The organism is Chryseobacterium balustinum (assembly GCF_900168205.1).
Classification (GTDB): domain Bacteria; phylum Bacteroidota; class Bacteroidia; order Flavobacteriales; family Weeksellaceae; genus Chryseobacterium; species Chryseobacterium balustinum.
The window spans coordinates 1-230,686 of the sequence record NZ_FUZE01000003.1; the positions used below are offsets into that span (position 1 = coordinate 1).

At 33.6% G+C, this 230,686-nt stretch carries 205 protein-coding genes, 3 tRNA genes and 1 pseudogene (1 of these 209 cut by a window edge); 104 read left to right on the top strand and 105 right to left on the bottom strand.

From position 1 onward, the window contains the following. Window positions 1-477 precede the first annotated feature (477 nt). Both B5X64_RS05545 and B5X64_RS05550 read right to left on the bottom strand, forming a co-directional pair. Complete coding sequence (locus tag B5X64_RS05545) at window positions 478-954, bottom strand: VanZ family protein (protein WP_079464301.1); 477 nt, start codon at window positions 952-954, stop codon at window positions 478-480. Window positions 955-1,144: 190 nt separating this feature from the next. Further along, the gene (locus tag B5X64_RS05550) at window positions 1,145-2,773 is read right to left on the bottom strand and encodes an acyl-CoA carboxylase subunit beta (protein ID WP_079464302.1); all 1,629 of its coding nucleotides are present in this window, start codon (window positions 2,771-2,773) and stop codon (window positions 1,145-1,147) included. Window positions 2,774-3,225: 452 nt separating this feature from the next. Between B5X64_RS05550 and B5X64_RS05555 the strand changes: the two genes are divergently transcribed. From B5X64_RS05555 to B5X64_RS05570, 4 genes are read left to right on the top strand one after another with little or no spacing between them, the layout of a single operon-like run. Next, window positions 3,226-4,104 (top strand): DMT family transporter, encoded by an 879-nt coding sequence (locus B5X64_RS05555; protein ID WP_079464303.1) that lies wholly within the window; start codon window positions 3,226-3,228, stop codon window positions 4,102-4,104. A 14-nt stretch (window positions 4,105-4,118) separates the two neighbouring features. After that, the gene (locus tag B5X64_RS05560; protein ID WP_079464304.1) at window positions 4,119-5,201 is read left to right on the top strand and encodes a putative type IX sorting system protein PorV2; all 1,083 of its coding nucleotides are present in this window, start codon (window positions 4,119-4,121) and stop codon (window positions 5,199-5,201) included. 20 nt (window positions 5,202-5,221) lie between these two features. Next, entirely contained in the window at window positions 5,222-5,968 is a 747-nt protein-coding gene (locus tag B5X64_RS05565; protein WP_079464305.1) for a hypothetical protein, read from the top strand. A gap of 50 nt (window positions 5,969-6,018) precedes the next feature. Beyond that, on the top strand, window positions 6,019-8,895 hold the full coding sequence (locus B5X64_RS05570; RefSeq protein ID WP_123920680.1) for a T9SS type A sorting domain-containing protein: 2,877 nt from the start codon (window positions 6,019-6,021) through the stop codon (window positions 8,893-8,895). A gap of 87 nt (window positions 8,896-8,982) precedes the next feature. Here B5X64_RS05570 and B5X64_RS05575 read toward each other — a convergent pair whose 3' ends face one another. Then, a complete protein-coding gene (locus tag B5X64_RS05575) occupies window positions 8,983-9,552 on the bottom strand; it encodes a fasciclin domain-containing protein (RefSeq protein ID WP_079464307.1) in 570 nt (189 codons plus the stop codon). Window positions 9,553-9,803: 251 nt separating this feature from the next. On the opposite strand from B5X64_RS05575, the gene B5X64_RS05580 reads away from it, so the two are divergent. Both B5X64_RS05580 and B5X64_RS05585 read left to right on the top strand, forming a co-directional pair. Beyond that, on the top strand, window positions 9,804-10,313 hold the full coding sequence (locus tag B5X64_RS05580) for an RNA polymerase sigma factor (protein WP_228418755.1): 510 nt from the start codon (window positions 9,804-9,806) through the stop codon (window positions 10,311-10,313). Window position 10,314: 1 nt separating this feature from the next. Continuing rightward, window positions 10,315-11,139 (top strand): anti-sigma factor, encoded by an 825-nt coding sequence (locus B5X64_RS05585; RefSeq protein ID WP_079464309.1) that lies wholly within the window; start codon window positions 10,315-10,317, stop codon window positions 11,137-11,139. Window positions 11,140-11,195: 56 nt separating this feature from the next. On the opposite strand, the gene uvrC is transcribed toward B5X64_RS05585, so the two are convergent. After that, the gene (gene uvrC, locus B5X64_RS05590; RefSeq protein WP_079464310.1) at window positions 11,196-12,989 is read right to left on the bottom strand and encodes an excinuclease ABC subunit UvrC; all 1,794 of its coding nucleotides are present in this window, start codon (window positions 12,987-12,989) and stop codon (window positions 11,196-11,198) included. 88 nt (window positions 12,990-13,077) lie between these two features. Beyond that, window positions 13,078-13,839, bottom strand: coding sequence for a hypothetical protein (locus B5X64_RS05595; protein ID WP_079464311.1), 762 nt, complete (start codon window positions 13,837-13,839; stop codon window positions 13,078-13,080). A 183-nt stretch (window positions 13,840-14,022) separates the two neighbouring features. Between B5X64_RS05595 and hutH the strand changes: the two genes are divergently transcribed. Further along, entirely contained in the window at window positions 14,023-15,513 is a 1,491-nt protein-coding gene (gene hutH / locus B5X64_RS05600; protein WP_079464561.1) for a histidine ammonia-lyase, read from the top strand. A 96-nt stretch (window positions 15,514-15,609) separates the two neighbouring features. Continuing rightward, window positions 15,610-16,056, top strand: a complete 447-nt coding sequence (locus tag B5X64_RS05605; protein ID WP_079464312.1) for a GNAT family N-acetyltransferase — start codon at window positions 15,610-15,612, stop codon at window positions 16,054-16,056. Window positions 16,057-16,240: 184 nt separating this feature from the next. On the opposite strand, the gene B5X64_RS05610 is transcribed toward B5X64_RS05605, so the two are convergent. Together B5X64_RS05610 and B5X64_RS05615 are read right to left on the bottom strand one after the other, a co-directional pair. After that, complete coding sequence (locus B5X64_RS05610; protein WP_079464313.1) at window positions 16,241-16,999, bottom strand: TIGR03915 family putative DNA repair protein; 759 nt, start codon at window positions 16,997-16,999, stop codon at window positions 16,241-16,243. Between the two features lie 202 nt (window positions 17,000-17,201). Further along, window positions 17,202-18,458: a putative DNA modification/repair radical SAM protein gene (locus B5X64_RS05615; RefSeq protein WP_079464314.1), complete on the bottom strand. Its 1,257-nt coding sequence runs from the start codon at window positions 18,456-18,458 to the stop codon at window positions 17,202-17,204. Between the two features lie 193 nt (window positions 18,459-18,651). Between B5X64_RS05615 and B5X64_RS05620 the strand changes: the two genes are divergently transcribed. The 12 genes from B5X64_RS05620 (at window position 18,652) to B5X64_RS05675 (ending at window position 34,179) form a co-directional block, all read left to right on the top strand. After that, complete coding sequence (locus B5X64_RS05620; RefSeq protein ID WP_079464315.1) at window positions 18,652-19,980, top strand: hydroxymethylglutaryl-CoA reductase, degradative; 1,329 nt, start codon at window positions 18,652-18,654, stop codon at window positions 19,978-19,980. A gap of 166 nt (window positions 19,981-20,146) precedes the next feature. Next, entirely contained in the window at window positions 20,147-21,217 is a 1,071-nt protein-coding gene (locus tag B5X64_RS05625) for a hypothetical protein (RefSeq protein ID WP_079464316.1), read from the top strand. Window positions 21,218-21,279: 62 nt separating this feature from the next. Continuing rightward, window positions 21,280-22,509, top strand: a complete 1,230-nt coding sequence (locus tag B5X64_RS05630; protein WP_079464317.1) for an AAA family ATPase — start codon at window positions 21,280-21,282, stop codon at window positions 22,507-22,509. 10 nt (window positions 22,510-22,519) lie between these two features. After that, window positions 22,520-23,134 (top strand): RloB family protein, encoded by a 615-nt coding sequence (locus B5X64_RS05635; protein ID WP_164463381.1) that lies wholly within the window; start codon window positions 22,520-22,522, stop codon window positions 23,132-23,134. 14 nt (window positions 23,135-23,148) lie between these two features. Beyond that, window positions 23,149-23,535 (top strand): DUF423 domain-containing protein, encoded by a 387-nt coding sequence (locus tag B5X64_RS05640; RefSeq protein WP_079464319.1) that lies wholly within the window; start codon window positions 23,149-23,151, stop codon window positions 23,533-23,535. A 139-nt stretch (window positions 23,536-23,674) separates the two neighbouring features. After that, window positions 23,675-24,952 carry a chloride channel protein gene (locus tag B5X64_RS05645; protein ID WP_079464320.1) on the top strand — a complete coding sequence of 426 codons (1,278 nt, stop codon included), beginning with the start codon at window positions 23,675-23,677 and terminating at the stop codon, window positions 24,950-24,952. Window positions 24,953-25,083: 131 nt separating this feature from the next. Further along, the gene (gene sucC, locus B5X64_RS05650; RefSeq protein ID WP_079464321.1) at window positions 25,084-26,274 is read left to right on the top strand and encodes an ADP-forming succinate--CoA ligase subunit beta; all 1,191 of its coding nucleotides are present in this window, start codon (window positions 25,084-25,086) and stop codon (window positions 26,272-26,274) included. A gap of 316 nt (window positions 26,275-26,590) precedes the next feature. Then, complete coding sequence (locus B5X64_RS05655; protein WP_079464322.1) at window positions 26,591-27,787, top strand: oxygenase MpaB family protein; 1,197 nt, start codon at window positions 26,591-26,593, stop codon at window positions 27,785-27,787. Between the two features lie 475 nt (window positions 27,788-28,262). Further along, window positions 28,263-29,267 carry a recombinase RecA gene (gene recA / locus B5X64_RS05660; protein WP_079464323.1) on the top strand — a complete coding sequence of 335 codons (1,005 nt, stop codon included), beginning with the start codon at window positions 28,263-28,265 and terminating at the stop codon, window positions 29,265-29,267. A gap of 204 nt (window positions 29,268-29,471) precedes the next feature. After that, the gene (gene htpG / locus B5X64_RS05665; RefSeq protein WP_079464324.1) at window positions 29,472-31,364 is read left to right on the top strand and encodes a molecular chaperone HtpG; all 1,893 of its coding nucleotides are present in this window, start codon (window positions 29,472-29,474) and stop codon (window positions 31,362-31,364) included. A gap of 103 nt (window positions 31,365-31,467) precedes the next feature. Beyond that, entirely contained in the window at window positions 31,468-32,604 is a 1,137-nt protein-coding gene (locus tag B5X64_RS05670; protein ID WP_079464325.1) for a helix-turn-helix domain-containing protein, read from the top strand. Window positions 32,605-32,730: 126 nt separating this feature from the next. Next, window positions 32,731-34,179, top strand: coding sequence for a serine hydrolase domain-containing protein (locus B5X64_RS05675; protein ID WP_228418759.1), 1,449 nt, complete (start codon window positions 32,731-32,733; stop codon window positions 34,177-34,179). Between the two features lie 105 nt (window positions 34,180-34,284). Here B5X64_RS05675 and B5X64_RS05680 read toward each other — a convergent pair whose 3' ends face one another. Both B5X64_RS05680 and B5X64_RS05685 read right to left on the bottom strand, forming a co-directional pair. After that, window positions 34,285-35,085 (bottom strand): alpha/beta hydrolase, encoded by an 801-nt coding sequence (locus B5X64_RS05680; protein ID WP_079464326.1) that lies wholly within the window; start codon window positions 35,083-35,085, stop codon window positions 34,285-34,287. A 139-nt stretch (window positions 35,086-35,224) separates the two neighbouring features. Continuing rightward, window positions 35,225-35,521 (bottom strand): MGMT family protein, encoded by a 297-nt coding sequence (locus B5X64_RS05685; RefSeq protein ID WP_079464327.1) that lies wholly within the window; start codon window positions 35,519-35,521, stop codon window positions 35,225-35,227. Between the two features lie 234 nt (window positions 35,522-35,755). Between B5X64_RS05685 and B5X64_RS05690 the strand changes: the two genes are divergently transcribed. Together B5X64_RS05690 and B5X64_RS22770 are read left to right on the top strand one after the other, a co-directional pair. Continuing rightward, window positions 35,756-36,547 carry a glucose 1-dehydrogenase gene (locus tag B5X64_RS05690; protein WP_079464328.1) on the top strand — a complete coding sequence of 264 codons (792 nt, stop codon included), beginning with the start codon at window positions 35,756-35,758 and terminating at the stop codon, window positions 36,545-36,547. 158 nt (window positions 36,548-36,705) lie between these two features. After that, complete coding sequence (locus B5X64_RS22770) at window positions 36,706-36,852, top strand: hypothetical protein (RefSeq protein WP_164463382.1); 147 nt, start codon at window positions 36,706-36,708, stop codon at window positions 36,850-36,852. 119 nt (window positions 36,853-36,971) lie between these two features. On the opposite strand, the gene B5X64_RS05695 is transcribed toward B5X64_RS22770, so the two are convergent. From B5X64_RS05695 to B5X64_RS05715, 5 genes are all read right to left on the bottom strand, one after another. Further along, window positions 36,972-38,063, bottom strand: a complete 1,092-nt coding sequence (locus B5X64_RS05695) for an acyltransferase family protein (protein ID WP_079464329.1) — start codon at window positions 38,061-38,063, stop codon at window positions 36,972-36,974. Between the two features lie 59 nt (window positions 38,064-38,122). Next, window positions 38,123-39,094 carry a deoxyhypusine synthase family protein gene (locus B5X64_RS05700; protein ID WP_066680555.1) on the bottom strand — a complete coding sequence of 324 codons (972 nt, stop codon included), beginning with the start codon at window positions 39,092-39,094 and terminating at the stop codon, window positions 38,123-38,125. Between the two features lie 29 nt (window positions 39,095-39,123). Further along, window positions 39,124-39,768, bottom strand: coding sequence for a hypothetical protein (locus B5X64_RS05705; RefSeq protein WP_079464330.1), 645 nt, complete (start codon window positions 39,766-39,768; stop codon window positions 39,124-39,126). 56 nt (window positions 39,769-39,824) lie between these two features. Continuing rightward, on the bottom strand, window positions 39,825-40,217 hold the full coding sequence (gene arfB, locus B5X64_RS05710) for an alternative ribosome rescue aminoacyl-tRNA hydrolase ArfB (RefSeq protein WP_079464331.1): 393 nt from the start codon (window positions 40,215-40,217) through the stop codon (window positions 39,825-39,827). 99 nt (window positions 40,218-40,316) lie between these two features. Continuing rightward, window positions 40,317-41,345, bottom strand: a complete 1,029-nt coding sequence (locus tag B5X64_RS05715) for an AMP-binding protein (protein WP_079464332.1) — start codon at window positions 41,343-41,345, stop codon at window positions 40,317-40,319. Window positions 41,346-41,444: 99 nt separating this feature from the next. Between B5X64_RS05715 and B5X64_RS05720 the strand changes: the two genes are divergently transcribed. After that, window positions 41,445-41,515, top strand: a tRNA-Gln gene (locus B5X64_RS05720). Between the two features lie 175 nt (window positions 41,516-41,690). On the opposite strand, the gene B5X64_RS05725 is transcribed toward B5X64_RS05720, so the two are convergent. Both B5X64_RS05725 and B5X64_RS05730 read right to left on the bottom strand, forming a co-directional pair. Continuing rightward, on the bottom strand, window positions 41,691-42,230 hold the full coding sequence (locus tag B5X64_RS05725; RefSeq protein ID WP_079464333.1) for a hypothetical protein: 540 nt from the start codon (window positions 42,228-42,230) through the stop codon (window positions 41,691-41,693). A 36-nt stretch (window positions 42,231-42,266) separates the two neighbouring features. Further along, complete coding sequence (locus tag B5X64_RS05730; protein WP_079464334.1) at window positions 42,267-42,785, bottom strand: hypothetical protein; 519 nt, start codon at window positions 42,783-42,785, stop codon at window positions 42,267-42,269. Here B5X64_RS05730 and B5X64_RS05735 point away from each other — a divergent pair. The 3 genes from B5X64_RS05735 to B5X64_RS05745 all read left to right on the top strand — a co-directional run bounded on the left by B5X64_RS05735 (window position 42,756) and on the right by B5X64_RS05745 (window position 44,579). Next, window positions 42,756-43,421 (top strand): hypothetical protein, encoded by a 666-nt coding sequence (locus B5X64_RS05735; protein WP_079464335.1) that lies wholly within the window; start codon window positions 42,756-42,758, stop codon window positions 43,419-43,421. The genes B5X64_RS05730 and B5X64_RS05735 overlap by 30 nt on opposite strands. A gap of 28 nt (window positions 43,422-43,449) precedes the next feature. Beyond that, window positions 43,450-43,992, top strand: coding sequence for a hypothetical protein (locus B5X64_RS05740; RefSeq protein ID WP_228418762.1), 543 nt, complete (start codon window positions 43,450-43,452; stop codon window positions 43,990-43,992). A gap of 516 nt (window positions 43,993-44,508) precedes the next feature. Then, window positions 44,509-44,579, top strand: a tRNA-Gln gene (locus B5X64_RS05745). A 217-nt stretch (window positions 44,580-44,796) separates the two neighbouring features. Here B5X64_RS05745 and B5X64_RS05750 read toward each other — a convergent pair. Beyond that, complete coding sequence (locus tag B5X64_RS05750; RefSeq protein ID WP_079464336.1) at window positions 44,797-48,012, bottom strand: hypothetical protein; 3,216 nt, start codon at window positions 48,010-48,012, stop codon at window positions 44,797-44,799. A 200-nt stretch (window positions 48,013-48,212) separates the two neighbouring features. On the opposite strand from B5X64_RS05750, the gene B5X64_RS05755 reads away from it, so the two are divergent. From B5X64_RS05755 to B5X64_RS05765, 3 genes are all read left to right on the top strand, one after another. After that, window positions 48,213-49,130 carry a T9SS type A sorting domain-containing protein gene (locus B5X64_RS05755; RefSeq protein ID WP_079464337.1) on the top strand — a complete coding sequence of 306 codons (918 nt, stop codon included), beginning with the start codon at window positions 48,213-48,215 and terminating at the stop codon, window positions 49,128-49,130. Between the two features lie 216 nt (window positions 49,131-49,346). Continuing rightward, window positions 49,347-50,099: a T9SS type A sorting domain-containing protein gene (locus B5X64_RS05760; protein WP_079464338.1), complete on the top strand. Its 753-nt coding sequence runs from the start codon at window positions 49,347-49,349 to the stop codon at window positions 50,097-50,099. Window positions 50,100-50,266: 167 nt separating this feature from the next. Then, entirely contained in the window at window positions 50,267-51,130 is an 864-nt protein-coding gene (locus B5X64_RS05765; RefSeq protein WP_079464339.1) for a lamin tail domain-containing protein, read from the top strand. A 53-nt stretch (window positions 51,131-51,183) separates the two neighbouring features. Here B5X64_RS05765 and B5X64_RS05770 read toward each other — a convergent pair whose 3' ends face one another. The 12 genes from B5X64_RS05770 to folB all read right to left on the bottom strand — a co-directional run bounded on the left by B5X64_RS05770 (window position 51,184) and on the right by folB (window position 63,628). Continuing rightward, the gene (locus B5X64_RS05770; RefSeq protein ID WP_228418764.1) at window positions 51,184-54,003 is read right to left on the bottom strand and encodes a gluzincin family metallopeptidase; all 2,820 of its coding nucleotides are present in this window, start codon (window positions 54,001-54,003) and stop codon (window positions 51,184-51,186) included. 148 nt (window positions 54,004-54,151) lie between these two features. Next, complete coding sequence (gene pyrF / locus B5X64_RS05775; RefSeq protein WP_079464340.1) at window positions 54,152-55,510, bottom strand: orotidine-5'-phosphate decarboxylase; 1,359 nt, start codon at window positions 55,508-55,510, stop codon at window positions 54,152-54,154. A 297-nt stretch (window positions 55,511-55,807) separates the two neighbouring features. Further along, window positions 55,808-56,149 (bottom strand): DUF1232 domain-containing protein, encoded by a 342-nt coding sequence (locus tag B5X64_RS05780; RefSeq protein ID WP_079464341.1) that lies wholly within the window; start codon window positions 56,147-56,149, stop codon window positions 55,808-55,810. An 82-nt stretch (window positions 56,150-56,231) separates the two neighbouring features. After that, the gene (locus B5X64_RS05785; RefSeq protein ID WP_079464342.1) at window positions 56,232-56,771 is read right to left on the bottom strand and encodes a TlpA family protein disulfide reductase; all 540 of its coding nucleotides are present in this window, start codon (window positions 56,769-56,771) and stop codon (window positions 56,232-56,234) included. Between the two features lie 10 nt (window positions 56,772-56,781). Continuing rightward, the gene (locus B5X64_RS05790) at window positions 56,782-57,345 is read right to left on the bottom strand and encodes a thioredoxin family protein (protein WP_079464343.1); all 564 of its coding nucleotides are present in this window, start codon (window positions 57,343-57,345) and stop codon (window positions 56,782-56,784) included. A gap of 14 nt (window positions 57,346-57,359) precedes the next feature. Then, window positions 57,360-58,430: a chorismate synthase gene (gene aroC / locus B5X64_RS05795; RefSeq protein ID WP_079464344.1), complete on the bottom strand. Its 1,071-nt coding sequence runs from the start codon at window positions 58,428-58,430 to the stop codon at window positions 57,360-57,362. A gap of 51 nt (window positions 58,431-58,481) precedes the next feature. After that, window positions 58,482-60,116 (bottom strand): LIC_10190 family membrane protein, encoded by a 1,635-nt coding sequence (locus B5X64_RS05800; protein WP_420808108.1) that lies wholly within the window; start codon window positions 60,114-60,116, stop codon window positions 58,482-58,484. A 53-nt stretch (window positions 60,117-60,169) separates the two neighbouring features. Continuing rightward, window positions 60,170-60,703 carry a glycine zipper domain-containing protein gene (locus B5X64_RS05805; RefSeq protein ID WP_079464346.1) on the bottom strand — a complete coding sequence of 178 codons (534 nt, stop codon included), beginning with the start codon at window positions 60,701-60,703 and terminating at the stop codon, window positions 60,170-60,172. Between the two features lie 490 nt (window positions 60,704-61,193). Then, window positions 61,194-61,267 (bottom strand) — tRNA-Cys (locus B5X64_RS05810). A gap of 49 nt (window positions 61,268-61,316) precedes the next feature. Next, window positions 61,317-61,826, bottom strand: coding sequence for an RDD family protein (locus tag B5X64_RS05815; protein WP_079464347.1), 510 nt, complete (start codon window positions 61,824-61,826; stop codon window positions 61,317-61,319). A 19-nt stretch (window positions 61,827-61,845) separates the two neighbouring features. Next, complete coding sequence (locus B5X64_RS05820; RefSeq protein WP_079464348.1) at window positions 61,846-63,207, bottom strand: DUF4403 family protein; 1,362 nt, start codon at window positions 63,205-63,207, stop codon at window positions 61,846-61,848. A gap of 34 nt (window positions 63,208-63,241) precedes the next feature. Next, the gene (folB, locus tag B5X64_RS05825; protein ID WP_079464565.1) at window positions 63,242-63,628 is read right to left on the bottom strand and encodes a dihydroneopterin aldolase; all 387 of its coding nucleotides are present in this window, start codon (window positions 63,626-63,628) and stop codon (window positions 63,242-63,244) included. Window positions 63,629-63,682: 54 nt separating this feature from the next. Here folB and B5X64_RS05830 point away from each other — a divergent pair, with 54 nt between their 5' ends. After that, the gene (locus B5X64_RS05830) at window positions 63,683-63,883 is read left to right on the top strand and encodes a bacteriocin-like protein (protein WP_079464349.1); all 201 of its coding nucleotides are present in this window, start codon (window positions 63,683-63,685) and stop codon (window positions 63,881-63,883) included. Between the two features lie 61 nt (window positions 63,884-63,944). Here B5X64_RS05830 and nadA read toward each other — a convergent pair whose 3' ends face one another. From nadA to B5X64_RS05845, 3 genes are all read right to left on the bottom strand, one after another. After that, a complete protein-coding gene (gene nadA / locus B5X64_RS05835; protein WP_079464350.1) occupies window positions 63,945-64,964 on the bottom strand; it encodes a quinolinate synthase NadA in 1,020 nt (339 codons plus the stop codon). 98 nt (window positions 64,965-65,062) lie between these two features. Next, entirely contained in the window at window positions 65,063-65,635 is a 573-nt protein-coding gene (gene gmk, locus B5X64_RS05840; RefSeq protein WP_079464351.1) for a guanylate kinase, read from the bottom strand. A gap of 100 nt (window positions 65,636-65,735) precedes the next feature. After that, the gene (locus B5X64_RS05845; protein WP_079464352.1) at window positions 65,736-66,593 is read right to left on the bottom strand and encodes a YicC family protein; all 858 of its coding nucleotides are present in this window, start codon (window positions 66,591-66,593) and stop codon (window positions 65,736-65,738) included. 241 nt (window positions 66,594-66,834) lie between these two features. On the opposite strand from B5X64_RS05845, the gene miaA reads away from it, so the two are divergent. Then, window positions 66,835-67,755, top strand: a complete 921-nt coding sequence (gene miaA / locus B5X64_RS05850) for a tRNA (adenosine(37)-N6)-dimethylallyltransferase MiaA (protein ID WP_079464353.1) — start codon at window positions 66,835-66,837, stop codon at window positions 67,753-67,755. A gap of 467 nt (window positions 67,756-68,222) precedes the next feature. Here miaA and B5X64_RS05855 read toward each other — a convergent pair whose 3' ends face one another. From B5X64_RS05855 to B5X64_RS05870, 4 genes are all read right to left on the bottom strand, one after another. Then, window positions 68,223-69,635, bottom strand: coding sequence for an efflux transporter outer membrane subunit (locus B5X64_RS05855; RefSeq protein ID WP_079464354.1), 1,413 nt, complete (start codon window positions 69,633-69,635; stop codon window positions 68,223-68,225). A gap of 282 nt (window positions 69,636-69,917) precedes the next feature. Further along, window positions 69,918-73,100: an efflux RND transporter permease subunit gene (locus B5X64_RS05860; protein ID WP_079464355.1), complete on the bottom strand. Its 3,183-nt coding sequence runs from the start codon at window positions 73,098-73,100 to the stop codon at window positions 69,918-69,920. A 252-nt stretch (window positions 73,101-73,352) separates the two neighbouring features. Beyond that, window positions 73,353-74,513, bottom strand: a complete 1,161-nt coding sequence (locus B5X64_RS05865; protein ID WP_079464356.1) for an efflux RND transporter periplasmic adaptor subunit — start codon at window positions 74,511-74,513, stop codon at window positions 73,353-73,355. 346 nt (window positions 74,514-74,859) lie between these two features. Next, complete coding sequence (locus B5X64_RS05870) at window positions 74,860-75,456, bottom strand: TetR/AcrR family transcriptional regulator (protein WP_079464357.1); 597 nt, start codon at window positions 75,454-75,456, stop codon at window positions 74,860-74,862. Window positions 75,457-75,722: 266 nt separating this feature from the next. On the opposite strand from B5X64_RS05870, the gene B5X64_RS05875 reads away from it, so the two are divergent. Then, the gene (locus B5X64_RS05875) at window positions 75,723-76,277 is read left to right on the top strand and encodes a thioredoxin family protein (protein ID WP_074230108.1); all 555 of its coding nucleotides are present in this window, start codon (window positions 75,723-75,725) and stop codon (window positions 76,275-76,277) included. 1,000 nt (window positions 76,278-77,277) lie between these two features. Here B5X64_RS05875 and B5X64_RS05880 read toward each other — a convergent pair. Next, the gene (locus B5X64_RS05880) at window positions 77,278-77,916 is read right to left on the bottom strand and encodes an MBL fold metallo-hydrolase (protein ID WP_079464358.1); all 639 of its coding nucleotides are present in this window, start codon (window positions 77,914-77,916) and stop codon (window positions 77,278-77,280) included. 61 nt (window positions 77,917-77,977) lie between these two features. On the opposite strand from B5X64_RS05880, the gene B5X64_RS05885 reads away from it, so the two are divergent. Continuing rightward, window positions 77,978-79,189 carry a type IX secretion system plug protein gene (locus B5X64_RS05885; RefSeq protein WP_079464359.1) on the top strand — a complete coding sequence of 404 codons (1,212 nt, stop codon included), beginning with the start codon at window positions 77,978-77,980 and terminating at the stop codon, window positions 79,187-79,189. 202 nt (window positions 79,190-79,391) lie between these two features. Then, on the top strand, window positions 79,392-80,240 hold the full coding sequence (locus B5X64_RS05890) for a hypothetical protein (RefSeq protein WP_123920681.1): 849 nt from the start codon (window positions 79,392-79,394) through the stop codon (window positions 80,238-80,240). Window positions 80,241-80,395: 155 nt separating this feature from the next. Here B5X64_RS05890 and B5X64_RS05895 read toward each other — a convergent pair whose 3' ends face one another. From B5X64_RS05895 to B5X64_RS05915, 5 genes are all read right to left on the bottom strand, one after another. Then, window positions 80,396-80,662, bottom strand: a complete 267-nt coding sequence (locus B5X64_RS05895) for a hypothetical protein (RefSeq protein WP_079464361.1) — start codon at window positions 80,660-80,662, stop codon at window positions 80,396-80,398. Further along, on the bottom strand, window positions 80,662-80,889 hold the full coding sequence (locus tag B5X64_RS05900) for a hypothetical protein (RefSeq protein WP_079464362.1): 228 nt from the start codon (window positions 80,887-80,889) through the stop codon (window positions 80,662-80,664). Before B5X64_RS05900 ends, B5X64_RS05895 begins: the two co-directional genes overlap by 1 nt. 217 nt (window positions 80,890-81,106) lie before the next feature. Further along, window positions 81,107-82,129: a ferrochelatase gene (hemH, locus tag B5X64_RS05905; RefSeq protein ID WP_079464363.1), complete on the bottom strand. Its 1,023-nt coding sequence runs from the start codon at window positions 82,127-82,129 to the stop codon at window positions 81,107-81,109. 2 nt (window positions 82,130-82,131) lie between these two features. Then, complete coding sequence (locus B5X64_RS05910; protein WP_079464364.1) at window positions 82,132-82,572, bottom strand: hypothetical protein; 441 nt, start codon at window positions 82,570-82,572, stop codon at window positions 82,132-82,134. 9 nt (window positions 82,573-82,581) lie between these two features. Continuing rightward, window positions 82,582-83,460, bottom strand: a complete 879-nt coding sequence (locus B5X64_RS05915; protein WP_079464365.1) for a NifU family protein — start codon at window positions 83,458-83,460, stop codon at window positions 82,582-82,584. Between the two features lie 153 nt (window positions 83,461-83,613). Between B5X64_RS05915 and B5X64_RS05920 the strand changes: the two genes are divergently transcribed. Continuing rightward, window positions 83,614-84,129 (top strand): gamma carbonic anhydrase family protein, encoded by a 516-nt coding sequence (locus tag B5X64_RS05920; protein ID WP_079464366.1) that lies wholly within the window; start codon window positions 83,614-83,616, stop codon window positions 84,127-84,129. A gap of 93 nt (window positions 84,130-84,222) precedes the next feature. Here B5X64_RS05920 and B5X64_RS05925 read toward each other — a convergent pair whose 3' ends face one another. Next, window positions 84,223-84,666, bottom strand: coding sequence for a hypothetical protein (locus tag B5X64_RS05925; protein WP_079464367.1), 444 nt, complete (start codon window positions 84,664-84,666; stop codon window positions 84,223-84,225). Window positions 84,667-84,730: 64 nt separating this feature from the next. On the opposite strand from B5X64_RS05925, the gene B5X64_RS05930 reads away from it, so the two are divergent. After that, complete coding sequence (locus B5X64_RS05930) at window positions 84,731-86,860, top strand: helix-turn-helix domain-containing protein (protein WP_079464368.1); 2,130 nt, start codon at window positions 84,731-84,733, stop codon at window positions 86,858-86,860. A 206-nt stretch (window positions 86,861-87,066) separates the two neighbouring features. Here B5X64_RS05930 and B5X64_RS22995 read toward each other — a convergent pair whose 3' ends face one another. Both B5X64_RS22995 and B5X64_RS05940 read right to left on the bottom strand, forming a co-directional pair. Then, window positions 87,067-87,342, bottom strand: coding sequence for a hypothetical protein (locus B5X64_RS22995; protein ID WP_228418770.1), 276 nt, complete (start codon window positions 87,340-87,342; stop codon window positions 87,067-87,069). 25 nt (window positions 87,343-87,367) lie between these two features. Then, window positions 87,368-87,811: a hypothetical protein gene (locus B5X64_RS05940; RefSeq protein WP_123920682.1), complete on the bottom strand. Its 444-nt coding sequence runs from the start codon at window positions 87,809-87,811 to the stop codon at window positions 87,368-87,370. Window positions 87,812-88,046: 235 nt separating this feature from the next. Between B5X64_RS05940 and B5X64_RS05945 the strand changes: the two genes are divergently transcribed. Next, a complete protein-coding gene (locus B5X64_RS05945) occupies window positions 88,047-89,045 on the top strand; it encodes an LLM class flavin-dependent oxidoreductase (protein ID WP_079464370.1) in 999 nt (332 codons plus the stop codon). Window positions 89,046-89,266: 221 nt separating this feature from the next. Next, window positions 89,267-90,388 (top strand): 3,4-dihydroxy-2-butanone-4-phosphate synthase, encoded by a 1,122-nt coding sequence (gene ribB / locus B5X64_RS05950; protein ID WP_079464371.1) that lies wholly within the window; start codon window positions 89,267-89,269, stop codon window positions 90,386-90,388. 118 nt (window positions 90,389-90,506) lie between these two features. Here ribB and fmt read toward each other — a convergent pair whose 3' ends face one another. The 5 genes from fmt to folK all read right to left on the bottom strand — a co-directional run bounded on the left by fmt (window position 90,507) and on the right by folK (window position 96,574). Next, window positions 90,507-91,454 carry a methionyl-tRNA formyltransferase gene (gene fmt / locus B5X64_RS05955; RefSeq protein ID WP_079464372.1) on the bottom strand — a complete coding sequence of 316 codons (948 nt, stop codon included), beginning with the start codon at window positions 91,452-91,454 and terminating at the stop codon, window positions 90,507-90,509. A 90-nt stretch (window positions 91,455-91,544) separates the two neighbouring features. Beyond that, window positions 91,545-93,446, bottom strand: a complete 1,902-nt coding sequence (locus tag B5X64_RS05960; protein WP_079464373.1) for a RecQ family ATP-dependent DNA helicase — start codon at window positions 93,444-93,446, stop codon at window positions 91,545-91,547. A gap of 77 nt (window positions 93,447-93,523) precedes the next feature. Further along, window positions 93,524-94,972: an OmpA family protein gene (locus tag B5X64_RS05965; protein WP_079464374.1), complete on the bottom strand. Its 1,449-nt coding sequence runs from the start codon at window positions 94,970-94,972 to the stop codon at window positions 93,524-93,526. 51 nt (window positions 94,973-95,023) lie between these two features. Continuing rightward, window positions 95,024-96,133: an outer membrane beta-barrel protein gene (locus B5X64_RS05970; protein ID WP_079464375.1), complete on the bottom strand. Its 1,110-nt coding sequence runs from the start codon at window positions 96,131-96,133 to the stop codon at window positions 95,024-95,026. A gap of 27 nt (window positions 96,134-96,160) precedes the next feature. After that, window positions 96,161-96,574 (bottom strand): 2-amino-4-hydroxy-6-hydroxymethyldihydropteridine diphosphokinase, encoded by a 414-nt coding sequence (gene folK, locus B5X64_RS05975; RefSeq protein ID WP_079464376.1) that lies wholly within the window; start codon window positions 96,572-96,574, stop codon window positions 96,161-96,163. Between the two features lie 18 nt (window positions 96,575-96,592). Between folK and sppA the strand changes: the two genes are divergently transcribed. Further along, on the top strand, window positions 96,593-98,347 hold the full coding sequence (gene sppA / locus B5X64_RS05980) for a signal peptide peptidase SppA (protein ID WP_079464566.1): 1,755 nt from the start codon (window positions 96,593-96,595) through the stop codon (window positions 98,345-98,347). Window positions 98,348-98,418: 71 nt separating this feature from the next. Here sppA and B5X64_RS05985 read toward each other — a convergent pair whose 3' ends face one another. The 5 genes from B5X64_RS05985 to rpmB all read right to left on the bottom strand — a co-directional run bounded on the left by B5X64_RS05985 (window position 98,419) and on the right by rpmB (window position 100,469). Further along, window positions 98,419-98,676 carry a GlsB/YeaQ/YmgE family stress response membrane protein gene (locus B5X64_RS05985; RefSeq protein ID WP_074230082.1) on the bottom strand — a complete coding sequence of 86 codons (258 nt, stop codon included), beginning with the start codon at window positions 98,674-98,676 and terminating at the stop codon, window positions 98,419-98,421. Window positions 98,677-98,729: 53 nt separating this feature from the next. Further along, entirely contained in the window at window positions 98,730-99,683 is a 954-nt protein-coding gene (gene ftsY / locus B5X64_RS05990) for a signal recognition particle-docking protein FtsY (RefSeq protein ID WP_079464377.1), read from the bottom strand. A 184-nt stretch (window positions 99,684-99,867) separates the two neighbouring features. Beyond that, a complete protein-coding gene (locus tag B5X64_RS05995; RefSeq protein WP_066674993.1) occupies window positions 99,868-100,020 on the bottom strand; it encodes a DUF4295 domain-containing protein in 153 nt (50 codons plus the stop codon). 19 nt (window positions 100,021-100,039) lie between these two features. Further along, a complete protein-coding gene (gene rpmG / locus B5X64_RS06000) occupies window positions 100,040-100,222 on the bottom strand; it encodes a 50S ribosomal protein L33 (RefSeq protein WP_027373683.1) in 183 nt (60 codons plus the stop codon). A gap of 4 nt (window positions 100,223-100,226) precedes the next feature. Then, entirely contained in the window at window positions 100,227-100,469 is a 243-nt protein-coding gene (gene rpmB / locus B5X64_RS06005; RefSeq protein WP_034760742.1) for a 50S ribosomal protein L28, read from the bottom strand. Between the two features lie 238 nt (window positions 100,470-100,707). On the opposite strand from rpmB, the gene B5X64_RS06010 reads away from it, so the two are divergent. Then, a complete protein-coding gene (locus B5X64_RS06010; RefSeq protein WP_079464378.1) occupies window positions 100,708-102,420 on the top strand; it encodes a T9SS type A sorting domain-containing protein in 1,713 nt (570 codons plus the stop codon). Between the two features lie 134 nt (window positions 102,421-102,554). Here B5X64_RS06010 and lnt read toward each other — a convergent pair whose 3' ends face one another. After that, window positions 102,555-104,198, bottom strand: coding sequence for an apolipoprotein N-acyltransferase (lnt, locus tag B5X64_RS06015; RefSeq protein ID WP_079464379.1), 1,644 nt, complete (start codon window positions 104,196-104,198; stop codon window positions 102,555-102,557). A 52-nt stretch (window positions 104,199-104,250) separates the two neighbouring features. Here lnt and B5X64_RS06020 point away from each other — a divergent pair, with 52 nt between their 5' ends. After that, entirely contained in the window at window positions 104,251-104,700 is a 450-nt protein-coding gene (locus B5X64_RS06020) for a VanZ family protein (RefSeq protein WP_338030674.1), read from the top strand. A gap of 7 nt (window positions 104,701-104,707) precedes the next feature. Here B5X64_RS06020 and proC read toward each other — a convergent pair whose 3' ends face one another. From proC to B5X64_RS06070, 10 genes are all read right to left on the bottom strand, one after another. Beyond that, window positions 104,708-105,511, bottom strand: coding sequence for a pyrroline-5-carboxylate reductase (gene proC / locus B5X64_RS06025; RefSeq protein ID WP_079464381.1), 804 nt, complete (start codon window positions 105,509-105,511; stop codon window positions 104,708-104,710). Window positions 105,512-105,525: 14 nt separating this feature from the next. Next, window positions 105,526-106,095, bottom strand: coding sequence for a hypothetical protein (locus tag B5X64_RS06030; protein WP_079464382.1), 570 nt, complete (start codon window positions 106,093-106,095; stop codon window positions 105,526-105,528). A gap of 175 nt (window positions 106,096-106,270) precedes the next feature. Then, on the bottom strand, window positions 106,271-108,196 hold the full coding sequence (locus B5X64_RS06035) for a hypothetical protein (RefSeq protein ID WP_079464383.1): 1,926 nt from the start codon (window positions 108,194-108,196) through the stop codon (window positions 106,271-106,273). Between the two features lie 227 nt (window positions 108,197-108,423). Further along, window positions 108,424-109,572 (bottom strand): cytochrome-c peroxidase, encoded by a 1,149-nt coding sequence (locus B5X64_RS06040; RefSeq protein WP_079464384.1) that lies wholly within the window; start codon window positions 109,570-109,572, stop codon window positions 108,424-108,426. A 79-nt stretch (window positions 109,573-109,651) separates the two neighbouring features. After that, the gene (locus B5X64_RS06045) at window positions 109,652-111,181 is read right to left on the bottom strand and encodes a DUF6850 family outer membrane beta-barrel protein (RefSeq protein WP_079464385.1); all 1,530 of its coding nucleotides are present in this window, start codon (window positions 111,179-111,181) and stop codon (window positions 109,652-109,654) included. A 32-nt stretch (window positions 111,182-111,213) separates the two neighbouring features. Next, a complete protein-coding gene (locus B5X64_RS06050; RefSeq protein ID WP_079464386.1) occupies window positions 111,214-112,437 on the bottom strand; it encodes a DUF4876 domain-containing protein in 1,224 nt (407 codons plus the stop codon). A gap of 35 nt (window positions 112,438-112,472) precedes the next feature. Then, entirely contained in the window at window positions 112,473-115,241 is a 2,769-nt protein-coding gene (locus tag B5X64_RS06055) for a TonB-dependent receptor (protein ID WP_111944928.1), read from the bottom strand. Between the two features lie 126 nt (window positions 115,242-115,367). Beyond that, window positions 115,368-116,381 carry a UDP-N-acetylmuramate dehydrogenase gene (gene murB, locus B5X64_RS06060; RefSeq protein ID WP_079464387.1) on the bottom strand — a complete coding sequence of 338 codons (1,014 nt, stop codon included), beginning with the start codon at window positions 116,379-116,381 and terminating at the stop codon, window positions 115,368-115,370. A 42-nt stretch (window positions 116,382-116,423) separates the two neighbouring features. Next, complete coding sequence (locus tag B5X64_RS06065) at window positions 116,424-116,906, bottom strand: hypothetical protein (RefSeq protein ID WP_079464388.1); 483 nt, start codon at window positions 116,904-116,906, stop codon at window positions 116,424-116,426. Between the two features lie 10 nt (window positions 116,907-116,916). Beyond that, window positions 116,917-118,122 carry a pyridoxal phosphate-dependent aminotransferase gene (locus B5X64_RS06070; protein WP_079464389.1) on the bottom strand — a complete coding sequence of 402 codons (1,206 nt, stop codon included), beginning with the start codon at window positions 118,120-118,122 and terminating at the stop codon, window positions 116,917-116,919. A gap of 268 nt (window positions 118,123-118,390) precedes the next feature. Here B5X64_RS06070 and B5X64_RS06075 point away from each other — a divergent pair, with 268 nt between their 5' ends. The 7 genes and pseudogenes from B5X64_RS06075 (at window position 118,391) to B5X64_RS06105 (ending at window position 127,421) form a co-directional block, all read left to right on the top strand. After that, a complete protein-coding gene (locus tag B5X64_RS06075; RefSeq protein ID WP_079464390.1) occupies window positions 118,391-120,871 on the top strand; it encodes a GEVED domain-containing protein in 2,481 nt (826 codons plus the stop codon). A gap of 117 nt (window positions 120,872-120,988) precedes the next feature. After that, window positions 120,989-121,442: pseudogene (locus B5X64_RS06080) on the top strand (DUF1801 domain-containing protein). Beyond that, on the top strand, window positions 121,420-122,073 hold the full coding sequence (locus B5X64_RS06085) for a YiiX/YebB-like N1pC/P60 family cysteine hydrolase (protein ID WP_228418772.1): 654 nt from the start codon (window positions 121,420-121,422) through the stop codon (window positions 122,071-122,073). Before B5X64_RS06080 ends, B5X64_RS06085 begins: the two are co-directional and overlap by 23 nt. Window positions 122,074-122,338: 265 nt before the next feature. Continuing rightward, window positions 122,339-122,644, top strand: a complete 306-nt coding sequence (locus B5X64_RS06090; protein WP_076561007.1) for an NIL domain-containing protein — start codon at window positions 122,339-122,341, stop codon at window positions 122,642-122,644. Between the two features lie 264 nt (window positions 122,645-122,908). Continuing rightward, window positions 122,909-123,460, top strand: a complete 552-nt coding sequence (locus tag B5X64_RS06095; protein ID WP_079464392.1) for a LemA family protein — start codon at window positions 122,909-122,911, stop codon at window positions 123,458-123,460. A 3-nt stretch (window positions 123,461-123,463) separates the two neighbouring features. Then, entirely contained in the window at window positions 123,464-125,419 is a 1,956-nt protein-coding gene (locus B5X64_RS06100; protein WP_079464393.1) for a DUF2207 domain-containing protein, read from the top strand. Window positions 125,420-125,429: 10 nt separating this feature from the next. Next, complete coding sequence (locus B5X64_RS06105) at window positions 125,430-127,421, top strand: DUF2207 domain-containing protein (RefSeq protein WP_079464394.1); 1,992 nt, start codon at window positions 125,430-125,432, stop codon at window positions 127,419-127,421. Between the two features lie 237 nt (window positions 127,422-127,658). Here B5X64_RS06105 and murA read toward each other — a convergent pair whose 3' ends face one another. The 4 genes from murA to B5X64_RS06125 all read right to left on the bottom strand — a co-directional run bounded on the left by murA (window position 127,659) and on the right by B5X64_RS06125 (window position 130,622). Continuing rightward, window positions 127,659-128,966 carry a UDP-N-acetylglucosamine 1-carboxyvinyltransferase gene (gene murA / locus B5X64_RS06110; protein WP_079464395.1) on the bottom strand — a complete coding sequence of 436 codons (1,308 nt, stop codon included), beginning with the start codon at window positions 128,964-128,966 and terminating at the stop codon, window positions 127,659-127,661. Continuing rightward, window positions 128,966-129,619, bottom strand: a complete 654-nt coding sequence (locus B5X64_RS06115) for a DUF4290 domain-containing protein (RefSeq protein WP_079464396.1) — start codon at window positions 129,617-129,619, stop codon at window positions 128,966-128,968. Before B5X64_RS06115 ends, murA begins: the two co-directional genes overlap by 1 nt. Window positions 129,620-129,738: 119 nt before the next feature. Beyond that, a complete protein-coding gene (locus B5X64_RS06120; RefSeq protein ID WP_079464397.1) occupies window positions 129,739-130,152 on the bottom strand; it encodes a thiol-disulfide oxidoreductase DCC family protein in 414 nt (137 codons plus the stop codon). A gap of 8 nt (window positions 130,153-130,160) precedes the next feature. Then, complete coding sequence (locus tag B5X64_RS06125) at window positions 130,161-130,622, bottom strand: heme-binding domain-containing protein (protein WP_066678084.1); 462 nt, start codon at window positions 130,620-130,622, stop codon at window positions 130,161-130,163. Window positions 130,623-130,962: 340 nt separating this feature from the next. On the opposite strand from B5X64_RS06125, the gene katG reads away from it, so the two are divergent. The 4 genes from katG to B5X64_RS06145 all read left to right on the top strand — a co-directional run bounded on the left by katG (window position 130,963) and on the right by B5X64_RS06145 (window position 137,323). After that, window positions 130,963-133,236: a catalase/peroxidase HPI gene (gene katG, locus B5X64_RS06130; protein WP_079464398.1), complete on the top strand. Its 2,274-nt coding sequence runs from the start codon at window positions 130,963-130,965 to the stop codon at window positions 133,234-133,236. Between the two features lie 373 nt (window positions 133,237-133,609). Next, on the top strand, window positions 133,610-134,920 hold the full coding sequence (gene der / locus B5X64_RS06135) for a ribosome biogenesis GTPase Der (protein ID WP_066678088.1): 1,311 nt from the start codon (window positions 133,610-133,612) through the stop codon (window positions 134,918-134,920). Between the two features lie 77 nt (window positions 134,921-134,997). Then, window positions 134,998-135,648 (top strand): uracil phosphoribosyltransferase, encoded by a 651-nt coding sequence (gene upp / locus B5X64_RS06140; RefSeq protein WP_079464399.1) that lies wholly within the window; start codon window positions 134,998-135,000, stop codon window positions 135,646-135,648. A 211-nt stretch (window positions 135,649-135,859) separates the two neighbouring features. Further along, window positions 135,860-137,323, top strand: a complete 1,464-nt coding sequence (locus B5X64_RS06145; protein ID WP_123920683.1) for a hypothetical protein — start codon at window positions 135,860-135,862, stop codon at window positions 137,321-137,323. A 52-nt stretch (window positions 137,324-137,375) separates the two neighbouring features. Here the strand turns inward: B5X64_RS06145 and B5X64_RS06150 are convergent, their stop codons facing one another. Both B5X64_RS06150 and B5X64_RS06155 read right to left on the bottom strand, forming a co-directional pair. Further along, complete coding sequence (locus tag B5X64_RS06150) at window positions 137,376-138,029, bottom strand: ComF family protein (protein ID WP_066675465.1); 654 nt, start codon at window positions 138,027-138,029, stop codon at window positions 137,376-137,378. A 251-nt stretch (window positions 138,030-138,280) separates the two neighbouring features. After that, window positions 138,281-139,753 (bottom strand): helix-turn-helix domain-containing protein, encoded by a 1,473-nt coding sequence (locus B5X64_RS06155; protein WP_079464401.1) that lies wholly within the window; start codon window positions 139,751-139,753, stop codon window positions 138,281-138,283. A 126-nt stretch (window positions 139,754-139,879) separates the two neighbouring features. Here B5X64_RS06155 and aceB point away from each other — a divergent pair, with 126 nt between their 5' ends. The 8 genes from aceB (at window position 139,880) to B5X64_RS06195 (ending at window position 147,334) form a co-directional block, all read left to right on the top strand. Further along, on the top strand, window positions 139,880-141,454 hold the full coding sequence (gene aceB / locus B5X64_RS06160; protein WP_079464402.1) for a malate synthase A: 1,575 nt from the start codon (window positions 139,880-139,882) through the stop codon (window positions 141,452-141,454). Window positions 141,455-141,565: 111 nt separating this feature from the next. Then, window positions 141,566-142,846, top strand: a complete 1,281-nt coding sequence (gene aceA / locus B5X64_RS06165; RefSeq protein WP_079464403.1) for an isocitrate lyase — start codon at window positions 141,566-141,568, stop codon at window positions 142,844-142,846. 302 nt (window positions 142,847-143,148) lie between these two features. Further along, a complete protein-coding gene (locus B5X64_RS06170) occupies window positions 143,149-143,532 on the top strand; it encodes an acyl-CoA thioesterase (protein ID WP_079464404.1) in 384 nt (127 codons plus the stop codon). A 44-nt stretch (window positions 143,533-143,576) separates the two neighbouring features. Continuing rightward, the gene (locus tag B5X64_RS06175) at window positions 143,577-144,251 is read left to right on the top strand and encodes a Yip1 family protein (protein WP_079464405.1); all 675 of its coding nucleotides are present in this window, start codon (window positions 143,577-143,579) and stop codon (window positions 144,249-144,251) included. Window positions 144,252-144,295: 44 nt separating this feature from the next. After that, on the top strand, window positions 144,296-144,739 hold the full coding sequence (locus B5X64_RS06180) for a 6-pyruvoyl trahydropterin synthase family protein (RefSeq protein ID WP_066675476.1): 444 nt from the start codon (window positions 144,296-144,298) through the stop codon (window positions 144,737-144,739). A gap of 31 nt (window positions 144,740-144,770) precedes the next feature. Beyond that, window positions 144,771-145,547 (top strand): UDP-2,3-diacylglucosamine diphosphatase, encoded by a 777-nt coding sequence (locus tag B5X64_RS06185; protein ID WP_079464568.1) that lies wholly within the window; start codon window positions 144,771-144,773, stop codon window positions 145,545-145,547. Window positions 145,548-145,742: 195 nt separating this feature from the next. Further along, window positions 145,743-146,723, top strand: coding sequence for a LuxE/PaaK family acyltransferase (locus B5X64_RS06190; protein ID WP_079464406.1), 981 nt, complete (start codon window positions 145,743-145,745; stop codon window positions 146,721-146,723). A gap of 65 nt (window positions 146,724-146,788) precedes the next feature. Then, on the top strand, window positions 146,789-147,334 hold the full coding sequence (locus tag B5X64_RS06195; RefSeq protein ID WP_079464407.1) for a hypothetical protein: 546 nt from the start codon (window positions 146,789-146,791) through the stop codon (window positions 147,332-147,334). A gap of 48 nt (window positions 147,335-147,382) precedes the next feature. Here B5X64_RS06195 and aqpZ read toward each other — a convergent pair whose 3' ends face one another. Then, window positions 147,383-148,096, bottom strand: a complete 714-nt coding sequence (gene aqpZ / locus B5X64_RS06200; RefSeq protein WP_079464408.1) for an aquaporin Z — start codon at window positions 148,094-148,096, stop codon at window positions 147,383-147,385. Window positions 148,097-148,333: 237 nt separating this feature from the next. On the opposite strand from aqpZ, the gene B5X64_RS06205 reads away from it, so the two are divergent. The 11 genes from B5X64_RS06205 (at window position 148,334) to B5X64_RS06260 (ending at window position 163,677) form a co-directional block, all read left to right on the top strand. Beyond that, the gene (locus B5X64_RS06205; RefSeq protein ID WP_066675485.1) at window positions 148,334-148,951 is read left to right on the top strand and encodes a DUF5715 family protein; all 618 of its coding nucleotides are present in this window, start codon (window positions 148,334-148,336) and stop codon (window positions 148,949-148,951) included. An 81-nt stretch (window positions 148,952-149,032) separates the two neighbouring features. Further along, window positions 149,033-149,773: a hypothetical protein gene (locus tag B5X64_RS06210; protein WP_066675487.1), complete on the top strand. Its 741-nt coding sequence runs from the start codon at window positions 149,033-149,035 to the stop codon at window positions 149,771-149,773. Between the two features lie 596 nt (window positions 149,774-150,369). Continuing rightward, window positions 150,370-151,158, top strand: coding sequence for a sensor histidine kinase (locus B5X64_RS06220; protein ID WP_228418775.1), 789 nt, complete (start codon window positions 150,370-150,372; stop codon window positions 151,156-151,158). After that, window positions 151,155-151,826, top strand: coding sequence for a response regulator transcription factor (locus B5X64_RS06225; RefSeq protein WP_079464409.1), 672 nt, complete (start codon window positions 151,155-151,157; stop codon window positions 151,824-151,826). The genes B5X64_RS06220 and B5X64_RS06225 overlap by 4 nt, the downstream gene beginning before the upstream one ends. A 299-nt stretch (window positions 151,827-152,125) precedes the next feature. Further along, entirely contained in the window at window positions 152,126-154,048 is a 1,923-nt protein-coding gene (locus B5X64_RS06230; protein WP_079464410.1) for an ABC-F family ATP-binding cassette domain-containing protein, read from the top strand. Between the two features lie 409 nt (window positions 154,049-154,457). After that, window positions 154,458-154,763, top strand: coding sequence for a hypothetical protein (locus B5X64_RS06235; protein WP_228418778.1), 306 nt, complete (start codon window positions 154,458-154,460; stop codon window positions 154,761-154,763). A 460-nt stretch (window positions 154,764-155,223) separates the two neighbouring features. After that, the gene (locus tag B5X64_RS06240) at window positions 155,224-157,608 is read left to right on the top strand and encodes a TonB-dependent receptor (protein WP_079464412.1); all 2,385 of its coding nucleotides are present in this window, start codon (window positions 155,224-155,226) and stop codon (window positions 157,606-157,608) included. Window positions 157,609-157,638: 30 nt separating this feature from the next. After that, entirely contained in the window at window positions 157,639-158,199 is a 561-nt protein-coding gene (locus B5X64_RS06245; protein WP_079464413.1) for a hypothetical protein, read from the top strand. A 140-nt stretch (window positions 158,200-158,339) separates the two neighbouring features. Continuing rightward, window positions 158,340-159,674, top strand: coding sequence for a trigger factor (locus B5X64_RS06250; protein ID WP_079464414.1), 1,335 nt, complete (start codon window positions 158,340-158,342; stop codon window positions 159,672-159,674). A 322-nt stretch (window positions 159,675-159,996) separates the two neighbouring features. Then, on the top strand, window positions 159,997-160,677 hold the full coding sequence (locus tag B5X64_RS06255) for a hypothetical protein (protein ID WP_079464570.1): 681 nt from the start codon (window positions 159,997-159,999) through the stop codon (window positions 160,675-160,677). A 147-nt stretch (window positions 160,678-160,824) separates the two neighbouring features. Further along, window positions 160,825-163,677 carry a M16 family metallopeptidase gene (locus B5X64_RS06260; protein WP_079464415.1) on the top strand — a complete coding sequence of 951 codons (2,853 nt, stop codon included), beginning with the start codon at window positions 160,825-160,827 and terminating at the stop codon, window positions 163,675-163,677. A gap of 59 nt (window positions 163,678-163,736) precedes the next feature. On the opposite strand, the gene B5X64_RS06265 is transcribed toward B5X64_RS06260, so the two are convergent. The 3 genes from B5X64_RS06265 to B5X64_RS06275 all read right to left on the bottom strand — a co-directional run bounded on the left by B5X64_RS06265 (window position 163,737) and on the right by B5X64_RS06275 (window position 166,781). Continuing rightward, window positions 163,737-164,903, bottom strand: coding sequence for a WG repeat-containing protein (locus B5X64_RS06265; protein WP_079464416.1), 1,167 nt, complete (start codon window positions 164,901-164,903; stop codon window positions 163,737-163,739). 377 nt (window positions 164,904-165,280) lie between these two features. After that, the gene (locus B5X64_RS06270) at window positions 165,281-165,865 is read right to left on the bottom strand and encodes a DUF3109 family protein (protein ID WP_079464571.1); all 585 of its coding nucleotides are present in this window, start codon (window positions 165,863-165,865) and stop codon (window positions 165,281-165,283) included. Between the two features lie 10 nt (window positions 165,866-165,875). Next, window positions 165,876-166,781 (bottom strand): DUF6427 family protein, encoded by a 906-nt coding sequence (locus B5X64_RS06275; protein ID WP_079464417.1) that lies wholly within the window; start codon window positions 166,779-166,781, stop codon window positions 165,876-165,878. Window positions 166,782-166,823: 42 nt separating this feature from the next. Between B5X64_RS06275 and B5X64_RS06280 the strand changes: the two genes are divergently transcribed. After that, window positions 166,824-167,057, top strand: a complete 234-nt coding sequence (locus B5X64_RS06280; protein WP_079464418.1) for a DUF6341 family protein — start codon at window positions 166,824-166,826, stop codon at window positions 167,055-167,057. 72 nt (window positions 167,058-167,129) lie between these two features. On the opposite strand, the gene B5X64_RS06285 is transcribed toward B5X64_RS06280, so the two are convergent. The 5 genes from B5X64_RS06285 to B5X64_RS06305 form a co-directional block, all read right to left on the bottom strand. Beyond that, window positions 167,130-167,567, bottom strand: a complete 438-nt coding sequence (locus tag B5X64_RS06285) for a universal stress protein (protein ID WP_079464419.1) — start codon at window positions 167,565-167,567, stop codon at window positions 167,130-167,132. Window positions 167,568-167,635: 68 nt separating this feature from the next. Next, entirely contained in the window at window positions 167,636-168,241 is a 606-nt protein-coding gene (locus tag B5X64_RS06290; RefSeq protein WP_079464420.1) for a fumarylacetoacetate hydrolase family protein, read from the bottom strand. 375 nt (window positions 168,242-168,616) lie between these two features. Next, window positions 168,617-169,015: a putative signal transducing protein gene (locus B5X64_RS06295; protein WP_079464421.1), complete on the bottom strand. Its 399-nt coding sequence runs from the start codon at window positions 169,013-169,015 to the stop codon at window positions 168,617-168,619. A gap of 127 nt (window positions 169,016-169,142) precedes the next feature. Continuing rightward, window positions 169,143-169,907 carry a 3'-5' exonuclease gene (locus B5X64_RS06300; protein ID WP_079464422.1) on the bottom strand — a complete coding sequence of 255 codons (765 nt, stop codon included), beginning with the start codon at window positions 169,905-169,907 and terminating at the stop codon, window positions 169,143-169,145. Window positions 169,908-169,968: 61 nt separating this feature from the next. Next, complete coding sequence (locus B5X64_RS06305) at window positions 169,969-170,682, bottom strand: CDP-alcohol phosphatidyltransferase family protein (protein WP_079464423.1); 714 nt, start codon at window positions 170,680-170,682, stop codon at window positions 169,969-169,971. 212 nt (window positions 170,683-170,894) lie between these two features. Here B5X64_RS06305 and B5X64_RS06310 point away from each other — a divergent pair, with 212 nt between their 5' ends. The 9 genes from B5X64_RS06310 to B5X64_RS06350 all read left to right on the top strand — a co-directional run bounded on the left by B5X64_RS06310 (window position 170,895) and on the right by B5X64_RS06350 (window position 181,745). Beyond that, on the top strand, window positions 170,895-172,823 hold the full coding sequence (locus B5X64_RS06310; protein ID WP_079464424.1) for an LTA synthase family protein: 1,929 nt from the start codon (window positions 170,895-170,897) through the stop codon (window positions 172,821-172,823). 145 nt (window positions 172,824-172,968) lie between these two features. Then, complete coding sequence (locus B5X64_RS06315; protein WP_079464425.1) at window positions 172,969-173,388, top strand: DUF2147 domain-containing protein; 420 nt, start codon at window positions 172,969-172,971, stop codon at window positions 173,386-173,388. A gap of 110 nt (window positions 173,389-173,498) precedes the next feature. Then, window positions 173,499-174,479 carry a pyruvate dehydrogenase complex E1 component subunit beta gene (locus tag B5X64_RS06320; RefSeq protein ID WP_066675807.1) on the top strand — a complete coding sequence of 327 codons (981 nt, stop codon included), beginning with the start codon at window positions 173,499-173,501 and terminating at the stop codon, window positions 174,477-174,479. Window positions 174,480-174,601: 122 nt separating this feature from the next. Further along, entirely contained in the window at window positions 174,602-176,593 is a 1,992-nt protein-coding gene (locus B5X64_RS06325; protein WP_079464426.1) for a KUP/HAK/KT family potassium transporter, read from the top strand. 76 nt (window positions 176,594-176,669) lie between these two features. Then, window positions 176,670-177,143 (top strand): Fur family transcriptional regulator, encoded by a 474-nt coding sequence (locus B5X64_RS06330; protein ID WP_047399628.1) that lies wholly within the window; start codon window positions 176,670-176,672, stop codon window positions 177,141-177,143. A 3-nt stretch (window positions 177,144-177,146) separates the two neighbouring features. Further along, on the top strand, window positions 177,147-178,889 hold the full coding sequence (locus B5X64_RS06335; RefSeq protein ID WP_079464427.1) for an OstA-like protein: 1,743 nt from the start codon (window positions 177,147-177,149) through the stop codon (window positions 178,887-178,889). A gap of 213 nt (window positions 178,890-179,102) precedes the next feature. Continuing rightward, the gene (locus B5X64_RS06340; RefSeq protein WP_079464572.1) at window positions 179,103-180,275 is read left to right on the top strand and encodes an aspartate aminotransferase family protein; all 1,173 of its coding nucleotides are present in this window, start codon (window positions 179,103-179,105) and stop codon (window positions 180,273-180,275) included. A gap of 194 nt (window positions 180,276-180,469) precedes the next feature. Next, window positions 180,470-180,856, top strand: a complete 387-nt coding sequence (locus B5X64_RS06345) for an START-like domain-containing protein (protein WP_079464428.1) — start codon at window positions 180,470-180,472, stop codon at window positions 180,854-180,856. 79 nt (window positions 180,857-180,935) lie between these two features. Next, on the top strand, window positions 180,936-181,745 hold the full coding sequence (locus B5X64_RS06350) for an aminotransferase class IV (RefSeq protein ID WP_079464429.1): 810 nt from the start codon (window positions 180,936-180,938) through the stop codon (window positions 181,743-181,745). Between the two features lie 79 nt (window positions 181,746-181,824). Here B5X64_RS06350 and B5X64_RS06355 read toward each other — a convergent pair whose 3' ends face one another. Continuing rightward, the gene (locus tag B5X64_RS06355) at window positions 181,825-182,406 is read right to left on the bottom strand and encodes an N-acetylmuramoyl-L-alanine amidase family protein (protein ID WP_079464430.1); all 582 of its coding nucleotides are present in this window, start codon (window positions 182,404-182,406) and stop codon (window positions 181,825-181,827) included. Window positions 182,407-182,513: 107 nt separating this feature from the next. Next, window positions 182,514-183,062, bottom strand: a complete 549-nt coding sequence (locus B5X64_RS06360) for a YqgE/AlgH family protein (RefSeq protein WP_079464431.1) — start codon at window positions 183,060-183,062, stop codon at window positions 182,514-182,516. 24 nt (window positions 183,063-183,086) lie between these two features. Here B5X64_RS06360 and pdxH point away from each other — a divergent pair, with 24 nt between their 5' ends. Beyond that, the gene (gene pdxH / locus B5X64_RS06365) at window positions 183,087-183,728 is read left to right on the top strand and encodes a pyridoxamine 5'-phosphate oxidase (protein ID WP_079464432.1); all 642 of its coding nucleotides are present in this window, start codon (window positions 183,087-183,089) and stop codon (window positions 183,726-183,728) included. Window positions 183,729-183,881: 153 nt separating this feature from the next. Here the strand turns inward: pdxH and B5X64_RS06370 are convergent, their stop codons facing one another. Continuing rightward, the gene (locus B5X64_RS06370; protein WP_079464433.1) at window positions 183,882-184,193 is read right to left on the bottom strand and encodes an HU family DNA-binding protein; all 312 of its coding nucleotides are present in this window, start codon (window positions 184,191-184,193) and stop codon (window positions 183,882-183,884) included. Between the two features lie 574 nt (window positions 184,194-184,767). Here B5X64_RS06370 and panD point away from each other — a divergent pair. The 9 genes from panD to B5X64_RS06415 all read left to right on the top strand — a co-directional run bounded on the left by panD (window position 184,768) and on the right by B5X64_RS06415 (window position 193,691). After that, window positions 184,768-185,118 carry an aspartate 1-decarboxylase gene (panD, locus tag B5X64_RS06375; protein WP_066679682.1) on the top strand — a complete coding sequence of 117 codons (351 nt, stop codon included), beginning with the start codon at window positions 184,768-184,770 and terminating at the stop codon, window positions 185,116-185,118. A 3-nt stretch (window positions 185,119-185,121) separates the two neighbouring features. Then, window positions 185,122-186,135 (top strand): lysylphosphatidylglycerol synthase transmembrane domain-containing protein, encoded by a 1,014-nt coding sequence (locus B5X64_RS06380; protein ID WP_079464434.1) that lies wholly within the window; start codon window positions 185,122-185,124, stop codon window positions 186,133-186,135. A gap of 170 nt (window positions 186,136-186,305) precedes the next feature. Then, a complete protein-coding gene (locus tag B5X64_RS06385; RefSeq protein WP_079464435.1) occupies window positions 186,306-186,881 on the top strand; it encodes a TerD family protein in 576 nt (191 codons plus the stop codon). 170 nt (window positions 186,882-187,051) lie between these two features. Next, window positions 187,052-187,717 (top strand): TerD family protein, encoded by a 666-nt coding sequence (locus tag B5X64_RS06390; protein WP_074230012.1) that lies wholly within the window; start codon window positions 187,052-187,054, stop codon window positions 187,715-187,717. A gap of 204 nt (window positions 187,718-187,921) precedes the next feature. Next, on the top strand, window positions 187,922-188,560 hold the full coding sequence (locus tag B5X64_RS06395; RefSeq protein ID WP_074230011.1) for a vWA domain-containing protein: 639 nt from the start codon (window positions 187,922-187,924) through the stop codon (window positions 188,558-188,560). 181 nt (window positions 188,561-188,741) lie between these two features. Continuing rightward, on the top strand, window positions 188,742-189,788 hold the full coding sequence (locus tag B5X64_RS06400; protein ID WP_338030680.1) for a TerY-C metal binding domain-containing protein: 1,047 nt from the start codon (window positions 188,742-188,744) through the stop codon (window positions 189,786-189,788). Beyond that, window positions 189,789-191,147, top strand: coding sequence for a PP2C family serine/threonine-protein phosphatase (locus B5X64_RS06405; RefSeq protein WP_079464436.1), 1,359 nt, complete (start codon window positions 189,789-189,791; stop codon window positions 191,145-191,147). Window positions 191,148-191,165: 18 nt separating this feature from the next. Next, the gene (locus B5X64_RS06410) at window positions 191,166-192,155 is read left to right on the top strand and encodes an AlbA family DNA-binding domain-containing protein (protein ID WP_079464437.1); all 990 of its coding nucleotides are present in this window, start codon (window positions 191,166-191,168) and stop codon (window positions 192,153-192,155) included. A 24-nt stretch (window positions 192,156-192,179) separates the two neighbouring features. Next, entirely contained in the window at window positions 192,180-193,691 is a 1,512-nt protein-coding gene (locus tag B5X64_RS06415) for a helix-hairpin-helix domain-containing protein (protein WP_079464438.1), read from the top strand. A gap of 13 nt (window positions 193,692-193,704) precedes the next feature. On the opposite strand, the gene B5X64_RS06420 is transcribed toward B5X64_RS06415, so the two are convergent. The 6 genes from B5X64_RS06420 to B5X64_RS06445 all read right to left on the bottom strand — a co-directional run bounded on the left by B5X64_RS06420 (window position 193,705) and on the right by B5X64_RS06445 (window position 201,699). Beyond that, complete coding sequence (locus B5X64_RS06420; protein ID WP_079464440.1) at window positions 193,705-194,145, bottom strand: GNAT family N-acetyltransferase; 441 nt, start codon at window positions 194,143-194,145, stop codon at window positions 193,705-193,707. A gap of 45 nt (window positions 194,146-194,190) precedes the next feature. Then, window positions 194,191-195,390 (bottom strand): tyrosine--tRNA ligase, encoded by a 1,200-nt coding sequence (gene tyrS, locus B5X64_RS06425; RefSeq protein ID WP_079464441.1) that lies wholly within the window; start codon window positions 195,388-195,390, stop codon window positions 194,191-194,193. Between the two features lie 350 nt (window positions 195,391-195,740). Next, window positions 195,741-196,556 carry a hypothetical protein gene (locus B5X64_RS06430; RefSeq protein WP_079464443.1) on the bottom strand — a complete coding sequence of 272 codons (816 nt, stop codon included), beginning with the start codon at window positions 196,554-196,556 and terminating at the stop codon, window positions 195,741-195,743. A 143-nt stretch (window positions 196,557-196,699) separates the two neighbouring features. Then, window positions 196,700-198,367: an asparagine synthase B gene (gene asnB / locus B5X64_RS06435; protein ID WP_079464445.1), complete on the bottom strand. Its 1,668-nt coding sequence runs from the start codon at window positions 198,365-198,367 to the stop codon at window positions 196,700-196,702. A 318-nt stretch (window positions 198,368-198,685) separates the two neighbouring features. Next, complete coding sequence (locus B5X64_RS06440; protein WP_079464446.1) at window positions 198,686-200,350, bottom strand: GLPGLI family protein; 1,665 nt, start codon at window positions 200,348-200,350, stop codon at window positions 198,686-198,688. Window positions 200,351-200,493: 143 nt separating this feature from the next. After that, on the bottom strand, window positions 200,494-201,699 hold the full coding sequence (locus tag B5X64_RS06445) for an RsmB/NOP family class I SAM-dependent RNA methyltransferase (RefSeq protein WP_079464447.1): 1,206 nt from the start codon (window positions 201,697-201,699) through the stop codon (window positions 200,494-200,496). A 222-nt stretch (window positions 201,700-201,921) separates the two neighbouring features. Here B5X64_RS06445 and B5X64_RS06450 point away from each other — a divergent pair, with 222 nt between their 5' ends. Beyond that, window positions 201,922-202,254 (top strand): zinc ribbon domain-containing protein YjdM, encoded by a 333-nt coding sequence (locus B5X64_RS06450; RefSeq protein WP_066678057.1) that lies wholly within the window; start codon window positions 201,922-201,924, stop codon window positions 202,252-202,254. 270 nt (window positions 202,255-202,524) lie between these two features. Here the strand turns inward: B5X64_RS06450 and B5X64_RS06455 are convergent, their stop codons facing one another. Beyond that, window positions 202,525-203,463 carry a sulfate/molybdate ABC transporter ATP-binding protein gene (locus B5X64_RS06455; protein WP_079464448.1) on the bottom strand — a complete coding sequence of 313 codons (939 nt, stop codon included), beginning with the start codon at window positions 203,461-203,463 and terminating at the stop codon, window positions 202,525-202,527. A 73-nt stretch (window positions 203,464-203,536) separates the two neighbouring features. Between B5X64_RS06455 and B5X64_RS06460 the strand changes: the two genes are divergently transcribed. The 5 genes from B5X64_RS06460 to B5X64_RS06485 all read left to right on the top strand — a co-directional run bounded on the left by B5X64_RS06460 (window position 203,537) and on the right by B5X64_RS06485 (window position 208,259). Beyond that, entirely contained in the window at window positions 203,537-204,187 is a 651-nt protein-coding gene (locus tag B5X64_RS06460; RefSeq protein WP_079464450.1) for a YceI family protein, read from the top strand. 16 nt (window positions 204,188-204,203) lie between these two features. Then, window positions 204,204-204,467 carry a hypothetical protein gene (locus B5X64_RS06465; protein ID WP_079464451.1) on the top strand — a complete coding sequence of 88 codons (264 nt, stop codon included), beginning with the start codon at window positions 204,204-204,206 and terminating at the stop codon, window positions 204,465-204,467. Window positions 204,468-204,598: 131 nt separating this feature from the next. Next, window positions 204,599-205,609, top strand: a complete 1,011-nt coding sequence (gene pheS, locus B5X64_RS06470) for a phenylalanine--tRNA ligase subunit alpha (protein ID WP_066678062.1) — start codon at window positions 204,599-204,601, stop codon at window positions 205,607-205,609. Window positions 205,610-205,878: 269 nt separating this feature from the next. Next, window positions 205,879-207,618 (top strand): sensor histidine kinase, encoded by a 1,740-nt coding sequence (locus B5X64_RS06480; protein ID WP_079464574.1) that lies wholly within the window; start codon window positions 205,879-205,881, stop codon window positions 207,616-207,618. Further along, the gene (locus B5X64_RS06485; protein ID WP_066678064.1) at window positions 207,615-208,259 is read left to right on the top strand and encodes a response regulator; all 645 of its coding nucleotides are present in this window, start codon (window positions 207,615-207,617) and stop codon (window positions 208,257-208,259) included. The genes B5X64_RS06480 and B5X64_RS06485 overlap by 4 nt, the downstream gene beginning before the upstream one ends. A 1,324-nt stretch (window positions 208,260-209,583) precedes the next feature. Here the strand turns inward: B5X64_RS06485 and B5X64_RS06490 are convergent. Then, window positions 209,584-210,354, bottom strand: a complete 771-nt coding sequence (locus B5X64_RS06490) for a DUF3108 domain-containing protein (protein ID WP_079464453.1) — start codon at window positions 210,352-210,354, stop codon at window positions 209,584-209,586. 154 nt (window positions 210,355-210,508) lie between these two features. Between B5X64_RS06490 and B5X64_RS06495 the strand changes: the two genes are divergently transcribed. Both B5X64_RS06495 and B5X64_RS06500 read left to right on the top strand, forming a co-directional pair. Continuing rightward, window positions 210,509-211,564, top strand: coding sequence for an NAD(P)/FAD-dependent oxidoreductase (locus tag B5X64_RS06495; RefSeq protein ID WP_079464454.1), 1,056 nt, complete (start codon window positions 210,509-210,511; stop codon window positions 211,562-211,564). Window positions 211,565-211,642: 78 nt separating this feature from the next. Continuing rightward, complete coding sequence (locus B5X64_RS06500; RefSeq protein WP_079464455.1) at window positions 211,643-211,972, top strand: 2Fe-2S iron-sulfur cluster-binding family protein; 330 nt, start codon at window positions 211,643-211,645, stop codon at window positions 211,970-211,972. Between the two features lie 65 nt (window positions 211,973-212,037). On the opposite strand, the gene B5X64_RS06505 is transcribed toward B5X64_RS06500, so the two are convergent. From B5X64_RS06505 to B5X64_RS06540, 8 genes are all read right to left on the bottom strand, one after another. Further along, window positions 212,038-213,030, bottom strand: coding sequence for a GTP pyrophosphokinase (locus B5X64_RS06505; protein WP_079464456.1), 993 nt, complete (start codon window positions 213,028-213,030; stop codon window positions 212,038-212,040). An 81-nt stretch (window positions 213,031-213,111) separates the two neighbouring features. Next, window positions 213,112-213,693: an LOG family protein gene (locus tag B5X64_RS06510; protein ID WP_172459125.1), complete on the bottom strand. Its 582-nt coding sequence runs from the start codon at window positions 213,691-213,693 to the stop codon at window positions 213,112-213,114. 14 nt (window positions 213,694-213,707) lie between these two features. After that, on the bottom strand, window positions 213,708-214,172 hold the full coding sequence (locus B5X64_RS06515; RefSeq protein ID WP_079464458.1) for a GNAT family N-acetyltransferase: 465 nt from the start codon (window positions 214,170-214,172) through the stop codon (window positions 213,708-213,710). Window positions 214,173-214,249: 77 nt separating this feature from the next. Further along, a complete protein-coding gene (locus B5X64_RS06520) occupies window positions 214,250-214,549 on the bottom strand; it encodes a type II toxin-antitoxin system RelE/ParE family toxin (RefSeq protein ID WP_079464459.1) in 300 nt (99 codons plus the stop codon). Next, window positions 214,533-214,766: a hypothetical protein gene (locus tag B5X64_RS06525; protein WP_079464460.1), complete on the bottom strand. Its 234-nt coding sequence runs from the start codon at window positions 214,764-214,766 to the stop codon at window positions 214,533-214,535. The genes B5X64_RS06520 and B5X64_RS06525 overlap by 17 nt, the downstream gene beginning before the upstream one ends. A gap of 134 nt (window positions 214,767-214,900) precedes the next feature. Beyond that, complete coding sequence (locus tag B5X64_RS06530; RefSeq protein ID WP_079464461.1) at window positions 214,901-216,346, bottom strand: aminoacyl-histidine dipeptidase; 1,446 nt, start codon at window positions 216,344-216,346, stop codon at window positions 214,901-214,903. A 118-nt stretch (window positions 216,347-216,464) separates the two neighbouring features. Beyond that, window positions 216,465-216,956, bottom strand: coding sequence for a hypothetical protein (locus B5X64_RS06535; RefSeq protein ID WP_079464462.1), 492 nt, complete (start codon window positions 216,954-216,956; stop codon window positions 216,465-216,467). Window positions 216,957-217,051: 95 nt separating this feature from the next. After that, window positions 217,052-217,654, bottom strand: a complete 603-nt coding sequence (locus tag B5X64_RS06540) for an LURP-one-related family protein (protein ID WP_079464463.1) — start codon at window positions 217,652-217,654, stop codon at window positions 217,052-217,054. A gap of 178 nt (window positions 217,655-217,832) precedes the next feature. On the opposite strand from B5X64_RS06540, the gene recR reads away from it, so the two are divergent. Continuing rightward, window positions 217,833-218,444: a recombination mediator RecR gene (gene recR / locus B5X64_RS06545; protein ID WP_079464464.1), complete on the top strand. Its 612-nt coding sequence runs from the start codon at window positions 217,833-217,835 to the stop codon at window positions 218,442-218,444. Window positions 218,445-218,446: 2 nt separating this feature from the next. After that, a complete protein-coding gene (locus B5X64_RS06550) occupies window positions 218,447-219,286 on the top strand; it encodes a glycosyltransferase family 2 protein (protein ID WP_079464465.1) in 840 nt (279 codons plus the stop codon). A gap of 51 nt (window positions 219,287-219,337) precedes the next feature. On the opposite strand, the gene secG is transcribed toward B5X64_RS06550, so the two are convergent. From secG to B5X64_RS06565, 3 genes are all read right to left on the bottom strand, one after another. Beyond that, the gene (gene secG / locus B5X64_RS06555; protein WP_079464466.1) at window positions 219,338-219,682 is read right to left on the bottom strand and encodes a preprotein translocase subunit SecG; all 345 of its coding nucleotides are present in this window, start codon (window positions 219,680-219,682) and stop codon (window positions 219,338-219,340) included. 124 nt (window positions 219,683-219,806) lie between these two features. After that, window positions 219,807-221,852, bottom strand: a complete 2,046-nt coding sequence (locus tag B5X64_RS06560; RefSeq protein WP_079464467.1) for a M16 family metallopeptidase — start codon at window positions 221,850-221,852, stop codon at window positions 219,807-219,809. 55 nt (window positions 221,853-221,907) lie between these two features. Next, a complete protein-coding gene (locus B5X64_RS06565; protein ID WP_079464468.1) occupies window positions 221,908-223,221 on the bottom strand; it encodes a M16 family metallopeptidase in 1,314 nt (437 codons plus the stop codon). A 227-nt stretch (window positions 223,222-223,448) separates the two neighbouring features. On the opposite strand from B5X64_RS06565, the gene B5X64_RS06570 reads away from it, so the two are divergent. The 3 genes from B5X64_RS06570 (at window position 223,449) to B5X64_RS06580 (ending at window position 227,722) form a co-directional block, all read left to right on the top strand. Further along, on the top strand, window positions 223,449-225,779 hold the full coding sequence (locus B5X64_RS06570) for an ATP-dependent helicase (protein WP_079464469.1): 2,331 nt from the start codon (window positions 223,449-223,451) through the stop codon (window positions 225,777-225,779). A gap of 171 nt (window positions 225,780-225,950) precedes the next feature. Further along, the gene (locus B5X64_RS06575) at window positions 225,951-227,087 is read left to right on the top strand and encodes a helix-turn-helix domain-containing protein (RefSeq protein ID WP_079464470.1); all 1,137 of its coding nucleotides are present in this window, start codon (window positions 225,951-225,953) and stop codon (window positions 227,085-227,087) included. An 89-nt stretch (window positions 227,088-227,176) separates the two neighbouring features. Then, complete coding sequence (locus B5X64_RS06580; protein WP_079464471.1) at window positions 227,177-227,722, top strand: DUF3575 domain-containing protein; 546 nt, start codon at window positions 227,177-227,179, stop codon at window positions 227,720-227,722. A gap of 289 nt (window positions 227,723-228,011) precedes the next feature. Here the strand turns inward: B5X64_RS06580 and B5X64_RS06585 are convergent, their stop codons facing one another. Together B5X64_RS06585 and B5X64_RS06590 are read right to left on the bottom strand one after the other, a co-directional pair. Next, the gene (locus B5X64_RS06585) at window positions 228,012-229,853 is read right to left on the bottom strand and encodes a carbon starvation CstA family protein (protein ID WP_172459123.1); all 1,842 of its coding nucleotides are present in this window, start codon (window positions 229,851-229,853) and stop codon (window positions 228,012-228,014) included. A 224-nt stretch (window positions 229,854-230,077) separates the two neighbouring features. After that, window positions 230,078-230,686 carry the 3' portion of an alpha/beta hydrolase gene (locus B5X64_RS06590; protein ID WP_228418781.1) on the bottom strand. Its footprint extends 348 nt past the window's final position, so the window shows 609 of its 957 coding nt (coding positions 349-957); its start codon lies off the right edge, out of view — the gene reads right to left on this strand; it ends in the stop codon at window positions 230,078-230,080.

Genomic DNA, 230,686 nt, shown 5'->3' on the forward strand with positions numbered 1-230,686 from the left:
TTGTTATAAACTTTTGAAGATGGGCAATAAGTAATTTTGCCTATTGCCTATTGCCTATTGCCTATTGCCTATTGCCTATTGCCTATTGCCTATTGTCTATTGCCTATTGTGTCGCTCCTTCGGAGCTTATGAAAATGATGCTGTAATGTTCGACAAAGGTTACACTCCTCCGGAGTGTTTGTTATGTTTTATCTTGAGTGTAAATCTTACTTAAAATCTTGAGTTTATTCTTTGAAAGGTAAATATTGAATTCTAAAAAGATGAATTGGAAGCCTTTAATTTTAATTAAAGGATAAATATTATTATAAAAAGACTGTAATCCTAGCCCGGATAGCAGCGGTTACCCCGGAACACACGTTAGAGAGAAGAGGGGGTTAGTGATGGAAGAGCAATGGAGTGAGGAGTAAAAGCGAATAGCCGGAAATAGCTCCTGAAAAAGCGATTAATATTGTTAACTGTACTTTTAAATATTCTTATTTATGAAGTTGAAGCTGTTACAGCCGTTTTTTTATCTTCTAACAGTTGAAAATGAAACTGAATATTGGCAATGTTTTTCCAGGTTGCATATTTGAATAGAAAAAAGCCGATTAACATTCCTAAAGTATTTAGAAATACATCATCTATATCTGCAACACCTCTTCCGGTAAAATATTGTATTGATTCAATAATACTTATTGCAATCAAAAAGAAAAAAGTAACGGGGATAAAACGGTTAAATTTCTTAATGCATAATCCCAACCATCCGAATGGACTGAATAAGAATATATTGCCAAATATATTTACGACAAAAGCCTGATTATCTATATTGTTATCATTTAAAAAATGCTGTATAGTGATAAAAGGCTGATGTTGAATATATGAAATCTCAGAAGGTTCTCTTCCAGATGCATAAAACATCATGTATAATAAAACGACGGTATATAAGGCAATAAATACTGCAAAATATCTTTTCATAGGTTTCCTTTTGGGATTAGTAATTAAAAAGAGGTTGTAGTGCTTATTAGTTTTTAGATATATTCTAATAACAAAAATCTTACCTTAGTAGTATGGCGTTTTGAAACTTTATAATTCTTTAGGATTATTTAACATAATATGAAAAGCCTCACTTCTAAAGTGAGGCCAAATATTTTAAAATTGAGTAAAATCACACTTGGATTACTCCTAAATTGAATTTTTCAGTAATCGGAGAATGGTTCGCCGCCTCAATACCCATAGAAATCCATTTTCTGGTATCGATAGGATTGATGATAGCGTCGGTCCACAATCTTGAAGCTGCGTAGGTAGCTTCCGTTTGTTTTTGATATTTTTTCGTAATTGTGTCTAAAATTTCATTGTGCTCTTCTTCAGTAATTACTTTTCCTTGCTTTTTCAAAGTAGATTCTTGAATCTGTGCTAAAACTTTTGCCGCCTGAGTTCCTCCCATTACAGCTAAATCTGCCCATGGCCAAGCTACAATTAGTCTTGGGTCATACGCTTTTCCACACATTGCATAGTTTCCGGCACCGTAAGAATTTCCTGTAATAATCGTAAACTTAGGTACTACAGAATTTGACACTGCATTCACCATTTTTGCACCGTCTTTGATGATTCCACCGTGTTCTGATTTTGAACCTACCATAAATCCTGTTACGTCTTGTAAAAAGATTAGAGGAATTTTTCTTTGGTTACAATTAGCAATAAATCGAGTTGCTTTGTCAGCTGAATCGGAATAAATTACTCCTCCAAACTGCATTTCGCCTTTACCGCTTTTTACCAATTTTCTTTGATTGGCAACAATTCCTACAGACCAACCGTCAATTCTTGCGGTTGCACAAATGATAGTTTTACCGTAATCTGCTTTGTATTCTTCAAATTCAGAATTATCAACAATACATTTTATAATTTCTAAAGTATCATATTGCTCTGCTCTGGAAACAGGCATGATTCCGAAGATATTATCTATTTTTTCTTTAGGAGGAAAGCTTTCTATTCTGTCGAAACCTGCTTTATCATAACTTCCAACAGATTTCATAATATTTTTAATACGGTCTAAAGCATCTTTATCATCTTTTGCTTTATAATCGGTAACTCCCGAAATTGCACAATGCGTTGTTGCTCCACCTAAAGTTTCGTTGTCAATAGTTTCGCCAATTGCAGCTTTCACCAAATAACTTCCGGCTAAGAAAATAGAACCGGTTTTGTCTACAATCATAGCTTCATCACTCATAATCGGAAGATAAGCTCCACCTGCCACACAGCTTCCCATTACTGCTGAAATCTGAATAATTCCTGCAGCGCTCATTTTAGCATTATTTCTAAAGATTCTACCAAACATTTCTTTATCAGGGAAAATCTCATCCTGCATCGGAAGATAAACTCCTGCAGAATCTACCAGATAAATAATTGGAAGTCTGTTTTCCATGGCAATTTCCTGAGCTCTCAAGTTTTTCTTTCCAGTAATGGGAAACCAAGCTCCAGCTTTTACTGAGGCATCATTTGCTACAACTAAACACTGCTTTCCGGAAACATAACCCATTACAACCACAACACCACCACTTGGGCAGCCGCCGTGCTCCTCATACATTTCATAACCAGCAAAAGCACCAATTTCTATGGAATCTGAATTTTTATCAAGAAGATATTCTACTCTTTCTCTTGCCGTCATTTTCCCTTCGTCACGAAGTTTCTGAAGTCTTTTTTCACCACCACCTTTTTTAATTTCTGTAAGCAAACGGTTGATTTCAGATAATTTTAATTTATTTTGATCTTCTCTTTTGTTAAATTCAATATCCATGAAATTTATATTTTAATCTGGCTAAAGATACTATTTTTAGAAAAAGTAGTAAAATATGTTTATTATGTTTTAATCGGTTGATTATTAGAAAATTATGAAATATTTAACAAATCAACTGTTTTTTTTGGTGCATATTTTGCTAACTTTACAATAGAGTAGTAGAAATGTAAGTTTCTATATAAATACTCAGTTCCTAGTTTATTTTTTTAATAGTTTATTATTTGAAGGCCCTGAAAGTTGCATAAATTTTCAGGGTTTTTAGATTTTTATATTTCTCTATTTGAAGGTTTATGGTTCAGAATTTCATTATTAGACTAATTTATTGCTTAAATTTTTCGACTGGATCGGCAACTTAGAATTATCATTAGAAATAATGATAGTAATCTTATATTTTTTTAAATTTAATGAAAAGCTATTCGTAAATTTGCCTATTTAAAAATCAGAGGGATAACATGCAGAAATTAGCACTTTTTAGATTACATTTAATCGTTTTTTTGTGGGGCTTTACAGCAATTTTGGGGAAGCTGATCACCGCCAATGCCCATATTCTTGTCTTTTACAGAATGCTATTTGCTGCCATATTTCTTTATGCATTTATACGGATCTATAAAAAAGAAAGCATTAAGGTTTCAAAAAAACTATTCTTTCAATTATCGGGAGTAGGCTTTTTTATGGCGCTGCATTGGTATTGCTTTTTTTATTCTATAAAAGTTTCTAATGTTTCAATTGCTTTAAGCTGTCTTTCGTTGTCTACTTTATTTGCTTCGGTTTTGGAGCCGATTGTTTTTAAACGGAAAGTAGATATTTCAGAAGTGGTAATGGGAACGGTAATTGTCGCCTGTATTTTACTTATTTTTAAAACCGAGTTTCAATATAAAGAAGGAATTTTTTACGGCATTTTGTGTGCCATTTTCGGAACCGTTTTTTCGGTTTTTAATGGAAAGCTTTTCGGAAAAACCAGTTCAGGAAATATTATTTTTTATGAAATTTTCTCAGGGTGGTTTATTTTGATGATATTTTATCTTGCAACAGGGCAAATCATGCAGATGAATGAAATAAATTATAGAGATCTTGCGTTAATAGGCTTGTTGGCAAGTGTATTTACAGCATATCCTATGTTTGAATCTGTGAAGCTGATGAAATATATTTCGCCCTTTACTTTAATTTTAACAGTTAATTTAGAACCAGTTTACGGAATTATACTAGCTTTTTTTATCTTTGGAGAATCAGAACATATGAGCCCGGTATTTTATATTGCATCTTTGGTTATGATTTTGGCTATTGTTGTAAACGCACTGATAAAAACTAGAAAACAAAAAAACATTAACTAAGTATCCATTTCTACATGATGAAAAAATATCTATTATTAGTATTTTCCCTTTTATTTGGGTTTTCTCAATCTCAGATTATCAGAAAATATTCCAATGAATTTCTAAATATCGGAGCCGGAGCCAGAGGAATAGGGATGGGAGGCGCCGTAATGACCAGTCAGGATGATGTGTATTCACCAATGTGGAACCCCGCAGGCTTGAACGGTATTACAAGAGACTGGCAAGGCGCAGCAATGCACGCAGAATATTTTGAATCTATCGCAAAATATGATTATTTGGCTTACGCAAAAGTTTTGGAGACAGGAGTTTTCGGAGTTTCAGTTGTCCGTTTAGGGGTTGATAATATTTTAAATACCACTCAGCTAATCGATACTGAAGGAAATATTGATTACGATAAAATTACTAAGTTTTCACAGTCAGATTATGCGGGGATTATTTCTTATGCATTCAATCCTGGTGGAAATCCCAAACTGGATGTTGGTGTAAATGCTAAAATTGTTTACAGAAATGTAGGGAAATTTGCAAGCGGATATGGTTTTGGTTTCGACGTTGGGGCTATTTATAAAGCCGATAACGGCTGGAAATTCGGAGGAGTTCTTCGTGATGCTACTACTACGGTCAATTTCTGGAGTGTAAATCAAAAAGAATTGTCTACCATTGTAAACGGTGAAGAATTTAACCCTGCTCCAACCGATAAAATGGAATTGACGATGCCAAAGCTAAACGCAGGAGCAAGTAAATTATTCAATATCAACAGCAGTCTTTATATTTTACCTGAAGCTGGGATCAATGTAGATTTTGCTAAAACTGCAGCTCTTCTTTCAACAGACTTTGCAAGTATCACACCGTATGCCGGAGCTGAATTGGGATATCAGAAAATGATCTTTGTAAGAGTGGGAGTCAATAGATTTCAATCAATTACTGATATTGAAGATCTTCAGAGAAAAGTTTCTTTTCAGCCAAGCGCAGGTATAGGTATTCGTTACAGAGGCTTAACACTTGATTACGCAATCAGTAATTCTGGAATTGGAGGTTCTAATTTTTACTCTAATTTCTTCTCATTAAAACTGGATATGGGAGAATTTAGAAATGATTAATTTAAAGTTTAAATAAATTTATGAAAAAGTTATCGGTTATAATATCATCTTTTTGTGTCATGCTATCGTATGCACAGAAAGTTTCTGATTATAAATATGTAGTAGTTCCGAGTTCATTTGAAAGTTTTAAAAAAAATAATTACGGGCTTAGTGCATTTTTAACTAAAAATATGAAAGCTAAGCAATATGTTGTGCTTTCTGAAAATAGAGGGCAATGGCCGGAAGAAGCCAATGTGAATCCATGTAGTGTCTTAAACGCTGACGTTATTAATGATAGTAACTTTCTTAGAAACAAAATTATTTTAGAATTTAAAGACTGCAATAACAAAGTTGTTTCTTCACAAAAAGGAATTACATCAATTAAAGAATACGAAGAAGGCTTTAAAGATGCTTTATCTGATACTTTTGCGAGGATTCCGGTTGCTAACCCTATTCAAATTACAGAGTATAAAAAAGAAAATCAGGCTACAGAAGCAGTACCTCAAGTAAGCGAACAAAAGCCGCAAACTTCAAGAGCAGAAAAATACAGCAACGGAAAACTAAGTCTTCAGAAAATTCAGATTGATGCCGCTCAGTTTATTTTAGTAGACGGAAACAGTTCTGTTCCTTTTGCTACTTTCAAAGAGACTACCAAAAAAGATGTTTTCAGAGTTAAATTAGGTTCAGGTGAATCTACAACAGGGTATTTTGAAAATGGAAATTTAGTAATTGAAATTTCGAAAGGCAACGACGAATATTCTAAAGAAGTATTTGCTCCTTTGAAATAAAAGAAATACAATATTTATCCTTGTTTGGAGAAAATAATAACACAAAAAATATGAAAAAAATTTACATTTCTTTGTTGATAGCTGTATCAGCTTATTTTCAGGCTCAAAATGTTTTAAACACACAATTGAACGAAATTAATTTTGGTTCGGGAAGCTCTCCTTATAACTTAACAAAACTTAATGACCTCATTGTTTTTGCGGCATCCAGAAATGCTGATGAAGGATTGGAACCGTGGGTCTATAATTCTACAATTCAAAGATCTACATTACTGAAAGACATTTTTGTAGGACAGAATAGCGGGATACCAGCTAATTCGAAATTTGTAAAAATAAATAATAAAATATATTTTCTGGCACAACAGAATTATTCGGGATATCAAATTTGGGAAACGGACGGAACTCCTTCCGGGACAATTAAAAAACAGGATATTAATTCTAATTATTCAATTGATGAATTTGTAGCTGTAGGAAATAAAATTTTTTATTATCAGAATAAAGAACTTTGGGTATTTGATACTGTAGCAAATAATTTATCATTACTAAAAACTTTTGAATATACATCGGGAACGATGAAATTGGAGACTTTCAATAATCAATTGTTTTTGGCAGCAAACGACGGAATAAATGGTAAAGAGATCTGGAAATCTGATGGAACGATAGCCGGAACTACTTTGCTAAAAGATATTGCTACCGGTAATGGAAACAGTATTTCAAATGATTTTAAAATTTTAACTTTAAATAACGGGAAATTTTATTTTATTGCAAATACAGCAACCGGTTATCAGCTCTACGAAAGTAATGGCACAACTTCAGGTACGGTGCCATTAATGCCTGTGCAAAGCATATATGAGCTTAACGGCGCTTCAGTGGGTAATTATTTTGTATTTGTAGGTTTTGATCCTACCAATGGAGGAATGGAGCCCTGGATCTCAGACGGAACAGTGTCAGGTACAAAACTTTTAAAAGACATTTTACCAGGAAATTCTAGCTCGATGGCTATTAACAATAGTAAGTTTTTTAAGGTTAATAATAAGATATATTTTGACACTTATTCCAACGGCCAATTATCTGGAAGCTACATCTGGGAAACAGATGGAACCTCTGCGGGAACTGTATTGTTTAACACCCCAACCAATAATGTATTACATGGAGTAAGCTCAGATGCGCAACATTTGATTCTTACCAAGCCAAATGAATGGAATCGCTTTTGGGTAACAAACGGAAATTCTGCACAGACGTTTGAAATGACAACATTGGGTATGATAGCGTCTAATGGTGTTTTAGATTTTAATTCAAAATTGTATTTAGCAGGAACTACCGCTAAGCACGGAATGGAGTTATATTCTTTAAATCCTCTTACACAAGAAGCTACTTTGGTTTCTGATATCAGTAAATTCGAAAGTAGTTCGCCACATTCTTATAATGTTCTGAATGATAATTTAATTTTCATTGCGGCAGACAGAGAATTCAATAATCAGATTTATAAAAGAGATAAATCGACTCAGCAGATCTCACGTCTTACAAACTTTACCAGCGGAACTTCTTCAGTTGGGATGTTTACTAATTTTAACGATACATTTTTTAAGGTAGGAAATTACTTTTATACCAAAAATAGTACTCCAAACCCGATAAACGGACTTTATAGAACAGACGGAACCTCTGGGAATTCCGGATCTGTTTCTACAGGCAATACAAGTATTTATGATACTTCTTTTTTCGTTAATCTTAACGACAATACTTTATTATTTTCAGGATATGATAATGTAGTAGGAACAGAACTTTGGAAAGTTGATAATAATTCTAATACCGCTGTTCTGGTAAAAGATATTTCTACAGATAACATGGGAAGTATGTATAATACAGATCCTAAAACAACTGTTCTGAACGGTTTTGCCTATTTTGTAGCAAAAGAAAACGGCAAGTCTGGAATTTGGAAATCAGACGGAACTTCTGCCAATACTTTGAAAGCTGTACAATACAATTTTCAGGATGGTAGTGATGGAAATATTAAGGTAGTTGGAAGTTTAAATAACAAACTGCTTTATTCTACAAGAAAAGAAAATTTTAACAATATATCTAATACTGAACTTTTTGCTTCAAATGGAGATCAGGCTTCGTCAGTTTTATTGAGATCTCACAGCGATCCTTATGGTTCTGCCAATATTAGCAATCAAACCGAAATTTTTAATAATAAATTATTCTATGCTGTTACCGGATATCCTTCAGGACTTTATTCTACCGATGGAAATATTGCCGGGACTACAGAGGTCTCGCCAATAAATTTCTTTGGGAATGTACAGTTTAAAAAATGTGGAAACCAATTATTTTTCACGAATAATAATTCAACAGAATTATGGAAAACAGATGGCACAACCATAGGAACGACGAGCTTGGGATCAAATTTTCCTGGCATAAAAGATATGACGTGTGTAAACAATTATCTATATTTTCTCAACGGAGATTCTCAAAAAGTATGGCGTTCAAACGGAGTGGCAGGAAATGTAACTCCATTGGATCTGCTTATTACAAATGATGATCAGCTTTTAGTCAACGAAAATATTTTGAAATTGGCTACAGATAATGAAAAACTTTATCTTACAATATTTACAAAAGACCACGGAGCCGAGTTGTACACCGTTACAGATTCTCTGCCAACTTATCTTGCAACCAACGAAATTATAAGTAATAATGGAAGTTCGGTAAATATTAAAATCTATCCAAATCCTGTTACCGATAGTTTTTCAATTAAATTACCTGAGAATCTTAAAATTAAAGAAATTGATATTTTTGATACATCAGGAAAACTGGTAAAAAATAGTATCTCTAAAAGTGATAAAATAGATGTTTCTTACTTGTTTTCAGGAATTTACTTTATAAAAATAAAAACAGACAAAGGTGTTTTTGTAACCAAATTCATCAAGAAATAAAGATTATTAAATCTTAGAATTAAAATAAAAAGCCTTACCCGATAATCTCAGGTAAGGCTTCCTTAAAATAAACTATAAAAACTAAAATTAGGGCATCAATACCGTATCAATTACGTGTATTACACCATTTGACTGATTAACGTCAGCAATCGTAACTTTTGCTTTGTTACCTTTTGCATCGGTAACATATAAATCTTTTCCTTTTGTCCAAAATGTAAGCTCTTCACCCTGTACCGTTTTCATCATTGCTTTACCATTTCCTGCTTTTACCGCTGCCCAAACTTGTTTTGTACTATATTTTCCAGGTAAAACATGATACGTTAAAATTTTTGTAAGCATTGCCTTGTTCTCTGGTTTTACCAAATTTTCAACAGTTCCTGCGGGTAATTTTGCAAATGCTGCATCAGTTGGTGCAAATACAGTAAAAGGACCCTTGCTTTGAAGCGTTTCTACTAAACCGGCAGCTTTTACGGCAGCAACCAAAGTTTTGTGGTCTTTGGAGTTCATTGCATTTTCAACAATATTTTTCGAAGGATACATTGCGGCACCACCTACCATTACAGTTTTTTCTTTCATTTGCTGTGCAGCTGCATTTCCACTGAATGCGAATGATAAAGCGACCATTCCGAATACTGCGATTTTTGATCTTGTGTTCATTTCTTTAATTTTTTTTAATTATTATTGAGTAAGTAATTTTGTTTGTTATCATCATTTACGAAGCTCAGTTTGGTTTAGATTTAAGAATTTAAATTTTAACAATAATTAACGGTAATTGATTATTTTTTAATCAATTCTGTGTGGTATGTAATTTTTAAAAGTTTTTTCTCATTATTTATATTATTTCATTACATTTGAAATGAAAAATATTCACCATAAAAACAAATTATTCAGAAGAAGAACTTATCGTTTTGCTGAGACAGAAAAACGAAGCTGGTTTTCATCACTTGTATGATAACTATTCTGGTGCGTTGTATGGTGTAATTCTCAGAATTGTTCAGTCTAAAGAATATACAGAAGAGATTATTCAGGATGTTTTTGTAAAAATCTGGAATTCCATTCATCAATATGATGCTGCGAAAGGTAGATTTTATACTTGGATGATTAATATTGCAAGAAACACGGCAATTGATTATCTTAAATCTAAAAGCTTTCAAAACCAACTTAAAAACCAACCTTTGCCAGATTTCGTATATGAGAATGCGGAACTTACAACCACCAATAATTCAGATTTTATTGGGTTTAATAAAGTGCTTGAAAGTTTGGAATCTGATAAGCAGGAACTCATTGATCTTGCCTATTATCAAGGATTTACGCAGAGTGAAATATCAGAAAAACTGAATATGCCGTTAGGCACTGTAAAGACCAAAATGCGAAATGCATTGATTAAATTAAAAGACTTGTTAAAAGATTATCAATAAATTGGATAGTAAAGAATACATATCATCCGGAATTCTAGAATCTTACATTCTAGGTCTTGCTTCTCCCGAGGAAGCAGGTATTTTGGAGTGTGTGATGAAGAATAATACTGAAGTAAAAGCTGCGTACGAAGAGGCGCAAAAAACTTTTGAATTGCTTGCAACTGCACAGGCAATGACACCACCCACTGATTTGAAAGCAAAAATCTGGGATAAAATTCAACTTGAACAAGAAGTTGTAGAAGAGAAACCTGTAATTCCTATTAATAATGTTGAACCAAAAACGGAAACTCAACAGGTAACGCAGGAAATAAAAGTAGAAAAAAATAACAGCTGGAAAACCTTCGCAGTGGCTGCATCTGTTTTATTTTTAGTAAGTATTGGAGGCAATTTGTTTTGGATGAACAGCCAAAACGAATTGAAAAACGAATTAGCTGGTTTAAAATCTGATAAGCAATCTCAAAACCTTGCGATGCAAAATCTTGAGCAAAAATTGAAGATTACTTCAAACCCGAATATGCTTAAAATTGTTTTGGCGGGTGTTGAAAAACATCCCGAATCCAACGCTGTGGTATATTGGGATAAAACTTCTAAAGATGTTTATTTAACCGCAAATAGTTTGCCAAAAGCCCCGGAAGGAATGCAATACCAGCTTTGGGCAATTGCAGACGGAAAACCAGTGAGTGCAGGAATGTACACCGACGAAAAAGATGCTAAAATAGCTTTAGCTAATATTCCAAACGCACAGGCTTTTGCCATTACTTTGGAAAAAGAAGGTGGAAGTGAAATTCCTACAATGGAAAACATGTATGTAATGGGAGGAGTTTAAAAATTCCCTTGAACAATAAATTGAAAAACTCTTATCATTGATAAGAGTTTTTTATTTTATCCGGCATTGAAAAATTCCCAGATTATTTTTGCCTTAGATTTTCCTAAGATTTCTTCTAAAGTTTCAAGGTTGGCTTCTTTTATTCTTTTTACTGATTTTAATTTAGATAAAAGCAATTCAATTGTTTTTTCACCAACCCCAGGAATTTCTTCAAGCTCAGATTTTATCGTAGAATTGGTACGTCTTGTTCTATGATGTCTTACTCCAAAACGGTGCGCTTCGTCACGTACTTGTTGTAAAATTTTAAGCGTTTCGGATTTTTTATCGAGATATAACGGAATAGGATCTTCGGGAAAGAAAATTTCTTCCAATCTTTTGGCAATTCCCACAATGGTAATTTTTCCGTAAAGACCAAGAAGTTTTAAACTTTTTACCGCGGAAGACAGCTGTCCTTTTCCACCGTCAATCAAAATTAATTGGGGCAAACTTTCGCCTTCCTCCAGCATTCTTTTATAGCGTCTGAAAATTACTTCTTCCATCGTTTTAAAATCATCGGGACCAATAACCGTTTTTGGATGGAAAATTCTATAATCTGCTTTACTTGCTTTTCCGTTTTTGAAAACAACACACGCCGAAACCGGATTGGTTCCCTGAATATTAGAGTTATCAAAACCCTCGATATGTCTTGGTTCAACAGGCATTCTCAGAAGTTTTTGCATTTCCGCCATAATTCTGTTCGAATGTCTTTCAGGATCTACAATTTGTACCTGTTTCAGTTTTTCAATTCTGTATTCTTTGGCATTTTTTTCAGAAAGCTCAACGATTCTTTTCTTGTCACCCACTTTCGGAACAATCAGCTTTACATTAGGAATTTCAACAGTTAAGTGAAAAGGAAGCAAAACTTCTTTAGAATCAGAATCAAATTTTTGGCGGATTTCAATCAACGCTTCTTCCATGATTTCTTCATCGGTTTCTTCAAGCATTTTCTTGATTTCTGTCGTAAAACTCTGAATAATGTTACCGTTTCTAATCTTAAAATAATTAACGTAAGCCGCCGTTTCATCACTCGTCATTCCAAAAACATCTACATCATCAATATCCGGATTTACCACCGTATGTTTTACCTGATAATCCTCCAGAATATCGAGCCTTTCTTTGATGAGCTGAGCATTTTCAAACTGAAGATTAGATGCGTATTTCGTCATTTGATTAACAAGATATTCTTTTGCTCTTCGGAAATCACCTTTTACAATCCCGCGAATAGCATCTATTTTTTGGTCATAATCTTCTTTGCTTTCCAAATCTTCACACGGTCCTTCACAGTTTTTAATATGAAACTCAAGGCAGACTTTGTATTTTCCTTCCTCAATTTTTTTTGGAGCTAAATTTAAATTACAGGTACGCAGTTTATAAATATGCTTAATCGTATCCAATAAAATCTTTGCAGGACGCACTTTTGCGTAAGGACCAAAATATTCAGAACCGTCTTTTATTTTATTTCTTGTGAGAAAAATTCTAGGAAAATCTTCATTCTTAATGCAAATCCACGGATATGTTTTGTCGTCTTTCAACATCACATTGTAGAAAGGTTGATGTTCTTTAATCAGATTGTTTTCCAATAAAAGTGCATCATATTCACTGTTGACAATGGTGGTTTCAAGACGGTTGATTTTTCCAACCATAATTCTGGTACGGTAACCGGAAAGGGTTTTGTTGAAATAAGAAAGTACTCTTTTCTTTAGATTTTTTGCCTTACCTACATACAGTAGATTTTCATTTTTATCGTAATATCGATAAACGCCCGGTTCTGATGGTAAAGTTTTAAGCTGTAATTCTAAAGACGGATTCATAACACAAAATTAAGCATTCTCAATGTATTTAAAAACAACAAAAAAAGCTGTAGAATTTCTACAGCTTCAGATTATATTTAAAATAATTTTATCCGTTTGTCATTTCAGTGTATTGACTTACCAAAAAGCTGAAATAATCCCATTCTACAGATTTTTTAGGATATTTTTTCATAAATTCTGCATTGTCACCAAATAATAAATCGTAGTTGTCTTCAAAATCATCTTTATGTAGCCACATTACTTTGTCGCCTTTTTTTACATAGAAAGATTTGATAACTCCGCCACCCAATTGAGGACCACCAAAAGAAACACCTCCGGTTTCTTTAGCTCTCGGATCATGATAAACGGAGATAATGTCGCTGAATTCAGGATTGATAAGCTGCATCAAAAATTCTTTATCATCTTTTTTATTCTTTAAAGAAACAGTTTGATTCACAAAGTGAATGTTTTCTCCCGTTGTATTTTTTGTCAGCTTTTTAGTTCCGAAGTTCCTGATGTTTCCAAAATATTTTCCAACTTTTGCAATCTTTTCGGCATTACTTGGATAAATATACATTTCACTTACATTTTCAGCATTAAAAGTCATTTGCTTTTTTGTAGCGCTGTCTTTAATGGCAATTTCGTAAATCTGTCCTTTTTTAGAGTCAACTTTACTGCAATATCCTTTATTTACAGTTCCGTCTTTCATGATAATGGTAGATATTTTCTTTGGAGATGGAATGTTAAAACCTTCATTGAAAAGATAGGTTTCCATTTTTTTGATCTCTTCCTTAGAATACTTCACTTTGTCTTGAGCGAATGAGAATGCACTTGTCAACGAAAGTGCCAATAATAAAGCTTTAAATTTCATAGATATTAGTTTAAAATAATACGGTAAAAATAGCTAAATAATTGTTGATTTGATAAAATATTTTGTGATTGTTGAGTATTTTTATGAGCCAAAATATTGTTTAATTTAAGAATGCTGTATTTTAGCTTTAATCGGCTTTTTCAGTGTGCTTCAAAATGTGTATTTTTAAGCAAATTTTTTGAAATGATATACGGTATAGATACTTTCAGTTTTCATGATGTTTTGGAAATCTGTAAAGACCCAAATAAAGCTCAATTAAGTAAAGAAGCGAAAGAACAAATTTTAAAATCTCAGAATAATGTAAAACAGATTGTAGAGTCAGACCGATGTGTTTATGGGATTAATACAGGATTCGGACCGCTTTGTGATACTAAAATTTCAGCTGACGAAACAGCTCAGCTTCAGTATAATTTAATTATTTCTCACGCAGTAGGAGTGGGGAAACCTATTGATAAAGAATTTTCAAAAATCATGATGATTGCGAAAGTTCATGCTTTGTCGAAAGGTTTTTCGGGAGTTTCTTTGGAAGTAATCGAAAGATTTATTGTGATGCTTGAAAAAGATATTATTCCTGTAGTTCCGGAACAGGGTTCTGTAGGGGCTTCGGGAGATTTGGCTCCTTTATCACATTTAGTTTTACCACTTTTAGGACTTGGACAGGTTTGGGTAGGAAACGAGATTTTCGAAACGGCTGAAGTTTTAGAAAAAAACAATCTTGAGCCATTGGTTTTAGGACCGAAAGAAGGTTTAGGATTAATCAACGGAACTCAGTTTATTCTGGCTCACGCGATAAAAGGTTTAGAAAAATTTGAATATTTATTAGACTTAGCAGATATGACGGCTGCAATGAGTCTTGAAGCTTACAGAGGTTCAGCAAGTCCGTTTAAAAAAGAACTTCATGACATCAGACCGTTTGAAGGAAGCAAAAAAGTAGCAGCGAGAATGCTGAAATTTTTAAAGAATTCTGAAAACCTAAAAGCTCACGAAGAATGCGAAAGAGTACAGGATCCTTATTCTATGAGATGTGTTCCTCAAGTTCACGGCGCAAGTAGAAATGCTTTTGAACATCTTAAAATAATGGCAGAAACAGAATTAAATTCTGTTACCGATAATCCGATTGTATTAAGCGCAGAAGAATCTATTTCTGGTGGAAATTTCCACGGACAATTGATGGCAATGCCATTAGATTATGCAACTTTAGCTGTAGCTGAATTGGGAAATATTTCAGACAGAAGAAGTTATTTATTATTGGAAGGAAAGTACGGTTTACCAAGATTGTTGACTGAAAGCTCAGGTTTGAATTCAGGATTTATGATTCCGCAATATACTTCTGCAGCGTTGGTTACTGAAAACAAAACGCTTTGTTTCCCGGCTTCTGCAGATTCTATCCCGACAAGTTTAGGTCAGGAAGATCACGTTTCTATGGGAAGTATTTCCGGTAGAAAATTCAATCAGGTTTTAGGTAATTTAGTCAATATTTTGGCGGTTGAATTAATGTTTGCAGCTCAAGGTTTAGAATTTAGAAGACCGGCAAAATGTTCAAAAATTATTGAAGAAAACTTTGCCATTCTTCGTTCAAAAGTTGATAAATTGGAAGATGACCGATTGATTGGAAAAGATATGTTGGCCATTGCTGAACTCATTAATGATAGAAAGTTTGTGGTGAATTTTTAAATTAAATCTCTTGCAGATTAAATAGATTGGGCTGATTTTATATTTTTATCTGCGAAATTTGCTAAATCTGCGAGATGAATTTTAAATCCGAATAAAATGCAAATCCTCAGAACAACTTCCGAGAATCTCGATTTTCAAAATCTTGTAAAAAAGTTGGATGCTTATTTAGCTTTTATAGATGGCGAAGATCATGCTTTTTATGATCAGTATAATAAAATTGATCTGCTAAAAAACTGTATCGTTATTTTTGAAAATAAAAAACCTGTTGCTTGCGGAGCGATAAAACGGATTGACGAAAACACAATGGAAGTTAAAAGAATGTTTACACTTCCTGAGTATCGTGGAAAAGGTTTTGCAGCATCAGTTTTAAAAGAATTGGAAATCTGGACAAAAGAATTGAGCTATGAAAAAACAGTTTTAGAAACAGGCAAGAAGCAAATAGAAGCTGTTGCTCTTTATAAAAAATGTAACTACACTATTATTCCAAATTACGGACAATACGCTGGAATTGAAAATAGTGTTTGTTTTGAGAAAATTTTATAAAAATATCAATAGAGTCGGGCTTTAGCCCGGCTTTTATTTTGTAATGAGAATTTGGTTTTAGCCAAAACTTTTTTTACTATTTCCCAAGAACAGCTCCGGAGGAGCGATACCTTTTTAGGATAATAGTAAGACCCACAATTAGAACTCCGTAGGAGTTCAATCTTTAAGTAAGAATAGTATTTTTTCACCATTTCTCCGTCAAATATTTCCAATATCGTTTCGGAACATGTTGAATATGCAATTTTGTATTTTTCCTTTCTTTAATATTGGTTTTGGTAAAATAACTTTGCCAAAGCGTCTGATATTTCTTTTCTTCTTTGTGAAATTTTTGCTGATATTGGTTTAAATCTACCTTTTCATCCGGATAAAAGAATTCACAGTTTTCTAAATCATAAAACAAACCGTAATGTCTTCGTAAATCATAAATCATCCATTTTTGATCGGCGTAACGATCTTTAAAATGTTTTCTTATTAAAGGCAGAACATTAAAATCAGGATCAATTTTAGCAAAATAAATTTCATCTTGCATTTTTTCAAACCGTACAAAAGCAGTCATTCGATGTCTTTCTCGGCTTACCGATTTGCATATTTTTGAAATTTTCAGAATATCTTCATCCGCAAAATTTTGTAATATATTTTCTTCAGGATATTTGATAGATTGTTTTACGGCAGATAAAATCAGCTTCTCCATTTCCTGATCTTCTGAAAGAAAGACCTGTAACAATTGATGGATTCCCGACTTCCCAATATTTTGTTCTAATTTGTTTAAAACTCTTTCCGATTTTTCCTGTTGTGTAATCACTTCATGAATTTCTGCAAACATATTTTCCTGCTGGAAATTCTCTCTGCTAAAAATTTCCACGTCTTGATATCGATATTCAAAAACTTCAAATATCGCAGTAAAAAGTCCGTCAAAACTTCCGTCGTAGAGTAGGGTGGTCATGAGTTAATGTAACAGTTTAATAGTATAACAATCTAACAATTTTTGCAATCATTGTGTCATTCTGACGAAGGAAGGATCTTAACTAATTAATTAAGATTCTTCACTCCACTTTGTTTCGTTCTGAATGACAGTTAATCATTTGTTTTCTAATTAAGGTCGTGTTATTCGTGAAAAGTATTCGTAAAATTTGTGTTTAAACATATTAAAACAAAGTCAATTGCTGCGAAAACTGATTCTGAAATTTAGACTGACTTCCGCCAATGATCAATCTTCTTAAATTTAAATCAGTCAAATGTTTTAAAAATGGATTTCCATAAGTGAAATCAATAAAATATTTTGCACGGTTTACAGCAGCTCCCAATTTTTTAAGATGGTCAATACTCAAAACCTGAAATTTTCTTGCACTTACAATTTTCTGTGCAGTTTTTACACCAATTCCAGGAATTCTGAGAATCATTTTGTAATCTGCAGTTTGCAAATTGACAGGAAACTGATCTAAGTGTCGCAAAGCCCAACTCAATTTAGGATCAACTTCCAAATCAAGAAACGGCATATTGAAATCTAAAATTTCATCTGCTTTAAAACCATAAAAACGCATCAGCCAATCTGATTGATACAGACGGTTTTCCCGTAAAACAGGAACTTCAGAAGTAATTGCAGGTAAACGATTGTCGATTGTAACCGGAATATAACCCGAGTAATAAACCCGTTTCATTCCGTAATTTTTGTAAAAATGATCGGCAACTTTAATGATTTGTAAATCGTTTTCATTCGTTGCTCCCACAATCATTTGAGTAGATTGTCCTGCAGGAGCAAATTTCGGAGCACTTCTGATAATTTTTTTTTCGTCTTTATATTGCTGAATTCCTTTTTGAACGATTCTCATCGGCTGAAGCATATCTTCACGGTTTTTATCCGGCGCCAATAATTTTAGTCCAGATTCTGTCGGGATTTCTAGATTGACGGACAATCGGTCTGCATACAATGCAGCTTCATTCATCAAATCATCACTCGCTCCAGGAATTGATTTCAAATGAATATATCCGTTGAAATTGTGTTCGGTTCTCAGTTTTTTTGCAACACGCACCAAACGTTCCATCGTCGTATCGGCATCTTTGAAAATTCCTGAGCTTAAAAATAGGCCTTCAATATAATTTCTGCGGTAAAAACTGATGGTTAAATCGACTACTTCTTCCACCGTAAAAGCAGCACGTTTAATATCATTCGATTTTCTGGAAACGCAATAGATACAATCGTAAATACAATGATTGGTCAAAAGAATTTTAAGTAGAGAAACACAGCGACCATCTTCAGTATAAGTGTGACAAATTCCGCTTGCTGAACTGTCGCCTAAACCACCGTTGTTTTTTCTTTTTCCACCGCTTGATGAGCACGAGACATCATACTTTGCAGCATCTGCAAGTATTTCGAGTTTCTCTTTTATGCGGTCAAAATTCATTTAAATAAATATTTTAAAATGGAAAATCTGATAAAGTTTTAAGCAAAATTAAGTCCAAAATTGAGAAAAGTCAGTGTTTTTAAAACAAACTTATCCACATATTTCCAAAGCAAAATTAGTATATTTACGGTCATTAATTTATGAGTGAAATCGTAAAAATTACGATTACGCACTACATATAAAAATTATCAATATGAATCATAAACCGGTAGAAGGTTTTTCTAAATTAACCAAACAGGGAAAAATAGACTGGCTTGTTAACGAATATCTCGAAGGAAACCAGGATTATCAAAATATACTCAATCAATATTGGAACGAAAATGCAGATTTACAGAAACTTCACGATGAGTTTTCTGAAAATACGATTTCCAATTTTTATATGCCTTACGGAATTGCACCTAATTTTTTGATCAACGGAAAATTATTGGCTTTGCCAATGGCGGTGGAAGAAAGTTCGGTCGTTGCGGCAGCTTCAAAAGCAGCAAAATTCTGGATCGATAAAGGTGGATTTAAAACAACTATTATCAACACCGAAAAATTAGGACACACGCATTTTATCATCGATGTTGAATCTCACAAACTGCAGCATTTTTTTAATTTTAATTTAAAGAAAAAACTGTTTGAAGCAACAGAAGCGATTACGGCAAACATGAGAAATCGTGGCGGCGGAATTTTAGATATAAAATTAATCGACAAAACTTCCGAAATGCCGAATTATTATCAGTTGAAAGCAAGTTTTGATACGGTAGATTCTATGGGAGCCAACTTTATCAATTCGTGTCTGGAGCAGTTTGGAAAAACGTTGAAGCAGGAAATTGTAATTAGTGAAGATTTTACTCAGGAAGAGAAAAATTCTTTGCAGATTGTGATGAATATTCTTTCTAATTTCACGCCTGATTGTATCGTAAGAGCCGAGGTTTCGTGTAAAATTGAAGATTTGAAAGACGACAGCGGAATTTCAAACGAAGAGTTTGCGAGAAAATTTAAACAGGCAGTTACGATCGCTGAAATAGAACCTTTCCGTGCGACGACTCACAATAAAGGAATTATGAACGGTGTTGATGCAGTGGTTATCGCAACCGGAAATGATTTCAGGGCAACAGAAGCTTGTGCGCATGCTTATGCTGCAAAAGACGGAAGATATTCTTCGTTGACGCATTGTACAATTGATAACGGAATTTTTAGATTCTGGATCGATCTTCCGATTTCTGTAGGAGTTGTCGGTGGTTTGACGAATCTTCATCCTTTGGTAAAATTCTCTTTGGCACTTCTTGGAAAACCTTCTGCTCAGGAATTGATGAGTATTTTGGCGGTTTCAGGATTGGCTCAGAATTTCGGTGCTTTACGTTCTTTGGTGACAACAGGAATTCAGAAAGGTCACATGAAAATGCATTTGTTGAATATCCTAAACCAAATGGGTGCAACGGAAGAAGAGAAACAGCATTTTGTGACTTATTTTAAAGATAAAACGGTGACGCATCACGAAGTTATCAACGAATTTAACAGATTAAGAGAAAAATAATGATACAGATTATTTTGGCTGTTTTATTTGTTGTTTTTGGCATTTTTCTTAAACAAACAAATCATCCTGGATTTAGAGGTTCTAAAAAGTTTTGGAAGATGTTTGTTATTCTGGGAGGTGTAATATTGCTTAGCAGGTTAGTTTCATATTTTTTACATCCTTTGTAATGAAAAAGAATTTTTTATTTTTTCTGCTAATTTCCGGCTTAAGTTTTTCGCAACAGAAAAATTTAAAAATAACTGATTTGCAACCGAAATCAGAAGATTTTAATTTCCCAACAGTTTCTTATGCTGAAAAACCTTTAGTTGAAAATAAAATCAATACGTTTTTGCAAGTCGATCAGCTTGAATATATTCCCGGTTCAGATGTAAGTCCTTCTAAATTGGTATCATCAGGAAAAACGTCGTACTCCAACTACGTTTATTTTTATGGTTGGGAAAAGCTGGAAACGCCTAAAAATATTTTGAGTATTGCCATCAGTGGAGAGGCTTCTGGAGCCTATCCGGAAGGTTTTGATATTTGGAAGAGTTTTGATTTGAGAACGGGGAATTTGATCAATGCTAAAGATTTATTTCAACTTAATACCATAAAAACGGTTGAAAATTTAATTCAGAAAAGTGTCAGAAAAGAAGTTAATGATTTTCTTGTAGCATTAAAATCAGAGAAAAATCCTTCGGAAGAAGTTGTAGACCAGATTGCTATGTATGAAGGCTGCTTTACCGATTTTACTTTAGATGGAATTGAGTATTATTTTGCAAAGGATAAAATAAGATTCATTGCCGGAAGATGTTCTAATCATGCGATGAGAGCGCTGGATGAATTGGGGAGTCATGTCGTGGAATTTCCTTACAAAAATTTGGAAAAATATTGGAGTTCGTATGCTAAAAACTTATTGTCAGATTCTGAAAAAGTTAATAAAACGAGTCTTAGCAATAAACTGTATAAAGGGAAAATCGACGGAAAATATCCAATCACGGTTTTAATCGATAAAGTATATGATGACGGTTCTTTTTCTGCAAAATATTGGTATGATAAAAACAAAAAGATGATCGAGTGGAACGGTAAATTAAAAGGTAATCATATTTCTATTATTGAAAATGATTATTATAGTGAGGAAACCAACCAGTGGATTTTCAGAGCGTTGGTAGAAGCCGATTTACAAGGGAATAAAATCTCCGGAACTTGGCAGGATTACAAAACAAAGAAATATTTAAAACTAGAATTAGAAGAATTATAACCTTAATTAAATTAAATTTTTATATGTAAATTTGTAAATGATTTACAAAAATGAAATAAAAAATGATAATTAATTTCAGCGTAGAAAATTTTGGTTCTATAAAAGAAAAGCAAACTTTATCTTTTTTAGCCAATAAATCTGATCATTTAGAAGATTACTATATTATCGAACCAATTAAAGGCCTACGCCTTAATAAATTGGCTTTAATTTATGGTGCAAATGCTTCTGGGAAAACTACGGTTTTAAAAGCACTTGATTTTTTAAGAAGTATATGCACAAATCCACTTGATAAAAAAACAGAAAAATTTGATTTTGAACCTTTCTTGTTTGATGAACACACACCCAAGCAAAATACAAAGTTTGAATTAGAATTTGTACAAAAAAACATTCGTTATTTGTATGAAGTGGAGCTGAATAAGAGGTATGTTGTAAATGAAAGACTCTATGATTTTAATCCAAATAAAGCTTTAGTTTTTGAAAGAACATCAAACGAACTTAAAGAATTAACATCAATTAAATTTGGAAACAAAATTATAAAACGAAAGTCATTAGAAGAAAACTTAGAAATTTTTACTTTATGGAATAATACCGTTCTCGGCGGTTTTCAAAAGACAAATATAGATAATACTGCACTCATAAATACAAATTTATTTTTTAGAAATCTTGTTGAATTTATTGATGTTGATGAAAGGATGGTTGATATTATTAGTAAATTTGTGAAAGAAGAAAGTTCACTGAAAAATTTTTTCAACAGATTAATTAAAAAAGCAGATTTTAAAATAGATAGGGTGAAAGTTGGAAATATTGAAAATTTAGATTCTATCAAAAGAGAAAATTTAGAATTTATACATACCGTTTCTAATAAAAAATATTCTTTGAAATTTGCTGATGAATCACTGGGAACTAGAAAATATTTAAGTTCTACTGGTTTCTTGGTTTTGTTACTTTTTGCTGAAAGCATAATTCTGATAGATGAACTTGAATCGTCTCTTCATCCTGATTTATTTAATCATTTCTTATTAACTTATTTGGTTAATGGGAAAAAAGAATCTCAACTTATAGCAACTACCCATAACAGAGAAATTCTTAATAATAGAGATTTATTTAGAGATGATGCAATTTGGTTTACAAATAAAAATGAACATTCTGCAACTGAATTGTACTCATTAGCAGATTTTGATTCTTCTGTTGTAAGAGATACATCAAATGTTCTTAATGCATATAAATCTGGAAAACTGGGTGGTGTTCCAAATTTAGGAGATTATTATATCGATTTGGAAGATGGGGAATAGAAAATCTTTTTTGAGTAAAGGAAAGAAAACTTTTGCAATTGTTGGAGACGGTGATTGTGAAAAATGGTATTTTCAATTACTAAAAGATAAAGAACAACTAACAATTAATATTCTACCTCAATTACTTAAAAAAGCTTCTCTTGCAAAACAGTATGAATATGTAAAAGAATTGGCTAAAACTTACGATAAGGTATTTTGGATTGTCGATTATGATGTTATTGAAAGAGAATCAAGAGAATGTAAAAAAGGGGATGAAAAACGAAGTGCAGAATTTGCAAGATATTACAAAGAATTGTCTTCAATAAAAAACGTTGAAATTTTAGTAGTTAATACTTGTTTTGAATATTGGTTGTTGTTACATTTTAAATATTCTAAGAAAAGTTACAAAGACTGTGATGAGACAGGGAAGGATTTGAAAAAAGAATTTCCGGCTTACGAAAAATCAGAAAAGTTTTACAAAAAGAATAATGCTGATATTTATACTTCTTTAAAACCTAATTTATCAAACGCAATTGAAAACGCAAATAAGTTAGGAAATTTCGATATACAAAATCCAAATAATCCTGTTTGTGAAATTTATAAGCTATTTGATGAGAAAGGGAATTTTAATACTAATTGGATATAAATCTAAATTATAAAATGAAAACAATTACTTTAGTCTTTGGTGCCGCTTACGGAATGTTATCCGTTATTTTAGGTGCATTCGGCGCACATGCTTTAAAGAAAATTTTATCTGTGGAAAGACTGGAAAGCTTTGAAACAGGCGTAAGATATCAAATGTACGCTGCTTTCTTTTTACTGATTGCAGGATATATTTTAAAATTTGATACCTCATCTCAAAAATGGATTTCTATTTTGATGATTGCAGGAACAATGCTGTTTTCTTTCAGTATTTATTTTTTAAGTCTGCAGGATTATTTAGGAGCAAACCTTAAATTTTTAGGACCGATTACGCCACTGGGAGGATTGTTTATGATTTTAGCTTGGTTGATGCTGATTTTTTATTTTGTGAAGAATAAAATTTAAATAATAAGAAAGTCTTCGATTTCATTCAGACTGACATTTTTACAAAAACGTTTAGTATTAGCAATGTCATGCTGAGCGAAGTCGAAGCATCTCACAAAACATTTTACAAATGATGATCGTAATTTTAAAATAAATTAAAATGAAAATCAACAGAAGACGTCGCTTAATACGAACTTTTAATCTTTTGGATCAACCCATTAAGTTTAATCCTTTCGTATTCAGCCGTACTTTTTTTATGTGGGCAATTACAGGTTTAGTCGGCGGAATTATCGCAGGTTTATACTGGATTGTTCTCGAACATTTCACGGAGTTTTTACACCAATTTCAAGGTTGGATGGTGATTCCTACGATGGCAATTTCCGGTCTTTTGGCGGGTTTGGTTATCCATTTTATTGGTGATCCGGGAGAAATTCATTTAATTGTTAATAACATTAGATTTAATAAAGGAAAATTAGATCCTAAAAATAATCCTTCCATGATTTTGTCGTCACTTTTTTGCGTGGCATCGGGTGGAAGTTTAGGTCCGGAAGCACCTTTGGTTCAGGTTACAGGTTCTACAGGAACTTATTTAGGGAAATTGTTTAGATTGAAAGGTGAAGAGCTACGCTCTTTAAGTATTGCCGGAATGGCTTCCGGTTTTACGGCACTTTTTGGTGCTCCGCTTGGTGGAAGTTTATTTTCTCTGGAAATTCTTCATCATAAACATGCTGTAGAATATTACAAAGCGATTATTCCGGCTTTGGTAGCGAGCTGTTTCAGTTATCTTATGTTTGCTTTGATTATTCATCTGGGAATCGGAGCGACCTGGAATCTGAAAGCCTATCATTACACCGGAGTTTACGATTTTGCCTATGCAACCGCTTTCGGAATTGTCGGAACTCTGTTTGGCTGGATTTTCATTTTTGTGGTTAAATTTTTCAAAAAAGTTTTTGAATACAGAAAATTTCCAATCTACATCAAGACTTTGGTTGGCGGAATTTTACTAGGAATTATCGCTTTCTATTTTCCATTGACAAGATATTTTGGGCACCATGAAGTGAATGAATTAATTAATGGAGATTATACGCTGAATTTTTTAATTATCATTTTAATTTTTAAAATCTTAGCCATCGCGATTACTGTAACTTCCGGATGGAGAGGTGGTTTTATCATTCCATTGTTTTTTGTAGGAACAACATTAGGGCTAATTATTCATCATTTATTTCCTTCGGTAGATACCACTTTGGCGATTGTAAGTTGTATGGCAGCGATTAATGCTTGTGTAACCAGAACACCCATGAGTACAACCATTATTTTGGGAACTCTTACAGGCTTTACTTATTTAGTACCGATACTTTTTGCAAGTTTAACGGGCTATTTCTTAGCACCTAAAATTCCATTTATTGGTTCGCAATCGGAAAAATTAGCGGAAGAATAGAAAAATTTCAGACAAAAAGTTAATGAAAGAAGAAATATCATCTTAATTTCTATTCTAATAAACTTGAACTTCCGTGTCTTTTTATTAAATTTGTCAACCTTTAAATATTAAAATAAAATAATAAAAATAATATGAATCTTCACGAGTATCAATCAAAAGAGATTTTATCAAAGTATGGAGTAGCTATCCAACGCGGTCACGTAGCAAACACTGTTGAGGAAGCAGTAGCTGCTGCTGAAAAATTAACTGCTGAAACCGGAGCTCAGGCTTGGGTTGTAAAAGCACAAATTCACGCAGGTGGTCGTGGTAAAGGTGGCGGTGTAAAGTTTTCTCCAAACATGGATAAGCTTAAAGAAAACGCTCAAAACATCATCGGAATGCAATTGATTACACCTCAGACTTCTGCTGAAGGTAAATTGGTAAATTCTGTATTGGTTGCTGAGGATGTATATTATCCTGGAGAATCTGAAACTAAAGAATTTTATGTTTCTATTCTTTTAGACAGAGCTGAAGGTAAAAATACAATCGTATATTCTACTGAAGGTGGTATGGATATTGAGCACGTTGCTGAAGTAACTCCTCACTTGATCCACAACGAATTAATTGATGCTACTTTGGGTCTTCAAGGTTTCCAGGCTAGAAAAATTGCTTTCAATCTAGGTCTTGAAGGAAATGCGTTCAAAGAATTTACAAAATTCATCTCATCTCTTTACAATGCTTACGTAGGAATTGATGCTTCTCTTTTCGAAATCAACCCGGTTTTGAAAACTTCTGATAACAAAATTATCGCTGTAGATGCAAAAGTAACTTTGGATGGTAACTCATTGTTCCGTCACAAAGATCTTGCTGAGTTGAGAGATACAAGAGAAGAAGATCCTTTGGATGTTGAAGCTGGTGAAGCTGGTCTTAACTTCGTAAAACTAGATGGTAACGTTGCTTGTATGGTAAACGGAGCTGGTCTTGCAATGGCTACAATGGATATCATCAAATTATCTGGAGGTAACCCTGCAAACTTCTTAGACGTTGGTGGTACTGCAGATGCTGCAAGAGTACAGACTGCTTTCGAAATCGTTTTAAGAGATCCAAACGTAAAAGCTATTTTGATCAACATCTTCGGAGGTATTGTAAGATGTGACAGAGTTGCTCAAGGTGTTGTAGATGCTTACAAAGCGATGGGAAGTCTTCCTGTTCCATTGATCGTAAGATTACAAGGAACTAACGCTGTAGAAGCTAAAAAATTAATTGACGAGTCTGGTCTTCCGGTACACTCTGCAATTACTTTAGAAGAAGCTGCAAACAAAGTAAAAGAAGTTTTAGCTTAATTTTAAAACTTTTATATAAATTTAAACCGTTCCATTTTTGGAGCGGTTTTTTTTAATCAAAGAGTAAAATTATTTTTAACACTTTAGTTATCTTTAAGTTAAACTTAATTACGCTTAGAAGAACACTTAAGTTTTCTGAAAATCTTTGATTTTCTTCTTATATGAACTTTTTATTTTCAATTTATTAAACTTTCAAAAACTTAAGTATTCTAAAGTTTTTAAAAAAAGCTTTTGTGTCTTTTGTGGTTTAATCCATATCAAAAACTGACAAATTTCATCAAAAAATTTCGGCGTAAAACTTGTACCTTTATCATTGATGAAAGACTACATTTTACAGCCAAGATTTAAAGACTCTCTTCATTTCAAAGATTTTTGGACGAAAGGAAACGGAAAGCAATTGATTGATTTTTCCGGAGCAGAAGTGAGTTTCAGAGACTTTGAAAAATTTGCTCCTTTCTTTTATCATGTGGATGAAATAGGAGATGAGGTTGTAAAAGATGTGTATTTCACCAAAAAATATAGCGAAGCATCACGAGAGATCGAGCAATATATCAGAAATGGAATTTCGCAGAATGATGAAGCTCCAGAAAGTGTAAAAAAGCTTTTTGCTCAAACACAAAAACTTCCAGGATGGCTTGATTACACTTTAATAAAAGCAGGAGCGGAGCTTTGTATGCGAAGCAATCTCGATTCTTTAATTTCGCTCAGAGATTATTGTTTAATTGGCGGTTACGATTATGCATATCTCAACAAACCTTTGGTGGCAACCGAAGCGCTAAAAAAAGGTGCCGTAAAAAGGCTGTCGGAAACACTGGATTTTTGGGTAAATGTGACAAGATACGATGCGCTGGAAATTCATCAAAAAGGTTACGAATTTGCGATAAAAACCCGACTCATTCATTCATACGCAAGACTTTCGATCAAAAAACATTATAAAAGCTGGGACACTAAAAATTGGGGCGAGCCGATTAATTCATGGGATATGATGGCGACGTACATTGGTTTTAGTCTTGTTTTCCTGCACAGTCTTCATAAATTTGGCAATACTTTTTCAGAAGAGGAAGAGAAAGGGCTTTTTCATCTTTGGAAATACGTAGGATATCTACTTGGAATTCCCGAGAACCTGCTTCCCAACGATAAAAAACAGGCAACAGAATATTTTTATCTATGGACTTCCGTTCAGCCGTCTTCAGACAAAGATTCAGTTTTGCTGGCACATTCTTTATTGAATGAATCTTTAGAAAATCCTATTTTAAAATATAGTTTTCAAAGAAAAAACCTGCGTTATCTGCATATTTGCTGCACTTGGTTTTTACTGGATGATGAGGTTTGCAAAAGACTCGAAATTCCTGAAGTACCTTTCAAAAAAGGTTTCCCCATTACAAAGAAGATTATCAATAAAATATATGATTCTACGGTAAGTCGAGAAGCGAGAATAAAAAAAGGAAATAAAGACCAGATGAAAGTGTTGGAGGATTATTTGAGAATTACTCAGAACTCAAACTTCCATTAAAGAATCATTCATTACCCATTACTTATTACTCATAATTAGGAGCTTAATCCCGCTTTCACTACTCGCTTTTTGATCTTTTTGGCGGCGGCAAAGCCGCCGCCAAAAAGATCAAAAGAGCTCAAACATGCCGTTCAATCGGGGCTAAAACCGCCCTGTTGTCAAAAAAGTTTAGTTAACTTATATTGAGCTTTAGGGCAGTTTTTGTCAATAGCCCCGATTGCAGCGACATCCTTTTTCTGCGTTGGATTGTTAAAAAGCGATGGCGAAAAAGATATAGTGGAAAGCGGGATTAAGCTTCAAAAAAACAATCTTTGAAAAAATCGGATTTATATTTTCAAAAATTCTATCTTGATTTTTGCTTTTTAAATGCAATAAAGTTTATCATTTTTTAACGTTAAAATCAAATCTCAAAGACAAAAAATATTAGCATTTGAAATTTTAAATATGTATTTTTGATAAATTATTTTAATACAATATGAGCAACATAGATGATAAGAAAAAAGCACTTGCCTTGGTGCTTGACAAGTTAGATAAAACATACGGGAAGGGAACTGTAATGACTTTAGGGGATAGCGCAGTTGATACAACCATCGAAGTAATTCCGTCAGGATCATTAGGTTTAGACATTGCTTTGGGTGTTGGCGGTTATCCAAGAGGAAGAATCATCGAGATCTACGGTCCAGAATCTTCTGGTAAAACAACGTTAACGCTTCATGCGATTGCAGAAGCTCAAAAAGCGGGTGGAATAGCAGCTTTTATTGATGCTGAGCACGCTTTCGACAGGGGTTACGCAGCAAAATTAGGAATCGATTTAGAAAACCTAATTATTTCTCAACCAGACAACGGTGAACAAGCTTTGGAAATTGCTGATAACTTGATTCGTTCAGGTGCAATTGACATCGTGGTAATTGACTCTGTAGCAGCATTGACTCCAAAAGCAGAGATCGAAGGAGAAATGGGAGATTCTAAAATGGGTCTTCACGCAAGATTAATGTCTCAGGCATTAAGAAAATTGACTGCGACTATTAACAGAACAAAATGTACGGTAATTTTCATCAACCAGTTGAGAGAAAAGATCGGTGTAATGTTCGGAAATCCTGAAACAACAACCGGTGGTAATGCACTGAAATTTTACGCTTCTGTAAGGTTAGATATCAGAAAAGCAAGCGCACCAATTAAAAATGGAGATGAAGCTATCGGTAGCCGTGTGAAAGTGAAAGTTGTGAAGAATAAAGTGGCTCCACCTTTCAAAATGGCAGAATTTGATATTATGTACGGTGAAGGGGTTTCTAAAACCGGAGAAATCTTAGATACAGCAGTTGATATGGGAATTGTGAAGAAAAGCGGTTCTTGGTTCAGCTATGGTGAAACTAAGCTAGGACAGGGTCGTGATGCTGTTAGAGACTTGTTGAAAGACAATCCTGAATTAGCAGAAGAACTTGAAAATAAAGTAAAAGAAGAAATTGCTAACAAAAAGTAATGTATTCTAAATGAAATAGTAAAGACAGCTGAATGGCTGTCTTTTTTGTTGCATATAAATTAGTGAAAACCGAAATAAACTTATGTAATTGTATTGAATATATTTTATTCGCAGAAATTGATAATAAAAAAATGCCAATCTGTCACTTTCTTTTCAATGGTATTTTTTTTGAGAATTGATAATCAAATTTAAAAATTAAATACAATGACAAAAGGAAATATTAATGTTTCGGTGGAAAACATTTTCCCACTAATTAAAAAATTTCTTTACAGCGACCACGAAATATTTTTAAGAGAATTAATTTCAAACGCAACAGATGCTACTTTAAAATTAAAACATTTAACCAACATTGGTGAAGCTAAAGTAGATTACGGAAACCCGAAAATCGAGGTGAAAATCGATAAGGAAAACAAGAAACTTCACATCATCGACCAAGGTTTGGGAATGACGGCTGAAGAAGTTGAAAAATACATCAACCAGGTTGCATTTTCCGGAGCAGAAGAATTCCTAGAAAAATATAAAGATTCGGCTAAAGATTCAGGAATTATCGGGCACTTTGGTTTAGGTTTTTACTCTGCTTTTATGGTAGCAGAAAAAGTAGAAATTATTTCTAAATCTTTTAAAGACGAACCTGCTGTTCACTGGATTTGCGACGGAAGTCCGGAATTTACGTTAGAAGAAACGACCGCTAAAACCAACAGAGGAACTGAAATTATCCTTCATATCGCAGAAGATTCTACAGAGTTTTTAGAAGAAGGAAAAATCCGTGAATTGTTGACGAAGTACAACAAATTTATGCCTGTTCCAATTAAATTCGGAACAAGAACTGAAACACTTCCTTTACCGGAAGGCGCTGCAGAAGATGCCGTTGCAGAAACTATTGAGGTAGATAATATCGTTAATAATCCAACTCCGGCTTGGACGAAATCTCCAAGCGAATTAAAGGATGAAGATTACAAAGCATTCTACCACGAATTGTATCCAATGCAGTTTGAGGAGCCTTTATTTAATATTCATTTGAATGTTGATTATCCGTTCAATTTAACGGGAGTTTTATATTTCCCGAAATTGGCGAATAATTTAAATATCGAAAAAGATAAAATTCAATTGTACCAAAATCAGGTTTTCGTAACCGATGAGGTGAAAGGAATTGTTCCTGACTTTTTGATGTTGTTGAGAGGGGTTATCGATTCTCCGGATATTCCGTTGAACGTTTCGCGTTCTTATTTGCAAGCTGATGGTGCGGTGAAGAAAATTTCTTCTTACATCACAAAGAAAGTTGCCGATAAAATGGTTTCGTTGATTAACGAAAACCGTGAGGATTACGACAAAAAATGGAATGACATTAAAATCGTTATCGAATACGGAATGATTTCCGAAGATAAATTCTTCGAAAAATCTGACAAATTTGCACTTTATCCAACAACCGACGGAAAATATTTCCTTTGGAATGAATTAGAAGAAAAAATCAAACCTTCTCAAACAGATAAAGACGGAAATTTGGTGATTCTTTATGCTACGAATGTCGATGAACAGCACTCTTACATTCAGTCAGCGAAAGATAAAGGGTACGAAGTTATTCTTTTAGATTCGCCAATCGTTCCACATTTGATCCAAAAACTGGAAACTTCAAAAGAGAAGATTTCTTTTGTAAGAGTAGATGCCGATCACATCAATAACTTGATTAAAAAAGACGAACCTGCAATTTCTAAATTAAATGAAACTGAAAAAGAATCATTAAAGAAAAATGTAGAAGAATCTATTAATGATAAAAAATTCACCGTTCAGCTGGAAGATTTAGACAGCAGCGATGCTCCGTTTACCATTACCCAGCCCGAATTTATGCGTAGAATGAAAGATATGCAGGCAACCGGCGGTGGTGGAATGTTCGGAATGGGAGGTTTCCCGGAAATGTATAATTTGGTGGTGAATTCTAACAGTGAATTTGCAACTAAAATTCTTGCTAATGAAAATGCTGAGGAGAAAAGCTCTCAAATTAAACACGCTTTAGACTTAGCTAAACTTTCTCAAAACCTATTGAAAGGAAAAGAGTTGACAGACTTTATTCAGAGAAGCTATAAGCAACTGGAGAAGTAATTTAAACTAATTTATATTGTAAAACCGGAACGATTTTGTTGTTCCGGTTTTTTTATAAAAAAATTATCGTAGAAATGCTAAATTTGGCTTTGCTTAAAAAAACATGGACAAACACAATTTTCTGGATTTAGCCTCATTAATTGGAATTTTTCTGGTGTTATTTCTTGCGTTGTTTTTGTTAACAGTAAAGACCAAGCACAAATTAGGAAACCAGCTTTTTGCTTTTTTTCTTATCGCAAATGCCATAGATGCCTGTAAATATTTGATTCATCATATTCCTGCAAACTTCATAAACCTTGAGGTTTTTCGTTGGAGTATTGTCTATTTGGTTCCGGCATCGTTTTATCTCTATGTATTGTCGGTTTGCTTTTCTAACTTCCGATTAAAACCTAAACATTTACTGCACGCTATTCCGTTTGTTGCTTACAATTTGTATTTAATGTCGGGTATATATTTCGAAAATACAGCCATGAAATTGCATTTCATAAAGGGGATGAATCAAATGCCTATTACCCAATTTTTTCAATTTCTTTTCGAATTGCTATTTCAAGTTTATTTTATTGCTTCATTTTTGGTTATTCGAAAATCAAGAACTGTTTATCTTGAAAATTATACGAATCCAAATATTTCTTTAATTAATGCACTTTACAAAATAACAACTGTATATTATCTCTTACATTTTTTAGTACTTCTAAGGTGGCTGGTTACTTTTACTATTGGTTTGGGAGAGATCAGACAATGGATTGTAACCCTTGATGGGTTTACGTTTTTATTTTGTACTTGTTGGTATCTATTTATTGCATTAAATAATCCTGAATTTTTCCGAGGAGTGAATTCTCATTTGAAACCTATTACAGAAGTTGCTACAAAGCAAAAATCTTCTCGTATAATTGATGACGAAAAAAATAAGCAAATCGAGTTTTTGAAAAAGTTTATGATTGAAAAAGAACCTTATCTGGATTCTTCATTAACCATTCAGGATTTATCTGAGCAGGTAAAAATGCCCATTAAAGATTTATCTACTTTGATTAATTTGTATATGGATAAACACTTTTTCGATTTTGTAAATGAATATCGAATTGAAAAAGCTAAAGAAATACTAAAAGATCCTTTGCAAAAAGAACTAACAATTCTTGAAATTCTTTATGAGGTTGGCTTCAATTCTAAATCGTCGTTTAGTACTTCTTTTAAAAAACATACAGGAAAAACGCCTACCGATTTTAGAAAAAATCCAAATTAATTTATTTTTTTTCTGATAAATGCGTTCGACTTTTTTTAATCGGTCGCGTACTGAGACGTTTTAAGGCATCTTTGCAGAAAGTTTTTAAACAATCAATCAAATCCTGTCTCCGAAAAATTAATTACAATGAAGAACCGATTTTTCTTATTATTGCTAACTGTTTTATTGACAAATATGCTTTCTGCCCAAAAATTAAATAATTTCAAAGAGGGAAAGAGTGGAAATCAAAAATCGATTAAACAAAAAGGAGTCTATATCGACCCAATAGATTCGTTAATGGCAAAATCCTATGAAAGAGGTTTGTTTAATGGAAATGTTCTTATCGTTAAAAATGATAAAATCATCTATCAAAAATCATATGGTTTTACTGATGAAACAAAACAAACTGCTTTAAATGATAAGTCAATATTCAACATTGGCTCTATTGCAAAGGAATTTAATGCTGTCGCCATAATGATTTTAGCTGAACGTGGTCTTCTTAATCTGGATGACTCGATTTCTAAATTTAATTTGGGTTTGCCGAAATGGGCAGAAAAAGTCACCATCCGACATTTGATAAATTACGCCAGCGGAATTCCTAAAATAGAGTCGGGGCTAAATCCGGTAAGTGATGCAGATGCGTGGAAGATTTTGAGAAGTAGTGATAATTTATTGTTTGAACCTGGAACAAGTTACAAATACGATAACGGCAATGTCTTTTTACAAAGAAGAATCATTGAAAAGGTAACAGGAGTATCATTTCAAGAATTTGTTACTAAAAATATAATTAAACCATTGAAAATGACAAATGCGGTATTTGATCCAAAATTTGGTTCTAAAAACCGTACATCTTGTTATGATTTTGACAATGTCCGATGCCAAGAAGTGAATTTTATAAGTGGATGGCTTTGGGTAGACATCAATGATTTATATAAATGGATTGAAGCGATGAATTCTAATCGTTTAATTTCCAAAGAATCCTTTCAAACTCTTTTGAAAAATCCATATGCAATTGACGAAGGTGGGTCACTTGGCAGATATTTTGAAAATGATGAATTGCAACGACACAATGGCGTATCGTATAAATTTGAATCCATCTTTTTAAACGATTTTAAAAATAATAGTACGATAATTCTATTGTCTAATAATCTAAATAGAGTTTGGGATTTAGGATATACTATTCACAATTTAATGTTGGGAAAAGATTACGAGATTCCTAAAAAATCTGTTTACCAAGCGATAAGAAAGGAATCTCTCAATGATATCAATAAAGCTATAGAGACTTACTATTTACTTAAAGAAAATTCTAAAAATGAATATAGCTTTGAAAACCCAGGCGAACTGAATAAATTAGGATATGAACTATTAAGAATTGGAAAAATCAATGAATCTATAACAGTATTTAAATTAGCTACAAAAGAGTTTCCTAAAAACGCTAATCTATTTGATAGTTTAGGAGAAGTTTATTTTACAAACAAGCAATACGATTTGGCATTAACTAGCTATAACAAAGCAATAAGTCTTGGTGGCACTAATGGTAATGCAGAAAAAATGATAGAAAAAATAGGGAATGAAATGGAAAACAAACGCTTTTGAAAATTGAGGGAATTTTGATAAAAAAATAATAGTACTTGTACTTAATAATTTAAAAAGTTTCGGCGACTTTATCATCGCCGAAACTCTCATGAATTTTTTAAGATTTTATTTAATCAAAGCCTCAACTGATCTCACAACATCGGCAGGTTTTTCAGTTATTGCACTCAAATGATCAGCAGTAAATTCTAAAAACTGTTTTGGTTCAGCAGCATTTTTGTAAATTTCTTCACCTTGAGAAAAAGGAACGGTCTTATCATTTTTGCTGTAAATAAATAGCTTTGGAAGGCCTTCGGTATATTTTATATCTTCTTTTGCAGCATAAACAGAAGATAACATTTTCGCAAGAGCGTCTTTAAATTGTGGAGCAAAAACTGCGGCAATATCTGCAAATGAAGACATTCCTCCGTCAATCACCAATCCTGATATTTTATCTTTATTAGCTCTGGCTAAATGTGCTGAAATTTGTGATCCTAAAGAAGCGCCATAGATAATGATTTTCGTATTTTTCACATCTTTTCTCCTTGTGATATAGTCAAAAAACTTTTGTCCGTCTTGGGCAATATTCACATGGGTTGGTGTTCCTGTAGATTTCCCATATCCTCTGAAATCGACCATAATTACTTGAAATCCGCTTTCTACCAAAGGTTTTGTCATAAAAGTATAGGTAGAAACATTTCCGGCTGCACCGTGGAAAAATAAAATGGTAGCTTTTGGCTTTACAGAATTTGGCTTCAGAACAATAGCAGTGATGGTATCTTTATCAACAGGATAACTGATCTCCTCATATTTCAAATTTTCTATAGGTTTTAATTCTTTGCTGGGTTGATAAAATTTATCATCAATTTGAGCATAGAAAAATTGAGTAAGGATGATAAATAAAAATGTAATGGTAGTTTTTGCTTTCATAGAATTGTTTTAATTATGAAGCAAATATAAAGAGGATAGGAGGTTTGTGCAATATTATATCACCGAACTGTTACTTTTTATTACTGAACTGTTGTTTAAAAAAGAAGGAACATTACATTTTTCTTTGAAGCGATAAATTTTACAATTCATCCAAAGGATTCCAAAATAGTTTTTTAAAATTTTTTATTCTGAAATTTTCTACTTCAATTCCTTCAGTTTCCAATTTTTCCTGAAATTCCGGAACAGATAAAGTTCCCGAGCTTGAAATCACACGATGAGCAGGAACATCTTTCGGACAACCACCCATTGCTTTTCCTACATGCCGAGAGTGATTGGGAAAACCAACCGCTTTGGCAATCGCACCGTAGCTCGTTACTCTTCCTTTGGGAACTAATTTGGTAATTTCCCAGACTTGTTGTTTGAAGGTTTCGTTCATTTCATTGATTTAAATGGAGATTCAAATGTAATAAATTTATAATCTTCCTTTTTACAATTCATCTTATTAAGTTCAGGATTCTCATTTTATTTTAACCTTGATAAAATTTATGAGTTATTAAATTCGTAATATTTTAGGAAAGATTTCAACATGTTTAGTAAAATCTTATCATAGATCAAGATGAATAAAGGTGTTATTGTTGTAAATTGAAGCAATGAATTAAATATCAAAATCATGGCAAATTTAAAAGGAAAAGTAATTATAGTGACAGGAGCAGGAATGGGTTTAGGCTTGGCTGCTGCAGATGTTTTAGCGTCAAAAGGAGCAAATGTTACCTTGGTAGATTATAATAATGAAGCTTTAAATAAAGCAAAAACAGAACTGGAGGCAAAGTATCCTGAAAGTAAATTCTTGACCGTTACAGCAGATGTTTCTGTAGAAGAAAATGTGAAAAACTATGTTGATGCAACCGTAAGAGAATTTGGGAAAATTGACGGGCTATACAACAACGCAGGTATCGAAGGAAAACAGGCTCCATTGATTGAATATGATATTGAAGTTTTTAAAAAAGTAATCGACATCAACCTTTTAGGAGTATATTATGGGATGAAATACGTAATTCCTGAATTGCAGAAAAATGGTGGTGGAAGAATCGTCAATGTAGCTTCTGTTGGTGGAATCAGAGGAGTTATGAATCAGACCGCTTACGTTGCCACAAAACATGCTGTCGCGGGAATGACGAAAAATGCAGCCTTAGAATATGGGAAAGACAATATTTTAACCAACGCCATTGCTCCGGGCGCAATTTTAACGCCAATGGTTGCTGAAGCTTTCCATCAGGTGAATCCTGAAGATCCTAAAGCAGCTGAAAAAGAATATGCATCAAGAAATCCAACCAAAAGATTGGGTGATCCTAAAGATGTTGGAAGCTTGGTCGCTTACTTATTAAGTGATGAAAATGGTTATGTTTCTGGACAGGTGATCGCTATTGATGGTGGAGAATCTAATATGTACGGAAATTCATAAGACCAAATGCTTTTAGCATTTATGTGAAAATTGCCTTTAGTATTGAGGGCAATTTTTGTTTTTTTTAATGATATATACTTCCTGCCTCCGACATCTAATTTACAGCTTAAACAAAACTGCATAATTTTTGAATGATTCATCTTATCTAAATCTAAATTATGAAAAAGTCCATTTTCAGATTCTTGAATAAAATGAATAAAGCTGTTTTACCTAAACTGAGCGATAAAGATCCTACAAAACTGACTAAAGTACAGAAAGCAATTTTAGCGTACCGTTATTTTGTACTGACCAATTCGTTGGACTAAATTTTATGTCGAAAATTGATGAAAATTTTTGATTGCTATAAAGATATAAAATGGTATAACCTCACGCAGATTTTAGAGATTTAAAATCATCTATAAAGTCATGATAATAATATTGAAATTTACTTAATTCTTGAAATCAACTTTCTGCAAGCTTCATAAAGTGGTTTCTCAATTAAAAGATAAATAATGATTGAGCAAATCCACAATGCTACAAAGTTATGGTCGGGTAAATAAAAATAAGATTTCAGCTTCATATTAAAATAGCTGAGATGAATCAAATAAAAGACAAAAGAAGCATTTCCCAAAAGAATAAAAAATTTAGTGGAAAGCATTCTTGAAACGAATGTTCTTTCGGTCATCAATCCCCAAAAGAAAACGACGATTCCTACCGGCAAAAATAATTCGTGAATCAACCTTCCTTCCCATCTTTCAACCCCGTGAACAAAATTGTTTCTGGCAAAAAACGCAATAGAAATTGTGAAAATAAGAATTGAAATTCCACCCCAAAGTGTTGGTTTTTTAATCTTGTTTAAAAATTGAATTCCCTTTTCTTTTCGCATTAAATAAGCGAGCAACATTCCGAAGAAAAATTCTAAACTCCGACCGAAAAATGTACTTCCGATCATAAATTGTAGAGGATATAAAAAGCCGTTTGGATTTCCGTTAAATTCTTTAAGTCCAAAGCCGATACCCCATCCTAAAAGAAAAAATCCGATTAAAAAAAGAATGCAGTACTTCCAGCTTTTTTTTAATAATAAAAATAAAAGCGGAGCCAGAATATAAAAGAAAAATTCTACAGTCAACGACCAAGCCTGCACAATTCCCGAAACCGAATATCTTTCAAAAAGAGAATAAAACAATGAGTATTGCAGAAAATAAGTATCAACACCTTTGGAATATGAAGTATCTATAAAATAACAGCTCAGTAAAATCCAGTATAACGGAAAAATTCTTGCAATCCTGAGAAGGATATATTTTAAATAAGATTTTTTTGATTCTAAAGGTTTTTCTTCATAGCGATAAGCAAGCAAAAATCCGCTCAACACAAAAAATACAGTGACACCGATGTGCCATTCGCTGATGAAACGCATGATTTCAAAAGGTAAATCGTAACGCCAATATTTTCGGTTGTGATACACAAAAACCATGATTGCGGCAATGGCGCGCATTCCGGTTAAAGCATCGAACTTATTTTTTTGAAGAGTTTCCAAAGGGTAAAAATAATAAAAGGCTTATTGCTAAGCCTTTTAAGTATAATTAATTGTAAAAATTAGTTTTCCAAAATGTAAGAGAACATCAATGGTGCACAGATTGTAGCATCACTTTCAACGATATATTTCGGTGTAGTGATATCTAATTTACCCCAAGTGATTTTCTCGTTCGGAACAGCTCCTGAATAAGAACCGTAAGAAGTCGTTGAGTCTGAAATCTGACAGAAATAAGACCAGAACGGAATATCATGCATCTCCATATCCTGATATAACATCGGCACTACACAAATCGGGAAATCTCCTGCAATACCTCCACCAATCTGGAAGAAACCAACCCCTTTTCCTGCAGAGTTTTTAGTATACCAATCTGCTAAATACGTCATGTATTCGATACCAGATTTCATAGTTGTAGCTGTCAATTCACCTTTGATGCAGTAAGAAGCGAAAATATTACCCATGGTAGAATCTTCCCATCCTGGAACTACGATCGGAAGGTTCTTTTCAGCTGCTGCAATCATCCAAGAATTTTCTCTTGGAATCTCATAATACTGCTCCAAAACTCCTGAAAGAATCATTTTATACATAAATTCATGCGGGAAATATCTCTCACCTTTTGCTTCAGCATCTTTCCAGATTTCTACGATGTGTTTTTGCAATCTTCTGAAAGCTTCTTCTTCAGGGATACAAGTGTCTGTAACTCTGTTCAAACCTCTTTCCAACAAATCCCACTCATCCTGAGCTGTTAAGTCTCTGTAATGAGGAACTCTTTCGTAATGAGAATGCGCTACAAGATTCATCAAATCTTCTTCAAGGTTTGCCCCTGTACAAGAAATAAAATCAACTTTATCTTGACGAATCATTTCAGCCAAAATTTTGCCTAATTCAGCAGTTGACATTGCTCCTGCCAAAGTAATCATCATTTTTCCGCCTTCTTTAAGGTGGGCAACATATCCTTTTGATGCGTCTACCAAAGCCGCTGCATTGAAGTGCAGGTAATATTTTTCTATGAACTCAGTAATCGGTTTGCTCATTTTTTTTAAAATTTTCACAAAGATAAAACTTAAAAACGGAATGTAGCGGATGCTGCCAAAGAAACTCTGCTTAAACCTTCTCTATTATCTTCTCCCAGATCAATAACTTGTCCGTTATAAGAGATTTTTCTAAGAGCTCCTCCGGAAAGCCCAACTTTAGGACCAATTAAAATGTTTTTATGGATTTGATATTGGTAAGCAAAATCGACTTCAGCTCCCAATGTATTGCCTTTTCCTTTTACATTTCCTGTCTTTGTTGTATAGCTCATTGCTCCTAATGCTGCATCCATCAGGAATTTATGCTTTGTGGGTTGATCATAGTTGGTGATTGTAAAAGATGGGCCATAAAAATTAATTGCATCTTTAGTACTTATCACCGCGCTTACAATATTCCCCATATTGTCTCGTGCGCTAAATCTTCCCGTATGAGAAGCGCTGTAATTAGAATATTTAAAACCAATGTGCATTCCATTTTTAACTTCATATCGAAGGGCAACATCGAAATTGGTTCCGTTTTTAAGACCTTTGATGTAATTGCGTTCTTCCGGGGATAAAGTGGTTGCTATTTTATTGACTCTCCACGCATAACCAAAAGATGGAGCGATAGAAATTTTTTGTGCAAATGACATTACAGATATTGAGAATAATCCTAATGCGAATACTTTTTTAATCATTCAGAAAATTTTCAGCAAAAATACTATTTTTCCTGAATGAGAGAATTAAGAATGGATTAATATTTAAAACGTCTGTTTTCTTTTTTGTCTGAAAGTTTCTTTTTGGTGTCTAATCTCTTCTGAACTTTAGCCTTAGAAGGTTTTGTTTTATATCTCGCTTTAGGAATAATGACTGATTCATTGACGATGTCCAAAATTTTCTCTGTAGCAATTTTTTTATTCTGCAGCTGCGTTCGTGATTCTGAAACAGTTAATTGTAAAATTCCGTCCTGATTAATTCGATTTTTAAGCTTTTCACTAATTAATCTTTTTTGAAAAACATTAAAAAAATCAGAATCTAATACTTTCCACATTACTGTTACAGAAGTTTCTACTTTGTTCACGTTTTGCCCACCTGCACCGCTACTGCGAGAAGTTTTGTAAGTTAGTTCTGTAGTGAAGTTTTTCATAAATAATATTTTTTCGACTGAAATTCCCCTCCTCTGGAGGGGTGGCGAAAATTCGTAAGAATTTTTGACGGGGTGTTTTAAATGGATAAAATATAATTACTAAATATCAAAAATACTTTTTAATTCCAAACGATTTACTTTTCCGTTCGGTGTTCTGGGAATTTTTTCAATGAAAATAATTTCTTTCGGCTTATGGAATTTTTGTTGATAGTTAATGGTTGATAGTTTTTGATTTAAAATATCAGAGCTATTTCCTTCAATCACTAAAATCAATTTCTGTCCCAGACTTTCATCTTTAATTCCTAAAAATACAACCTCATTCGGAATTTCTTTTTTTACCAAAGCTTCAAGCTGTTCGGGAAATATTTTGGCACCTCCGGAATTAATCACATTATCAATTCTTCCTAAAAATTTAAACTGATTTCTATTTTTGATTTCAACCAAATCATTAGTCTGCAATACTTCAGAATTAAGTTGTGGCGTATAAATTTTAAGACAATCTCTTTCGTCTGTTGAAATTTCAATCGTGTCGAAAATACTGAAGTACTCTTCCTGAGTAGGGTAGGTTTTCTTTAAAGCAATATGAGAAAGGGTCTCAGACATTCCATACGTCTCGTAAATCTGAGTGGGAGAGTGGGAATGTTTAAGAGTTTGTGATATTTTACTTTTTAAACTTTCAGAAACGGCAGCTCCACCAATAATTAGATATTTAATAAAATGAATTTTATCTGATGAATTTTCAACCTGTAATGGAGTCATTGCACAAAAATCGATGTTCTCATTTAAATTTTCTAACGGTTTTAAAGAAGGATCTGAAATAATAAGTTTCAGCTTTCGAGTAATTGCTCGCACAACCATCATTTTTCCTGAAATATATTCTACAGGTAAACAAATCAAAGAAGTATCGCCTTCTTGTAAATCTAAAAAATTGCAGGTCATCTTCGCCGAATTAAGCATTTTTTCTTTTTCAACTTCAATAATTTTGGGAATGCCTGTAGAACCTGAAGTCTGTACTTTTACAGTTTTAGATTCGGAGAACCATTCTTTCAGAAAAAAAATCACTTTTTTCTCGAAATCAGTTTTAGGATGTAAATTATTAATTTCGAGATTATTGAAGTCGAGCAGCATATTCAAGAGGTTAAATTGTAAGTGTAAATTTAAAGAAAAATTAAAAAATGATTTGCAAATAAAGAAAAAAGCTTTAAATTTGCATCACCAAAATAAAACAGACCCATGGTGTAACGGTAGCACTCTGGTTTTTGGTACCATCAGTTGGGGTTCGAATCCCTGTGGGTCTACTTTGACAGGAGAAATGATATTCATTTCTCCTGTTTTTTTTGCTCAATATTTAATTTTAAAAATGGCTAAGTTTTTGAAATTTAGATATTATTTTTTGAAAATATTTAATGCCTGAAATGTAAATAAAAAAATCCCAAAATATTTTGGGATTTTAATAAAAAGTTTATTTCTTATTTAATTACTAGGCTTCCAGAAACTCCACATTTTACCATTGAACACAGCAAGCTGATTAGCTGTGGTGTCATAAACCATCATGCCTGGGGCTGGGTTGATAATGTTAAGGTGAGGACTGGCTACACTTGGTAAAATCATAGCCTTATCGGTATCTTCTAACATTAATATTGCAGGAAGGTCCGAAGGTGTTCCTATAGATACTTTGGCAGATGTTTTTTCTATAGCAACATCTTGTATTAAAACTCCATCTATATTGGTTACTGGATCAAGGGTGGTTCCTGTGAGATCCACAGAAAGATCTTTCCATGCTAATCTGTATTTTACTTTTACTTTGTGATCAGAAAGGTCATAGATGATACTTCCATCTTCTACACCGCTTATAGCACCTGTACTCGTTACCCAAGGTAACACCATCCCCCTGTTTTCACTTCCGAATTCTAAAGAAACAGAAGTGTTAGATACTGAGCCTTTACCAATGGCGACTTGTGCTGAAGCTATGCTGCCAGTTAGTAAGATGATTATATATATAATATTTTTCATGAGTTGAATTTTTAAAATTTAATAGAATCAATCAGATTAGTTTGTAGGGCATGTTTGTTTATCAAAGCATTTCCAGCCTGCAGGTGTTCCATTGATGTTAATCTGAAGACAGTCTAAATCAATATTAAAAACCATCATTCCTTTAACAAGATTGGTAGACGGAATGGCTGCAACTTGTGCATTGGTCAATCGGTTTGGTACAAAAGGTTTTGTTTTTGATTCTAAAACTGTCCATGCTCCTTTTCTTACCATTGGCCAATTACCGATGTTTGTACCTGCTCTTTGTAAGGATGTGATACCATGATTAGTATCTAAAACAGTCCCTGCGGTAATAGCTGGTTTGTAACAAAAACATGCAGATAGTGCAGCATTAATAGCATTAGCATAGGTATAAGTGCCTGTGTAGGTAGCGCCTAAAGTATCGTTTGATTCTATTCCATTATAAAATCCGTTAATGCCGTACGAACCTGCAGCACCGACAACCGCATTGCTACAACAAATACCATAGGCGAAATTACTTCTACGTTGGCAAGTGGCTACATACCTTCTGCGCATCCTAAATCAGAAGTATGTTTAGTAGATACTGATGGTGATCTTGTTCCTAATCATTTGGATAATGACAGTGATAATGATGGTTGTTCTGATGCATTTGAATCAGGTACAGTTGCTTATGCTTCTGCAAACGGAGGAACCTTCTCTGCTGGAACCTTAAATAACCCAAGTTCTACATTATCTCCAAATGCAACAGTAGGGAGCAATACACCTGCAGACTACGGAGCGAATGGGTTTTATAATATCCTTGAAACTTCAGAAAATGGAGTTTATCTTGGAACTTATACCTATGCAAATGTAATTAATGCACTTATTAGTAATTGTAATGCAGGATGTTACAAACCAGCTATTACTGTGGGAACTGTTTTAGATACCAAACAGGGGATCACTTCATTGCAAAGAGCGGGTACAGATAACAGTAACTGGCCAATGGTAAGAAAAGGAGCATGGACTGCTTTGGAATCTAAAACTAAAGGATTTGTGCCAAACAGACTGACAGTTCAACAGATTGCAGATATTCCTGCGGCTAACCTGAGAGAAGGGATGATGGTGTATCATATCGGCTTAGACTGTTTATACATTAATACCGACGGAACACCTACCGGATGGAAATGCTTTAATACTCAGACTTGTCCATAAATGTTTAATAAGTAATAATACTTAAAAAATGATAACAAAAAATAATATAATAACCGCAGCAGCAGTACTCTTTCTGGGTACTCTGCTGATTCCCGGTCAGGTAGCAATAGGAAAAGAGGCTGTGGCTAATTCTTCTATTTCATTAGAATTTGGTGAAACAGAAAACCGAGGGATAGTGCTTCCATGGGTTACCAGTACGGGAGCTGTTGCAGGGGTTGTAGACGGTACGATGGTGTATGACCTTTCGGATCATAAAGTAAAAGTAAAGTACGCGGCAGGCTGGAAAGATCTTTCTGTAGATCTTACAGGTGCTACCGGAACAGCGGTACAGATCCAGAATGATGCTACCGAAAATACAGATGCTAAAGTTTCTATCGGTACACCGACGACTGCTGCACCTGCAGCTGGTATTTTGGTTTTGGAAGATCAAACAAAAGCCATGGTTCTACCTAGAGTAGCGAGTCCTCATCTTAATATCATCGATCCGGCACCTGGGATGATGGTTTATGATACCACTGCCAAGCAGCTCGCTGTTTTTAACGGAACGGTGTGGAGCTTCTGGAAACCTTAAATTAATAAACCATAGATAATGGAAACCACCTCAGTATATTTGCTGAGGTGGCTTTTTTTGTACTGATATAGAATGTTTTAATTTAATGGTGGGTCATACAACCTTTTACTCGAAGTTTTGAGCTAAGCACTTAAATGTTTGAGCATTGAGTACGAAAATTTGACCTTTTAGCTTCGTTATCCGAGCTCAATGCTCAGTATTTGAAGTCTTAAGCTTTTTATGCTCAGCAAAGCAGCTTGCTGTCTTTAATGGCAACGTTGGGAGTTTCTGGAAACCGTAATAGAACAATTGTTTTATAGCATAGTGCTTTTCTGCATATACATAGAGATAAAATTACAATGGATTGAAGTATATCAATCGATTTTTATGTTAATACAAATAGAACAGAACCAAAATACCTACGTAATCATGGTGTAGGTGACAATAATCTGATGAGGAGAAAGAAAAAATAAAAAAAAACTAAAATTGATTTGCAAATAAAGAAAAAAGCTTTAAATTTGCATCACCAAAATATAGAGACCCATGGTGTAACGGTAGCACTCTGGTTTTTGGTACCATCAGTTGGGGTTCGAATCCCTGTGGGTCTACATTTTGAAGCAATCTTCTGATTATCAGTTGATTGCTTTTTTTTGTTTCATTCTTTGATAAATTTTAACTCCAATCAATACCAAAATCTGGGGATTAAGCCTAGAGATTCTCGTCATCTTAACCTTTCAAAATTAGCCCAGATCGCAACGGTATCCTTTTTTATTGTAGGGAATAGAGGTGGACAAAAAAGATAGAGTGGAGAGCTGGAAAAAGCTTCTAAAAACTTGCTTTTACCTGCATACTACCAATGTGGATGGTTCTTTCCCCTGAATTTCTTCCTTCATAATTTAAATTCAGCTGTAGGAATGAATTGATTGCCTGCTGAATAAAGACACTCCAAACCTGATTTTTGCCAGGTTTTAAACCATCAAGCATTTGGTTTCCTACAATACTGAAGCTGTTTCCGGTAAAGTCGTTGTTGATGAATGAGAAGTTTCCTCTGATTGACGTTTTCTTGCGTTCCCATTGAATCGTTCCTGTAATATCAAACGCTTTCAGTAATTCCTCACCGTCTTTTCTCTGTTTTTCGCGGTAAGCTGATGAAAATTCTGCCTGAATAGCATCTGTGAATTTATAGGTTGCTTTGGGCTTGGTTTCAAAATTATTAAGCCTGTAATCTCTTGTTGCAAAAAGCTGCGATGAATTTTTTAAATCATGAACCGAGTTCTCCCAATCGATTCTGAATTCTTTATTGAACCAATATCCGATATTTACAAAATTAGAAGTCTGATTTCTTTCTTCGTTACTGAAATTGGCATTCAGGAGGTTGTCGTTTTGTATAAAACGGTAATTTCCGTTCCATCCAGATTTTTCGGTAGGATTAAACTGCATCGACATCAAAATGTTCTGATTTTTTAGGATCTGATTTTCACCTTTTTCAAAAGGGTTTATAACCAAAACTTTATCTTTTTTGTAGAAGGAATTCTGAGAATTTAATGAAATATTAAAATTCCAACGTTTTAAAAATTTATTTTCTGAACTGAAAACAACCGCCGGATTAACGAATAAAGCCAACTGTAACTTATTCTTATTAGAAGGAATATACCGCACCGAATTGGTGTAAATTCTGATGTATTGAGCCAGATCGGAATATTCTGCAATCTCAAATTCGTCGAGCTGTTGTACGCCATCACCATTGTAGTCGGTCCATTTATAAACTCCTTGCCCGTCTGTAACTTTGATGTATTGAAATTCTCTCTGCGCTTCCTGTCCGTTTCCTAATTCATAAAATGCCTGAAGACGCATTCCGTTCTTAAATAATTGCTGGTTATACAAAATATTACCCACCACAAAATCTTTATTCTGATCTACATCTACAATATCATCTTTATAAAAGAATTTTCTATAGTGTAGTAAAGCGTTTAACGTTGTTTTTTCAGTTTTAATGATTTGACTTTCCGCCATGAATCCTAAAATTCTGTTTGTATTTTGGAGGCTGTTGTCACGTACTGAGTCATTTTCTCTCATGTACATTTTGGCTAAAAGTTTAGTTCTTGTACTGTCTCCGATTTTTTTCTGTACGAAAAGCTCTCTCCAGCTAAAACTTGTGACATCCATCAGTTGGGTGTCGTTGTATTTTTTTTCGTTGTGTTCCATGCTTCCACCAACTGCCCAACTTCCTTTTTGGCCTGTGTACTCGGTTCCTGCTCCTCCACGGATGAATTTCGTGTCTTGCAAAGTCGCATTGGTATTAAGGTAGGATAAATTACCTTTTGTATTGAATTTCCCTTTAATCCAGCTAAAATCTAGATCGTTTTTGGTTCCTTTATAAGAATCCTGTTCGTCAAGATAGTTGATTCTGTAGTTTAAACTAGATTTATTATTCCATTTGTTAAGAAAGCTGAAAATAAAACGATTTTGTGTTAATCCGTTAAATTCTTGCGCTAAGTTGAAGTCACGCGAAAATTCTACATCGTTGATACGATCTAAAATATGAAACTGTTTATCGATATATTGATACTCAAAGCTTGGTGTACCTTTCCAGTTGTTTTTGGTGAATGTTTTGTTTCCAAAAATTCTTGCTGCATATCCCAAATTCTGGTCAGAATCTTTTGAAGAGAATAAGTTGATGTCATAGTTACTCATCGAGATGTCGGCACCGATTTTACCGTCTTTCAACAAATATTCAGAGTTTAAAGTATAAACCTGAGCTTTCTGTGGCGAAGGAAGTTTTCTTACCGCACGATAATCTCCTAAATTGGGGCCAACGTATTCAAAAACCCTTCCGTTATTGGTAGTTTGCGTTAGTTTGTAATCTCCTAAATTAGCTCCAAAATAAGTGAATGAAACCTGATACAATGTTTGGGTAACATCGGTTGAAAACTGATAGTAATTTCCGTTAGGATTCTGAACGAGACTGTAAAGGATTTTATTAACATCGTATTCTGCAATTACACCAGAGGGAGCATACATTAAATTGGTGTCGTTTCCGGCATCCGCTAAAATCTGCTCGTCTTCTTTCGATAAATTTAAAGCTAATGGAGCATTTTTATTATCATTTTCCATGAACCAGTTAAGTCCCACTTTTAATTTTTCTCTTTGATGCTCAACTTTTCCGGTGAATAAATATCTGGAATAATTCCTGTTGGCATAATTAAAAGAAATGGTAATAAAATTCTGCTGGAAAATCGGTCTGAAACTGGTAAAAGTAACTTCCCCTGTATTATAATTAATGATGTAATCCTGATTCTCTCCACGTTTCATCAAAATACCATCAATGAAAACCTGTTCGGAACCTGAAATCAGGGTAATGAATTGTTCACCATTTTTTCCGGTTAAACGGTAAGGTCCCTGATTTCCTTCAATACCCTGAAAACGGATTCTATGGAATTCACTTCGTGCTACACCCGCCGAAACATCAATGAATGTTTTATTATCGGTTCCAAGCTGTGTCTGAAACTGAATTCCCATGCTTCGACGTTGATATTTGGCAAAATAATTTTTAGAATCTACCAAATCTAAATGTCCGGCTCTAAGAATAGATTTATCCTTAATATTAAGCTGCATGTAAATTTTGTCGAACTCTTCTAAAGTCTGCGTATATCCATCTGCCTGGATCGGTAAATTGTGGTCTGAAATACTTGCCAAGACTGTAACATCTTTTGAAAGTCTCCCGGAAATCTGAAGATCCATAGAACTTTGTACAGATTGTCCCTGATTGTTACCGAAAGTAATTCCTCGAATAATAGAACCTTTTGAATTTAATTCTCCTAAAAATCTCTTGGAATCATTTTTTGCAAGTACGGCTTCATCTACAATAATTCTGTTGCTGGTTTTCACAAAATCCATGGTGTCTTTTGCAAAAATATCCTGTCCGAATTTAAAAGCAAGAATGCTGTCTTTTTTTTTAGCTAAAATACTGTCATTCTTAGATGAAATAGAATCTTTGGGGATATTGGGGTTTTTCCACGAAAATATTTGAGCATTATTCATTGATAAGCCCATGAAAAAAAGTACGAATATCAGAATAGAATTCCGCAAGTCTTCTAAAAATAAGTGGTAAAAATAACTAAAAAATATGAACAGTTTCCTTTTTAACATTATTAACAGTAAATTAACCTTAATATTGTCTCAAATAGAAAAATTGCCGTAATTTTGCCATGTAAATTATTAATAATATAAAAAATTAAGTTATGAAAAAGTTTTATTCTTTATTGAGCATCTGTATCTTTACAGTATCAATGTTAGCGCAAACGACACTTACAGAGTGGGCTCCTGACTCTACAAACAATCCCGGTGGACAGTATAATTTTGGACCTAGTCCATTTACAGCAACTTCTTCAAATGCCAATTTAACAATTGGAGGATTGTCAAGAGGAGTTGGCTTTGTAGTGCCTTCAACAGGAAATGCAGCTGGTGCTGCTGCTGCTTGGGGAGGAACAGATCTTACAAGTGCTGATGTAGCTAGTGCAATTGCAGCAGATGATTTTGCTACTTTCACTGTAACAGCTAACGCAGGTTATCAAGTATCTTTTTCTGGTATAGACTCTTACAATGTGAGAAGATCAAATACTGGTGCAACTAGTGGGCAGTGGCAATATCAAGTGGGATCTGGAACTTTCACAAACATAGGGTCAGTAATTACTTGGGGTACAGGTACAAGTAATGCTGGAAATGAACAACCAGCAATCGATCTAAGTGGTATTTCTCAATTACAGAATGTGGCTGCAGGAACTACTGTTACTTTCAGAATCGTAGCATTTGGAGCAAGTGGTAGTGGGGGAACATTCTATCTTACAAATGGTCATGCAAACGCAACAAGCAAAACATTAACAGTGAAAGGATCTGTTCAAACTTCGACTTTAGCTGTTGCAGACTTCAAAAAAATAACTCCAAACTTCGTAAAAAATACTTTGGTGAAAAACGACGAAATCATTTTCGGTTCTGATGTGAAAGATATTAAAGTATATACTTTGTCAGGAGCTATCGTTAAAACTGGTGATGTGAAAAACGGATCTACTTTAAATGTTGCTGAATTGGCTAAAGGAAACTATATCATAACAGGTATCGTAAACAATCAGCCAGCTTCTCAGAAAATTTTGAAAGACTAATCTTTAGTTAAGATATAAATAGAGAACAGCTGCAGAAAAGTAGCTGTTTTTTTTGGTGATGATTTAAATTAAAATCAAGCAGTAACTCTTTTTTTATTCACTTTTAGGTTGAGTATTGTTAATAATCATTTAATTGTACTTTTTAAATTTTTCGTAATTATAGCCTTAATTTTGTGGTGTAAATTATTAATTAACTAAAAAATAAAATAAAAAGTTATGAAAAAGATTTATTCTATTGTTGTTGGAATGTTATTTACCGCGACAATACATGCACAGGGAACTGAAAATTTTGATACCAGAACTGCTACCGCGGGAAATGGCTACACAACTTCAAATTTTAATGGTGCAGATGGTACAACCTGGGATCTTAGCGATGGGCGTATCATTGAGACTAATACTAATAATCTTACAATCTCCGGAACAACCACTCTTATCAGAGATGGTGCAGGAGGACAAAATGTTACTTTTTCAAATGGTGTGGGAACTTTAAGTTTCCAATATAAAAAAGCTTTTACAGGAGGAACTACCAGAACAGTTCAGCTTTATGTGAACGGAACAATGGTGAATGAAACTGCTGGTTTCGGAACAGGTAACGGTGGACAGGATACAGTATATAATTACTCTTATGCCATCAACTCAACTGCGGCAGTTACAGTAAGAGTTGCCGCTACAGGTGCACAGGTATCTGTTGATAATTTTGCATGGACAGCAGCAGGCGGACTTTCAGTTGCAGATTTCAAAAAAGTTAATCCAAACTTTATCAAAAACACTTTAGTTAAAAACGACGAAATCACTTTCGGAGCAGATGCAAAAGACGTAAAAGTGTATACATTAACAGGTCAGTTGGTGAAAACTGCTTCTGTAAAAGCTAATGGAACTTTAAATATTGCTGAATTAGCTGAAGGGAACTACATCGTTACAGGAACTGTAAATAACCAAGCTGTTTCTCAGAAAATTTTGAAAGACTAATCTGATTTTAAATAAATCAAATTAATATTATAAACCGCTTCTTTGAGGCGGTTTTTTGTATTTTATACTTTCTTGTCTTTAAATTAATTTTAAAACATGTGGTATATGGTTATTGATATGGTATTAATTTTGTATAAATTATTGTAAATCAACCAAAATATCACGTTATGAAAAAAGTATTTACTTTTATCGGACTCGTTTCGATAGCAGCATTTTCTAATGCCCAGATTGTAATAAATGAAGTCTATACCGGTGGCGGACTTTTAGGAGCTGCCATTACCAATGACTTCATAGAGTTGAAAAACATAGGTTCCTCTACAGCTTCGCTTAATGGTGCAACTATTCAATATGCATCTTCTTCAGGAACTTTTACCCAATACAACAATTTACCCAGTATCACTTTAAATCCCGGACAAACGTACTTAATTCAGCAAGGTTCTGATGGGTTAGGTGGATTGATTAATTTATTGAATCCTAATCTTATCGTAACGGTTCTTTTGAATTTAGACGGTTCACCAGGTGTTGGTGTAGGTATTGGTCTTGCGCTTACTTCGGGAAAAGTTGCTTTGGCAAGTAATGCCACACCAGTTACAGGGCCAACTGCTGCAAATGTCTTAGACTTCGTAGGATATGGTTTGGCTAATCAGTACGAAGGAACAGGAGCGGCTCCATCGCCGACGATTTTAAACTCGATTACCAGAACTAGTGGAGATACCAATAGCAACAACGTAGATTTTACCATAAGTTTACCTACGCCACAATCAACATCCGGAACTTTGGCGGTCAATGATTTAACAGATCTTTCTAAAAGATCAATGTTCATTAAAAATTCATTGGTTAAAAATGATGAGATCATTTTCGCTGCAGAGGTGAAAGATATTAAAGTGTACACATTATCTGGGCAGTTGGTAAAAACAGCTTCTGTAAAAAATGGAGTTTCTTTAAATGTTGCTGAATTACAAAAAGGCAACTACATCGTAACAGGATTTGTAGATAATCAGCCGGTTTCTCAGAAGATTTTAAAGGACTAGATTTTCAAATAAAATTTATTGTAAAGAGTTGTCGTCAGGCAGCTCTTTTTGTTTTAATACCAACCTCTTCTCGCGGCATTAATAATGGTACTCAAATTCAAAATCAAAGTATATCGTATCCTTTTTCCGTAATCTTTAAAACCAGGCTCAAAGCCTAAAGAAGACTGCACGGGAAGATAAACTTCAAGAAAATCAGGAATTAAACGTACTTTCACACCGCTGTCCCAAATAAACTGCGTAGGATTATTTTTGTTTTTATATAAACCTGCATCTGCGTAAACGTGGAAGATTTTCCAAACGCTGGAGTCTACATTAAAAGAAGTGATCCATTGATTCACTGTTCCAGGTAGAAAAGATTTAAACCCACCATCAGCTAAAATAAACTGTTGCGATAAAATTCCGCTCGATGCACTTTGTCCTAAAAGATTATATGAAAAAGAATAATCTGAAACCCTAGAAATTCCGTAATTAAAGGTATTATTTCTTGTTTCGTTTCTTACAAAATATCCTGCAAAAAGTCTTAAACTAAGCTTCTGTCTGGGTGCAAATTCCCATCTGTAAAAACCTTCTGCGGTAATTTTGTTGTAATCTTCCATTCCTTGTGTACTCAGACTGAAGCTTTTCTCGTGAATCATCTGATTATCGGTGTAGCCGTAACCAACCGTCCAAAGATTGTATTTGTCGTAATCACGATTAGCAATCATTTTTGCATTAAGATCACGCTCAAAATAAGTATAAGAAATTCCTAAACCGCGACTTACCGTACTTCTTGGATTTTTTCTAAAACTGATATTCGAGTATAGCGAGCTTTTCTGATAGGCTAAATCATAATCATAATGAAAATATGATCCCGAAACTCCAAAAGACAATCTCTGAATCACACTTTCAGCAGGCAAAAAAGAGTAGGAGACTGCTCCGGAACCCGTCATTTTACCTGTTCCTGTACTGAATGATGGAGTTAATGAATACAAAAATTTCTGATCAAAAAGTGATTGGTTTTTAAAATTTACACCAATCAGAAATTTGTCATAAGTATTGGTGAAACGTATTCTCGGGTTTAGATAAATTTCATTAAACTCAGGATTTGGAATATCTTTAATCAGTTTAAATTTGATTTTTTTAGCATTCGAAAATAAACCTTTGGTATAAAGAAAATTATCGCGGTAATTCGCTTCCGGAAAGATATAATCGTTATTTAAAGTGATTTTATAGATATCTTCCGATGGAAGAGTGACTGTTTTTAGTCTTTCGTTTTCTTCAGTTTCAATCCAGTACGAAGTTCTGTCACCGTTTCTTGTTTGAGTTTCCAGCTTTACAGGAATTGCCTCGTCTGTATTTTTTACGATTTTAATATTGAGAGAATCGTTATTTATTCTAAAATTTTTAAGTCTGAAATTAACTCTGTTTTTCTGCTTCAAAAATCCTTTTAAATAAGATGTTGAAGATTCTTCTTTTGCCAATTGATCTAAAAAATCTTCAGGATAAACCTGTTTGTCTGTATTTTTAGCTATATAATTTTTCAGTAGAAGATTAAACTTTTCTTCACCCATTTTATCGGCAGAATAACTGAAAAGGCTGCCCGTTTCAAAACTGCTGATTGCCATATCATTAAAATTACTCAAAACTGCAAAAGGCTCATCTATTTTTTGGTCGAGATTCTGAGACATGATGTATTGATAAGCCAAGCCGTATCGATCCAGTAATTTCACTCTTGAAGCATGAAACAATTTCAAAGGTTTAACTCCTAAAATGCTATTCTCAGGAAGGTTTCCAAGAAGTTTTGCTTCTCCGTAGAATTTTTTCAGATACAGAATTTCTAGATATGATTTTAAACCGTTTTTAAACCAATGATTCTCCTGCTTATCGGTAATGATACTTTCGTCAAGAATTTTTTTTGAGATAATTCCAAAGTAGTCTAAATCTGCATTTTCGGCATCCGAAAACAATTTAAACCTGAATTTCCAAAATTTAATATCGTTATTCCCGAAAAAGTCTTCTTTTGCTCTGAATTTTTCTGAAATAAAAAGCTGTTCCGGAATAAAACCAATTTTATCTTTAATAAATTTCAACTGCAACGGAAGGTAAAACTCCAGATTCTGAATTTCCTGTTTGCTGATAGTATATCCAAATTTTATTTCAGTTTTAATATCTTCTGTATCAATCTTTATTGTAGGAAAATTATTTTTTGAAATAATAAATTCAGGATCTGAATCTAAATATCCTTTAAATAAATTAGGCTGAATCTGCTGAAGATTACTTTGAATAAATGAACTTGATGGAGTGTCAAAATCAACCGACCAATAGGTGTTGAAATTAACAGATTCTTCAATGTCGTGATAATTTCTTTTAGAAATATTATCGGAATCAAAATGATCAGGAACAATAAAGAAATATTTTAACGCAATGTCTTGTTCAGAAGTTCCATAACCGGTAAATTTTTTGTCTGGAAGCTGCATTTTATACTGCAATTGCAATTTTATACTTTTTCCGGGTTCTAAACTTTCGTTTAAAGATAAAAAGAGATTCTCGTCAGAAACAGTTTTTACCGGAACAGGTTGGTTTCCCGAATTTTTTATATTTAATTCTAAAACTTTTCCAAGTTCTTCCTGTTTTGCAAAGTGAAGACTGTTGTTTCTGTCTTCCAGTTTTCTGTACACAAGAGAAGTTCCTCTTTTGTTATAGGCAGAAATCCAGTTGAGAAGTTTGATGCTGTTCAGCGCCTTGTCGGAATGGTTATGATATACAATTTCCTGATTAACCACAAGCGTTTTTCTGTCCTGCGATAATTTTGCGTGAATGGAAATGCTATCTTTTTGTGCAGAAACCTGTACAACTCCCCAAATCAAAAAAAGACCAATACTAAACTTTTTCAATGTCCTGATAAAGCATCAAATATAGCTTATTTTAGATATAATTCTTTATGATTTTAAGTTAAGATTTATTAAAAAATAAATATTTTGGGAGTTCTTTAAAATAAAATTTGCTCCCAAATGAATGAGAGCAAATTGTAATTTATTTATTTTATAATGAAGCCAAATACGCTTTCCAGCCTTCGTTTTTATAAGTAACCGCAGCTTCTGCAGGATTTTCAGATTTGTAAATACCTCTTCCTACGATGATAAAGTCGGTGTGAAGAGTTTTGAAAACATGATCCGGAGTATTGTACTGCTGACCTTTTCCATCACCTGAATCTGCTAAATTTACTCCCGGAGTAAATAGTAAAATCTCTTCAGGAAGTGCATTCTGAGAAACTCCACCAATTACATTAGGATGAGACAAAGCCACTTTTAACGCTTCTTCTCTGTAGCTGTTCGTCGTTAAAGTTCCTTTTGAAGACATTCCGATAATGGCAACAACACCTACATTTTTGAAACAGTCTAAAGATTCGAAGCCACCAATTACCTGAGAAGTTACAAAATCTGCCCAGTCTGTAATTTTGAAAACTCCACTTGTAAACTGTAATTCTTGAGTATTTCCGATATCTGCAAATTTTCTGTCTTCCATTAATAAGAAATTATGCTTTGCAGCCAATTCTTTCAAAGGAACAATCGTATTTTGATAATCAAAATCTGAAATAATATCGATATGCGTTTTTAAAGCAATAATATTTGGTCCCACTTTTTCAGCCAGTTCCAATAATTCCTGAGTGGTCGTTACATCAGCTGAAGCAATTAAGTTAGATTCTTTTGCTAAAGCAGTTTTTAACAATTTTTTTGAAACAGAATGCTGTGCATTTTCAAATTTTTCCTGATAAGAAAGTCTTTTCTTTTCTTCAAACTGAATATGATTTCCTTTTAAAAAATCCTGAATTCTTTTTACTTCTTCATCACTCAACTCACCATTTTCCTGAAGAATTTCGCAAACTTCAGAAATGTTAAACAATGTGTGAACTTTATACCCTTTGCTTTCCAAAAGTTGTTTTCCACCTTGTTCTCTGTCTAAAACAACGACAATATCGGCAACTTTAAGGTCTTCTTGCTCAACTTCAGCAATGGTTTCTATTAAAGATTTTCCAGAAGTAATCACATCTTCTACCAAAAGACAGTTTTGCCCTTTCTGGTAAATTCCTTCAATTAATTTTTTAGTACCGTAGCTTTTTGCTTCTTTTCTTTTGATAATTAATGGGATGTAGCTTTCCAAAGACATCGCTGTTGCCATTGGTAATGCAGCGTAAGGAACTCCGCAAATCAAATCAAAATTATCCAAAGGAAGCATTTCCAATAAATAATTGGCTAGGTTTTTTAAAATTTTAGGATCTGATGCTAAAGGTCTTAAGTCTACATAAAACGGGCTTTCAATTCCGCTTTTTAATGTAAATCTTCCAAATTTGATGATGCCCAGTTTGTAACATTCCAAAAAGAATTCTTTCTTACTTTCCATTAATTTTTTATTAGATGATGCAAATTTAAGGATTTGATGTTAAAGTCAATTGTCAATCGTAAATTTTGCTTAAAGTAGATTAAAAAAAAAGATGTATATCCGTTTTTACTAATAACCTAAAATTTAACGCAAAGGCAAACAAAGAATATTAAAATTGATTTAGTATGCTGTTTACTGATTTGTCTCAGTTTATTTTGATTGTGTTCTTAAATTTTTAACTTCCCTAATGGTTTAATTTTATTAGTCAAGAGTACTTATTTTACCAAAAAACATCCTCGAAAGGATGTTATTAATTATTTAAACGATTTCTGCGTCAATTATTTTTGTACCGCTTGGGCTGTATTTCTGCTCGGCTTCCCAAAGGAGAAATTTGTCAACTTCTCTTATTAGCTTTGGAATGGCTAAAGATAAAACTGCCAAGTCATCAAGAACCCCCGCAACAATAATGAAGTCGGGAATGATGTCTATAGGTGAAATTACATAAAGAAGACCAACCAACGGTAAAATAAGATCGATTGATTTTACAGGGTACATACCTTTTCGCCACATATTTACCATTCGGAAGATATCGGGAATTTTTTTTAAGAAGCCTTTGTGGGCAATTGCTTCTTTTGCAAGATTGAGTTTTGAATATTTCATTTTTGTGTCTGTTTTAAAATAATTTTCAACTCTGTAAATTTCGCAAAATTTGTACCAACTTAATCTAAATTTTAGTTAAAGTTTACTTAAGAATATTATCAATGAATTGATGAATAGATTCTGCATCCCAGTCAGTTGCGGCATCTTCCTTGATTAAAATTCTTCCGTTTTTGTCTAGCAGAAAGGTGGTAGGAAAAACTTTCGGAAGTATTTTTTCAGAGATAGGGCTTTGCGCAATATACACGGGAACGGTATAGTTATTTTCTTTCATAAACTTTCTTACCGTAGCCTCTTCATCTTTCATTGCAATCAAAACAAAGTCTACATTTTCTTTTCTTCTGTCATACAATCTTTGTATTGATGGCCATTCTTTTCTGCATGGAGGACACCATGTTCCCCAAAAATTTAGAAAAACAGGCTTGTCTTTGAAGTTTTTCAGATTAGTACTTGGGACATTGATTCCCTGTAAATCTACATCATAATCTTCCGGGCTGATGTGAACTGCATTTTCTATCGTAGCAATCGGGAAAAATTGATCCTTAAGAAAATTTCGTACTCCGGGAACTAAAAAGATAACGCCTAAAACTGCAAGAATGACAACGTAAATAATCAGTTTTTTCATAAGTTTTTATTTACAATAATTCTAAAATCTCTTGAATGGCATCTTTACCTCTGTTTCTAGAATAATATACCTGCAAATCATTATAAAAACTCTCTCTAGGATATGCTTCAGGATCGGCTTTAAATTTTAATAATAATTCATGTCCAAATTTCGGACGAGGTCCCCAAGAATTTTTTACATTGAAGTCTTCATCTAAAATAATGACTTTCGGGATAGACTCTGTTTCGTTCGTTAAAAACTGGTTGATTAAACTTTTATCGCTGTCTCTCAGAAAGATTTTTACTTCATTGTGACCTTCAAAAAACTTGGCTAAAGCAGGAACTGTAGCACTTGCATCACCACACCAAGCTTCAGAAATAATTAGAATTTTTCCGTTGAAATTCTTAGACTTCAGCTCGTTGATTTGCTCTTCGTCGATTACAAATTTTTTCAAAGTTCTATCCATTCTCTGAATTCCCAACTCGTAATACATCTTATATTCGGCATCTTGCGGAGTTGGAGGATTTTCAAGTCTTTGATTGGCAATTTGAAGATACTCTTCAAAAGATATGGCTTTATCCCAGTAATTTTTCATTACAAGTATGTTATTTAAAATTGATTAGTATTTCGTGTTTTATTGATCAGAAATAGGTCAGCTAAAACAAATGCTGCTAAACTTTCCACCACAGGAACGGCTCTCGGAACAACGCAAGGATCGTGTCTTCCTTTTCCTTCTACCGTAACTGCATTTCCGTCTTTATCAACACTTTCTTGAGGTCTTAAAATGGTTGCTACAGGTTTGAAAGCTACTCTGAAATAAATATCCATTCCATTAGAAATTCCACCCTGAATTCCACCTGAAAGATTTGATTTTGTAGAAAAATCAGTGTTAAACTCATCGTTATGCTCACTTCCTGTCATTTTTGCACCACAAAATCCACTTCCATATTCAAAACCTTTGCAGGCATTGATGTTGAGCATTGCTTTTGCCAGTTCGGCCTGAAGTTTCGAAAAAACCGGTTCGCCAATTCCTACAGGAACATTTTTGATCACGCAGGTAATGGTTCCGCCAATGGTATTGCCTTCTTTTTTGATTTCTTTAATTTTTGAAATCATTTTTTCGGCAGTTTCGGCATCAGGACAACGTACCTCATTGCTTTCGGTTTTAGAAAAATCTAAATCCTGATAAGGTTTTACACAGAAAATTTCGCCTACAGAAGAAACGTAAGCATTAATTTCGATATCCTTTAAAAGTTGTTTTGCTAAAGCTCCGGCAACCACCCAATTGATGGTTTCTCTTGCAGAAGATTTTCCGCCACCGCGATAATCTCTGATTCCGAATTTCTGATCGTACGTGAAATCTGCATGACTCGGACGATAAGAATTGGCAATGTGATCATAATCTTTTGATTTCTGATTTTCGTTTTCAATCATAAAACCGATAGGAGTTCCTGTGGTTTTTCCATCGAAAATTCCGGAAAGAAACTGTACAGTATCACTTTCTTTTCGTTGGGTAACGATTGCTGACTGACCGGGTTTTCTGCGATCCAGCTCGTATTGAATTTTTTCAAAATCAACTTCCAGACCTGCCGGAAAATTATTGATGATTCCGCCGTAAGCTGCGCCGTGACTCTCGCCAAACGTGGTTAGGCTGAGAAGATTACCTAAAGTATTGAACATAGTACAAAATTACCGTTTTTTATTCAGATAATAAAGTCTTTGGCAATCGGTTTATTGATAACTCTTTTTGATCGATTCTATTGTTTTGTCGAGTTCTTTTTTTTCTTCTGCGTTCAATTTTTTCCAGATAAATCCTTTTTTTAAATGATTATTGTCAATCGGTTGGGGAAATATTTGCTCTTTTTGATAATCAAATATATAGTTTACAGAAATTACGGGAACTGGCGTATCAAAATTAAATGGATATTTTTTTGAAACATTAAACTTAAGATTTCCAACTTTGTAAGAATTGTATTGATTGTATTGGTAATGAGAAGGGTTTAAAATCTGTTTTTTTTCAAATGGTGTCATAAATCGTCCCACCTGAAAACTTGGAATAAATTTTTGGATGAAATTTGGAAATGAAAAAATTACTACAACAGCAAGCATCAGAGATGAGGAAATTAAAACTGCATTTTTCTTATTTAAATATTTAAAAAACACAACAAAAAATATCACAAAAAACACATCAATGAAAAATCGGTATTGTGCTGAAAAAAACAGAACCAAAGTACTTTTTATCAATATCGAAATACAAATTAAACTGATGATTTTATTTTTTTTTATGATAGAAAATATAATAAAGCTGATTAAACTGAAGATAAATAAAATATTGATTATTGACTTTATTCCTTTTAATGAAAACCAATTTTTAATATAATCAAACCATGAGAATTTTAAAATTTCTGTATAAGAATATTGTTCATCAAAAGTTTTTACTAAGGCAAATTCTGAAGATGATTTTAATAGCTCAGGATTAGACTTCCAAGAAATTCCTAAGTCGAAAATAGCAAAAGGAAAAATAGGATAACCAAATGTCCAGATATTTTTCACGATGAATAAAAGAAAAACAAGCGAACCAAAAATAAGCTTTTTATATTCAAATTTAGATATGAAAATAGAGTAGAGCAGAATGAAAATTGGCAGCCAAATGACTGTTGGCTTTATGGCAAAAGTAAAAACTGAAAAGGCAAATAGGAAAGAAATATTTCTATTTCCGGATAAAATTTCATTTAAAACAATCAATGAAAAAATAATTACGGGTAGATCCGGACTTGGAGATTGTGAAAAAATAAGTAAAACGGGAATAAAAATCAGTTGAATCCAGCTTTTGCTTTCTACAATGTAAATTCCGTAAACAATAAGTAAAACCGCATTAAGCTTTAAAAAAGGGTCTGCAAAATTACTGAATCCTGCCTGTAAAATATGCCAAACCGACATCTGTCCCAAAATCAGATCTAAGTTGGATATTCCTTTAACTAAACCATATTCTGTAAGCCATTTTATCGTAGGAACGTAATATCCGAAATGATCTAAAATAAAAGGATAAAAAGAAGCCGAAAACAAAATTACAGTTCCCAAGATCCCTACAATAATTGAATCTTTTTTTGAAAACCGAAAAAACTCCAAATAAAGTTTGTCTTTAAAAAAGTAAAGAAATCCAATTAAAATGGCAGGAATTTCAACATATAAATTCAGAGGAATAAAAAAAGATAAGATGGCAAAAATTAAACCCGTTGAGAAAATTCCTATTAAAATATTTCCTGAGATTCCGGTTAGAGTTTTTCCAAAAATATTTTCCATCAGTTTTCCCCAACCCATAAAGGTTGTTATCAGAAAAATTGAAGAACATAAAATCAGGAACATAAAAAAAGATTGCCTAAAAATAAGCAATCTTTCATGTTTTTGAAAATATTTAATTATTTAGGCTGTACCCGACCACTTTTTCTATCTTGTGATCTACCTAAAGTATATCCTGTTGCGCCACCGATAATACCACCTACAACTGCACCACCACCACGGTTTTTCTTATTGACAATAGCTCCTAAGGCAGCACCACTCACTACACCAATTGCAGTACCTTTTGCCGCTTCACTTATTCCCTTTTTCTTAGCTGTTGTAGTACCTTGAGATGAAGAATTGCTTGCCTGACTTCCGTTATTAGAAGAAGGGGCATCTCTGTATATTGTTTTGGTTTCTTTGATTACCTGAGGTTTTGCTGCAGCGGCTGTTTTTGCTTTTTCAACTTCAGCTATACTGTCGGTTCTTTTTTGTGCTTCGTAAGCAAATCTTTCTCTTTCAATGGCCAGTTTTTGCTTTTCTATATCAAGCTGTCTAGCCTGAAACTCCAGTTTCTGCTGTTCTAATGTTTTTTCAGCCACTTTATTGTCATCCTTCTTACAGGCCGTCAATGCAAATATTGAGATTACACCTGCTAAAACTATATTTTTCATAACTCAAATTTTTCTATTTAGTAAGACTTTTAAAGTCTATGTCTTGATAATTTCAATTATGAAGCCAAGGTTTAGTTAAGGAAATGTTAAAGTTTTAAAATGTTTTTCATAAAGAATCGTTCGAAGAAGTCAGTGTTTATCCCATCTGGTTGATTTTTTTTAATTAAATCTCTTATTATAGAGAAATTATTTCGTTTTTATTGTCTCTTTTGCATATATTTATAAGAACTAAAAATCGACCCATGGAAATATCAGACTATCTTTCATTGCTTGAGAATTTTATATTATTAGGTTTAGTTTTGCTATTTGTTTTCTTTATTTCTATCTGTTTGAAACAGCAAAGCAGTAAATCAGGATTTTGGTATTACAGCCAAGACTTTCCCCATTATAAAAAATATTTTTCAAAAAAGTAAATTTATTGTTTACTAGTGGATGAGTAATTTAAAGAAAACAAAAAAGTCCCTAAACTTGTATAGATTAGGGACTTAGTTGGAGGTGCCTAGCGGATTCGAACCGCTGTAGATGGTGTTGCAGACCACTGCCTAGCCGCTCGGCCAAAGCACCATTTTTAGGTGGTGCAAATATAGGAAAATAATAATGTTCTCCAAATTTTTCATGCAATTTTTTTTATTCCAATCGCATCAATTTCGTTCTTAGCCTGTCTTTCAGCTTCATAATTTTTGATGTTGATGACTCTTGTGTCACTCCAGCTATCATGCCATCCGTTTTCTCCAAAAAAAGATAAAGCATCAAAAGGAACCAATCGTATAATATTTCTCATAAAATAATCACTTAAAGTTGGTTCATTACCATCTGTCATTACTACTTTTGTTCCGGTAATGTATTTTCCGAGACTTCTTCCTTTGGTAAAATATTCAATCAAAAAAATATAAAAGAAAAATATAATACTGGTGATGATAATATCGGCAACTCTTCCTAATCCAGCCAATTGATCAAAGAATTTGGTGAAATAATACATTCCAAAAATTCCATCAAGAATACCTCCCAAAAGTCCTAACGCAAAAAAAATAAAATTAAATACAATTCTGTCAACAAGGATATTGGCAAATCTCATCCCTTTTGTTGCTCTGTGCCGGTCAATAATCTGTAAATATTTTCTCATATTTATGTTAGTTTTTAGTTTAAAATCCTTTTAAGGTAAATTTCAAATTTGCATTCGTATCAATTACAGCTGTAATTCCGGAATCATTTAAAAGAATTTGATGAGGTTTCAAGTTAAAAACTTTACCGGTCATTTTTAGTCCTTTGTAATATTCTTTATTAAAGGCATCTTCAATACTTTTTTTAGATGATGTTTCAAGATCAATTGTAGGAATTCCGTATTCATCTTCAATCATTTTTACAATTTTTCCTTTGAAGAGAGAAGTTGCTAATTTCTGAAGCATGTTGTTTGTTTTAAGTTTGAATTTTGTATCTGAAAGCACTATTTTTCTCTTAGTTTCATCATACACAGGAATACCCGAAATAAAAGCCGTTCCGTTAACATAACCTTCTGTATCAGCTTCTATCATAATACGGTTTGCTTCTCCATACACTTTGATATCCGTAATTTTAACTTTAGAATTTCTGATATCAAATTCTTTATTTAAAAATGTTTTTTTTGCGATGCCGGTTGCTTCAGAAAAAGGAATATTTGCAGTCGTTTGTAATACAAACTGATTGGCCAAAAGCGGAATAAAATTAAAATTCATCACTGCTTTCACGGGTTGAGAAGCTTCTGGCTTTGTTCCGGTATATGTTTCCGAAAAAATATCAATGCCGATATTGGTGTCAATTTGATTGCCGTAAAATTTAAGTGGAGTAATATTGACGTTGATAGGAGTTATTTTCAACCAAGTATTATATTCTTCTGAAATATTGAAAGGCTGAGAAAAAGCATTCCAGGCCAAAGCAGCATATTGTTGAAAATTGAGCTGTGCAGCCATTTGTTTGTCGATGATTTTACTAAAATTCTGCTGCTGCTCTTTCAGGCTTTTTTCTACCAGAGAAGTAATAGGGATTTTAATTTTTCCAAAATCCAGCACAGGTTTTTTCACCCATTTAAAGCCCATGGGTTGTGTCAATGTGCTTACTGTCCAGTTATTCTTAAAACTTAAAGCTGTTTTAAAATACATCACCGTTTCAAAAGTCGTTTCTTGGTAGGTATAAACTCCCAAAGTGCCAATGCCTTTTTCTGCCCATATTTTTAATGGAACTTCAATCGCAATGTTTTGATTGGCATCTCCTACGAGTCGTATTGGTCGGGTTTTCCAGACTTTTACTTTAAACTGATCATTGTCGTTATCGGTATAAGAATCATCCTGAAAAATCATATCTTTTACCGAAGCATTAATGATATTGCTGATCTCTGATAATGGAATAGTTACCGGCATTGTAATGCTCGATTTTATTTTTGGAAAATTGTAAATAGCGTCACCTGAAGTATTGCTCTGGCCAAAAATACCGATAGAAAACAGTAGAAATAATATTTTGAATACCTTCATCTTCACTGTGTTTTGATTTTTTTAAAACTGAAAATTACTCATTTTCTATAATTCCGCCTAATAAAAAACTTTTTTCAAGTTCTATACTCGCTCCTTTCATTTCGCCTTTCATGGGTGGACTTGTTTTGGTAATTCTTAATTTAATGTAAGAAATCTGACTGAATTTTTCGTTTATTTTGGTAATGATTCTCCCTGCAACATGTTCCAATAATTTAGATTGAATTTTCATCTCATCATGAATGATTTCATTAATATCTGCATAACTGATCGTATCATTCAAATCATCAGAAACTGCAGCATCCCATAAATCTGTGTGAATTTCAGTATTTAAAATATAATAAGTTCCGATAATATTTTCTTCGGGAAGAACGCCGTGGTAAGCGTATATTTTTACATCTTCTAAAAAGATTTTGCTCATGATTTTATATATATAGACAAAAGTATTATATTTAATAACTAAACAAATCAAATAAATATGAAAAATCTTAAAAAATTAAACAGAGAAAAGTTGAAGTCTGTTAATGGTGGTGCCGTTTGTAATGAAAATTGCCCTCCCGGACCATACGGACCCGGTCCTGATTTTCCACGTTCATGTGAAGCGTACAATGCTTTACCAAAATGTTGCCAATCTAAAGTTTTAGTACATATGGATTGTGTAGATGGAGGTCTTTCATAAATGAAAATACTTTCTCAACGAAAAAGTAAAAGAGCTGTCTCAAGTGAGGCAGCTCTTTTTATTATTTAATACTTTTCGAAAGATCGAGCATTGCTTCAATCGGTTTCAAAGCTCTCAGCCGAAGTTCTTCTTCAATTAAAATTTCAGGAAGTTCATATTTCATACACAAATACAATTTTTCCATTGTATTTCGTTTCATATAAAAACATTCTGAACAGTTACAGCTTTCGTCAAAAACCAAAGCAGGAATCAATTCCTTGTGTGGTGCACGTTTTCTCATTTCGTGAAGAATTCCTTCTTCAGTGGCAATGATAAACTTCTGACAATCATCTTTTTCAACAAAATTTAAAAGGGCAGAAGTAGAACCGATGAAGTGAGCCAGTTTCAAAACAGCTTCTTCACTTTCAGGGTGTGCAATCATTTTTGCATCAGGATTGTCGGCAAGCTGTTGCGCGATTCTTTCCATTGAGAAAGCTTCGTGTACGATGCAGCTTCCGTCCCAAAGAATCATGTCACGACCGGTTTTTTTAGATAAATATCTTCCTAAGTTTTTATCCGGAGCGAAAATAATCGGTCGGTCAGTTGGTAAAGCTTCAATCACTGTTTCAGCATTTGAACTGGTTACAATAATGTCACTTTCTGCCTTTGTTTCTGCATTACAGTTGATGTAAGTTGCAATCAAAGCATTTGGATGCTGCTCACGCATTTTTCTCAAACCTTCACCTGAACAACCGTCTGCCAAAGAACATCCAGCCATCGTATCGGGAAGGACAACTTTTTTCGTCGGATTCAAGATTTTTGCAGCTTCTGCCATGAAATGTACTCCGCAGAATACGATCATATCAGCATCTGTATCTTTTGCCTGTCTTGCCAATTGAAGAGAATCTCCCAGGAAATCAGCAATATCCTGAATTTCTCCCGGTTGATAATAATGCGCCAGAATAACGGCGTTTTTTTCTTCTTTCAGTTGGAGAATCGCTTTTACTAGGTCTTCTCCTTGAGGAATGTCAATATCTTTCAAATCTAAAAATCCTTTTACAGGAAGGGTAGACTTAGCTTTTTCTAATGTTTCAGTGCTCATTTCAGCCTCAATGTTTTTCTTTTATAGAAGTTAGATTTTAGAAATTAGAAGTTAGTTTTTACACCAAATTTGCAGGTGTTTTTACTAACTTCTAATCTCTAACTTCTAGTTTCTTCTATAAAACTTTTTATTAAACTTTCTATTTCTATTTTTGCTTCACTCAAATCGCTGTTAATCACGATTTTGTCAAATTCTATAGCGTAGGTAAGCTCTTCTTCAGCTTTTTCTACACGCGTTTTTATGGTTTCTGCATCATCCGTCCCTCTCGAATTCAATCTTCGTTCTAATTCGGCGATCGAAGGTGGTTCTATGAAAATCGACAATGCTTTTTCTCCAAAATATTTTTTTAATGAAATTCCGCCTTTTACGTCTACATCAAAAATAACAACTTTTCCCTGACTCCAGATCTTTTCTACCTCAGATTTTAAAGTTCCGTAATATTTATCGGTATACACTTCTTCAAATTCTACAAAGGCATCATCAGATATTTTTTGTCTGAACTCGTCAGGTGAAATAAAATGATAATCAACAGTATGAATTTCACTTCCTCTCGGTTGTCTCGTTGTACAGGAAATGGAAAATTCCAATTCAGGAATTGCTTCCAACGAATGTTTTACTAATGTTGTTTTTCCACTTCCCGATGGCGCTGAAAATATGATAACTTTTTTCATTTGGTTGTTGGTGTTTAGTTTTTAGTATATAGCTTTTGAAGAAATTATATTTGATCACATTTTTCATCCAAAAACTAAATACTAAAAACTAACAACTAAATTATAATACGTTTAACGTTTGCTCTTTAATTTTTTCCAAATCATCTTTCATCATTACCACCAATTTCTGAATTTCAGCGTGATTGGCTTTTGAACCTAAAGTGTTGATTTCTCTTCCGATTTCCTGGGAAATAAAACCAAGTTTTTTTCCGTTAAAATCTTCATTTTCCATCACTTCAGAATAATATTTCAAATGTTGCGAAAGTCTTACTTTTTCTTCTGAAATATCTAATTTTTCTGTGAAATAAGCCATTTCCTGATAGAAACGAGTTTCGTCAACGTTTTCAAACTCTTTTAAAGTTTTCATGTAACGTTCTTTTACAGAATTAATTCTAACTTCCTCAAAAGGAATAACTTCTGAAAGGTATTTATCTATATTTTTGATATTTCTTTCCAATTCTTCGTGAAGAATTTTTCCTTCCGTTTTTCTGAATTCCTGGAATTTATCGACTGCCGTATTCACTATTTTTGCCAAAGCTTCCCACTCTCCTTCAGTTAATTCGTCAGGTCTTGATGTGATGGCATCCGGAAGTCTTACCGCCATTTTAAGGTATTCAAAATCAGGACCGTCTGAAGCGATATTTTTAAGCTCATTCATGTAAGAATCAATTAAACTTCTGTTGATTTTCACATCATTAGTTTCTTCAAGATTCTCAATGTTAATGTAGCAATCTACCTTTCCACGGATGATTCTATCGTTTAGAATTTTTCTTACTTCAAATTCTTTTTCTTTGTAACGTAAAGGAATTTTGATATTCAAATCAAAGCTCTTACTGTTCAGTGATTTAATATCTATAGAAATTTTCTTTCCTTCAAAAACACCTTCGGCTCTACCAAAGCCGGTCATTGATAAAATCATAGTTTTTTATTGTCGTACAAAGATAAACATTTCAATGCATGTGTTCTAAATATATTCAATTTTAACCACAAAAGTAACAAAAGACTTTTTTTGCTTTTTTTAGATATTTAAAAGTTCAAAAAAGTTTATGTACTTCTTTTTAAACTTTTGAAAAATTAAATATTTCTCAAGATTATTTTTTGTGACTTTTGTGGTTTAAGAAATTTAAAGTCAAAACAACTCAATTTCGTAAATTAGCAAAGTGAAAAATAAAAATTTGATTTCTGTTGTAGGACCTACCGGAATTGGAAAAACAAGATTGGCCATTGATTTAGCAAAACATTTCAGTACAGAAATTGTTTCCTGCGATTCGCGTCAGTTTTTTAAGGAAATGATTATCGGAACGGCTTCTCCGTCTGCAGAAGAATTAGCAGAAGCAACTCACCATTTTATAGGAAATCTTTCTGTTCAGGAATATTATTCAATTGGGCAATACGAGGAAGATGCCTTAAAAAAACTCAACGGACTTTTTGAAAAATATGATACTGTCATTTTGGTTGGCGGAAGTATGATGTATGAAAAAGCGGTGATTGAAGGTTTGAATGATTTGCCTGAAGCTAATGAAGAGAATCAAATTAAACTTCAGAAAATTCTCGATGATGAAGGAATCGAAAAATTGCAGGAAATACTGAAAGAATTAGATCCTGAATATTTTGAGGTAGTAGATTTTCATAATCACAGAAGGCTTTTACGAGCTATTGATGTGATTTGGCAGACGGATAAGAAATATTCTGAGTTGATTGCAATTTCACAAGATTCCCGAGATTTCAATATTATCCGAATCGGAATTGAAGCTCCGCGAGAGGAATTGTATGACAGGATCAATAGGAGAGTGGATTTGATGATGGAGAAAGGTTTGCTGGATGAGGCAAAAGGTTTAGAGAAATTTAAACATTTGACGGCTTTGAATACGGTTGGTTATTCTGAATTATTTAAATATTTTGATGAAGAATGGGATTTGGAATTTGCTGTTTCTGAAATTAAGAAAAACAGCCGGAGATACGCAAAACGTCAACTGACTTGGTATCGGAAAGCGGATGATATTCATTATTTGCAATTGGGATATTCTCCGGAGGATTTTGATGGGTTGATTGAATATATTAATGAGCAAACTCAAAAGTAATTTCTTTTTTTAACGCAAAGATTTATTTTTATTCTGAATATTTTTAAGGAGCAAAGAATGGAATCAAGAAAATTGATTCTGACGAATCTTTTTGTCTTAAGCGACTTTGTCGCTATCCTTTGCACCTCAAAACTATACTTCCTTAAAATAAAACTTTGCGTTAAAAAATTCTGCTCAGAATTTGTCATTCCGAAGGAATCTCAACAACGCAATTACAGAACTCTACAAATTAAGCTTAGATTCCACGCTCCACTTCGTTTCGCTCTGAATGACAAACTTTGTGTTTTTTTGTAGAATCTTTGTCATTCTGACGAAGGAAGAATCTCTGCAAATATTTTATATATTCTTCACTTCACTGTGTTCCGTTCAGAATGAAAGAGGGAATAATTAGTATTAAAAATTTAATTTTAAAACAAAAAAATGCGATCCCGAGAGACCGCATTCCATTAACAATATAATTAAATTTACTACTTCCAACCGCCTCCTAAAGCTCGGTACAGATCTACAATACTGCTTAATCTCTGTCTTTTTACCGACGCAAGATTCAGTTCAGCCTGTAGAGAATTTCCCTGAGCTGTGATTACTTCTAGGTAATTTGCCATTCCTCCTTTATAAAGCATTTCAGCGCTTTTAATTCCATTTTTCAAGGTTGTTACCTGTTCTGTTGCTTTCTGTTCCTGAACTTTTAAACTTTCATTAGAGACCAAAGCATCAGAAACTTCACCAACTGCATTCAAAACAGACTGACGGAATGCCAAAACGTTTTTCTCTCTCTGAATTTTAGCAACATTCAAATCTGTTTTCAACTGTCTTTTCTGGAAAATAGGCTGAGTCAAACCGCCCAAAACAGAACCGAATAACGAAGCCGGAATTTGAAACCAGTTATCAATTTTAAATGAATTGACTCCACCGTTTGCGGTAATTTTTAACGCAGGATACATATTTGCCTGCGCAATTCCTACCAAAGAATTTGATTCCAATAAAACCAATTCCTGCTGACGAACATCCGGACGACGACTTACCATCGCTGCTGGAAGTCCCGCTGAAATATCCTGTGGTAAAGAAGTGTCAGACATCTCAATCGTTCTGTTAACTTTATTCGGATTTTCACCTACTAAAATACTCAGAGCATTTTCCTGGATTGCAATATTTTGCTCCAATTGCGTGATCAATAGTTCTGTCGATTGTTTTTGAGCAGTCGCCTGCTGAACTCCCAAAGAAGTCGTGTCACCGCTTTGCCACAGTTTTTCTGTAAGCGAAAGCGTATTGGTGCTTAAATCTAAGTTTGATCTTGCGATCTGTAATTGTTTATCAAGCATCAATAAATTGTAATAACCCTGAGCAATCGCTGCGACAACCTGTGTCTGAATCGCTTTTGTCGCTTCATAAGTCTGCAGATACTGCATTTTTGAAACTTCCTGCTGATTTTTAATTTTCCCCCAAATATCTGCTTCCCAAGATAAATTAAATGCAGCATTATAATCTTCAACATGACTTTGACCTAAAAATAAATTTAAGCTTTGTCCATTCATGCTATTTTTTGAAGGTTTTGAGATTTGAGCCGAAACTCCGAAACCAACATCGGGATATTGAAGATATTTTGCCTGTTTCAGTTTTTCCTGTGAGGAAGCTACTTGTTTTAATGCAATCTGTAAATCGAAATTATTTTTAATTCCTTTTTCTATTAAATCCTGTAAAATGGGATCGTTGAAAAATTGTTTCCATTCTAAGTTGGCAACGCTTGCAGTGTCTGCGGTCGCGGTGTATTTGAATGTTTCGGGAAGTTCGGGTTTCGTTTCCTGATAGGCCAATTTCGGCACACAAGAAACTGCACCTAATGCAATCCCAAAAGCGATGATTATATTTTTTACTCTTTTCATAATTAAAATATGATATTTAAATTGATCACAAAACTTTGAGTAGTAAGCAAAGTTGTCTTTAGTAGGAGATAATATTTTGCTTGTTTTGAACCATTAAGGATATTTAAGAAGTTAAGTTGGGTTAAGAAAAATCAATAAATTTTTTAAGAATTGTACTTCAAGCGAAGCTCATCTTAATATTCTTAATAAAAATCTTAATGGTTCAGAAATTCTTAAAAATTAAATTTGAAGAAAAATTTTTGTACGAATTTCAAATCTCAAAGTTTTGTAAATCATTTTTTATTAATGTGCTGTTGCCAAAAGTTCTTCCTCCAATTTTTGTTTTTGAAGTCTTTTTTGTTTTCTGCTCGGCATTTTTTCATGTAAATATTGGAAGATGACATACATCACCGGAATGATAAAAATTCCGAAGACAACTCCTGTAAACATTCCACCAACGGTACTGATTCCGATAGAGTGATTTCCTTTTGCTGCTGCACCTTGAGTCCAAACTAGCGGTAACATACCGATGATGAAAGCAAATGAAGTCATCAAAATAGGTCTTAAACGTAATCTTGACGCCTGAAGTGCAGATTCAATCAATGTTTTTCCGGCTTTTCTTCGCTGAACGGCAAATTCTACAATTAGAATCGCATTTTTCGCCAACAATCCGACGAGCATAATTAAACCAACTTGAACGTAGATATTATTATCAATTCCGGCTAATCCTGTGAATGCAAATACTCCGAAAATCCCTGTAGGAATGGTCAAAATAACCGCAAATGGAAGAATATAACTTTCGTACTGAGCTGCCAATAAGAAATATACAAATAAGATACTTAGCATAAATACAAAAGCAGTTTGTCCGCCGGTTTTGATTTCTTCACGGGTAATCCCTGTCCATTCGTAACCATATCCTCTTGGAAGTGATTTTTGAGCAACTTCTTCTACGGCTTTAATGGCGTCTCCGGTACTGTAACCAGGTTTTGGAGTTCCGTTGATGGTTACAGCGTTGAATAAGTTATTTCTTGAAACCGTTTCCGGTCCGAAAGTTCTTTTTAAAGTCACCAAAGTCTTTACAGGAACCATTTCGCCTGATTTATTCTTAACATAAATTCCTTCCATAGAATTCGCATCGGTTCTGTAAGGAATATCTGCCTGAGCCATCACTCTGTAATATTTACCGAATCTGTTGAAATCTGAAACGAAACTACTTCCATAATAAATCTGCATGGTCTGCATCAATTCTGTAATAGAAACTCCCAATTGATTGGCTTTATCGGTATCTACATCAATGGTATATTGAGGATTTCCGGCTGCATAGGTTGTAAAAGCAAAAGCAATTTCCGGACGTTTCATCAATTCTCCAATGAAAACCTGAGTATTGATTCCCAATTGCTCAAAAGAGCCATTGGTCTTGTCCTGTAACATAAATTCAAAACCTGAAACGTTACCAAAACCTTGTACGGTAGGGAAGTTGAAGAAGAATGCATTGGCGTCTTTTACTTGTGCAACTTTTCCTGTTAAGGCTGCTGCAATCTGATCTGGATCTTTCATTTCTCCACGGTCTTCATAATCTTTCAGCTTAATAAAACCTGCAGAATATGGTGAAGCGTTGGCATTACTGATGAAATTCATTCCGTCGGCTACCCAAAGATGTTTTTTAGCTTTTTCACCGTTAATGATTTTATCAATCTGTTCGGTTGCTTTGTGTGTTCTGTCTAATGAACTTCCCGGTGGCGTATTCACTGCGTACAAAACAAATCCCTGATCTTCTGTAGGAATAAATCCTGTAGGAGCTTTATTGATCAAGAAAACACTTGCCGCTGTAATTACTGTTAAACCTCCCACCGCAAGCCATTTATTTTTAATTAAAAACTTCAGGCTGTAAATGTATTTTTTGGTCATATTATTAAAGCTCTTGTTGAAAGCGTTAAAAAACTTCGCTCCAAAACCTTTTTTCTGACCGTGCTCACCATGTTCTCCTTGAGGATCATTTAATAATAAAGCACATAAAGCAGGACTTAATGTCAATGCATTAATGGCAGAGATCAAAATTGCAATCACCAAAGTAAAGGCAAACTGTCTGTAGAAAACTCCTGCAGGACCTTGCATAAAACCAACCGGAATAAATACCGCACACATCACTAATGTAATAGAAATAATCGCTCCGGAAATTTCACTCATTGAATTTGTCGTCGCTTGCTCAACAGGCATTCCTGTCTGCTCCATTTTAGAATGGACGGCTTCTACAACGACAATCGCATCATCCACTACAATACCAATGGCAAGAACTAATGCGAATAATGTCAACATATTGATGCTGAAACCAAATAATTGTAGGAAGAAAAATGTACCGACAATTGCTACCGGAACGGCAATCGCAGGAATTAATGTAGATCTGAAATCCTGAAGGAAAATGTACACTACAATAAATACCAAAATGAATGCGATAATTAAAGTTTCTACAACCTGATGAATTGATGCATCCAAAAAGTCTTTAGAATTGTACATGATAATTGGCTCAACTCCCTTTGGAAGTGAAGGTTTCATCTGCTCAACCTGCTTTTCAATATCCGTTAAAATTTCGTTGGCGTTTGAACCAGCAGTTTGAAGAATAGCAAAACCAGCAACCGGTTTTCCGTCAACTCTATTCGCTGCCGTGTAGGTATATGAACCAAATTCTACCCTTGCAACGTCTTTTAATCTTAAAAATGAACCGTCACTGTTCGATTTGATGGCAATATTTTCGTAGTCTTCGTTTTTGTTTAATTTACCTTTATACTTTAAAATATATTCGTAAGTTTCCTTGCTTCCTTGTCCCAAACGTCCAGGTGCAGCTTCAAGATTGTGATCTTTTACTGCTGCTAAAACTTCCTGTGGTGAAAGGTTATTGGCTGCTAATCGATCTGGTTTTAACCAAAGTCTCATTGAGTAATCTCTTGTCCCGAAAACCTGTGCCTGAGCAACTCCGGGAATACGCTGTATTTGCGGAATAACGTTAATCTTCAGGTAATTCTGTAAGAAAAGTTCGTCGTATTGTTTCGGGTCATTACTCGAAAGACCCATAAACATGATCATACTGTTTTGAACTTTCTGAGTTGAGATTCCTGCCTGTATAACCTCCTGCGGAAGCTGGCTTATTGCTTTTGAAACACGATTTTGAACATTTACCGCGGCATTATCCGGATCTGAACCTTGCTTGAAAAATACACTCAAAGTCATTGATCCGTCGTTACTTGAATTGGAGGTCATGTATGTCATGTTCTCAACACCGTTCACGGCTTCTTCAATAGGAACTGCAACGGAACGGGCAACAACTTCTGCATTCGCTCCCGGATAAAATGCCGTCACCTGAACACTCGGTGGTGCAATATCGGGAAATAGCGTAATCGGAAGGTTGAAAACCGACATCGCTCCCAATAGCAAAAGTATGATGGAGATAACCGTAGAAAGTACCGGTCTATCTATAAATTGTTTTAACATAAGAAGTTTATTTTTTTAATGTTGTTTAAACTATGTTCTTACTACAAATCGAAGATTCGACGAAGTCAAAAGACACAATAGTTTTTAAACACATTAGTCACATTAAGTTTTAATTATTGCTTTTAAAAAGAACACATCAGTTTTGAAAATCTTTGATTTTCGTTTTTGTGAACTTTAAAATTTTAGTATTCTACTTTTTCAAACAGAAAAAAAATCTTTTGTGACTTTTGTGGTTAAAAGTTTAAACGGTTTTTACAATGGTCTTGCTTTCAAAAGACTATCAGAAGAAATATTTTTGGATTTGATGGAAACACCGTCTTTTAAGCTACCTAAACCAACATAAACTATTTTTTCACCTGCTTTTACACCATCAGAAATGAAGTAATAGTTTTCAGTTTTTCCTGAAATAGTGATGGGTTTGCTGGTCACTTTCTGATCTTTTCCAAGAACATAAACGTAAGTTTTATCTTGAATTTCAAACGTAGATTCCTGTGGAATGATTAATGCATTCGACATCAATTGTGGCATACGAATTCTACCTGTATTTCCTGTTCTCAATGCTCCGTTTGCATTTGGAAAAACGGCACGAACGCTTATTGCTCCTGTTGTTTTGTCGAATTGTCCGTCAACAATGCTCATTTTACCTTTTTCAGGATACGTGCTGTTGTCGGCAATCACCAAATCTACCATCGGCATATTTTTAAGTTTCTCGTTTAAAGTTGCTCCCGGATATTTTTTCTGGAAACCAATAAAATCAAGCTCACTCAAAGAAAAGTACGCGTAGATTTCACTAATGTCTGATAATAAAGTCAACGGGCTTGGATCTGTTCTTGAAATAAGACTTCCTTTTTTGTAAGGAATTCTTCCGATATAACCACTTACTGGTGCGGTAATCGTTGTAAATCCTACATTGATTTTTGCACCACCAACTGAAGCCTTCGCTTGTGAAGCTGCTGCAACGGCTGCTGCGTAATTTGCCTTTGCCGTTCTCAACTGTACTTCAGAAACTACTTTCGCAGATACAAGAGGTTCCAGTCTGTCAACCTCAACTTTTGCTTTTTGGATATTGGCATTGGCAACCTGTAAATTCGCATTTGCCATATTCATCTGCTCTCCGTAAGCTCTTGAATCTATTTTAAATAAAGGTTGTCCGGCTCTTACGTAAGCACCTTCTTCCACATAAATTTTATCTAAATATCCGTCAACCTGAGATCTGATTTCCACATTGTTTTTTCCTTCCAATGCAGTTGGGAATTCCTGATATATTGTTGCTGGAGATGTAGTAACGGTATAAACTGGCAATTCCGGAGCGGGTGGAGCAGCATTAGTGCCTTCTGCCGCTTTTGTGCAATTTTGTAAAAGAATGATACTCGATATAAGTACGATTAATTTTGCTTTTGCAGTTGTTTTCATTTTAAGTTTTATTTTTTTAATGAAGTGTTAATTTAAGTAATGTTGTTTTTTATTTTAAATCGCGTTATATTTTCTAACAGTGTTAATGAATGAGTTAAAAAAATTATCTGATTTAACTAGTGGTTTAGATTGTCATTTCCATGATTACAATTTTTGAGTTAAGTTTTGGTTTGAATGGTTTTGCGTGTTATTTTTCTTAACAGTGTTAATGAGAAGAAAAAAAAATTGCAAGAAATAATGTGAAAAAATCGTATTTCATTTTTTAAAGTTTTTTGTTTTAATTAAATTATGTTAATTATTCCGTGTTACTTTTCCTAACGGTGTTAATTTTTAGTTCAAAAAAAATTTACAAAGATTTAATAAAAGCCGAAACAGTTTCGTCTAAAGTTGTCTTATTCATCGTTGAAGGAATATCATCATTTCTCATCATCATGATCGAGATCAATCCGTGAACTGCAGAAAACAAAGCGTGAGAAGAGTGACAAGCACCGTCTTCATTCGATCCTTTTTTCTTAATAATTTCGTAAGTACAGTCGAAAATCATATCCTGAAAAGAAGAAAATTCCTCCTTCATCAAACCTTTTCCGCTACATTGCATCCCCAGACCAAACATGAGCTGGTAATATTCTTTATTTTTAAATGCGAAATTCCAATAAGCATCAACAATAGCTGTCAACTGATCTTCCGGAGTTTCATGTTTTTTCTGAGCTTTTAGTAATTCTATTTGAAGGCAATGAAACCCGTTGATAGAAATTTCATATAAAATCGCTTCTTTGTTTTCGAAATGATCGTAAACAACAGGAGCACTGTACTCAATTGCATCAGCTATTTTACGAATCGAAAGTGATGCCCAACCGTCAGTTTTAGCCAAAGTGAATGCAGCCTGCAAAATATTTGCACGGATAGATTCTTTTTCTCTTTGACGACGTTCATGTAAACCCATGATTTTATTTTACTAACAGTGTTAGCAAAACTACAAACATTTCAGTATACCAACCAAATGAAATTTTATATTTAATTTTTAAGGTAAGGCTTTGAAGAATTATTATAATTTGCTGGCTGCTGGAAAGATGGGAGTTGGCGATTATTTAGAGTAGTGTTTTTTTTATTATTGTAAAAATTAATTAATCAAATAGTCTACTTCAATTAAATTATTGTTTTAGCAACTACTAAAAGAAATCTTTATCTTTGTGGACAAATAAAAAAGATATGAATACTCCGTCAAATATGTTAGCATTAGGAACAAAAGCTCCTTTTTTTGAGCTTCCAAACCCTTCAAAAAGTAATGAAGTACAATCATTAGACGACTTGAAAGGTGAAAAAGGTACGTTGGTAATCTTTATGTGTAATCATTGCCCGTTTGTGTTGCATATCATCGATAAGTTGACAGAGTTGTATGAAGATTATAATGAGGCGGGAATTGAATTTATTGCTATCAATTCTAATAACGTAGAAAAATATCCTGCGGATTCTCCGGAAAAAATGATCGAGTTTCAAATCGAAAGAAAATTTGATTTTCCTTATTTATATGACGAAAGCCAAGCAATTGCAAAAGCTTATGATGCTGCTTGTACTCCAGATTTTTTCTTCTTTGATGATAAATTAGATCTTATTTACAGAGGTCAGATGGATGATTCAAGACCTGGAAATCATAAAGAAGTAACGGGGGAAGATTTAATTATTGCTTTTGAAAACCTTTTAATTGGTGAACCTCAGGAAGAAATTCAGAGACCGAGCATGGGTTGTAATATTAAGTGGAAATAATTGTAACTTGATTGTTGTAGATTAGTTTTTCTTGCAAAATAATATATAGGCTATCCTTTTGTGGATAGCTTTTTTTTTGTTTTTATTGTTGATAATAAGGATGTTATTGAGTTATCCACAATTTTATCCACAGAGTTTCCACAACTATTTTTAGTGTAAAAATTTCCTTTTTTATCAACTTTCTGAAAACCTTGAGTTTATAAATTTTTATAAGAAATAAACTTTTTTATCTTTTCTAAATTCAAAGGAAGACTTTAATTTTATCCAATTGATAAAGAGCGTATTATTGATTGTGTTTTATTTATCCACAAAGTTATCCACAGGCTTATCCACAATTTATTGTTGATAAATACTAATAAAATTGGTTTTAATCTTAATATTTTCGTCTTTTAAATTGTTTTATGGTGTTAGAGGTTTTTAATCAACTCATCAAATGTTTTAGGTAATTTTGTTTTATTATTGATAATCAGGATTTTTTTGAGTTATCCACAATTTTATCCACAGAGTTTCCACAACTATTTTAGCGTAAAAATTTCCTTTTTTGTCAACTTTCTGAAAACCTTGATTTTATAAATTTTTCTAAGAAATAGACTTTATTATTTTTTCTAAATTCAATTGAAGAATTTAATTTTATCTAATTGATAAGGAGTATATTATTGATTGTGTTCATTTTATCCACAAAGTTATCCACAGGCTTATCCACAATTTATTGTTGATAAATACAATTAAAATTCGGTTTTAATTTTAATATCGTCTTCAACTTTTAAATTGCTTTATTGTGGTAAAAGTTTTTAATCAACTTGTGAAACGGTTTTTTTAATATTTTAGATTTTATTAAAATAAATAATACTGTTAAAGCTAGAATTAGAGCGGTGATTCTAGTATACTTTTATCCTGCATCATTAGTGATGCATTTTGTTGTGTAGTATCGATTTATAAGCTATGTAAATGTAAGTTGAGTTTTATTATCGCACTTTTCAACTTCATGGATTCAGTGCTTTTATCTCAAAAATGGATTATACTGCTTCTCAAAACCAATCGTTGTAGGATTTCCATGACCTGATAAAACTTGTGTTTCTTCATCCAGAACAAAAAGTTTTGTTTTAATTCCTTCAGTCAATTGATCATAATTACCTTTGTATAGATCTGTTCTTCCAATGCTTCCTTCAAACAATACATCACCGGAGATCATAAATTTTTGAGTTTCGTTATGATAAACGACACTTCCTGGAGAATGTCCCGGAACATGATAGGTTTTAAATTTTTCTCCGTCAAAATCCAGTTCATCACCTTCATTGATATATTCTGTATCAACCTTTACCGCAGGAATCTGAAAGCCAAACCTAGCACCGCTTGCCTGAAGCATGTCTAAAACTTCCTGATCTTCCTGATGCATCGTTACTGGAACTTTAAATGTGTCAAAAGCCCACTGTAAACCCAAAACATGATCAATGTGAGCATGCGTTAAAAGTATTTTTTCAATTTTTAAATTATTCTCAGTGATGAAATTTGAAATTGCCTGAGTTTCCTGCTCGTTCATATTTCCCGGATCGATGAGCCAAGCATTTTTATTTTCATTAAAAAGAACATAAGTATTTTCACTTGCAAAATTGAACACGAAGGCCTGTATTTGAAACATATTCTGAATATTTTTTTATCAAAAATACAATATTCTTTAGAGATTTGTTATCTTCGTCATAATGAAAACGTTGCAGATATTTTTACTCAGTTTAGGTTCGCTGGCTTTCGGGCAGAACATTCAAAGTATTCAGTTATTTAATCCTCAGACCAATGACGAAACGCCGGTTATTACAATGGGTCAGCAATTTGTATTGAGTTTTGATGATTTAACCAATTCAAGTGAGTTGTACCGTTACACCATTAAGCATTTTGATAGAAACTGGGAAGATGACAATCTTTTTTTTAGTGAAATTGCGAATGGTTCGATGAATGCGTTGCTGGATCAGTTTCAGTATTCTTTTAATACGCTTCAGGCTTATACTCATTATACTTTAAAGTTTCCGAATGATAAAATACAACCGAAAATTTCAGGAAATTTTGAATTGATTGTTTATAAAAGTTCGGTAGATCAGCCACTTTTCAAAAGAAGATTTTCTGTGGTGGAAGAGAATGTGAATTTAGCACTGAATATTTCAAGAATTGCCGATGCTAAAAACCCGAATGTCAATCAGAGGGTAGAAGTACAGGCTGTTTCAAAAGCTGGAGACCTTACTTCGAATGTGAATTCTATGTCACTTACGGTGATGCAGAATAATAATCCGAATATGAAGATTACCAATCAAAAACCAAGTGCAACGATGGGAAATCAATTGCTTTTTCAGCAGTTGAATCTTGCTTTCCCTGGAAATAACGAGTTTTATTATTTCGATAATAAAAACATGAGAATGGCGGCAGATATGGTGCGCGAAACAGGAATTGTTGATGGAGTTAATCAAACGTACCTTCATCCGGTTTGGGCATATCCTTTAAATTATCAATATCAACCTGATGTAAATGGAGCTTGGTATTATCGTAGAAATGATTTGGGATTAGAAAGAGATGCGGCTCGTGAAGCTGATTACGCTTGGGTGCATTTTTCTTTAGATTCTGATTTAATGGATAAAGAGTTGTATATCGTGGGGGGATTTAATGATTTTAAAGCAACCAAAGAATTCCAAATGCATTACGATGAAGCTGCTAAGAAATACATCGCTAAAATTTATATGAAGCAAGGTTTTTACAACTATATTTTAGCCACAAAAGAAGCCAATGGTTCTTTAAATTTAGGAGAAATCAACGGTAATTTCTGGCAGACGGAAAACCTTTACCAGGCATTTTTATATTACAAGCCTTTCGGTAGAAATTATGATGGTTTAGCTGGATATGGAGAATTCAGAACACCGGTAAGATAATTTTATTATGAGATTGGTATTTGTTTTCTTGTTGCTAATTATTTTTTCATGTAAGAAAGAAAATGAATCGAATAGTGATTTTAGAAATGAATTATTTCCATATTTAAATAGGTTGTCGAAGGAGAAGACGCTTCCTGTTTCAGATACTGTTGCAAAAAATTATTTATACAAAAATGCGACTAAAGAAGAATTGATCAGATTAATGAATTCTGAAATTCCGTTATTGAGAGTTGTTGCCTATAGATTAATCATTGATAGAGAAGAACCTGAATATTTTGATTTGCTAATGAATAATTTGGATGATCAAGCTAAAGTTCAGTGGTGGTATTATGAAGATGCAGTTGGTTATTTTAGTGTTTCCGATTTAATGATAGCCAAAGCCAAAGATAAAGATGGTTTTTCACCGATCCAAAAGAAGGTTTTAGTTGATAAGGTTTTATTGCACTATCCTGAACTTGAAGTTTCTAACGAAATGCTTAGAGATATTGAACCTAATAAAAGATATTATAACCTCATTAAAGAAAGAGCAATATTGAAATCTAAAAATGATAGATGTGGTATTCAATTAGGAGCTTGTTTTGCATTAAGTAAATTTAAGAAAGAGGAGGATGTTAAGGTTTTAAAGAAGGTTTTTGAAGAAAATTTTGAAGGGTATTGTACAGAATGGATTTTTAAAAGTATAGAGAAGTTTCCTCATCAACAATTCTTTCCGCTTTTAAAGCAATATTTCGAAAGTAAAGTTAAAAATAAACTTAATTCTGAAAATAATATTTCTGATGAGGTTCTGTATTTTTCTAGAGCAGTTGCAGCATATCAAAATGATAAAAGTTTAGATATCTTAAAATATATTGAACAAAACAATACCTTTATTAATAAGCCATTTTGGCCTCCTTCAAATAAGACTTATGTTTTAAAAGCAACAATGATTCATTACAATGAAATTTATAATGATTTGATTTCCGACATTAAGAAACAGATGGATGATTGTGAAATAAAGAATTTAGGCTTTGGTAAAGACTTATTGGGATATGAGGATAGACAATATTGGTAAATTGATTTAAACTATTATCTAAAGAAATACAAAACCTTCCAAACTTGCACATTTGGAAGGTTCTGTTGAAAGTGTTTAATGGCTTACGAGAAGACATCAACAGAAAAATTAAACTATATAATAATGTCAAAAAAAGTTCTTTATTAAAGGTGTTTTCAATTGTTTTCTTTAAAAATGGCTGTTACAAAAAGACTGTCGTTGTCTTCAAATAAATAATGGATATGTACAGGGAAATTTTCAGTTTTGTAAACTTGAAGTTTCCTATTTTTTATATCTAATTTTTCGTAATCGCTCAAAATAATATTGATTGATTCTTTTAAATCATTCAGGAAATCTTTGTCTTTATTTTGTTCTTCCGCATTAAAAACCCGCATCAGCATTCTAATGTCATTTTTTGCAATTGATGACAGTAAAACTTTCATTACGCACAGATTTTTTCTAACTCAGAAATGTTCTCAAAAAAATCAAGTTTAGTTGCTGGGTTCTCTGTGTGAAATTCAATTCGACTAGAGACTTCATCCAACTGAAATTGTTGAACACTAGATTTTACGGTGGTATCTAAATTATCAACGATCTTAATGAACGCTTCTGCAATTTCGGGAGTGAAATTTTCTATCTTCTTTTTTAAGATTTCTATAGTTGTATTCATTATTTGTAAAAATTTTAATTAACCCCTATCTTTTGATAGAGTAAAAGTATAAAAAAATATTAAAAAACAAAACTAACCCCTATTAAAATTTAAATTATTTTAAAAAAAATATATTTTTTAATTGTTTTGGTTGTTTTTTTAGGGGGGGTGTTGTTGAAAATAAATAAAAAAAGACATCTGATTTCTCAAATGTCCCTTATATTGTTAAAAATAAGATTTACACTAAATAAAACTCATTCAGTTTCTCTTCGCAGAGTATTTTTACAACATCAATCCAGCGGTCTTCATCATTCAGACAAGGAATATAATGGAAATTTTCTCCGCCACCATGTTCAAACTGATGTTTTCCTTCTACAGAAATTTCTTCCAAAGTTTCAAGACAGTCGGAAACGAAAGCCGGACAAACGATTGCGAGATTTTTAACTCCTTTTTTGCCGATAGTTTCCAAAGTTTCATCGGTATAAGGCTCCATCCATTTGTCTTTTCCTAATCTTGATTGGAAAGTGACCATCACTTTTTCTTTCGGCAAACCTAATTTTTTAATCACAGAATTGGTGACATCAAAACATTGATGACGGTAACAAAACTGATGACTCGGATTGTTTTCGCGAGAACAGCAATCGTTTAGATTGCAGGTATTCGTAGGATCAGTCTTATAAATATGTCTTTCAGGAACGCCGTGATACGAAAACTGTAATGCATCAAAATTTTCAGGAAGTTTTTCTCTGATGCTTTCTGCAAGACAGTCAATATAAATTTCTCTATTGTAAAAAGGCTGAATATAATTGATTTTAATTCCCGGGAATTTCTTTTTTCTTACTTCTTCTGCTTTTTCAATCACAGTTTCCGTTGTGCTCATCGCATATTGCGGATACAAAGGGAAAAGAACAATTTCTGTTACTCCTTGGTCGACTAGTTTTTGAATTCCCGCTTCAATGCTTGGTTGTGCATATCGCATTCCGATTTCTACCGGAACATCAACGAGCTTTTGAAGTTTTTTCTGAATTTTCTGAGTGATCACAATCAATGGCGAGCCTTCATCTGTCCAAACCGTTTTGTAGGCTTCGGCAGATTTTGCGGGTCTTGTATTTAAAATAATTCCCTGTACCAGAAGTGCACGGAAAAACCATCGGTAATCAATCACTTTCTCGTCCATCAGGAATTCATCAAGATATTCCCTTACATCCTTTACTGCCGTAGATCTTGGTGATCCCAGGTTTACTAATAGAATTCCCTTCATCGTTAATTTAGATTTCTCATTCTTTCATCAATTGTTGGACCATATTTTTTCTTTAAACGTAAAATATAAAGTTCCAACGCAAAATGTTCTTCCTCTCCGGTCATACCCAAAGATTTTAAATATTGATCGCCTTTTTGAGTGGCTATTTTTGTAAATAATGTAAAATATTCTTCATCTTTATCATAGACGAATTGTTCTCCTTTTAATTTTTTTATTTCGTCTTGAATTTCTTTATCCAATTCATAATAATTATGGAAATAATAATCAAGAAAGGCTGTGTTTTTCTTGTTTAATTTCCCCAAAATAGTATCCATCTTCTGAATGCTGTCTTTCGCAACGCCCATTTCTACAAGGTCGTCATGAATTCTGTCATTCAGCTGAGGCTCCTTTTTGCATGAAAGAAGACTTAAACTAAAACCAATTAAAAGAAGAAATATTCTCATAGGAAAAGATTATCCGTTGACAGCTTCCACGTGTTCTACCAAATCCGGAAGGAATTGTTTTAAAATATTTTCGATTCCACCTTTTAAAGTCGCTGTTGAACTTGGGCATCCTGAACAAGCACCTTGTAGCAACATCTTTGCCGTTTTGTTGCTTGCGTCATATTCCATTAAAGAAATTTTTCCACCGTCGTTTTCTACAGCAGGAGCTACATATTCATTTAGAATATCAGAAATTTTCTGCTCATCATCTGTATAATCTCTGTTGATGATTTTTTCAACCGGATTTTCATGCTTTTGAGACTCAATATTTGAAATTATACCTCCGCTTTGAAGATATTCTGCAATATAACCACGAACAGCCATCATTACCTGATGCCATTCCACAGAATTATCTCTGGTAACCGCTACAAAATTATCTGAAATAAAAACTTCTTTCGCAAAATCAAATTCTGTGAAAATAGCCTGAGCTAAAGGAACTCCTTCGGCTTCGTTTCTAGATTTTACTTCTACAAAACCGTCCATCAGCATTTTGCTTGACACAAATTTCATTGCATTAGGATTCGGAGTCATTTCAGCATAAATCTCAATCATTTCCTTTTTTTTCTGAAGATAAATTCTTGGGTTGGCCAAAAGCTCGTCTTCAATTATATTTTTCAGACTGTCAACAACATGTTCCCATTCTACAGTATCCTGTTTTGCTACCGCTACAAAATTAGCGGTAATGAAAACTCTTTCCACAAAAGGATAATTAAAAAGCTCTTGTGCTAAAGGAATTTCTGATATATCTGAATCTCTGTCCAACTCTAAAGACCCTGGAATCAAGTTGTAATCAGCTACAAATTTCATCACTTTTGGGTTTTCTGTTGGTTCTATAAGTATCGTACGCATTTTTTCGTTAAATTTGAGAGTACAAAAATACGGATTTAGAACTTAGAAGCTAGAGATTGGAAGTTAGATTTTTGCTATCACTGTAATTTGCAATTTGTGATTTCATTATTTAAATTTTCAAATTAGCTTATTTAAATTTTCAAAATATATTAAATGGCACTTATAAAAGAACTTTTAGGAAAGACACCGCAAATCGGAGAAAATACATTTTTGGCAGAGACCGCAACTATTATTGGTGATGTAGTGATGGGTGAAAACTGTAGTATTTGGTACAATGCGGTAATAAGAGGTGATGTGAACTACATCAAGATGGGCAAAAAAGTAAATGTACAGGATAATGCCATGTTGCATTGTACGTATGAAAAATTCCCTTTAGAAATCGGAAATAATGTTTCAATCGGTCACAACGCAATCGTTCACGGTTGTAGAATTCATGACAATGTTTTAATTGGAATGGGCTCTATCGTCATGGATGACTGTACTATTGAAGAAAATTCAATTGTTGGTGCAGGTTCTGTGGTAACTCAGGGAACGCATATAAAATCTGGTGAAGTTTGGGGCGGTGTTCCTGCCAGAAAAATTAAAGATATTTCTGCAGCGCTTCTGGAAGGTGAAGTAAATAGAATTGCAGATAATTATGTGAAATATTCTTCTTGGTATAAAGATTAAGATCACACGATAAAAAAGATCTTCAAAAATACAAAAAGCTCTGACTAATAATTAGTTCAGAGCTTTTATTTTTATTAAAACTAATTTGAATTATTAATAAATCAAAACTGCTTTTTCGCCTTGACATCTTATGCCGGATGGTTCTGCAATCATCATACAGTCTGAAGTAATGCCATATTTTTTATTGAATTCAGACATGGTCTGTGTATAATTTTCAATTTTTCTAAGAATTGAAGCTTCCAATTTTTTAGGGTAAGCAATGTATGAAACGGGTCCACCGCAAGCTTTAGAGCCCATTGGTGCAAAAGCCCAGTCGGAAGCTGAGGTGCATTTTTCTTTTGCTATTTCAGATTCTATGATGCTTTTTAATTTATCCAGATTGGCTTCATCATATTTTTTGCTGCTTTCATCTGCAGGTCTGTCCGCGATATCTATGGGTAAATTTGTGGTGTTGCCAGAATTTGAAGAGGCACATGAACTCATTGTAAATGCGCTGATTAATACAAGAGCTGAGTATTTAATGATCGAGTTTTTCATAAATTAATTTTTTTAAGCAAATCAAAGTTTATGCCTATTCACATTTTCCGTAATTTTGCAAACGATGAACAATCATTTTTTTGACTTAATTGAATACACCAGCCGAAGTGTTTTTCTTACAGGAAAAGCAGGAACGGGGAAAACTACATTTCTAAACGAATTTGTAAAGAAAACGAAAAAAAAGCACATTGTTGTAGCACCCACGGGAATTGCCGCAATCAATGCAGGCGGAGTTACCATTCATTCAATGTTTGGTTTGCCTTTGCGTACTTTTTTGCCGACTACAGAACGTATTGACAGTAGTTTGGCCAATAATATTCTTGATCTTCAACAACATTTCAAATACAGAAAAGATAAGCTTAAACTGTTAAGAGAAGTTGAGGTTTTGATTATTGATGAGGTTTCTATGCTTCGTGCTGATGTTTTGGATATGATGGATTTTTCTTTGAGATTTATCCGAAGAAATAATCAGCGTTTTGGTGGCGTTCAAATGTTGTTCATCGGAGATCTGTATCAGCTTCCACCGGTGGTAAGAGATGAGCATGTTTTGAAAATGTTTTACAATTCGCCTTTCTTTTTCGATAGTTTGGCGATTAAAGATATTCCTTTACTGACGATTGAATTAACGAAAGTCTACCGTCAAACCGATCAGGGATTTTTAGAAATATTAAATGCGATTCGTGACGGAGATGTTGCCAATATTGATTTTAATCATCTTAACGAAAGATATGATCCGGGTTTCGAAGCGGGAGAAGATCCTTACGTTTATCTCTGTTCGCACAACAAAATGGCAGACGATATCAATCAGGAAAAACTGAAGGATATAAAAGTAAGTCCCAAGTCTTACGAAGCGAAGCTATTTGGTGAGTTTAAAGAAAATCAGTTTCCGAATGAGCAGTTTTTAGAATTAAAGGTCGGAGCCCAGGTCATGTTTATCAGAAATGATATTACGGGTGAAAAGAAATATTTCAATGGTAAATTAGGTGAAATTTCTTCTTTAGATGAAAATGAAGTAAAAGTTATTCTTGAAGGAAGTGAACGTGAAATTACCGTAAAAAGAGAGGTCTGGGAACAGAAAAAATATTCTCTCGATACCGATAAAAATATTAAAGAAGAAGTTTTGGGAAGCTTTGAGCAGTTTCCGATAAAATTAGCTTGGGCGGTGACGATCCACAAAAGTCAGGGTTTAACGTTTGATAAAGTGATTATCGATGCCGGAAAAAGTTTTACGGCGGGTCAGGTTTATGTGGCGTTGTCACGTTGCCGAACGTTGGAAGGAATTGTTTTAAAATCTAAAATTACTCCTGAAGTTATTTTTAAAGACAACCGGATTCTGAAATTTCAGGGGGAAACGCAGGCAAATGATAATGTTGAAAGTATTTTAAATCAGGAAAAATACGATTACAGCATCCGAAAAGTACTTCGTACAGTAGATTGTCAATGGTTTTTAAAAGAAGTGGAGCAGTGGAATAATCTTTCGATTGTTACCAAAAGTATCGACCGTACAAAATCTAATCAGCTGTATCTTCAGTTGAAACGTGATGTTTTAAATCTAGGTAAAATTTTTGAAAAACTGGAGCGAATCATTTTCCAGAAAGTCAATTTATTTATTGAAAAGAAAGAAGATTGGAGTGAGATTGAAAGCAAATCAAAAGGTGCGGTGAATTTCTTTTTTACCGAAATAAGAGACAAGGTTTTTAATCCACTGAAAGAATTTTATGCTGAAATAAAAGGCGCAAAAGGCTTAAAACAATACAATGAAGAGCTTAAAAACTGGCTCGAAGATATTGAAGAATACCTGAACAGTCTAAAAGAAATTCATTTACTGGAAACCAAACTTCTGGATGAAAAAAATGATAAAGAAGTCAGCATGAAAATTGCGAAAGTTCCGTCTCAGGTTCTTACTTTTCAATTGTTTGAACAGGGAAAAACGATTTCCGAAATTGCCATGGAAAGAGGTTTGGTAAAAGAAACCGTGATCGGTCATTTGGCAAAATTTGCAGAACAGGGTTTGCTGGACATTGCCAGAGTGATTACTTCCGATAAAATCAAAGCATTTAAAGAAATGTTTCACAGAGATCCTAAAGAAAATCTAACCGATTGGAAAGCTGCTTTACCGAATGATTTTGAATTTAATGAAATAAGGATTTTGATCAATCATTTTACGTATCAGAAGGAGAAGAATAACAATTAAAATAAAAGGATTCAGTTTTACACCGAATCCTTTTATTTTAAATACTGCTTAACTTTCTTTTGTTATTATCCCATAAGTTGCAGATCGACTTTCGTTCATAAATTCTACTTCTGTATTTTCAATTTTGTTAAATCTACTTTTATCAGTTTTAGAAAATTCAATTATTGTAAAATTGTTCTGGTCAAGAATATCAAAATCAACCAATTTTAAATATTCATCAATTGAGTTTTATCAATCATTATTTTTCCTCCACCAAATTGATGTCTGTTCTGTCCGTTTTCCTTAACTCCTGAAACCCAATATTCTTCGCCGGTTTCAATATCAAAATCATTGGTATTAATTCCTGGGTTTTTCAATTTTTTCAATGTCTTTCCATTAAAATAAACTGTTTGACCAGATTTTGAAAATTCTATGAAACCAATCCAAGCCAATCTATTATGACCTTTAGATTTGTTTTCGATGTACGTGATTTTTGGTTGCATTTTAAGTTTTCAGAATTTACTTATTTTACCTTTCTAATTTTTCAAAATTGTATAATGTTATAAAATCAATTTTGTGAGCCCAAATTTCATTTGCTGTTGCTTTTGGAAAAGCACCTATAATTGAGGTGTTTTCAAAATCATCTTTATGATAATATTTAATATCGGCTTTATAGTTTAAAGGAATCTCAAGATTGTTTCTCAAGTTCAAAAGAGTTTTCCAATCTTTATCATCATTTCCCTGATTATAAAAAGCTCCCATAAAGTATATTTCTATGGTGTTTTTATCGGGATTTAACTTAAATAAATTTTCTCTTTTTTGTAAAGAATAATAATGTTTAAAAGGTTCGATACTTAAAACTCTATATTCGTATTTACCTTTTGTAGTTTCTTTAAGTTCCAAAATTATTTTTGATCCTAAAGGAAATGTAAAAGTGCCATAATCTGTAGGGAATTCAGTTGGAATGTTCATTTTATTTTGAGAAAATAACATATTACTAAAAATTAAAAGAGTAAGAATTAACAGGATTTTTTTCATCAGTATAAGTTTTACCAAATATAAAATAAGAATTCCGTATAAACAAAAGCTGAAACTTCAAACTTATTTTCCAATAGTTTTTCCCACAACACACCAATCAATTCCATCAATTACAAAAAGTAACTAATGCAATTTATTAGCCTTAACTTTGCTTGGTTAAATTTAATAAATGAAAAATTTTAATATATCCGTGCTTGATTTAGCTCCCGTAAAACAGGGGAAAACCATTCACGATACTTTTCAGGACAGTTTGTCTTTAGCAAATCACACTGAAAATTTAGATTATAAAAGATTCTGGCTTGCCGAACATCACAATATGGAAAGTATTGCAAGTTCCGCAACTTCAGTTCTGATTGGTTTCATCGCCAACGGAACAAAAAAAATAAGAGTGGGTTCAGGTGGAATTATGCTTCCAAATCACAGTTCGCTCGTTATTGCCGAACAATTCGGAACTTTAGAATCACTTTTTCCGGGAAGAATCGATCTTGGTTTAGGGAGAGCTCCCGGAACAGATGGTTTAACGGCTCAAGCTTTGGGAAGAAATCCGGCTATTATCAATGAACAATTTCCGAGACAGATCTTAGAATTACAGAAATATTTTTCGAAAGAAAATTCAAACGCTTTGGTTCGTGCAATTCCCGGTGAAGGTTTAGATATTCCGATGTATATTCTCGGTTCAAGCACAGACAGCGCTTGGTTGGCTGCAGAATTAGGACTTCCGTATGCTTTTGCGGGACATTTCGCTCCCGAACAAATGGATATGGCTTTTAAAATTTACAGAGAACATTTCGAGCCTTCAAAATATTTAGATAAACCTTTTATTTTGGCTTGTGTGAACGGAATTGCTGCAGAAACTTCTGAAGAAGCACATTTTCTTTCTACGACATTGTTTCAGGCGTTCATTAATATTATCAGAAACGACAGGAAACCTTTTCCGGCACCGATTGAAGATATGGATACTATTTGGTCGGCGATGGAAAAATCGATGGTTTTACAGAAATTAAAATTTAGTTTTATTGGAAACCAAGATGAAATTGCTGAACAGATTAAAAACTTTCAGGAAAAATATCAGGTGGATGAATTGATGATCAATTCTCATATCTATGACCATCAAAAAAGACTGGAATCATACGAGATTATAAAAAAAGCGACAGATTCTTTGTTTTAATTTTAACTCCGGCAGATTTACGCAGATTTTTTAGCTTTAAAAATATTTTGAAAACTTATGTGTTCTCAATATTTTCAAAGCTTTAGCTAAAAAACTTATGTGACTAATGTGTTAAAATCTTCTGCAACTTTTATAGTTAAGCGAAAGCGGTTGCACAAACCGCTCATATTAATTGTTGATGCTTATTTTATTGAGTATCTTTGCGAAAATTTAAAGTAAAAATGTCAGATATTAAACTAAATACTATTCCAGAGGCGATTGAAGACCTTAAAAATGGTAAAATAATTATAGTGGTAGACGATGAAGACAGAGAAAATGAAGGTGATTTTCTTTGTGCTGCCGAATTGACAACACCTGCGTTAATTAATTTTATGGCAGTTCACGGAAGAGGGTTGATTTGTATGCCGCTTCCAGAAAAAAGATGTGATGAGTTAGGATTAGATGTAATGGTAAGCCGAAGCAGCGATCCTAAAGAAACTGCATTTACGGTTTCTGTTGACCTTTTGGGTGACGGTACTTCTACCGGAATTTCTGCCGGAGACCGAGCGAAAACTATTTTAGCTTTGATGGATGAAAAATCTAAACCAACAGATTTCATGCGTCCAGGTCACATTTTCCCGCTTCGTGCAAGAAAAGGTGGTGTTTTGAAAAGAGCAGGTCACACAGAAGCTGCAATTGATTTAACGAGCTTGGCTGGTTTAAAAGAAGGTGGTGTAATCTGTGAAATTATGAACGAAGACGGTTCTATGTCTCGTTTGCCGGATTTACATGTCTTTGCTCAGAAGCATGATATGAAAATTGTATCTATTGAAGATTTGATTCATTACCAGCTTAAAAAAGGAAACTTAATCGAAAGAATTGAGGAAAGAAAAGTGCAAACTGCTTATGGTGAATTTGATTTCTGTGCTTTCAGAGAAACTTCAAATGACCAGATTCACTTTGCTTTAACAAAAGGATCTTGGACCGTTGACGAGCCTGTTTTGGTAAGAGTTCAATCTTCTGATTCTTATTTTGATGTCTTAACCAGATTGAATAACGGTGAAAAACCATTGTTGGAAAAAGTAACATCAATGGTAAATGAAGCAGGAAAAGGAGCAATTATTTTCATCAATAATGTTTCAAATTCTGAAAATACACTAAGAAAATTGCAACAGTTTTTAAATTATCAGGATGGACAGCAAAAGCATCCTACTGCAGCATTTAACTACAGAGATTACGGAATCGGGACTCAGATTTTGAAGAATTTAGGAATTAATAAATTTAAAGTAATCACTCAAAATCCTAACGTAAAACCTCAGGTTGGAGGTTATGATGTTGAGGTGACAGAGATGGTTCAACTTTAAAATGTGAATGGTCAATGGTGAATTCACTTCGTAGTCAATTTTTTGATTGCGTTTTCAATTTACTTGCGAAGCAAAATTAACTATTCACAATTCACAATAAAAAAATGGCTTGATTTACTCAAGCCATTTTTATTTCGTCAAAATTTCTAAATCCGTTTAGAAAATCTTTAACATTCATTCTTTTCTTTCCTTCCAATTGTAATTCTAAAGGAAAGTACATTCCGTCTTTTGTATAGATTCTAAAATCATTTTTTGAAATCTCTAAACTTCCAACAGGTTTTCCGTGCTCTGAAACTTCAAATTTTCCATTGTATATTTTTAATCCTTTTTCTTCCTCACTAATTTTTAAAGTGGTGAAAGCTGCTGGATAAGGTGACATTCCTAAAATAAACTGATGAACTTCTTTTGAATTTTTCGTCCAGTCGATTCTGGTGTCTTCTTTGAAGATTTTAAAAGCATTTTTTGGATGTTCCACTTCAGGCTGAGGTTTTTCTATGATCGAATTTTCTGCTAATCCATCCAAAGTTTTTACGACCAATTTTGAACCCATTTCCATTAATCTGTCGTGAAGACTTCCTGCGTTTTCATTTTCCAAAACCGGAATTTCTTCCTGCAATAAAATATTTCCTTCATCAATTTTTTCGTTAATAAAAAATGTAGTTGCTCCAGTTTTTTCTTCTCCATTAATTACCGCATAATTAATTGGAGCGGCACCTCTATAATCTGGAAGCAGGGAAGCATGAAGGTTGAAAGTTCCCATTTTAGGCATTTCAAACAAAACTTTAGGCATCATTCTAAAAGCGACTACTACAAAAACATCAGCATCTAATTTTCTTAATTCTTCTAAAAATTCAGGATTTCTCAATTTTTCAGGCTGAAAAACAGGAATGTTATTTTCGGAAGTAAAAACTTTTACAGGAGATTGGTTGATCTTTTGCCCGCGTCCGCTTGCTTTATCAGCAACGGTGACAACGCCTACAACTTCATGATGAGATTGGTGAATGGCTTCCAATGCAGTTTTTGCAAACTCCGGAGTGCCCAAAAAAACGACTTTCAATGATTTCATGGTGCAAAGATAAAACTCTTGAGTTATAAGTTAGAAATTATGAGTTATGAATTTTTTAATTGCTATTACCAATTACTCATTACTTATTACTTATGTCAACGCGTACGTTCTAAAATTCAGCATTTTTACTTTTCCGGAATCTAATAAGAAAATAAGATTTTCTAAAATATTTTCTTTGCTCTGAAACTGCAACTGTATAGAAATTTCTTCAATGGTTGCCGGCTTTTTATTTAAAACCTTAATGATTTCCAAAGAAACATTTTTACCGAAAATAGACTGTTTGTTTTTTTCGCAAACGGTGCATTGTCCGCAGTTTTTAGTATTTTTTTCACCAAAATAGGAGAGGATCAATTTCATTTTACAGTATTGATTGTCCTCGATGAAAAATTTCATCTCTTCCCACTTCTGGATTTTATTTTTTTGAATATGTTCAAAAAGATTCCAATACATTGCGTTGATAGCTCTTTCGTCCCGTGGTTTCAGAAATTTCACACTCGCCAAAGCTCCATCAATATATTCAAGATAATTTTTCTGCTGTAATTCTTTCAGGCGTTCTTTAATCAGATGAATACTTACTCCGATTTTATTGCTTACGTTCTGCTCGCTGAACATTACTTTGTGTGTAGTAATTCCAGAAATGCTACGCAAAAGATGTTCGATAAAATAAGCATCTTTCTGTGGAAGCTGATCGATTTCATCAGGCTTAATGAGAAGTTCGAGTGACGACAAACTTTTGTTGCTGTTGTGGAAAATAATTTCCTGGGTATGAAGAAAATTCAGAACATTTTTAATCTTCGCTGTTGAAAGTTTAGTGAAACTTTGGATTCCGGAAGTATTTAATTGAAAAACCTTTTCGGGAAGCTCAAATTCTGCTACCTGAAATTTGGAATACAGATAAGAAATGATTTTTAGAAATTCAGCTTTATTGGGAATCTGATTTCTTAGAATTTGATCAAAATTTGAAATCTCCTGCTTGTTCCAAAGCATGAATGCATAACTTCTTTTGCCATCTCTTCCTGCACGACCGATTTCCTGATAATAATTTTCAATCGACTGAGAAGGGGAGAAGTGAATGACGAAACGTACATTATCTTTATCGATCCCCATTCCAAAAGCATTGGTGGAAATTAATACATTTTGATTACTGTTGTTCCAGAAATTTTGTCTTTCGTTTTTTTCTTTTGTTGATAATCCTGCATGGAAATAATCAACATTCTGAATTTTATGTCTGTGAAGAAATTCAGTGAGTAATTCGGCATCTTTTCGGGTTCTCACATAGATAATTCCCGACTCTTTAGCATATTTAAGAATGGTAAAAACCTTTTGATATTTATCTGAAATCTCTTCGGTGAAAATTTTAATATTATCTCTTTTGAAACTTTTTTGAAATACCTGTGGATCTTTAAGTTCCAGTTTATTTTTAATTTCATCTAAAACTTTTGGAGTTGCTGTTGCTGTCAATGCAAGACAAGTAATTTCCGGATTATTTTTTCTGAAATCTTTAATGTTCTGATAACTGGGTCTGAAATCTTGTCCCCACTCAGAAATACAATGTGCTTCATCCACCGCAATAAATGATAGCTGAATTTCCTCAATTTGTTGAATGAATAATTTATTGGTCAGTCTTTCCGGTGAAACATACAGTAATTTTGTTAAGCCGTCTTTACATCTGTTGTAAATGACTTCAGCATCAAACTCATCCAATTCTGAACTGAGGTATTCTGCTTCAATTCCTCTGAATTTTAATTGGTTAACCTGGTCTTTCATCAATGCCAATAAGGGAGAAATTACAAGACAAGTTCCTTCCTGTAATAAAGCAGGAAGCTGATAACATAATGATTTTCCGGCGCCGGTTGGAAGAAGAACTAATGTATCTTTTCTGTTGATAACAGAATCAATAATCACTTCTTGAGAATCTCTGAATTGATCATAACCCCAAAAATGCTTAAGGGTTTTATTTTTAAGTTCATTAAAATCTTTCGAGGAAATCATAAGGTAAATGTAAGGAAAGTATTGAGACAAAAAAAGCCACGCAATGCATGGCTTTAATTTTATAATAAGAAGTTTTATTATTTAGCTTCGAAATAAACTCTTCTGTTTGCTCTGTTCTTCCATTCAGGGCATTTTTCAGCAGGATCACATTCTGGGTATTTTAGGTCTTTTTCACCTCTACCTACCGCATTAATTTTATCTTTACCCACACCGTTTTTGATAAGGTAATTTTTCACACTGTTTGCTCTTCTTTCAGATAATTTTTGGTTATACTCATCTGTACCTTTTGTATCAGTAGCTCCAATTACAGTATATGTTGCATTTGAAGAATTGATATAATTAACGGCATTGTTAAGGATAGGGGTGTTGTTTGGTAAAATTCTGTCTGAATTAAAATCAAACTCAATTCCCTCCATATTTGTAGCAGTTTCTATTACAGGTCCACTTGGTTCAGTAGGAGTTAAAGGACAACCTTGGTTTTCTACTGGTCCAGGAACTGTTACACACTTATCGTAAAGGTCGATTACTCCGTCTAAATCTGCATCAAGAGCTACACCTGCACCGTCAACTCTTGCACCAGCAGGAGTATCAAGTTGTCTATCCCAATCGTCACAAACTCCGTCATTATCAGCATCTCCTTTCTTACAAACTTCAATATCCTGGTTTTTATTCGCCAAAACATCTAGTTTGTAATAAATCTCCTGCAATGGATCGTGCCACATTAGGTGAGATTCATGTTTTCCTAATTTTAAAGACAGACCAACGGTTGCGTTGAAGAAATTGTCAGAAACCTGTTCTTCTCTTTGGTTAATAGCACTATATTGTGCACCACCACCATCAAACTCGTCAGAACCTGTGTAAACATACATTAGTCTTGTTTCAAGGTCTAATCTTCTGTTTAATTTAAATTTAACCCCCGCTCCGGCTTGACCGAAGAGTGAACCAAGTTTAAAAGGTTTTACTTCTGTCATTAATCTTTGTCCGGTTGCATCTTTCTGGTACGCTCTAAATGCTAAAGCACCAACACCTGCATATCCATGTATTGCCCATCTGTAAGTAGACTTGTTGTCAACTCTTCTTAAAAGATTTGAGAAGTTGATGTCACCTAGTAATGAGATTGCATCATATTGTGTTCTTGCACCTACGGCATTCATATCAGGAGCAGAGTCTTTTGTATTAAACCAACCTTGTCTTGTTTCTCCTCTGTCGTATTGTACCTTAAGACCGAAAGCATGAGTAATTGCTTTATCAATACTTACATAAGCAGAGTAACCGAAAAGATTTTTACCGTTACCGTTTTTAATAGAAGTTAAATCTGCTGATTGTATCATAGGTACCCCTGCACCAAATGACACAGCCCAATCATTAAATCTTTTAGATTTTTGAGTGAAAGGTGAAATATTGGCAGAACCAGAAGAAAATGTATTTGGATATTCGTTGGTAGAAACTACGGCTATTGAATCTTGTGCATAGCTCACTGTGGGAACAGCTAGGGCTAAGGCGACAATTGCTAAACTTAATTTCATAGTATGTATTTTTATTTATTTAGTTAATTAAATGAGTTTTTTACTGTATGCTTAGTTGATAGGGCAACCATTATTGTCTGGTGACCCAGGAACCGTAACACATTTGTCATATAAATCGATGACACCATCAAGATCCATATCCAATGCTACACCAGCACCATCTACTCTTGCTCCTGCAGGAGTATTCAATTCTCTGTCCCAGTCATCACAAACACCATCATTGTCATTATCTCCTTTTTCGCATACCACAAGCTCATTTGCCGTGTTGTCAAGCACATTTGTTCTATAATAGACTTCTTGTAAAGGATCGTGCCAAGCTAAATGAGATATTTGTTTACCTAATTTAAACGATACACCTAAATTAACAGTTAACATATTGTCTGATCTTTTGTCGTTGATCATGTTATATTTAGAGTTACCACTGGTAAGATCATAATCTGCAGGGCCTGCCCATCCACCGCCATCGAATTCATCATCACCACTGATAATGTACATTGCTCTGGCTTCAATATCGATAAGTTTTGAAACATTATATTTTAAACCTGCACCCACTTGATAGTAAAATGAACTAATATCCATTTTTTGATCTATAAATAAAGGTACTCGTTTAGGTGAATTGCTCCATCTAAATTCTTCATTATCATGTAAAGAGGTATTGAAGCTCATGAAACCAATTCCTCCATACCCATGTAATGCCCATCTGTAATGTGAATAATTATCAACTCTTCTCAAAAGATTAGAGAAATTAACATCTCCTATTAGAGCAATTTGATCATATTTTGTCTTTGCTTCTCCTACACCGGCTGTTTTCCCACGAGGGCCTATCTGTACTCCTTTTTGGTTTGTTTCTCCTTTTTGGTAGGCAAGGCTTACCCCAAAAGTGTGCGAGATTTGTTTGTCTAAGCTTACATAGCTGTTGTATCCCAAGTTTACTTTTTTATCATAAAAAGAAGTAAGGTCTGAGGTAACCATAAATGCACCACCTCCACCGACGGAAATAGACCAATCTCTGAATCTTCTTGCTTTGTTGTCAAATTTTTGAACATTTGCAGAACCAGAAGAAAACGTATTGGGATATTCGTTTGGAGAGTTTATGGAAATACTGTCTTGAGCATAAGTAGCAATAGGCAAAGCGGCCAATAATAATAAACCTAATTTCATACAATATGTTTTATGTGTTTGTATTTTTTAAATAAAATCTTTTAATAATATCTTAGAAAATTCTCTTTCAAAAAGATGTTTGTTATGAGGGATTTCTAATCTTTCTGATAAAAATTTTAACTCATCATACTTCACAATATCAATATCAATAATTCTGTCTGTGTAAACTTTTGAGATCGTAGAGTCAGTAAGTCGACCCATTTCAATCTCTATTTTTTTCACATAATCAAGCAGTTGAATAGGTGATAGGTGAGTAGATATTATTATTGCAATATTACAAAAAATATTAGAACTGACAAATTCTACGGGTTCTGATGTTAAATATTCACTTTTTTTTAATATGGAACTAGCTTCGCTTATTTTAGTTAAAGCCATCTCTATATTATTTTTTTGATTACCAATGTTACTTCCTAGTAACAAAACCACCTTATGTTGCGACATATAGAAAAAAGATTATTTATGAAGAGTTTCTTTAAAAATGTATTAGCAAATATAGTGGCTATAGTCATATTATGCTTCGTGTTTTTCTTCTTTTTTATTATCATGATTGCTATCGGTTCTATGAGTGGAGAGAAGTCTGTTGATGTAAAAAAGAATTCTGTCTTAACAATCAATCTGAAGACCTCTATTATTGATAGTCCCACAGAAGAGCAGCAAAGTATTTTTAATATTAAAAGTAAAAATACCAACATCCTTATTTATGATGCTGTAGAAGCTATTCATAAGGCTAAAGATGATGATAATATTAAAGGGATAAGCATAGAGACTGATCATATTAGCGCAGGAACTACTCAGATTGACGATTTGAGGAATGCTATTGAAGACTTTAAAAAGAGTGGTAAATTTGTGTATGCATACGGGAATTCTGTTTCTCAGTCTTCATATTATCTAGGATCTGTTGCAGATCAGTATTATCTGAATCCATCTGGAGGTATTGAGCTTAAAGGGTTGGCTACAGAAGTTACTTTCTTCAAAGATTTTGCCGAAAAATATGGTATTGGTATTGAAGTAATCCGTCACGGAAAATTCAAATCTGCGGTAGAGCCATTCTTAAGAAATGATATATCTCCAGAAAATCAAGAGCAGTTGAGTACTTTATTAAATGATATTTGGGGAAATACTTCATCAAAAATGGCTGCTTCAAGAAAAATGAAAGCTGACGAATTTAAAACCGTTGTAGATAGTTTGTATGGAATGATTCCGGATTTAACCGTAAAATATAAATTGGCGGATAAACTGATTCAGAAAACGGAATATGATCAAATGATCAAAGCAAAATTAAGTATTGCTGAAAAAGATAAACTTAACAAAGTTTCGCTGCAAAAGTATATTGATTCATATAATGATAAAGATAGTTCAGGTGAAAAAGTAGCGGTTTTATACGCATCAGGTTCTATTAATAGTGGTGATGAATACAATGATATTTATTCTGAAAAATATATTAAATATATCAAAGACCTTCAGGAAGATGATAAAGTAAAAGCGGTTGTTTTAAGAATTAATTCTCCGGGTGGAAGTGCTAATGCTTCTGATGAGATCTTATTCGAACTTCAACAATTAAAAAAGAAAAAACCTCTTGTGGTATCTTTTGGTGATTACGCAGCTTCAGGTGGTTATTATATTGCAATGGGTGCTGATAAAATTTATTCTGAACCTAATACGTTAACAGGATCTATCGGGGTTTTTGGAGTATTGCCTTACTTTAAAGATATTGCTAATAAAAACGGAGTGCGTTCTGATATTGTTGCTACCAATGCTAACTCAGCTTACTATTCTTCATTGCATGGGCTTACACCTTACGGAGTAAATTTAATGACAAGAAGTGTGGAAGGAACGTACAAAAGATTTGTACATTTTGTAACTCAAAACAGAAAGCAGACTTTTGAGCAAATTGATAACATCGGAGGTGGAAGAGTTTGGAGCGGAGTTCGCGCAAAAGAGATAGGATTGGTAGACGAATTGGGAACATTAAATGACGCAGTGAAATTTGCAGCACAAAAAGCAAACTTGAAGTCTTACAACGTTGCTTCGTACCCTAAAAAGATGACCGCATTTGAGCAGATTTTTGAAGATATGAATGAAGATGATATTTCTGCAAGAGTCATTAAAAATAAAATTGGTAAAGCAAACTATGAAATCCTAGAACAGCTTACCAGCGAGAAATTAAAATCTGAGGTAAAAATGGAAATGCCTTACAGAATCAAAATTGACTAAATTATATTGTTCATAAAAAATCCCGATTTGAAATTTTCAAATCGGGATTTTTGTTTTTTTAAAGAATTTATTTATTTCCTAGTTGCCATTCCGTAAAGCCAGAGTACAAGGATTGCACCACCAATGGCAAGGAACCAGCTTCTGAAGTTCCAGAAAGAATCTACATCGCCCCAATGAAGAATATATACTCCAATCAAGCCGCCGACGAATGCACCAACGATACCTAAGATAATCGTTATCAGCCAACCGCCGCCTTGTTTTCCGGGCATAATCACTTTAGCAAGTGCTCCTGCCAATAGACCAAAGATAATCCATGTTATAAATCCCATAATTTTAATTTTTTTAATGTTAATAAATTTGAATGATTTGTTTCAAAGAGAATTTATCTCTTCTTGAAGAACGAATCTACAAACTCTGTACCATTAAAAAGTTGAAGGTCTTGCATCTTTTCTCCAACCCCTATATATTTTACCGGAATTTGAAACTGATCTGAAATACCAATTACAACACCGCCTTTTGCTGTTCCGTCTAATTTTGTTACTGCTAAAGCATTCACTTCAGTTGCTGCTGTGAATTGTTTTGCCTGTTCAAAAGCATTTTGTCCTGTAGAACCATCAAGAACCAATAAGATCTCGTGTGGAGCATCAGGAATTACTTTTTGCATCACTCTCTTGATTTTAGAAAGCTCATTCATCAGGTTTATTTTATTGTGAAGTCTTCCTGCAGTATCTATAATTACTACATCAGCATCCTGAGCAACTGCACTTTGTACGGTATCAAAAGCCACAGAAGCAGGGTCGGAACCCATTTCCTGTTTTACAATCGTAACACCCACTCTTTCACTCCAAATAACAAGCTGATCAACAGCTGCGGCTCTGAACGTATCTGCAGCTCCTAAAACTACTTTTTTACCTTCAGATTTAAACTGGTGCGCTAGTTTTCCGATGGTGGTTGTTTTTCCTACACCGTTTACTCCAACAACCATAATAACGTATGGCTTTTTAGAGGTATCGATATTTCCGCTTCCTGCGTGAGGATTTTCTAAAAGAAGTCCTGAGATTTCTTCACGTAGAATTTGATCTAATTCGTTTACACCTACATACTTGTCTCTGGCAACACGCTCTTCAATTCTCTCAATGATTTTGATGGTTGTAGAAGCACCAACATCTGAAGCTATCAATATTTCTTCCAGATTATCCAGAACTTCATCATCTACTTTGCTTTTGCCGACTACGGCTTTAGTCATTTTTTCAAAGAAACCTTGATTAGATTTTTCCAAACCTTTGTCTAAAGTTTCTTTTTCTTCTTTTTTGAAAATATTTTTAAACCAACTCATTGTATGAATTCTGGAATTTAGTTATTGTCAGATACAGGATGATGGAAGTTGGATGTTTACAAAATAACGTAAATTTTATAAACATCTAGCTTCAGACATCCTACATCCAGCGTATTAAAAGCAAAGATAACAAAAAAACTACCCAAAATATGAGTAGTTTTTGTATTGTAAATAAAGTTCTAGATTATTTTTTCAAAAAACCTTCAACTTCGTCTGCATTCATTACTTTTTCTTCGAAAACGTAAGCTCCTGATTTAGAAGACTTCACCATTTTCACGACTTTAGTCATTTTTTTAGACTGTCCGCTTTGTAGGGTTGCTACTACTTTCTTTGCCATGGTAAATTATATTTATAAATTACTTGATTTCTTTATGAAGGGTAGATCTCTTAAGAACCGGATTGTATTTTTTCAATTCCAATCTTTCTGTAGTGTTCTTTTTATTTTTTGTAGAAATGTATCTAGACATTCCTGGCATACCGCTTTCTTTGTGCTCTGTACATTCAAGTATTACTTGAACTCTATTTCCTTTTTTTGCCATGATTTTAGTTCTTTTTAATCAATCCTTCTCTGATGCCTCTTTCGATAGCCTCTTCGATTCCAATCTTGTTAATGATTCTCAATCCATGAGCTGAAACTTTAAGCGTAACGTGCTTGTCTTGCTCTGGAAGGTAAAATTTCTTTTCCAATAAGTTAATTTCAAAACGACGCTTCGTTTTGTTATTAGCGTGGGAAACGTTGTTACCAACCATTGCACGCTTTCCTGTTATCTGGCAAATTCTTGACATATCTCGATGTTCTTATTTGTATAATATTTGAGGTTGCAAAATAACGAAGATTTTTTTAGATAGACAAGTTTTTGTGTAAATTTTATAATAAATATTTATCATTTTTAATGACTTAGCATTCATTGATTTTCTTTAAAGTCTTTCAGATGCGGGCATGTGATAAATATCAGTCTCCATTTTAAGCCTGAAATAATATTTGACAGTATCTTTGTTTTTAATTAATCTAAATAAAAATAAAATGAAAAGATTATTTATTTTTGCCTTTCTTCTTCCTATGATGTTTCAGTCTCAAACTTTTTCTGAAATTCCCAGCAACATCAAAAATTTCTATTATGGTTCTAGTGATATTGGAGATTTTAATAACGACGGAAAACCGGATGTTGTATATAATGGTGCTATAGATATAGATGCAGACGGAGGTGCAGATGTTACGTTTAATGAAGCTTATACCAATAATAATGGCATTTTTTCGGCTTATGGAAATTTAGATACAGATGTTACTCATTTAGGAGATATTAAATTTATAGATTACAATAATGACGGCTTGCTAGATATTGTTTCTACAGGTTTGAGTTATCAGGATGTTGTTAATTATAAGCATTATCGTTTTCTGAATAATGGAAGTGGTTTTTCAAAAGTGGAAGATACTGCCGGAAAAGTTTACGGCTCTATAGAAGTTTTTGATTTTAATCATGATGGAAAACAGGATTATGCAATCAACGGACCTCAATATGTGCACGGAACTGGTTTTGTTTATGATTTAAGTCTTTATCAAAATTCAGGAAACGGTTTTCAATTGACTCAGTCATGGCTTTCGGGAACGCAGAATGGAAGTTTTAAAGTTTTAGACCTGAATAATGATCAATTGTTGGATGTAGTCATTTTTGGATATGATAAAAATACAGATCCTGTTTTTAAAACGTATTTAAATTCGAATGGTACACTTCAGGAATCCCAAACTTTATTGCCTTTAGCCAGTGGGAAATTAGCATATGCGGACTTCAATGCGGATGGTTTTTTAGATTTGGTGGCGATTGGTCAGGATGGAAATTATGATGAATATCTTGGAGTCTTTATGAATGACGGAACAGGACATTTTACGACTCAGGAAATTCCCGGAGAAGGGCTTTCTGCTTCGAGTGTGGATGTGGGTGATCTTAATAATGATGGATATTATGATTTTGTGGTGATTGGTGATGATAAAAATAATGACGGGGCGGTGAATGTTTTTCTTTACAATCCGGCTTCTCAATCTTTCACAAAAACAAGCAATACTTCTTTGTATAATTTAGGAGGATCAGGAAACATAAGACTCTTCGATTATGACGGAAACAATCATTTGGATGTTTTAATGACGGGTTTCGATTGGGCTGATCCAGATTTAAATTCATTCACTAAATTGTATAAAAATACATCTACGGAAACAAATTTAAAACCAACCGCTCCAGCCCATTTAAATTTAAACAAAAACGGAAATACATTCAATTTTACATGGAGTGGCGCAACCGATGATAAAACTCCGGTCAATGCTTTACAATATGAAATTAAAGTAGGAACAAGTCCGGGAGCACAAGATGTAGCGAAATATATTGTGACCACACCTTCTTGGTTTTTAACGCTCGATTCTTCTATTCAGCAAGTATATTGGAGTGTAAGATCAATTGATGCATCCAAAGTTTACTCCGATCCATCGGTAGAAAATACATTAGGGGTAAATGATTTTTCAGCGAAAACAAAACTGTCGATATATCCAAATCCGGCTTCTGAAAAAGTTTTTATTAAAGGCGAAAAAGCTTCTGCAGTAGAAATGTATTCAATGGATGGTAAAAAACTCAATGTACAGCTCAACAGCGATCAGTCGGTAACCGTTTCTGATCTTCCAAAAGGAATGTACATTCTGAAAATTAAAATTAAAGATAACTGGATAACCCAAAAACTAATGATCAAGTAAATAGTAGTTTGAATTTGATTTTTAAACTTAAATTAAACAGAGAAAACCAGCCAAAAGGCTGGTTTTGTAGTTTGTAAAACTGATCCTTGTTTTAAACAATTCCGTTAAAGTATCGGATCTGGAATATTAAAAATTTATTTTCCGTTTTCTTTCTTCATCTTATTCTGAAACCTTTTAATCAGAAAATAAAAAAACAAAAACCCTAAAGCAAAAATAGAAAGTCTCGAAAGAAAATCTCCTGTCCTTACATAAAATGTTTCACCTTCATAAAGATTAACTTTAGCAAATAAAGTAGTTTGATCGCCATAAAAAGTATCTCCTAAGATTTCACCTTTTGCATTAATATGAGCAGAAATTCCACTGTTTGCAGAACGCACAATTTCTCTTCGTGTTTCGATAGCTCTCATTCTTGCGTAAGAAAGAAGCTGTTTGTGACCTTCGGTTACACCCCACCAAGAATCATTGGTCATGATTCCGAGGAAATTGGCACCTTTTTTTACGTAATCAGTTACAAATTCACCATAAATACTTTCATAGCAAATAATCGGCGCAATCTTTCCTTTATTATAAGGATTTGAAAAAGCAACACGCTCTTTATCTGTTCCCAGAGAAGCAACGGTTCCTCCCAAATTAATCATCGCATCGCCTAAAAGAGGTTTTAAAACATTCATGTAAGGGAAAATTTCAACACCCGGAACAAGCTTTCCTTTGTGATAGACTTCAACCTTTTGATTAGGAATAATCTGCACTGCCGAGTTGTAACTTTCTACCCAGACTCTGTCATTGATCTGAAAAGCATCTTTCGGTAAGTTTTCTTTATCAAAAAAATAATGATGTGATGAAATTCCTGTTACAAAAGTGGATCGGGGATGTTTTGCAAGAAAACCTTTTACATTATTGAGTAATTCACTTTTTTCAAAAGCAGTTTCAGAAATAGAACCTCTTCCCGGAAGTGCTGTTTCGGGAGCGATATAATAATCAATCTTTCCTTTGGTGTTGTTTTCGGCTAAAGCTAAAAGTTCATTCTGAATCGTGATGCTGTCTTTAGCGTATTTTTCGCCATAAGGATCAAGATCTGGCTGCAACATTAAAACACTGACTTCACCAATCGGTTTTTCATTAAAACTATTGAATTTTATCAACGAAATAATCATCGGAAGACCAATCAAAAGTACCGTTGCAGAAATATTGATGATTAAATCTTTTCTTTTTCTTCCGGCTTCCCAAATTCTGATGGTGTAAAAGATGAGTAAATTAACAAGCAAGATCCAGAAACTTCCACCGGTTGATCCCAAAGTATCGTACCACTGTATCAGCTTCGGATAATCTGAAAAAGCATTTCCAAGATTCAACCAAGGCCACGTTAATTCCCAATTTAGATGAAATTTTTCAAAACTCATCCAGATCGCTACTAAAAAAGCCATTCCCCAATACGTTCCCTGTGCATTTTTATACCAATGATAACATTGAAAAACGAGTGAATATAAAAAAGAATTGACCAAAACCGGAAATACAACGGCCATCATAGAATGACTTCCATCAGGATTTTTTGATCCGTACAGCCAGCCTGTAGTAACAACATTCCAAATTACAAAACATACATAAGAAAGACCAAAAACGACCCAGCTTTTTCTGTTGTAATTTGAAAATTTAGAAACGCCATGTTCCATCATCAGAAGCGGAACGAGGGCAAAGAATATAAAAAACGGGACTCCGTAAGTCGGCCACGAAACCGATAGCAACATCGCTGAAATGAGCGTAAGTAAGACGTATTTCATTAAATTAGTTTAACACACAAATTTAATGCTTTTGAAATGAATAACTTTGCAAATGATGTTAAAGAAATATTATAAATTCATCATTTTACCGTATACCATTTTTTTGCTCTATCTGATGTTTTTCGGAATGGGAAGATTGCAGTATGAAGATCATATTATAAGAATTAAACCTATTGTTTCAACAGTTTGGTTTATTCATGAAACAATAAGTTGGTTTGATATTATTAAAATTGTCTTGGGAAATGTCGTGATGTTTATTCCTTTTGGTTTTTTAGGTTGGGTTTTTCCACAGTTAAACAATTTGAAAAGGCTAATTATAACTTTTGTTTCTACCATCGTGATTGTTGAAGCACTGCAGTATTTTTCAAGATTGGGAGTTTTTGATGTGGATGATGTTATTCTGAATACTTTTGGAGTGTTTCTGGGTTGGCAAATGAAAAGAATCTTAGAAATTAAATTCAGCAAATTTGTATTGAATAATTCGACTAAATGTATTAATTAGTAAAAAATTACCCATTCAATTCCTTAGCACGTTTTTCAGCATTTAAAATTCCCTGTTGCAGAATTTCCTTAAAATTATTTTCTTCAAAAGTTTTCAATGCGGCTTCTGTCGTTCCGCCTTTTGATGCTACATCTTTTATCAGGTCTTCCAAACTTTTATCAGAATTATTGATCAAATGATAAGCGCCCAACATCGTTTGCTTTACAAAAAGTTTAGACAAATTTTCATCGATTCCCATTTGTGTTCCGGCTTTGATCATTGCATCTACGATATAATAAAAATATGCTGGTCCACTTCCGGAAAGTGCGGTAACTCCGTCAAGTAAATCTTCGTTTTCCAAATAGACAGATCTTCCGGTGCTGTTTAGAAGTCTTTCGATATTCATTAACTGATTAAAAGAAATTCCTTCTGCAGAAGTGTAGCCGGTAATTCCCATTCCCAAAAGAGTAGGAGAGTTGGGCATTGCTCTTACAACGGATTTGTGATTTAAAGACTTTTGGATTTTTTCAATTTTAATCCCTGCCATAATCGACAAGATCATCTGATTTTCGTTTAAAGAAAACTGAAAACTTTCCGCTACTTTTTGGAAATCCTGTGGTTTTACGGCAATGATGATAAGATCTGCATCCAAATTTTTCACCTCTTCAAATACAGAAATTTCAGATTTGGGAAACTCTTCTTTTATTTTCGGAATTTTAGATTGGCTTCTAGTAATCAGGTGAAGGTTTTCAGGTTTAATGAGTTCATATTTCAAAAATGATTTTGAAAAAGATAAACCCATATTTCCGGCTCCGATGATAGCGATTTTCATATTTGTGTTTTTATTTATTCAATTAAATATTTTCTAAACGTTAGAGAATAACGGTCATTAAAAGTAATAAAATGGATATTTTTAAATAGAATTTTGTCAGATTTTTTTTCAATTTTTCCGGTAGCGTCATAGTTTTTAATCACTACAGATTTTTCATTTATTTCTAAAATTTCACCAATAGAAAATATATTTTTCTTTTTTGTAGAACTTTCGACAATACAGTGGGAATTTTGCTTTTTTAAAGATTTAAATAAGGATTCAAAACTCTTTAACGAAGTATTACTGATGATTTTTTGATTAAAATTGATCAAACCTTCTTCTGAAAATATTTTCTCAGAAGTTTTTTCAAATTTCTTGTGACGGATCCCTGAAATTCTATTAAAAGGGATAATTTTAATTCCGTCTAAAGTAAAATTGTGAGACTCCTGAATCATTAAAAACTTTTCAGATACATTCAGAATAAAGCCTGAAGTAAACTCTTCGGGGCATTCTTCGGAAAAGAAAACTTTTACATAATGCGTTTTAGTGAGGTGACCCTGAATCGTTTTTTTTAATTCTTTGTCAGAATGCATTTTATCTGCCATAGCTATTTTAGAAATATTTGAACTAAAATAAGCTATTCTGCTAAAACGAACGAAGAATTGGTTTTAAAAAGCAATTAATTTATTCTACAGGAAACTCAGGTCTTTTTATTTCAACGTCATAAGAAAAGACTATCTCATTTCGAGATAGTCTTAAATTTTTTAGAATAACGTGTTATTATTTTCTAATTACTTTTCCTGATTTTATAGTACCATCACTAAAGATGATGCGATAGACATATACTCCAGGCAAATAATGAGACGGAAAATTCCAAATGTAACTATCATTATTATTTTTTATATTATGATTAGTTGCTTTTACTGATTGACCTGTCGCTATATTTCCGATATAGATTTCTGCTTGGTAATTCTGATAATTTTTAAAGTTAAATTTTAATTCATTATTTTGAATGAAAGCAATTGCTTCTCGTTTATTTTCTAACTCTAATTTTGTATCAATAGTCTTTCTTCCTTGAATTATTCCTCCGGATAATGAATATATTAAAGTATTTGATCTATGCCATACATTATCTGATATTGCATATCTGGTAATTCTTATCTCATCACTAAATACAGGCAGATAATCTAAGTATTCAGAAAGAAATGTATCTGTTGCAGGTGAAAAGCTCCATTGTATCATTTCTCCAATCGAGTCATCAGGATGTACATCCAATACCCAAATATACGAATAGTTACTATCTCCACCAGTTGGAGTTGTACCTAAAATGTGGTCATTATTCGCTGGGTCAAAAGAAATTTTATTATTATCTATTTTTGGATTAGAAGATACTTCGAATGTTATGATATTACTTTCGTTATCAGGAGCATATAGGGATTTTCCTATTCTTTTATATTGAGTTGTCTTATATAATGGAGAATTTATAATATAGTTTGCAGAGGTTGCGCCTGAAATATCTTCCCAGTTTCCACCATCAGTTTTTTTCTGCCATTGTAAAATAAGAGGTTGACCAGTATTACTTGTTACGGTTCCTCCAGCAGTTGACAGTATATTTAAGTAAGGTTTTTCGCCGATGGATACTTTTTCAGCTGGATGCAAATTTCCATTATTACCTGATACTGTTATGGTATTGTTAATAATATTTAAACCATTTGCTATTAAATAATTGCTATAACTTTTGGGAACTTCCCATGAACCTACCATACGTCTAAAAGTTCTTGTTGTAGTGATTGTTGGGAGTTCATAATCTTTATATGTTGCACCTTGAATGTTTGTCCAAGTGTTGTTTATTAATTCCTGCCATTGATAGCTATAGCTATTGTCGCTTCCTTTGGGAGTGCTTCCCACCATGATGTTTTTTACAATACCACCATTATTATTTACTGTTTCGTGAATGGTATTTTCAGCAATACGAACATTTACCGCAGCTTCATTACTAATATGTTGTATGTTAGCACTGTATTTAACAATTCTTCTTACTCTGTAATTAGTTTTATTTTCAGCTGCTGGAGCCACATAATTTTTATTACTAGAATTGGCATTATTAATATTATACCAGCTTCCTCCAGGGTTTTTTCTTTGCCATATATATGTATAAGAAAAGTTTGAATTTGGAAGAGTCGGAACTGTTGCATATATTTCTTCTGCGTCCTCCATGTAATTTGTTAGTCTGTCTCCATTAATTACATTATTGGGTGCATTATAGATGTTTGCATTATAATTACTTGAATTTGTAATTTTATTACCATACCTGTAAGATAGATATAATTGCGCTTTGTCGGAGCTGTTAATTAGATAAGTAGCATTTGATATAGTTGTGGTAAACTCAAATGTATTTGATGTTCCGTACGCAAATGGAAATAATTGATTATCATAAGCAATTAGAAGGTCGGGACCAATTGGCATTTTTGCATAAAATTCAACTTTTACTCCGGTATCTTGATAGCTTGGTGTATATTTGCTAACTGTGTAATTGACCTTAAATGTCGCTGATGTACCTTTAAAAAGTGCTATGAATGTAGAGCCGGTATGCTCGATACCATTAACTTCGATTTTATTTATTTTTATTTGATCTTGAGCAAAAATAAATGATGCTGTAAAAGATAGAAATACTGTGAAAAATTGTTTAAATAGTTTTAATTGCATAAATATTATTTTTATCTGTTGTAAAGATTTGCGCAAATCTATTAATACAAAAATAAGTGAAATATCCTGCTAATACTATTTAGAATAAATAAAATTACTATGATTTAAATCATTAAACATTACTTCGTAAAATAAATAAACCAATTCTGGGATATTTAATTTTGAACACAAAAAACCTACAGCCTAGTCAATTGTAATTTTTTTACTTAGTGTAAATTAAAATGTGATTATTCCACAGGAAACTCCGGTCTTCTCATTTTGTATTTTGTTCCTGAAAGAGATTCAAGAAAAGAAACCAACGCTTTTACTTCTTCTTTATTTAAATTTAGTTTTTGTAATAAAGGGTCTGTTGAAGGGTGAAGCGGATCTGCCAACTTTTTTTCGGCGTTAGGATCGAGTTGGTGCATTCCGCTGTTGTACATGTTGACAACTCCTTCCAAATCATCGAAAAGCCCATTGTGCATCCAAGGTTGAGTGAGTGCTAAATCTCTTAATTGTGGTGTTTTGAATTTTCCAACGTCTTCAGCTTTTTTGGTTATGTTGTATAAGCCTAGATCTTCGTATTTTCTTTTATAGTAAGTTAAACCAATATTGTGGAAAGATTCATCAGTTAAATATTTTCCGCTGTGACAGTTCATACAACGAGCTTTAGTACGGAAAATATGCATTCCGTAGATTTCTTCATCTGTTAACGAGCCGTATTTTCCTTCGAGGAATTTATCGAAGCGGCTGGGCTGGCTTTTTATGGTTTTCTGGAAATCGGCAATGGCTTTTACGATCTTATCGTACGTTACTTTTTCGGTTCCGTAAGCATTTTTGAAAAGCGAATTGTATCCTTTTATATTCTGAATTTTTGTGGGAAGTGTTTTCACGTCCATTGCCATTTCGTGATGAGCCCCAAGTGGTCCGGAAGCCTGTTCTTCGAGAGTTTTTGCTCTTCCGTCCCAGAAAAAAGAAGTTCTTTCGGCGATGTTGTAAAGAGAAATGGTATTTCTGTTTCCTAAAAGGTGGTCGTTTCCAAGGGCAACACGTCTTCTGTCTTGCCATCCCATTTCGGGGTCGTGACAAGTACTGCAGGAAATTTGGTTGGATCTTGATAATTTAGGATCGAAAAAAAGCATTTTCCCTAAAATAACATTCGGTTTATCTTGTTCTGTGAAATAAGCAGAATCTGTTTTGATGGCTGCAAATTCCTGCCATTTTACGCCGTGGTCAATATTGGGTTTTGGCCATTCTGTAATCGCTTTTTTGTAGCTTTTTACTATGTCCTCAATAGATGGTTCCTGAATGTTTGATAACTCATTTCCAACTTTTGAAGTGAAACTCCAAAGAATAAATAAAATCAATCCTAAACTCCAATAAATTCCTCTTTTCATTTTAAATTAAATATTCTTTTTTGATAAATTTCTTAACGCAAAGTCCGCAATTTATTTCAAATTATAATTTTCAAAAACCTTAGAAGGTAATTCCTAAACTTGCGCCGACAAAATTATTGTTTTTTTTCTGAATTTTCTGTGATTGATATTCTGCACTTACAAAGAATGCCGGAAGTTTTTCCAGTTTGATATCGTATCTTAAAGACGCTCCAAAAGTGCTGATGTCGCTTGCCTGAAAGTTGTGATCGTGTAATATCCAGTCATTGATCTCCTGATTTTCCATAAGACTCAGTGCGTTGATCGACTTATTGACCATTCTTTTGGAAAAATAAGGTTGAAATGAAATGGCTTGGTTAGAATTAATTGACTGACGATAATCTGCAGTTAGACCAAAATATGAATATTCAAATTTTTGCCCTGAATTAGGATAAAGATTTCTTTCTTTAATTTCTTCGTATCCGAAAAATGGTGAAGCACTTACTGTAAAATTATCATTGTTGTATTGATACAAAACTTTTACAGAGCTGATAAAATTTTCTGAACGGTAAGATTTTCTTTTGAATATTTGTTCTGTAGCATTGGTGTTTACAGAATATCCAAATTCTGAGCCTGTTCTTACAATAGCTTTATAATTTGCTGAAACTCCTATTCTGTGTTTTTCTTTTAGGGTGAAAAATTTTGCGCCTTCCAGTTCTAGATTTTTATTTTCAAGCTCTGAGATTTCAAACGTTGTATTTCCTCCGCTACTGCGATGGCTTTTAGTATTGTTTGAACGTCCTGCTGAAGCACGAAGATAAAAGTCTTTTCCTTGTTGATTGCTTAGCTGGATACCTCCTTTGTAACCAAATTCTTCAAAAGTTTGAGAAGGATTAACACCGCCGCTGAAAAGATAATTTGAAATACCTAATCCTACCATTTGGTAAACAAAAGGTTTTCCTAAAACACTTTGAAAATTTAAAGAACTGTTTTGTGTGTATTTATTGAATGTTCCAAAAACTCCTACTTCATATTCTCTGAATACTTTATAGTTCACTCCTGCATTTAATGTTAAATCTGAAGTAGTACTTTTTAATCTTGGATCACGGCTACGATATCCTAGTTGGGCAAGATAACTTACTTCACCAGCAATCGTCCATTTGTTGATTTTCTGTGACATTCCTCCGGCAAAATAATAACGTTCCAAATTTAAAGTTCCACCTAAAGAGTCTGCTGTTGTATAAGGTGCAATACGCTCATAATCGAGATTTTCATTCCATCTGAAAGAATTTTTTTCAAGATTCTGATAGCTTGCATTTCCCCAGACTGTACGATTTGGATTTAGCTTTAAAAAAGATTGTGCATTTACTGTTAAGCCTTTTTCACCTGCTCCAAGCTGTTGGCGATACACTTTTTGATCATCATTATGATAACCGACCTTAAATTCTGAGAACGAAGAAGAACTATAATCCGACTTATTTGCCGGATTATAGTAAAATTGACTTCTAAAATTTCTTTCAATACTGTATTGATTATTGATCTTCTGATAAAGCTGAATGCTGTCTTGCGCTTTTATAGAAAGCGAAGCAAAAGCGATAATCATCAGTGAAAAAGAATGTTTTAAATTGAGCATAGTTTTAAGTATTATTCAAATACTAAATTTTATTAATGTTGAATACCGTTTTTTAAACTTGGTACTGCATCTTTGGTAAAATCGTTTGTAGAATTGTTGGTATCCATGTAAAGATTTTTACCGTTGGTCATCGTTCCTGCACTTTTACGTCTTACCGATTTTCCAAAACGATTGGCATCACTATCGGTAGCTCCAACAGAGGCCCATCCTGAATCAATACCTGCGGCAGTAAGAGTATGTACAAAGTTTGTTGGAATACTATTGTTTACGCCATCAATGATCCATGAATTCGGAATACGGTATCTACTTATTGCCTTTACAACTCCTGCGCTATTTACAAATGTGTAGTCATATTTTTGATTTTGCATGAAGGTATTTTTGTTTTCACCTGTAGGAAAACGAGCAATGACATAGCTTTCAAAACCTCTGTTATGCAAAAGGAACATATTAAAATTTGTTGTAGAGAATATGATATCTGCATTTGGTACAGCTGGATTGTCTACCTGACCTAAAGCAGGATTTGTAGATGGGAATTCCCAGTCTGCTTTATGAAGGTCGTAAGCAGTAGGAGTGTTCTGTGAATGATCGATAGCATTATCAGCGACAACAATAAAATCACCTGGCTGTACTAATTTTGGATTGCTGCTCTCTAAGATCATAACTCCTTTCACAGGAAAATATAGATTGTTGTTATATGGGGTTGGATTGTCGTCGGAAGTCGTGTAAAAATTTGATTGCCCAATGATTAGGTTTGCGGCATCTAGAACTTTATTGGTGTTATTGGTGATTTTAAAATAACGGCTGGAATTGTAATTTTTATTATCTGGTGTTTTTACTCCGGTAAAAAATATTTCTTCAATAATAAAATCTTCATGGAATTTTTTTACAAACAAAGGAATGGTAAGATTTTTAGCAGCTGAAGTAACGTCTGTTTGTCCGATACCTGCTGCTCTTACTTCTTCGTTGCTTGCAATGACAACACCGTTTACTGTAATTTTATATGAACCATAAGCAACCTCAAAAGAATGCGCATTTTCTTTTTTTAGTGTTTCTTTAATTATGGTTTTGGTATTGATTTCCATAATTTCTACCTCCAAATTGGTATACTCTGTAATATTTTCACCTGTGAAATTAAGTGTCAATACACCGTTTTGTTTTGCGGTTACTCCAAAATCATCATCACTTGAGCATGATGTAACGGTAAATCCTGTTGCCATCGCTGCTACCAAGCTTAGTAGTATAACTCTTTTTTTCATGTTGTTTTCTATTTGCTATGTATTACTATTTATTACTATTTATTTAAAAAATTATAATTCAGTTCCATCCCGAAATAAGGGGTATTGGCGCCTTTTCTGTACACGGTAACATTGTTGAAAGTATAAGGAGCACTGTAATTAAAAATCCTTGTTACAAACATGGATGTTTTTATGTTCTTATAAATACTTTTAGTGATTTTTAAGTTCCCTGCAATCGTAAATGTATAATCTCTAGGCATGTTGTCAGTTACCGAAACATTTCGTACCAACCATTGTTTATAAGTGTCAGTTTTATCTGCTTCGGTGAAAGGATGTACAATTCCGTCGATTCCGTAATAAGAGATAGGTGCAGCAATTCTTTGATCTTTTCTTTGATGATCAAACACACTTCCTTGGAATGATGCAGAAATTGTTAAATCTAAACTAGGAAGATAGGTATCGATAAAAAGATTGTAATTCATATTAGAATTTACATATCCATCGTCATTCTGATAAATTCCATAGTATGGAAATCCGTCTGAGCCTATTGATGCAGAAGGCCTTTCGACAACAGGAACAGAGTTTCTTAATTGTGTTTTAAAATAAGCTCCGCTTAAAGTAAATCTTGTATTGATTGCTTTGAAACGTGGGGATGTATACCCAAATTCAATACCATTCTTGATGGTTGCACTTCCGTTTTCAGTCACCATGTATTCTGCATTGGTTTTTCTGTCAGTGTAAGGAGTATCGGCTAAACTAGGTCCGTTATTCCATTGTGAAAGATCTACTTGCGATGCATCGTATTGTTTGTAGGTGTGAAGAACAGTGTGTCTCATCGGGCGGAAACCATTGGTCATATCTTCTTTGAAATAAGTAAAGAAAAAGTTGTGGTTTTTATAAGAAAGATCGAGCCTTATTTCTTTTTTGATACTTTTTGCTGCCTCCAAGTTTTTATTTTCAACATTCTGAACATACGTCATGAAATTTACATATCGGTATTGTGCATCATTGTGATAATAATTCAGCTGAGTGTAATCCCAGAATTCTCTGTTCGGATACAGCATCAAAAGAGTAGGCTGTTTGTAAAACTGTCCGTATCCAAGAGTTACATCTGTCTTTAATGGAGCATTATTAATCATTACATGTGGAAGGCTGTATTGAAGATTTAATCTTGGTTCCACAAAAACTTTTTTGCTGATAGCATAAGAATTGTCAATTCCCATTTGTTTTGAGAATCTTAATCCTGTGTATAAGGTAAATTTATGCTGATCAACTGCGTAGCTCATCTGATCTCCTAAAAATGCAGCTATCAAATTAGAAGCAGGGATATCATTGAAAGCTCTAGGTCTTGAGTTGATAAATGATGCAGCATAAGGAGAGTTCATATCGTAAACTAAACCTCGTCCGTTGTTTTTAGAATATCTCCAGTCTAAACCGGCTTCATACTGATGATTAATTCCAAAAGTATTTCTCGTTCCTGTAGTTTGAAGAAGCGCTGTAATGTCAAGTGGTTTTCCTTCTGTACTGAATTCGCTGATATAACGAAGAGCGGGGAAAACACCTACGTTTTCTCCCTGTTCTGTTGCTAAAGAAAAAGATCTCGGTCCCGACAATTGTACCAGTTTTGTCTGATCTATTTTTTCAAATCCTTGTCTGATTGCAGTTTTTAAAATAATTTTATCAAAAAATGAGGCCTTATTTAAACTGTACACAAAATTATTGGTAAAGCTTATTCTTGTTCTGGTTTGTTTGTATTTATCTATCTCAGGAGCTCCATTATCCGGATCATTTTTTTTGGAATCGATATTGCTTGAAAAATCGATATTTGAACGCCATTCTAAAGGATTAGACCAAAGATTTCCTTTCTTTTTTGAACGGATTGATGCGGTCATTCTCTGGTAATTTTCGAAATCATCTGTAGGGTCTGCCTTAGAATCTAAAAAATCTGCACCTGCACTGATTTGCCAGTTTTCATTGATTTTAAAACCTTTTCCTACGTAATATTGCTTACTGAAACCGTCTGCTTTAAATCTTGCCTGTAAAGGAGATTCACCAATTTTTCTTTCAATTTTAATAACACCGGATGTTAAATCTCCATAAGATGCGGATGGAATTCCTCGAATAATTTCTACTTTTTCAATGTCGTTCGTAGAAATTGTTCTCATATCCACTCCGGTTGTGGCAGTTTCTCTTGCTTCAGGTGAGTATCCAAATTGCCCGTTGTCTAACGAAACTTGCATATCTGCATTAGAATTGATTACATTTCCATCAATCATAAATTGTACTCCAAGTGATGAAGTATCATATTTTCCAGGCTCGTTAGCCAGGGCGCCTCTGTTTTCACGAAGTAATGGTCGATTATTTACACTTAATGATGGAGTTTTTGCCAATCCGCCCGGTAAAAGCTCCATCAAATCTGTAAAGCTTGATGGTTGCAAGTGCTCCATTGCTTTTCTATCGATGATGGTTTTTGTCGTTAAACCTTTCCCTTCTTTTGAAAAAATTACGATTTCTTCAAGTTTATCTATTGGTTGAAGTTGAAAGTTTAATGTTTTTGAACTGTTCAAGTTAACATCAAACTCTTTTTCCTGATAATTGGAATGGGTAATTTTTATGTGATGTTTTCCTTCGCTTAAAACTAATGTTGCGATACCGTTTTCGTCCGTAATCACAGCGTTTTGAGAACTTTTTACAGTAACACCTTTTAATTTCTGCTGGTTTCCACCGGAAATACTAATGTTTAATTGTAATTTCTCGTTTTGAGCCAATAAGAATTGAGAGCCGAAGAAAAAAAGTATTATAAATGTTAAGAGCCTGATCATCATTATTTTAGTTTGTCGAAAGCAAAATCGACCGCAAAAGTAAGAATTAAATTTGCCGATTCGAAATTTATTTAGAACAAATTAAAATAACTGACAAATGTCAGACAAGATATGAAGAAGCTTTTGAGATTATAAAATATTCACTTCTCTTTCTAATTCAATCCCGAATTTTTCTTTTACGGAATCAATAATTAAAGCTGAAAAATCAAAAATTTCTTTTCCGGAAGCATTACCTGTAGCATTAATGATGACCAAAGATTGTAATTGATGAGAAGCAACATTTCCTATTTGTTTTCCTTTCCAGCCACACTGTTCGATGAGCCAACCCGCAGGAACTTTTACGAAATTTCCGTTTGGATACCCTTGAATGTTTTCAAATTTTAATTTTAAATCTTCAAACTGTGCTAAAGGAATGGTAGGGTTTTTAAAAAAGCTTCCAGCGTTACCAATTTTTTTCGGATCGGGAAGTTTACTTTGTCTGATGTTAATAACGGCTTTTGAAACATCCTGAATTGTTGGATTTATTATATCTAAATTTTCCAGTTCAGATTTTATAGCACCATATTCGGTTTTAATGGTGTGGTTTTGAGTGGTCAATTTAAAATTAACTTCCAAAATCACATATTGGTTTTTTCCTTCCTGCTTAAAAATAGAATCTCTGTACCCGAATCTGCATTTTGCCAGATCAAAAGTTTCAACTTCTAATGTTTGTAAATTCAAAACTTTACAACTTGCAAAATGATCTTTTATTTCAGTTCCGTAAGCTCCGATATTTTGCATCGGTGAAGTTCCCACATTTCCAGGAATGAGAGAAAGGTTCTCGAGCCCGCCATAATTTTTATTCAGACAATACATGACGAATTCATGCCAGTTTTCTCCGGCTTTCGCGGTTACTAAAACTTGATTTTCATTTAAAAATTCTTCAGAAATTCCTTTTAAATTTAATTGTATCGCTAAACCGTCAAAATCTTTTGTGAAAAGAATATTGCTTCCGCCACCTAAGAATAGAAGTGGGAGAGTCTGAGAGTTTGAGTGTTTTAGAGTTTCGATTAATTCTTCTATAGTATTTACTTCAACAAAATATTTTGCTTTTGCTTCTACTCCAAAAGTATTGAAAGGTTTTAGTGAAAAATTTTCCTGCATTGGATTTAGTAAATGTTTAGAATTAATTTGAAAATAAAATTTTTAATGATATTCCTGAGGAATAATTTTTAAGAGTTCTTGCTTAAAACGGGCAAACTTATTATAATGAATATCGTTTTGTGCGTTGACATAAACGTGAGATTTTTTATTGGTTTTAATCTGAAAACTTTCGTCAATTCCATCAATTGGTTGAATGCTTGGTGAACTTTCGATACTGTCTAAATTCCTGATTTTAAAAGAGGAAGTTATGCTTTTCCAGGTTTCCGGTTTGATCGCAGAATGCCATTCTTTGTGCTTCTTTGTTGAGGTAGTTCCGGTTTCAAAATGAATGGAGTCTTTCGTTACTTTTATTACTTTGTAATATCCAAGCTGACCACCAATTTCCGATAAACCAATAAAGGTGATTTCTTCGGTTTTAGAATCTGATTTTTTATCAGCATTCTTTTTTTCACTGCACGAAAAAAAAATCAGCAGTAAAAACATTGAAACGAAGATTTTCAAATCACTTATTTTTACTGCCGACATTGTTGTAATATTAAAGATTAAACTCTAATTTGTATTTTACAAGTGCATTTTTTAGAATCTCTGCACTTTTTCTTAAATCTTCTTCTTTCAAAACGTAAGCAATTCTTACTTGTTTTTTACCTAATTCAGGATTGCTGTAAAAACCTCCTGCAGGCGCAACCATAATGGTTTCGTTATTCAGGGTGTATTTTTCAAGAAGCCATTGTGCGAATTTTTCAGTATCGTCTACCGGAAGTTCGGCAACACAGTAAAAAGCTCCTTTTGGTTTCGGACAAATTACTCCCGGAATTGCATTCAGCAAATCAACCAAAACATTTCTTCTGTGAGTATATTCTTCTCTTACAGCTCTGATGTATGCGCCGTCATTTTGATGAGCGGCAGTTGCAGCGATCTGTCCCAAAAGTACTGGGCTTAATCTTGCCTGTGCAAAAAGCATTGCAGCATCATGAATTTTTTTCGAACGGGTAATTAAACAACCAATTCTTACACCACACATTGAGTAACGCTTAGATTCTGAATCGATGATGATGCAGTTTTCGCTTAGTTCAGGAAAAGCAAGCATTGAAATCTGTTGTTTTCCATCGTAAACGTATTCTCTGTAAACCTCATCAGAGATGACAACAATGTCATATTTTAAAGCAATCTCAGCTAATTTCTGAAGCTCTTCACGAGTGTAAAGATATCCTGTAGGATTTCCAGGGTTGCAGATAACGATTGCTCTTGTTTTTGCCGTGATTTTCTTCTCGAATTCTTCAATCGGAGGAAGTGCAAAACCAGTATCAATAGAGGAAGGAATTGCAACTACATTCACATTGAAAGTACTTGTAAATCCGTTATAGTTTGCATAATAAGGTTCAGGGATAATTACTTCGTCACCATCATCACAAAGGGTAGAAATAGCAAAATTTAAAGCTTCAGATCCACCGTTTGTTACGATAAAATTATCTGGAGTAAGGTCTGTGAAATCTAAAGAATGATAATATTCTGTTAATGCCTTTCTGTACTCAATATTTCCTTCTGAAAGAGCATATTCTAATACTTTTAAATCAATATTTTTTAAAGCATTCAGAGCCGTTTCTGGAGTTTCGATATCAGGTTGCCCGATATTAAGGTGATATACTTTTGTACCTCTTTGTTTAGCTTCTAAAGCAAAAGGAACCAGTTTTCTTACCGGCGAAGGCGGCATCTGTTGTGCTCTGTTTGAAATGTTTGGCATTATCTAAAATTTGTATGCACAAAAATAACAAAATATTTCGGCTCATGAGAAAATATCTCAACTGATATTGATAATGTTATGTGTTGAATATTAATTATGTTATTAATGTTAATAATTCAAAAAACGTATAATTTAAAATTGTATAAACATTTATGATTTGATGATAATGTGTTAATATTTAATATGTATTGAAAATAATTTAAAATAAATATTGTGTTTTTGGATTTAATTCATAGTTTTACGCCGAACTAAATAAAAAAAATATTCTATGAAAGGAAAAAGACTCTTTGGGTTGGTTAATCTATGTGCGCTTTTCTATGCGCCAATGGCATTTGCCCAATATTACCACCCTGTTGCTGTAAGTGGATTTACGCAAGATGTAATTGCTAATGGAATAGGAAATGCAACTGCAAGCACAACTGCTTCTGTAGATGCTGTAGATTACGGATATGTATCTAAAGATTTTAAGGCTACAGCAACAAGCCCTGAGCTTACTTATGGACTTCCTGTATCGGGTCAGTTTATGAGTGTTGTAGGGACAACTCCGGGACTGACTTATCAATTAGCGTCCTATAATAGTAGTAATGCTTTAAAATTGAATGCTGTATCTGATGCGGGAACATTAACTTTTAGTACTCCTACTGCAGCTTTCAATTTATATTTCCTGGCAACAGGTGGGTCCGGATCTGGAGTTGTTACTGCTGTTGTGAATTTTACGGATGGCACCAACCAAACGTTTACAAGTTTATCAGTTGGTGACTGGTATGATCAGTCAAATTTTGCAATACAAGGTATCGGAAGAATAAAAATTACAACTAATGCATTAGAAGATGGGGGAGGTACAAATCCTAGAATCTATCAAATTCCTTTAGCAATATCTACTGCGAATCAGTCTAAAACAGTGCAAAGTATTGCTTTTACTAAGAATTCCGGTTCTGGTTTTATTAATATTTTTGGTGTTTCAGCAAATAGATTTACAACTTGTTTGGCGCCAACCGCAGTTACGGCTTCTGCGGTTTCAGTAAGTTCTGCAACGCTTACTTGGACTGCTCCTGCTACAGTACCTACTAACTACGATATTTACTATACTTCTTCTACGGTTGCGCCAAATAGCAGTACTGCACCTACAGTATCTGGTGTTACCGGTACTACAACAAATATTACCAGCGGAATCACTTCTACTACCAAATATCATGTTTGGATAAGATCAAACTGTGGAGGATCTGTCGGAGAATGGGCTTATGGTACAACATTTACAACACCTTGTTCTACGTTTACAGTACCTTATTCTGAGAATTTTGACAGCACATCACTTGGATCTACAACAAATACCAATGCGCCAATGTGTTGGTCGTATTTAGAAAGTAGTGGGTTTGCAGGATATGGTTATGTAACAAATAGTAATTCAAATTCACCAACAAACAGTTATTATTTATCTAATATTTCGGCAAGTACAGGAAATCAAATGTTGGTATCACCTCAAACGGTTGCATTATCTGACGGAACTAAGAGAGTAAAATTTTACGCAAAAGGAGGGGCAAACTATACTTTACAGGTAGGGACTTTAACGAATCCTTCTGATCCGTCAACCTTTGTTTCATTCAATACAACAACTATCACGGCTAATCATGCTCAATATACCGTTAATATTCCTTCGGGAGGAGGTTCTTATTTGGCATTCAGACATAATTTAGGAGGTACTTACAGATCAATTTATCTTGATGATATTACGGTAGAGGCTATTCCTTCTTGTGTAGAGCCGGTTTCCCTTGCGGTTACAGGACAAACGATGACGTCGGTAAGCTTGTCATGGACGGATACTTTAACTGTTCCGGTAAATAATTATGATATTTACTACAGTACAACCAACGTAGCTCCTACAACAAGTACTGTTTTGAATGCGACCAATTCTGTAAATTCATCGACCACAACAGTTACAGTTCCTGGATTAGCTTCTGAAACTATCTATTATTTCTGGGTGAGATCTCGTTGTTCGTCTACGAATCAAAGTATTTGGGTAGGATCAGTTAATGCTTTCACAGGATATTGCCTACCATCTTCTTCTAACCAAAGCTCTTGGATATCTGCATTCAGCTCAACGGGAGCAATGACCAATATGGCATATTCTTCTGCAACTGCCGTTGCTGGAACTAATGGATACCAAAATTTATCTGCAACCACAAATACAATTTCAAATACTGCTGGAAGTACAACTTCAATCTCTGTGACAGCGGGTGGCCCAACTTGTGGAATGGCAGTTTGGGTTGATTGGAATAACGATTTAGTATTCAGTTCTACTGAAAGAATGTACGCGACTACATCATATACTACGACGACTCCTTCTGCAGCATCAATTACTATTCCTGCGGGAACACCTCTTGGTAACTACAGAATGAGAGTGATGTGTGATTATAACACCAGTGCGCCTTCGAATGCTTGTGGGTCTATTACAAGAGGAGAGTTTTTAGATTTCAAGCTTCAGGTTACTGATGTATTAGGAACTTCAGATCTTACTTCTAAAACTAAAGAGGTTTCTGTTTATCCGAATCCATTCACTGATGTGGTGTATATTTCTGAAACTAAAGATTTGAAAACTGTAAAAGTATTCGACTTAACAGGAAGAGCAGTAAAAACTATAGAAAATCCTACCAAGGAAATCAGTTTAGGCTCATTAAATTCAGGACTTTATTTGATTACAATGTATTTCAAAGACGGTTCTCAAAATACGGTGAAAGCCATTAAAAAGTAAATTATTTTTGAATTATTTTTTTTAACAGTCTTGCATTTATGTAAGGCTGTTTTTATTTTCAGAAAGATTTGGATTTAATTAAAGCCTTTTATTTTAAATTTGTTAAAAATTGAAACAATGCAAATTCCATCAATATCAGTAGAAGATTATATCTCACAAATTCCGGAAGAAAGACAGGAGGTTTTCAAAAAAATGTTTGATACGGTCAACGATAATTTACCTCAAGGTTTTAAACAAGGTGTAAGTTATGGAATGATCGGCTGGAATGTTCCTTTAGAAACTTTTCCGGCAGGTTATCATTGTACACCGGGATCAGCGCTTCCTTTTATGAATGGCTTCGCAGAAAAATTTTATCGCTTTGTATCATATGGGAATGTATGCAAAACCTGAACTTTTAGATTGGTTTGTGGCAGAGTTTCCAAAGCATTCAAAAAGAAAACTGGATATGGGAAAATCGTGTATCCGTTTCAAAAAAATGGATGAAATTCCTTTTGAATTAATTGCCGAACTGAGTAAAAAAATGACTGTAGATGAATGGATCAATATTTATGAAAACAACCTTAAAAAATAGACTCCGATTAAACTTAGCTTTCTTATTTTCAATTTTGATTTGTGTTTTAGGGTGTAAAAATTCTCAGAATTTAGGCTTGAAAAACGGTGATTTATTGTTTGTGACGGCAAAAGAAAGTGGTTTGTCGGGTGCGATCAATAATGTAACCCAAAAGCAGAAAAATGCTTCGTTTGATCATATCGGAATTTTACAGAAAGATAAAATGGGTGTCTTTGTGCTTCATGCTGCTCCAAAAGGTGGTTCTCAAAAACAAAATTTGAATGAGTTTCTAAAAGATCAGGCCAATGACGGACAAAAAGTTGTTTTATATCGATTAAAACCTCAGTTTCAGAAAAATATTCCTGATGCCATTGAAAAAGCGAATTCAATGTTGGGCAAACCTTACAATTTCAATTATATTTTAGATGATAATTCCTATTATTGTTCAGATTACATCGAAAGAGCATTTAGAAAAGATAAGATCTTTACATTAGAACCAATGACTTTCATTGATCCCAAAACCGGGAAAACAAATGTATTTTGGGAAGAATTTTATGCTAAAAAAAATCTTAGAGTTCCGGAAGGTGAATTAGGTTGCAATCCAAATGGTCTGGCGGGTTCAGACAAAATCGAAAGGGTAAAAGAATTATAATAAAAATCAAATTTTTGCCACGAATACACGAATTTAATTTAAAAATAATTTAAAATTCGTGCATTCATGGCTTTTTTATAATCATTTGAGTGTTATAAAAATGGGAGAAACCGAAAGGCTTCTCTTTTTTTATGTTAAATTTTAAAATTAGTACCCTACTAATTTGGTAGACTAATATTTTTTTATACTTTTGTGAAAGAATTAATGAGAAAATATTTAAAAATATGTAATTCAGAAAGTAGTATTAATCAAAAATGTTTTAGTTATGATTACAACCAATTTGCAGGCTTTGCCAAAAAATGTAAACCTTATCAAGAAAGAATTGATCCTTGAAGTAGAACTGAATGGAAAAATGAAATTCGATCATCTTTTAAATGCTATTTATCAGCAGATGGGAATTTGTTACAAAGTATTAAGCGCAAATGTGGAGTATATGAACGGAAACAATTTTGGCTCATTTCAGTTATATATCAATGCAACAGATGAAGAATCTCAGGAACTTGAATTTTTCCTGAATAACAATAAACTCTTGAATACCACTGTCGAATATACCTGCAGAAAGTATTCATAAAGCTGTACGTCCATATAGTTTGAGGAGCGTTCAATTTATTGAGCGCTTTTTTTATTTTTTTAATCTAATTATGTTAAGATTATTCTGGATTACCGTCAGTTCGAATAAAATTCTGCAAGAATTTGTATCGAGAAATTTTGTTATCAACTTCTCGATACGATTTTCCAAAAATCTACTCCAAGTGACGGAATTAATATTCATTATAGATTTTATTCAATTCTCAGAGAAAAAGATTATTTTTAATCTAAATTAAATTACAAAATTATGATTGCACTTATTGTTATTGGTGTTTTGGTTCTTGCAGTACTTTACGGAGTATCCATTTACAATCGCCTCGTAAAACTTAGAAATCTCGTTCAGGAAGCTTGGAGCAGTATTGATGTGATGCTTAAAAAACGTCACGACTTAATTCCCAATTTAGTTGAAACCGTAAAAGGTTATGCTACTCACGAACGTGAAACATTAGAAAATGTAACAAGAGCTAGAAATTTAGCAGTAGGCGCAGATTCTGTAGAAGGAAAAGAAATTGCTGAGAAAAACCTGAACCAGGCAATGATGAATTTGTTTGCGGTTGCAGAGCAATATCCCGATCTTAAGGCTAATGCCAACTTCCAGCAACTACAGGCTGAGTTGAGTTCAATCGAAAACGATATAGAAAAATCCAGAAGATATTACAACGGAACGGTAAGAGAAAACAATACTTTGGTAGAATCTTTCCCAAGCAATATTGTCGCCAATATGTACAAATTTGAGAAGTCTAAATTCTTTGAGCTTGATAATATTGCCGACAGGGAAGTTCCAAATGTAAAATTTTAAGGAATGAAAAAGCTTATAGCATTTCTTTTTCTTATTTTCTTTTCTCTGAGTTTCGCGCAGGATGCTGACGGAACTGTAGCTGTTGGTGAAGAACAGAGTGGTTTTTTGAGCGGTTCCGAAAGAATTCTGTCTTTTCATGCAGATATTGATGTAGACAAAAATTCTGGACTGAGTATTACCGAAAAAATAAAAGTTCACAGCCTCGGTGAAAATATCAAAAGAGGGATTTTCCGTTCGCTGCCTTTGGTAAGAAACCTAAACGATAGAACTCAGAAAGTGAAATATAATATCGTTTCTGTAAAGAAAGACGGTGTTGATGAAGATTTTCACGAAGAAATTGAGGATGGTTATCTTAAAGTGTATGTCGGAAATAAAGATGTCATTTTAACTCCGGGAGATTATAATTACGAAATAAAATATACTACAGAAAAGCAAATCGGTTTTTTTGAAAAGTATGACGAATTGTATTGGAACGTCAACGGAACAGAATGGAATTTCCCTGTTGACAGTATTTCGGCAACCGTAAATCTTCCGCAAGGAGCAGGAATCTTACAAAATTCATGTTATAAAGGAGCTTACGGAAGTACTTCTAAGGATTGTATGGCTAAAGTTCTTTCAGAGCATTCAATTGAATGGAGTGCGAAAGATTTAGGTCCGGGTGAAGGTTTAACAATTGCAGTTGGCTTTAAAAAAGGAATTATGGTTCCACCGCCACCGCCCACTTTTCTTGAAAAATTTGGAATTCTGATTGGCGGAATTATCATCTTTTTAGGATTGCTGTTTTATTATTATTCAACATGGAAAAAATACGGTGTCGATCCTGAAATGCCTACGATTTATCCACAATTCAACTCGCCTGATGATTTGTCACCGGCTTCTTTAGGTTTTATCAACAGTGAAAGTTTTAAGAATAAATATCTCACTGCTGCTTTGGTTAATTTAGCTATAAAAGGATATGTTCAGATTGTTGAAGATGAAGATCCCGGAATCTTTGGTTTGTTTAAATCGAAACAGTTTACGGTAAAAAAGCTGAAAAATCCAGATCAAAATCTACCAAAGGAGGAAATTAATTTGATGAACAATTTATTTTCTAAAAATATTGTTGATAGTATCAAATTTGACGGAAAATATGATTCTAAAATTGAACAGGCAGTTCGAAGCTTTCAATCAACGCTTAAATTTCAGCATGATACATTATTGAATGAAGGGAATAATTCTAAAAAGCTCATTTTGCCGATTTTAGTCATTTTAGGAGTTTACTTTCTCGGACTTTTTGTAAGTTTTACCATTTTCCCGGAATTTGAAAAAGTATTTTTAGGAATTTTTATTCTTGCTATTTTAACGGTGGCTTTTGTGATTGCGATCGTTTTATTCAAATTCTATCCTGGTTTGTTTAAAATCTTCCTAATTTTCCCTGTTATTGCATTGGTGCTTTTAGGAGTACTTCTTTACAAAGGAAGCGATTTTACGATTGACAATAATTTTAATATTTGTTATATTTTTATTGTCTTAGGCTTTATGTCTTTGGTAATTTATCAGTTTTTAATTAAACGTCCTTCAGAAGAAAAACTAAGAAAAAAATCTTTGATTAAAGGTTTTGAAATGTACATGGGAGCTGCTGAAAATCAACAGATTAAATTTCACAATCCACCCGAAATGACACCACAGTCTTTCGAAAAACTGTTGCCTTTTGCTATGGTTTTGGGAGTTGATGAAATCTGGGGTAAGAAATTCGACGATTTACTCAAAAAAATGTCTTACGAATACCAAAGCAATTGGTATGTTGGTTCATCAATGAATTATTTTGCGATGGCAAGTGTGCTCAATTCAAGTCTAACTCAGTCAATACAGTCTTCAGCGACACAACCATCAAGCTCAGGAAGCAGTTCTGGTTCCGGATCAGGTGGCGGTGGGTTTTCCGGCGGCGGTGGCGGCGGTGGCGGTGGCGGCGGTTGGTAAAATTTTAAATATGAAAAATTGTATACAAGTCTTTGCTTTATTCTTCTGTATTCTTGTTTTTGCACAGAATGAGGTGGGTGCATTGCCTGTAGTTACGGAAGATTCTTTAGATTCTGATCAAGCTAATATTCAGAGGGAAAGAATTGTTTCTTTTCATTCTGATATTCATATTGCTGAAAACGCTGACGTTACTATAACAGAAACGATCAAAGTTTTTGCGAATGGCAGTGAAATTAAAAGAGGGATTTTTCGTGCTTTACCAACGGTAAGAAAAATTAATGGCAGAAAAGAAAGCGTTTACTACAAAATCATTGCTATTGAAAAAGATGGCGTAAAAGAACCTTATAAAACCAAGAAAGAGAATGGTATTTTTACGATTTATATTGGTAATAAAGACTATCAACTTGCTTCAGGTTTTTATACCTACAAAATTGTTTACCAAACGCAGGATCAGATTGGGAATTTCAAAGGGTATGATGAGTTTTACTGGAATGTAAATGGAACAGATTGGTCTTTTCCTGTTGAAGATATTCAGGCAACCGTTCATTTGCCGAAAAATGCAGATATTCTTCAAAATTCCTGTTACACGGGTTATGAAGGAAGCACAGAACGGAACTGTACCAGTGAATTGATCTCTCCCACGCAAATTATTTTTAAAGCGAACCATTTAAATGAGCATCAGAATCTTACGGTAGCTGTAGGTTTTAAAGCTGGTGTTTTAAAAGAACCTTCTGTTTTTTCTAAATGGGTCAAAAGAAACTGGACGAGTCTTTCATTGCTTATAGTTGGTTTGTATCTGTTGTTTTTCTACTATAAAAACTGGAGAAAATATGGAAAAGATCCTGAGAAACCTATCGTTATCCCACAGTTTAATGCGCCCAATAATCTGTCACCTGCATCTTTAGGGTATATTGATAAAGGTAAGTTTGATCCCAATTTGGTAACGGCTAATCTTGTTGATCTTGCTGTGAAAGGCTTTGTAGATATTGATGAAGTAAAAGATATTAAAGAAACTTTTCTTTCAAAAATGTTTACTTTAAAAAAGCTGGAATCGGAAAATGATAATTTGCAGAGTGATCAAAAGCTTCTTCTGAAAAAGTTATTTGGAAAAGAAAAGAAAATTTCGGTAAACGGAACGTACAATTCTAAAATTAAAAAAGCAGTTGATAATTTTAAAGATTTTATTATTAATGAAAATAAGATTTTTGTAGAAAAAGTTTCCAACAAAAAAATTGTTTACAAAGCTTTGAAGATTATTCTTCTGACTTTTTTCCTGGCATTAATTATCAGTTCTTTCATAACATGGAGTTTTCAAACTCTGATGATAGCTTCTGTTATTAGTATTTTTGCGGGTGTGTTTGCTGCGGTATTGGTACTGACGTGGCAAGAAGGAAATAAACTGATCTTTATAGTGGTATTACTTTTCTCGTTGACATTTACGCTTCCTATGTTTTTCATGGCATTTGTAAATTCTGATGATATTACAGCCTTTGAATCGAACTGTTTCAAGTTTTTAATATTTGGGATTATTTCGATTTTAATATTTCGTTATTTAATCAATAAACCGAGCGAAGAAAAAGTAAAAATGGAATCTGAAATTGATGGTTTCAAAATGTACCTGAGTGCTGCTGAAGAAAACCAGCTAAAATTTCATAATCCTCCGGAAATGACTTCAGATGTATATGAGAAATTTCTTCCGTATGCTATTGTTTTTGGAGTTGATGGCATCTGGGGCAAAAGATTTAGAGATAAACTGCAGGAAACCATTGATTCTGCTGAACCTTATGAGAATGTTCAGTATAATTTTGGGTATGGCTTTGCGGGTGCTTTTACAAGTACGCTTAGTGAAACCACGGTAGCTCCGGTGAGCAGTTCTTCATCTTCGTCCTCATCAAGTTCTTCATCGAGCTCGTCCTATTCTGGTGGTTCCGGTTCAAGCGGATCTTCCGGCGGTGGATCTTCTGGCGGCGGAGGTGGAGGTGGCGGAGGCGGCGGTTGGTAAAATAATCTTCGCTAAAAAGCTTCAAAAAATTATTGAATTTAAATCTCTCTAAAACTTAAATGTGTTTTAGAATTTAAGTGAAAAAGCGTTCAGAAAATTAATTCTGAACGCTTTTATATTTTAAATTGAATCGTAAAACTTAATTTTGCTAATAACTAATAACTAATAACTAATAACTAATAACTAATAACTAATAACTAATAACTAATAACTAATAACTAATAACTAATAACTAAATCAAATTCTCTCAATATCTGCTCCAATCGCTTTCAGTCTTCCATCGATATTTTCATACCCACGGTCGATTTGTTCGATATTATGAATGATTGATTTTCCTTCAGCTGAAAGTGCTGCAATTAAAAGTGCATTTCCTGCTCTGATGTCCGGAGAAACCATGGTTGTTCCACGAAGAGGAGATTCCTGATTTAAACCGATAACGGTGGCTCTGTGCGGATCACACAAAATAATCTGAGCGCCCATATCGATTAATTTATCAACGAAAAACAATCTCGATTCAAACATTTTCTGATGTACCAAAAGACTTCCTTTTGCTTGAGTTGCTACAACTAAAATAATAGAAAGTAGATCTGGTGTAAATCCTGGCCAAGGTGCATCTGAAACGGTAAGAATAGATCCGTCGATAAATTTCTGGATTTTATAATGTTCCTGAGACGGAATGTAAATGTCGTCACCGCTTTGTTCAAGCTGAATTCCCAATTTTCTGAATGTATTTGGAATAACTCCTAACTGGTTCCAGTTTACATTTTTAATGGTGATTTCAGATTTTGTCATCGCAGCAAGACCGATCCAAGAACCAATTTCTACCATATCCGGAAGCATGGTGTGCTCAGTTCCGTTCAAATGAGTTACTCCTTCAATCGTTAATAAATTTGAACCGATTCCTGAGATATTCGCACCCATTCTGTTCAGCATTTTACAAAGTTGCTGTAAGTAAGGTTCGCAAGCTGCGTTATAGATTCTTGTTTTTCCTTTTGCTAAAGCTGCAGCCATGACGATGTTTGCAGTTCCTGTAACGGAAGCTTCTTCCAAAAGGATAAATTTACCGTTCAGTTCTTTAGCTTTTAATGAATAGAAATATTCTTCCTCATCATAATTAAATTCTGCACCAAGTTCTACTAAACCTTGAAAGTGAGTGTCTAATCTTCTTCTCCCTATTTTGTCGCCTCCCGGAGTCGGCATATAAGCTTCCCCGTAACGAGCCAACATGGGGCCCATCAACATGATCGAGCCTCTCAGCTTGGCACCGTCTTTTTTAAATTCATTAGATTTAATATAATCAAAATTGACATTATCTGCCTTGAAAGTATAATCACCATGAGCGTTTTTGGTCACTTTTACACCAAAATCTCCTAAGATCTCGATCAACCTGTTGACATCGTGGATGTCTGGAATATTTTTAATTCTTACCTCTTCATCAGTTAATAAAACTGCACACAAAATTTGAAGAGCTTCATTTTTCGCTCCCTGTGGAGTGATTTCTCCATGCAGTCTTTTTCCTCCCCTTATTTGAAATGTTCCACTCATTATCTTCTGTTGTGATTATTGTTATTATTGTTAAATCTTCTTTTTGCGGGTTGATTTCTGTTGTTATTGTTTTTATTGTTGTTATTCCTGTTGGCATTGTTGGCGTAGTAAATTTTACTTTTATCTAAGCTTTCAATATTAGTAAGATCTAACCTGTTTGCTGAAAGTTCTTTCAAATGACGGAAAATTACATCATCGGTTACATGTTCTTTATTGTAAACATTGTAAGACTTTTTCATATTGTTGGCAATCACCTCGATTAGGGCTTCTTTTTCGTCGCCTGCTTCTAGCTCTATTGCTTTTTCAATTAACTGAAGAATACTTTTCCCATAGAATTTAAAATCACCCTGAAGTTTTGGGTATTCCATTCTTTTGGGTTTTTCTTCAAGCTGTTCTTTTGTAGGGAAAGGGTATGGGGAATCTACATCCAGGTTGTGATTGGCAAGAATGTAAAGATGATCCCAAAGTTTATGTTTGTAATTTTCTTCGTCGCGGAGCTGTGGGTTTCTCTGACCCATAAAATCAATGATTGCCATTGCCATTTCGTTTCTTTCTTCTTTGTCTGAAACTTCTTTGCAACGCTCAACCAACTGTTGTATAATTCTGCCATATTCCGGCATATTGAGATGAGTTTTTTGGGTATTGTATTCCATAGTCTGCAAATATATGGATTAATAAAAATAATGTTTCGAAAAACTTAAATGTTTATAAAAATTTAATGGAAATATTTAAAGTATTCCTATATTTATCAGATACCAAATTCTGAACCAAATCACACTTCTATAAATTTCTTTTTCTGATGTTGGTCGGGTAGGAAGCACTTTTGAGCCGAAAGCTTCATTCTGTTTTCGGAAATTTTGTTGTAAATTTTATCACTTATAAATGTGGGCATTAATTTCCCTATAACCGATAAATTATAGATTCCGCCTAAAAGATTGGCGATTTTTAAAACAGCTTTAGATTTAATGAGATAATATTGACGAGGTTTCCAAAGATAGAGTGTGTTGAATTGTTTTGTTTCTAAACCTCTCTCCGATAAAAACTTCTGTCCGAAATCTGATTGTAGAGAAGCAAACATAAACTGATCTTTTTGATCTCTTTCAAGGATCCACTGTACCCAAAAATTGCATACACCGCATTCGCCATCAAAAAATACAATGTGTTTTTGTTCCCAGATTTCAGGCATGATTTCTATTATTCTGTTTTAAATTTTGTTTCCCGAATCTCTCTTTTAAAATAAGTGATCAACTCTTTTCTTTGAGCGTCGGTGAGTTTTGCATCTTGATGTCCCAGAAAATAAGACTCTAAAGGCATTTCATGTTTTTCGAGCATTTCTACACACTCTTCCATTTTATGGATCTGTCTTTTCGGTTCGTAAGTAGCAAATGTAGAAAAATTAAGATGTTTTCTTCCTTCATCAATGTGATTTTTTATCCACCAAGAAGCCGGAGCAATACTTGTATACCACGGATATTTCGTTTCATCAGAATGACAGTCGTAGCATGAATTGGTAATCAGTTTTGCTATTTCCGGAGAAGTATTGGTTTTAATCTTTAAAAAATCCATTCCCGGGTTCAGCGGTTTGTTGGTTTTATCAATCGGAAAAAACTGGATGATAATAAATGCGACAAGAAGAACGATAATTACTTTTTTCATACCCTGGGATTTGGATTTCTAAACTAATAAAGATATTAAATTTTTAAGAAAGAAAAAATAGAAGAAATATTAAAATGATTACTTTAAGTTGAATTATTCTAAATATGAGTACTTATTATTGGTTTTTATCTAAAGTAATGCCAAATTTTATTAACTTAATTGAATTATTGTTTTTTTTGTAAACTAGTCAACTAAGAATTAACAGTTAAGAATTTGTTATAGTTTTTAACTATTGTAAAAATATTATTGATAGATTGTGTTTATTGATTAAGCATTGTAAGTTTGCAGAGTTAAACAAATTAAAATAGAGTTATAAACCAACATAAAAATTAAAACTATAATGGAAAATGATTTAAACGATATCAGTAAGTGCCCGTTTCATAACGGAACGATGAAAAAAGAAAATGTTGCTGGAGGCGGAACCAACAATAAAGATTGGTGGCCAGATCAATTAAGAGTTGATATTCTAAGACAGCATTCGTGTTTGTCAAATCCTATGGAAAAAGATTTTGATTATGCTGAAGCTTTTCAGAGTCTCGATCTTGAAAGTGTAAAAAAAGATCTTCATGCATTAATGACCGATTCACAAGATTGGTGGCCTGCAGATTTTGGGCATTACGGTCCTTTATTTATCCGTATGGCTTGGCACAGCGCAGGAACGTATCGTGTAGGTGACGGAAGAGGTGGAGCAGGAGCAGGACAACAGCGTTTTGCGCCGCTAAACAGCTGGCCGGATAATGTAAGCTTAGATAAAGCAAGAAGATTGCTATGGCCGATCAAACAAAAATATGGTAAAAAAATATCTTGGGCAGATCTTTTAATTCTTACAGGAAATATCGCCCTTGAGTCTATGGGATTCAAAACTTTTGGGTTTGCAGGAGGTCGTGAAGATGTTTGGGAACCAGATCAGGATGTATATTGGGGAACGGAAAAAACTTGGTTAGGTGGAGATCTTCGTTATGCGCACGGTTCTCCGGGTGTTGAAGGTCATGGTGTTCTTCCGGCAGAAGATGATTCTGAAGTTAAACATTCCAGGGATCTTGAAAAACCTTTGGCAGCAGTACAAATGGGACTTATCTATGTAAACCCTGAAGGACCTGACGGAAATCCTGACCCAATTTTAGCGGCAAAAGATATTCGTGATACCTTCGGAAGAATGGCAATGAATGATGAAGAAACGGTTGCGTTAATCGCTGGTGGACATACATTCGGCAAAACTCACGGTGCCGGTCCTGCAGATCATGTAGGTAAAGAGCCTGAAGCAGCCGGAATTGAAGCACAAGGATTTGGATGGAACAGTTCTTATAAATCAGGAAAAGGACCCGATGCAATCTCAAGTGGATTAGAAGTAACTTGGACTGAAAAACCAACTGAATGGAGTAATCTTTTCTTTAAAAATTTATTTGAAAATGAATGGGAACTCACTAAAAGTCCTGCAGGAGCTCATCAATGGGTGGCGAAAAACGGAGCCAACATTATTCCTGATGCCTTTGATCCTAATAAAAAACACAGACCAACTATGCTTACAACGGATCTTTCATTAAGATTTGATCCTATTTATGAAAAAATATCAAGAAACTTTTTTGAAAATCCTGATGCTTTTGCGGATGCCTTTTCTCGTGCCTGGTTTAAACTAACACATAGAGATATGGGACCAAAAGTTCGTTATTTAGGTTCTGAAGTTCCTTCTGAGGAATTAATCTGGCAAGATCCGATTCCTGAAGTGAACCATGAATTGGTAGATAATTCTGATATTGAATCTTTAAAATCAAAAATTTTAAATTCCGGATTAAGTATTTCTGAATTAGTTTCTACGGCATGGGCTTCTGCTTCAACTTTCAGAGGAAGTGACAAACGAGGTGGCGCAAACGGAGCAAGAATTCGTTTGACTCCACAAAAAGATTGGGCGGTAAATAATCCTGTTCAGTTGCAAAAAGTATTGTCTGTTTTGGAAAATATTCAGAATGATTTTAATAATTCTCAATCTGGAAATAAAAGAGTTTCATTAGCAGATTTAATTGTTTTGGCAGGAAGTGCAGCGGTTGAAAAAGCAGCAAGAGATGCCGGACAAAATATTTCTGTTCCTTTTGCTCCTGGTCGAATGGATGCTTCACAAGAGCAGACAGATGTAGAGTCAATGGGATATTTAGAACCTGCAGCAGATGGATTTAGAAACTATTTAAAGAAAAAATTCTCTGTTTCTACAGAATCTTTATTAATTGACAAAGCACAATTGTTGACGCTTACTGCGCCCGAATTAACGGTGTTGATCGGCGGAATGCGTGCTTTAGATACCAATTTCGATGGTTCTAAAAACGGAATATTTACCCAGCGTCCCGGAACTTTGACCAATGATTTCTTTGTAAACCTTTTGGATATGAGAACTCAATGGAAAGCTATTTCAGAAGATAATGAATTGTACATGGGAACTGACCGATCAAGTGGACAACCAAAATGGACAGCGAGTCGAGCAGATTTAGTCTTCGGTTCAAACTCTGAATTGAGAGCATTGGCTGAAGTGTATGCAAGTTCTGATGCTCAGGAGAAATTTGTAAAAGATTTTGTAGCAGCTTGGACGAAAGTAATGAACTTAGACCGATTTGATTTAATCTAATTTTATATAATAATCTAATTTTTTAAGACAGCCTTTTTGGGCTGTCTTTTTTTTGAATTAAATACTTACTTTTCGTGAATTGTTATAATGGAAGTTTTCCTTTGCTGAGTGAAATTAAAGATTCGACGAAGTCAAACGCCTTTGCAAACTTAAAAACAATTGGTTGTTAAAGAAAAAACTTTGCGCACTTTGCGTTAAAATCATGCATTATAACTGATAACCAATTTTCAAAATATTAAATTCACAATCAAAGAGATTTCTATTGCTTAAATAATAAAAGCTTACCTTTGCAAAAAATTGAGCTCCAAAAGTTGGAGTAACTCATTGATAATCTTGTCCTATCGCATTGTCGAAGGATTATTAAACATTTTTTATGTCAAATATTGTTGCTATTGTTGGTCGTCCCAACGTAGGAAAATCCACGTTATTTAATCGTTTATTAGAAAGAAGAGAGGCTATTGTAGACTCTACTGCAGGGGTAACCAGAGACCGTCATTACGGAAAATCTGACTGGAATGGTGTAGAATTCACTGTAATTGATACCGGAGGTTACGATGTAAACAACGATGATGTTTTCCAGGAAGAAATTTCTAAACAGGTACAGTTGGCTATTGACGAAGCTACATCAATCATTTTTATGCTGAATGTAGAAGAAGGTCTTACTGATACGGATCATGAGATCCACGAAATGCTGAGAAGATCAAACAAACCTACTTATATTGTAATCAATAAAGTAGATTCTGCTAAAGAAGAAATCGATGCAACTGAATTTTATCAGTTAGGAATCGAGAAATATTATACTATTTCTTCTGCAACCGGATCTGGAACAGGAGAGATTTTAGATGATATTGTAAGAGATTTCCCAACTAAAGATTATACAGATCCTTTCGAAGGATTGCCTAAAATTACCATTGCAGGTCGTCCAAACGTAGGGAAATCTACGATGACCAATGCATTGCTTGATGCAGACAGAAATATTGTAACTGATGTTGCAGGAACTACAAGAGATAGTATTCAGACACTTTATAATAAATTCGGACATGAGTTTGTGTTGGTAGATACTGCCGGAATGCGTCGTAAATCTAAAGTAAATGAAGATTTAGAATTCTATTCTGTAATGAGATCAATTCGTTCTATTGAATATTCTGATGTGGTTATCATCATGGTTGATGCTACTTTAGGATGGGAATCTCAGGATATGAATATCTTTGGTCTTGCTCAGAAAAACAGAAAGGGTATCGTAATCGTTGTCAACAAATGGGATTTGGTTGAAGATAAACAAACCAATACAATCAGAGATTTCGAAAAATCTATCAGAGATAAAATCGGACAGTTTAGTGATATTCCAATTTTGTTTGTTTCAGCATTAACGAAACAGAGAATTTTGAAAGCCGTAGAAATGGCAATGGTTGTTTACGAAGATCGTAAGAAGAAAATTAAAACGTCTAAATTGAACGAAATAATGCTTCCGATTTTCGAGCAGACGCCACCACCGGCAAATAAAGGTAAATACATTAAAATCAAATATTGTGTACAGCTGCCAACGCCGTCACCACAGTTTGTATTTTTCTGTAACTTACCTCAATACGTAAAAGAGCCATACAAGAGATTTACTGAAAACCAATTGAGAAAGCAATTCGGGTTTACCGGAGTTCCGATCGAAGTATATTTCAGACAAAAATAATTTTACCAATCCCTTTTAGATTTTCTAAGAGGGATTTATTTTTATTTCATAATTTTGCAGTAAGCTTATTCAAAATAATGACAGTAATACTTTCACAACAATTTTCTTTAGTAAATTCATGGATTAACGAACTTCGAAACGTAGAAATTCAGCATGACCGAATGAGATTCCGTAGAAATATGGAAAGAATCGGAGAGATCGCGGCATTCGAAATCAGTAAAAGTTTGCAGCAGGAAGAAATTGAAATTCAAACTCCTTTAGATACAATTAAAGTTAAAGAAATTGCTGTTCAGCCGGTAATTACCACAATCTTAAGAGCGGGAGTTCCTTTGTTTGAGGGAATTTTAAATTATTTAGATAGAGCAGATTGCGGTTTTGTAGCAGCGTATAGAAAGCACGACGCCAATGATTATTTCTCAATAAAACAAGATTATCTTACGTGCCCCAATATTGACGGAAGACCCTTGATTGTTGCAGATCCTATGTTGGCAACCGGAGCTTCTTTAATTGAAGCAATCAAAGATTTGTTAACAAACGGAACACCAACTCAACTTCATATTGTAGCAGCAATTGCTTCAAGGCAAGGGGTAGAAACCATCGAAAAAGCTTATCCCGATGCGAAAATTTGGGTAGGAGCAATTGATGAAAACTTGACGACAAAAGGATATATTACACCAGGTTTAGGTGATGCCGGAGATTTAAGCTACGGAGAAAAACTTCAGAGATAAATTTTTTGCGAAGAACGATATTTATTTAAACCTTAGATTTTGTCTAAGGTTTTTTTAATGATAATTTTTCTTAAATATATGTTTATTTTAGTATTAATTTTATATTGTTTTTGGTTTTATATTGAATTTTTCATACATTTAATTAATTATTATTGAGTGTTAAAATTTAATGATAATTGAAAAAAAAACTAATAACCGAAAAACAAAATCAATGAAAACATTCATTCTAAGCCTTACTTTAGGCTCGCTTGTGCTATGGTCTTGTAGCGAAGAGAAAAAGAATTCCAAATCAGATTTACCGCCGGATGAACTGGTGAGAAAAGAAGCTTTTAAAGATCATTCCGATTCAATACCGAAAGACAGAACAGAATTTTTTAAATTAAATGCAGATTATCCTCGAATACAACCCGGTGTAGGATTTAAACTTATTAATGATTTTAATGAAAAAATCACAGTACAAAATGCAGAAAAGTATGTTTCTGGACTAAAAGATTATGCATCACCATTAATTACCAAAATGATTAATGAGAAAGATAAATTCAGTGCAAAAGATGTCGGCTGGTTTCACGAACCTTGGATGGGAAGTAAAAGAGATCCTATCATGGGAACCTATCCCGGAAATCCTAATTCTGCAGGAACTTTTAAAGGCATAAACAAAAACCAGGAAGGTTTTGTATTGGTATTGTACGATCCATTGGCGGCATTTACGATCGGTGAAGTTTTTGATAAGAACGGAAATGTTCCTTTAGAAATAGATTCGGCTTATTTTAAAAGCTCAAAACCTATTAATAGTTTTATCAGCGTTGATCTGAATAAAGATAAAGGCCAATTCAAAGAAGGTTCGGTAATCGTGAAGTTTGCTTTTTCAGAGTTGAATGGTGATCAATGGCCAGATATGAAAGATGCTCCTCTTTTTACCATTTATAACCAATTGGATGCTAAATCTAAGGATAGCTATAGAAACAGATATGATTATAAAAAGGTAAGCTTGTTTCAGATAGATGTAGTAGTTAAAGATTCTAAAGCTGCTCCGGAAACAGGTTGGGTTTTTACAACTTTTGTGTATGACAAAAATATTAAATCCAATAATATCTTAGATAAATTTGTTCCGCTTGGTGCAATGTGGGGAATGGATCCTGAGGTTGATAGCGATTTTGCAACAGTAGAAGTGCAAAACCAAAAATTAACGCAAACATGGATTAATGATAATGCTCCTTACTATAGTAGAGAAACTCTAGGATGGGGAGGTAGATTAAGCGGTCCGAATGACGGAGCTGTAGCGCTGCAGGGAGTAGTGGATGTTACCAGCAAAGGTGTAACGAAAACAGATACAATTGCCAGATTGCCAATGACCTCTTGTATGAGCTGTCATTCACCTTCGCAGCAACAAATCTCTTCATTTCTTTTGCCGTCATCAAATCAGGGAGCCACTTTCTTTAACTACAACACTCCCGAATTTCTACGTTATAACAGAAATTTAAAAGGGGAAAGTTTTGATCCTGGTCAGTTCTCATTTGATTATAATATGGCGATGAATTTTAAATCGATGAATGCATATCTTGCCTTTCTGAATAAATATTATAAGTCTAAAAATAGTGGAATGATGAAGTCGAGTAGAGGATCTGAAGAATATGAAGATAGTTTCGAAGAATTTAGAAGAAAAAAAATAGATTAATAAAAATTTTTAAAGCCTCAATTGTAAAGATTGGGGCTTTTTTAATGAAAAACTATTCATCCATTGCCATTACCAAAACACTCACTTTGTTGTCTCCTGTTTTCAAAATTTCCCAGGCAATTGAAGCGATTGTATTTCCGGTGGTAAAAACATCATCAACCAAAAGGATATGTTTTCCTGAAATATTTTTAGCGATTGAAAAAGTATTCTGACTTTCTAGACGATGCTTCTTATCTTTCAAAGCCTGTGCTTTCGAGTAATTGTTTCTTTTAATTAAATCATGGCTGAAAGGAATCTCATAAAACCTCGATAATGTTTCTGTAAACAAATGCAGTTGATTATAACCTCTTTCCTTTAGTTTCTTCGGATGCAATGGGACAGAAACCAACATGTCAGGTTTTTGATTTTTAAAATCTAAACGATCTGTCGTCCATTCAGCTAAAATCTTTCCGGCTTTTTCTCGACTTTTATATTTTAATTCGTGAATGATTTTCCGGCTTAAATTTTCCTTTTCAAACTGCATTAATGCAAAAGCGTTTTCTATAGGAAAAAGAAGTTTACATTTCTCCAGAATATAATTATCCTCAAAAAAATTGAAATGCGTAAAGTGAATTTGCTCAAAACAGACATTGCAAACGAGTAAATTGCCGTCAATAATCCGGTTGCAGTGAATGCAACGATTGGGAAAGAAAATATCTAAAATCATTTGTGTGTTTATTGTAACTAAGATAGTGAAAATGGATGAAAGAAGAAAAGTTTTTTATTAGAAGATGGAGGCATGAAGTCTGAAGTTTTAAAACATTGCAGTATAATTTTTTTTACTGCTTTCATTAGCTGAGTGGAACGCCCTTGCGAACAAAAATAAACAAAATATTATCCAAAAATCCTTGCGATCTCCGCGTTAAAAGAATATTCTAAATACATTAAACTTCCACCCTCCAGCTTCCAACTCCCAACCTAAAAATCCTTCCGAATCTTCTCAATCGCATTCTTCATACTCGAATTAAAATATTCCTTTTCCAATCGGGTTGGAGGCGATTGTCTTACTTCGCAATCTGCAATGCTGCACGATTCACAAGTCACGCCAACATTGATAGTTTTTAAAGTTTCAGATTTAATAAAATTAATTTTTTTAATGGTCTGTGAATTCAATAAAATTCCCAAACAATAACTTCTGTTGCTTCCATCAGAAAACGGATTTTTTTGTGAAGTTGAAATCACGAGATAATTTACGCCTTGATCTTTATAATGTGAAATTTGTGCATCCGTCAAAGTTTCATTTTCCGTTAATTCATGCAGATTTTTAATCGCAATCCATCTTCTGCAGTAATGTTCATTCGTGGCGTTGGCGTGTGGAGCTTGTTGGTGATTCAGATGTAATTCCTTTAAGATCTGAATTTTATCTGAATTTTTCTTTTTAACCAAACATAAATAAAACAGATCCTTAATTCCTAATTCTGAAGATAGAATATTGGTCAAACGATAATAAAACGTTTCAGGTGAGTGGGTGAATTTTTTAATTAAATCTTCAAAATGGGTCGGTTTCCAATCGTTTTGCAAGAAAAATTCAGAAGTTTCTTCAATTGTTTTTTGTTTTGAAATCAATAAAGCTCCTGCGAAATAGGACGCATAAAAATTATTGAGAATTTCTTCAAAACTTCCAAAATCCAGCCATGAATAGGTATTCGGACGATTTTTCAATTCCAAAACATTGAAACCTATTTCTTTAGCAAAAATAAAAGTCTTCTGATCCTGCTCTAATTTTTTATTTAAAAGCAATAGTTTTTTCTCAGGAATAAATAACGAACGTAGATGATCCAAAGTTCCATACTGCTCAAAATCTTCTGATTGAATCCTGTAATTGAATCTTTCAGTCAGTATTTTTTCTAAAATATCGGTCTGTAAATTTTTGTTGATCTTCAATTGATTTTCCTGCGCAAACTGCAAAACTTTATCCTCAATTTCTGGGAAATAATTATCGTTTAATTCCTGAAACGAACGCAAAACGGCAAAGTAAAACCGCTCTTTTCCTAAATTATAGTTCTGTGAAATTTCTATCAAAGCATTAATGAAAGCGGTCACTTTTTTAGGTGCGTCGCTGATAATACTGATGAGGTTATTTTTATTGATTCCGAAAAGATCCAAAGGAATTTCTTTAAAAAAATCAGATTGTAAAATCTCATTAAATGGAGCTAAGCTTTTATCAAGTTTTGTAGAGACCAAATCATCAAAAGTACAGTTCAGAGATTCTGAAAGTTGGATGATTTTATCATGTTTTGGATATTTTTTACCGTTTTCAATTTCATTGAGATAAGATTTTGATAATCCTGTTTTTATAGCAAGATCCTGTAAAGACCAATTTTTCTTTTGTCTCTGCTGTTTTAGTTTTAGTCCGAAAACTGTTTTGATAAAGGCACTGTCAGAATTCATGATTCAAATATAATATTTAGAAGCGATTTTTCGCATAATAATTTTTAAAATAAATTTAGCGAACGTTCGCTGTATGTGAAAATTTTTATTTAGGTTTGTAATGTCGAATCACAAAATCAAGACGTTATGGAAACTAAAACACAATTAAATATAAATACTCAACCTCAGTTTGAGGAATTATTCTCCAATAATCTGATCGATTTTTTGGTGGAACTTCATCAAAATTTTAATGCTAAAAGATTAGAACTTTTAGAAGAAAGAAAAAAAACTCAGCAGGAATTTGATAAAGGAATTTTTCCGAAATTTTTATCTGAAACTGAAGAAATAAGGAATGGAAATTGGATTTGCGCATCGCTTCCTGAAGATTTGCTTGACAGAAGAGTTGAAATTACCGGACCGGTTGATCGAAAAATGATTATCAATGCTCTGAATTCTGGAGCTTCAACGTTTATGGCAGATTTTGAAGACAGCAATTCGCCAACCTGGAAAAATTGTATGGAAGGACAAATCAATCTTTCGGATGCAATTAACCGAAGAATTGATTTTAAAAATGAACAGGGAAAATCTTATCAGTTGAATGAGAAAACGGCTGTTTTGCTGGTTCGTCCAAGAGGTTTGCATTTAAATGAAAAACATGTTGAAATTAATGGTGAGCCAACTTCTGCTTCGCTAATCGATTTTGGAATTTACTTTTTCAGAAATATAAAAAGGTTGCAGGCAAACGGAAGTGGAGCTTATTTTTATCTTCCAAAACTAGAACATTACAAAGAAGCCCGTTGGTGGAATGATGTTTTTATTTTTTCGCAAAACTATCTTGGAATTTCGCAAGGTTCTATTAAAGCAACAGTTTTGGTTGAAACAATCACGGCTTCCTTTCAAATCGACGAAATTTTATTTGAATTAAAAGAACACAGTTCCGGTTTGAATTGCGGACGATGGGATTATATTTTTTCATTCATTAAAAAATTCAGAAACCTTCCTGAGTTTATCGTTCCAGATCGAGATCAGGTGACAATGACTTCGCCTTTTATGAGCGCATATTCTAAAAGGGTAATTGAAATATGTCACAAAAGAAATGTTCATGCAATTGGCGGAATGGCGGCACAAATTCCGATTAAAAATGATTATGAAGCGAATAGCCAGGCTTTTGGAAAAGTAAGAAATGACAAAGAACGAGAAGTGAAAAACGGTCACGACGGGACTTGGGTGGCGCATCCGGCTTTGGTTTCTGTAGCGAAAGATATTTTTGATCAATTTATGCCAGAAAAAAATCAAATCGATAAAAAGTTTGAGTATCAAATTACTGAAAAAGATTTGCTGGAAATTCCGAAAGGTGAAATCACTGAAAAAGGGGTAAGAAAAAACATCAATGTCGGAATTCTTTATATCGAATCATGGTTAACGGGAGTTGGAGCAGCGGCCATTTATAATCTGATGGAAGATGCGGCAACCGCAGAAATTTCAAGAACCCAAATTTGGCAATGGTTAAAAAATGAAGCGGTATTGAATGATGACAGAACATTGACGAGAGAAATGATCCTTCAATGGGAATCTGAAGAATTAGAACGCATCGAAAAATATGTAGGTGAAGAACGTTTTAAAAACGGAAAATTCAATCTGGTAAAAGAACTTTTCAATGAATTGATTTTCTGTGAAAACTTCGAAGAGTTTTTAACCTTAAAAGCATATCCGTTCATTTGAGTGGGAGAGTTTGAGTGTTTTAGTGTCTGGGAGTTATAAGCTGTCAACTAAAAACCAACAACCAACAACCATCAACTAACATCAAACAACAATTAACTAAACAAAAATAGTATGAAAACAAAACAAGATCAAATTCAGGAAATAGAAAAAGACTGGCTGGAAAACCCACGTTGGAAAGGTGTGAAAAGACCCTATACAGCGGAAGATGTTTTAAAGCTTCGTGGTTCTTACAAATTAGATTATACGATTGCAACTGAAATGTCAAAGAAATTTTGGAACAAATTAAATTCTCAGGACTTCGTTGCAGGATTGGGTGCGTTGACAGGAAATCAGGCAGTGCAGGAAGTTGATGCAGGGCTGGAAGCTATTTATCTTTCAGGATGGCAGGTTGCAGCAGACGCCAATTTATCTGGTGAAATGTATCCTGATCAATCATTGTATCCTGCGAATTCAGTACCTTCTGTTGTGAAGAAAATTAATAATGCTTTGTTGAGAGCAGATCAAATACAATCGGTAAACGGAGGTGGAGAAAAAGAATACTTAGTTCCCATCATCGCTGATGCAGAAGCTGGTTTTGGAGGAAATCTGAATGCTTATGAATTGATGAAACAAATGATTGAAGCCGGAGCTGCTGCAGTTCATTTTGAAGATCAGTTATCTTCTGCAAAAAAATGTGGTCATTTAGGAGGGAAAGTTTTGGTGCCGACGCAGGAAGCGATCAATAAACTGATTTCAGCTCGTTTAGCGGCTGATGTTTTGGGCGTTCCAAGTTTAATTATTGCAAGAACAGATGCTGATGCTGCGGATTTACTTACTTCAGATATTGATGACAGAGATAAAAAATTTGTAACTGGTGAAAGAACTTCCGAAGGTTTTTATGTAGTGAAAAACGGAGTAGAACAGGGAATCGACAGAGGTTTATCATATGCTCCTTACGCAGATTTAATCTGGATGGAAACTTCAAACCCCGATTTGGAGCAGGCTAAAAAGTTTGCTGAAGGAATTCATGCTAAATTTCCGGGAAAAATGTTGGCTTATAATTGTTCGCCATCGTTCAACTGGGCAGCGAGATTGAGTGTTGAAGAAATGCTGAACTTCAGGGAAGAGTTGGCGAAATTGGGTTACAAATTCCAGTTTATCACATTGGCTGGTTTTCATGCATTGAATACGGCGATGTTTGAATTGGCTTTAGCCTACAAAGAGAAAGGAATGGCGGGTTATTCTGAATTGCAGGAAAGAGAATTTGCTTTACAGCAAAAAGGTTTCAGAGCAGTGAAGCACCAGACTTTTGTGGGGACAGGATATTTTGATGAGGTTCAGAATATTGTTACAGGAGGTTCTTCGGCGACTGTTGCGATGAAAGATTCTACAGAAACGGCACAGTTTCATTAAAAAAATGAATTAAAAATAATTTGTTGGAAAAACGTAAAAACGCAAAGCTTAATTAAATTTATAATGTTTTTTAAGAGGCAAGAAAATCAAAGATTTTCAATATTAAAGTTGTAAATCTTATCGAAGATAAAATCCTTGCGCCTTAAAACTTGTAATTTGTAAATCCTATTGCGCCTTTGCGATTGTCCAACAGAAAAAAATATTAAAAAGTTCCATTTTAACTAATTTAATTATTAAGAGCCTTCTCAATTTTGGGAAGGTTCTATTTTTATGCCTTATTTTTGAGTAAATATTTGAAGAAGATGAGTTTGATTTTTGAAAAGGAAATAAAAATTACGGAAGAGTATATCGATTTAAATAATCACGTCAACAACGTGCAATATGTAAAATGGGTAGAAGAAATAGCCGGTGAACATTGGGATTCTGTAAAGGGTAAATTGGGTTTTCCTGATGATATCTGGATGCTTCTCGATCATCATATTCAATACAAAAAGCAGGTTTATTTAGGAGATATAATTACTATAAAAACTTATCCTAAATCTCCTGAAGGAATTCGGCAGCCGAGGAAAGTTGAGTTTTATTGCGATGATACTTTGGTTGTAGATTCTCTTACGCTTTGGGTTTTTATTGATAAAGAAACACGGAAAATTAAAAGATTAGATGAGAATTGGCTAAGCTTACTTTGATTTTTAATAAATATGTTTATTTTCGTCATCCTATAAAAGACTAAATGGAAACAAAAAATACAGAAGATCAATTTGAAGAGTTTGAAAAATATGATACGCTTTCTGATCAGGATATTTTTACAAAAATCTGGACAGAGCCAAGAAGGATTTTCAAATTTATAAACGATACGCAGTACGAAAAATACCTATACATTCTGATGATTTTTGCAGGTATTGTAAGAGCTTTTGATCGTGCGTCTGCAAAAGATATGGGTGATAATTCTTCTCTGTTTTCAATTGTTTTTAGTTGTATTATTGGAGGAGGAATGTTGGGGTGGATCTCTTATTATATTTATGCCGCATTATTAAGCTGGAGCGGGAAATGGCTAAACGGTGCAGGAAATACATCGTCAATTTACCGCATGATGGCTTATGCAATGATTCCTTCAATTATGGGATTGGTGTTTGTGTTTTTTCAGATTGCAGTTTACGGTCAGGATTATTTTAAGAGTAATACAGATTATCTTGAATCTAATATTGTAGGAAGCATCCTTTTTTGGATTTCATTGACAATAGAAATTCTTTTATCGCTTGCGTCCCTTGTTTTTATGGTAATAGGGCTTTCTGAAGTACAGAAATTTTCGATAGGAAAAGCAGTTACCAATCTTATTTTACCAATTGCATTTATTGTTGTGCCGATTCTTATTATAGTTTTAATAGCATTTCTGGTTAAAGTCTAAGTTAGGATTTTCTTTTGCAAAACGAATTTCCCTATCTTTGCTCTATGATACGTATTACAAAAATTTTCACATTCGAAACTGCTCATGTTTTGTATAATTATGACGGAAAATGTAAAAATATGCACGGGCATTCCTATAAGCTTTTCGTTACGGTAAAAGGAAAACCTGTCAATGATCTTGAAAATCCTAAAAATGGAATGGTGGTAGATTTTGGCGATATTAAAGATATTGTAAAGTCTGAGATTGTTGATGTTTGGGATCATGCTGTTTTGATCAATGGAGTTTCTCCGCATAGAGAATTGGGTGAAGGTTTAGAAAATCAGGGTCATAAAGTAATCTACTGTACTTTTCAACCGACTTGCGAGAATATGTTGTACGCGATCGCTGCAAAAGTAAAATCAAAACTTCCGGAAGGAATTTCTTTAGCTTATCTTAAACTTCACGAAACCGAAAACTCTTACGGGGAATGGTTTGCAGAAGATAATTAATGATTTTTTACTGAAAATTAAAATAGAAAAGGTGCTTAAAACAACCATTAATTTAGAGCCAAGGAAAAAAGTGTATTTTGCTTCAGATCAGCATTTTGGTGCTCCAAATCCTAAAGAGAGCAAAGTGCGTGAAGAAAAATTTATCCGATGGATGAATGAGATCAAAGAAGATGCTCAGGTTTTATTTTTAATGGGTGATCTGTTTGATTTCTGGCACGAATGGAATCATGTGATTCCAAAAGGTTATGTACGTGTTCTCGGAAAAATTGCCGAATTAAAAGATCATGGGGTACAGGTTTATTTTTTTGTAGGAAACCACGATTTGTGGATGAAAGATTATCTTGAAGAAGAAATTGGCTGCACCGTTTTTTATAAAAAACAATATTTTGAAATTGCGGGAAAACAGTTTCTTTTAGCTCATGGAGACGGTTTAGGCCCCGGAGATAAGGGATATAAAAGAATGAAAAAAGTCTTTACGAATCCTATTGCACAATGGTTTTTCAAATGGCTGCACCCAGATATTGCCATGAAAATAGCGCTGTATATGTCTCAGAAAAATAAAATGATTTCGGGAGATGAAGACAAAGCATTTTTAGGTGAGGATAAAGAGTTCCTGATTATCTATTCTAAAAAGAAACTTGAAAACGAGAAAATTGACTACTTTATTTATGGTCACCGACATTTGCCGATGGTTTTAGATTTAGGTGAAAATTCAAAATATATCAATCTGGGAGACTGGATTTCCTATTTCACTTACGGAGTTTTCGAACACGATTTTCAACTGAAAACTTTTGAAAAACAGGAATAAAAAAAATTACCCCATAAATGAGGTAATCCTGAACAAAGGTTTCAAGGCCTTTATTACTAATCCATATTCCGAGGATGAAGTTACAAAAACTTGACCAAATTTTTAATTTTAGTATTAAAAAATTATTAAAAGTTATGCTTGTTGTAATAAGTGCTTCATTTTGAGATAATAACAGGTTTTTAAATATTTATACCATTGGAAAATATATTCGACATAAAGACAGAGCAAGACTTTTTGGCTGCGTCACTCAAGACATTCCGTTATCAATATGACAATATGGAAGTGTATAGAAAATTTGTTGACTATCTGAAAATCAATCCTGAAGAAATTGAAAGTTTAGACAAAATTCCGTTTTTGCCGATTGAGATGTTTAAAAATCATCAGATTTTAGATAAAAATGTTTCTACAGAATTGTATTTTCAGAGTTCGGGAACGACGCAGATGAATTTGTCTAAACATTTCATTGCAGATGAAAATATTTATCAGGAAAGTATCTATAAAAGTTTCGAACAGTTTATCGGAAAGCCTGAAGATTTTATTTTCTTAGGATTGCTGCCAAGTTATCTTGAAAAACAAAATTCATCTTTAATTTACATGGTTGATTATTTAATGAAAAAATCCGGCAAGCCTGAAAACGGATATTTTCTTTACAATCATGAAGATTTATTTAAACTTTTAAATGAGTTAAAAGATAAAAAAGTCATTCTATTCGGAGTTTCTTTTGCACTTTTAGATTTTCTGGATTTCTGCAACTCAAGCTCTCAAACTCTACAATTCTCCAACACTCTGACTGTAATCGAAACAGGCGGAATGAAAGGCAGGAAAGAAGAAATGACCAAAGATGAATTGCTGAAGATTTTGCAGGAAGGTCTTAAAACCGATAAAATTTATTCAGAATATTCTATGACCGAGCTTCTTTCGCAAGCTTATTCTTTGGGGCAAAATGAATATCAATGTCCGAATTGGATGCGTATTTTAATGAGAAATGTAGAAGACCCTTTTAGCTATGAAAAAGAAGGGAAAACCGGAGCAATTAATATTATTGATTTAGCAAATATTCATTCATGCTCATTTATTGCCACTCAGGATTTAGGAAAAATTGTTGGCGATAAATTTCAGGTGTTGGGAAGAATTGACCATTCTGATATTCGTGGTTGCAGCTTGTTGGTGAGCTGATTGGGTCGGAGAGTTTTAGAATGGGAGGATTTTAAAGTTTAATAAGTCGTTTCTTAAAAATATTAATGTTAAAAATCGAAGAATTAGTTCATGCATTTATTCATTCTCAATGTGATTTTGAGAAAGAAATTGTATTGACTAATCATTTTCAGGCAGATTGGGAGGCTGATATTTTAGTGATTAATTCTGAGGGATTTAGTCACGAAATAGAAATTAAATTGTCTAAAAGTGATTTTAAAAATGATTTTAAAAAATCTTACGTCAATAGGTCTACAGGAGAGAAATTTCTAAAGCACGATAAAATTTGCTGTGGTGATTATATCTGTAATTCTTTCAGTTTTCTTCTGCCAATGGGAATGATAGAGCATTCTGTAATTCCTGAGCATTGCGGAATTATTGAGTTTTACCATAATGTAGATTCCTGGGAAACCGAATTTTATTTGGTTCGAAAACCAACAAAAGTTCATGAAGATTCTTATTGGAAACTAACTGATAAAGAAATTTTTATGAGAAAAATGGCGCTCAATTTATTATATAAGAAAATGGAGGTCAAGGGAAAGCATGAAGAGCTGATTTTTAAAAATCCTTTTGAAATAAAGAAAACAAAATAAAAATTCCTGCCTAAAAAGACAGGAATTAGTTTTTATATAACGCTTTAATTATTTTACTTCGGGTTTTTCCATCAACAGATTGTAAGTTAATGCTGCGAAAATTCCACCTAAAATAGGAGCTGTAATAAATAGCCATAGCTGAGAAAGAGCTTCACCACCTGCAATAATTGCTGGGCCAATACTTCTCGCTGGGTTTACAGAAACTCCGGTTATTTTAATTCCAACAATATGAATTAAAACCAAAGAGAAGCCAATTGCTAAACCAGCAAAACCACCATTGATATTTTTTGTAGAAGTTGATCCTAAAATCACCATCAAAAAGATAAATGTGAAAATAAATTCAGCCACAAACGCAGCAACAGTATTGTACTGATCAAGATATCCGGTTCCCCAACCGTTAGATCCTAAAGCCCAAGGTTTCATTTCTGCACCGGGGTGATTGGTGAAAATTAAATAAAGAATTCCGGCTCCGATAATGGCTCCGATAATCTGGGCAATAACGTAGCGAACGGCTTCATCCATTTTCATTCTTCCCGCTGCAACCATCGCAATAGAAATGGCAGGGTTAATATGGCAACCCGAAATGTGGCCAATTGCATAAGCCATGGCAACAACACTAAGGCCAAATGCGAAAGAAATTCCTAGAAGTCCTACTCCTGTAGTTCCGTCTGCGCCTGCAATTACAGCGCTTCCGCAACCCATTAAAACTAAGACCATAGTGCCGAACATTTCGGCTACGAATTTTGAGGTTTTTGAAATCATCTCTTATTGTATTTTTTAATTAGAAAGCTAATTTACAAAAATTAATAATTCAATGATTTTTTATTTTAATTATTTAATTTAATGTATTTGTGGTTTTATTTTTGATAATATTTATGTTAATTAACTTTTTTTAAGTTTATATTTTTAATTGTAAAATATTATGTCTTTGCTTTAAATTGATATCTTTGAAAGTAAGAAAGTTAATATTTATTCGTTTTACATTTTAAATGGTATTTAATGAGGAAGTATCTTTTTATAATCCCTTTGTTTTTTCATCATATTTTTTACGGACAGCAATCTAAAAAAATACTGCCTTGTTATGACCTTGCAGAGGTTTTAAAGGTTGAGCCAACTCCGCTTTATAAGTCGCATTTAGATGCTTCTAAAAGTTTTAATGTAAAACTTCTGAAAACGACAAGTACCGTTCAGAAATATATCAACAGCGGAAAATTTCATTCCATCAAAAAATCAGGAAAAGGCTATAAGGTTCAAAAATTAGATTACAGCAGAGCCTGGATGGTTTCTAAAGGGAAATCAACTTTAGAAAAAATGGGAGCGAGGTTTAGTAAAGAAACCAAAGGTCATACTTTTACCGTTTCATCGATTACCAGGACACTTGAAGACCAATGCAGATTGAGAAGGGTGAATTCTAATGCGAGTTTAGGAGTTAGTTCGCATAATTATGGCAATTCATTCGATATTTCTTATGTGAGATTCAATGGGGTCTTGAAAAGTAATCCAAAAATGGAGGCTGCTTTAGAAAAGGTGTTGAAATATTATGCCGATGCAGGGCAAATTTATTATATTAAAGAAAGGCAGCAGAGCTGTTTTCATGTGACCGTGAGAAATTATTAAATAATTATTATTTATTCATGGGATGTTTGTGTAGTTTAGGGATAATCGATAATTTTATGCACCGAATTAAAAACCATTTTTATGAACAATTTAAACAGAGAGGAATATTCCATGGCCGTAGAAGGCTGGATTATGGCAAAGCAAGACATTAAACGAGTTGCAGAGCTTTTTCCTCCCAATTACGTATTCAATTTATCACCTGAGCAAGTGCAATGGCTTAAGAAAAATAATTCTAATAAAGAGTTTTGTGTAGAAATAGGAATTATTAAAGATGAATTGTCAATAATTTTATGCCCATTAGACGAAAAAGGGACTAAAGTTGAGGTTGGTGAAGTTCCTTATTCTTCTTTTGAAGCTTTAGATCGTGATTTAAAATTAACTGAAATTCAAACATACACAATTGTTAAAAATGCATTGCTGTCAAAAGATATGCGTAAAATTGATAATGATGCTGATATGTTTTTTCCAATTACAAGCCAACCTGTAATGGAGCAGGATAAAGCGGTAGATTCTATCGAGTCATGGCAGAGTAACGGGGAAGACTGGTTTTATGCGCAGTACAAAGAAGATAAGGGTAGAAATATTTTTAATAAGTTTTATGTACCTTCGGATAAAATTTGTCACGCAGATGAAGGGCTTAGTTTTGTTTGTTCTTTTGGATTGAAATTTTCAGAAATTTATCAAAAACAATTACCTGCATTAATCTTTATTTCTTTTCATAACTATTTAGGGAACGGAAGTGCGCAGACTATTTCAAATACATATGACTATGCAAAGCCGTGTCCACCGATCTGTAAAATACCAGATTTTGGGGAAGAGTAATAATTACTAAAAATGGTAGAATTTTACAAAACATTTTTATTTATAAATTATGGGCTGCTTTCAGCCCTAATTTTCCTAATATTTTGGAAATATATCATTCTTAATAAAACAGAAAAGCAATATACCTATTATATTGTTTTTCTTTTTTTAATTGAATTTTGCAGTTTTATATTGCCTTACTTATTAGAGTTAGAGGATACCTCTTTTTTATACCATTTCTTTATTGCAGGTGAGTTTTTACTTTTAACAGGGGTCTTTATAAGAAAATTAAGTATAAATAAACTTTTTTTAATTTTTTCGGCGCTTTTGTCGATGGGATTTTTATTTGTCATCTATGGCTTAAAGATCAGTTTTAATTATGATCTGGCAAAAATAATTTCTAATCTGATGATCATATGCCTTGTTGCAGTATTTCTTATTCAGCAAATTAAAAGCGGAAAAAACATCGATCGATTTATTTTGGTAGATGCTAGTATTTTCTTTTATTATTCAGTTTCTGTGCTTATTTTTGTAGTGTTATCGCAATTCGTTAATCTGTCTACAGAAAGTGTTTACTTAATAATGGGAGTCAATAATGTTTTGTCAACTTTTCTTTATTGTTCAATCTTATATACCTTTTTAAAATTAAAGAAGTTACCTTAAATATCAATCTGCTTATTCTGATAATTGTAACGCTTGCAATTATCGTATTTTTTATATTGGTGGCGTACAAAACTTTTGTAAACCGTATTATAAAAGAAAAAGAAGCGCAGAGTTTGGCAGAAATTCAGCATCAAAAAAAGCTGATTTTAGAAAGTACAAAGGTACAGGAAGAAGAGCGTAAAAGAATTGCTATATCCGTGCATGATGACATTGGGAATAGATTAAATATCCTTTCTTTGTGGCTTAATAATCTTGATATCGAAGATGAGTCTACTTCTAATGTAATTGCAGGCCAGATTTCAGAATTGATTGACAGTACAAGAAATATCTCACACTCACTTTATCCTGTCAACTTAGAAAAATTAGGTTTGATTTTGTATATCGAAGAGCTTATTACCAATTTGTCGGCAAGAATTAATATTTCACTTTTTGTTTCTTCAAAATATATACAAAAAGATCTTTTTACAGAAGTTCAGATTTATAGGATTATACAAGAGTTTACCACCAATGTTATTAAACATTCAAGTGCAGATAAAATAGATATTGGCATCAAAGATTTTAATGATTTTACAGGAATTGTTATCTTTGATAATGGGCAGGGATTCGATTATGAAAAGGTTAAAAAAGGCATGGGGATCAAAAATATAGAATCAAGGCTACAGTCGATGGATGCACAATTCAAATGGGAAAGTATTACAAATAAAGGAAGTCGATTAATATTTAAAATTCAGAAAAAACAATGAGTGAGCAAATAAAAATTGCCTTGGTTGATGACGAGCAGTTAATTCTTGAAGGAGTAAAAATGCTGTTGTCAAAAGAAAAAAACTTTTCGGTAACCATGATGGCCAATGCGGGGAACGTTTTTCTTGAGAATCTTGAGAAATGTGCTGCAGATGATTTTCCAGATATTGCCTTGGTAGATGTTCAGATGCATCCTATGAACGGTTTTGAATTGGTAGAGATTTTAAAAGATAAATACCCGGATTTGAAAATTATTATTCTTTCATCCCATTACAAAACATCGGTTTTGGGGTATATGGTCAAGTTGGGTGTCGCAGCATTTCTTCCGAAAAATTCAGATAAAAAACTATTTATAGAAGCGATATTTAAAGTGTCTGAAAATGGTATTTTCTTTACCAATGAAGATCATGAGATGCTTCTTTCTTATATGAATAACAGCTCCAAGAAAAAATCACTCTTTAGTATGGATGATGATCTTTCTGAGAGAGAAAAAGACGTTGTGAAGCTAATTTGTCAGGAATGCACCAATAACGAAATTGCAGAAAAACTTTTTATCAGCCCTCGAACGGTAGAGAGTCACCGACAAAGAGCCATCGAAAAAATAGGAGCTAAAAATACAGTAGGAATTGTAATTTATGCCATTGTTAACAATATTTATTCTCCAGCTTAAAAATATGAAGTCCGTATAAGTACGGATTTTTTTATTTGGTTGTTTTTACGGATTAATCTTTTTCTTTTGTGACGTTATTTTGTTATGTTCATTGAGGAACGCTTTTTAAGCCTTGCTAATGAATAATAAAACCGACTGAATTTTTAAAATAAATTCTAGGCAAATGTTTTTTTTAAATTTAGCGGGGAGCTGTCATTTGAGACCGCTCTTTTTTTATTTCCTTGTCATTCATTTCTTTTCCGTATTTTTGCACCCGAAAAAGATTCATATTCATTATTCACTTTTAATATTCATTTCAAATGCTTTCTGTTCAAGGTTTAGGATTACATCATTCAGGTAATTATTTATTTCAAAATGTAAATTTCACCATTAAAAAGGATGATAAAATTGGGTTGGTTGGTAAAAACGGAGCTGGGAAATCTACGCTTCTGAAAATGCTTTCCGGCGAAATCACTTTCTATGAAGGAAACGTAGTTCCTGAAGGAAACATTACCATCGGATTTTTAAAGCAGGATCTTGATTTTGTGAAAGGAAGAACGGTTTGGAATGAAACCATGCAGGCTTTTGAGCAAATTAATGCGTGGAAAGAAGAACTAGAAGAAATTAATCATCAATTGACGGTAAGAACCGATTACGAAAGTGATTCTTACACAGATTTGATCAATAGAATGACCGATCTGAATGATCTTTTGATGCATCACGATGCCTATAATTTGGAAGGTGATATCGAAAAAGTTTTGTTTGGTTTAGGGTTTAAAGCAGATGATTTTCAAAAAATAACCGACGAATTTTCCGGAGGTTGGAGAATGAGAATTGAATTGGCGAAACTGCTTCTTCAGAAAAATGATTTGATGCTTCTCGATGAGCCTACCAATCACTTGGATATGGAATCGATTATCTGGCTAGAAAACTTTTTGAAAGATTATCCCGGAGGAATTCTTTTGGTAAGTCACGATAAACAGTTTATGACTGCAGTTTGTAACCGTACTTTTGATGTAAATAACAGAAAAGTAGACGATTACAAAGCCAATTATTCCAAATATTTGGTAATGCGTGAAGATCGTCGTGAAAAACTGATTCAGGCTAAAAAGAATCAGGATGCGGAGATCAAGCAGATGGAAGATAACATCAATAAATTCCGTGCGAGTGCTACAAAAGCTTCTTTTGCGCAGTCTTTGATTAAAAAATTAGATAAAATAGAACGTATTGAAGTTGATAATGAAGACGTTTCTAAATTCAATATCCGTTTCGTACAGTCACAAGTTCCAGGAAAAGTTATTTTCGAAGCTGAAAATCTTGGGAAAGCATACGGTCAAAAGCAAATTTTCGACGATGTAGATTTTATCGTGCAAAGAGGAGACCGAATTGCCCTTCTTGGACAAAACGGACAAGGGAAAACCACTTTAGCTAAGATTCTTTCCGGAGATATTAAAGAATATTCAGGAAACTGGAACTTGGGTCACAATGTTAATATCGGATATTTCGCTCAGAATCAGGAAGAAGTTTTAACACCGAATAAAACGGTACAGGAAGAAGCTGAAGATGCAGCAACGGAAGAAACAAGACCAAGAGTAAGAGATTTATTAGGATCTTTCCTTTTCCAGGGTGAAGCGGTAAATAAAAAAACAAAAGTACTTTCCGGAGGTGAAAGAAACCGTTTAGCGCTTTGTAAATTGCTTTTACGCCCATTCAACACGTTGATTATGGATGAGCCTACCAATCACTTAGATATTCAGTCTAAAGAGATTATCAAATTGGCTTTACAGAAATTTGAAGGTACTTTAATTGTAATTTCTCACGATAGAGAATTTTTACAAGGGCTTTGTGATAAAATCTACGAATTCCGTGACGGTAAAATGAAAGAATTCTTAGGTGACATCAACGAATATCTTGTTTTCAGACAGAAAGAATCAATCAGAGAAATTTCTGCAGAGAAAGCAAAACTTCACAGTGATGAGCCTAAAGTTGAGGTCAAGAAAGTTGAAGAAAAACCTGTTGTAAACCAAGCAACAATCGTAAGCAAAGAACAGAAAAGTATTCAAAATAAATTAAAGAAAGTAGAAGAAAAGATTTCTGAACTGGAAACAGCAATCGAAACTTTTGAAGCTACGTTTACCAAAGAAAATCCTTCTGAAGAAACTTTAGAAAAATACAATAAAACCAAAGAAGAGCTCGACCTTGCTTTGCAGGAATGGGAACATTTGGGAACACAGTTAGATTAATTTTTCTTAAAATATAAACAATGAAAGATGGGCTTTGGTTCATCTTTTTTTGTGAAGAGTGTTTGCTCAGTAGGAGTAAAACCTTTGTAGAAGAAAGTCTCCAGAAACTGTAAGCTCCCAAGGGGCGACGCCTTTGTAGCATAATCATATTAACAAAATTTAAGCTCCATAGGAGCGAAACTTCTGAAAACAATATTTGTTGATAAAAATTTGCTCCATAAGACCAATATCTGTGTAGAAAATAAAATTGTAGCCCAATAACGCATTCCGTAGCAATGCTATCTTCCATAAATAATGCTTTATTATTCAAAAATTAATGTTTATTGAAAAGCCTTTCATTTATTTTTTATAATTTTGCGTAATGGTTTTTAAGGAAAGTAGACAATTAAAGAATTTTATCTCAAAGCTGATGCTTGGGATTTACTTCTTTGCGCTCTTTTCTTCAAGTTTTCACAGTCATGAGTCTGGAGATTTCAAACATTTTAATCTTAAAAAAACGGAAAACTCTATTTCAAAAACTGATGCTAAAGAAAAAGCAGGGGACTGTTTGGCTTGTCACTTTTTAGCAACAGGAAATACTTTATTACCAGACGAATTTAGTTTCACGTTGATCAAACATACTCATGAGGTAGAGCAGGTTTTTGCTGTACAGGAAAAAATCTGGTCACAAACTAAATTTTCTTTTCAACTTCGCGGACCTCCTGCAATTTCATAATCTTTGATTCTTTTTCGGATTTTTTTTGCTTTAAATTTTTAAGATTTAAGTCAATCCTATTTGTATGAATGTATTTAATATGCAAGTACAAGATTTTGACTTAAGAATATGAAGCGTTCAGAAAATTGAAATTTATCCCGTTAAAAATGCATTTGTGTTTCGGCGATTCAATAACTAATGAATCGTTTTGAACCAAGTCCTTATTGTTTGCATGAAGCATAATTTGTGATTTAAAACCACAATTGGTAATGCAAACCATTTCTTGGGTTTTTAGGATTTAATTTTAATTTTTAACGGAAGATTCTAGTCTTAAATTTTTGGTGCTTTTTGCTTCAAGGCAAAGTACAAATCAAAATAGCAAACTTTATCCAATTCAAAATTTTTAACGAAAGTATGTTTTAAGCTATTCACGAAGCGTGAAAAAAACGGCTTGAAAAATACTCAATCAATCTATTTTACAATGAAATTGATATATAGTGTTCTGCTTATCCTTTGTGGATTTGCAATTACAAACGCACAGAAAACTTACACGGTAGAAGGTACTGTTCAGGATTTTCACGATAAAACCATGCTTGAAAATGCAATGGTGAAAATCGGAGATTTTACAGCCAAAACCAATAAAAAAGGTGAGTTTTCATTTAAAAATATTCCTGCAGGAAATTATCAACTCATTGCTAAACATGCTCTGTGTGATGATTATACTGAAAATGTAGGAGTCAACAGAGATTTGCATTTAGCAATTACTTTAGAACATCATATTGGTGATATCGAAACCGTTACCATTCACGGAAGCCACAAAACGAAAGGCTCTGTGATTATGCGAACACTTGATAAAACGGAAATCGATAGAAATTCTACAGAAAACCTGGGGAATTTATTATCAAAAATTTCAGGAGTTACAGCATTGAAAACGGGTAATAATATAACAAAACCCGTGATTCGTGGTTTATATGGAAGCCGTATTTCTATTCTGAATAATGGCGTGAAAATGGCGGAGCAGGAATGGGGAGTTGAGCACGCTCCAAATATTGATGTCAATGATTTTGAACACATTGATGTCATTAAAGGTGCTTCTGCCTTGAAGTACGGAAATGAAGGAGTAGGCGGAGTTGTCGTTTTGGAACCGGCTATTTTACCAAAAAAAGATACCATCATGGGAAGCCTGAAACTTTCAGGAATTTCGAGTGGAAGAGGAGGTGAAATTGCTGTGAATGTTGCTAAATCTTGGGAAAACCAATGGTTTGTGAAAACCGGAGGAAGTTATAAAAAAGTGGGAGATCAGTATGTTCCGCACCATACGTTGCAAAATACGGGAATGGAATTTAATTCTTTTAATTTCTCATTTGGGAAACATTCTTTCTTGCAGGGTTTTGATGTGTCGTATAGTGGGATCAACCAAGAATTTGGGATTTTCAGAGGTGCACATTTGTCGAGTCCCGAAGATTTTTATAATGCGGTGAATTTCGGACAGCCTTTCTATCTTGATCAGTTTACAAGAGATATCGACAATCCGAAGCAGAAAGTAGAGCATCATATTGCAAAACTTTCAGCGTATAAACGTTTTGCTGATTTTGGTAAACTTACCTTTCAATATAGTTTTCAATTAAACAGAAGACAGGAATATGACATCAGAAGGGGAGAGCTGAGTGAAGTGCCTTCAATGGATTTACGATTAATTACTCATTCTGCAAGTTTGGTTCATTTAATTGAGCGTACAAACTGGAGTTTGGAAAGCGGAATTTCTGCTGCTTTTCAGGATAATTTTCCTGATCCCGCAACTAAAGCAAGACGTTTGATTCCGGATTATTACAGATATGACGGCGGAGCTTTTTCTGTTTTTAAATACCGTTTTAGTTCAAAGTTGAATGCTGAAGCTGCCGTAAGATATGATTTCAGCAGATATGATGCGTACAAATATTATGATTCTGATAAATGGAATGACAATTATGCAGATATTTTCCCGCAATTTTTTGTGAGCGAATCCGGAAGCAGAATTTTAACGAGACCAATTTTAGATTATCATAATTTTTCGGCGAATGTAGGTTTAGATTATAAACCGACTCAGAATTTTGAGTTTAAGCTGAATGTATCCAGAGCAGACAGAAGTCCGAATGCTGCAGAATTGTTTTCAGATGGTTTGCATCATTCAGCAGCAGTAATGGAAGAAGGGAATTTAAACATTGAAAAAGAAACTGTTTACAATGTGAATCTTTCATTGGCAGGTCATTTTGATGTGTTGAAAGGTCTTCACATCGAAGCAAATCCTTATCTGATGATGTCTGATAATTTTGTGAACCAAATTCCAACGAGTGTTTTAAATACAAACAGAGGGGTTTTCCCGGTTTGGTCTTATCAGCAAATTAAAGCGAGAATTTACGGGGTTGATGCCGATGCAGAATTATCAATTTTAGATAATTTAAAATGGAAATCAGGATTCAGTATTTTGAGAGGTGACGATCTTTCGAATAATGAACCACTGATTTTGATGATGCCTGCAAAATTGAGAAATTCTATCGAGCTGAATCTGAATAAACCTAAGAATTTCTATGTTACTTTAGAAAACGAAAATACATTTAAACAGAATCGTTTTCCGATAAGAAATTTACCGGTAACATTTATTAAAGATGGAGTGGAAAGAAATGAAATCGTTGATTTTAGTTCTACACCTGCTGCGTTTACCTTATTTAATGCTTCTGTGGGAGCAGACTTATTTAAAAATCTGAATTTAAATTTCAGAATTAACAACCTATTTAATGTAGAGTATCGCGAATATCTGAACAGACTCAGATATTATATGTACGAACCCGGAAGGAACTTCGTCGTGACTCTCAAATACAATTTCTAATTTATTTACAACTTAAAATTTAAAATTAAAATGAAAAAATTTATCAATATTACACTAGTCCTTTTTGCAGCCCTTTTAGTATTTTCTTGTAGGTCAGATGATGACAGCATTCCTGAAGATGTTCATGAGCATGATGAGATTGGGAAAGTGGTTTTAAAACTGACTAATAAAGCTGATGCTGCAGATGTACAAACGGTTAGTGTTATCTCTGGTGAAGCAGTGGGACATTTACATCTAACCGTAGGAAGTACTTATTTAGCAGAACTCGATTTCCAGATTAAACATGATGATCATTATCATTCATCTGATGAAATTGAGGAAGAAAAAGATCATCACTTTATAACATTTGGTCCTGCGAATGCAGATATTTCAGTGTTGAGAGCTGCAAATGATATTGTAAGAACAGACGGACAAAAATTGGGCTTAAGAACAGAATGGACAATTAATTCTACGCAGCCAACAGGAAAGATGAATATTAAATTGATTCACGGTCCTGCAACAGTTAATCAGAATTATCCTTCTGCAACCAATCAGTTAGGTCAAACTACAGGTGGTGAAACTGATGTAGATATTACGGTTGACGCACACTAAAAGTGAGTTCAGACAAATTTTTAATATTACAAAAAGGCATTATTTCGGTAATGTCTTTTTATTTTAACGTATTATAACAAAAGGAATGTCTTGTTTTAATAAAAAATTCATATTTTTGCAACCTAAAATTTTAATCAATAATGAAGGTTACCGCAAAAAACCATGATGATGTAAGTGCATTGCTTACAGTAACATTGGAGAAATCTGACTACAAAGAAAAAGTAGAAAAGCAATTGATTAATTATGCTAAAAATGCACAAGTTCCTGGTTTCAGAAAAGGGAAAGTGCCTTTGAGTATGGTTAGAAAGCAATATGAAGCAGGGATTGCATTCGAAGAAATCAACAAACAAGTTTCTGATGCTTTAAATAACTATATCAACGAAAACAAACTAAGATTAGTTGGTCAGCCGGTTCCACAACCTGTAAATGATTTCAATCATAATGCAGAGAAGTTGGAAGTAGCTTTCGAAGTAGGTTACGAGCCTGAGTTTACAATCGACTTGGCTAAATATGAAGCACCTCACTACAAAGTTTCGGCTTCTGAAAAAGAAATCAACAAGAGCATAGAAAATATGCAGAAGCGTTTTGCTGAGCAGGTTCCTCAAGATAAGATCACTAAAGATTCTTACATCAACTTCGAGATTACTCAGGTTGTAGAAGAAGATGCAGAAGGAGAGCACAATCATGCACCAAAAATGGCTACCATTACAGCTGAAAACAAAGCTGCTTTCAAATTGCTTAAAGGTTTGAAGATGGATGAGTCTGTAAAAGTGTCTAAAGAAACTCTTGCTGCTGACGAAGATTTGGCTAAAGAATTAGGTTTCTCTCCAGAAGAAGTTGAGCATTTACACCACGCTGAAGTTGAAGTTAAAGTAAAAGATTTCTATAGCTTAAACTTGGCAGAACTTAATCAGGAGTTATTTGATAAAGTATACGGTGAAGGAAACATCAAAACTGAAGAAGAGCTTAAAGAAAAAGTAAAAGCTGAATTAGACGAGTACTTCCAGCAGAATGCAGACGTACACTTTGTAAACAAAGTGTTGGAGCAGGTTTCTGAAAAAGAAGAAGTAAAACTTCCTGAGTCTTTCTTGACGAAGTGGTTGATCTTCTCTAACCAGAACATCCAGTCTGAAGAGCAGGCGCAATCTATTCTTGAAGCTGAAAAAACTCAATTGAAATATCAAATCATCGAAGGTAAATTGATGTCTGATAACAATATCCAATTAGAGTACGCTGACGTTTTGGCTCAGGCTGAGCAATTAGTGAAAAATCAATTGGCAATCTACGGAATTCACCATTTAGGTGATGAAGAAATTCAAAAATATGCTGCTGAAATGTTGAAAGACCAAGAGCAGGTAAGACAAATTTCTTCTGAAGTAGCAATGGCTAAGTTGAAAGATGTTATCCTTGAAAAAGCAACGAAAAAGGAAACTGAAATCTCTCACGACGAGTTTTTAGAAGAATTGAAGAAATAATTTATTTTGATATAAATATTTGAAAACCTCCAAAAAATTGGAGGTTTTTTTGTTTTTATGAGTTTGAGAGATTAAATTTTGCTTTCGTATTAATGAATGTACTTGAAAGTTGGATTTATAATTCCGTCAAAGTCAGAAAAATTTGCCAATAAAGTTAATGTTGATATAAAGTCTCTTGTTTTTTAGAGAATTTATTCTGCAAATTATTTCATTTTATGCAATATGATTATCTTTATCGCTTTAAATTTAATAATGAAATCGAATGCCTCTTTCAGAGGGGCAAATAGGATTTCACAAGCTTTTAAACAATAAATATTTCAATATGAAAAAGATCATCATTCCGTTTTTCTGTGCGGTATTATTTACCACTACTGTAAATGCGCAGACAAAAACGGCTATTACGGCACCGGTAGCAAAATCTCAACTTTCTCCTCAACAGGTTATTGATAGTTACCTGAATGCATTGGGTGGAAAAAGTAAACTGGAGGCTGTAAAAACAACGATTACAGAAAACACAATGTCTCTTCAGGGAATGGAAATTGCCATGAATACCAAAAAAATGGGCAATAAATTCAAATCGGTACAGTCTGTAATGGGTCAGGAAGTTACTCAGATGTTTGATGGCGAAAAAGGGTACGTTAATCAAATGGGGACTAAAAGTGACCTTCCTGCAACCGTAATTCCGGAATTGAAAAAAGGAAAAACGATCGATGCTTTAGGATATGATGCAGCTAATTTCAGCGGAGTTACCGTAGAAAAAATAGATGGTAAAGATTATAATGTATTGGCTTCAGATAAAGGTAAATTTTATTTTGATGTGGCTACAGGTCTTTTATATAAGTCAAACACAGAAATGGGTGATGCAGTAATAAAATCATACCTTACTGTAGATGGAATTAAATTTCCTGAGAATATAGAAGCCGAAGGAAGTGGGCAAAAAGTAGTTATTAAAACAACAAAAATTACTATCAACTCAGGGGTTTCTGATGTGGATTTTAAATAATCATTAATGATAATATATTTTAAACCGGCTTTTGCCGGTTTTTTTGTTTTTAAAACTTTAACGCAAGTTTAACTAAAAAATTAGGGATTAAATTTCTTCAGACTGGGATTAATTTTTAATTTTAGCTGAAATTAAAAATCAAATTGTATGAAAAGAATTTTATCGTCAGTAGCGGCAATCGTTTTAATGTCGTCTATGGCTTTTGCACAGAATATCCCTATGGATCCTTCTGTAAGAACCGGTACTCTTCCAAACGGAATGAAGTACTACATCAAAAAAAATAATTTACCGGAGAAAAAAGTAGACTTCAGATTGGCTATCAACGCTGGATCTATCTTAGAAGACGAAAACCAAAGAGGTCTTGCCCACTTTATGGAGCATATGAACTTCAACGGAACCAAAAATTTCCCAGACAACAAATTAGTAGATTTTCTACAGTCAATCGGAGTAAAGTTTGGTCAGCACCTTAATGCTTACACAAGTTTTGACGAAACCGTTTATATGCTTCCCGTACCTTTAGATAAGCCAGGAAATCTGGATTCAGGATTGAAAGTAATGGAAGATTGGGCCTTCAATGCAACATTAACTGATGAGCAAATCAACAAAGAAAGAGGCGTTGTTTTAGAAGAATTAAGATTAGGTTTAGGAGCAGACAAAAGAATGTCTGATAAATATTTACCTAAATTATTATACAAATCTCAATACGCCAACAGACTACCTATTGGTACTAAAGAGGTGCTTCAGAATTTCAAACCGGATGTTATCAGACAGTTTCATAAAGACTGGTACAGACCAGATCTGATGGCATTGGTGGTAGTAGGAGACATTAATGTAGATGAGGTTGAAAAGAAAATTAAAGACAATTTCAGCAAATATAAAAATCCTTCTAAGCCAAGAGAAAGAAAAACTTTTGATCTTCCGAATCACAAAGAAACTTTGGTGGCGATAGAAACTGATCCGGATGCGACCAATTCTATGGTTCAGTTTATCATGAAAGATGCAGATTCTTACACGCCGGATGTTACCGTTGAACAATACAACCAAAGCTTAATCGAAAATCTTTCAACACAAATGCTGAACAACAGATTGAGAGAACTGGTGAATTCTAATAATCCTCCGTTTACTTTCGGGTCTGTTTATCATGGTGGAACCTATGCAAGAACGAAGGAAGCTTTCCAGGGATTTGCGATGGTAAAAGAAGGAAATCAGATCAATGCTTTGAAAGTTCTTTTAGAAGAAACTGAAAGAGCCAAAAGGTTTGGTTTTACACAAAGTGAATTAGACAGAGCAAAATCTCAGATTATGTCTAATATGGAAAGTTCTTACAACAACCGCGACAAAACAGAAAGCGATATGTTGGTAGACGAATATGTAAGAAACTTTCTGGAGCAGGAACCAATGCCAGGAATTAGCTGGGAATATGAAGATGTAAAAAAATTCTTACCATCGGTAACATTAGCACAAACTAATGATGTTATTAAAAAAATGGTGAAAGACGACAGCAGAGTAATCGTGATTACAGGTCCTAAAAAAGACAATGTAACGATGCCTACAGAAGCTTTGGTTCTAAAGACTTTTGACGATGTAAAAATGGCTGACCTTAAGCCTTACGAAGAAAAAGCAACCATTAAAAACTTAGTAAAACCATTCAAATCTGAAGGTGAAATTGCTAAAACGGATTCTGATGCAAAATTAGGAACCACAACCTGGACGCTAAGCAACGGTGCAAAAGTTACTTTCAAGAAAACCGACTTTAAAGATGATGAGATTGTTTTTTCAGCAAGAAGTTTAGGAGGAAATTCATTATTGAATGATACAGATTTCAATAAAACTCAGTTTGCTTATCAAGCTTTAACTGAAGCAGGAGTAAACGGTGCTTCTAAAGCAGAACTTACCAATTATTTAGCAGGAAAGCAGGTGAGTGTAAACCCTTACATCAGCAGCACTTTAGAAGGAATAATGGGTAGAACCAACCAAAAAGATTTAGGTACTGCAATGGAGCTTGTATATGCTTATTTTACAAATTTAAATTACAGCCCGGAAGCATTCAATGCTTACAAAGTAAAGCAGTCTGCAATGTTGGATAATATTCTGTCTAATCCTCAGACGTATTTCGCTAGTGAGCATGCTAAGTTTACGAATCAGAAAAACCCAAGATTCATCGGAATTCTTCCTTTAGAAAAGGACTGGGCAGCGACAGATTACAAAAAAGCATACGATGTTTACAAAGAGAAATTTGCCAATGCAGGAAACTTCCATTTCTATTTTGTAGGAAATATTGATGAGGCTAAATTTAAAAATGAAGTTTTACAATATATCGCAAGTTTACCAACTACAGGAAAAACGACGAACTTCAAAGACACCGGATATAGAGGAATGACCGGAGATCATACCAAAGTGTACAAAAAAGGTAAAGATCCGAAGAGTATGGTGCAAATTGTTTACTCTGGAGAAACTCCTTATAATGAGAAAGAAGCATTAGCTCTTGCAGCTTTAGGTGAAGTAGCTACGATCAAAGTAATTGAAAAACTGAGAGAAGACGAAAGCGGAATCTACGGTGGTGGTGCAAGAGGGTATATGGGAAAAGTTCCTTACAGCAGCTATAGCTTCAGCTTAAGCTTCCCTTGTGGCCCTGAAAATGCAGATAAACTGACGAAAAGTGCAATTGCAGAAATTCAGAAACTAATCGATAAAGGCCCTGAGCAAAAAGATCTTGATAAGTACAAAGAAGGAGAGATGAATGATTATAAAACCGATATGAAGGATAATAATTATTGGATGAATGCTATTTCTAAAAACCAGTTAGACGGTAGTGATAAGTATGATATCTTAAATTATCAGGAGAAAGTAAAAGCATTGACTGTAAAAGATCTACAGGATGTTGCTAAGAAATACCTGACAAAAAACAGAGTAGTTGCTACTTTAATGCCTGAAGACGGGTGGGAAAATGCCCCTAAAAAGGAAACTTCTGGAGCAGTAAAAGCTACCGTAGTAAAATAATCTTAGCCGATTACATATAATGAAAACCACCGCAGAAATTTTTCTGCGGTGGTTTGTTTTTATTGAATTATGATTTTTTTTTCTTTACCGTTTTTCACGCTCCAATAATAACTATTATCGTGAGGATCTTCATATCCTGTCATTTCGCCTCCCTGATAAGCGATGTAAACGTTTTTGTGTTTATCGTAATAAATATTGGTGTATTCTATTGGAATAATAATTTCGTTTTTTGAATTGATAACTCCCCATTTACCACCCGTTGCGGTGACTTCTTCTTTTTCGCTATCAATTTTAAAAATAAATTTACCCAGAGCTACCTTAAAATGATCATCGTGGATCTGCTGTATTTTATCATAAATGTTGGGAATACAAATTTCGCCATTAGCATTTATTAAGCCGTATTTACCTTCATCTGTTATAAATCTGTCTCCAAAAAAACCGTTTTTTTCATAAAAATCATCATCACCGTCAATAAAATTTTTAACGGTTATGAATTTAGTTACAGGATAGAGCGAGAGGTTGTATAAGCGTGAAATGGGATATATCAAATCGAAATTAAGTTTTGTTTTTTCTCCGGAAATAATATTTAAATGATAATATGTTTCAGATTCTTTAATGATCATTTTATCATTGTAAATTTCTTTAAGAATAATTTCTGAAAATCCTATATTACAGATAATTTCCTCTTTTTCATTAATTAATAATTGTTCGGAACCCGAGGAAATTTTTACAAGAAAAAGATTCTTTCTTAATACTGAAAAAACGCTGTATTTTGCAGGAATCTGTATTTCAAAAGCAGAGTTAAACAATCCTGATAAATGATTAACAGAGAACGAAATATTTCCCAAATGATCAAACTTCAGAGAATCAATCTCCTTCAGCTCTTTCAAGACTTCACCTTCTGTATTAAAAAGTATGGAAATTTCACGACTGCAATAAGATTCATTTTTATAGTTAACTGCTTCAATCAGTTTATATCGAGGATGAAAACCGACAGCATCATATATACATTCCGCGATAATGGAATGTTGATGACTGTTTTTATTGTATTTTAACGCGCCCCATTTTTCATTGGATGATTTAAAAACAAAGATGTTGTCATAGTTTTTATAACTATCATCATAGATTACAGAATACTTTTTTCTTATAAATTCGGGAAGTTTATTATAAACTTGCTGCAGTAGCTCAGGCTGAGAGTTATCGGATTCTTCTCCGGCATTTTTCATGTTTATTTTTTAAGTGTTATTACTTTCTCCTTTTAAAAAAGGAAATATGATAGCTCGCACACGAAAAGGTTCAGTAAAATAAGGAATAAACTCTCCTTCGTCTGATAAAGATATTAAAAAAAACAAACCACCGCAGAAATTTTTCTGAGATGGTTTGTTTTTAAGTGTAATGCTGTGATTTTTTGTGATAATTATACTTTGTCATTAATAGGATTTCATCCTATTCTTTGTTAAATCGTCCCTTCGGGATTTTCCATCAGTTAGAAATATACCAATGATAACAAAATCATTTATTTTTCAACTATCAACTATCAACTATCAACTATCAACTATCAACTATCAACTATCAACTATCAACTATCAACTATCAACCAAAATTATTTCCCATACTCCTTCTTCCACTCTTCGGCAACATCGCTCAAAGTAGCGTAAAAATCTTCGCCGTATTTTCTGGTAAGTGGAGTTTTAAGGAATTTATACACCGGAACCTGAAGTTCTTTTCCTAAAGTACAGGCATCGTTACAAATTGGCCATTCATGGTAGTTTAAAGCTGAAAAAGTAGAATATTCTGTAATTCTAATCGGGTAGAGGTGGCAAGAAATTGGTTTCTGCCAATCTACAGCGCCATCTTCGTAAGCTTTTTCAATACCACATTTTGTAATGCCTCTTTCATCAAAAGTTACATAAGCACATTCTGCATCTTCAATCATCGGAGTTACGTACATTCCATCCATAGGATCGGTTGTCCAGGTTCCTTGTTCGTCTAATGCTTTAATTCCTGCTTCAGTAAGATAAGGTTTTATCTTATCATAAATATTATCTAAAATTACAAGCTCGTCTTTATCTAAAGGAGCTCCTACATCACCTTCTACACAACATGCACCTTTACATTTGGTAAGGTTACAAACAAATTCTTCAGAAAAAATATCTTCAGAAATTAATTTATCGTCTATTTGAATCATAATCTTATTTTTAAAATAAATTGAAGTGAGTTCCTGCTTTAAAAGCAATTAAACTTACAATGGTTAACCAAACACAGGTTTCCTGCATCCAGTATTTAGGTAAAAACTTAAACATCCTGCTTAGAATAATCGTTGAAGGGAAAGCCAAAAGCAACAAATACTCATAGCTTGTATCCATATAAAGGATGATACTTATAAGCTGAGCTAATGAAAAAACCAGCAAGAAAGTATATTTATATCGGCTTACGGGGCTTTTCTTATTATAATGAGTAAAATGGTCATAGATTGCATAAATCAACATTAAAGCAATGGGGAGCAATGAAAGTAAGTCTGTGTAATCGGTCATCATTTTCATCTTACCAAAAGGAATATAGTCGGTATTCCAAGCATTGAATTGAAAGAAAAACATCATCGAAAAATAACTGAGCCCAATCATTATAATACCTAATAGGAATCTGAAAATATTTAAACCTACTCTTTCAGAAGTGACAATTAAATGAATCAATACAAAAATCATCATCGGCCAAGTCGTGGGTAAGAATATAAAGTTTAATGCAACAATTGAGCCTACCAAAACATAAGATTTCTTTCTGAGGTCTTCATCACTGCTTGTTAAAAGAAGTAAAAGAAAAGAATTGGTAAGAATAGCAACTGAAATTCCTAAGTCAATACTGCCATCATAAAGCCCAAAGATAAAAAATGTGTAGAGGAATAATGGTAAATGAGTGTGATAATTAAGATCTATTGCATTGAAACAGAAATATCCCAATGCAATTCCTACAAAAGTAATTCCTGCAATAATCCCTTCGTAAGTATTGAAATTCAGTATGTTAAATAGTATTACTATTAAAAGCAGAAAACCAATGTACACAGGAATTGAAAAAATATTGCTTTCTTTTGAAAGTAATCTAAACATTTTTTATAAATTTGTGCAAAGTTAATTTAAAAAAGGAAAATAATGACGTCTTTCTTTCTATTCTTAAGTGATGCATTCAAATGGGCATTTGGTTTCTACGATATTTTCGGAAACGTTTTAAACTGGATTTTGTTCGCAGTATGTTGCGTACTATTCACGTATTGGTGCTACGTTTTGGTGGTAACTCTTGGTGGAGATAAAGACAAAGAATATTATTCTCCTACAGAAGGTAAGAATCCTTACTACGATCCTGCGATCTATAAAAAAGAAGGTTAATTAATTGGTTATATAGAAAAAGACCGGTCAAATTTTTTGATCGGTCTTTTTTACGTTGATAAGTGATATATTTTATTCGTGAATTGGAAGTACCAATACCGGGATTTTAGAACTCTTCGTTAGGCCTTTAGTTAAGCTTCCTACAAAAACATCGTAAATACCACTTCTTCCATGAGAGCCCATTACGATATAATTTGCTTTTTTAAGATCGGCATATTCCAAAATAGTATCTTTTGCGATGCCCTGTTTCAGGATATGTTCACATTCTACACCCTGAGCAAGAACTCTTTGGTTAATCTTATTTAAAAGAACCAGCTCTTCTCTAATCTCATTTTCTTCTACTTCCGGAAAATACTGATATCCCATATCCCCGATTGCAAAACCAATATCTGTTGGCGCAACATGTATAAGGCAAATCTTTCCGTTTACTTCTTTGGCGAATTTTACGGCTCCGTCAACAAGCTGATCTGTTTTTTCTCCAAAATCTACAGGTAAAATAATGTTTATCATAAGTTTGAATTTGTAATTTAAGTCTTTTTAAAGATATGAAAAAAAGAGACCAATCTCAAATGATAATGTTACATAATTCTTATATCCAAGATTTTTTCATCCTCAAGATAAGCTTCTAATACGTCATTTTCAGATACTTTTCCTACACCTTCCGGAGTTCCTGTAAAAATTAGATCACCCACTCTCAATGTAAAATACTGTGAAACGAAAGCAATAATATCATCAATACTGAAGATCATATCTTTTGAGTTTCCTTTTTGTACTTCTTCTTTATTTTTTAGAAGCGAAAAATTCAGAGATTCAAGATTATAATTTTCTTTTTTAAAGAAATTTCCTACTACTGCAGAGCCGTCAAAACCTTTTGCCAGTTCCCAAGGAAGACCTTTAGATTTTAGGTCGCTTTGAAGGTCTCTTGCGGTGAAATCTATTCCCAAACCGATTTCTTCATAATGTTTGTTAGCGGCTTCTTTCTGAATGTATTTTCCACCTTTTGAAATTTTCACCACCACTTCCAATTCGTAATGTACATCATTGGAGAATTCAGGGATGTAAAAATCATTTCCTTTTAAAACCGCGGTGTCCGGTTTCATAAAAATTACAGGTTGATCGGGAATAGCATTTCCCAATTCTTTTGCGTGCTCGCTGTAATTTCTTCCTATGCAGATTATTTTCATAATTTATTTTTCATTGTGATGAGCGAAGCGAAGAAGCAATCTCAGAATCACTCATTACTCATTTTTATTTATTAGTAGTATTTTTTAAGGAGCTTTTTCCTGCTTTCCGCTGTATCTTTTGTTCCGCTGCGCTGCACAAAAGGATGTCGCTGCAATCGGGGCTAATAAAAATTGTTGTGCTAGAAAACCACCCAGTCAAAAATTTCTTTGAAATTTTCGCCACCCCTCCAAAGGAGGGGAATTCCGCGTGTCATTTCAAATGTATCATAGCGAAAAGTGGAATTAGCTTGTGCTAAGTTTATTTAAGCAAAATAATCTCAAAATTTATCCTCAATCATTTAAACTTCCATCACCCATCTTCAAACTTCCATCTTTCTAATGTGTAAAAATATTCTCACAATAGTAACACACATATCTGTCACTCGAAAGCAAAGAAATTCCGAAGAAACTGGTTGAGCTGTCGTCTTTATAGATGTGATTTGAACCACATTTCGGACAGACAAAATCAAATTTCGGATCTTCAACAGTATGTTCAACTTCTAAAGAAAATTTGTTGTTTTCGTGATAATCAGCTAAGATTTTTTCAGCGTTTTCAAAATCATCTTTAAAAACCTGTAACTGAATTCCGCCAACAGCCTGCGAAAGCAACCAATCTGATTGTATCAGTTGTTCGTTTGCGATAAAGCTGTTGATGTTGCTCTCGGCAAGAATCTGCTTGTCGCGATTAGCTTCAAGTGCAGTTTCGTAAAATTTAAACTTAACTAAGTTGCTCATCCTTTTTTAATTTTTTATAACTCAATTTTCATACCTTATAGAAAATTAAAAGATTTTTACCCCAAAAGAAACAAAGGTTTATGAAAATAAACTAAAATCTTTTGTCTCTTTTGCGGGTAGAAAAAAATTAAAACTTACTTGAAAGCTGAATTTTAGTAAAAACTTTTTTCGTGTACAAAGGGAAATCAGCATTTTGCAACCATCCGAAATATCCCAAATCTTTTTGGAAAACTTCTTTCACAACCTGACCTTTGTATTTTCCGAAAGCAAAAATCTCCTGATCTTTTGCGTTGTAATGAATCATTCCGGCTAAATCGGCAAATCTGTTCTGAGTAGAAAACTCACTGAGTTCGGCAACTTCATTAGGAAGATCATCATATTTTCCAACTTGTGCGTCCAAAACTTCAAACGTTGCCAAAACATCGGCTTCCGCAGAGTGGGCATTTTCTAAAGTTTTTCCACAATAAAACTGATAAGCAGCACCCAGATTTCTTGGTTCTTTTTTGTGGAATATCGTTTGTGCATCGACTAATTTGAATTTATTTAAATCAAAATCAAATTCGGCACGAAGTAATTCTTCAGCCAACAATGGAACATCGAAACGGTTTGAATTAAAACCTCCCAAATCGGCTCCTGAAATCATCTCAACAATTTTCGGAGCAATTTCTTTGAAAGTTGGAGAATCTTTAATGTCTTCATCATAAATTCCGTGGATCTCACTCGAAGAAACCGGAATCGGCATTTCAGGATTTACTCTCCATGTTTTGCTTTCTCTTGAAGAATCAGGATTTACTTTTAAAATACAGATTTCAACAATTCGGTCTTTTCCAACGTTGGTTCCTGTTGTTTCAAGATCAAATACACAAAGAGGTTTATGCAGTTTTAAGTTCATTTTTTTTAAGTTATGAGTTGTAAGTCATGAATTATGAGTTCTAATAACTCATAATTTATAACTATTTAAGTTGTTTTTGAAAGATAATTGAAATAACAATATAATAAAGAATCACCATTGGGATTCCGACAATTTTAAATATTGCTAAAATAAGAATTGAGCCAATTAATAAAGCTAATTTCGGATAATTGTCCTGCAACTTCATCGATTTGAATTTCATGGCGATCATTTTGATCGGACTGATAAGAATCCAAGAAGAAACAACCGTGAAAATTAATAAATATAATTCGTTTTCAAGAAGAAAACTAAAGCTTTGAGTTTCTTTGAAGGCATACAATAAACCAAAAACCAAAATCGTATTAGATGGCGTATTTAAACCTTTAAAATAATATTTCTGCTCTTCGTCAAGGTTAAAAATGGCTAATCTCAAACAAGAAAAAAGCGTAATGAGAAATCCGAAATATTTAATTTCAAAAGGAAGCTGTAATCCGAAAAGTTCATTTCCGAATGGTTCCAACATTTTAAACATCGCCAATCCCGGAATGAATCCGAAACTTACCATATCTGCCAAAGAATCGAGCTGGGTTCCCAAATTGGAATTGGCTTTTAAAGCTCTCGCCACAAAACCATCGAAAAAATCTAAAACCAAAGACAAAATAATGCAGATTGCCGTCGTTTGGTAATCACCTAAAATCAAATGTACAGCACCAATACAACCCGAAAAAAGGTTGCCCAGCGTAATGGCGTTTGCCAGATTGTTCTTAATGAAATTCATAGCAGCAAAATTACATTTTTTAAAAATTTTAACCTTAATTAATGTCAACTAAAAATTACAATCCTATGAAATCGCTCTAACTGACAGTAAAATATGAGGCCATATAATTGGCGATTGCATATGACCAATAAAAAAATAAATATCTACATATGAATTTAACGTAATTTTGCGATCGATAAATAATTGACTTTTAAAAACAATACTATTTAAAAATGAAATTTTTCAAAGAATTCAGAAAAGAAGAAATCCTTGTTCTATGCTACAGGCTTTTCTTGGCTTTTGTTTTTTATCAGATTGCGAGACTTTTGTTTTGGTTTTTCAATAAAGATTTAATAAAAGTGGACAGCGTTGCAGATTATCTGAGCTTGGCTTATCATGGGACCGCATTTGATCTTACGGCAATTTTATATGTGAATGCTCTGTTTATTTTGTTAAGTTTAATTCCTATTGTTATCAATACAAAAAGTGGATATCAGAAATTTATAATCTGGCTGTATTTTATCACCAACGGAATTGCGTATGCGATGAATTTTGGTGATTTTATTTATTATAAGTTTTCTCAGGCAAGGCTTACTTCTGCGGCATTTCAGGTAGCAAAACATGAGACGAATATTTTTAAAGTATTTACTGTCTCAATCACAGAACATCCTTTTGTCATTATTTGGTTTGTATTTTTAATGGCTGCATGGGTTTTTCTGTATCAAAGATTTAAGATTAATTATAAAAAACCGGTAAAACTTATTCCTTATTTTATTTGGTCTGTGGTGACTTTGTGTATTACTGCGGTATTAATTGTTGGTGGAATCAGAGGTGATTTTAAACACAGCACAAGACCTATTAACTTAGTGGATGCGAATAAGTTTGTGAAAACTCCGCTTCAGGGAAATTTGGTTCTGAACTCTACTTTTTCGTTTTTCAGAACAATGGGATCTAATAATTTTAAAGAAGTTCATTTTGTCGACCAGAAATTTATTGATGAAAATATCAACACCTATAAAACGTACGACAGACAGGTTCAGGATAGACCCAATATTGTGATATTTATTGTGGAATCTTTTGGGAGAGAATATTCAGGGGCTTTTAATAAAGATAAAAACATCAAAGATTATGTTTCTTACACGCCATTTATAGACAGTTTGGCGAATGAAAGTCTGATTTTCCCGAATACTTTTGCCAACGGAAGACAATCTATTCACGGGATGAGCAGTATTTTGGCGGGAATTCCGAGTTTGATGGATGCTTTTACGAGCTCGCCTTATTCTAATCAGAAAATTCAGTCGATTGTTTCGGTTTGTAATGATTTAGGATATGATACTTCATTTTATCACGGAGCTCCGAATGGTTCGATGGGATTTTTAGGTTTTGGAAATATTCTTGGTTTTAAACATTATTTCGGGAAAGATGAATACAATCACAATGAAGATTTCGATGGAATGTGGGCAATTTGGGATGAGCCATTTTTACAGTATTTTGCTAAAAATGTAGGGAAATCAAAACCTTTTATGGCGACCGTTTTTACGGCTTCATCGCATCACCCTTTTAAAATTCCTGAAAAATATAATGGGAAATTTAAAAAAGGCAATATTGAAATGCATGAACCAATGCAGTATACTGATTATGCGATCAAAGAATATTTTGAAACTGCAAAAAAACAACCTTGGTTTAAGAATACCATTTTCGTGTTTACAGGAGATCATACCAATCAGGTTTATTATTCGGAATATGAAAAAGCGATGAACCGTTTTGCAGTTCCTTTGATTTTCTATTCTCCAAATCCTGCTTATCAGTTGAAAGGGGTGAATAATGAATTGGCGCAGCAAATTGATATTTATCCTACTTTGGCAGATTTAATTGGATACAACAAAAAAATAAGAAGTTGGGGGAGAAGTTTGGTAAGTGAAAAAAAATATCAGCCTTTGATTGTCAACTCAGACGGAAGTTCGGAGCAGTTTATCTATGGAAATTATATTTACAGATTCGACGGTAAAAACATTATAGGAATTTATGATAAAAATGATTTAGGTTTTGAAAACAATCTGAATGATAAAATAAAATCTCCGGAAACCGAAAAAGGAAAACAAGTGGCAAAAGCATGGTATCAGGATTATATGAGCCGAGTGATCAATAGAAAGCTGAATTAATTTTTTATTTGTTTAATTTAAAAAAATGCTCTTCCTGTTGTTATATATGCAAAGGATAATAAAAATGTTTGTGCGTTTAAAATTTATGTCTATTTTTAACTAATTAAGAATTTAAGAATCTATAATTTAAATTAAACTCTATAATATGAAAAAATTATTAGCAACATTTGTACTTTCACTATTCAGTGTGATGTCATTTGCACAAATCGAAGGAAAATGGAAAACCATAGATGATGAAACAAAACAGGCGAAATCTATCGTTGAGATTTACAAAAAATCTGACGGTAAATATTACGGAAAAGTTTCTCAGTTATTGATTAAACCAGCGGATGCCAACTGTACATCTTGTAAAGATGACAGAAAAGGTAAACCAATTTTAGGATTGGAAATCATCAGAGGTTTGGCAAAAGATGGTGATGAATTTACAGGAGGAACCATTACAGATCCTAAAACCGGTAAAACGTATAAATGTACCATCACAAAAAGCGGAGATAAGCTAAATGTAAGAGGTTATATGGGCGTTTCTATCTTAGGAAGAACACAAGTTTGGCAGAAAGTAAACTAATCAGTTTAAAATAATATTAAATATTAAGGCAACTCAGCAATGTGTTGTCTTTTTTGTTATGTAAATAATAAAAAAACACTATTTTTGTACTCTAAATTTTTCAAATAAATATGGCAGAACATACTTTTCGTGAAGTGATTGCGCAGGCAATGAGTGAGGAAATGCGTAAAGACGAATCCATTTTTCTAATGGGAGAAGAAGTTGCAGAATACAATGGTGCATACAAAGCTTCTAAAGGAATGTTGGACGAGTTTGGTGCTAAGCGCGTAATCGATACACCTATCGCAGAACTTGGTTTCACAGGAATCGCTGTGGGAGCTGCAATGAATGGGAACAGACCGATTGTAGAATATATGACATTCAACTTTGCTCTTGTTGGGATAGATCAGATCATCAACAACGCAGCAAAAATCCGTCAGATGAGTGGTGGTCAGTGGAACTGCCCGATTGTTTTCCGTGGTCCTACAGCTTCTGCAGGTCAGTTGGGAGCAACACACTCTCAGGCTTTTGAAAACTGGTTCGCAAACGTTCCGGGTCTTAAGGTAGTAGTTCCTTCAAACCCTTATGATGCGAAAGGATTATTAAAAACTGCAATTCAGGATAACGATCCGGTAATTTTCATGGAATCTGAACAGATGTACGGAGACAAAATGGAAATTCCTGAAGAAGAATATTACTTACCAATAGGAAAAGCTGATATCAAAAGAGAAGGTACTGATGTTACTTTGGTTTCTTTCGGAAAAATTATGAAATTAGCTCTTCAGGCAGCTGAAGATATGGCTAAAGAAGGTATTTCTGTTGAGGTTATCGATTTAAGAACAGTTCGTCCTTTAGATTTCGATACGGTTTTAACTTCAGTAAAGAAGACAAACAGATTGGTGATTTTAGAAGAAGCTTGGCCATTTGGTTCTGTATCTTCAGAGATTACTTATATGGTACAGCAGAAAGCATTTGATTATTTGGATGCACCAATCAAGAGAATTACTACTCCTGATGCACCTGCTCCATATTCAGCAGCTTTATTTGCAGAATGGTTCCCGAAACTTGAAAAAGTGAAAGAGGAAATCAAAAAAGCGATGTACGTTAAATAATATGATACGATTATAGAAAAAAACTTCCGAAAGGAAGTTTTTTCATTTATATAATGCATGACTATTTTGGTTGAGGGTCATAAATTTAGTATACATTTGCGCTTTCAAAATAATTAGCTGACATGGCAGAAGTTACAGAAGGAGGTCATCATATAGACCTTAAAAAGCTTTCATTTGTAGGAGTTATTGTTTCTCTCGGAATCGTTTTCGGAGACATCGGTACATCACCGCTTTACGTAATGAAAGCAATTGTCAATGCAAGAAAGGATGGCTCAACGATGCCTTTCGACACTTATATTGAAGGTGCGCTTTCTTGTATTATCTGGACTTTAACACTTCAGACGACTTTAAAATATGTGATTATCGCTCTTAAAGCAGATAACCGCGGTGAGGGTGGAATTTTAGCTTTATATTCTTTAGTTAAAAAGCTGAAAAAGAAATGGCTCTATGTCGTCGCCATCATCGGAGCATCAACCTTAGTTGCCGATAGTGTGATTACGCCTTCTCTTACAGTGATGTCTGCGATTGAAGGGCTTAAAATCTACAACCCTGAAACACCGGTTGTTTTTATTACCCTTTTTATTCTTTTTATCGTTTTCGTCGTACAACAATTCGGAACAGCTTCTATTGGGAAATTCTTCGGACCCATTATGGTGACGTGGTTTTTGGTTTTAGGAGGTTTCGGATCAATGCATATTTTTGATCATATCGAAATTTTAAAAGCATTCAACCCGATGTATGCTTATAACCTGATTACCCATTCGCCAAGCGCAATTGTTATTATGGGTGCGGTGTTTTTATGTACGACCGGAGCGGAAGCTTTATATTCGGATTTAGGACATTGCGGAGCAAAAAACATCCGTGTAAGCTGGATTTTTGTTAAATTAATGTTGATTCTTAATTATTTAGGTCAGGGAGCTTGGCTGCTAGATAATTATGAAAAAGTTTTTACAGGAGTTAATCCTTTCTTTGGAATTATGCCTGAATGGGCAGTTTTACCAGCAGTAATTCTTGCAACTTTAGCTGCTATTATTGCGAGTCAAGCGGTAATTACCGGTTCGTTTACGATGTTTTCAGAAGCAATGTCAATTTCATTCTGGCCGAATCAGCATATTGAATATCCTTCGGGAGTAAAAGGACAAATGTACATCCCGAGAATCAATTGGGGATTGATGGTTTTCTGTTTTGTAGTCGTAATATTTTTCCAGAAATCAGAGCATATGGAAGCTGCGTATGGTTTAACGATTACCATTACGATGTTGATGACCACAATCTTGCTGACGTATTGGCTGAGCCGAACCAGACTTAATAAAATATTCCTTTTTGGTTTTGTAGCGATTTATCTTTTCCTTGAATCTGGATTCTTCTATGCGAATGTGATTAAATTTTTCGATGGCGGTTGGTTGACAATGGTTTTAGGAGGTTTCATTGCAGTTTGTATGTACGCATGGTATAATGGAAGATTGCTAAAGGCAAATTTCACAAGTTATGTGAAGATCGACAAATATGTTTCGATTATTAAAGACATGAAATTAGATGAAACAATACCAAAATATTGTACTAATCTTGCCTATCTGAGCCGTGCAAAGCGTAATGATGAAATAGAATCGAAAATTATTTATTCAATCATCAAAAAACAACCGAAAAGAGCAGATCATTATTTTATTCTGAGCATTGTGAATCAAGAAGATCCTTATACTTTTAAATACAGCATAGATGAAATTTTGCCCGGAACGATTTATAAAGTTAATTTCCTTTTAGGATTTAAAGTAGACCGTAGAATTAATGATTATTTCAATATGGTTCTAAAAGATTTAATGGCAGACGGAACAATTCCTTCCCGAAGCAGCCATCCATCTCTCAGAGCACATAATATTCCGCCAGATTTGAAGTATGTAATCATAGATAACACGTATATTAACGATATTCTTTTAACGGTAAAACAAAAAATTACGTTAAATATTTATAATTTTGTTAAATATATTGGTAGTGATGATTTCAAATCTTGGGGAGTTACCTCACACAATGTGGTTGTGGAATCTGCACCATTAACTGAGGAAACGATTTCGAGCAGTAAAATCCAGCAGGCAGAATTCCGAAGATCTAATTTTTAACATTCACATTTCATAACTGAAATCCATCATATTGATTTAAATAAAAATCGATAAATTTGTAGTAATAAATTTTTTAATGGATACTTTACAAAAAGAAAAAAATATAGCTTTAATAAAAGACGTTTTACGAAATTATTTGCTTGAAAAAGGGTTTCGTAACACGCCTGAACGATACACAATCTTAGAAGAGATCTATAATATGGATCATCACTTTAATGTAGATGACTTATATCTTCTGATGATGCAGAAAAAATATCATGTTTCTAAAGCTACAATTTACAATACCATCGAGATTTTCCTTGATGCGGGTTTGATTCGTAAGCACCAGTTTGGTGAAAAAACGTTGACTTCATCTTCTTACGAGAAATCTTATTTTGATAAGCAGCACGATCATTTGGTGATTTATAAAAAAGATTCAGACAAAGAGATTGAAGAAATTATCGAGTTCTGTGATCCTAGAATTCAAGGTATTAAAGAAGCTATAGAAGGAGCTTTTGGCGTAAAAATTGATTCTCATTCGCTGTATTTTTATGGCACTAAGAATGATTAATCAATGAGACTGGTTCTTTTTCTATTCCTATTTATTTCCTCGTTTACTTTAGCTCAGCTTACACCGAAACCTGCGCAAAGAGATCCTTATTTACAAAATCCTGTGAAAAACCAACCACAGAAAAGTAAACCGGGAGAAAAAGTGCATATTAAAAATGCGGATGAAATTAGTAAAGATACTAAGTATGATGGTAATCGTTACCTTACAGGTAATGTTATCATAGAACATCAAGGGTCTATCCTTTCGGCGGATGAAGTGGTAATGTACGATGAAGAAAATTTTGTACGAGCTATAGGTAATGCAAAACTTGTTAATTCCGATGGCTCTGTCATTACATCATCAGAAATGGAGTATGACGGGAATACCCAAAAAGGTGTTGCCCGAAAAAATGTGGTCTTAACGGATATTAAAGGAACGATTATTAAAACTGAAACGATGTATTACGACAGGGTTTCAAATCAGGCCTATTTTAATACGGGAGGTACTATCAACGATGGTAAAAGTACTACTTACGCAAAATCGGCTACTTATTTTCTTACGACACGTACGATCGATCTTACAGGAAGAGTGAAAATTGTAGATAAAGATTATACTTTGGAAGGAGATAATGTAGTCCAAAATCAGAACACCAATATCGTTACCATTAACGGGTATACCGTAATTACCAATAATAAAAATCCGAAGAATCGAATTATTACCGATAAAGGTACTCATAATATGAATACTAAAGAGTCTTTTCTTACGAAAAACTCCAGGATTTATTATAATGACAAAATTCTTACTGGAGACGAAATGTATTATAATCAACTCAGCGGTTTTGGTAAAGCAACAGGAAATGTTACGCTTGATGATCCTTTAGAAAAAAGATACATTAAAGGTGGTTATGGTGAGATTTACGAAAAGAAAGATTCGTCAATGATGACCAAGGAACCTTATGCAGTAAAGATTTTTGAGAAAGACTCTCTTTATTTTGCCTCAGAAAAAATTCTGTCTTACCAGAAACCAGATACTGCAGATATCACCAAAAAGAAAAGTTATCTGAGAGCTTTCAGAAAAGCAAGGATTTATAAATCGAATGCGCAAGGAAGAGCAGATTCTATCGCATTCAACGAAACAGACGGAATTATGCATATGTACACCAATCCTATTTTATGGAGCGGTGAAAAACAGGTAACCGGCGATAAAATAGAAGCGTATTTTAATACAGCAACTGAAAATATCGATTCTCTAAAAGTGATCGGAAATGGTTTTGCTATTGCGAAGGTAGATTCGCTAAATATGTTAGACGAATTTCATCAGGTGAAAGGGAAATTGATGACCGTTTATTATGAAGGTCCCGACATCAAAGAAATTAAAGTAATCGGAAATGCTGAAGCAATTACCTATGCTGATGAATTTAATAAGAAAACAAAAGTTAACGATAGGATAGGAGTTAATGTATCACTATGCGGAATTATTGGTGCATTGTTTGATCAGCGACAATTACAGATTATTTCTTGTAGTATTGGTGCGGTTGCAAAAACTTACCCGATGAGTCAGATTTCTCCGGAGCAGAAAAAGTTTGAAGATTTCAACTGGAATACCAAAGACCGAATACGGAAATGGCAGGATATTCTCGTCGATTCGCCAAACTATGAAGAAATAAAGTATGAACCCAATGATGGGCTTTACAACAAAGTACAGGAAGCAGCAGAAAAAGAGAAAGCTAAAGAAGAAGCTAAAAAACCTAAAAGGGTAAGAAAATAAATATCGAAAGACCAGTTGTAAAGCTGGTCTTTTTTTATTTGGACGAATGACTTGATTAAATTACACACCTAAATCTTAGAAGTTAGACGTCTAATTTTTGGAACTTCGACGTGTAAGTTGAAATTTGCATGAATAAGGATAATAATCATCTATGAAATTTCTGCATCTGATGAATGTTTTTTAGCTTTGCCTAAAATTTTTCATACAATGGAAATGCAAAACGATTTTTTTAAATATCAGGCTCAAACTACACAATTTGCAGCAGGTTTTGAAGTGGATAAAGCAGAAGGAAGCTATATTTTTGGAAAAGACGGAAAAAAATATCTTGATTTCGTAGCGGGAGTTTCTGCCAATACTTTGGGGCATTCGCACCCGAAAATAGTGAATGCTATTAAAGAGCAGGCTGATAAATATCTTCATGTCATGGTTTATGGCGAATATGCTCAGGAAAAACCTGTTGAACTATGCCGATTACTAGCTGAAGCAACTCCAGATCCTTTAGAGATTACTTATTTGGTCAACAGCGGTGCAGAAGCAATTGACGGAAGTTTAAAATTAGCAAAAAGATACACCGGAAGAGAAGAGATTATCTCTTTCAAAAACTCTTATCACGGCAATACTCACGGAGCATTAAGTGTTTCGGGACATGAAGGTCACAAAAGAGAATTCCGCCCTTTATTACCGATGATTTCTTTTATTGAGTTTAATAATGAGAATGATTTCGATAAGATCACAGAAAGAACAGCTTGTGTAATTCTTGAAACCATTCAGGGAGCGGCAGGATTTTTAGTTCCAAATAATGATTATTTAGTTAAACTAAAAAAGAGATGCGAAGAAGTAGGTGCGCTTCTTATTTTAGACGAAATTCAACCGGGATTCGGACGAACAGGAAAGCTTTTTTCTTTTGAGCATTTCGGTATCGTTCCCGATATTTTGGTAATGGGAAAAGGAATGGGCGGTGGTGTTCCTGTCGGAGCCTTTATGAGTTCTAAAAAAATTATGGAAACACTTTCTCATTCTCCAAAATTGGGTCATATTACAACTTTTGGTGGAAATCCTTTGATTGCAGCGGCTTCTCATGCGACGTTGAAAGAAGTTTTAGAGAGCGGTTTGATGAATGAAGTTGAGGAAAAAGAAAAGTTGTACAGAGAGCTTTTAGTTCATCCTAAAATTAAAAACATAAACGGTAAAGGGTTGATGCTTGCTGTGAATCTCGGAACTCCAGAATTTACACTCAATGTTGCCAAGAAATGTATGGAAAAAGGTCTTATTGTTTTCTGGCAGTTATACCGAAATGAATATCTGCGAATTTCTCCACCGCTTACTATTTCTAAAGAAGAAATTACAGAAGGATGTAAGATTATTCTTGAAGTTTTAAACGAATAATAACCAATATAAAGCTGTGCGCAGAAGGTTACTTTTTCATAAGTTTTTTTAGTGCAATTTTATTTAGAAAATAGTTGACAAACTTCGTTTCGAAGCAATAAGAATATTTCTGATAAAAATCATAAAAATTTAAATATAATTTTGTGTAATGAAAAAATTAATTTATATATTGCGTCACGTTAAAAACAAGTTATATGGCGAAACATAAAGTCCATTACGAATTCCCAATGCATTGTCTATCAGAGATTTTGTATGAATATTTGGCAACTGCTGAGGGATTGTCTGAATGGTTTGCGGATGAGGTACTAGAAAAAGGAGATGATTTCTTTTTCAGTTGGGGTGGAGGTCCTGCTGAAAAGGCGACTTTAATCAGATATAAGCCTGAAGGTTTCGTACGTTACAGATGGGAAGAAGATGAAGGGACGAAAAACTTCTTCGAAATGACCATTACAATTGATGATATTACAGAAGATTTAGCTTTAAATATTACAGATTTTTGTGAGGAAGGTGATGAAGAGGAAAATGCAATGTACTGGGAAAATCTTATCGAAAACCTTAGAATAAAATTAGGTGCAGCTTAATTTTTAAGCGATACTGTTTTAGTAAACAAAACTGATGAACGATTTATCGTTCATTATTTTTTTATAAAAGAATTAAATTTTGAAAAATACCTATTTTACATCTGAAGAACTTGAATTGAAAAACCGCGCATTTCTTTCCGGAGATGCTGTGAAAGTTTCTTTCTTTATTAGAAATTCAAAATTAATCATGGATGAAGAATGCTATTTCTTTTTAATGGCTTCCATGAGAAAAATGAGAATGAATATCCCTCTCAGTTATACGCTGGAGTTTTTTCAGAATCTTTTTAATACAAAAGTGATCGAAGGGGAAGGTGTTCAAAACGGAATTATCAATTTCCTAGTATTCAGAAATTCAGACGGAGTTATTTTATCTAAATCATCGGTTTCCTATTATTTTGAAGTGGACGAGATGGATGATGTTCTTTCTATTCATCAAAGACCTTTAGAATTAGATTTAATTAAAGAGATTAATGTGAATAATAATCTTTTGAGTAATATCAGAGTTCATTGTCCAGAAAATATTTATGGTGGAATTTACGCCCAGGAAAACGATCTGGATGATGTGATTCTATTAAATCCAAACAAGCGTATTGCCCGTTCTACAAGTGGAAATCTTTTGTTCTTAGAAGGGAATGTTATCAAGATACCAAAACAGTCCGAAGGTGCTTATATTTCGCCTTTGCTGGAGAATTTTGTGACTTTTCTGCATAAAAATAATCTTGCCGATACGCAGGAACATGAAATTATTGCTTTTGAATCTCAGAAAGCGGAAGAAATTCTGTTGATTTCAGATGAAAAAGGAATTTTCTCTGTAAAGAAAATTAGAAATAAAACTTTTGAAAGCGCTCGTTTCACCGAATTAGTTGAAAGCTGGAAGAATAGCTTCTAAAATTGACAAACCCGGTAAACAACATTTGAAGTCCTTTACCGGGTTTTATTCTGATTGAGATCAGAAACTGTATTTTTTATTATTGTTCGTTGATGAAATCAGCAAATTTCTGGGCAATTTCTCTTTGTCCGTCGTTGCTGTTCATGTATTCTCTTTCTTTTGTATTATTGATGTAGCCTAATTCTACCAAAACTGCAGGTGATTTTGAATTTCTAAGGATATGCAGATTTTGTTCTTTAATGCTGCATTCTCCTAATTTTTTCGATAATTTTTCAGCTAAATTTTTAGATTCTTGAGTATTCTGAATAAAAATTTCGTGACCGCTTTTATTGGTGTTTGCTTCAGGAGTTCTGTTAATATGAAGCGAAATAACCATTTCAGGATTCAGCTTGTTGATTTGCTCCGTACGCTCTGTAAGAGTGGCGTACGTATCGTCACTTCTTGTTAAAACAACTTCATACTTTCCGTCTTTATCACTTGCTTTTTTGATTTGCTGAGCGATATTTAAAACCATGTCTTTTTCTGAGATGCCATTAACGTTGGCTCCAAAATCATTTCCGCCATGTCCGGCATCGATTACGATTATTTTTTTGGTTTCGGTTGAGAAAGAAAGCAATGCGGCAGATGCGAATGATACAACCAGTAATTTTAATGCTTTCATAGTTCATTGTTTTAGGTTATCAAAGAACGTGAAAAGTATCTTAAAAATTATACAAGAAAAGCTTAAAAATTTGTTAAATTTTAAATCGCTTCAATGTGAAGTAATGACTAGTTTAAAGAAATGTCTTCTGGTGCATTTGCCCACAAAAGATATTCACCGCCAAGATTCTGCATGATAGATTTCCATAAAGTATGGTCATTGGGAAGCGTGTAATCCAGATTATAAACATCTACAACGGTCCAGACTTTCTGCAAAACTTCGTTTTCCAGCTGTGAAGCAGACCATCCCGAATATCCTGAGAATATTTTCACATCCTGAATGCTGATTTCATTCTGCAAAACGGCATTTATAATAAGTTCAATATCTTCCGTTAAGTAATATTCATTGTTAATTTCAGTGAAGTTCTCGGTTACTTTTTTTCCTTTAATAATAAAAAAAACTTTGTCGTTTTCTACAGGACCACCGTCATACACTTCAATCTCAAAATCGAAGAAATTTTTGAAACGATTACTCATTTTGCTGTTTCTCTTATTCAAGATCAAACCAAACGCTCCATTTTCATTATGGTCTATAATCAGCACGACCGATCTAGAAAAAATATCGCCGGAAATATCAGGTGTGGAAATTAATATTTTACCTTTGTATGAGTAATTCATACTCAAATTTAATAAAAATTATTTATGGAAAACCTCCACGATAAAAGAAAAATCTACGAAAAATCTCAACTTATTGAAACTGAGATTAAAGAGAATCCGATTGAGCAATTCAGAACTTGGTTTTTAGATGCTTCGGAAAATCCATCGGTGTCTGAGGCTAATGCAATGGCAGTTTCTACATTAGAGGAAGATGGTTGTCCGCGTACGAGAATGGTTTTACTGAAAGAATATACCTACGAAGGCTTTATTTTTTATACCAATTACGATAGTAGAAAAGGAAAAGCAATCGAAAAAACGCACAAAGCCTGTCTTCATTTTTTCTGGCCAGGTTTAGAAAGACAGATTATCATCAAAGCAGATCTTGAAAAAATTGCAGAGAATTTAAGTGATGGTTATTTTCATTCAAGACCGAAAGGAAGTCAGCTCGGTGCAGCTGTTTCACCTCAAAGCCAGGAAATCCCTAACAGACAATTTTTAGAAGAAAAATTAAAAGTTTTAGAGCAGGAATATGAAAATAAAGAAGTTCCAAGACCGGAAAATTGGGGTGGTTATATGGCAAAACCTTACGAAATAGAATTTTGGCAAGGAAGACCAAACAGATTGCATGATAGGATAATCTATACCTTAGAAGATTTCGACTGGAAAACCTCTCGACTGGCACCTTAATTTATAAACCGGCAAAATTGGATTTGTCATCGTTGAGTTTTTAAAACTTGGAGATGATCAAAATGTTAGTCATAATGATGATTAAGGCTTTCGAAACTATCATAACGAAAAAACCCCATCATATGATGAGGTTTATTTTTTATAATCACGAGATTATTTTTTCTTTTTACCAGTTGCAGGAGCGTTTGCCATTGCTACAGCCGAAGATAAATCTGCACCTGCTTTGAACTTAGCAACAGTTTTAGCTTCGATGTTGATTGGTTTTTTAGTAGCAGGGTTGATACCTTGTCTTGCAGCTCTTTCAGATACTGAGAAAGTACCGAAACCTACTAAAGATACTTTTCCTTCTTTTGTCTTAAGTGTAGTAGTTACATTAGAGATGAAAGATTCCAAAGCTGCTTTAGCTGCTACCTTAGTAATTCCTGCGTCTTTTGCGATTGCGTCGATTAATTCAGACTTGTTCATAATTTTAATATTAAAAGTTAGTTAGTTATAGAAGCAAATTTAAAACAATTTTCAAATTGTGCAAATTTTTTGTAAAAACTTATTGATTTTTTTTACAATTTGTTAAAATCAATTAAAATTTGATAATTTAAGTTTTTACGAAAAATCTACGTTTCGAGGTACTAAAATCATGCCAACTGCTTATGTTTATTGACTTTCCGTAATTATACGGCTTTATTCTTTGATTTATTAATTCCTTAATTTGATGTCAAGTATTTATTTTTTTGATGATATGCTTGTTGAGTTTGTAAAATAATTATCGATATTTTAGTTTAGATAAAATTAATTGCCTCTATTGATGAGACTTGTAATTTTCTTTTAAAATGATTTTTTAGAATTTGTCTAAATTGCCTTACTGTTTTAAGATGTGTTTTGGGCTTCCTATTTGAAAATTCGGTAGACAAAATCGAAAATAGGAAGTGAAAAATACGCTCAAAAGGGCTTAAAAAGAAATCAAAGATAAAGTTGTGAACTAAAATAAATATTTCGATAAAATTTTAAACAAGCTCTTAAATATTATTAATAAATTTGCACCATGTTAATAGAAGTATTCAAATCTAAAATTCACAGGGTAAGAGTTACGGCTTCAGACCTTAATTATATTGGAAGTATTACCATTGACGAAGATCTTATCGAAGCTGCCGGTTTGGTAGTCGGAGAAAGAGTTTATATCGTTAATGTAAACAACGGGGAACGTTTTGATACGTACGTGATCAAAGGAAAAAGAAAATCTGGCGAAGTTTGCCTTAATGGACCTGCTGCAAGAAAAGTTCAGCGTGATGACATCATTATTATCATTGCTTATGCACAGATGACGCCCGAAGAAGCTCAGGAGTTTCAGCCGAAAATTGTTTTCCCGGACGAAAAAACCAATCTTCTTACTTAAGATATGGAGAAGAAATCTAATAAAACTTTAAAATCTTTTCTCACCATAGTAATTTCGCTTGCTTTTGCAGGCTTTTTTTTGTGGTTGGCGCTTAGAGGATTAGATTTTAAAGTCATTCAAAAATCTTTGGCAAAGGCAAATTATCTTTGGGTGGCTTTTGCTGCTGTATTTGCACTTTTGGCCTATTGGTTCAGGGCAATTCGTTGGAATCTATTGCTGGAACCGATGGGACATAAAATATCAAGTTCGAATGCACTTTGGTCTTTGTCTTTCGGTTATCTGATGAATCTTACAATCCCGAGAAGTGGAGAAGTAGCGAGAGCGACTGCTTTATATGGAGTAGAAAAAGTGCCAGTAGATAAATCTTTTGGCACAATTATTCTTGAAAGAGTAGTTGATTTGATCTGCATGTTGGGATTTTTAGGATTGACCTTGATTTTTAAATATGATGCCATATTGGCTTTCTATAAAAATTCAGGTATCAATATTAATCCAAATAAAATACTTCTGGTTCTCGCAGGATTGGCTGTAGCAGGAGTTCTATTTTTTGTTTTTAAAAATAAATTTGTTAATGTTCCTATTCTTGGTAAAATAATTGGTTTTATTGATGGTATTCTATTAGGTCTTACGTCAATTTTTAAACTTAAAGAAAAAGGAAAGTTCATTCTATATACCATAGGAATTTGGGTTTCTTATTATTTTGCAGCCTATCTGGTTTGTTTTGCATTGCCTGAAACATCAGATTTTACTTTTGCAGACGGCTTTTTCATTATCGTTGTAGGAACTTTGGGAATGATCATTCCTGCAAGTGGCGGAATTGGCGCTTTTAATCTTGCAATGAAGTACGGTTTTATGGCATTATTTCTTGCAATGGGCAAAAGTGCAGAGTTTGGTGGCGAAATGGGTTTAACGTATTCATTCATCTCGCTTCCGTTACAGATCGTGGTTATGTTGGTAATGGGATTAATTTCCATTCCGATGTTGGCAAAAGCGCGTAATACTATCACTGAAAAATAAAATTACTTATTTTAAAATATATAAATCCTGTTTCACTTGAAGCAGGATTTTTTTTGTTTAAAAATTTTATCAAATATTAAAAAAAGTTTAAAACTGTATGACTTTTTATCATTAATTTGGTTAATTCAAAAATCAAATCTATCTTAAGGGAAAAATTATATTTATAGATTATGGCAATTAATTTACAGAAAGGTCAAAAAATAGAATTAGGACTTACAAAAATGACAATCGGTTTAGGATGGGATCCTAGTGAGGGTACTACTCAGACTTTTGATTTAGATGCTTCAGCAATTATGATTGACTCAGACAGAAAGCTTGTTGGTGACGAGTATTTTGTTTTTTATAATAACTTAAATTCTCCGGACGGAGCTTTACAACATACAGGAGATGATCCTGATGGGAAAAGCAGTGATGGAGATGATGACGAAGCGATTATTATTGATCTTGAAAAAGTAGATCCAAGAGTGGAAGAAATTCTGTTTGTGGTAACGATTGAAGATTTTGAAAGAAAAAAACAAAACTTTGGAATGGTAAGAAATTCTTACATCAGAGTTGTTGATAATAATAACCATCAGGAAATTGCAAAATACGAATTGGATGAAGATTTTTCTATTGAAACCGGTGTAGAATTCGGACGTCTTTACAAAAGAAACGGAAGCTGGAAATTTGAAGCTTCAGGCATTGGGTACAGAGCAGATCTTGGTTTCTTTTTAGAGAAATATTACAAAGGTCAAATCATTAAATAAAGATATTAGATTACGATACTGAAATTGCAAAAGCTTATTGACTTTGCTGAGTGAAACGCCTTTGCGAACGAAAAATATTCTCAATTAGAAAAAAACTTTGCGCACTTTGCGTTAAAAATATTTTCAAATAAAAAAATAAACTTTAAAACAACACAAAAAAGATATTAAAAATGGCAATTAATTTACAGAAAGGTCAAACGATAGATTTAAGGAAAAACGACCGTGGAGAAAGTGTTTATGACCTGTCTCAGGTAACCATCGGTTTAGGATGGGATGTTCGTAAGCAAGGAGGTTTTTTCGGAAAAATGTTCAGTAAAGAAGCAGAGTATGATTTGGATGCAGTTGCTTTTCTTCTTGATGGAAACGGAAAAGTTGCCAATTTAGGAAGAACCGTTCAGACCAATGATGGAAGACAAATGGGATTGTATCAAGGAGATGTAATTTATTTCAATTCGATGCAGCATCCAAGTGGTCATATCTGGTTAACCGGAGATAACAGAACCGGAGCCGGAGATGGTGATGATGAGCAGATTATTGTAAAATTAGAACAGTTGGACGAGCGTTATCAGAAAATTATTTTTGTGGTAACGATTTACATGGGTAGAAAGAATAACCAGCATTTCGGAATGATTGATAATGCATTTATCCGTGCGGTTGATGCAAGAGGAAAAGAAATTACAAAATACAGTCTTTCGGGTGATGCAAGTATGAACGGAATGTGTTCTATGGTTTTCGCTGAAGCGTACAGACACAACGGCGACTGGAAATTCCGTGCTTTAGGTGAACCCAATCACACCGACAGTTTTGTAGATATTCTTAAAAACTATTCTTACTAATCAAATTTAAACAATTCTATTTTTAAAGTATTTCGTATACGGCCTTTGCTGAGTAGAACGCCTTTGCGTACTTAAAAATATTCAGCAATTTTTTTTAAAACTTTGCGCAATTTGCGTTAAAAATAGAATCATAAATAAGTTTTATCAAAATTAATTTTCTTTTAATGGGAATTAATTTTGATGAAACTTTTAAAGTTTAGCAAAATGAACAGAAGATTATTGGCGTATTTTCTGCTGGATACTTCCGGCTCGATGAATGGCGAACCCATTCAGGCGCTGAACAATGGTTTCAACGGATTAATAAGTGCGCTTCGTTCAGATCCGCAAGCGATGGATACATTGTATTTAAGTGTCACAACTTTCGATCGTGAAGTAAAAAATATTATTCCGATGGTCGATCTGGCAAGTTTTCACCCAATGGAAATTACATGTCCCGATAGTGGCCCTACTCACACAGGCGCAGCTTTGGAATTGGTTTCTGCACTGCTTCAGGTGGATTTAATAAAAGGTTCAACAGAAGTGAAAGGCGACTGGAAACCGCTTCTTTTTATTTTTACCGATGGAAAACCTTCAGATATTCAAAAATACAGACAGATGATTCCTGTAATTAAAAATATGGATTTCGGTGTCATTGTTGGATGTGCTGCAGGTCCAAAAGCTGATGAAAGCTTCCTGAAAGAACTCACCGATAATGTGGTAAAACTCGATACAACCGATGCTGCAACCTTATCTTCATTTTTTAAATGGGTAAGTTCATCCATCACCATGGGCGGAAAATCACAAGGAACAGGCGAAAGCATCAGCCTTCCACCACCACCATCAGAATTGAATATTATTATTTAAAATCTGTCACTAAAAATTATAAAAATCAAACCATTAAGATGATTTAAGAAGTTACGTTTCACTAAGAAAAATCAAATAGATTTTTTGAAAAACAGGATGCTAAAAGCGAAGCCAAAACTTAATATTCTTAAATCCTTAATAGAACCTTAATGGTTAAATTTAAAATCTTCTAAAATTAAAAATGATGAGAAGACTTCCCATTTATTTTTTGGTAGATATTTCCGAATCGATGATTGGCGAGCCGATTGATCAGGTTCAGGAAGGTATTTCAACCATTGTAAGAGAATTAAAAAAAGATCCCTATTCATTAGAAACTGTCTGGATTTCCGTTGTTGGTTTTGCAGGAGAAGCAGAAGTGATTACACCATTGCAGGATATTATTTCGTTTTATCCGCCAAAAATCCCTGTAGGAAGCGGAACTTCTTTGGCAAAAGGCCTTTTTAAAGTAATGGACTGTATCGATAAAGACATTGTAAAAACCACTTACGACCGAAAAGGTGACTGGAAACCTCTTGTTTTTCTTTTTACAGATGGTGTTCCGACTGATGATGCGCAAATTGCCATCGAAAAATGGAATAAAAACTATCACGGAAAACCAAATACGATTGCCATTTCTATTGGTGACAATACCAATCATAAATTATTGGGTTCGCTTTCAGATAACGTTTTACTATTTAATAACAATTCAGAAAATTCTTACAAAGAGTTTTTCAAATGGGTGACCGATTCTATCAAAACAACCAGCCAGAGTGTGACGGAAGCCAATAAAGAAGGGATTAATCTATCTAAAATCGATCACAGTATTTTAGAAAAAGTTGATCCTGAAACTCAGCAAAGATTTCCAGATAATAATTTTGTAGTGTTGAACGGAAAATGTTCAGATTCCAAGAAACCATATCTAATTAAATATAAAAAAGCATTTACCGACTCCGGAATTGCAGGGATGCAGACCCGATATTACCGGTTGGAAGGTACTTACAAAATAGATGATGCTTCGTATTACCGACTTTCTTCGGCACAGAAAAGCAGTCAGAAAATTTCTGTGGAAGAACTTCATGGTGCTCCGTCTTGCCCGCATTGTGCCAATCCGATTGCTTTGGCGACTTGTTCTTGTGGCGGAATTCACTGTTTAAAAGGTGAAGGCTACAACGAATGTCCTTGGTGCGGAACCGGCGATCATTACGGATTCAGCAATGAAGGGTTTGATATCAACCGAACTTTAGGCTAAATGGAAAATACAATAAGGCAGATTTTGAAAAATCATGATATTCATGATCGTAAAATATTGGATAAAGTAGTTTCAAAGCTGTTAACTCAAACGGAAATTCAAACTCATGTACAGCTGATTATAGAAGCTCAGAACAAAATTATGCACGAAGCAATCATTTATAAAGAAAGAGAAGAATTTGCCGATGCATTTTTTCCGATTACCAATGCACATTCCAAAAAGAAATACGAATTTGTTTTTCCGATGGCGCAATTTCCGAATATCAGAATTAAAAATATTTCCGGACTGGAATTAGCTGGTTTAAATTTTGAAGAAAACACGATTAAAGGAATTCCTTTTGAAAGCGATACTTACGATTTGAAGATTGAGTTTTTTCATATTAACGACGAAGAAAATTCTGAATTTAAAAAAGCTCAACTTTTCGTCAACGCAGATCCAAAAGATTTGTGGAAAAACATTCCTTCCGATAAAGAAGCACCTTTTCACAAAGCAGATGAAGCAAAATTTAAAGGAAATTTTTCAGATAAAAAAATTGTGATCGCTTCACAAAGAGGTCGTTCTCATGCGCATGAAGGAAAGTTCAGAGATGATGATTTTGCGGTAAATGAATTGCCAAATTCCTGGAATATTATTTCGGTTTCCGATGGAGCCGGTTCTGCACAATTGGCGAGATATGGCTCTGAATTGGCAACTCAATCAATCAACGATTATTTTAAAAATACAGAAGTTTTAACCAAGCTAGATATTCATCTCAATAAAATTTTCAATTTAGAAAATGAGAATTCAGAAGCGAAACAAAACATTATAAAAATTCTTTACGAAGGAGTTTCTGATACTTTTAAAACATTAAAAGATAAAGCAGAAGAACATTTGGTCACGTTGAAAGATATGCATTCCACTTTAATATTTGCTTTGGTTAAAAAGTTTGATTTTGGGTATATTATTTTAAGTTTTGGAGTAGGTGATTGCCCGATTAATCTGATTAATGAAGATTTTTCTGATGTAAAATTGCTAAATACAATGGATGTCGGCGAATTTGGAGGCGGAACTCGTTTTATCACAATGAATGAAATTTTTGACGATACTATTTCTTCACGTTTCAAAATTACTCATGCCAAAGATTTTTCTAAATTGGTTTTAATGACTGACGGAATTTACGATCCGAAATTTATAACCGAAAATAAACTGGAAGACATCGAAAGTTGGAAAACATTTTTTGAAGATTTAAATGGTAAAAATGATGATGAAGCGAAAGTAGATTTCCAAAATGATGAAAACATTGATGAACAATTACTTTCCTGGATGGATTTCTGGAGCAAAGGAAATCATGATGATAGAACTTTGGCGGTGATTTATTAAAGAAAGATAAAAACTACTATGAAATATTCAAAATCAATTTTAGGAAAGAATATACTTGATTTAGATTATCAAGATCTTGAGAATTTTTTCTTATTAGAAAGAGAAGAAAACCTAAATTTAGAATTTAAGTCATATGTTAATCAGGGCAGTGTAAAAGATAAAGAAAAAGTAATATTTAAAAGTATCTGTGCATTATTGAATTCGGAAGGAGGTATAATAATTTGGGGAGCTCCAATAGAAATAAGAGATGAAAATGGAAATACAAAGGCAATAGGAAATTTAACTCCTTTTAATATAGGATTAGATAAAGACAAACTAATTAATAAAATTTCATCTGCAATTATTCCTCTTCCAATTGGTGTAAATGTGAATTTTCTTAAAAATGATGATGATAAATTTGTAGTGGTAATTGAAATTGAGAAAAGTGTCCATAAACCACATCAATTTGATAATTTGTACTTCATTCGATTAGATGGTCAAACTAGAATTGCACCACATTATCTAATAAAAGCATTAATTCAAAGTACAGAATTCCCAGTAATACGAGGACATATTAGATTAAAATTTATTGATGATTTGCATGATAGTATAAAGCTTACATTTAGACAACTTATTTATAATACTTCTCCGTACAATAATGAAATTAATCCTTTTTACCGATTAGTTGTTGAAAATACTGGAAAACTATATATAAATGATGAATATTATGGCGGTCATCATGAGACTGATTTTTCTATTTTAGCTAATGGAAGACCTGATTTATTAGATTTTTGTGTTATAATAAATAAAAATAATCTACAACAGAATGTTGATATAATATTACAATTCGGTGGGGAGAAATCTCCTTCTAAGATGTCTATTTATACATATAATTTCATAAATAATTTGATATTTGGAGCTGTTACGGATGAAAATAAATTTTTAGTTGAAAAAAACGAGAATCAACTTCCAACTGATTTTCCAAGTAGGTCTGATGACGACCGAATAGAATCTATAATGCAAATGTAATCTATTAACATTGTATATTTAACAATGAAAAAAACAACCTCCGTTTCCTCTATTTTAGATGCTACAAAATCATATGAATATGTAGATGAAAACCCTGTAAAAGGTGGGGTAAAAGATGTTTATTTTTCCCCTGACAGAAAATATGTGGTGGCTTTTTACAGAACACCTTTGGAAAACGAACAAAAAGAAAGAATCAAAAGAATTGTTTCTACCTATTTGGTGAATATTCAAAACGGAAATGCTTCAGAATATTATTTGGATGAGGTTTTCAGATGGCCTTATGATATTGTTCAGAAAAATAATTTGACAGGAATTGTTGTTCCTGTCTACAGTCAAAAATTCTTTTTTGCGAAAGGTTATGTCGGTTCAGATAATATTGCGGGCGGAGATAAAGTAGGGAAGTGGTTTACGGCTCCGATGTTCAGAAATCAGCATTATCCGCTTCGCTTAGATAAATCTGAATTGGGAGATTGGTTAAGTTACTTTCAAATCTCCATCAATATTACCCGAGGAATAAAAAAATTGCATCAGATGGGTTTGGCGCATTCAGATCTTTCTTACAACAATATTTTAGTTGATCCGGTCACAAAATCGGCCTGTATTATTGATATTGACGGTTTGGTGGTTCCAAAATTATTTCCGCCTGAAGTGATTGGAACTGCAGATTTTATTGCGCCTGAAGTTTTAAAAACAAAACATTTGCATCTGCATGACCCTGGGAGACAGCTTCCGAATCAGAAGACCGATCTTCATGCTTTGGCGGTTCTTATTTATATGTATCTTCTTCGCCGTCATCCTTTAAGAGGTGGTAAAATTTGGGATCTCGATTCTGAAAAAGATGAAATATTATCGATGGGTGAAAAAGCTCTTTTTGTAGAGCATCCAACGGATTCCAGCAATAAAGTACGAGTAGAATATCTTAAAAAATGGGATGCTTTTTGGGGTGATCCCAATAAAATTCCATACACCGTTACCGGACCTTATTTATCTGAATTGTTTAAAAAAGCTTTTATCGACGGGCTTCATGATCCGATTAAAAGACCTTTGGCAAATGAATGGGAAACGGCTTTACTAAAAACAGTAGACTTAATTCAGCCTTGTCATAATCCTGAATGCAGTGAAAAATGGTATGTTTTTGATAATACACAAACTCCTAGATGCCCGTTCTGTGGAACTTCACACAAAGGAACTTTGCCTGTTCTCGATTTGTATTTTAAATATGATGATGAGGTTTGGAAGCCTGAAAATCATCGATTAATGGTGTATCATAATCAGTATTTATTTAAATGGCATGTTTCGCGAAGGGTAATCCGCAATGAAAGCCTGACTTTCGAAGATAAAAAACCTGTTGGGTATTTTACTTTTTATCAGGATAAATGGGTTTTGGTGAATCAAACTTTGACTTCTATGAAAGATTTAACCGAACAAAAAGAGATTCCGCCCAATTCAATGGTTGAATTGTCTGAAGGCAAAAAAATATTGCTTTCCAATGAAGAAGGCGGAAGAATTATTTATGTAACAATGGCGAATCAGTGATATTATACAAGAATCAATAGCAAAACTTCATTATAAACGAATGTTCGTTTTCTTCAACTATTTTAAATCCTGTACGAAGATATAGTTTAAGTGCGGGATTTATTTTTAGAACACTTAGAGTAATTGGAGTTTTAGTAAGGGAAGCTTCTTCAATAATCATATTTAAAATATACCTTCCAAGACCATTGCCTTGGAAAGCAGGGTGAATCTGAAGCTGGATAATTTCAATCTCAGTTTTTCTGTATTGTATTTTCAATAATCCAATTTTTGTTTCTTTATAAATAAGAATATTAGCCACTTCAAATTTATAAAGAATCCTTTGTACATGAGAATCCTTATCAATTAAAAGACCAGAATTTGTAAGATGTTCGTTCATTGTTTTCACTCTTAAATCAGCAAGAAAATCAATATCATTTTCGGTAGCTTTTCTTATTGTAAGGAGTGAAAAATCCATTATTTTAAAACTTTTAAATTACTGTAAACGAATTTATCTAACAATCTAGACCAATTCAAAAAAATCTCTTTTGCCAATTTTAATTTTCGCCTGTTTTATTAACTCAATTTCAGCATTCGAATCTATAACTTTTACATTATTAATTTGAACTCCCCCGCTTTCAATTAATCTTCTGATGAAAGATTTACTTTCGTTGTTTTTCAACTGATGACAAAGCTCAATTAAGCTGATTTTCGATTGGTTTGGAAATAATGATTCAATAGAAACTGGCTCAAATACTTTCTCCTCAAAATTTTTATTCTGAAACTGATTAATAAAAAACTGTTCAGCAATTTCAGCCGATTTTTCATTGTGGTATTGAGAAATAATATTTTTGGCAATGACTTTTTTGATGTTCATTGGGTTTTCGCCATCAGAAATTCTCAATTTCAAATTTTGCTTTTCTGAATTTGAAAAATCTGTGGTCAAATCAATAAATTCATCAATCAGAGCATCAGGAATCGACATTGTTTTTCCAAACATTTCATTCGGTTCGTCTGTTAAACCGATGATATTATTAAGCGATTTACTCATTTTTTCTTTTCCGTCAAGTCCTTTTAATAAAGGCATGCACATCACAATTTGTGGTGACATTTGATGCGTTTCCTGCAGTTGTCTGCCCATCGTGCAGTTGAAAAGCTGGTCGGTTCCGCCCATTTCAATATCACATTCTATTTTTACGGAATCAAATCCCTGTAAAATTGGGTATACCAATTCATGCATTGCAATCGGGGAATTTTCTGTAAATCTTTTGTTAAAATCATTTCTGTGCATCAGTTGAGCCACCGTAACTTTTGACATCAACTGAATAACCTCTGAAAAATTCAGAGAATCCAACCAATCAGAATTAAAAACAATTTTCGTTTTCTCTACATCGATTACTTTTGAAAGCTGGTTGATATAGGTTTCTGCATTATGCTGTACTTCTCCAGCGCTTAAAGGTTTTCTCGCTTTATTTTTTCCGGTAGGATCACCTATTCTTGCCGTAAAACTTCCGACGATGATGATAATTTGATGTCCCAAATCCTGAAATTGTTTCAGTTTTTTCAAAACAACCGCGTGTCCCAAATGTAAATCTGGCGCAGTGGGGTCAAAACCAAGTTTGATGACGAGTTTTCTGTTTTCTTCTTCGGCTTGTTTTAATTTTTGTTCCAAACCGTTTTCTGGTAGAATAATTTCTACGTTTTCTTTTAATGTGTTGATCATTTTGTTAAGTTTTAAGCATAAAAAAGCCCGAACAAATCTGTTCGGGCTCTCAATATTGTAGTTTAAATTTTATTGAATTTTAGGTATAGAAACACTTCCCGAACGATAGAACGGGTAATAATAAGTATTGAAAAACGGTAAACGTAAAATGTTGTTTAAGTGTTTCATAGTTTTGCAAAGATAGAAATTTAGATTGAAAATTGTTATCTGTTTATTACAAGCAATCATTTTTCCACTCAATCGGATTTTCAAAACTCTGTTTGCTGTCTGTCAAACTTTTCCTGGTATTTTTATAAATGAAAAAGCCCCGAAAATATTATTTTCAGGGCTTTTTTTAAGATTAAATCTTATTATTTTCTTGGTTTTTCTACTCCGATCCACGCTTCACCTTCTCTTTTTACCTGGCTTAGTATGAATGTTTTAAAATCCTCAGTTTTGTATTCGATGTTATCTTTATTTTGCTCAAAAGGCATAATGTAGAAGAAATCTTTGTCTGTTTTATCAGCTTTTGTTCCTTTCTTCACTGTTGGCATATATTTTTTATCAAATTTATACTTCGGAAGATATTGCTTTACAGAAGCGTAAAATTTAGCATTCTCTTTTTCGTTAGGGATAATGTCAACGATGTTAAATTTATCATTTTTCTTATCAACCCAAAGGTAATAATTGGTTTCTTCGTGTGTTTTCTTGTTTAAAGAAGTGAATCCGAAGAATTCTTTAGGTACCAACTGTTTGATTTTTTCAGCATCTACTTTAGTGAAATATTCTCCCTGTGAAGGGTCTACATACGTTTCAAGATTCAACAATAATACCTGATTATTCTGGAAGTTTTTATTTTTGAAATATTGATCTAGAGATAATTCTGCGGTATGTCTAAGCTCTTTTCCTCTTTCATCCAATTTCTTGGTAGGGTTTTGTGGATTTACTTTTTTTACGAAGTTATACAAAACAACTGGCTTAATATCTGCAAGGTGAGGATAAGTTTTAAGCTGTTCTGCTTTTACCAACCAATAATATTGCTGATAATAATCGTCTTTATCAACAGGTTTTACAGTTTTATAAGAAAGAGCTAGTTTTTTAGAATTGAGAACTTTTCCGTATTTACCTTGTCCGAAAGCTAAGCTTGTACACAGTAAAGCAAAAAAAATAGTAATGTTTCTTTTCATTTTACAACAGAGATTATTTTTATTTTCCAAATATAATTATTTATTAGATAATAAGTTTAATTGTTAGTTAAATTATGCAAATATTATTGATTTTATTGAATAAAAAATCCTGTACGAATACAGGATTGATAAATTTAGTTAATTTAATAAGATGTTTCGTGCACTTTCACTGCTCTGCCGCTTGGGTCATTCATTTTTTTAAATGCTTCATCCCATTCCAATGCGATAGGAGTGGAGCATGCAACTGAAGGAACCGATGGAACGGTCGCAGCTGCAGTTTCACTTGGGAAGTGTTCTTCAAAAATTGTTCGGTAGCGGTATTCTTCTTTGTTTTGCGGCGTGTTTAAAGGAAATCTGAATTTTGCATTTGCCATCATTTCGTCAGTCACATATTTCTCAGCAATATCTTTCAAAGTATCAATCCAAGAATAGCCAACTCCGTCTGAGAACTGTTCTTTTTGTCTCCATGCAATAGATTCCGGTAATAAATCTTCAAAAGCTTTTCGTAAAACCCATTTTTCAATTTTTCCTTCTTCTTTGCGAATCATTTTATCTTCCGGGTTTACATTCATCGCAACATCCATAAATTCTTTATCTAAAAACGGAACTCTACCTTCAATTCCCCAACTCATCAATGCTTTGTTGGCTCTTAAACAATCGTATAAATGAAGTTTATTAAGCTTTCTTACGGTTTCATCATGAAATTCTTTAGCGTTCGGAGCTTTATGAAAATATAAATATCCGCCAAATAATTCATCTGCACCTTCACCTGAAAGCACCATTTTTATTCCCATTGATTTAATGACTCTTGCTAAAAGATACATAGGTGTCGAAGCTCTGATTGTTGTCACATCGTAAGTTTCCAAATGATAAATTACATCACGGATGGCATCAAGACCTTCCTGAACGGTAAAATTAACTTCATGATGAATAGAACCGATATGCTCCGCGGCTTTTTTTGCTGCTGCCAAATCGGGAGAACCAACTAATCCAACGGCAAAACTGTGCAGTCTCGGATACCAGGCTTCCTGAGTATCGCCACTTTCTATTCTCTGTCTTGCGAATTTTGCAGTAACGGCAGAAATAATTGAAGAATCTAAACCTCCTGAAAGTAGAACTCCATAAGGAACGTCACTCATCAATTGTCTGTGAACGGCATCTTCCAACCCTTTTCTGATTGCCTGGATATCTGTAACGTTATCTTTTACGGCATCAAAGTTTTCCCAGTCTCTTTTGTACCATTGCTGAAGCTCATGTCCGTCAATATTATATAGATAATGTCCAGGCAAAAAAGTGTCAATTTTTTTACAGATTCCTTCCAAAGCTTTCAGCTCTGAGGCAACATAATAATTTCCTTCTCTGTCCCAGCCTTGATAAAGTGGGCAAATTCCCATTTGATCTCTTGCGATAAGATAAATATTATTTTCAATATCGTATAATGCAAAAGCAAAAATACCGTTGAGCTTTTCAATAAATTCTTTTCCGTATTTTTTGTAAAGCGCTATAATTACTTCGCAATCAGACTGAGTCTGAAATTCGTAATCAGGAAATTCTTCTTTTAATTCTCTGTGATTGTAAATTTCACCATTTACGGCAAGTACAATTTTTCCGTCTTTTGAAAACAGAGGTTGTTTTCCGGAAGCAGGATCTACGATAGCGAGTCTTTCATGTGAAAAAACAACTTTTTCACTTTGGAAAACACCACTCCAATCGGGACCGCGGTGACGGATTTTTTTAGACATTTCAAGAACCTGAGGTCTTAGTATTTCGGTTGACTGTTTTGCGTCAAATAAGCAAACGATTCCACACATGTTATATTTATTTGATACAAAGCTAAATATATGGTTTAAAAATTACAATTAAAATTTTCAAATGATTAATGTTTTAAACTTAAATATTATTTTTGATTTAAAATATTAATTTAAATACTTAAAAAGTAGTAATAACAAGAATTTTTTTCACAATAGAAAAACTCCTATGATTCATAAAGAATCAATAATTAAATAAAATATTTTTAAAATTACTATTTGTAATTCAAATATTTTTCTCACCTTTGTTGCTCGAAATAATTTTTTTTCATCATTTGTGTTTTTACCTCCTTGTAATAATATTGCAAGGAGGTTTTGTTTTTACTCATTTCCTAGTAAAACACCTGAAATATTCCATGCGCTGAAGCTGGTTCCTTCAGGTTCTCCTTGTGGAATTTTCACTTGAATTGTATGTTTCCCGGCTTTTAAATCTCCTAAAGAAATGAAGTTTGGATTGGTAACTGTTCCGGGACACCAGTTGGATCTGCTTAAATCTGAAGATGAAAGTCCATCAGCAAAATTTCCCGAAGCTGGATTGAATAATCGGTAAGAACCGCATTCTGTTCTCCAGGGTGTAAATGAAAATGCCATTTTTCCATCCAAGTAAATTGAATTGGCTTTTGGAATAAACTCGTCACCATTTTCCCAACCTCCATGTCCGGTTGTAATGTATCTTAACTGTGCATTTTTAAGATCTTTTTCTAAATTGAATTCGATAAAAAGTCCTTTGTCATTATTAAACATTGTTGCATAATCCTGTCCGGCCATTTCCATAATATTGGTTGTATTGAAAAGCGGAATGACTTTATTATTTTTATGGACGATCTGTTCGCTGTTGTGAATCGTGATATCTAAACTCACTTTGTGACCGCCTTTATCATAGTTTCCAATGAAAGTCCCGATCCAGAGCTCTTTTTCAGAAAGGGAAGGCTTTAATTCTGTAATATCCTGACGAAACGGACTTACCGTTTGCCAGGTTTTATCCTTTAACTCAATATGATTGAACTTGTTGATTCCGAAAGCGGTAAAAAATCTCATCAATTCAACTGTCGGTTGATAATTTTGATTGGAAACAACTCCATGATATTGTTTTCCATTGCCATTTTCGTATACAGGAAGTGTTTTTGCCCCTTTTTCTAAACCATCAAAAAATGTCTGCGATTTTTCTTCAGGAATAAAAAAAACGGTTCCTGTTCTGTCGTAAGCATCGCCGTTGGATTGTTGCTTTAATTCCACAAAAATATTATCACCCTGAGCAATTTTTGGAAACTTTACCTTCTTTAAAATAATCGTTCCGTTGGCAAATCTTTTTATTTTTTCATCAGATTTTGACTGGTCTAAGAAATTAATAATTTCATTTTCAAAAACTTTTAACGTTGTAAATCTGCTTTTCCAAAGTAAGTCTTTGTAGCTTAAAAGATCAGTTATAGGAATGGTTTTAGTGATAATTTTATCAATTCCTGTTGTTTTAATTTTCTTTAAAGAAACTACTGTTGTCGCTGAATTTCCGTTTCTTTCAACCTGCAAAACCAATCCTAAATTTTGTCCTAAACTTGATGGTCCGCCTTTTATTTTTAAATCATTGGTGTACCAAACCTCAATCGTATTTGAATTGATTTTTGTGATTGCTTTTTTACAGTTGTAGCCTAAAATCTTTTTAGTTTGGGTAGTTAACTCAAATTCCTGCTTTGAAATAGATTCTTTGTCTGAAGTTGAAATTGCTTCGTTCGGCTTTAAAAAGGCATATGAAACAATTGTGTTAGACGGTTTTTCTATTTTGCTGATTTCAAAAGGGTAGTCGCTTTTCAGCTCTTTGATTTTTGTATTTAAAATGAAATTTTCTTGTTCGTTAACCCAAACAATAGTTGGATTTTGATTGGGCAGAACTTTTCCGTTGTATGAGCTTTCATATTGAATTTCATACGTCTGAGAAAAACTTAAAACAGATAAGAAAATAAAAAAACTTGCTAAAATTGTTTTAAACATAATGTATTGATGGTTTTTACAAAGATAATGTTTGATTTAGATAATAAAAACTCTGAGAAAATCCTTGAAAATTAGGCTTGAGTTTAATAAAAAAACTACTCCAAAAAATAGAGTAGTTTAATATAGTTTATTGTGTAAATTTTTTAAGAAAGTCTTTCGATCAAAGCCATGTAGAATCCGTCGTAACCTTCGCTTGGCATTACTTTTTCGTCTTTAACCATTTTATAGTTAGGATTGTTTTTGATAAACTCTTCTACTTGCTTGTTGTTTTCAGAAGGTAGAATAGAGCATGTTGCATACACCATTTTTCCACCCACTTTCAGCATTTTAGAATAATCCTGCATGATTTGCTGTTGCTCTTTCTTAATTCTGTCGATAAAAGCTTGGTCGATTTTCCATTTACTGTCAGGGTTTCTTTTTAAAACTCCTAAACCAGAGCATGGTGCATCGATCAAAAGTCTGTCTACTTTATCGTGAAGACGTTTGATTACTTTCGTATCTGAAATCATTCTCGTTTCAATGTTGTGAGCTCCGGCTCTTTTTGCACGACGCTTCAATTCAGCCAGCTTCCATTCAAAAATATCAAGAGCAATAATCTGTCCTTTATTTCCCATCAATGCAGCTAAGTGAAGGGTTTTTCCACCCGCACCTGCACAAGCATCAACTACTCTTTGGCCTTCTTTTACATCAAGAAAATAACCGATTTTTTGTGAAGAGGCATCTTGTACTTCAAATAATCCTTCTTTGAAAGCTGTGGTAAGAAATACATTTTTCTTTTCCTCAAGCTGTACTGCATCAGGATAATTTTTAATAGGGTAAGAAACTACATTTTCGTCGGCAAGGTCAGAAATAAGTTCTCTTGGAGTTGTTCTCAAAGAATTTGCTCTTAAAACAGTAGGTGCTTTTTCGTTCAAAGCATGCATTTCTTTTTCCCACTTTTCTCCTAATTCTCTTTCCAGAGTTTCAACAAGCCATTCTGGAATAGAATGCTCAATTGCTTTTGTTGGAACAGTTCCTTTTTTCAGTTTTGTCGTAATGTCGGCGATTTTGATGCCTTCAAATTCTTCAAATCTTTTGTAATTGGTTTTGCTCCAAAGAAGATATGCGATGATTAGTTTATAGATGTTGGTAGGTTTTACTCCTTCACCCATATAATATTCAAGCCGTTTTTTCCAACGGATAATGTTATAGAAAATCTCAGAAACAACGGCTCTATCTTGGCTTCCCCACTGTCTGTGGGATTTCAAAAGCCTTTCTATTACTTTATCTGCGTATTTGTTTTTTTCGAAAAATGTTTCCTGTAACGCATCGTGAATTCCGATTGCCAGGTTTCTGTGAATTAATTCCATAAATTGCTATAAGCTGTTTGAATTTGCAAAAATACGAATTTAAGTTGAGAGTTAATGATTTGTAGTTGTGAGTTATAAATTATGAATTTAAAGAAAGTTCAATTTAGACTAATTGATTTTTACTTTTGCCTAACTTCTAACTTCTAACTTCTAACTTCTAACTTCTAACTTCTAACTTCTAACTTCTAACTCAAAATACTACCTTTGCAAAAATTAATAAAAATGAGCGATGTAGTTATTTGTCCGAAATGTAGTTCTGAATTTACTTATGAACAAGATAATTTAATGGTTTGTTCGCAGTGTTTTCACGAATGGGATCCTAAAGAAGCTGGAAATGAAGATCAAATTTTAGACATCAATGGAAATGAACTTCAAAATGGAGATTCGGTTATTGTAATGAAAGATCTTCCGGTAAAAGGAGCTCCGAAACCTGTAAAAGCAGGAACTAAAGTGAAAAATATCCGTTTAAGACCAAACAGTGATCATAATATTGATTGTAAAATTGATGGTTTTGGCGCAATGGCTTTGAAATCTGAATTTGTAAAGAAGGCTTAAGTTCCAATAATTTTAGTTTTTGGCAATTGGTTTTAATCTTAAATCTAATTGCCAAAAGCTAATAAAAAAAAGGAAAGAATTGGACAGAGTACTCTTTCAAAGACCGGATTGCAGAATGCTAATTTTGGTCTGGAAGGCAGAAAGAGAATTAACCAAAAATTTCCCTATGTTGTTGTATTACAAAGATATCGAAATAAGTAGGATGAAAATTGTTAATTCGTTGAAAATTATCAACATACTAACATTAAGATACTTAATATTTTCTTAATATTAATACTCAAAAGTAATATGAATTGAATTTTCAAGCTGATGAGTACTGAACATCACCATTTCTCTGCTTTTAAATTTAATCTTGTTCCAGTAATGATTTCCTGCGAATCTGCTTTCTAAAACTTCTGCTTCTTCACCATTTTCAGAAATCTTGATCTGATGCGGATAATAAAAAAATCTGGAAATAGGTAAGTCTGAAATTTCATTCTCACTGAAAATATTTACTTCCCCAAAAAGCTTTGCTACATAAGGATTGTAAGGGTTTTTATATGTTTCCTCGGCAGAGTTATTTTGAATCAGTCTTCCGTTTTGTAAAACGATAATTTGGTCGGTCCATGCAATAATATCCTGCAGTTCGTGAGTAGAAATTATCAAAGAGATATTGTTTTCTTTCACATATCTGAACAGTTTTTCACGAAGTTCTATTTTTCGGGCAAAATCAAGATTGCTGAATGGTTCATCAAGTAAAAGCAACTTTGGAAGTACAGAAAGAGCTCTTGCAATGGCAACTCTTTGCTGTTGTCCGCCACTTAAATTTTTTGGTAAAACATTCGCAAATTCAACCAAACCTACAACATCCAAAAGTTCTAAAACTTTCTCTTTTTTCTTAGCTAAATTAATATTAGAAATAAATTTACCCACGTTATCTGCAACCGTTGCATAAGGCATTAAATCGAAATTTTGTGCTACAAATTTCATTTCAGCTTCACCCGGAACAAGATTTCCTTTCGGTCCCATCAATTTTCTGCCTTCAAATAAAATTTCACCCTGATTCCAGTCGTGTAATCCGTAGATAAGACTTAAGAGTGTAGATTTTCCGCAACCGCTTTCACCTGCCAATGCAATAATTTTACCTTCATCCAGTTTCAGATTAAAGTTTTGAAAAAGCGGTTTTTCCTGAGAATGAGAAAAATATAAGTTGTTTATCTCTAATAGCATACTGCAAAAATAAGGGTTTTTGGGGAAGACTGGCATATTTTTAGTAATTTAGCCATGCATAAATTATATCAAAATGAAAAGAATATTATTTTCTCTCGCTATTTCCGCTTTGTTCACTGTTGTTTCTTGTTCTAAAGAAAAACCGGTAACAAGTGATACCAATGAGGTCACAACAACGAAAGACGGAAGCCGATTTGTTTTGGATACTTTAAACAGTAATGTAGAATGGAAAGGATATAAGGTTTTTAAATCTGAAAATACGAGTCATTTCGGAACCATCAAATTTGAAAGCGGTGACGTAACGATAAAAGACGGAAAACTTGAAAGCGGAAAATTTGTGGCAGATATGGCATCTCTAAGTTCAGAAGATTTGAAAAATGATGCTGAAAAATTAGAGAAACTTAATGGTCATTTGAAAAGTACTGACTTTTTTGAGGTTGAAAAATTTCCAACATCTTCTTACGAAATTACAAAAGTGAGCTCGTCTTCAGAAGGCGATTACAATACCATTTTAGATGGTAATTTAACAATAAAAGGAATTACAAAACCTGTGCAGTTTAAAGCAAATGTTGCAGTAAATGGAGCAGAGGTAAGTATTGCAACTGAACCTAAAGACGTTATGCGGGAAGATTTTGGAGTGAAATTTCAATCTCCTGCTGCAAACGGAGTCATTAAAAATGAAGTGACACTTCAGATTAGAGTGAAAGCTTTAGAAAAAAAATAATTTAAACAAAACAAAGATGAGTAAGGTTGTTTTAATAATCAGTATTGCTTGTCTGATATTTTTATTGAGTCTTCAGGTTCTTTATTATATTTCTTACAGCAATCAAATCATTCAGGTTTTTGGAGAACTATTTACAATTCCAGCCATGCTGTTTGTGGTTTTTGCATTTTTCTTGAGTTTGATTAATGTGCTGAGAAAAAATAAAGAGTATTATCTGGTTTTTGGAATTAATATTTTTACAATTTTAATAAGTATCGCTGCAATAGCGTTTTTAGATTAAATCAAATCAGCTTTAAATAGCAATTATATAATCTGTTTCTCATGAGACAGATTATTTTATGATAAATTGAAAAGGTTTTTTAAACTGAAAATCGTATTTTTGCAAATACATTTTTTTGAAAGGGTAAAACAATGATTGAAAAGATAGAAGAATTGCTTGTTGAGGTTAATGGCTTCAATACGACAAGTAAAGAGGAAATAGAAAACTTCCGAATCAAGTATAATGGGAAAAAAGGAGTTCTGAATGATTTTTTTGAAAAATTTAAAGAAGTTCCAAATGACCAGAAGAAAGAGTTCGGACAGAAAATCAATACTCTGAAGCAAGCGGTTAATGTAAAGCTGGAAGATTTAAAAAATGCTTCTGCTTCTTCTATTATTTTAGAAAAAGAAGATCTTACAAAACCTGCTTTTCCTTTAGATTTAGGATCTAGACATCCAATTAATTTAGTGAAAAACAGAATTATTGAGATTTTTAAATCCATTGGTTTTGCCGTTGCAGACGGACCGGAAATTGAAGATGACTGGCACAATTTTACTGCGCTGAATCTTCCGGAATATCATCCTGCCAGAGATATGCAAGATACTTTCTTCATCGAGCAGAATCCGGATATTTTATTAAGAACACATACTTCTTCGGTACAGATTCGTTATATGGAGGAAAATGAGCCGCCTATCAGAATTTTATCTCCAGGAAGAGTTTTCAGAAATGAGGCTATTTCTTCACGTTCGCATTGTATTTTCCATCAGATTGAAGGTTTGTATATTGATGAAAATGTGAGTTTTGCAGATTTAAAGCAGACGATTCAGTTTTTTACTACTGAACTTTTTGGAAAGTCTAAAATCAGAATGAGACCTTCATTTTTCCCCTTCACAGAGCCAAGTGCCGAGATTGATGTATATTGGGGATTAAATTCTGAAACCGATTATAGAATTACCAAAGGAACAGGCTGGCTAGAAATTATGGGTTGCGGAATGGTAGATCCTGCTGTTTTGAAAAATGTAAATATTGATTCTGAGAAGTATTCAGGATACGCTTTTGGAATGGGTATTGAGAGAATTACAATGCTTCTTTACCAAATGAGCGACATTAGAATGTTCTTTGAGAATGATATAAGAACTTTAGAACAGTTTAAAACATTGTAATTAATTTAACATAAATAATTTTTAATCCTGTGAATTTTCACGGGATTTTTTATTAACTTTATAAATCACTTAAAGACGAATCTTTTTTAAGAAAAAAATACATTTTTTTATAGAATTCAGAGAATAAAGTATAAGTGTTGTGATAGGGTTTTTTCCGATTTACAAAATATATCATTCTAAACAAATGATAATATACCAGAATGTTTTTGCAGTCTGTAACTAAGAGTTCAAATCTGATACTGATCGCAAAAAGCTTTAAATACATGTATATGAAGTCAACAGATAACCAACCTAAATCGTTAAATTTTAGATTCAGAAAAATCGTTCATTACTCTCTTATCTTTTGTATTTTATTGATACAGCTTATCATTGCAGGCTTTTTTTATAACGAATTTATCAATAGAAAGAATTTAGCATTCATTGAAAATCAATTAAAAGAAGTAAATTCTCTTGAAAACTTAACAGATAACTCCAGAAAAGAGCTTTTAAACGCTCAAAATTCTCTTCAGCAATATCTTGTAAATGCTGACAAAAAGTATTTGGATTCTTATTTCGCATCTTTAGACAAATTAGGCGCAAATTTAGACAACATTAATAGCTATGAGGCTAAATTTCCTAAATTAAAAAATATATTATCATTTCAAAAAAAAGACTCTTTAGGCAGTAAAAACCTGAAGCTTTTGGTTGATTCTACTTATCAATATTCTACCCAATCAAATTTCAAAGCTCCCACTCCTTTACCTTCGCTGAAAAAGTATGAGAGCAATTATAATTTGGATAAATATGATTTTCACGTAGAAACAAAAACGATTGCTGATACGGTTAAGAAAAAAGGTCTTTTCGGACGTTTGGGAGATGCAATATCCGGGAAAGAGAACGTACGTAAAGAGAGTACAATTATTACCGTGAAACAAGGAAAGATTCCGGAAGCAACTGCTATAAAAGCTGATGTAGACAGTGTAATGAATCTTGTTCAAAATTATTATACCGGAGAAATAAAGAAAATGCAGGTACAGGTAATCGGAAAACAAAATAACAACAGTAAATTTTATACCATATTTAATAAACTTCTTATTTACAGTAATGGGGTGATGAATATTTACGATTTTGCGATCAAAGATTCTAAGGCTGATCTTGAAAAAGAATATGCTCTGCGAAATTCTGAAAACAATAAGATTAGAACAAATCTGATTTTGGGAGCAATGGTTTTGATGTTTATTGTGTCTATATTAATAATGTATCTTACAAGAATCGCATTTATATATGAAAATCAACTCAATGCTGCCAACAAGCAGATTAATGAGAACCTTAATTTTAAAAACAGAATTTTGGGAATGTTGAGTCATGAACTGCGTTCACCCTTGAAGATTATTGGAATTTTCATCAGAAAGATCAATAAAAAAACGAATGATGATAGCATTAAAGAATACTTAAAGTCGATCAGTTTTACCAATAATACCTTATTGATGCAGGCCAATCAGATTTTAGAATATACCAAAAATCAACATGTAGAAAACCAGTTAATACCGGTGGTTTTTAATCTTAAAAATGAAATAACTTCTATCTTAAATTCGATAGAACCTTATATTGAAACAAGAAATAATAAGTTTCTTGTTGAAGAAAATATAGACCCGAAAATTGAGGTGTATTCTGATAATACAAAGATCAATCAGGTTTTCATGAATATACTTGCCAATGCAAACAAATTTACTGAGAACGGAGAAATCAAGGTAATTACCAAAGCAGAATTTATCGATGAAAATACTGTTGCTTTAACAACCATAATAAGTGATACGGGAGTGGGAATTTCAAAATCTGATCTCGAGAAAATATTTGAACCTTATTACCAAGGTGTTTTATCTGAAGATGTAGAAAACCTGGGTGCAGGTTTAGGATTGAGTTTATGTAAAGAAATTGTAGAGTTGTATTCTGGAAATATCTCGGTAGATAGCGAACAAAATATAGGAACAACAGTAAGTTTCACTATTAATTTGAATGTCAATAAATGAATAATTTAAAAACTAAAACCATTAATTTTTTACTTGCAGATGATCATAGCCTCATAAGGCAGGGCGTAGAATTTCTTATCGAAGAAATTGGTTTTGAAGGCGAGATTTTTCATGCATCAACGCTTCAGAAAGTTTTAGAAGCTGTAGGAATGCGACAAATAGAAATTGTAGTAATAGACGCTATTTTTCCAGATGGAAACAGTCTGAATATAATTTCTGATATCAGAAGTCTTAAGCCAGATATTAAAATTCTGGTGTTTTCTGGAGTAGACGAAAGTACACAGTCTATTAAATATATTAATGCCGGAGCCAACGGCTTCCTAAGTAAACTGAGTGAAGAAAGTGAAATAAAAGAAGCGATTCTCAAAATTCATCAAACCGGAAAGTATATCTCCTCTATTACCCAGGATATTTTAATTGATTCTTTGCAAAATCGAAGCAGCATCAATCCTTTACAAAAACTTACTGAAAGAGAGCTGGAGATTGCCGAGCTGTACGCAAAAGGTTACGGGAATCTCGAAATTGCCAATAATCTTAATGTAAAGCAGAATACAATTAGTACCATTAAGAAACGGATTTTTGATAAACTACATATCGAAAATGTAGTTGATTTAGCAGACTTAATCAAAAACTACCATTAGTTTTATTCTTATTTATTTTCCTAATCTATTTTTGTAGATAAATATCTACAACAGCATCGAAATACATCTACAACAAATATTAGCAAGATACCTCTGTATCTTGCTATTTTTACAGTATGAAAGATGAACGAAAAAAGAATTTATCAAAAAATTTTTTTAAGGTCATTAATCTAAAAGTCAGTTCAGAATTTTGAAAATATTCAAATAATAATAAATTAAAATATTGAAGCTGATTTAAAAACACACATGATGAAAAAAAAAATAAGTGTCTGATTGCGGAGCTGAAAAAAAGCTCTGCAACTGGATACTAAAAAGTAAAACCAAATCAGTATAACATATAAACACAAATTGATTAACCTAAGTGTCATCATTGCAGAGCTGAAAAGCTCTGTAAACGATGCCTTACAATCAATAAATATATTTATTAAATACAAATGATGAAAACTGTGAGTATAATCACAGATTTAAAAATAGTTTTTTTAATATGTATTTTAGGGATAACGTTTTTCATGGTAATAATCCCTAGAAATGATTTCAAAGCATGTTAATTTAGGTTGGTAAGCCTTCGGATTTTTCCGGAGGCTTTTTTTTGCACAGCTAAATGAAGCGCTTTGTATTTTTATGATCATCAATAATTTCTTTTTAAAAATCTTCTAATCCAGTTGTGGGTCTATTGGAAATAATTGCAATAGCTGTTCATAAACAGCGCAATGTTTTTGTAGATAAATATCTATGCAGGCATAGAAATACATCTACAACAAGTATGCGGAAAACATTTCTAAATCTTCCTACTTTTACAGTACAAATGATAAACGAAAAAAGCTCAGTATTTTGAAAATATTTAAAGAAAGATAGATTTAAAATTTGAGGTTAATTTCAAAAACACAAATGATGAAAATATATGTGTCTTATTGCAGAGCTGAAAAGCTCTGCGAAAAGATGCTAAAAATAAACACAAATTTATTATAACACATAAACACAAATGATATAGCCCTAAGTACTAATAACAGAGTTGAAAAACTTTGTTATAGGTACCGGGAAAATTTTTCATAATAATACCTGGGAAAATAGTTCCACAAGTATGTTAATTTAGGTTGGTAAGCCTCGAGAGAAATTTCTGAGGCTTTTTTTATTGGTCTAAAAAATAGTTAGAATGATGTGTTTATACACTTTACTTTTAGCTTAAAAGAAATTATAATCTAATAATACACGAGTTTTTTCATGTTTTCTTTAATATACTATTTGTGCAATTATAACAAAAATAGAAACTTATAAGTAGATTTTTAGTCCACAACCCAAACGATAAACTGATACTCGATATCGTTTATTTAGTAAACTTTAGAGGAAATTTCACGTTTTTGTAATCATCAATACTTGCCTTCAAAGAACCAACTGCCAATTCAGCTTTAAGCAACAAAGGAATGTGATTGTAATCATTGCTTACCCACATTGTAACCCCTTCTTTTTCTTTAAAAACCCTACCGCTTTTTACAGAAGGAATAATTTTCAAAGCATTAATAGTTCCGAACTTTGTCTTTAAATTTTCAGTTCCGGTCACTTTAAGCTGAAAAGGAAACATTTCATCATCAATCCATACATTCATATTAATAACGGTTCCTACTTTTAGTTCTGCAGGCGTTTTACTTCTTAGGTAATAAAAACATGAAAGCATGTCTTGTACGCCTTTTACAGACTTTATTAGCTTTGAACCATTTGCAGGAGTTTTTTTATCTGTTAAAATCAATGTTTGATTATCGTGATTAAAAACGGTCTGAAAATGCTGTGTATAGCTACCTTCTTTTACATTTCTTACATAAAAGCTAGGCAATTCTGTATCGATATTGATGTAGCTTTCATATAGATCTTCAACTTTAAAAAAAGCTTTTACAGCGCCCGTGGTTTGCCCAGTTCCTTTTACGTATAAATGTGGAACTCCTTTATAGTTAACTTTCTTGGTTGTAAGGTTCGCTGTTCCTGCATTTAGAAATCCGTAATGTATTCTTAGACTAATCGATTCTCCATCTGCGACATTAGCCAGTTGAGAGTAACCCAAAAAGAAGGCGAATAAAGTGATGATAGTAAGTATCTTCTTCATAATTTACAGTTTACAAAAACGCTGCCAATTTTTTAATTATCAGCTTCTTGCGTCTATTTGATAAATCTCAGTTTTTTATTTGCGTATAATTAAATATGCTTCGCATTAAAATTAGTAAATTTGCAGCTACAAATTATTAAATTATCATCATATTATGATCACTACAGATATATTGATTATCGGCGCAGGACCAACGGGGCTTTTTGCTGTGTTTGAAGCTGGTTTACTTAAAATGAAATGTCACATCATCGACGCACTTCCTCAACCGGGAGGTCAGTTGGCAGAATTGTATCCTAAAAAACCGATTTTTGATATTCCGGGTTATCCTTCTGTAAATGCAGGTGAATTGGTAGATAATTTAATGGAGCAAATCAAACAGTTTCAGCCGGGATTCACTTTAGGAGAAACTGCAATCTCTTATACAAAAGTAGATGATGAATGGTTTGAGGTAATTACTAATAAAGGAACTGTTCACAGATGTAAAGCAATTGCTATTGCAGGTGGTTTGGGAACTTTTGAGCCTAGAAAACCTACTTTTGAAAACTTGGCAGACTATGAAGAAAAAGGTCTTGAATATTTCGTGAAAGAACCAGAACATTTCAGAAATAAAAAAGTTGTGATTGCCGGAGGTGGAGATTCTGCCTTAGACTGGAGCGTTTTCTTGTCGAATGTGGCAAGTGAAGTGACTTTGATTCACAGAAGAAACGAGTTCCGTGGTGCTTTAGATTCTGTAGAAAAAGTACAGGATTTAAAAAATCAAGGGAAAATTAAATTAATTACTCCTGCTGAAGTGACTGGAGTAAAAGGAGACGGAAAAGTTGAAGCCATTACGGTAGCTGTTGACGGACAAGATCCTTACGATATCGAAACAGATTATTTCATTCCTTTATTCGGATTGACGCCAAAGTTGGGCGAAATCGGAAACTGGGGTTTAAATATTGAAAAAAATGCAATCGTTGTAAACAATGCATTAGACTATCAAACTAATATCGACGGAATTTATGCAATTGGCGATATCAACACTTATCCTGGAAAATTAAAGCTGATTCTTTGTGGTTTCCACGAGGCTACTTTGATGTGTCAGAGTGTTTACAACAGATTGAATCCGGGTAAAAAATTCGTTTTAAAATATACAACTGTAAGTGGAGTCGATGGTTTCGACGGAAGTAGAAAAGAAGCTGAGAAAGCGGTTGTAAAGAAAATAGATTAATCTCGTTGTTAGTTGTTGGTTATTAGTTGTTAGTAAAACAAAAGCCATCAACCATCAACCATTAACCATCAACGAAAGATGAGCGATATAAATATTAAAATTACCGATAGGGAAGGTGTTACGCATGATATTGCTGCTCCTACAGATATGTCGATGAACCTGATGGAAATTATCCGTGCTTATGAACTAGCAGAAGAAGGTACCATCGGAGTTTGTGGCGGAATGGCAATGTGTGCATCGTGTCAGGTTTATGTACTGGAAGATCCGGGACTTGAGCCAATGGGCGATGAAGAAGACGCAATGTTGGGTGAAGCTTTTCATGTGGAAAGCAACAGTCGATTGGGTTGCCAATTGCATATGGTTCCTTCGATGGAAGGTTTGGCTGTGGCAATTGCTCCTTATCCTTAGAGAATTTTTTAAATTACAATATAAACTCCTGAAGATTTTCTTCGGGAGTTTTTTGTTTATAAACGTTATACTTTATTTTTAAAATAATCAATTAACCAAAGTATCGGAGCACCTTGTACTAAAGATATTTTTATTTTACTGTTAGTAACATTTTCATTTAAAGATTTTAAATAATCTATTTGACGGGCACTGATTTGCTCTTTGTAAGTGATGAGATTTTCTTCAAGTTGAGTTAAATCAAATATTTTTAAATCTTTAAGCTGTGATGAGAAATTATTAGATGATATGTAAGTAGAATCGAACTTAGGATTTTCATTAAGCTTTAATGCTTTCTTGATTTCATTTTCAATTTCTCGCAAAAGTTGATTTTTTTTCACAAACGCAATGATTGTTGATTCATTGATTTCAATGGATTTTTCTTTACTTTTTAAATTTTTAGTAATCGTGTTTTCAAAGTCCTTAATTTCCTTTTTTAGCTTTGTAAATTCAATATCGGCTTGCTCAAGTAATGCCGCTACTCTGTAGAATGTTCGTTTTGCTTTTTGAGGAATTTGGGTAAAAGATTTATAACCCAAATCATGTTCTATTTCTGCCCACGAATGTTGAAGTATACTCCGTATCTGAATTTCAAATTTAATATCTTTATACTCTTCATACCCGGCTGTTTGTGCTTTATGATCATTCAGTTGTAAGATGTAATGAACGCTTCGGTACCCAAATTTATCAATTTCAATATTTCTTTTATCAATAGAATTTTCCCAGTCAATTTTAAATTCTTTGTTAAGGATTTCCTCTATTTTTGAGATATCGTCTTCGAAATAAGTAATGATCCGCAGTGCTAAAATATCGGTAATATCATCAAGCTTCTCGTATTTATTCTTCTTGATGACTTTCTGTGCAAGACTTTCTTTGGTTTTTATCCGGCTTAAAATTTGATGGATCGAAAAATTTTTACACAGTTTCCGTAATATTTTCTCTACTTTAAAACTAAAGGATAAATATAAAGGAGATTTTTCCTCATATTGAGTTAATATTTTATTTAAATCATCATTTATCATAATAATTAGTCATCATTTAAATTTACAAACTTTTTAATAATAATTCTCTAATTATTAATTAACTTGAAAGTTTAGAATTATTTAAACTTCCTCTTTTGAAATCCATTTCCCAACAGTCGGAGCCTGATAATTTCTCATTTTTTCTAATAATTCATCAATAGAATCACTCACCAAAAGCATTTCCTTATTGATTTGTTTTAAAAATCCTTTATCGACCATAGTCTGAACAAGTTTAATTAAATCATCATAAAATCCGTCGATGTTCAAAATAGCAATTGGTTTTTTATGAAGTCCGAGTTGTGCCCAAGTTATCATTTCGAAAAACTCTTCCAAAGTTCCATAACCTCCGGGAAGAACGATCACACCGTCGCAAAGATCATTCATTTTGGTTTTTCTTTCGTGCATCGTTTCTACCAAAATAAGTTCGGTAAGGTCTTGATGTGCAATTTCTTTGGATTGCAAAAAGTGGGGGAGAACGCCTATTGCTTTTCCGCCTTCCTGTAAAACTCCGTCAGCGACTGCACCCATCAATCCTACATTGGCACCGCCATAAATGAGTTGGATATTTTGTTTTGCCAAAGTTTGTCCTAATAAAGTTGCCTGTTCTTTATATAATTCGTCCGAACCAAAACTTGATCCGCAAAATACGGTGATACTTTTCATTGTTATATTATTAATTATTTTTTCCATTTTATTTTTACGGCAGACATAATTTCCAATTCTAATCTTGTGTCTGATAAAACCTCAAATTCATTTTTTAAATAGAATTCTAGTGGCGATTTGTAAAAATTTCCGTTAAGTTTTTTATCATTACTATTGTCAATGACCCAGCCGTTTAGCTCTTTTTTATTTTGTTTCAGTTCATTCAAAACTTTTGTTCCCCAACCTTTACCATGAAGGTTTTCAGATAGAATGATCGCAAACCATGTTTCACTTTCTCTTTCAAATGTTATTGCCCAACCTTGAATTTTTTTATCATCATTCATTAAAAGAAAATGATTGACTTCATTGAGTTTTTCAAGATAGTTTTCAAATCCACCGATACTTTTATAAGCTAGTTTTTCAGGATATTCATTATTCCACAATTGCAGAATCTGTTCTTTTTGTTCTTGATTAAGTTGATGAGTATTTGTGATCTTCATTGGCGTATTTTGAATTTTAATATGCAGGAAAATTATTGATAAATAAAGCGAAAACTATTAATCAATAAATTTTGAGCTTAGATTTTTCTTTTATTAGGAGATTGCCTGTTTGAGAAGAAAGATAAAACTTCTACATTGTTATCTTTAATACGATAATATACGGTGTTGAAAGTAAGAATGATCGCTTTGTGAATGTTTGTATGTTCAGACATTGGAAAAATATATGGATTCTGAGAAATTATTTCCGAGAAACTTTCGATTTTGCGAGCAAATTTTGTTATTTCTTTATCTGAAAAGTTTTTTTGAAGATATTCAATTGTTTCCTCCAATTCGCTCAATGCATTTGGAGTCCATGAAATATTATAGCCACTTTTCATAGAGTTTTCTGGCTTCAGAATGTGGTTTTACATCATTTTCATCAGCTTCTGCTATTCCTTTTTCAATTGATTTTTTCTCTTCGTCTGAAATAGAATTCCACCAGTCTTTTGTTTCTTCTTTCCTGAACTGAATTAGCTTTTTGATAATAGAAGTATCTTCCAAGGTAGATAACCATTGAATGAGTTCAAGCTTTTCGTTGAGAATTTGTGAGTTCATAATTCATATTTCTTATTCAAATTTATGATTTTTAAATTAAATTTTAATTCTAAAACCTAAAATCCGGGAAGAAAAGAAACAAAAATATCCAAAATCAATCGACTTTGGATATTTTCAATATAAAAATTACATTCTTATTTCAATGGGATATTTGCTAAAATATCTTTTGTGAAACTCCAGAATTTCTGGGTTGAAGAAATGTTTGCCTTCTCATCAGGAGAGTGAGCTCCTCTGATGGTTGGTCCGTAACTTACCATTTCCATTTCTGGATAATTAGCACCGATAATCCCACACTCTAAACCTGCATGACAAGCTACAACATGTGGTTTTTTTGAAAATTTTTCGGTATAAATTTTTTCTAAAACTTGTACAATTTCAGAACCTGGTTTTGGTTTCCATCCTGGATAAGATCCGCTGAATTCTATATTCATTCCGGCTAATTCTGATACCGATTTCAATTGTTCAGCCACCGAATCTTTAGAAGAATCTACCGATGACCTTGAAAGGTTCAATATTTTCAGACCGCCTTCTTTTAATTCTACTCTTGCCACGTTGTTTGATGATTCTACCAAATCCTTTACATCCGGGCTCATTCTGTAAACGCCGTTGTGAAGAGACTTTAAAACCAAGATAATTTTCTTTGAATCATCTACAGAAAGTGCTTTTTCAGAACTTGTAGAGTTTTCAATATTAATTTGAAGATGAGCTTCAACAGAAGCAAACTCTTCTAAAATTTCTTTTTTGATTCCGTTGGTTACATTTTCAATAAATTCACCAGCATTTCTCACAGAAATTAAAGCAACAGATTCTCTCGGGATTGCATTTCTCAAACTTCCGCCATCAATTGAAATTAACTGAACGTTTTGGTTTTCCAAAGCTTTATAAAGAATTCTGCCCATAATAATATTGGCATTTCCAAAACCTTTGTGGATATCCATTCCTGAGTGACCACCCTGTAAACCTTTTACTTCTATTCTTACAATTTGTCCGTTAGAAGTTTCTGTTGGATAGTTTTGGGTTACCGTAACGTCAATTCCACCGGCACATCCGATATCGATTTCGTCATCTTCTTCTGTATCTAAATTTAAAAGGATTTGTCCGGTCAATTGTCCAGGTTTTAAACCTAAAGCTCCGGTCATTCCTGTTTCTTCATCGATAGTGAAAAGAGCCTCCAAATCAGGATGTGGAATGTCTGAACTTTCAAGAATCGACATAATAGTGGCAACGCCTAAACCGTTATCTGCACCCAATGTTGTTCCTTTTGCTTTTACCCAGTCTCCGTCAACTTCCATCTGGATCCCTTGAGTTTCAAAATCAAAATTCACGTCGTTGTTTTTCTGGCAAACCATATCCAAATGTGATTGCATAACAATCGATTTACGGTTTTCCATTCCCGGAGTAGCTGGTTTTTTAATAATCACATTTCCTACTTCATCTACAGTAGTTTCCAGTCCTAAATTTTCACCAAATTCTTTGATGAAAGCAATTACTTTTTCTTCTTTTTTTGACGGTCTCGGAACAGCATTTAATTTGGAAAAATTCTTCCAGATAATTTGCGGTTCTATATTGGATAGTTCCATAAAAATTTATTTTTATCAAAATTACGAAATAAAAAATGCTCCCGAAATTCAGGAGCAATATTTTTGCTAATTGCTAATTGCTAATTGCTAATTGCTAATTGCTAATTGCTAATTGCTATTAACATCCACATTCACCATAAATAGGAATGGTCGTTTTGCTTCCGTCTGGTTTTTCAATGGTTAGAGTACCTTCAAAAAGTAAAGCTTCTTCGTGTTTTATTTTTTTACCTTTTACAGAGATTTTATAATTTTCATTTTCAATTTCTTTGGTCAGCTCTTCATCTACTTCCATGTCGCTTGAGGAAATCAAATTCATAGCGATTCTTTTTCCGTCGAGCTTCATGTAAGCCGTTTTTCCTGCATCATCGGCGTAAATGTATTGTTCATTTTCAAAATCTGCTTTGTTTTTTGCAAAATAGCAAGAGCATTCTTTGATTTCTTTAGGGAAAGGAAATACATCAACTAAAACTTTCTCAGGTGCAGAATCTGTTTTAGCAGAATCCTGAGCAATATTCAGAGAATCTGTTGGATTTGAATCTGGAACGGCTTCTTTTTCCTTTTTACAGGCAACCAAAGTTAAAGCTGAAAAGAGAATGATAAAATATTTCATGTGTCTAAGTTTTGTATATAAAGATTGTAACTAATTTTAATGAATAATCTCTTCAAAATGTAAGCCATCATCAATAGTTAATTGCAATCTTGGTATTATCCTCTTGCTCTTTCAAGTAAAACCATCATCAATAAAGATAAAACTACTAAACTTTCGTCTTCGTCATCAATATCAATGAGTCTGTCAAGCTGGAATCTTCTTCCAAACATCGAAGGCATTTTTTTTAGCTTAAAATATTCTTTTCCATCCATTCCTTTTACGGTGTAAGACGGGTTAAGAAAATATCCGGTAAACATTCCTACGATTGGTATTTCACCAACCATCCCGTCAAAAAACTTTACCCATGCATTATCTTCCGTAATGGTAAATTTTTGCTGATCAGCTTCGTCTAAAACATTGTAAGAAGATTTCCAGATAGAACGCATACCTTTTCTAGCCAATCTTCCGAAATTTTTTCCGATTGTATCTTTGATAGAATAAGATGCATTAAAATCAATCCATTGGTTGGCCTGAATTCTGAAAAGCTCTTTGGTTTTGCTTTCATCGTTGAAAACAATAACGTCTTCTTTTAGTTTAAACATCTTCTGACGAACGTAAGCTACATAATTTCCGTTCCTGTCTGTAATGTTGAAATCGCTGGCAAGCGTTGTGATTTTAAATTTAAAATCCAGCGGATAGTTGAGGTTGTTGAGTACCATTTAGTTTATTTCTGTTTAATATTTTGATGACCAAAGATAATGGTTTTTTCAGATTTATGAATGATAACTAATGATTCTAGCAGAAGATATAATCACTTAAATTTTAAGCCGCAAAGTTATCAGTGTAATTGAGGATCTACTATTCATATTTTACAACTATAATTCTTATTTTTGTGCTATGGATTACCCAAGTAAAGTATTGGCAAAAGCAGTAGATGAGATTTCCGGACTTCCGGGTATTGGGAAGAAAACCGCTTTGCGTCTTGCGCTTCATTTACTTAAACAGCCTAATTCCAGAGCGACAAGTTTGGGAACTTCCATTATCAATCTGGTTAACGAAATTAAATACTGCAAAGAATGCCATAATTTCTCAGATTTTGAGATCTGTGATATTTGCAGTAACGATAAACGGAATGATGAATTGATCTGCATTGTGGAAGATGTACGCGATGTCATTGCCATCGAAAATACCGGAAAATACAGAGGTAAATATCTTATTCTGGGTGGAAAGATTTCTCCGATGGAAGGAGTTGGTCCTCACCAATTGAATATTCCTAGTATTGAAAAGAAGTTACAGCAAGGTTTGGCAAAAGAATTCATCTTTGCTTTAAGTGCAACTATGGAAGGTGATACTACGGCTTATTATATTTATAAAAAATTCAAAAACTCGGGGGTTCAATTTTCAAGTATTGCAAGAGGGATTTCCGTAGGGGATGAGTTGGAATATGCAGACGAAATTTCTTTGGGCAGATCTATTACCAATAGACTTCCATATAACGAAAAGGATTAAGAATGAGTAAAAAACTTTCGATCATTATCGTTAATTATAATGTGACTCAACTGTTGAGAAACTGCCTTTTTTCTATTGAAAAATATACGGAAAATATTGATTATGAAGTTATTGTAATTGATAACAAATCCACAGACAGCTCTTGGAGTGACCTCATTCCTGAATTTCCAAAAGTACATTTTATGGCTTCTGAAATTAATGGAGGTTTTGCCAAAGCTAATAATAAAGCGATAGAAACAGCAATCGGAGAATATTTATTGATTTTAAATCCGGATACAGAATTAGAAGGCTTTTATTTAAATGAAATTTTAGATTTTGCAGATTCTAAAACCAATTTTGGATGTTTAGGTGTAAGAATGCACGATACCAACGGAAATTTCCTTCCGGAAAGTAAGCGGTCGGTTCCTGATATGATGAATTCTTTTGAGAAATTATTTACCAATTTTAAAAAGAAAAATTCAAAATCATATTATCGCAATGATGTAGGTGAATATGAGATTGCAGAAGTGGAAGTTATTACCGGAGCATTTTTTCTGACTAAAAAGGAGGTTTACGAAAAAGTTGGAGGTCTCGATGAAAGATATTTTATGTATGGTGAAGATATTGATTTGTGTTATACGTTGTTGAATAGCGGTTACCAAAATTACTATTACGGAAAATCTTCTATCCTTCATCACAAAGGCGAAAGCACCATAAAAGATGAGGTGTATCTTGAAAGATTTTACGGAGCAATGCAGATTTTTATTGATAAATATTATCGAGAAAGTAAACCTCTACAATATTCATTTATGAAAGCAGGTCTAAAGTTAAGACATAAGATAGAAAAAATTAAACTTAAATAAAAAAAGCAACTCGATTGAGTTGCTTTCATTTTATCTTAAATAAAGTATTTCTTATTTATTTGCCGGAACACTTACCGGAGCTGAAGACTGAGAAGCTGGAGCTTTTCCTGCTGGAGCCTCTTTAGTTGGAGCTTGTGGAATTACTGGTGCTGCTTGTTTAGGTTTCCCGGTAACAACAACGCTTATCAAAATAAGAACGATAATTACCGCTCCTAAAGTCCAGGTTGACTTTTCCATAAAATCATTCGTTCTCTGTACTCCAAATTGTGCAGGAGATGCACCTCCGAAAGTACTAGAAAGACCGCCACCTTTTGGGTTTTGAGCCATAACAACGATTACCAATAAAATGCTGGCAATCATAATAAGAATCATTAATAGTGTAAATATAGTATCCATTAATTTTAATATCTTTTTGAATGGGCAAATCTAATGTTTTTTTACCAAACTGCAAAATAAGATTTGAGCTAAAAATAGAAAACGGCAGCAATTGCTACCGTTTTCATTAAAAATATATTAATTCTTATTTGAAGTCAGAATCTTTAGCTTGGTTTATTTCGTATGATTTTACTTTCATCACCATTTCCATACCCATTTGATTAACCGTAATTGTGTAAGGCATTTTCACACCTGAAACATCTTTGTAATCAGCAAAAGTTGTAGGAACTGTGAAAGTTTGTCCCTGTGTTTTCACAGTTTCAGTTTCACCAGTTTTAAGACCCGTTTTTACGCTATAATAATAAGCTTTATCACCAGATTTGATTGCATAAGAATCTTCACCGTTAATCTTTTCAATTCCTGCCAATTTGTAATCTGCAGATTTAGCAAAACCTAATTCTTCGAAAAGTTCAGTGTTTTTCAGGTTGTCAGCAATTTCTTCTTTAGTCATCTCAACTTTTTGTCCCATTTGCTCAGAATAACCTGTTTTTCCGTCGAAAACTTGTTTTTGAACTGTCATTCCACCAGCAGAAACTGTTTGGAGTTCTTTTCCACCTTGAGCTTTAACAATTTTAAAATCAAGATTCTGTCCCTGCATAGACATTGATGCATTTGTTGTATATGAAGACACTTTTGATAAATTAGCTTTTCCACCAATTGCATTGATGTATTTATCAACAACAGAAGCTACTGTTACATTAGCATCAACTTTCTGAACTGTTGGTTTTGCAACAGGATTTGCATTAGCATCAAAATATTTTACAGGATAACCTAATTTTTCTAATCCTTCAGAAATATCAGATGCTTTACCAGCGATGAAAATTCTGCTTTGGTTTGGTAAAATAGTTGCTTTTACCGCGTTAGAAACGTCAGCTGCAGTTACTTTATCAATAGATTTTAAATAGTTAGTGTAAAAATCAGCGGGAAGATCCTGAACTTTTTGGTTAACTGCAAATCTTGCAATCGTTGCAGGTTGCTCTAATGCCATGATGAAGCTTCCTTTCAATTTAGCTTTAGCATTTGCCAATTCTTCAGGTTTTACTGTAGAAATACCATTCAGTTCGTTCATGAATTCTTTTACAGCTTTATCTGTTACTTCATTTCTTACGCTAGCTTTAGCAGAGAAAGAAGGTGAATATTTGCTTGCTGTTAAACTAGAGTATGCACCATAAGTGAATGCGTTTTTCTCACGAAGATTCATGAAAAGTCTAGCTTCTCCACCGCCACCAAGAATGTAGTTGGCAATTGTTGCAGGGAAGTAGTTGGCATCTTTCATTTTCAATGTATTTAGGTTTCCTACAGAAACTACAGATTGTACTGCAGAAGGAACGTCTACTACATTGATTTCAGTTTTAGCAACATTTGAAGCCGGTTCTAAAGCTGGGAATTTTGTATCCGCTTTTTGCCAGTTGTTGAAAGCTTTTTCAACCATTGGCTTTACTTGGTCAAATTTTACATCACCAACAATTACAAGGTAAGCATTGTCTGGAGCGTAATATTTTTTGTAAGTATTTTGAACGTCAGCTAATTGTATCTTATTGATAGATTCTTCTGTTTCAAATTCTCCTCTTGAAGTATTTTTTCCGTAAGCTAATGCGTTTGAAACTCTTGAAGCGATTGCATCTGCGCTCTTCTCTGAAGATTTTAAACCTTCAATAGCTCTTTCTTTAGATTTTGTGATTTCGTCAGCAGAAAATTTAGGATTGATGATCGCATCAGCCATTAAACCTAAAACTTCAGGGAAATATTTTGAAAGCGAGTTTGAAGAAGCTCCTGCAGAAGAGAAATTTAAGTTAGCACCCAAAAAGTCTATTTTTTTGTTGAATGCGTCTTTGCTTAAAGTTGTTGTTCCGTTACCAAGCTGATCTGCCATGATGTCGCTTACTCCAGCTACATCACCTTCGAAATAAGGCTGTCTGTCCATAGAAAGACTTACGTTTACTCTTGGTAATTTATTGTTTTCAACTACCATTACGGTCATCCCGTTTTTAAGCTGAAAAGTTTTTGGCTTTGCAATGTTAATCGCAGGTGTTGGTCCTGGTTTTGGCATTGCATTAATATCAATTTTTTGTGCAGAAAGCATTCCTGAGAATAAAAATGCTACGGCTATATAGGTAAATTGTTTTTTCATTGTAAAAAATTTAAAAATTTATAATCATATTTAAAACGTGAAGTTTTTTATACGATTACTTTTTTTCAGGTAAGTAGTTAAGGATGATTCTCTGGTTAGAATTTAAATACTTTTTAGCCGCATTCTGTAAATCCTGCTTTGTGATTGACTTGTAGATGTCGATTTCCTTGTTGATTAAGTTAGTATCTCCCATCAATACGTGGTTTGTAGCTAAAGAAGCTGCAATTCCCTGAATACTTGAGTTTGCATTTACAAACTGATTTTCGTACTGATTCTGAAGTTTTTGATAATCTTCGTCAGAAATTAAAGTCGTCTGAAGTTTCTTAATTTCCGCATCGATATCAGTCTGTAAAGTCTGCTTCGTTGTTGCTCCCATTGGGATCGCAAAGAATGCGAAAATACCGTAATCTTCAAGACCTTGGTTGAAAGCTGCTACCTGAAGTGCTTTTTTCTCCTGATCTACCAATTTTTTATATAAAACTGAAGATTTTCCGTTGCTTAAATAAGATGAAAGCATATCTAAAACGTAAGCATCTTTTTCTTTGTTACCCGGTGTTCTGTATGCAAAAACATAAGCAGGAAGCTGGATGTTCGGATCGTATGCTGTTACTTCTTTTTCTTTTGTGATAGGCTCGTCTTTCGGGAAGTTTTTAGGGTAAACTGTTCCTTTAGGGATAGCTCCGTAATATTCCTGAATCCATTTTTTTGTCTGCTCAGGCTTGATGTCTCCTGCTACAACCAATGTTGCATTGTTTGGAACGTAATATTTTTTGTAAAACGCCTTGAATTCATCCAATTTTGCAGAATTCAAATCGTCCATAGATCCAATAGTAGACCATGTATATGGATGTTTGGTGAAAAGATTTTTCTGTACGTTTGTGAAAAGATTTCCATAGGGCTGGTTATCCATTCTCAATCTCTTTTCTTCTTTTACAACTTCTCTCTGAGTATCTACACCAATCTGGTTGATTTCTGCATGACGAAGTCTTTCAGACTCCATCCAAAGACCTAATTGCTCGTTGTTTGATGGGAAAGTTTCGTAGTAATATGTTCTGTCGTTCGTAGTGTTCGCATTATTTTGTCCACCGTTTGAAGAAACGATTTTAAACCATTCTCCTCTCTTAATGTTTGGAGTTCCTTCAAATAGAAGGTGCTCAAAAAAATGTGCAAAACCAGTTCTTCCAACTACTTCATCTTTTGCTCCTACATGGTACATGATACCTGTTGTTACTACCGGTGCAGAATTATCTTGGTGTAAGATTACATGTAAGCCGTTTGGTAAATCATACTCTTCAAATTTGATTTGTTGTGCATTCAGCATCGCTCCAAAAAAGGCAGCTGCTGCAACACTAAGAAGTCGTTTTTTCATAAAATAGAAATTGTTTTGTCAATTAGTGTTTTATTTAAATGAATTGTTACAAGTATTTTAATCTTTTTTTAAGAATTTTAAAAGAATGCTAGGTTTACCTAAAAGAGTTGTGGGATATTGAATGGCTTTTGTATTTTCTATTAAAGCAGTGTAATTATTGTATTGAAATTCAAATTTGAATTCTCCATATAATACACTAATTTTGTGTTCCCAAATTTTTTTGCTGTATGGATTACCTGAAAGGACTCAACGAATCACAATATGAAGCCGTTACCACTTTACAAGGACCTTTGATGGTACTTGCAGGAGCGGGTTCCGGAAAAACGCGTGTACTTACGATGCGTATTGCACATTTGATTACCAATGGAGTAGATCCTTTCAATATTTTGTCTTTAACTTTCACCAATAAAGCGGCAAAAGAAATGAAAGAGCGTATTGCTAAAGTCGTTGGGCAAAGCAATGCGAGGAGCCTTTGGATGGGAACTTTTCACTCTGTTTTTGCAAGAATTCTGAGAAGTGAAGCGCATTATTTGGGTTATCCTTCCAACTTTACGATCTATGATCAGCAGGATGCTTTGAATGTGATCAGAAAAGTGTTGAAAGACATGAATATTGATGCTGATCTGTATAAGCCTAAAAAAGTTCAGTCTAGAATTTCCAATTATAAAAATAACCTAATTACAGTAAAAGCATATTACAACAATCCTGAATTAATGGAAGCTGACGAAAAAGCGAACATGAAATTCATCGGAAAGATCTATGAAAAATATGTAGAAGCCTGTTTCAAAAATGGTTCGATGGATTTTGACGACCTATTGTTGAAAACGAATGAACTTTTAACAAGATTTCCGGAAGTTTTAGCAAAATATCAGGACAGATTCAGATATATTTTGGTAGATGAGTACCAAGATACGAATCACTCTCAGTATTTGATTGTAAAAGCTTTGGCTTCAAAATTCGAAAATATTTGTGTGGTAGGAGATGATGCGCAGTCGATTTACTCTTTCCGTGGTGCGAATATTTACAATATTTTAAATTTCAAAAAAGATTATCCGGATGCAATGACGGTTTCTTTGGAACAAAATTATCGTTCGACTCAAAATATTGTCAATGCTGCAAATGTTGTGATTGCTAAAAACCTGCAGCAGTTCAAGAAAAATGTTTTCAGTGAGAATGAAGAAGGAGAAAAAATTAAAGTGTACCGCTCGCTTTCCGATGCTGACGAAGCCAATTTCGTGGCCGGAAATATTTGGGAACTGAGAAACAGAGAACAGAGAAAATTTAGTGATTTTGCTATTTTATACCGTACCAATTCTCAGACACGAGCGTTTGAAGACTCTTTAAGACGTAAAAATATTCCTTATAAAGTATATGGAGGTTTATCTTTTTACCAAAGAAAAGAAGTGAAAGATTTAATCGGATATCTTCGTCTTTTGGTGAATGAAAATGATTCTGAAGCGTTGATGAGAATCATTAATTATCCGACAAGAGGGATTGGTGAGACGACTCAAAATAAATTAATTGTTTTTGCAGATTCACTAAATCTTCCGGTGTCAAAAGTTTTAGACAATTTGGGGATTTATGCTCCGCAATTGAAATTTAATAATGGAGTTTTAACCAAATTGAGCGATTTCTGGTCGATGATCAAAGCGTTTCAGGTTTTGCTTAAAACAGAAACGGCGTACAGCGTTGCGATGGAAGTGGCAAAGCGAAGCGGTTTGATTAAGTTTTTAAAAGACGACCAGACTCCGGAAGGAATTTCACGTGTAGAAAACGTTCAGGAATTGATGAACTCGATGCAGGGTTTCATCGAAGAGCAGCAACAGATAGAGGATGGTGACCCGAGTTTGCCTAATTTCCTTGAAAATATTGCCCTTTCTGCAGATACGCAAAGAAAAGATGATGAGGAAGATATGGTTTCGCTGATGACGATTCACCTTTCAAAAGGTCTTGAGTTTCCGGTGGTGCATTTAGTAGGATTAGAAGAAAATCTTTTCCCAAGCTTTATGAGCTCGGCAACCCGTGAAGATCTGGAAGAAGAGAGACGTTTGTTTTATGTTGCTTTAACGAGAGCTGAAAAACAGGTGTTTTTCTCTTATGCAACTTCTCGTTTTCAATGGGGGAAAATTACCGATGCCGAACCTTCACGATTTTTAAGTGAAATAGATGAAGAATATATCGAATTTTTAAATCCTGCTCTCGAAAAGAGATTTATCAACAATTCAGGGGTTACTTCTAATATTTTTGACGAGCATCCTTCAGAAATGAAGAGCTTTAGAAAAATAGAAAAGAAAACCATCTCGAAAACTGAAAATGATAAACCTATTGCTGAGCCAAGAAAATTAAAACCTGTAGCAACAGCAAGAATCATCAACCCGAGTGGAGCTTCTTCACAAGATATTGAAGTTGGAGACAAAGTAAGACACGACCGTTTTGGAATTGGTGAAGTGGCATTTTTGGACGGTACAGATCCACAGAATATAAAAGCAAAAGTGGTTTTCTTACACGAAGGAGAGAAAAATTTGATCTTGAAATATGCTAAACTGACGAAGATTTAAATATAAAAGCGGGTTGAGTTAAATAAACCCGCTTTTTTTTCGGAACTTAATGAGTTATTTTAATTAAATATTCTTCACAATCCCTTAAAAAAGCTATTAGTACTACTATAAATTTCTTTTATCAGTTCGTATGAAAGAGCTATATTTAAAGCAAATTTTATATTAAAAAAATTGATTTATACAACGCTTTTAAATATTGCTATTTTCGAGGGGATAATCTTAGGTTTAGTTATTTTAAAGTCTTCTTTATTTAATAGTAATTCAAATAAATATTTAGCCTATTTACTATTTGCACTTTCCTTTGTTTTACTCAATTATGTTTTTGAAATTGAAGGTACATTTACTTCGTATCCCTTTTTACGTTTTATAGATGATATCGAGTGGGTATTTTTATTGCCTGTTTTCATGTTCCTGTTCATTATAAACCGGATCGATGATACTGTAAAGGACAGGCAGAAGCACTATTTGTATTATATTCCATTTGCCTATTCCTCTATTCTTAGTATTACATACGATCTTAGTCATGTTGCAGGGCTTTATAAAATCCCGGATTCAAGCATTTTTCTACTTAATATACTTAGGCTCATTCAGCTTTTATTTGCCGTTATTCTCATTCCGTTTTTACCTCTTTACTCTTATTTTATGATAAGGCATTTAAAAGATCCACAAGAAAAAAAATGGGTCATTACCTTATTAACCCTTATCTATTTGTTATTATTTGTCTGGCTTACTACTTATATGACAGGTGTTTTTTTTGGATTAGACATTTCTTCTACCATGAGCGTCCTGGCTTTATTTGCAACCTTCGTCATGCACTGGACGGCTTATATAGGCATTTACAAATACAAACTGGCCAAAAACAAAATTGCTATCTACAATTTTCTAAATAATGAGCCAGCTATTTCGTTAACCGATCTGGAAATTGTACAAAGTAATACTCCACAAGAATATAAGGAATCTATCACAGCAGATAATCTTTATTTTCAAAAACTGGAGCTTCTTTGCAAAGATCAGCACATTTATACCGACAGTACATTAAACAGGGAGAAAGTTGCAGAAAAACTAGGCATAAGTGCAGGATATGTTTCACAAATTGTAAACACGATAACAGGAGACAATTTTGCCCATTATATCAATAACTATCGGGTGGAAGCTGTGAAGGAAATGATTTCGAATCCTGAGTATGAAAACTATAATTTGTTGACGATGGGATTAGAAGCCGGATTTACATCAAAAACAACTTTCTATAATTCCTTTAAAAAAGTAACGGGTCAAACTCCCAATGAATATAAAAATACCATAAAATAAGTACCATTTTATACAGTTTTAAGCTTTTGAAACCCTTTCTAATTTGAATTATTTGAGTTTTGCAGTTAAATAATTTAAATTAAATTTTTATGAAAAAAAACTTTTTACTGTTCATCATTTTATTTGCTTTTTGCTCTATTAAGACACAAGCCCAAAGTGAAACTGATGCCAATTCTTATCAGAAGAACAATGAAATTAAACTGAATCTAATTTCTCCTTTAATGGATGCTTTTGAAGTAAGTTATGAACGGTTTCTAAACAAAAATTCATCGCTGGGGATCTCTGCATTTAAGGTTTATGAGCATTCAACAAATGATGATATGAATTATTATATCTCTCCTTATTACAGATATTATTTTGGAAAAAAATACGCTTCCGGTTTTTTTGCCGAAGGATTTGGAATGTTCACTTCCATTGATGGAAAAAAAATATACTCAGCAGACCGACTGACATTCACTGAAAATAAAGACGTTTATGACCTCGCATTAGGTGCTGGTCTTGGCTGGAAATTGGTTACCAAAAAAGGATTTGTTTTTGAAGCCAACGCAGCTTACGGAAGACTTGTATTTAATGCAGACAAAACAGATCATGACCAAGTTATAAAGCTCGGATTAAGTGTTGGTTATCGGTTTTAAATATTAACCTTTTTATTTAACCACAAAAAGCAGAAAAGATTTAGATACTTCTATTAAAGCTTATTTTTAAAATGAAAAAACACACATAAGTTCAAAAACGCCTTTGATTTTTATTCTTTTGATAGCTTCAATTGTCTAATAATTATATGCCTCGAACATCTTTTGTCTCTTTTGCGGTTAAATTTAAATTAGTTTAAACAGCTTTATTCTAAAAAGGATTGAAAATAAGACAGACGCCCAAAAAAGCGTCTGTCTATTTACCTAAAACTAAGAACCTGTGATAACTATCTTATCTTTCAACCAATTCCTTTACTGTCTCGCCATAAAAATCGGTATGTGAAGTTTTAACTTGCAATAGTTGATACCATTTTCTGAACGCACCAACAAAAACCACAAGCATTAACACCATTGCTACAACCGCCAGTGTTGCCAATAAATATTGTTGTTTTGGAATGTAGATATCTATTACCTGAATATATCCTGCCCAAAAAGTAATAATCGCCATGAAAACTCCTGGAATTGCCGAGCAAAGCGCATATTTTCCTCGATTTAATCTGATGAGCATTGTGGTACAGACTATCAAACCGCATGCTGCGAGCAACTGATTACTAATCCCGAAAAGTGGCCAAATGCTGCTTACGTTTCCGGTAAAAACCAGATATCCCCAAGCAAATGTGAACAATAAACTACTGATGATAATTCCGGGAGTCCAGTTTTTATCATTAAATTTAGGAATAACAGAACCCAACATTTCCTGTAAGAAAAATCTTCCAACTCTGGTTCCGGCATCAATAGCCGTTAAAATAAATACCGCTTCAAACATAATGGCGAAATTGTACCAATACGCCATCAGCTGATCCATGTATGGAATTTTATTGAAAATATGAGCCATTCCGACTGCCAAAGAAACAGCACCTCCGGTTCTTCCGTGCAGATCAATTCCTATTCTTTCTGAAAAATAATCAATATCAACACCGTGTAAACTAGGATGTGTTGCTAAGAAAGCGTCATAGGTATCTTTTGGTGTGTTGATGGCAAAATAATCTCCGGGCATCAAAGTACAAGCAGCAATCAATGCCATTAATGCAACAAAACCTTCTACAAGCATCGCTCCGTACCCCACAAATAAAATTTCTTTTTCTCTGTTCAGCATTTTTGGAGTGGTTCCTGTTGCAATTACTGCATGGAAACCTGAAATTGCTCCACATGCAATCACAATAAAGATAAATGGTAAAACAGGCCCACCAATTACGGGGCCTCCACCATTGACAAATTCAGTTAAAGCAGGCATTTGAATGGTTGGGTGAATAACAATTACCCCAATGGCCAACATGATAATCGTTCCGATTTTTAAATACGTTGAAAGATAATCTCTTGGAACCAAAAGCAACCAAACCGGCAATACAGAAGCCAAAAATCCGTATAATGGGATTGCAATGGAAATTGTTGTGATATCCCATGTGAACATATTGTTCATGGTTTCGTTTTGCATTAAATTATGTCCGCCAATAATTCCTGCAATCAAAAGAACACCTCCCAGAACACTTGCAAAAGTCACCGAGTTTTTTCTGTATCGCATAATCAATCCCATAATAATCGCAATCGGCATCGTAATCACTACGGTAAATAATGACCATGAAGCTTCGTGCATTGCATTAATACAGGCTAAAGAAAGTCCGGCAAGTGTTAAAATTAAGATGAATAAAATAGCAAAACCTGCAACCGTTCCGGTAGTTTTTCCGATTTCCTTGGATGCAATGGTTGCTAAACTTTGTCCTTTGTGTCTTACGGATGCAAAAAGTACCACCATATCGTGAACTCCACCTCCTAAAACACAGCCAATTAAAATCCAGATTGCTCCGGGAAGATATCCGAATTGAGCTGCCAAAACCGGGCCTACCAATGGTCCTGCTGCTGCAATTGCAGCAAAGTGATGTCCGAAAAGAACATTTTTATTGGTGGCTACATAATCTTTTCCATCGGCAAATTCTACAGCGGGAGTTGTGTTTTTGTCATTTAAACGGAGCACTTTATTCGCTAAATAAATTCCGTAAAAACGGTAAGCAATCGCAAAGATAAGCAGTGATGTGAATACTAAGGTCAATGCATTAATTCCATTTAGAAATTCCATATTGTTTTTCTTTTATGTGAGTAAATAATTAATGTTTTTGCTTTTTTATTATGAATAATTTAAGCATCCGACCAAGATAATTATTTTCTATATAAAGTTTATCAATATGTATATCAACTTAGCGAAATAATCAGTGATATATTTCTATTTTAAAATTAATGATTTGATTTTTAAAGTGTTGTTTATTGCTTCTTTTTGAAAAACTATATTTTGATATTGATTTTCTAATGATTGACGAAATTAGCTTTTTCCTGAGATAAAATAAAGTCGACCATTGCGTTGTTAAGCTCTTCCTGATAAGCTTTTTCGGTTGTGGAAAAACCGTGGTTTCCTTTTTTTACTATGATCAATTCATGAGTTGTGTTCGCTTTTTTTAGCATTTTATTGAGTCTCTTCGAATGTCTTATAGGTGCTATTTTATCTTTATTCCCATGAAGAATCAGGGTAGGAACGGTGTTTTGAGTATAATTAAGAGGAGAAATAGTTTTGCAAACTTCAATAACTTTTTTTCTTTCTGTTTTAATGTCGTATCCGCTTATTCCGTTGGCGAGATTGGTTCTGATGTCGATAATTTTTTGCGAAATTAAACCAACTGTCAATAAAAGAGGTTTTGGAGCACGGGTATGAAGAAGCCTGTTCATATCGGTCGGCCCAAAATTATCAACCACATAATTTACTTTGGCTGAATATTTTGAAAGTTCCGAATCTCCCACAAAATCTTTATCTTCAGTATAAGCGCTTAAAAGTGAAAGATGTGCGCCTGCAGAAACGCCCCACATTCCGATGTTGTTTTCATCAAGATTGTATTGGTCTGCATTTTTGCGAACCCATCT

Coding starts and splice junctions, on each gene's coding strand:
- B5X64_RS06415 (WP_079464438.1), top strand. CDS start 192,180: ATGAAAAAAACAACCTCCGTTTCCTCTATTTTAGATGCTACAAAATCA.
- B5X64_RS05645 (WP_079464320.1), top strand. CDS start 23,675: ATGAAAATCAACAGAAGACGTCGCTTAATACGAACTTTTAATCTTTTG.
- B5X64_RS05595 (WP_079464311.1), bottom strand. CDS start 13,839: ATGAAATTTAAAGCTTTATTATTGGCACTTTCGTTGACAAGTGCATTC.
- B5X64_RS05945 (WP_079464370.1), top strand. CDS start 88,047: ATGAAAAATTTTAATATATCCGTGCTTGATTTAGCTCCCGTAAAACAG.
- B5X64_RS06305 (WP_079464423.1), bottom strand. CDS start 170,682: ATGAATTTCATTAAGAACAATCTGGCAAACGCCATTACGCTGGGCAAC.
- B5X64_RS05755 (WP_079464337.1), top strand. CDS start 48,213: ATGAAAAAGTTTTATTCTTTATTGAGCATCTGTATCTTTACAGTATCA.
- B5X64_RS06075 (WP_079464390.1), top strand. CDS start 118,391: ATGAAAGGAAAAAGACTCTTTGGGTTGGTTAATCTATGTGCGCTTTTC.
- tyrS (WP_079464441.1), bottom strand. CDS start 195,390: ATGATCAACACATTAAAAGAAAACGTAGAAATTATTCTACCAGAAAAC.
- B5X64_RS05995 (WP_066674993.1), bottom strand. CDS start 100,020: ATGGCAAAGAAAGTAGTAGCAACCCTACAAAGCGGACAGTCTAAAAAA.
- katG (WP_079464398.1), top strand. CDS start 130,963: ATGGAAAATGATTTAAACGATATCAGTAAGTGCCCGTTTCATAACGGA.
- proC (WP_079464381.1), bottom strand. CDS start 105,511: ATGAAAATCGCTATCATCGGAGCCGGAAATATGGGTTTATCTTTTTCA.
- B5X64_RS06330 (WP_047399628.1), top strand. CDS start 176,670: ATGGATACTTTACAAAAAGAAAAAAATATAGCTTTAATAAAAGACGTT.
- B5X64_RS06205 (WP_066675485.1), top strand. CDS start 148,334: ATGAGGAAGTATCTTTTTATAATCCCTTTGTTTTTTCATCATATTTTT.
- B5X64_RS06180 (WP_066675476.1), top strand. CDS start 144,296: ATGATACGTATTACAAAAATTTTCACATTCGAAACTGCTCATGTTTTG.
- B5X64_RS06085 (WP_228418772.1), top strand. CDS start 121,420: ATGAAAACAACCTTAAAAAATAGACTCCGATTAAACTTAGCTTTCTTA.
- B5X64_RS06570 (WP_079464469.1), top strand. CDS start 223,449: ATGGATTACCTGAAAGGACTCAACGAATCACAATATGAAGCCGTTACC.
- B5X64_RS06250 (WP_079464414.1), top strand. CDS start 158,340: ATGAAGGTTACCGCAAAAAACCATGATGATGTAAGTGCATTGCTTACA.
- B5X64_RS06020 (WP_338030674.1), top strand. CDS start 104,251: ATGATGTTAAAGAAATATTATAAATTCATCATTTTACCGTATACCATT.
- B5X64_RS05550 (WP_079464302.1), bottom strand. CDS start 2,773: ATGGATATTGAATTTAACAAAAGAGAAGATCAAAATAAATTAAAATTA.
- B5X64_RS05915 (WP_079464365.1), bottom strand. CDS start 83,460: ATGCGTACGATACTTATAGAACCAACAGAAAACCCAAAAGTGATGAAA.
- der (WP_066678088.1), top strand. CDS start 133,610: ATGTCAAATATTGTTGCTATTGTTGGTCGTCCCAACGTAGGAAAATCC.
- B5X64_RS05690 (WP_079464328.1), top strand. CDS start 35,756: ATGGCAAATTTAAAAGGAAAAGTAATTATAGTGACAGGAGCAGGAATG.
- B5X64_RS05730 (WP_079464334.1), bottom strand. CDS start 42,785: ATGCGCAGAAGGTATGTAGCCACTTGCCAACGTAGAAGTAATTTCGCC.
- pdxH (WP_079464432.1), top strand. CDS start 183,087: ATGGAAAACCTCCACGATAAAAGAAAAATCTACGAAAAATCTCAACTT.
- B5X64_RS05605 (WP_079464312.1), top strand. CDS start 15,610: ATGCAAATCCTCAGAACAACTTCCGAGAATCTCGATTTTCAAAATCTT.
- B5X64_RS06440 (WP_079464446.1), bottom strand. CDS start 200,350: ATGTTTAAAACAATTTTAGCAAGTTTTTTTATTTTCTTATCTGTTTTA.
- B5X64_RS05705 (WP_079464330.1), bottom strand. CDS start 39,768: ATGATTAAAAAAGTATTCGCATTAGGATTATTCTCAATATCTGTAATG.
- B5X64_RS05655 (WP_079464322.1), top strand. CDS start 26,591: ATGAAAGACTACATTTTACAGCCAAGATTTAAAGACTCTCTTCATTTC.
- B5X64_RS06245 (WP_079464413.1), top strand. CDS start 157,639: ATGAAAAAATTTATCAATATTACACTAGTCCTTTTTGCAGCCCTTTTA.
- B5X64_RS06355 (WP_079464430.1), bottom strand. CDS start 182,406: ATGAAAGCATTAAAATTACTGGTTGTATCATTCGCATCTGCCGCATTG.
- B5X64_RS05680 (WP_079464326.1), bottom strand. CDS start 35,085: ATGAAAGCAAAAACTACCATTACATTTTTATTTATCATCCTTACTCAA.
- sppA (WP_079464566.1), top strand. CDS start 96,593: ATGAAGAGTTTCTTTAAAAATGTATTAGCAAATATAGTGGCTATAGTC.
- asnB (WP_079464445.1), bottom strand. CDS start 198,367: ATGTGTGGAATCGTTTGCTTATTTGACGCAAAACAGTCAACCGAAATA.
- B5X64_RS06525 (WP_079464460.1), bottom strand. CDS start 214,766: ATGAACTCACAAATTCTCAACGAAAAGCTTGAACTCATTCAATGGTTA.
- B5X64_RS06300 (WP_079464422.1), bottom strand. CDS start 169,907: ATGAACTTAAAACTGCATAAACCTCTTTGTGTATTTGATCTTGAAACA.
- aroC (WP_079464344.1), bottom strand. CDS start 58,430: ATGTTCAATACTTTAGGTAATCTTCTCAGCCTAACCACGTTTGGCGAG.
- B5X64_RS06115 (WP_079464396.1), bottom strand. CDS start 129,619: ATGGAATACAATACCCAAAAAACTCATCTCAATATGCCGGAATATGGC.
- B5X64_RS05715 (WP_079464332.1), bottom strand. CDS start 41,345: ATGCTGCTCGACTTCAATAATCTCGAAATTAATAATTTACATCCTAAA.
- B5X64_RS05615 (WP_079464314.1), bottom strand. CDS start 18,458: ATGAATTTTGACCGCATAAAAGAGAAACTCGAAATACTTGCAGATGCT.
- B5X64_RS06480 (WP_079464574.1), top strand. CDS start 205,879: ATGAAGTCAACAGATAACCAACCTAAATCGTTAAATTTTAGATTCAGA.
- B5X64_RS06010 (WP_079464378.1), top strand. CDS start 100,708: ATGAAAAGATTATTTATTTTTGCCTTTCTTCTTCCTATGATGTTTCAG.
- B5X64_RS06370 (WP_079464433.1), bottom strand. CDS start 184,193: ATGAACAAGTCTGAATTAATCGACGCAATCGCAAAAGACGCAGGAATT.
- gmk (WP_079464351.1), bottom strand. CDS start 65,635: ATGAAAAAAGTTATCATATTTTCAGCGCCATCGGGAAGTGGAAAAACA.
- B5X64_RS05900 (WP_079464362.1), bottom strand. CDS start 80,889: ATGAATACAACTATAGAAATCTTAAAAAAGAAGATAGAAAATTTCACT.
- B5X64_RS05860 (WP_079464355.1), bottom strand. CDS start 73,100: ATGTTAAAACAATTTATAGATAGACCGGTACTTTCTACGGTTATCTCC.
- B5X64_RS06455 (WP_079464448.1), bottom strand. CDS start 203,463: ATGCTATTAGAGATAAACAACTTATATTTTTCTCATTCTCAGGAAAAA.
- secG (WP_079464466.1), bottom strand. CDS start 219,682: ATGGATACTATATTTACACTATTAATGATTCTTATTATGATTGCCAGC.
- aceB (WP_079464402.1), top strand. CDS start 139,880: ATGGAAACTAAAACACAATTAAATATAAATACTCAACCTCAGTTTGAG.
- B5X64_RS05965 (WP_079464374.1), bottom strand. CDS start 94,972: ATGAAATTAAGTTTAGCAATTGTCGCCTTAGCCCTAGCTGTTCCCACA.
- B5X64_RS05575 (WP_079464307.1), bottom strand. CDS start 9,552: ATGAACACAAGATCAAAAATCGCAGTATTCGGAATGGTCGCTTTATCA.
- B5X64_RS06225 (WP_079464409.1), top strand. CDS start 151,155: ATGAGTGAGCAAATAAAAATTGCCTTGGTTGATGACGAGCAGTTAATT.
- murA (WP_079464395.1), bottom strand. CDS start 128,966: ATGAGTGGAACATTTCAAATAAGGGGAGGAAAAAGACTGCATGGAGAA.
- B5X64_RS06315 (WP_079464425.1), top strand. CDS start 172,969: ATGAAAAAATTATTAGCAACATTTGTACTTTCACTATTCAGTGTGATG.
- B5X64_RS06280 (WP_079464418.1), top strand. CDS start 166,824: ATGACGTCTTTCTTTCTATTCTTAAGTGATGCATTCAAATGGGCATTT.
- B5X64_RS06290 (WP_079464420.1), bottom strand. CDS start 168,241: ATGAAAATAATCTGCATAGGAAGAAATTACAGCGAGCACGCAAAAGAA.
- B5X64_RS05545 (WP_079464301.1), bottom strand. CDS start 954: ATGAAAAGATATTTTGCAGTATTTATTGCCTTATATACCGTCGTTTTA.
- B5X64_RS06170 (WP_079464404.1), top strand. CDS start 143,149: ATGAGTTTGATTTTTGAAAAGGAAATAAAAATTACGGAAGAGTATATC.
- B5X64_RS05670 (WP_079464325.1), top strand. CDS start 31,468: ATGGACAAACACAATTTTCTGGATTTAGCCTCATTAATTGGAATTTTT.
- uvrC (WP_079464310.1), bottom strand. CDS start 12,989: ATGAATCCGTCTTTAGAATTACAGCTTAAAACTTTACCATCAGAACCG.
- B5X64_RS06240 (WP_079464412.1), top strand. CDS start 155,224: ATGAAATTGATATATAGTGTTCTGCTTATCCTTTGTGGATTTGCAATT.
- B5X64_RS06320 (WP_066675807.1), top strand. CDS start 173,499: ATGGCAGAACATACTTTTCGTGAAGTGATTGCGCAGGCAATGAGTGAG.
- B5X64_RS05925 (WP_079464367.1), bottom strand. CDS start 84,666: ATGAAAAACTCGATCATTAAATACTCAGCTCTTGTATTAATCAGCGCA.
- B5X64_RS22770 (WP_164463382.1), top strand. CDS start 36,706: ATGAAAAAGTCCATTTTCAGATTCTTGAATAAAATGAATAAAGCTGTT.
- upp (WP_079464399.1), top strand. CDS start 134,998: ATGACAGTAATACTTTCACAACAATTTTCTTTAGTAAATTCATGGATT.
- B5X64_RS06585 (WP_172459123.1), bottom strand. CDS start 229,853: ATGGAATTTCTAAATGGAATTAATGCATTGACCTTAGTATTCACATCA.
- B5X64_RS05700 (WP_066680555.1), bottom strand. CDS start 39,094: ATGAGCAAACCGATTACTGAGTTCATAGAAAAATATTACCTGCACTTC.
- B5X64_RS05960 (WP_079464373.1), bottom strand. CDS start 93,446: ATGATTTCCTCGAAAGATTTTAATGAACTTAAAAATAAAACCCTTAAG.
- B5X64_RS06145 (WP_123920683.1), top strand. CDS start 135,860: ATGAAAACATTCATTCTAAGCCTTACTTTAGGCTCGCTTGTGCTATGG.
- B5X64_RS06430 (WP_079464443.1), bottom strand. CDS start 196,556: ATGAAAAGAAACATTACTATTTTTTTTGCTTTACTGTGTACAAGCTTA.
- murB (WP_079464387.1), bottom strand. CDS start 116,381: ATGCAGGAAAATTTTTCACTAAAACCTTTCAATACTTTTGGAGTAGAA.
- B5X64_RS05845 (WP_079464352.1), bottom strand. CDS start 66,593: ATGATTTTATCAATGACCGGCTTTGGTAGAGCCGAAGGTGTTTTTGAA.
- aceA (WP_079464403.1), top strand. CDS start 141,566: ATGAAAACAAAACAAGATCAAATTCAGGAAATAGAAAAAGACTGGCTG.
- B5X64_RS06100 (WP_079464393.1), top strand. CDS start 123,464: ATGAAAAAGCTTATAGCATTTCTTTTTCTTATTTTCTTTTCTCTGAGT.
- B5X64_RS05870 (WP_079464357.1), bottom strand. CDS start 75,456: ATGGGTTTACATGAACGTCGTCAAAGAGAAAAAGAATCTATCCGTGCA.
- pheS (WP_066678062.1), top strand. CDS start 204,599: ATGATTGAAAAGATAGAAGAATTGCTTGTTGAGGTTAATGGCTTCAAT.
- B5X64_RS06395 (WP_074230011.1), top strand. CDS start 187,922: ATGAACAGAAGATTATTGGCGTATTTTCTGCTGGATACTTCCGGCTCG.
- B5X64_RS06285 (WP_079464419.1), bottom strand. CDS start 167,567: ATGATAAACATTATTTTACCTGTAGATTTTGGAGAAAAAACAGATCAG.
- B5X64_RS05675 (WP_228418759.1), top strand. CDS start 32,731: ATGAAGAACCGATTTTTCTTATTATTGCTAACTGTTTTATTGACAAAT.
- B5X64_RS06155 (WP_079464401.1), bottom strand. CDS start 139,753: ATGAATTCTGACAGTGCCTTTATCAAAACAGTTTTCGGACTAAAACTA.
- folK (WP_079464376.1), bottom strand. CDS start 96,574: ATGTCGCAACATAAGGTGGTTTTGTTACTAGGAAGTAACATTGGTAAT.
- B5X64_RS06540 (WP_079464463.1), bottom strand. CDS start 217,654: ATGGTACTCAACAACCTCAACTATCCGCTGGATTTTAAATTTAAAATC.
- B5X64_RS06095 (WP_079464392.1), top strand. CDS start 122,909: ATGATTGCACTTATTGTTATTGGTGTTTTGGTTCTTGCAGTACTTTAC.
- B5X64_RS06550 (WP_079464465.1), top strand. CDS start 218,447: ATGAGTAAAAAACTTTCGATCATTATCGTTAATTATAATGTGACTCAA.
- B5X64_RS06270 (WP_079464571.1), bottom strand. CDS start 165,865: ATGATTCAAATAGACGATAAATTAATTTCTGAAGATATTTTTTCTGAA.
- htpG (WP_079464324.1), top strand. CDS start 29,472: ATGACAAAAGGAAATATTAATGTTTCGGTGGAAAACATTTTCCCACTA.
- B5X64_RS06465 (WP_079464451.1), top strand. CDS start 204,204: ATGAGTAAGGTTGTTTTAATAATCAGTATTGCTTGTCTGATATTTTTA.
- B5X64_RS06325 (WP_079464426.1), top strand. CDS start 174,602: ATGGCAGAAGTTACAGAAGGAGGTCATCATATAGACCTTAAAAAGCTT.
- B5X64_RS06380 (WP_079464434.1), top strand. CDS start 185,122: ATGGAGAAGAAATCTAATAAAACTTTAAAATCTTTTCTCACCATAGTA.
- arfB (WP_079464331.1), bottom strand. CDS start 40,217: ATGAAAAACTTCACTACAGAACTAACTTACAAAACTTCTCGCAGTAGC.
- B5X64_RS06405 (WP_079464436.1), top strand. CDS start 189,789: ATGGAAAATACAATAAGGCAGATTTTGAAAAATCATGATATTCATGAT.
- B5X64_RS06460 (WP_079464450.1), top strand. CDS start 203,537: ATGAAAAGAATATTATTTTCTCTCGCTATTTCCGCTTTGTTCACTGTT.
- hemH (WP_079464363.1), bottom strand. CDS start 82,129: ATGAAGGGAATTCTATTAGTAAACCTGGGATCACCAAGATCTACGGCA.
- B5X64_RS06390 (WP_074230012.1), top strand. CDS start 187,052: ATGGCAATTAATTTACAGAAAGGTCAAACGATAGATTTAAGGAAAAAC.
- B5X64_RS06070 (WP_079464389.1), bottom strand. CDS start 118,122: ATGCCAAACATTTCAAACAGAGCACAACAGATGCCGCCTTCGCCGGTA.
- B5X64_RS05625 (WP_079464316.1), top strand. CDS start 20,147: ATGAAAAAGAATTTTTTATTTTTTCTGCTAATTTCCGGCTTAAGTTTT.
- B5X64_RS06265 (WP_079464416.1), bottom strand. CDS start 164,903: ATGAAAAATGCCGGAGAAGAATCCGATAACTCTCAGCCTGAGCTACTG.
- ftsY (WP_079464377.1), bottom strand. CDS start 99,683: ATGAGTTGGTTTAAAAATATTTTCAAAAAAGAAGAAAAAGAAACTTTA.
- B5X64_RS06235 (WP_228418778.1), top strand. CDS start 154,458: ATGCTTGGGATTTACTTCTTTGCGCTCTTTTCTTCAAGTTTTCACAGT.
- B5X64_RS06345 (WP_079464428.1), top strand. CDS start 180,470: ATGGCGAAACATAAAGTCCATTACGAATTCCCAATGCATTGTCTATCA.
- B5X64_RS05555 (WP_079464303.1), top strand. CDS start 3,226: ATGCAGAAATTAGCACTTTTTAGATTACATTTAATCGTTTTTTTGTGG.
- B5X64_RS06255 (WP_079464570.1), top strand. CDS start 159,997: ATGAAAAAGATCATCATTCCGTTTTTCTGTGCGGTATTATTTACCACT.
- B5X64_RS06450 (WP_066678057.1), top strand. CDS start 201,922: ATGAGCGATGTAGTTATTTGTCCGAAATGTAGTTCTGAATTTACTTAT.
- B5X64_RS06055 (WP_111944928.1), bottom strand. CDS start 115,241: ATGATGATCAGGCTCTTAACATTTATAATACTTTTTTTCTTCGGCTCT.
- B5X64_RS06150 (WP_066675465.1), bottom strand. CDS start 138,029: ATGATTTTAGATATTTTCTTTCCCAATCGTTGCATTCACTGCAACCGG.
- B5X64_RS06105 (WP_079464394.1), top strand. CDS start 125,430: ATGAAAAATTGTATACAAGTCTTTGCTTTATTCTTCTGTATTCTTGTT.
- B5X64_RS06520 (WP_079464459.1), bottom strand. CDS start 214,549: ATGAAAAGTGGCTATAATATTTCATGGACTCCAAATGCATTGAGCGAA.
- B5X64_RS05880 (WP_079464358.1), bottom strand. CDS start 77,916: ATGTTTCAAATACAGGCCTTCGTGTTCAATTTTGCAAGTGAAAATACT.
- nadA (WP_079464350.1), bottom strand. CDS start 64,964: ATGAGCACTGAAACATTAGAAAAAGCTAAGTCTACCCTTCCTGTAAAA.
- B5X64_RS06505 (WP_079464456.1), bottom strand. CDS start 213,030: ATGATAAATGATGATTTAAATAAAATATTAACTCAATATGAGGAAAAA.
- B5X64_RS06420 (WP_079464440.1), bottom strand. CDS start 194,145: ATGGATTTTTCACTCCTTACAATAAGAAAAGCTACCGAAAATGATATT.
- B5X64_RS06490 (WP_079464453.1), bottom strand. CDS start 210,354: ATGAAGAAGATACTTACTATCATCACTTTATTCGCCTTCTTTTTGGGT.
- B5X64_RS06035 (WP_079464383.1), bottom strand. CDS start 108,196: ATGCAATTAAAACTATTTAAACAATTTTTCACAGTATTTCTATCTTTT.
- B5X64_RS06175 (WP_079464405.1), top strand. CDS start 143,577: ATGGAAACAAAAAATACAGAAGATCAATTTGAAGAGTTTGAAAAATAT.
- B5X64_RS06565 (WP_079464468.1), bottom strand. CDS start 223,221: ATGAAAAAACGACTTCTTAGTGTTGCAGCAGCTGCCTTTTTTGGAGCG.
- B5X64_RS06195 (WP_079464407.1), top strand. CDS start 146,789: ATGTTAAAAATCGAAGAATTAGTTCATGCATTTATTCATTCTCAATGT.
- B5X64_RS05790 (WP_079464343.1), bottom strand. CDS start 57,345: ATGAAAAATTACTGGGATAAAGCCATATCTTTTGAAGAGTATCTTCAA.
- B5X64_RS06090 (WP_076561007.1), top strand. CDS start 122,339: ATGATTACAACCAATTTGCAGGCTTTGCCAAAAAATGTAAACCTTATC.
- B5X64_RS06385 (WP_079464435.1), top strand. CDS start 186,306: ATGGCAATTAATTTACAGAAAGGTCAAAAAATAGAATTAGGACTTACA.
- B5X64_RS05570 (WP_123920680.1), top strand. CDS start 6,019: ATGAAAAAAATTTACATTTCTTTGTTGATAGCTGTATCAGCTTATTTT.
- B5X64_RS05830 (WP_079464349.1), top strand. CDS start 63,683: ATGAAAAATCTTAAAAAATTAAACAGAGAAAAGTTGAAGTCTGTTAAT.
- B5X64_RS06230 (WP_079464410.1), top strand. CDS start 152,126: ATGCTTTCTGTTCAAGGTTTAGGATTACATCATTCAGGTAATTATTTA.
- B5X64_RS05765 (WP_079464339.1), top strand. CDS start 50,267: ATGAAAAAAGTATTTACTTTTATCGGACTCGTTTCGATAGCAGCATTT.
- fmt (WP_079464372.1), bottom strand. CDS start 91,454: ATGAAATCATTGAAAGTCGTTTTTTTGGGCACTCCGGAGTTTGCAAAA.
- B5X64_RS05740 (WP_228418762.1), top strand. CDS start 43,450: ATGATAACAAAAAATAATATAATAACCGCAGCAGCAGTACTCTTTCTG.
- B5X64_RS05640 (WP_079464319.1), top strand. CDS start 23,149: ATGAAAACAATTACTTTAGTCTTTGGTGCCGCTTACGGAATGTTATCC.
- B5X64_RS05610 (WP_079464313.1), bottom strand. CDS start 16,999: ATGACCACCCTACTCTACGACGGAAGTTTTGACGGACTTTTTACTGCG.
- B5X64_RS06125 (WP_066678084.1), bottom strand. CDS start 130,622: ATGAAAAAAGTAATTATCGTTCTTCTTGTCGCATTTATTATCATCCAG.
- rpmB (WP_034760742.1), bottom strand. CDS start 100,469: ATGTCAAGAATTTGCCAGATAACAGGAAAGCGTGCAATGGTTGGTAAC.
- B5X64_RS06500 (WP_079464455.1), top strand. CDS start 211,643: ATGAGCGATATAAATATTAAAATTACCGATAGGGAAGGTGTTACGCAT.
- B5X64_RS06400 (WP_338030680.1), top strand. CDS start 188,742: ATGATGAGAAGACTTCCCATTTATTTTTTGGTAGATATTTCCGAATCG.
- recA (WP_079464323.1), top strand. CDS start 28,263: ATGAGCAACATAGATGATAAGAAAAAAGCACTTGCCTTGGTGCTTGAC.
- B5X64_RS06445 (WP_079464447.1), bottom strand. CDS start 201,699: ATGGAATTAATTCACAGAAACCTGGCAATCGGAATTCACGATGCGTTA.
- panD (WP_066679682.1), top strand. CDS start 184,768: ATGTTAATAGAAGTATTCAAATCTAAAATTCACAGGGTAAGAGTTACG.
- B5X64_RS05875 (WP_074230108.1), top strand. CDS start 75,723: ATGAATACTCCGTCAAATATGTTAGCATTAGGAACAAAAGCTCCTTTT.
- B5X64_RS05780 (WP_079464341.1), bottom strand. CDS start 56,149: ATGAAATATTCAAAACTCAATCTTGCAAAAGAAGCAATTGCCCACAAA.
- B5X64_RS06210 (WP_066675487.1), top strand. CDS start 149,033: ATGAACAATTTAAACAGAGAGGAATATTCCATGGCCGTAGAAGGCTGG.
- B5X64_RS06495 (WP_079464454.1), top strand. CDS start 210,509: ATGATCACTACAGATATATTGATTATCGGCGCAGGACCAACGGGGCTT.
- B5X64_RS05910 (WP_079464364.1), bottom strand. CDS start 82,572: ATGAGAATATTTCTTCTTTTAATTGGTTTTAGTTTAAGTCTTCTTTCA.
- B5X64_RS05865 (WP_079464356.1), bottom strand. CDS start 74,513: ATGAAAACAACTGCAAAAGCAAAATTAATCGTACTTATATCGAGTATC.
- B5X64_RS06275 (WP_079464417.1), bottom strand. CDS start 166,781: ATGTTTAGATTACTTTCAAAAGAAAGCAATATTTTTTCAATTCCTGTG.
- B5X64_RS05800 (WP_420808108.1), bottom strand. CDS start 60,116: ATGTTCCTGATTTTATGTTCTTCAATTTTTCTGATAACAACCTTTATG.
- B5X64_RS05725 (WP_079464333.1), bottom strand. CDS start 42,230: ATGAAAAATATTATATATATAATCATCTTACTAACTGGCAGCATAGCT.
- B5X64_RS06260 (WP_079464415.1), top strand. CDS start 160,825: ATGAAAAGAATTTTATCGTCAGTAGCGGCAATCGTTTTAATGTCGTCT.
- B5X64_RS06535 (WP_079464462.1), bottom strand. CDS start 216,956: ATGAAATATTTTATCATTCTCTTTTCAGCTTTAACTTTGGTTGCCTGT.
- B5X64_RS05890 (WP_123920681.1), top strand. CDS start 79,392: ATGAATTCTGAAATTCCGTTATTGAGAGTTGTTGCCTATAGATTAATC.
- B5X64_RS22995 (WP_228418770.1), bottom strand. CDS start 87,342: ATGCAACCAAAAATCACGTACATCGAAAACAAATCTAAAGGTCATAAT.
- B5X64_RS05815 (WP_079464347.1), bottom strand. CDS start 61,826: ATGAGAAAATATTTACAGATTATTGACCGGCACAGAGCAACAAAAGGG.
- B5X64_RS06065 (WP_079464388.1), bottom strand. CDS start 116,906: ATGTCGGCAGTAAAAATAAGTGATTTGAAAATCTTCGTTTCAATGTTT.
- rpmG (WP_027373683.1), bottom strand. CDS start 100,222: ATGGCAAAAAAAGGAAATAGAGTTCAAGTAATACTTGAATGTACAGAG.
- B5X64_RS05560 (WP_079464304.1), top strand. CDS start 4,119: ATGATGAAAAAATATCTATTATTAGTATTTTCCCTTTTATTTGGGTTT.
- B5X64_RS06120 (WP_079464397.1), bottom strand. CDS start 130,152: ATGCCTGAAATCTGGGAACAAAAACACATTGTATTTTTTGATGGCGAA.
- B5X64_RS06560 (WP_079464467.1), bottom strand. CDS start 221,852: ATGAAAAAACAATTTACCTATATAGCCGTAGCATTTTTATTCTCAGGA.
- B5X64_RS05805 (WP_079464346.1), bottom strand. CDS start 60,703: ATGAAAAATATAGTTTTAGCAGGTGTAATCTCAATATTTGCATTGACG.
- B5X64_RS05855 (WP_079464354.1), bottom strand. CDS start 69,635: ATGAAAAGAGTAAAAAATATAATCATCGCTTTTGGGATTGCATTAGGT.
- ribB (WP_079464371.1), top strand. CDS start 89,267: ATGTCAGATATTAAACTAAATACTATTCCAGAGGCGATTGAAGACCTT.
- B5X64_RS06040 (WP_079464384.1), bottom strand. CDS start 109,572: ATGAAAAGAGGAATTTATTGGAGTTTAGGATTGATTTTATTTATTCTT.
- B5X64_RS05760 (WP_079464338.1), top strand. CDS start 49,347: ATGAAAAAGATTTATTCTATTGTTGTTGGAATGTTATTTACCGCGACA.
- B5X64_RS06530 (WP_079464461.1), bottom strand. CDS start 216,346: ATGGAACTATCCAATATAGAACCGCAAATTATCTGGAAGAATTTTTCC.
- lnt (WP_079464379.1), bottom strand. CDS start 104,198: ATGAAATACGTCTTACTTACGCTCATTTCAGCGATGTTGCTATCGGTT.
- B5X64_RS06515 (WP_079464458.1), bottom strand. CDS start 214,172: ATGAAGATCACAAATACTCATCAACTTAATCAAGAACAAAAAGAACAG.
- B5X64_RS05985 (WP_074230082.1), bottom strand. CDS start 98,676: ATGGGATTTATAACATGGATTATCTTTGGTCTATTGGCAGGAGCACTT.
- B5X64_RS05930 (WP_079464368.1), top strand. CDS start 84,731: ATGAACAATCATTTTTTTGACTTAATTGAATACACCAGCCGAAGTGTT.
- B5X64_RS05940 (WP_123920682.1), bottom strand. CDS start 87,811: ATGAACATTCCAACTGAATTCCCTACAGATTATGGCACTTTTACATTT.
- B5X64_RS06030 (WP_079464382.1), bottom strand. CDS start 106,095: ATGGCAGATAAAATGCATTCTGACAAAGAATTAAAAAAAACGATTCAG.
- B5X64_RS06410 (WP_079464437.1), top strand. CDS start 191,166: ATGAAATATTCAAAATCAATTTTAGGAAAGAATATACTTGATTTAGAT.
- B5X64_RS05895 (WP_079464361.1), bottom strand. CDS start 80,662: ATGAAAGTTTTACTGTCATCAATTGCAAAAAATGACATTAGAATGCTG.
- B5X64_RS05620 (WP_079464315.1), top strand. CDS start 18,652: ATGAATCATAAACCGGTAGAAGGTTTTTCTAAATTAACCAAACAGGGA.
- B5X64_RS05820 (WP_079464348.1), bottom strand. CDS start 63,207: ATGAAGGTATTCAAAATATTATTTCTACTGTTTTCTATCGGTATTTTT.
- B5X64_RS06310 (WP_079464424.1), top strand. CDS start 170,895: ATGAAATTTTTCAAAGAATTCAGAAAAGAAGAAATCCTTGTTCTATGC.
- B5X64_RS05920 (WP_079464366.1), top strand. CDS start 83,614: ATGGCACTTATAAAAGAACTTTTAGGAAAGACACCGCAAATCGGAGAA.
- B5X64_RS05565 (WP_079464305.1), top strand. CDS start 5,222: ATGAAAAAGTTATCGGTTATAATATCATCTTTTTGTGTCATGCTATCG.
- recR (WP_079464464.1), top strand. CDS start 217,833: ATGGATTACCCAAGTAAAGTATTGGCAAAAGCAGTAGATGAGATTTCC.
- B5X64_RS05750 (WP_079464336.1), bottom strand. CDS start 48,012: ATGAATAATGCTCAAATATTTTCGTGGAAAAACCCCAATATCCCCAAA.
- B5X64_RS06510 (WP_172459125.1), bottom strand. CDS start 213,693: ATGAAAAGTATCACCGTATTTTGCGGATCAAGTTTTGGTTCGGACGAA.
- aqpZ (WP_079464408.1), bottom strand. CDS start 148,096: ATGATTTCAAAAACCTCAAAATTCGTAGCCGAAATGTTCGGCACTATG.
- B5X64_RS06295 (WP_079464421.1), bottom strand. CDS start 169,015: ATGAGCAACTTAGTTAAGTTTAAATTTTACGAAACTGCACTTGAAGCT.
- B5X64_RS06485 (WP_066678064.1), top strand. CDS start 207,615: ATGAATAATTTAAAAACTAAAACCATTAATTTTTTACTTGCAGATGAT.
- B5X64_RS06340 (WP_079464572.1), top strand. CDS start 179,103: ATGCAAAACGATTTTTTTAAATATCAGGCTCAAACTACACAATTTGCA.
- B5X64_RS06580 (WP_079464471.1), top strand. CDS start 227,177: ATGAAAAAAAACTTTTTACTGTTCATCATTTTATTTGCTTTTTGCTCT.
- B5X64_RS06045 (WP_079464385.1), bottom strand. CDS start 111,181: ATGCTCAATTTAAAACATTCTTTTTCACTGATGATTATCGCTTTTGCT.
- B5X64_RS06360 (WP_079464431.1), bottom strand. CDS start 183,062: ATGAATTACTCATACAAAGGTAAAATATTAATTTCCACACCTGATATT.
- B5X64_RS05970 (WP_079464375.1), bottom strand. CDS start 96,133: ATGAAATTAGGTTTATTATTATTGGCCGCTTTGCCTATTGCTACTTAT.
- hutH (WP_079464561.1), top strand. CDS start 14,023: ATGATATACGGTATAGATACTTTCAGTTTTCATGATGTTTTGGAAATC.
- B5X64_RS05630 (WP_079464317.1), top strand. CDS start 21,280: ATGATAATTAATTTCAGCGTAGAAAATTTTGGTTCTATAAAAGAAAAG.
- B5X64_RS06050 (WP_079464386.1), bottom strand. CDS start 112,437: ATGAAAAAAAGAGTTATACTACTAAGCTTGGTAGCAGCGATGGCAACA.
- sucC (WP_079464321.1), top strand. CDS start 25,084: ATGAATCTTCACGAGTATCAATCAAAAGAGATTTTATCAAAGTATGGA.
- B5X64_RS05785 (WP_079464342.1), bottom strand. CDS start 56,771: ATGAAAAAACTGATTATTTACGTTGTCATTCTTGCAGTTTTAGGCGTT.
- B5X64_RS06335 (WP_079464427.1), top strand. CDS start 177,147: ATGAGACTGGTTCTTTTTCTATTCCTATTTATTTCCTCGTTTACTTTA.
- B5X64_RS05685 (WP_079464327.1), bottom strand. CDS start 35,521: ATGAACGAAACCTTCAAACAACAAGTCTGGGAAATTACCAAATTAGTT.
- pyrF (WP_079464340.1), bottom strand. CDS start 55,510: ATGGAAAGTAAGAAAGAATTCTTTTTGGAATGTTACAAACTGGGCATC.
- B5X64_RS05885 (WP_079464359.1), top strand. CDS start 77,978: ATGAAAACGTTGCAGATATTTTTACTCAGTTTAGGTTCGCTGGCTTTC.